Below are 226,634 nucleotides of genomic sequence, written 5' to 3'. Positions count from 1 at the left end.
GTCTCGAGCACCAGGAAGGCGATCATGTATTCCTTCAGGCGCTTCTCGACCGAGGTCCAGCTCGCAAGAATGCAGAAGGGCATGAGCAGCGTCGTCAGGATGACGAACAGCATCGAGATGCCGTCGACGCCGACGTGGTAGGAGATGCCGGTACCAAGCCAGGCATGCTTCTCCACCATCTGGAAGCCGGCGTTCGAATTGTCGAAGTTGATCCAGATGAAGAGCGACACGACGAAGGTGAAGACCGTCGTCAGCAGCGAGACGTTCAGGATGTTGCGGCGGCCGAGAGAAGTATCACCCCGGGTCAGCAGAAGCAGAGCCACGCCGACAAGAGGAAGGAAGGTGACCGTCGAGAGAATGGGCCAATCGGTCATCAGAGGGAGCTCCCGAGCATCATCCAGGTAACAAGTGCCGCAATGCCGATGAGCATCGCGAAGGCATAGTGATAGAGGTAACCCGACTGCAGGCGGACGACCTTCTGGGTCAGGCCGCCAACGGCAGAGGCAACGCCGTTCGGGCCATAGGCGTCGATGGTGGCGACGTCACCCTTCTTCCAGAGGAAGCGCCCGAGCGCCTTGGAGGACCGAACGAAGAGGAAGTCGTAGAGCTCGTCGAAGTACCACTTGTTGAGCAGGAACTGGTAGAGCATCCACTGCTGTTCCGCGAGCTTCTTCGGTGCCGACGGGTTCTTGATATACATGTACCAGGCGGTCACGAAGCCGAGCGTCATGGCAATGAACGGGCTCCACTTCACCCACTTCGGAACGTCATGGAACTCTTCCAGTACCGTGTTGGTCGGAAGCGTGAAGAGCGCGCCCTTCCAGAACTCGGCATAGTGATGGCCGAAGAAGTAGTCGTGGAAGATGAAGCCGGCAAACAGTGCGCCGAAACCGAGCAGGTAGAACGGGATCAGCATCACCTGCGGGCTTTCATGCACATGGTGCATGACGTCGGCAGACGCACGCGGCTTGCCGAAGAAGGTCAGGAACGCCAGGCGCCAAGAATAGAAGCTCGTGAACAGAGCCGCAATCACCAGCATTGTGAAGGCAAAACCACCGACGGACGAGCTCGAGGCGAAGGCAGACTCGATGATGTAGTCCTTCGAGAAGAAGCCAGCGGTACCGATAAGGGTTCCGGGGATACCGACGCCGGTCAGAGCGATCGTACCGATCGTCATGGCCCAGAAGGTCACGGGGATGTGCTTCCTCAGACCACCCATGTAGCGCATGTCCTGCTCGCCATCGACGGCGTGGATGACGGAGCCTGCGCCCAAGAACAGGAGTGCCTTGAAGAAGGCGTGCGTGAAGAGGTGGAAGACGGCTGCGCCATAGGCGCCGACGCCGAGCGCCACGAACATGTAGCCGAGCTGCGAGCAGGTCGAATAAGCGATGACGCGCTTGATGTCGTTCTGCACAAGGCCGACGGTCGCCGCGAAGAACGCCGTGATTGAGCCGACGATGGTGACGACGGTCAGCGCATCCGGCGACAGTTCGAAGACGGGCGACATGCGGGCGACGAGGAAGACGCCGGCGGTGACCATGGTTGCGGCGTGAATGAGCGCCGAAACCGGGGTCGGGCCTTCCATGGCGTCCGGCAGCCAGGTGTGCAGCAGGAACTGCGCCGACTTACCCATCGCGCCCATGAAGAGCAGCAGGCAGGCGCCGGTCAGCGCATGGCTGCGGTCAAGCTGCATGCCGAAGAGGTTCAGCACGACTTCGGGCGACGCTGCAGGATCGGTCGGCAGATAGGACTGGGCCGAGGCGAAGATCGTCTCGAGGTTGATCGAGCCGAACATCACGAAGAGCGCCGAGATGCCGAGGATGAAGCCAAAGTCACCGACGCGGTTGACGATGAAGGCCTTCATGGCAGCGGCGGAAGCGGACGGCTTCTTGTACCAGAAGCCGATCAGCAGATAGGACGCAAGACCTACGCCTTCCCAGCCGAAGAACATCTGCAGCAGGTTGTCCGACGTAATGAGCATCAGCATCGCGAAGGTGAAGAGCGACAGATAGGCAAAGAAGCGCGGCCGATGCGGGTCGTGGTGCATGTAGCCGATCGAGTAGAGGTGCACGAGGCACGACACCGAGTTGACCACTACGAACATCACAGCCGTCAGCGTATCGATGCGGAAGGCCCATTCGACGTCGATGCCGCCGGACTGGATCCAGCGCATCACGGGCACCTTGATGACCTCGTGGGCCTCGTGGCTCATCGCAACGTTGAAGAACACGATCCAGGAGAGGATCGCCACGATGATCATCAGACCCGTGGTGATGTATTCCGACGCCTTGGCGCCGATCTGGCGGCCAAGCAAGCCGGCGATCAGGAAGCCGATCAGGGGGAGAAAGACGATAGCCTTGTAGATCATGACCCGATCAGCCCTTCATCATGTTGACGTCTTCGACGGCGATGGAGCCGCGATTACGGTAGAAGACCACCAGGATCGCGAGGCCGATGGCCGCTTCGGCGGCCGCAACCGTCAGGATAAACAGCGCGAAGACCTGGCCGACGAGGTCGCCGAGGAAGCTCGAGAAGGCCACCATGTTGATGTTCACAGCGAGCAGGATCAGTTCGATCGACATCAGGATGACGATGATGTTCTTGCGGTTCAGGAAGATGCCGAAGACGCCCAGGGTGAACAGCAGTGCACTGACTGTCAGGTAGTGGGAAAGACCGATTTCCATAATTCTTGTTCCTTGACCTCGTGCTCGGCTCAGACGCCCTGGCCCGGCTTGACCTTGACAACCTTGACGGCGGTTTCCGGCGTGCGGGCGACCTGGGCGGAGATGTCCTGGCGCTTGATGTTGGTGCGGTGGCGCAGCGTCAGCACGATCGCGCCGATCATGGCGACGAACAGGACGAGACCGGCGATCTGGAAGAAGAAGACGTAGTCCGTGTAGAGCACGTCGCCAAGCGCCTGGGTATTCTGGCGGTCTGCCACAGCGGGAATAGGCTGGGTGATCGCATTCAGGGCTTCCGGGCTGATCGTGGTTCCGCCGATGACGACGACAAGTTCGACCGCAACGATGAGGCCGACGAGCGCGCCAACCGGTGCGTATTTCGCAGCCCCTGCCCTCAGTTCCGTGAAGTCGATGTCGAGCATCATCACGACGAAGAGGAAGAGAACCGCGACCGCGCCGACATAGACGACCAGCAGGATCATCGCCAGGAATTCAGCTCCCGTGAGGAGCAGAAGACCCGCCGCGTTGATGAAGGTCAGAATGAGGAACAGGACCGAATGGACCGGGTTCCGAGCCGATATCACCATGAAGGCCGAAGCCACAGCGACAAAGGCGAAGAGATAGAAAAAGAGAGCCTGAAGACCCATGTTGGTGCCTTTTCATCTTCCCCCGGACGAGGGCCCTGCCCCGCCGCCCGATAAGGCGTGACCGATATCCCCATCGGCACGCCCGTTACAAAATTCATCATGTGCCCCGGCGAAGCCCCGCGCTCCGCCCAAGGCGATCGATCCCAAGGGATCAGCGGTAGGGCGAGTCGATCGCGATGTTGCGCGCGATTTCCCGTTCCCAGCGGTCGCCGTTGTCGAGCAGGCGCGCCTTGTCGAAGTAAAGTTCTTCGCGGGTCTCGGTGGCGAACTCGAAGTTCGGTCCCTCGACGATCGCGTCGACCGGGCAGGCTTCCTGGCAGAAACCGCAATAGATGCACTTCACCATGTCGATGTCGTAACGCACCGTGCGGCGGGTGCCGTCGTTGCGGCGCGGCCCGGCCTCGATGGTGATGGCCTGGGCAGGACAGATCGCCTCGCAAAGCTTGCAGGCGATGCAGCGTTCTTCGCCGTTCGGATAGCGGCGCAGCGCATGCTCGCCGCGGAAGCGCGCCGATACCGGGCCCTTTTCGAACGGGTAGTTGATCGTTGCCTTCTGCTTGAAGAAGTAGCGCATCGACAGAAAGAAAGCGCCGACGAACTCCTTCAGGAAGACCGAATTGATAGCCTGTGCAATTGCCATCTTATTCTCCAATGCAGCTGAGGTTGCGGCCGGGCGTCATCACGCCCAACCCATCAGCTTGAGCACGAATGCCGTGATGATGACCATGGCGAGCGAGATCGGAAGGAAGACCTTCCAGCCAAGACGCATCAGCTGGTCATAGCGGTAGCGCGGAACGAATGCCTTCACCATGGCGAACATGAAGAAGACCATTGACGCCTTCAGCACGAACCAGACGATGCCGGGGACCCAGTTCAGGAACCAGACGTCGACCGGCGGCAGCCAGCCCCCGAGGAAGAGGATGGTGGTCAGCGAGCACATCAGGACGATGGCGGCATATTCGCCGAGCATGAACATCATGTACGGGGTCGAGCCGTATTCGACCATGAAGCCGGCGACGAGTTCGGATTCGGCTTCCGGAAGGTCGAAGGGCGGACGGTTGGTTTCTGCCAATGCCGAGATGAAGAAGATCACGAACATCGGGAAGAGTGCCAGCCAGTGCCAGTCGAGGAAGGACGCCGGAAGACCCATCATCGTGCCGAGACCGGTGTTCTGGGCAAGCACGATGTCGGTGAGGTTCAGCGAACCGACGCAGAGCAGAACGGTGACGATGACGAAGCCCATCGAGACTTCATAGGAGACCATCTGCGCTGCCGAGCGAAGCGCGCCGAGGAACGGGTACTTCGAGTTCGACGCCCAGCCACCCATGATGATGCCGTAGACTTCGAGCGAGGAGACCGCGAAGACGAAGAGGATGCCGACATTGATGTTGGCGATCACCCATCCGGCGTTGACCGGAATGACGGCCCAGGTTGCGAGCGCGAGCGTCACGGCAACGAGCGGGGCGAGCAGGAAGACGCCCTTGTTGGCGCCGGCCGGAATTACCGGCTCCTTGAAGACGAACTTCAGAAGGTCGGCGAAGGACTGGAAGAGACCCCAGGGGCCGACGACGTTCGGGCCGCGACGCAGCTGAACGGCAGCCCAGATCTTGCGGTCTGCGAGCAGAATGTAGGCGATGAATACGAGCAGGCAGACGAGCAGCAGAAGCGACTGCCCGATCATGATGGCCGCCGGCCACACATAGGTGGAAACAAAATTATCCATGGTCCCCTGCCCTTACTCTGCCGCGGCCTTGAAATTGTTGCGGGCCAATGCCGAGCACTCTGCCATGACGGCCGAAGCGCGTGCTATCGGGTTCGTCAAATAGAAGTCTTTGACCGGCGACGCAAACAGAGACTTGCCCATCTTCCCGGGTTTTTTCGCCAGTGCAGCAATATCGGCCGAAGAGCCTGGTGCGATCTCGTCGATCTCGGCGAAATGCGGGTAGGCTTCGTAAAGCTTCACGCGCAGCTGCGACAGCGAATCAAAGGGCAGCTTCTTGCCGAGTACGTCGGAGAGTGCACGCAGGATCGCCCAGTCTTCGCGGGCCTCGCCCGGCGCGAAGCCGGCGCGGTTGCCCATCTGGACGCGGCCTTCGGTATTGACCCAGGTCCCCGACTTCTCGGTGTAGGTCGCGCCCGGCAGGATGACGTCGGCATAGTGTGCGCCGTTGTCGCCATGGCTGCCGATATAGACCACGCACTTGGCGGACTTCGCGGAGAAGTCCAGCTCATCGGCACCGAGCAGGAAGACGACGTCGAGCGAGGACAGCATCTGACCGGCGGCAACAGCCCCTTCGCCCGGCACGAAGCCGAGGTCGAGCGCGCCGACGCGCGAGGCTGCGGTGTGCAGGACGCAGAAGCCGTTCCATTCGTCGGAGAGCGCGCCGACATCGGCAGCGAGCTTTGCGGCGTTTGCCAGAACGGCGTTGCCGTCGGCGCCCGAAAGCGCACCCTGGCCGATGATAACAAGCGGGTTCTTTGCGGCCTTCAGAGCTTCAGCGAAGTTGTTCTTGCCAGAAACGAGGTCAGACAGCGTCTCGGTGCCAGCACCGAGATACTCATACGGGTAACGCAGCTCACCGCCTTCGCCGATCACGCCGATCGGCAGACCGCCGCGGCGCCAGCGCTTGCGAATACGGGCGTTCAAGACAGCTGCTTCGTAGCGCGGGTTGGCGCCGACGATCAGGATTGCGTCTGCGGCTTCAATGCCTTCGATGCCGGCGTTGAAGAGGTAGGTCGAGCGGCCGAGCGACGGATCAATTGCCGTCCCATCCTGGCGACAGTCGGTATTCGAGGACCCGAGTGCGTTGACGAGCGACTTCAGCGCGAAGATTTCCTCGACGGAAGCGAGGTCTCCGGCGACAGCGCCGATCTTGTCCGCGGAGGTCGAGGCAACGGCCGACTTGATCGCCGCAAAGGCTTCGGCCCAGCTTGCGGGCTGCAGGCGGCCATCCTTCTTGACATAGGGACGGTCGAGACGCTGGGTCTTCAGGCCATCCCAGATGAAGCGGGTCTTGTCGGAGATCCACTCTTCGTTGATCTGCTCGTTGACGCGCGGCATGATGCGCATGACTTCGCGACCACGCGTATCGACGCGGATCGCCGAGCCGAGCGCGTCCATGACGTCGACCGATTCGGTCTTGTTCAGTTCCCAGGGACGAGCCGTGAAGGCGAAGGGCTTGGAGGTCAGAGCGCCGACCGGGCAGAGGTCAACGACATTGCCCTGAAGCTCCGACGTCATCGCCTGCTCGAGATAGGTGGTGATCTCGGCGTCCTCGCCACGGCCGATCAGGCCGAGTTCGGCAATGCCCGCGACTTCGGTGGTGAAGCGGACGCAGCGCGTGCAGTGAATGCAGCGGTTCATCACGGTCTTGACCAGCGGTCCGATATACTTGTCTTCGACAGCGCGCTTGTTCTCGGTGTAGCGCGAGCTATCGATACCGAAGGCCATGGCCTGGTCCTGCAGGTCGCATTCGCCACCCTGGTCGCAGATCGGGCAATCCAGAGGATGGTTGATCAGCAGGAATTCCATCACGCCTTCGCGGGCCTTCTTGACCATCGGCGTGTTGGTGAAGACTTCCGGCAGTTCGCCGTTCGGGCCGCCACGGATGTCGCGCACGCCCATGGCGCAGGAGGCTGCCGGCTTCGGCGGGCCACCCTTCACCTCGACGAGGCACATGCGGCAGTTGCCGGCAACCGACAGCCGTTCATGGAAACAAAAGCGCGGAACCTCGGCGCCAGCTTCCTCGCACGCCTGCAACAGCGTGAAATGATCCGGAACCTCGATCTCTTTTCCGTCGATCTTCAGCTTAGTCATATTCGCCTTCCTGCCTCACGCTTCCGCGCATCCTGCCGGGGCATTCCTGCCGCGACTGACAGTCTTCGTCCGCACCGGATGAAAACTGCCGGTTTTATCCCTCAAGTCCGGCGCATCGCCCCCGCGCGGCCGAACCTTAATCTTAACTGCCTGACCGAGCCTTGCCACCCGCCAACCGGCGCGCCTGGCCTGCCCAGTCGTCTCGCAGCACGCGGCCGCCGAGACCCAATTCCTTGTCCAGCGCATCAAGCGCCTTCTCATTCATCTCAGCGAGGTCCTTGAAGCGGGTAATCCCCCTGCCCCTCAGGACCTGCTCGACCTTGGGCCCGATGCCATCGATCTTCTTCAGATCGTCGGCCTTGCCGCTGGCCTTCCTCGGCTTCGCCGCCGGCGCGGCGGGCTCGACCTTTGCATCCGCCAGAGCCTTCGCTTGTCCCGCGGCCTTTGCCTTTGTTCCAACGGCCGGCTTTGCAGCCGCCTTGGCCTTCGGTGCAGGCTTCGGCTTTTCAGCCTTGGCTTTCACCGGGGCTGCGGCCTTGGCCTTCGCCTTCGCCAGAACCGGCTTTTCCGCCGTCACCTTGGCCGGGGTCGGCTCAGGCTCAACCTTTTCGACCGGGGCCTCGACCTTCGTCTCAGCCCCAGCTGCCGGCTTCGCCTCCGCCGCCTTGCGCTCTTCTTCCAGTTGCCGCGCGATCTGGCCGGTTACTTCCATGGCGCCCTGAATGGAGCCAAGGAAGAGCTTGCCCATCTGCGCCGCCATGCCGAAGCCGAAGGCGGTTGCGGCGGCCATGGCGGCCGCCGGATTGGTCATCAGGTCCTCAAGGCCTTCGGAGGCGCGAGCGTCAGATGCCGGTTCGTCCGGCCCCTTTTTCCCGTCCTTGTCCGAAGAGCCTGTCATCCCCTTTGTCCCTTACTCTGCCGCTTCCATGACCACGCCATGGGCGATCGCGTTGCGGGTGTACTGGTCGATGCGCTTTTCCATCTCCGGACGGAAATGCTTGATCAGGCCCTGGATCGGCCAGGCGGCGGCATCACCCAGCGCACAGATGGTGTGGCCTTCCACCTGCTTCGTCACCTGGAAGAGCATGTCGATTTCACGCTTCTGGGCATTGCCCTTCACCATGCGTTCCATGACGCGCATCATCCAGCCTGTGCCTTCGCGGCATGGCGTGCACTGGCCGCAGCTCTCGTGCTTGTAGAATGCCGAGAGGCGCCAGATGGCCTTCACGATGTCGGTCGACTTGTCCATGACGATGACAGCGGCGGTGCCGAGGCCGGAGCCCAGCTCACGCAAACCGTCATAGTCCATGATCGCGTCCTTCATCTGGGTGCCCGGTACGCAAGGCACCGAGGAGCCGCCCGGGATGACGGCGAGCAGGTTGTCCCAGCCGCCGCGGATGCCGCCACAGTGCTTTTCGATCAGCTCCTGGAAGGTGATCGACATGGCTTCTTCGACCGTGCACGGCTTGTTGACGTGCCCGGAGATCGAGAACAGCTTGGTGCCGGCATTGTTCGGACGGCCGAAGCTCGAATACCAGGACGCGCCGCGACGCAGGATGGTCGGGGCAACGGCGATCGATTCGACGTTGTTGACCGTTGTCGGGCAGCCGTAGAGGCCCATGTTCGCCGGGAATGGCGGCTTGAGGCGCGGCTGGCCCTTCTTGCCCTCGAGGCTTTCCAGAAGTGCGGTTTCTTCGCCGCAGATATAGGCGCCGGCGCCATGATGCACGACGATGTCGATGTCGTAGCCGAGCTTGTTGTTCTTGCCGAGCAGACCGTAGTCATAGCACTCATCGATTGCGGCCTGCAGGGCTTCGCGCTCGCGCATGAACTCGCCGCGGACATAGATGAAGGCATGATGCGCGCCCATGGCGAAGGAAGCGATGACGCAGCCTTCGATCAGGGTGTGCGGATCATGGCGCATGATCTCACGGTCCTTGCAGGTGCCAGGTTCCGACTCATCCGCATTCACGACGAGGTAATGCGGGCGGCCGTCCGATTCCTTCGGCATGAAGGACCACTTGAGACCGGTGGGGAAGCCTGCGCCGCCGCGACCGCGAAGACCCGAGGCCTTCATCTCGTTGATGATCCAGTCACGGCCCTTTTCAAGGATTTGCTTGGTGCCGTCCCAATGGCCGCGGGACATCGCGCCCTTCAGGGACTTGTCCTTGAGGCCGTAGATATTGGTAAAGATGCGATCCTGATCTCTCAACATACCCTAACCTCTCAGCGCGGCTTCTTGCCGAAGACCTTGATGTATTCCGCTTCGCCGCCCTTGGCGAGCGCCTTGGCCTGCTTGACCCAGTCGTCCCGCTCGATACGGCCGGAGAACTTGAGATAGGTGTCGACCCACTCGCGCTCTGCCTTCTTCCACTTGGCGACCTGATCGAACGTGTAGACGCCGAGGCCGTTCAGTGTCGCTTCGATCTTCGGGCCGACGCCCGAGATCATCTTCAGGTCGTCAGGCGTTTCCGGGCGCTCGATGCCGGCCGGACGGTTCTTCTCGTCCATGACCGCGGCGGGAGCCGGAGCGACTTCCTTCTCGACCGGGCGGGCCGTATCGGCAGAATCGCCCTTCTGCTTGACGTTCTCGGCAGCAGCCTTTTTGGCAGTTGCCGGGGTCTTGAGCTTCTCGTCCGTCACCGGCGCATCCGTAACCGGTTTCGCGGCGTTGGCGGGCGGTACGGACACTTCCTCGGTCTGTGCCGGGGCCGTATCGTTGAAGCGGATCGGCTGGATGTCACCGGTCAGGGTGGTCGGACCACCGACAGGCGCCGAGAAAATGCGATCAACCTGCGGGCCAGGCTTGACGTCGGAACCCTTGCCGGCGGCGAACCGATCGATGATGTGCTCGAGCTGGGTCACGGTCAGGTCTTCATAGGCATCCTTGAAGATCATCACCATCGGCGCATTGACGCAGGCGCCCTGACACTCGACTTCTTCCCAGGACAAGGTACCGTCTTCATTGCGTTCGAAGGGCTCCGGGTGGATCTTCGACTTGCAGACGTGAATGAGGTCTTCCGCCCCGCGCAGCATGCAGGGTGTCGTGCCGCAGACCTGGATATGGGCGCGCGTACCGACAGGCTTCAGCTGGAACTGGGTGTAGAATGTCGCGACTTCGAGGACCCGAATGAAGGGCATGTCGAGCATTTGGCCGACATACTCGATCGCAGCCTTGGTGACCCAGCCTTCCTGTTCCTGTGCGCGCATCAAAAGCGGAATGACCGCCGATTGCTGGCGCCCCGCCGGATACTTGCGAATGGTGGCTTCAGCCCAGGTCGCATTCTCCGCGGAGAAGGAGAATGCTGCGGGCTGGAATTGCTCTTCGGCTAGTCGACGAACGGACATACTTCCTCACGCCTTGTCTCAGTTTATGGAACCACACCGCGTATTCGTCACATTGGCGAATTCGCAGGCATAGGCCGAATTGTCTTTCTGAAGGAATACGAAGAGCTTCGAGCCGGTCCAGCTGGAACTCTTGATCTCGTATCCATCCCGGATCAGCTTGGCCATCGACACTGTTTCCCTCGACGATACAGCACTGTTCTCCTGAGCCACCGCCTGGGTGGCGCCGAGACAGATCAGCAATGCCGCGAGGGTCTTAAGCATCAGCGGTCAACTTCCCCGAACACGATGTCGAGCGAGCCGAGGATCGCCGAGACGTCGGCCAGCTGGTGGCCGCGGCACAGGAAATCCATGGCCTGCAGATGCGCATAACCCGGGGCGCGGATCTTGCAGCGATACGGCTTGTTGGTGCCGTCGGAGACGAGGAACACGCCGAACTCGCCCTTGGGGGCTTCGACAGCGGCATAAACCTCACCGGCCGGCACGTGATAGCCTTCGGTGTAAAGCTTGAAGTGGTGGATCAGGCCTTCCATCGAGCGCTTCATCTCGCCACGCTTCGGCGGAACGACTTTGCCGTCGAGCGAGGAGACCGGGCCGGTCTTGGCATCGCCCAACAGGCGATTGACGCACTGCTTCATGATCTTCACCGACTCGCGCATTTCGAACATGCGGATCAGGTAACGGTCATAGCAGTCGCCGTTCTTGCCGACCATGATGTCGAAGTCGAGATCGGAGTAGCACTCGTAGGGCTGCGACTTGCGCAGGTCCCAGGCAGCGCCCGAACCGCGGACCATGACGCCCGAGAAGCCCCAGGCCCAGCAATCATCGAGGCTGACTACGCCGATGTCGACGTTGCGCTGCTTGAAGATGCGGTTGCCGGTCAGAAGGTCGTCGATGTCATCGAGCTTTTCCGGGAACTGGTCGCACCACTTGCCGATATCCTCGACGAGCTGATGCGGCAGATCCTGATGCACGCCACCGGGACGGACGTAAGCGGCATGCATGCGGGCGCCGGAGGCGCGCTCATAGAACACCATCAGCTTTTCGCGCTCTTCAAAGCCCCAGAGCGGCGGCGTCAGCGCACCAACGTCCATGGCCTGCGTGGTGACGTTGAGGAGGTGCGAGAGAATACGACCGATTTCCGAATAGAGAACGCGGATCAGCTGACCACGGATCGGAATCTGGATGTCGAGCAGCTTTTCGACGGCCAGCGAATAGGCATGTTCCTGGTTCATCGGCGCGACATAGTCGAGGCGATCGAAATAGGGCAGCGCCTGCAGATAGGTCTTGGTCTCAATCAGCTTCTCGGTGCCACGATGCAGCAGGCCGATATGCGGGTCGACGCGCTCGACGATTTCACCGTCCAGCTCAAGCACGAGGCGAAGAACGCCGTGCGCCGCCGGGTGCTGCGGGCCGAAGTTGATATTGAAGTTGCGGACGTTGTGTTCGTTCATGGTCTCTGCCCTTCCGCTCACTTGGCCGCTTTTTCATCGCCGGGCAGCACGTAATCCGTGCCTTCCCAGGGCGAGAGGAAGTCGAAATTGCGGAATTCCTGCTTGAGCTCGACGGGCTCGTAGACGACGCGCTTGGCGCTGTCGTCGTAGCGAACCTCGACGAAACCGGTCGTGGGGAAGTCCTTGCGCAGCGGATGCCCCTCGAAACCATAGTCTGTCAGGATACGGCGCAGGTCCGGGTGATCGGTGAACAGGATGCCGTACATGTCCCAGGCTTCGCGTTCGAACCAGTCGGCGCCGGCAAAGACCGGACAGGCCGACGGGACCGGCTTGAACTCGCCGGTTGCGACCTTGATGCGGATGCGCAGGTTCTGACGCGGCGAAAGCAAGTGGTAAACCACGTCGAAGCGGTCTTCGCGCTTCGGGTAGTCGACGCCGCAGATGTCGATCAGGTTGACGAAGCCGCACTGGACGTCGTCACGCAGGAAGGTCAGGAGCGCAATCAGGTTTTCCGACTTCGCCGTCAGCGTCAGTTCGCCGAAGCTGATGTCGCTCGACGAAATCAGCGCACCGCGGACCTCTGCGAGGTAGGAAGCGAGCTCGTTCAGGGCTTCACTCATGTTTTCAGTCCCTTCGCCTTACCGCTCGATCGTGCCCGTGCGCCGGATCTTCTTCTGCAGGAGCATCACACCGTAAAGCAGAGCTTCTGCCGTGGGGGGACAGCCCGGCACATAGATATCAACCGGCACGACGCGATCGCAGCCGCGCACGACGGAATAGGAGTAATGGTAGTAGCCGCCGCCATTGGCGCAGGAGCCCATCGAGATCACGTAACGCGGTTCCGGCATCTGGTCATAGACCTTGCGGAGTGCGGGCGCCATCTTGTTGGTCAGCGTGCCGGCGACGATCATGACGTCAGACTGGCGCGGTGAAGCACGCGGTGCAAAGCCGAAGCGCTCGGCGTCGTAACGCGGCATCGACAGCTGCATCATTTCGACGGCGCAGCAGGCGAGACCGAAGGTCATCCACATCAGCGAGCCGGTACGGGCCCAGTTGATCAGCTCGTCGGTCGAGGTAACCAGGAAGCCCTTGTCGGCGAGCTCGTTGTTGATCTCGCCGAAGAAGCGGTCATCGGCGCCGATCGGCTTGCCGGTGTTGGGATCGATGATGCCCTTTGCCTGTGGCGCGATCATCGTCGTATCGGACTGGATCACTCCCATTCGAGCGCCCCCTTCTTCCATTCATAAATAAAGCCGACGGTGAGAACACCGAGGAAAACCATCATCGACCAGAAGCCGAACCAGCCGATCTCGCTGAAGGATACCGCCCAGGGGAACAGGAAGGCGACTTCGAGGTCGAAGATGATGAAGAGGATCGCCACCAGATAGAAGCGGATGTCGAACTTCATGCGGGCATCATCGAACGCGTTGAAGCCGCACTCATAGGCCGACAGCTTCTCCGAATCGGGCGCCTTGTAGGCAACGGCAAACGGCGCCACCAGGAGCGCAATACCGATGATCAAGGATATGCCGATAAAGATGGCGATCGGAAGGTAAGAACTGAGCAGATCAGTCATCATATCACCCTGCTTGTCTCGCATGCCTGATGGCATTTAGGGCGGAGGCGACAAGCCGTAAAGAGAGTTGCAACGCGCCGTGGTTAGCGCAGGCAGCCACCCAGCGCAAGTCCAACCAAAGCCTTTTCACCCGATACCGGATTGCACCTTACCAGCGGGTAAAATGCATGTCTCGCGCAATCGAGCGTGCAGTGCAAAAAGACGCAACACACCGAGCCTGCAAGCAGGCTCGTCACATCGCAAAATCATCTGAGAAAAGAAGTGGCGCGAGTGACGGGGCTCGAACCCGCGACCTCCGGCGTGACAGGCCGGCACTCTAACCGACTGAGCTACACCCGCGCATTTCATGAGGATTTCCCCATGTCTTCGCTGCCTTAAGCAGCATGCCCTGAAGTCTTTGGAATGGCGCGAGTGACGGGGCTCGAACCCGCGACCTCCGGCGTGACAGGCCGGCACTCTAACCAACTGAGCTACACCCGCGCATTTCCAAATCGGGGTTCAAGGCGATCCCCGTCGAGCGGCTTGCCGTTCGATGAGCGGCTCTCTACGGCGTTCATCTGGAGGTGTCAAGCAGCATCTGAGACAAAACCGTGACGGCCCGATTTTTTCCCCCGCCCCTCCCCCGGGGCCATCGGACGCTCACTGCTCGCGACAACGCGCCGCAGGCGCAAAACAAGGATTCTGCTCGGTTTTCCACAAGAGCCGATCGGCCGCATGACAAAAAAACAAAAAATCTGCACAAACACTCTTGCGGATTTTCCGCGATCCGCATAGATCACGGCCACCGACGCGGCGGACATGATCCGCAAGGCGCACGGGCGATTAGCTCAGTTGGTAGAGCGCTTCGTTTACACCGAAGATGTCGGGAGTTCGAGTCTCTCATCGCCCACCATTCTTTCCCAAGCTTTTAGTTTATGCGCCGGTGGCGTTGGCTTTTGCCCACACCATTCAGCTGGTGCGCGTCGATCCCAAAAAACGCAAAGCGGACGACACCCTCCGGTCCCGTCCGTTCACTGCTGTCCTTATAGGGCGAACGATTCGTCGTCCCTTTTCTGCGCTCAGTCCTGCGCCAAGACGATCACCATGTCCTTCTCTGTATAAGCAAGCAGCTCCGAGCGGTTCGGGTTCACGACGACACCGCCGAGATTTCGCTCATCCGCATCCCCTGCCCGCTGGCGGCGGTGGCCGATGGCGATTTCGCCGCGACGCAGGGCCGAGAGTGCCACGGTGAAAAAATTCACCGGCTGCGAGATATCCACATAGTCGCTCATGGGGCGCATGTAGATCTCGGAGCCTTCGACATCCAGCAACTCATCGAAGATCGCCGCCATGAACTCGTTCTCGGAGGCCTGGGCCAGCATCAAGCTGACCAGCTTGTTGCTGACGACGAAATCATCGGCGCGGGTGACTTCGGCAAGTTCGCGGTTGCGGACATCCGTCATCTCGCTCACGACATTGATGTGGATTCCCGCGTTTTCGGCAATCTTGCGCAGATGGAGAAGCGTGATCAGCGTACGCGTGTCGGCCGACTGCATCGACATATGGTCGCTGTAACCCAGAACGAGAACGTGGTCATAGGAGGGAATATCGAGCGCCTCCAGCGCCGACCGGCTGCTCGTGTCGATGACGGAATGGGACACGGCCATGTTGTGGTTCGGCAGCGAAAGTGCGGCGATATCGGCTTCGAATTCCGGCGTATTGGCGGCAACCGTCAGGACCGAGCCGGGGGCGACGTAGCGCCCCAGTTCGGTGGCGATGATCGGACCACGACGGTTCCAGCCGAGGATCAAGGTGCGCTCGGCCTTCACAGGCTGCGGTGCGGGCTGAAGGATGGCGTTCTGGCCAATCTGCGGAGCACCGGTCCAGGTCTGGATGGAGGCGTCGTCCTCGGCGATGATGACCAGACGCTCGCCGGGCGCGATGACGCGATTCGGCGACGGGTTGAGTTGGATCTGCCCTTCCGTATCGCAGATGCCGATCAGCGTGCTCGTTTCGTAGGACATGACGGCCGCACCGAAGGGTTTGCCCTCCAATGCCGGCTGGGGAAGCGTGTAGATCTCGCAGCCGTCGAAATCGAGGAGCTCGGTATAGACGGCCGACAGGCCCGACTGACGGCTGGTATGGACCACGATCCGGGAAATCAGGTCATCGGCCAGAACCAGCTGCAGCTCCTTGCCGCCAACGATTCGGGCGACCTCGGTGTTCTGTGCATCGCGGATCTCGGCCGCGATCATGTAGGGCTCGGGACGGCGCTGCGGGTCGTTGACCAGAGCGAGAACCGACTTGATGACCTGCGAATCCGGGTCCTCACCTTCGGGCGAGAGGACGATGATCGAGCGGGAGGTGTGCGGGTTCACGATCGCCAGATCGAAGAGATCGGTCGGGTCGCCGCTACGGCAAATGATCTTGGTGTTCTTGAGATCGCCCACCTTGTCGGCGATCTCCTCTTCCATCTCGACCTTGTCCTTGGTCGCCATGATGACGATGCGCGGACGGTGTCGGCTCTGATTGGCGATCACGAGTTCGGAAATCACGTCAAAGATCGAGGCCGACCAGTTGAGGATGATGGTGTGGTCGCTTTCGAGCACCCGGGAGCGGCCCTTGCGCAATTCGTCGAGCTTGTTTTCCAGGCCCGAGCTGATGACACCGATCAAGGCGGAGAAGACGAAGATGCCGGCGAGCGTTACTGCCAGCGCCACGAGGCGGAAGCCCCAGCCCTGGTCGCCGCCCATGGTGCCCGCGTCGAAGGTACGCATCAGGGATTCCCAGGTGCCTTCGATGAAGCTGACCGGTTCACCCCCCTCCGGGGCGATGCCGGTCACGGCGAGGAAGGCGCCCGCAAGCGAGATCACCACCAGGGAAATGAGCGCCAGCCAGCCAATCAAGGCGATTGCACCGCCGGCCATGCTCTTGTCGAACTCGTAGCGCAACCGCGCGCGCCAGCCTGCACTTGTCTTATTCGTCATGTTTTGAACCATCTGTGACTGCGGAAAGCCTCGAATTCGCAGGAGGTTCGTTAAGGATCAATGAGAATGGTGGCTTTACGCGCCGATGGCCCCTGAAAAAGTCACGCCAGCGTGAGCGAAACGTCAATTGACGTGATCTGAGACCTCATTCGATGAAAAAGGCCCGCAACCTTTCGGCGGCGGGCCCTTTCATGCAAGAGGCGTCTTTGACCGTTACTTCCCGCCGATCGGGCGGGTCGCAGCAGCCTTTTCGACCATGGCAGTGACTTCCGCACGGCGAGCGCCCTGAAGCGGCATGCGGGGCATGCGGACACGCTCGGAGCCGCGGCCCATGATCTGCTCGGCGAGCTTGATTGACTGCACGAGGTCGTGTTCGGCGTCGAGATGCAAGAGCGGCATGAACCAGCGATAGATGCGGCGGGCTTCCATCCAGTCGCCACGGTCGGCGGCGGCAACCAGGGCCACCGATTCGGCCGGGAAGGCACTGGTGAGGCCGGAGACCCAGCCCTTGGCGCCGAGCATCATGCCTTCGAGCGCCACGTCGTCGAGGCCGGCGAAGATGTCGTAGCGGTCACCGAAGGCGTTGATCAGGTCGGTGAAGCGGCGCGGATCGGGCGCGCTTTCCTTGACGGCCTTGATGTTCTTCACGCCGTCGAGCGCTTCCAGGACTTCCGCGCCGATGTTGACGCGGTAGGCGGGCGGGTTGTTGTAGAGCATGATCGGCAGGCCGGTCGCTTCGGCGACGGTCTTGAAATGGGCAACCAGTTCATGCGGCTTCGGCACATAGACCATGGCCGGCAGGAGCATCAGGCCATCGGCGCCGATCTTTTCCGCATCGCGGGCATAGGCCGAGGCGCGGCGGGTGTCGAATTCCGACACGCCGGTGACGATCGGCACGCGGCCGTTCACCACCTCGACGGCGGCCTTCAGGATGGTGCGCTTTTCTTCCGGATCGAGCGAGTTGTTTTCGCCGCAGGTGCCCATGACGATCAGGCCGTTTACGCCGTCGTTGACGAGGGCGTCGAGCACGCGCTGGGTGGCGTCGATATCGACCGAGAAATCTTCATGGAATTGAGTCGTTGCGGCGGGGAAAACGCCGTGCCAGCCGGTGGTCATGGGATGCTCCTGTTGAAGTGGTGAAATCACAGTATACAGTTTGTCGACAAAATCAAGACGCATGTTTCAGCGACCGCTGAAACGGGGTCGCAGGGGTCAGATGTCGGGAAGTTCGGCTGCAGCAGTGATGTTGCGGGCGACGTAATCCTGGATCTGGCGGACGATCTGGTCAGCATGGGCGACCGACAGCCGATCGGCCTCCTCGACATCGCCTGAACGGATCGCCTCGATGATCTTCTCGTGTTCCTCGACATAGCGGCGCGGCAGACGGTCATCGAAGGTCTGATAATAAAGCCGGAGAATGCGCCGCCCCTCGTCCAGGAGCCGGGCAAAGAAGGTGGTGTAATAGGGATTGCCGGCGCGCTCGGCGATCGCGACGTGGAATTCCCTGTTAGCCTCGATCATCGCGAAGGCGTCCTGGGCCTCGACGGCGCGTGAAAAGGCCTGCTGCTGCCTTATGATCTCGGCCATCCAGGCATCACCCTGGCGCTTTGCGGCCCCGCGCGTCGTCACGCGATACATCAGGCAGAGCGCCTCGAAATAGGTGGGCAGGCTGGAGAAATCGATGACTGCGACGATCGTGTTGCGGTTTGGCAGGCTGGTGACCAGCCCGTCCGAGGTCAGGCGCAGCAGCGCCTCGCGAATCGGGGTGCGCGACATGCCGAAATGTTCGGAGAGGCGCGTCTCATCCAGCGGACTGCCGGGCGGGCGCTCCATGGTCAGAATTTCGTGGCGCAGCGCCTTGTAGACCGACTCGGAACCGGAGCCGCGGGTGCGTGCCCCCTCACCCTTGCCATTGTCGGCATCCGTGCCGCCCGTCTCGTTCATGCCCATCCATCGACCTGTTTGCTGCCTCGGTTTGAAGCCAGCACAGCGACGAACGGCGCTTAAAGTCAAGCGCCGAGGAGGACGGCGCGTCAGTCAGGCGATCAGGCGAGCTGGCCTGTCGGCGCCTCGTCGCCCCAAAGCAGCGGGTTCCAGGCCAGTTCGGGCGGAACGGCATGAAACAGCGTGCGCGCCGGATAGGCCGAGCGGGGACGCTTGCCGAGCGGCACGAGCTGGAAGCCATGGCCGATCATCTCGTCTTCGTCGAAGACATTGCGCAGATCGACCACGACAGGCGATTTCATCAGATCTTTCAGACGCGGCAGATCCAGCGACTTGAACTGATCCCATTCGGTCACAAGAACGACGGCGTCCGCACCCTCTGCGACCTCGTAGGCGTTCCGCCGATATTTGACAGCACCGAGAACCGCCCTCGCCGCCTCCATGCCTGCGGGGTCGTAGACATGCACATCCGCGCCGCCATCGAGCAGGGTTCTGATGATGGCGATCGACGGCGCCTCGCGCATGTCGTCGGTATTGGGCTTGAAGGTCAGGCCGAGGACACCGATTCGCTTGCCGCGCACGCTGCCGTCACAGGCGCTGATCACCCGGCGGCCCATGGCGCGCTTGCGGTTCTCGTTGATCGCGACCGTTGTCTCGATCAGCTTCAAGGGCCGGTCGTAATCCTGGGCCGTCTTCACCAGCGCCAGCGTATCCTTCGGGAAGCAGGACCCGCCGAAGCCGGGACCCGCCTGGAGAAACTTGTCACCGATGCGGCGATCCATGCCCATGCCCTTGGCGACCTTCTGCACGTCGGCGCCGAGTTCTTCGCAGAGATCGGCCATTTCGTTGATGAAGGTGATCTTCATCGCGAGAAAGGCGTTGGAGGCGTATTTGATCAGTTCGGCTGTGCGGCGCTCGCAGAAATAGAGCGGCATCTCCTTGAGATCGAGCGCCTCATAGATGTCGCGCATGACCTCGGTGGACCGTTCGTCATCCGAGCCGACCACGATCCTATCCGGACGGCGGAAATCGGAAATGGCCGCACCTTCCCGCAGGAATTCGGGATTGGAGACGACCGCGATGTCCTTTTGCGGGAATTCTTCCCGGAAGATGCGTTCGATCTCGTCGCCCGTGCCGACGGGCACGGTGGACTTGGTGACCACGACGGTGAAACCGGTGGCAGCGGCAGCAATCTCGCGGGCGGCGGCGTAGACATGGCTGAGATCGGCGTGACCATCGACGAGGCGCGACGGCGTGCCGACGGCGATGAAGACCGCATCCGCGGCCGCTACCGGTCCGACGAGATCGCCAGAGAAGCTCAGGCGACCGGCGGCACAATTGTCGGCAATGATGATCTCCAGACCGGGCTCGTAGATAGGCACTTTTCCGGCCTGCAGCGCCTCGATCTTGTCCCGGCTCTTGTCGACGCAGACCACGTCATGACCCAGCGCCGCCAGGCAGGCTCCGGAGACAAGCCCCACATATCCCGAACCGATCATTACAATGCGCATCCGTCACCCTTCCCGAAGAGAATCGAGCTTGAACCTCACGCCGTCACATGTGACCGAAAGACACGACGACTGGATGACAGCCGCTCGCCAGGTCGCAGCGACGGGTGATCGGATAGCGAATCGTCTTGTTTCAGGCGCCGAGGCTTGCGCGCAATTTTTGATGCGCCGCCTCGTCGAGGGAGAAATTCCACATCAGGGCGATGGCCGCGAGCTTGGGCAGGATCGGCAGGAAGGCGTAGAGGGCCGTCAGTGCGGTGAGTGCCCCGGGCGTTTGGGTGGCCGTCTGGCTGCCGATGAAGCCGGCGAGATCGAGCAGCGGGAAGACGACGCCTGCAGAGAGTGCCACCGCAAGCTTGGTGGTGAAGCTCCAGGCGGCGAAGTACAGGCCGGAGCGCTGCTCGCCTGATGAAACCGTGTCGTTGTCGATCACGTCGGCCTGGATCGCGGGTGGCAGCGTCAGATCGAAGCCGAGCAAAAGACCGGTCACGACGCAGACCACGGTGAAGGCGAGCACATCGCCCTCGCCCAGGAAACCCGCCACTGAGAAGACGGCACAGGCGAGCATCATGGCGTAGCACCAGGCGCGATGCTTGCCGAGGCGCTTGGCGGTGGCAACCGCCAGCGGCACGCCGGCGATGGCGCAGAGGAAATAGGTGAAGAGCAGCGGCCCCTGCATGGCCGGCGCATCGAGACGCTGGCCGACGAAATAGATGAAGAGCGATGCGGGGATCGCATTGGCAAAGCTGTTCAAGAGGAAGGCGCTGACCAGTCGCAGGAATGGACCATTGGCGCGCAGATGCCGGAAGCCCTCCCGCAACGAGAGCTTGCGTTGCGAGAGATCGACCGGTTCCGGCACCACGGCCACCGCCAGCAGTCCCGCCAAGGGTAGCGCGACGGCAATGAAGACGGCGACCCAGGCGAGGCCATGAAAGCCGGCTGCCGTGTCCAAGCCGCCGACGAATGGCAGGGTGATTGCGATCAGCGAGCCGATCAGGGTGGCGCCCTCGCGCCAGGCCGACAGCTTCACCCGCGCCTGATAACCGGTCGCGAGCTCCGCCCCCCAGGCAGTGTAGGGCAAAAGCGACCAGGTGGCGCCGATGGAGAGCGCCACGCCCCAGAAGGCGAGATAACCGACGCCCGCGTCCTCAGGTGGCCAGAAGAGCATGAAGGCGGCGAGCGCTGTCAGCGGCGTGGAGATGACGAAGAAGAAACGGCGGCGGCCATAGCGAGAGCGGACACGGTCGGACAGCCAGCCAAACAGGGGATCGGTGACGGCGTCGACCAGCCGGATGGCAAGCAGCAGCGTGCCGATGGTCGCGAGCGACAGGGCGAAGTGATCGGCGTAGAAGGTCGGCACCACGATGTAGAAGGGCAGCGCAATGGCGGCCATCGGGATTGCGGGAAGCGCGTAGAAAGCAAGGCGCTTCGACGACGGGGCCTGGTCTGTCATGGGGATCCGATCACTGAACTCTCTGGAAAGGTCTACGGCTTGTCGGCGTTAACGGTTTTGCCCGTGCGGCGGCAGCGCTCCGAACAGTAGACGACATTGTCCCAGTCCCGCTCCCACTTTTTGCGCCAGGCAAAGGGCTTGCGGCAGACGGGACAAGTTTTCTGGGGCAGATCGCCCTTGCGGATCATCTTGGGCATTCGGGGCTCGCGTTTGAATTTCACCTCCCATTTCGCATGGGCGGCGGTAGCGGATCACTTCAAGAGATTAGAGCGGTTGAAGCTTGCCCCCCCCTGCCCCACTTGCTAGCTCGAAACCGCAATCACGGGAGAGACATCACGATGAGAGAACATAAATTCGGCCGGACGGAATTCACCGTCAGCGATATCGGCTTCGGCGCCTGGCAGATCGGCGGATCCTGGGGCGAGGTATCCGAGGCCGACGGCCGTGCTGCGCTGAATGCGGCGCTCGATGCCGGCATGACCTTCATCGACACGGCAGACGTCTATGGCGACGGTCGCTCGGAAAAGATCATTGCCGAGGTCCTGAAGGCACGCGGCGGCACTCGGCCGATGGTGGCGTCCAAGGCCGGTCGCCGCTTGAACCCGCATGTGGCCGATGGTTACACCAAGGCCAATATCGAGGCCTTCATCGACCGTTCCTTGAAGAACCTCGAAATCGACAGCCTTGATCTCGTGCAGCTGCACTGCCCGCCGACCGACGTCTACTACCGTCAGGAGATGTTCGAGGGGCTCGAAGAGATCCGCAAGGCTGGCAAGATCAAGCATTACGGCGTGTCGGTCGAAAAGGTCGAGGAAGCGCTGAAAGCGATCGAATATCCGGGCGTCGTCTCGGTGCAGATCATCTTCAACATGTTCCGCCAGCGTCCCGCCGCCTTATTCTTCCAGGAAGCCAAGCGCCGCAACGTTGCCGTCATCGCGCGTGTCCCGCTGGCAAGCGGTCTGTTGTCCGGCAAGATCACGGCGGCCACGCAGTTTGCCGCAGAAGACCACCGCAACTTCAACCGCAATGGCGAAGCCTTCGACGTGGGCGAGACCTTTGCCGGCGTTCCCTTCGAGACGGGTCTCGCAGCCGTCGAGGAAGTCCACAAGCTGGTGCCGCAAGGTGCCTCCATGGCGCAGTTCGCGCTGCGCTGGATCCTGATGCACGAGGCCGTCACGGTCGTCATCCCCGGCGCCCGCAACGGCGAGCAGGCGAAGGCGAATGCCGCTGCCTCCGATCTCGCGGCGCTGTCGGTCGACGTGATGGCAGCATCGCGCGAGGTCTATGAGCGGCTGATCGCACCGCATGTGCATCAACGCTGGTAGGACTGAGCGGTATCGACATAAAAAGAGGCCGGGTGGGCGATCATCCGGCCTCTTCTGTTTCAGCTGGCCCGATCTTTCGATCAGTTGGTGCCCTGAAGGTTCACTTCCCAGAACAGGGTCTCGCCAGACGAGTCATCCACGCCGTCATTGTCGGTCACGGCAAAGGCCTTGCCCGATGCGTCGAAGGCGAAGCCTTCGAGCTTGTCGACGACATAGCCATTGGTGGCGGCCTTCAGGTCCGGGATGAAGTCATGGACTTCTTCCTTCGCAACCGTCGGGAGCTCTTCACCGATCTTGGCGGGCTTCAGATCGGCAATGGCGACGCGGTAGAGCTTCTTGAGCTTGGCGTTATCGCCGATCTGGTTGTCGCGCTCGACGATATAGACGTAGTCGCCATGGGCGGTGATTTCCGACAGACCGACCCAGCCTTCGCCAGCCGCTTCCAGCGGATAACGAACGGCACCCCATTCCTTGGACTTCGGGTTGTAGGAGAGGAGCTTCACCGAGCCCTTCTCGTCATCGCCCCATCCGCGCTGAACGGCCATCCAGAGCGTCATGTCGTCGCCGGTGCCGACAGAGGTGATGCCTTCGAGACCGAAGCGGGTCTGGCCGGCCAGGAGTTCGACCGGCAAGCCGATCTCGGCCTTGATCTCGCCCTTGGCGTCGACATTGTAGAGGCCGTGGCCGACGAGCTTGGCGGCATCGCCTTCGGAAGCCAGCCAGAAGCCGCCCTTACCGTCGAGCGTGATGCCTTCCAGGTCGAGCTTCTGGGCCGCAGCGCCGCCCCGGGTGATCGGCAGGGCCGTGGTGATGACGGCCGGCTTCTGCGTCGCATCGATCGTGAAGATCGTCGGCTGCATGGCGTAGAAGCTGTCGTTGACGGCATAGAGCGTGCCGGCCTTCTCGGCATCGCCGACGAGGCCAGAGAGAGCGCCCCAACCGATCGGTGCGCCATCGACCATGGCCGACTGGATCATCGGATAGGCGCGCGTACCTTCAGCCAGTTCATAGAGCATGACGTGAGAGCGCGCGCCACCGTCTTCACCGAGATCAACTTCGTTGGCGGTTACCAGGAGGTTGCGCGATGGAATGGCGACGGCGCCTTCCGGCGAGACACCCGAGGGCAGAAGCTGGGTGAGTTCAGGCTCGGCGCCCGTGTCCTTGTAGACGGCGGCAATCGAGGAACGCTCGGCGAGAACGAAGAAATAGTTCTGGTCGCCGAAGGTTGCGGCTTCCAGGCCTTCCGGCTCGACGCCCTTGGAACGGGCGCGCTTGTCCGGGAAGTGGCCGATCTGGGCGATCGCCATTTCGAGCGAGGCGCCCGATTCGTAAGCGACCTTGCCGGTCTTGTCGAAAATGGTGAAACCGCGTGAACCGCCGTTCCAGTCGCCTTCATTGGCGATGACAAGACGATTGTCATCGAGCCACTTCACGGCGTCGGGCTCGCGCGGAACGCCGTCCTTGGTGCCGGTGAACTTCAGCGCGCCATCCGACTTGGTGTCGATGCCCGTCAGATCGACCGTACCGGCGGAGAAGTGGCTCTTCACTTCGCCGGTCTTCCCGTCGACGATGGCAATGTGGTTGTTTTCCTGCAGCGTGACGGCGATTTCGCCGAGGCTGTTGACCGAAACGAATTCCGGCTCCGGATCTTCTGGGGCGACTTCGGCGAGACCGGTCAACGCGACGCGCTTCATGGTGCCGCAATCGGCGATGCCATCCTTCAGCGAGATGATGACGAGGTCACCGGCCGGCATCTGCGGCAGGGCGCCGTCGTTGACGTCTTCGTCACGCTCGTTCTCGATGGCGATCGCGACGAAAGAGCCGTCCTTGGCAACAGCAAGCGAATCCGGCTGACCGCCGATGTCGCAGGTACCCTCGACAGTCTTGCCGGCGATGTCGACGATGGCGAGCTTGCCAGACGGGTTGGTGAAGCTTTCGGACGTGTTGACGCCGACGAGAACCTTGCCACCGGCGACGGAAACAGAAGTCGGTTCGCCGTCCATCATCAGCACACCGGCGGCCTTCGGTGCCTTGGCGTCCGTGATGTCGATGAAGCCGATGCCGCCGAGCGGGCTGTCGGAATAGATCAGGGTATTGCCGTCTTCCGAGGCCGTGATGATCTCGGCCGAGGTGGTGGAAAGCTTGTCCTTGTCAGCCGGCAGATTGGTGGCGACCGGGAAAGCGGCAATACGGTTGAAAACCTCTTCGGCTGCGGCCGGCAGGGCCACGGATGCAAAAAGCGCCGCCGTCAGGGCGACGCGGGAGAGACCATGGGTCATCGGGAAACCTCCAGTATCCAGAAATGGAACAAGAGGGTTCTGAGGCAGTCCGATGACAGTCGAATGACAAGGCGGGAATGAACCCACTTTTCATCGGTTCAGGGTTGAGGCGAAACTTCCTTGCCAGCCTCGCGCAGCATCAGGAAGAGCGATGCGCCGAGGATGAGAAGAGCGCCCAGCCAGAGATAGCCGCTCGGCGCATAGCCGAAGACGAGCCAGCCGGCAAAAACATTGAGCGGCAGTTTCAGGTCGTCGAAGGGCTGAACATAGGCGGCATCCGCCGCATTGTAGGCGAGCGTCAGCAGATACTGGCCGATGGCTGTCAGAAGACCTGCTGCGAGAAGCAGCCAGAGCGCCAAACCTTCAGGAATGGCAAAGCCGGATGCTGCAGCAAGGCCGAAGTTGATCGGCGTCAGCAGCACGAGAAGCCAAACGGTCACCGTCTCCGGAGACTCGTAATGGGTGAGGTTCTTCATAATCAGCGAGGAACCGCCCCAGAGAAGCGCAGAGAGAACCGGCAGCAGGGCGGCGAGCGTGAAGCTGTCCGACCAGGGCTGCAGGATGATCATCGCGCCAACGAAGCCTGTAAGCGTCGCCAGCCAGCGATCGCGACCGACGGTCTCGCCGAGAAAGAGCCGCGCACCAATGATGATGAAGAAGGGCGAGGTCATGACGAGCGCGATCGCCTGCCAGATCGGCACGGTGGCAAGGCCCGTCACCCAGGCCTGGACGCCGAAAGCCGCGAGCAGCACCCGCAGAATGTGACGGACGGGATAGGCGGTCTTCATCGCCTTCAGACCAAGGCGGAAGAGCAGCGGAAGGGAGAGGACAAGAGCGAAGCCATATTGCCAGAAGGCCGTTGAAGCCGGCGGAAAGCCGAGTGTCATCGAGAGCCACTGGGTGACGACATTGAGAATGGCAAAGGCAACGCCTGCCAAAACCATAAAACCGGCACCAACAACGGCCCGGGAACGCAGAACAGAAACCGAGCTCTGATTCATGTCATTTTTCCTTATCCAAAGGACCAACACAAATCAGGACAGATGAGGACGACGAAAAACCGCGCCCGGACGGGCACGGACCTGCGCAGCAACGCCCAACTGATCCGCGTGACGCGGATGCAGGGCACAGCCTGACCTCATTCTCTTTCATCCGGACTTTAACCGTCGGCTCCGGAGTTACACCGGATCTGCTGACCCTGCCCTTCCCTTAGAGAAGACCAGGCGCTCGCGGGCTTGGAGTTTCCTCCTTACCGCCGGTGGGGAGTTTCACCCCGCCCTGAGAACGAATGCCGGACAATCCGGCGCAACAGAAATATGACAGCCCATGCTGCAGCGCAAGAGCGCAAAAAGAAAGCCCGGCACAGAGGCCGGGCTAACCAGGGTGTCAGCTGACCATCGGCACCGAAGGGTGGCGACGGTCACGACGGATCAGCTGTTGACAGCGTCCTTCAGGCCCTTGCCGGCCGTGAACTTCGGCACGTTGCGAGCCGGGATATCGACTTCAGCGCCAGTGGACGGATTGCGGCCCTTGGAGGCTTCGCGACGGGCGACGGTGAAGGCGCCGAAGCCAGCGAGACGAATGTCGCCGCCGTTCTTCAGTTCAGCCTGGACCGTTTCAAAAACGGCATCAACGGCAGAGGCAGCGTCAGCCTTGGTGAGGCCAGCCTTCTCGGCGACCGCGGATACGAGTTCGTTCTTGTTCATGTTTCCACCCTTTCTGATTGGTATGAAACGACTCAAATGATTAAGTCGGGCGGAGAATACGAAAGCTTCTGCCCTTCGCAACTCAAAAGCACCCGAAAGCCCCGGAAAACAAGCCTTTTAAGCGGCTTTTCACAAAAAAGGCTGGCAAAAATGCCAGCCTTTTTGTCGGTTTTGGAGCTTTGTGGCTCACTTATGGCAGATTTGCCTCAGTGAGCGACTGTTGCACCGGTTTCGTCAGTCCCGTCGACCACCGCAATGGCCGGCGTTTCAACGGTTCCGTCCCATTCAATCGGTTCAGGCACGCGAACCAGCGCATGACGGATCACTTCGCCCATGCGGGACACGGGGATGATCTCCATGTTGTTCTTCACGTTGTCCGGAATGTCAGCCAGGTCCTTGGCATTCTCTTCCGGGATCAGAACCTTCTTGATGCCGCCACGAAGCGCTGCGAGCAGCTTTTCCTTCAGGCCGCCGATCGGCAAGACGCGACCGCGAAGCGTCACTTCGCCAGTCATCGCGACATCCTTGGAAACCGGGATGCCGGTCATGATCGAGACGATGGCGGTTGCCATGGCGATACCGGCGGACGGACCGTCCTTCGGCGTTGCGCCTTCCGGAACGTGAACGTGGATGTCCGACTTGTCGAAGCGCGGAGGCTCGATGCCGAAATCGACGGCGCGCGCACGGACATAGGATGCCGCAGCGGAAATCGATTCCTTCATCACTTCCTTCAGGTTGCCCGTGACCGTCATGCGGCCCTTGCCGGGCATCATCACGCCTTCGATGGTCAGCAGCTCGCCGCCCACTTCCGTCCAGGCCAGACCCGTGACAACGCCCACCTGGTCTTCGCCCTCGGCTTCGCCGTGGCGGAAGCGTGGGACGCCCAGATATTCGTTGATGTTCTCACCGGTCACGGCAACCGAGGTCACCTTACCCTTGATGATTTCGGTGACGGCCTTACGGGCAAGCTTCATCAGTTCGCGTTCGAAGGAGCGAACGCCAGCTTCGCGGGTGTACTGCTGGATGATCGCCAGGATCGCCGAGTCGGCAACGGAGAATTCTTCCGGCCGCAGGGCATGTTCCTTGATCGCCTTCGGCAGCAGGTGCCGCTTCGCGATCTCAAGCTTCTCATCCTCGGTGTAACCGGCAATACGAATGATCTCCATACGGTCCATCAGCGGACCCGGGATATTCAGCGTGTTGGCGGTCGTCACGAACATGACGTTCGACAGGTCATATTCCACTTCGAGATAGTGGTCCATGAAGGTCGAGTTCTGTTCCGGATCCAGCACCTCAAGCAGGGCCGAAGACGGGTCGCCACGGAAGTCCATGCCCATCTTGTCGATCTCGTCGAGCAGGAAGAGCGGGTTGGACTTCTTGGCCTTCTTCATCGACTGCACGATCTTGCCGGGCATGGAGCCGATATAGGTGCGGCGGTGACCGCGGATTTCGGCTTCGTCACGCACACCACCGAGCGCCATGCGCACATATTCGCGGCCGGTCGCCTTGGCGATCGACTTGGCGAGCGAGGTCTTGCCGACGCCCGGAGGGCCGACGAGGCACAGGATCGGACCTTTAAGCTTCGTCGCGCGCGCCTGGACGGCGAGATATTCGACGATGCGTTCCTTGACCTTGTCGAGGCCGAAATGGTCCTCGTCGAGGGTCTTTTCAGCCGCGTTGAGGTCGATCTTGACCTTGGACTTCTTGCCCCAGGGCAGACCCAGCAGCCAGTCGAGATAGTTGCGCACGACTGTGGCTTCCGCCGACATCGGGCTCATGTGGCGAAGCTTCTTCAGCTCGGCATCTGCCTTTTCCTTGGCTTCCTTGGAAAGCTTGGTCTTGGCGATGCGCTCTTCCAGTTCGGCCATCTCGTCACGGCCGTCTTCGCCGTCGCCGAGTTCCTTCTGGATCGCCTTCATCTGTTCGTTGAGGTAGTATTCGCGCTGCGTCTTCTCCATCTGGCGCTTGACGCGCGAGCGGATACGCTTCTCGACCTGGAGAACCGAGATCTCGCCTTCCATGAAGCCGAGCGCCTTTTCCAGGCGCGTCTTCACGCTCACCGTTTCCAGCATTTCCTGCTTTTCGGTGATCTTGATGGAGAGATGCGAAGCAACCGTATCGGCGAGCTTCGAGTAGTCCTCGATCTGGCTTGCGGCGCCGACGACCTCGGGAGAGATCTTCTTGTTCAGCTTGACGTAGTTTTCAAACTCGGAAACCACGGAGCGGGACAGGGCCTCGATCTCGACCGCATCTTCTGCCGGCTCGGCGAGGATGCTGGCCTTGGCTTCGTAGTAATCTTCGCGGCCGGTATAGCTTTCGACCTTGGCGCGTGCACGGCCTTCGATCAGCACCTTCACGGTGCCGTCGGGCAGCTTCAGGAGCTGCAGGACGTTGGCGACGGTGCCAACCTCGTAGATGGCATCCGGCGCCGGATCATCGTCGCTTGCGTTGATCTGGGTGGCCAGCATGATCTGCTTGTCGGAGCCCATCACCTCTTCCAGAGCGCGAATGGACTTTTCACGACCGACGAACAGCGGAACGATCATGTGAGGAAACACCACGATGTCGCGCAGAGGCAGCACCGGATAGGTGTTCACCTCGTTTGCAGCTGACGTATTCGTCATTTCACTTCCTTTCAAACGTCCCGGGGAAACCGGGACTCCATGCCGACCCAAAAGAGGCATCAGGCATATTTTTCGATCCTCCAACAAGTGGAGTGGCGCTCCCGCCAATTCAAGCCTGCCGCCTGTGCCCGCGCCGAATCTGTGACATCAGCATGACAGAACCTGCCCGCTTTCACACTACATTGCGGACCTGATGCGAACCATGCGCGTCACTTCGTCGCCTGAAAGGCAGCCGGTCGTCGCATGGATGATCGGGAACGCGGATACGCGGTAACGGCGACGCAGAACTCAAGCGTTCACTCGCCCCTGTTCTAGCCCAATCGACGGGCCTGACAACAGCGAATACCGTAAATGGACAAGGGCTCCGGAGATAACCACAGGCAGCACCAAAAAAGATCGCCCGAAACGGAAAAGCCCGCCACAAGGGCGGGCTTTTCGCTGCAATCGATCCGAAACGATCAGGCGGAAGCGTTGGCCTTCTCTTCCTGGCGATCGGCATAGATGTAGAGCGGGCGGGAATTGCCGTTGACGACGTCGTCGGAGATGACGACTTCGCGGACGCCTTCCAGTTCCGGCAGTTCGAACATCGTGTCGAGCAGGATCTTTTCCATGATCGAACGAAGGCCACGGGCACCGGTCTTGCGGGTGATCGCCTTGCGGGCAATCTCGCGAAGCGCGTCCTCGTGGAAGGACAGTTCGACGTCCTCCATTTCGAACAGGCGCTGGTACTGCTTCACAAGCGCGTTCTTCGGCTCGGACAGGATCTGGATCAGTGCATCTTCGTCCAGGTCTTCAAGCGTCGCCAGGACTGGCAGACGACCGATGAATTCCGGGATAAGGCCGAACTTGACGAGATCTTCCGGCTCGAGTTCACGCAGAACTTCGCCGACGCGGCGATCGTCTTCCGCCTTCACCGTTGCGCCAAAACCGATCGAGGTCTTTTCGCCGCGGGCGGATATGATCTTGTCGAGGCCGGCAAAGGCGCCGCCGCAGATGAACAGGATGTTGGTCGTATCCACCTGCAGGAATTCCTGCTGGGGATGCTTGCGGCCACCCTGCGGAGGAACGGACGCGACCGTGCCTTCCATGATCTTCAGAAGCGCCTGCTGGACGCCCTCGCCCGATACGTCGCGGGTGATCGAGGGATTGTCCGACTTGCGGGAGATCTTGTCGACTTCGTCGATATAGACGATGCCGCGCTGGGCGCGCTCGACGTTGTAATCTGCCGACTGCAGGAGCTTCAGGATGATGTTTTCGACGTCTTCACCGACATAACCGGCTTCGGTCAGAGTCGTGGCATCCGCCATGGTGAAGGGCACGTCGATGATGCGGGCAAGCGTCTGGGCAAGATAGGTCTTGCCGCAGCCGGTCGGGCCGACGAGCATGATGTTCGACTTCGCCAGTTCCACGTCGCCGCCCTTGGAGGCGTGCGAAAGGCGCTTGTAGTGGTTGTGCACGGCCACAGCGAGGATCTTCTTCGCCTGCTTTTGACCGATCACGTATTCGTCGAGGATCTTGATGATGTCCTGCGGCGTGGGAACGCCGTCACGAGACTTGACCATCGAAGACTTATTCTCTTCGCGGATGATATCCATGCAGAGTTCGACGCATTCATCGCAGATGAACACCGTCGGTCCGGCAATCAGCTTGCGGACCTCGTGCTGGCTCTTGCCGCAGAAGGAACAATAAAGGGTATTCTTGGAGTCACCGCCGTTGCTTCCGCTGACTTTGCTCATGTCTTTATCCTTCCAGCACGCCGCGCCACCGCAGTCACGGCAGGGCGGTCACTCACACTGTTCAGCTTCCACCGCCGCCTTTGGTGAAAACCTCTTCCGATCCGGAGCTACTAGCCGATCCGACCTTGTCGGAGCGGCGGCAACGAAAACTCTCAGTCTCGGCAGACTATGTCACAAAGATTCAACATAGCCTTAATCCTACTATTAGCGCTTTTGCGTCGACTTTAAACCCCGGGTGCCATCACGTCTGCCGGCATCGGTCCGATACCGGCATCCGCAACAAGGGTCAGGCCGACGGTGCAGCGCCTTCCATTTCAGCGCGCGAGGTCAGGATACGGTCGATCAGACCCCATTCCTTGGCTTCGCTCGATTCCATGAAGTGGTCACGATCAAGCGTGTTCTCGACTTCGTCGTATGTCTTGCCGGTGTGCTTGACATAGACCTCGTTCAGGCGACGCTTCATCTTAATGATGTCACGAGCATGGCGCTCGATGTCAGAGGCCTGCCCCTGGAAGCCGCCGGAAGGCTGGTGAACCATGATCCGCGAGTTCGGGGTGGCAAAGCGCATGCCCTTCTCGCCTGCAGCGAGGAGCAAAGAGCCCATCGAAGCGGCCTGGCCGATGCAAAGCGTCGACACGGCCGGACGGATGAACTGCATCGTGTCGTAGATCGCCATGCCGGAGGTGACGACACCGCCCGGCGAATTGATGTAGATGGCGATTTCCTTCTTCGGGTTCTCGGCCTCAAGGAAGAGAAGCTGGGCACAGACGAGCGAGGCCATGGTGTCTTCGACCGGGCCCGTAAGGAAGATGATCCGCTCCTTCAGCAGTCGAGAAAAGATGTCGTAGGAGCGCTCGCCACGGTTGGTCTGCTCGACGACCATCGGCACCAGAGCGAGAGCGGTATCAACGGGATTTCTCATGTCGGTCCTTTTCAGCCTCTCCCCGGCACATCCGTGTGGCGGGAATCACGTAATCTTTGTCAATCCCTACATAGAGTGTCCGCACCCAGACATTCAAGACACGAGGACCGGATATCCTTAATGGTCGCGATGCGCTCCCTGCTGGAGATCCTGACTTTCGGCCGGCTCGACGGGCGGCTGAGTGCCATGGCGCGATATCCGTACACAAGAAACGGCTAACATGGTGAAATTTCGGTAAGTCTGGCCTTTGCTCAATTCCTGGCCGGGGCAGGATTCTGCGCGTTTTCATAGTGACTGTTTAACCTGCTTGGCCCATTCTGCAGCGATAGACTGCCGAATTCGTTTCAGGAATTGCATCGTGATTGACGTCAAGACCGCGTTTTTGCTCTGGGTTATCCAGGCCAGCACGCTCGCGATTCTGCTCATGGCCATCTGGTGGCACGCCCGTGACCAGAAACACTTCTTATGGTTCGGCACCGGATTCCTGTTTCATGCGAGTGGCCTTGGACTGGTCGCGCTGCGCGGACAGATCCCCGATTTCGTTTCGATCCAGACGGCCAACACCATATCGCTCCTCGGCTTCAGTCTCTGGGTGAAGGGGCTCGCAGCCCTTGATCACAGGCCGGCACCGCGGCTTTTGTGGATCCCGCCCGTAGTCTGGCTCGCCGGAAACCTCGCACCCTTCATCCGGATGGAGTTCGCCTTTAGGGTCTCGCTTTACAATGTGGCCGCCGCCATCGGCTTCGCGACGCTGGCCTTCATCGCCGCGCGCGCGCAATTTAGCTCCCGCCGCGATCGCGCCCTGCTTGTCTGCATCTGGGGTGGTCAATCTGCGGTGACGCTGGGTTTTGCCGCGTTCGTCATTTTCCAGCGCCCCACGAGCTTTGCCGACAACTATTTCTCCATGTGGATAGGAACGCTCGCGGTCATCGGCTTTGTGACCTCGGTCGTGATACTCGCCAAGATTACAATGGACCGTTCCCAGGAACAGCTTCAGGCACTGGTCAGGACCGATCCACTGACCGGCGCGCTCAACCGGCGCGGCTTTTCCGAGGCCTATCAGGGGCTTGTGGAAAGCACTCCCCTCAACACACTGGCCGTCCTGATCTTCGACCTCGATCATTTCAAGCAGATCAATGACCGACATGGCCATACGGTCGGTGACCGGGTCCTGCGGGAGTTTGCCGAGGTCTGCCGGTCGCTCCTGCCGCAGCGTGCGGTATTCGCGCGGACCGGCGGTGAAGAATTCGCCGCAGTCCTCGCGATTTCGGAACCGAGGGATGCGGCGCTGTTTGCCGAGACCGTGCGGCTGGCGCTGGCAGATCGCAGCATCCCGACCGAAGACGAGGCGATCTCTGTTACCACCAGCGTCGGCATCGCGACCAGTTCTCTGCGCGACGCAGATCTGGACAAGCTCCTGTCCGAGGCCGATCTCGCGCTCTACACGGCCAAGGCGCAAGGGAGAAACCGCACCTCGCTGCGCTCGGGCAACCTCACCGTGACCGTGCCGCCAGTGCGCGAAGACAACATACAGGTAGAGGTCGATCGGCAGGCGAGCCGACAGGTGGCCATTCTGAAACGCATCTCTGCCGTTGCCCACAAGCTGGACGACTGAGCGCATCCGCTTCCCCTTGCGCGCGGGGATGCAAAGGATAAACAGAACGCATGACACAGACATCCTTCCTTTCCATCGACCCCGCCACCCGTCGGGTCTCCCTCGACGCCCGCGATCCGGCCTTCTACAGCGATCCGAACCGCACCTATGCGGCCCTGCATGACAGCTGTCCGACCTTCTACTGGGAGGAACAGAAGCAATGGTTCTTCACCGGCTATGACCATGTGAACGCGCTTTTGCGCGACCGCCGCTTTGGCCGGCAGATCCTGCATATCGCGACCCGCGAGGAGCTCGGCATGCCGGAACCAGCCGAGCACACCCGTCACTTCGACAAGGCTGAGGAGCATTCCCTGCTCGAGATCGAGCCGCCGGAGCACACGCGCCTGAGGACGCTCGTCAACCGCGCCTTTGTCTCTCGCCATGTCGAGAAGATGACGCCTGAGATCGAGCTGCTCGCGAACCGGCTGATCGACGATTTCGAGAAGGATGGAAAGACCGAGCTTCTGTCGACCTTTGCCGACATCATCCCGGTCACGATGATCGCGCGGATGATCGGCATCCCCGAGGACATGGGACCACAGCTCCTCAAATGGAGCCACGACTATGTCGGCATGTACATGTTCAAGCGGACGCGTGCAGACGAGGAAGCCGCAGACCGCTCGGCGAAGGAATTTGCGGATTATGTTCGGACAGTGATTGCCGAGCGCCGCGCCAATCCGAGCGACGATCTCTTGAGCCACATGATCCACACCGAGCACAAGGGCCAGTTCCTCACCGAGGACGAGCTGATCTCGACAACGATCGTGCTGCTCAATGCCGGCCATGAAGCGACCGTGCACCAGATCGGCAACTCGGTGCGCGTGATCCTCGACAGCGGCATCGATCCCTCAACGCTGTTCTCCGACGAGAAGACGACGGAGCGGACCGTCGAGGAAACACTTCGCATCTGTGCGCCGGTGCATATCTTCCAGCGCTGGTGTCTGGAGCCCTGCGAGATCGACGGCGTCAGCTTTCAGCGTGGCGATAAGGTGAGCCTGATCCTGGCTGCGGCCAATCTCGATCCGCAGAAATTCCCGGAACCACTCGCCTTCAAGCCTTCGCGCGATGAAGGGGCCAATCTCTCCTTCGGCGCAGGCATCCATTTCTGCATCGGTGCACCGCTTGCGCGTCTCGAACTCAAGATCGTGCTGCCGCTGCTCTTCAAACGGCTGCCAGGGCTGAAGATTGCACAGACGCCCACGGTAAAGGACGTCTATCACTTCCACGGCCTGGAACGGCTGGATCTAACCTGGTGAGGGCAGCCGGCTCGGCGTATCGGACCATCAGCGCTTCGACGGCCCGCCGCATGGCGAGCCGCAATTCCGGCGGGTCGATCACCTCGACCTCCGTTGCGAGCTTCAGCATTTCGGAGACGGCCATGCGCTCATGCGCCACTGGCAGGCGGACCGTCTGCCAGCCATACTCGTCAGGCTCTCCCAGCAATTCGAGATTGGCGCGCACATAGGGTGACGCCATGTGCTCCAGCTCTTTTAGTCCCCAGGCCGAGAGCCGGATCACTGCCGAGTTCGGGTAGAGCTCGAGTTCGAGGCGCCGCGTGTTTTCGTTCCAGTATTCTGCGAGATCAAAATCTCTCGGCCAATCGAAACGCTCTTCGGTGACGATCAGGTCGAGGACACGCGAGATCCTGTAGGTGCGGACAGTGCCGTCGACGCGGGCGGCAAGATACCAGGCTCCGCCCTTCATGACGATGCCGAGCGGTTCGGCCTCACGGTTCTTTTCCGCCTTCCAGGAGCGATAGCGCATGCGAATGCGCTTGGAATTCCAGACCGCATCGGCGATCGCCTGCAAATAGATGGGCTGCTCCCCCTCCGCGAGCCAGGCAGGCGCGTCGAGATGGAACTTCTGCTGCATGCGGCGGGCGCTTTCGCGCAGATCCTCGGGCAAGGCGGCCGTCAGCTTCTTCTGGGCGCCGGCCATCAGCGAACCGAGACCGAGATCGGCGGCGGCGCCAGGAATACCGGACAGGAACATGGCCTCGGCCTCTGACGGCGTCAGGCCATTCAGCCGCACGCGATAGCCATCCAACAGCCGATAGCCGCCGTCCGAGCCCCGCTCGCTGTAGACGGGGATACCTGACAGTGAGAGGGCATCGATATCGCGGTAGATGGTGCGTACCGAAACCTCGTTTTCGTCAGCCAGTGCCTCGGCCGTCACCAGCCCCTTCGCCTGCAGCGTCGTCAGGATGTTGATCAGCCGGCTCGCCCGCATCAGAAAATCTCCCTTTCGACCATCATGCTAAACCAACCTGACACAATCTGACAGGTATGGTGGCGCATTCTCCCTTCGTCGCCCCGAGGCGCGTCCAGTTTAAAAAATGGGAGACTTCCAATGAGCAAAGACCATCAGATCACCCTCTTCTACTCGCCGCAGACCCGCGCCACCGGTGCGCGCGTGTTACTCGAGGAACTGAAGGTGCCTTACGATCTGCATGTGCTGAACATGAAGACGGGCGAGCAGCGCCAGCCCGCCTATCTCGCGATCAACCCGCTCGGCAAGGTGCCGGCGGTGCGAGTCGGCGATACGTTGGTTACCGAACAGGGCGCAATCTACCTCTATCTCGCTGATCTCTACCCCGAAGCGGGGCTTGCCCCTGCCCTCACGGACCCGGATCGCGGCGCTTATCTGCGCTGGCTCTTCATCTATGGCAGTTGCTTCGAACCGGCAGTCGTCGATCGCTTCATGAAGCGCGAGCCGGGATCGATGAACGAGACCCCCTATGCCAGCTACGAGTCGCTGATCGACATGCTAGAGGAGGCGCTCAAGACGGGCCCCTACCTGCTCGGCGAGCGCTTCACGGCAGCGGATCTGCTCTGGGGGATCGCGCTGCGCTGGACGACGATGTTCGGCCTCGTCGAGGCGCGCCCGGCGTTTCAGGCCTATATGGCCCGCATCGACGGTCGCGCGAGTGTTCACAAGGTGTCGGCCGAAGATGTCGCCATGGCTGCCGAACACGAGGCGGCAGCGGCCAGGCTTAAGGCCGCAAGCTAAAGCCGGATCACATAGTCCTTGCGAGTCGTTTCAAGCACTTCCCAGGTTCCCTTGAAGCCGGGTCTGAGGATCAGGCGGTCGCCTGCCTTCAAGTGAACAGGCTCGCCGCCTTCCTCGGTGACAACAGAGTGGCCTTCGAGAATGTGGAAGTACTCCCATTCATCGTAGACGATCCGCCACTTGCCGGGCGTCGACTGCCAAATACCGGCATAGATGCCACCGTCGGCTTCCTCGATGTTCCAGGTGGTGAAGCGTGGGTCGCCTGAAATCAGGCGATCGGCGGCGGGAGCGCCCTCTTCCGGCGTGACGGTGGAGGGATCGAATGGCAGGGACAGGCTCATCATGGTCTCCAGGGAAACGAGCGGCGGCGTTTCGCACCGCCGCTCAAAGGACAGATCAGGCAGAGGCCAGAGCCTGTTCGAGATCGGCGATGATGTCTTCCGCGTCCTCTATGCCGATGGACAGACGCACCACGTCGGGTCCGGCACCGGCTGCGATCTGCTGGGCTTCGGAGAGCTGCGCATGGGTCGTCGACGCCGGATGGATTATCAGCGAGCGGGTGTCCCCGATGTTGGCCAGGTGCGAGAAGAGCTTCAAGCCGCCGACCAGCGCCTTGCCGGCTTCGAGCCCGCCCTTGATGCCGAAGGTGAAGACGGACCCGGCGCCCTTCGGCGAGTAGCGCTTCTGCAGCGCATTGTTCGGATCGTCGGGCAGGCCGGCATAGTTGACCCAGGCGACCTTCGGGTGGCTCTTCAGCCAGGTCGCAACCTTCATGGCATTGTCGCAGTGGCGCTGCATGCGGAGCGGCAGGGTCTCGATGCCTGTCAGGAGCAGGAAGGCGTTCATCGGGGCGATTGCGGGCCCAAGGTCACGAAGGCCGAGGACGCGGCAGGCGATGGCGAAGGCGAAATTCCCGAAAGCCTGATGCAGGACGACGCCGTTATATTCCGGGCGCGGCTCTGACAGCATCGGATATTTGCCAGGCTTGGCCGACCAGTCAAAGGTGCCGCCATCGACGATGACACCGCCCATGGAATTGCCGTGGCCGCCGAGGAACTTGGTGACGGAATGGACGATGATGTCGGCGCCGTGCTCAAGCGGGCGGATGAGGTAAGGGCTCGCCATGGTGTTGTCTACGATCAGCGGCAGACCGTGTCGATGGGCGACTTCGGCAATAGCTTCGATATCCACGAAGGTGCCGCCGGGATTGGCCAGGCTTTCGATGTAGACGGCCTTGGTCTTGTCATCGATCTGGGCGGCAAAGCTCTCGGGGTCAGCAGGGTCTGCCCAGCGGACCTGCCAGCCGAAATTCTTGAAGGCATGGCCGAACTGGTTGATCGAGCCACCATAGAGCTTCCTGGCGGCGACGAAGTTGTCGCCGGGCTGCATAAGCGAGTGGAAGATCAGGAGCTGGGCAGCATGACCGGAAGCGACCGCAAGTGCTGCCGTTCCGCCTTCAAGCGCTGCAATCCGCTCTTCCAGAACGCCCTGGGTGGGGTTCATGATGCGGGTGTAGATATTGCCGAACTCCTTGAGGGCAAAGAGATTTGCGGCATGGTCGCTATCGTTGAAGACGTAAGCTGTGGTCTGGTAGATCGGCGTGATGCGCGCGCCCGTCGTGGGGTCCGGCTGAGCGCCGGCATGGATGGCAAGCGTGGCGAAACCCGGATTGTTCTCCGACATTATTTGGTCCTCCCTATGTGACTTCGGGCCGGATCATAATCAGTCGCCGCCCGATGTCAGCCCGGATTATTCCAAAGTGCGGGGGTGATCGGGAAATTCATACTTGATCGAGGTCAATGCGGTGGTCCGTCGTGCTGGCATGCTCTTCGCAGTTAAAGGAGAGACGCATGACACTCACGATCGCCGATCCGGTCCGCCACACCGTGCAGCAAATCCTCTCCTGGTTCGCCCAGGGTTTCGAAACCGCCAATGAAGGCAACATGCTTGCCGCCTTATCCGATGCCGAAGTCGATGCGCTCGCAGACGACTGCGGCATCAGCAGCCATCAGTTGCTGGCGCTCGTGAAGGCAGGCCCGCATGCCGCCGACGAAATGCCGGCGATGATGCGGGCCCTGAACATCGATCCGGCAGAGGTGGAGTACCGCATGCGTCGCCTGTTCCGCGACATGCAGGTGACCTGTGCGCAGTGTTCATCCAAGGATACCTGCCGGGCGCACCTGCGCCACGGCAAGGCCGAGCAAACCTTTGTCGACTATTGCGGCAATGCCGATACGCTGAACGCACTGCGCGCCAATCCGGACTTGCTGGTCGGCGCCTAACGCGTCAGAGCCCGAGCCTGGGGATTTCGATCGCCGGGCAGCGGTCCATGACCACGCGGATGCCAGCCTCTTCGGCCGGCTTGACGGCTTCATCGTCGCGGACCGTAAGCTGACCCCAGATGACCTTGGGCCGGTTCGGCAAGGCAAGCGTTTCTGCGACCACCTCGCCCAGGTATTCAGGTGCCCGGAAAACGTCGACCATGTCGATCGGTTCAGGGATGTCAGCCATCGTGGCGTAGACGGTCTGGCCGAGAATTTCCTTGCCGGCCTGCCCCGGATTGACCGGATAGACCGTATAGCCCTTCGACAGAAGGAAACGCATGACGCCGAAACTCGGGCGATCCGGCTTCGGAGACGCGCCGAGCAACGCGATCGTTCGGACGCTTCCTAGGATGTCCCGCAGGTCTTCCGCGCTGTAGTGATCGTGATCGGCCATGTCTGTCTCCCCATCTCGCTAGATCAGGATTAAATGGTGTGGCCGCCGTCGGCAACAAGGCGGAACCGCCCTGCCCGGCCACACGTTGATCTGCCGTCTCAAGGAGGTCCGCCATGCGCCCGACACAGCTTGCCATCACAACCATCGCAGCCCTGCTGCTTGCCCAGCCGGCACTCGCAATTTCGCGCTACAACTCCACTGCGCTCACCTGCGACCAGGTCCGGCAGCGCGTCCTGAACGAAGGCGCGGTCATTCTGCGCTACCCGTCGACGCGCGTGAAAGGCATGACGCTCTACGACCGCTATGTCACACGCAGCGCCATGTGCGATCCGCATGAATATGCCGAGCGCGCCTATGTGCCGACGCGCGATGCCGCCCGGTGCCCGGTGCTCAACTGCCAGGACTACGATCCGGAGACGCGTCGTTTCGGCTTTGGAAAACCGATCATCCGCTTCTGAATCGCCTGAGCGTATTAGGCTGCATGACCTTGCGCCGAGCCCGGATGCAGCCGCTCATAGACAAGCGGATATTCGGAGACCAGCGCGCGGTTCATGACCATGCTGATGCCTGCTGCCTCTGCCTTTTCGGCCGCCGCATCATCCCGAATGCCGAGCTGACACCAGATCGCGAAGGGCCGGGGCGACATTGCCAGAACCTCGTCGACGATGCCCGGCAGGCATTCCGTGCGGCGGAAGACATCGACGAGATGAACCGGTTCCGGAATCTCCGCCAGCGATCCGTAGACCTGCTGCCCGAGGATACGCTCGCCGCGATGCAGCGGATTGACGGGGAAGACGTGATAGCCCTTGCCAAGCAGAAAGCCGGAGATCCAGTGACTGGGGCGCTTGTCATCCGGCGAGGCGCCGACGACGGCCACGTTCTTGGCCGTCGCAAGGATATCGGCAAGGTAGCTGTTGAGGTAGGTGTCGTGGTTCATGGACGTTCCTCCCGGCCCGCAAAGGCCCTTGGTTTACCCGTCCATCTTGTCCCAATCTCACTCTAGCGCGGACCGCTTAACGAGCGCGTATCCATATCGGTCAAATGCGAGCGATCATTCCGGAAGGATGACATGTCCGTGTTCATCCTGCGGGAAGAAGGGGTTGAAGGCGATCTCCCACAAATGACCATCGGGATCGGCGACGTAACCGGAGTAACCACCCCAGAAGACTTTCTCCGGCGGTTTGACCAGCCTTGCCCCGCAGGACACGGCAAACTTCACGACGGCATCGACGCCGATCTCGCTCGAGACATTGTAGGCGAGCGTGACGCCGGAAAAGCCCGGGGGCGTGTCCGAGACATGCGCATCTTCCGCCAGGCTGGCGCGCGAAAACAGACCAAGGGCCGTGCCCTTCAGCTGGATGAAGGTCACCTGGTCGTTGGACGCGGCGGATTTTGTCCAGCCCAACCTCGCATAAAACTCGGTGCTGCGAGCGACGTCGGCGACGCCGAGCGTGATGAGCGAAATTCGGCGTTCGAGCGACATGGCGATCTCCGTTGACGACCCCAGCCGGTACGTTCGGTTTATGTTTTCATTATGTTCATGCGCATATTAGCAAAATCATGGGTTGCGCTGGACAATTATGACACGTCTGTTCCATTTGCTTGCTTCGCTGGAATGCGGAATTCCGTCTTTTCCGGCCGATTAGCGCGGTCATGGAGTCTGATGCCGACAGCGATCGACATGCGGTAAAATAACACCACACCATCAAGTCATTGTTTTACCTTCGGTTTCTCCGAACCCGCCGAGCTGCCGCGATCTTGACCTCCAGCGGCACTCCCTCTATACCCCTCCTCGGAATGCGGCCCTTCGGGACCGCCTTCTTTTTTGCGTCGAAAACGGCGCGAAACAAGCAACAAGAAACGCCTGTCGCTCCCACAATTGGGAAACACAGGATCACACTGAAAGAGACCTCAATGTCTACCTTCGTTCAGAAGCCTGCAGAGGTGGAGAAGAAGTGGATCCTCATCGACGCCGAAGGGCTCGTTGTCGGCCGCCTCGCCACCATCATCGCCATGCACCTGCGTGGCAAGCACAAGGCCACCTACACCCCCCATGTTGACGACGGCGACAACGTCATCGTCATCAATGCCGAAAAGGTCGTCTTCACCGGCAAGAAGTATGCCGACAAGAAGTACTACTGGCACACCGGTTATCCGGGCGGCATCAAGGAGCGTACGGCTCGCCAGATCATCGAAGGCCGCTTCCCGGAGCGCGTTCTCGAGAAGGCCGTCGAGCGCATGATCCCGCGTGGCCCGCTCGGTCGTCGCCAGATGAAGAACCTGCGCGTCTATCCTGGCACGAACCACCCGCATGAAGCTCAGCAGCCCGTCGCTCTCGACGTTGCCAAGCTGAACGCCAAGAACACAAGGAGCGCCTAAGTATGGCCGATCTTTCTTCCCTGAAGGACCTTGCCCCGGCACAGGACGCAGCTCCGGCTCACGTCCGCAAGGTCGACTCGCTGGGTCGCTCCTACGCCACCGGCAAGCGTAAGAACGCCGTTGCCCGCGTATGGGTCAAGCCGGGCACCGGCAAGATCACCATCAACGGCCGCGAGTTCTCCACTTACTTCGCACGCCCGGTCCTGCAGATGATCCTGCAGCAGCCGATCGTCGCAGTGGCCCGTGACGGCCAGTTCGACATCATCGCGACTGTCGCCGGCGGCGGCCTCTCCGGTCAGGCCGGTGCCGTTCGTCACGGTCTCTCGAAGGCCCTCACCTACTTCGAACCGGGCCTGCGTCCGGTCCTGAAGAAGGGTGGCTTCCTGACCCGCGACAGCCGCGTCGTCGAGCGTAAGAAGTACGGCAAGGCGAAGGCCCGTCGTTCGTTCCAGTTCTCCAAGCGTTAATCGCTGGACAACCGGAAACGGAAATCAAGGCGGGGCTTCGGCTCCGCCTTTTTTTCGTTCGCCTCGACCCGCGCAGCTGCTGCCGGCGATCGAGGCTTGACCGAGCAAGTCGACCAACTAACTTGATCAAATTTTCAGAGGGAGAAGAGCATCATGGCCAGCAAATCGATCGACAACGCGTTTACCGCAAAGACCCTGCGCGGTGCAGCGACCGATCCGACCTATGCGGGCGTGCTCTCCTTCATGCGCCGCAAGTATTCCAAGGACCTCACCGACGTCGATGCGGTCGTGCTCGGCATTCCCTTCGATGCGGCCGTCTCCAACCGTCCCGGCGCTCGTTTCGGACCCCAGGCAATCCGGCGCGCCTCGGCCATCTTCGACAATGATCCGCAATATCCCTTTGCGCGCGATCTCTTCGAGCAGATGGCCGTCATCGATTACGGCGATGTGCTTCTGGACTACGGCAATCATCAGAAGACCCCTGCCCTGATCGAGGACCAGGCGTCCGAGATCATCGCTTCGGGCGCCTACCTGCTTGGCCTTGGCGGCGACCACTTCGTCACCTGGCCACTTCTAAAAGCCCATGCCGCCAAGCACGGACCGCTGGCGCTCGTGCATTTCGATGCCCATCAGGACACCTGGGACGATGACGGCCAGCGGATCGACCATGGTTCCTTCGTCTGCCGCGCCGTGCGCGAGGGTGTGATCGATCCGACGAAATCGATACAGATCGGCATCCGCACGGAAGCGCCGGAGGATTTCGGCATCAAGATCATCCCGGGCTACGATGTCGAGGACATGGGCGCGCAGGCCATCGCCGACGCGATCGTCTCGCATGTTGCCACGGCTCCGACCTATATGACCTTCGACATCGACTGCCTCGACCCGGCCTATGCTCCGGGCACGGGGACACCGGTCGCCGGCGGCCCCTCCTCCGCCAAGATGCTCTCGGTCCTGCGCAAGCTCGGGGCTCTCGACATCCGTGGCTCTGATATCGTCGAGGTGGCGCCAGCCTATGACCATGCCGACATCACCGCAATTGCCGGTGCGACGGTTGCGATGTATATGCTGGGCTTGCGCGCTGAGAAGCTTGCGACACGCGCCTGACACATTGATTCAACACACTCACAATCAGAATCCAGATTCTCATCCAAACCTCTGACGGGACTAGACAAATGGCAGCGAAGATCTTCATCGACGGCGAACACGGCACAACGGGTCTGCAGATCCGCACGCGCCTGGCCGATCGTCGCGACATCGAGCTTTTGTCCATCCCGGAAGCCGAGCGGCGGAACGAGAAGATGCGCGAGGACATGCTCAACAGCGCCGATATCGCCATCCTCAGCCTGCCGGACGATGCGTCGAAGCAGGCCTATGAGATGACGGCGGCGAACAACAATGTCCGTTTGCTGGATGCCTCAACCGCATTTCGGGTGCATCCGGACTGGGCCTATGGCTTTGCCGAGATGGACAAGGCGCAGAAGGCGAAGATCCAATCGGCGCGCTATGTTTCCAATCCCGGCTGCTATCCGACCGGTGCGATCGGCCTCATCCGGCCGCTGCGCGCCGCTGGCATCCTGCCGGACGGCTATCCGATTTCTGTCAATGCCGTGTCGGGCTATACCGGCGGTGGCAAGCAGATGATTGCGCAGATGGAGGACAAGACCCATCCGGAGCATCTGGCGGCGAACAACTTCCTCTACGGCCTGACGCTCAAGCACAAGCATGTGCCGGAGATGCAGACCCATGGCCTGCTTGACCGCGCGCCGCTGTTTGCCCCGTCCGTCGGGCGATTTGCGCAGGGCATGATCGTCCAGGTGCCGCTCTTCCTCGAAGATCTCTCCGCCGGCACGACGGTTGAGAGCATCCATGCGGCACTCGTCGGCCATTATGCGGGGCAGGATATCGTCAGCGTCGTTTCGCTCGGTGAAAGTGCCAAGCTGCCGCGCGTGGATGCCGAAGAACTGGTCGGCCAGGACACGATGAAGCTCTTCGTCTTCGGCACGCCCGGTGGCGCGCATGTCAATCTGGTCGCCCTGCTCGACAATCTCGGCAAGGGCGCGTCAGGAGCGGCCGTGCAGAACATGGATCTGATGCTGTCGGCGTGATGCCGTGGCCGCGTTGCCTGAGCTACCCGTCGCTCTCACAGAAGCCTGGAGCATCGACAAGGCGGAGCTCGTCGCTGACACGCCGTCCAGTCTTGTTTTTCGAGTTTGGCGGCGTGGCTCGACAAACATTGTAAAGAGCCTCAAGCCTGCGGGACACGGCGAACTGCCTGGCCTCGACTTTCTCGAGTGGAGGCAGGGTCTCGGTGCCGTTCGCCTCATTGACCGTATCGGCCACTCATCTCTGCTCGAAGATGGGGGCGCGCGGACGCTGCGGGAACACCTTGATCGCTGGGGCGACGAGGAAGCAACGGACGTCGTGCTCCGTGTGCTGGGCAAGCTGCATGCTCCAGGCGGACGAACAGCTCCAGAAGCGCTCGTGCCCCTCGATCGACATTTCAAGTCTCTGTTCTTGCTTGCGGAAACATCTGGATCGTCCGAACTCGGCACGCTCGCAAGCTGGGCAGCGCGTATTGCACGCGGTTTGCTCAGCGAGCAACTGGGCCAAAGACCGCTTCACGGTGACCTCCATCACGAGAACTTAGTCCAGGATGCCTCCGGCGAGTGGCGGGCGATCGATCCCCAGGGACTTTATGGCGACCCGGTCTATGATGTGGCCAATGTCTTCGGAAACCCGCAGGGAAATGAGACGCTCGTCCTGGATCGGCTGCGCATCATGCGCCTAACGGAGAGATTCGCGGCTCATTTCGGCTGCAGCGGCAGGAAGGTCCTGAGTTATGCGGCGGTTCACGCGATGCTCTCTGTCGCCTGGATGCTGGAAGACGGGGCGTCGCTGGCAGGCGATGCAAGGCTTGCGGAGCGTCTGGCCTTTGCCCGGATCGCAAGATCGCTCGTTGTCGAACACTTTGTCGACTGAATGACGGATCGCCGGCCTCATCACCCTTTGGTAGGACGGAAGCGTACCAGCGAGGTCGTCATGAGCAGCGAAATCCCACATCGCCATCGTTTCCCCGTCTATTTCATTCCGCATGGCGGTGGCCCCTGGCCGTTCATGGACTTCCCCAGGGATGCCGAGGGCAAGGCGCCCTGGGACGATCTGCGGGCCTTCCTCGAAGGCCTCGATGCGGAAATCGGGCGGCGGCCGAAGGCCGTGCTCGTGGTTTCAGGCCATTGGGAGAAGGAACCGGTGCCGACGGTGAGCACGGCTGCGAAGCCTGGCATGCTCTTCGACTACTATAATTTCCCGCCGCACACCTACGAACTCTCCTACCCTGCCCCGGGCTCGCCGGACCTTGCGGCCCGCGCGCGAGCGCTACTGGCAGAGGCCGGGATCGAGAGCGCCGAGGATGCCGCGCGCGGCTTCGATCATGGCGTCTTCATCCCGTTCATGCTGCTCTATCCGGATGCGGATGTCCCGCTGACGATGATTTCTCTCAAGAATACGCTGGATGTTCAAAGCCATGTGGCGATCGGCGAGGCGCTTGCGCCGTTGCGTGACGAAGACGTGCTGATCATCGCTTCGGGCATGAGCTATCACAACATGCGGATGTTCCGGCAGGCCGAACCAAATCATGTTGAGCAAGCGATCCGGTTTGACGACTGGCTGACGCTGGCGGTCTCCTCACCCGACAGCGCGCTTCGTTCAGAAGTGCTCGCGACCTGGGAGCAGAACCCGGATGCCCTGGCCTGCCATGTGCCCGACCACGATCACCTCGTGCCGCTGTTCGTCGCGTCAGGTGCAGCAGGCTCCGATGCTGGGCGGCAGGTCTTCCGGGGTGTGTTCCTCGGAAAACCTTACTCCGCCTATCGCTTCGGCTGATCTGGCTCAGTCGCGGACTTCGACCACAACCGGCTTCGGGCGCTCGCCGTAGAAGGCGCGCAGATGGGCGACGGCAAAGGCGAGCACCACCAGCGCCATGCCCTGATGGATGACACCGGCAGCCAGCGGCACCTGCATCACGAGCGTCGCGATGCCGATTACCGCCTGGATGCTGATGAGGACGAAAAGCACCACGCTACGGCGGGCATGGGTGGTCTCGGGAGCCGCCCGCAGAGACTGGATCATATAGGCGAGTGCCGCCCCCCACAGAACATATGCGCCGATGCGATGGATGTACTGCACCGTCTTGGGGTTTTCGAAGATGTTGATCCACGCGGGCGATTGCATGAAGAGCCCCTGCGGCACCCAGGCGCCGTCCATGAGCGGCCAGGTGTTGTAGGTGAACCCGGCATCGAGACCCGCCACAAGCGCGCCAAGATAAATCTGAACAAACGTCATGATAAGCAGAACGCCCGCGAAGAGACGGCTCTTTTCCGTCGGAACAGCATCGTCCGTATGCGGGTAAAGGCTGCGATAGATCCAGACACAGCTGGCGAAGATGAAGCAGGCCATCATCAGGTGGACGGCCAGACGATACTGGCTGACGTCAGTCCGCTCGCTGAGACCTGAGGAGACCATCCACCAGCCGATGAAGCCCTGCAGGCCTCCAAGCGCGAGAAGCCCGACCAGCGGCTTGCGCAGGCTCGGCTCGATCTTGCCGCGCAGCCAGAAATAGGCGAGCGGGACGGCAAACAGCACGCCGATCAGGCGGGCGAGCAGTCGATGCGCCCATTCCCACCAGAAGATGAACTTGAACTCGTCGAGGCTCATGCCCTTGTTGATCTGCTGGTATTCCGGGATCTGACGATAAAGTTCGAGCTCTTCTTCCCACTCTGCGGCGGTCAGCGGCGGGATGACACCATGGATAGGTTCCCACTTGGTGATCGACAGGCCCGAGTCGGTCAGGCGGGTTGCGCCGCCGACCAGCACGAGACAGAACAGCGCAAGAATCACCACGCCGAGCCAGATGCGGACCGCCTTTCGGTCAGCATCCACGCGAGCGATTTCCTTGCGCACCTGCAACTCGGTTCCGGTCAATACTGCTGTCATTCGTCAATCCTCTTTTCGACCGTTGATTTGCATCAGTCAGCCGTGCAAAACAAGCCCGCCGGTTTGCGGCAAGCGGTCGCGTCGCGGAAGACGGCGACGTCGAGTAGGAATAAGGCATGACAAGGCGCCCGAAACTGAGATCCTTCATCGGTACGATCCTGATCATCCTGATCGTGTCGGTCTATGCCCTGCTCGCGACCACGATCGCGACGGCAACGCTCGCGACCGCGCCCTGGTGGGCTCATCTGCTTTACTTCCTCCTGACCGGCCTGCTCTGGGTTATTCCGGCCATGCTCGTGATCAAGTGGATGGCCGGCCCCTTCAACAAGAAGGACGCGGATTAACTCCGCCTTTACCCTGGCACGGTGTCAGGCTGCTCATCTGCGAAACCGATAACCGTTTGTTGGCAGTGTCCGCCTAAGCTCCTGCGCGTCAGTGAAACCGGACAGGATAGGGTACATGCGGGCCCAGATACGCCATGATGCGATGGCATTTGCCGAAGATCTGCCAGATGACGGCGCCACCGTCGAACGCAATCGAACGACCCTCGACAGCCCCGCTGGACGGCTCTCGCTGACGGTTCATCAGCGCATGAAGCCGCTGGAACAGGTCTGGCGGCAGCTCGAGGCCGATCCGTGGAACTCACTGCATCAAGGCTATGACTGGTGCCGCGCCTGGGTCGAGACCCATGGCCATCCGCTTGCCATCGTCGAAGGACGCCTGAACGACGAGACCGCCTTCCTGCTGCCGCTTGAGATCGAACGGCACTATCTCGTGCGCAATGCCCGCTTCATCGGATCCGCCTTCACGAACTTCAACAGCGGCCTGTTCAGCGCCCGCTTCCGATCGGTAGCATCGACGCTTCCCGGCCACGCGCTCGAAACACTGCTGGTCGAAGCGTTGCGTGACCACGCCGACCTGCTAAGCTTGACGAACATCCCCTTCGACTGGCGGGGCGAGCAGCATCCGCTATCGGCTCTGCCGCATATCCGCAACCAGAACGCCTCCTTCCAGCTGCCGCTGTGTGCGACCATGGAAGAGACGATTGCGCCGCTGAATGCCAAGAGCCGCCGCAAGAAGTATCGCGCACAGATCCGCAAGCTGGAAGCCGCAGGCGGATTCGAGCATATCCGCCCGACCAAGCTTGCCGAGCAGCAAGCCCTGCTCGAACGCTTCTTTCAGCAGAAGGCCGCCCGGTTTGCCTCGGGCGGCTTGCCAAACGTCTTCCAGCCTGCGGAGACGCAAGCCTTCTTTCGGATGCTTCTCGAGGTGGATCGCGGCGGAAGCGACGTGCCGCTCGAACTGCATGCCGTTCGCCTGAAGGGCGAGCATGACGGCAAGATCGCCGCCATCACCGGTCTCTCGCGCAAGGGCGATCACGTCATCTGTCAGTTCGGCTCGATCGACGACAGTCTGATGGCGGAGGCGAGCCCCGGCGAACTCCTGTTCTGGTTGGTCATCGAGCGCAGCGCCCTGAACGGTGCTGCCCTGTTCGACTTCGGCATTGGCGATCAGGACTACAAGCGTCGCTGGTGCTCCGTGCAAACCGTCCACCATGATGTCTTGCTGCCTCTGCGCCCTGCAGGTCACCTCGCGGCGATGACGCATCGAAGCCTCACCCGGACGAAAACCTTCATCAAAGGCAATCCGCATCTCTATACGCTCATCCAAAGGATGCGAGCCCAAGGCACGGCTGCGCCGATTGGCAAACCAGAGGATTGATCGTTCCCGGCCCGGAGAACGGCCGATATCAGGCTGCGTCTCTCGCGTGGCGGCTTGGCGGCGTCTTCACCGAAAGCAGAACGAGATCCGAGTAGCCGACATCCTCGAAGGTCACCATGATCTCGGCAAGCTCGTCCGCCCTGGGATCGGGAGCCGAGAGGATGATCTCGTGGCGGCCATTGCGGCTGAGACGGGCGACGCTTTCTGCATTCGCAGGACCGCATTCGACCAGAACCAGATCGTAGACGTCAGCGAGTGCATCGACGATCATGGAGAGACGGTCGGCGCCACGCATGGCCTGACGGATATCCGCATTGCCCTGCGGGACGATATCGGCCGTCGAGGAACGATCAGGATGGATGCAATCGGCAAAGGCGGCTTCGCCGGTCAACAGATCCGTGATTCCAGGAAGATCGCGCCAGGACGCCATCAACCGCGTCGGGCAGGCTGATCCCGTCATGTCGACGAGAACCATGCGCTTGCCGCGTTCGGCAAGTTCGCGAGCGAGAGCGACCGTGCCGAGCGAGCCATCGTCGCCCGATGGCGAAATCGCAAAAGCGATCCGCGTTTCCTGCTCGACGAGAAAATTGGCCACGGATGCGATAGAGAACTCGTCATGCTCCTCGACAGTCTCAGCCGCAGGAATCTCGGCAGTGACGACCTGCTCCATCTCCTCGACCAGTTCGGCGTCCGGGGCAACATTCAACAGGCTCGCGGGCGTATCGGCCGAACGCTCGGGCTTGCCCGGATCGGTAGCGGCTTCCTGACGCGGTAGCGCCTCTTCCTCACGACGGACCGCAACGGGAGCCACTGCCCCCGTGGGACGCAAGGCCCGACCGCTGAAAAGTTCGGCAAGCATCACGGCGACGGCCGCGAGAATCATGGTCGACAACGTCGCGACGATCGTAATCGGCAGAACCTTCGGGAAGTTCGGCTCCTGTGGCTCGATCGCGGTGGAAATCACACGCGCATCAGCAGGGCTCGAATCCTTGTCGAGGCGTGACGACGCCTCGCGGTAGCGGGCCAGATAGGTTTCGAGCAGCTGACGCTGGGCGGTCGCCTCGCGTTCCAGTGACTTCAAGCCGACTTCGTCCTCGCCGGCACGGGCCGTGTCAGCCTTCAAGGTATTCAGCTGGGCAAGCAGCTGTGTTTCGCGTTCACGAGCAACGGCGGCTTCATTTTCGAGGCCGGCCGCGACCTTCAGCGATTCGGCCTGTACCTGCTCGCGGATACCCGAAAGCTGGGCACGCAGGGCCTTCATCTGGGGATGACCATCGAGGAGGCGCGTGGAGAGATCGGAAATCTGGGCGCGCAGCTGCGATTCGGCGGCCCTCAGGCGCTGGATCGATTCCGAGCGGGCAACCGCATCCAGCGTTTCGGTCGACCTTCCAGCCTTGATGCTGGCACGCAGGTTTTCAGCGGTTGCTTCGGCATTCGCGCGTTCGCCACGGACCCGGGCGAGTTCCGTCGAGATATCGGAGAGCTGCTTGCTGCTGAACGAGCTCTGATCGGAGCCGAGTGACATCAAGCCCGCCGAGGAGCGATATTCCGCAACCTTCTGCTCGGCCTCGCGGACCTTTTCGCGCAGATTGGCGATCTCCGTCTCCAGCCAGCGGACGGCGTCGGAATTACTGTCGAGCTTGGCTCCGCTCTGCAAGGAGCGATAGACGTCCATCATCGTGTTCGGGACAGCCGCTGCGAGCTTCGGATCCTGCGACGTGAACTCGATCCCGATCACCCGCGATTTGTCGACCTGATAGACGGCGAGCTTTTCCTTGAAGGCGTTGATGACGCGCTCTTCGGGCGGCAGTTCCAGCGGGTTACTCTTCAGTCCAAAGAGCACGAGGAAGTCGGTGACGACGGAAGGGCTGGAGTCCGGATCGAATTCGGTGCGCTCATGCAGCTTGAGGTCCCGGGCCACCTGCTTGATCAGATCGACGGACTGGAGCAGTTGCACCTGGCTTGCGATATTCAGTTCGTCGGGCAAAGGTTCGGCGATCGAGGACGAGGTTCCCGATGCCGAGAAGTTCGGCTCGCGCGGCTCGATCAGAAGTTTTGCATCGCCCTTGTAGGTGGGCGAAATCGCATTGGCACCAACGAAGGCCAGCACCCCGACAAGCGCAGTCGCGGCCAGGATCCTCCCCTTTCGCTCCCACACGGCGCGAAAGAGCTGGGCCAGGTCGATATCGACATCATGTTGATCGCGGTCCACACTCGGCATCACAGACTCCCGGAACATCTTGCCCGCGAAAGTAAAGGATCATGGTAACTCAAGGGTTAACCGTGATGCTCCCAGTTTTTGCGCCTGAATGAGGCAATCCGCCACCAGACGTTTACCCGGCATTAACCCTAACCATTCGATAACAGGCCAACGAATGTGGGTTCAGTGGGAGCGCAGCAGCGCATGGCGATGGTCGGCAAACAGGCGATGGTTCTGATCGCAAGCGTGGTCCTGTCGATCGGCGTTTCGGGCTGCGCGAGTTATCGCCCTGCCCCAAAGGTCTTTCACGAGGCCACGATCCAGCCGTATAGGCTCGACAGCGGCGACCGTCTGCGCGTCACCGTTTTCGAACAACCGAGCCTCACCAACACCTATACCGTTGACCAGGCCGGCTACATCGCCTTCCCGCTCGTTGGTCAGGTCGCGGCTCGCGGTGCGACCCTCACCCAGCTCGAAGGCGCGATCGCCCAGAAGCTCAAGCAGGGGTACCTGCGTGATCCCGACGTCTCGATCGAAGTCGATCGCTACCGGTCCATCTTCGTCATGGGCCAGGTCGGGCAACCGGGGCAATACGCCTATGTGCCGGGCATGACGATCCTCAACGCCATCGCCGTCTCCGGCGGCTTCAACAGCCGCGCCAATCAACGGGATGTCGACGTGACCCGCCAGATCAACGGACAGATCATCACAGGCCGCGTGCCGATAACCGACCCGATCCTTGCAGGCGACACCGTCTACGTGCGCGAACGGCTGTTCTGATCGATGGCCGAAGCCCCGTCGCTGCGCATCGTGCATTGCTTTCGGTCGCCGATCGGCGGGATCTTCCGCCATGTCCGCGATCTGGCAGAGTTGCACAGCGCGGCCGGACACAAAGTCGGCATCCTCTGCGACAGCTCGACGGGCGGCGCCCATGAAGACCGGCTCTTCGAGCAGATCATGCCGCATCTTGCGCTCGGCGTCACACGCTTCCCGATCCGGCGTTCCGTCAGTTTGAAGGACATGGCGGCGCTCGGCGAAGCTTACAAACTCATCAAGGAATTGCAGCCGGATATCCTGCATGGTCATGGCGCCAAGGGCGGCGTGATCGCGCGGTTGATCGGCTCACTGCTGCGGGTTCGAAGGTATCGCGTCGCCCGCCTCTATTCACCGCATGGCGGCAGCCTGCATTTCTCGCGGGCAAAACCGTCAGGACAGGCCGTCTTCATGGCCGAGCGCGTTCTGGAGCGGATGACGGAATCGATTTCTTTCGTCTGCGACTACGAGCGCCAGACCTACGAGACGAAGATCGGCAGGCCCCATTGCCAGGTGACGCGGGTCTATAACGGCATCAGCGAGAGGGACTTCGGGCGTATCCCGGTTGAAGCCGAAGGCGTGGATTTCGCCTATATCGGGATGCTGCGCGATCTCAAGGGGCCCGATGTCTTCATCAATGCCTTCGCCGAAGCTGAGCGACTGGCCGGTCGACCGTTGAGCGGGGTGATCGTCGGAGACGGCTCCGACCTCGATCGCTATCGTCGAATTGTCGAACAGAAGGGCCTCAGCCGCCGGATCGGGTTCAGACCCGCCATGCCCATCGCCGAGGCCTTTGCGCTCTCCAACATCATCGTCGTTCCCTCGCGCGCCGAGGCCATGCCCTATATCGTCCTGGAGGCGCTGGCCGCAGAAAAGACGGTTATCGCCTCACGGGTCGGGGGCATTCCCGAGATCCTCGGCCCTGACTGCGAGGCCCTCGTCGAGGCCGGCCGCGCCGACCTCTTCGGCGCCGTGATGGCCAAGGCGCTCACCGATCCGGCCTGGTCGAGGCGAACCATGCCGAGTCCTCAGAGCTTCCGCTCCCGTTTTTCCGCAACCGTGATGGCCAGGGACATCGAAGCGCTTTATCGGGCGCAACTCGCGCGCATTTGACCGCGGCTTGCACTGAAACGGCACAGATCACACCATTTCTGAGGGGATCCTAAAGCGTTTCTTAGGACCTTCGCCGTAGTCTTCCCGCACACACGTGCGAGATCCAGACATGAACAAGGTCGACAAACCCGAGGCATTCGATCTTGACGCATTGCGTCGCGGTCAGACGGCCGGCGACGATCCCCTGCACAAGGTGGAAGGGGAGCGTAAAGCCGAAATCAGCGCATTGGCACGCCAGATCGCGTCACAATATGCGGTGGCCAACTATTCGCCGTCGATCGTGATCGGCCAGCTTCGTTTTCTCGAGTTCTTCAGTCTGTTCGGGATTGCGCTCGGCGCCAACTTCTTCTTCGCATTCGATCCGGGCGCTCACTTCCTCGACACGAGCGTCAGTGCCTTTGTCGGCTCGCTGATGGCATTGCTCTTCATGCAGGCCAGCGATTGCTACCATGTCTCGATTCTGCGTTCGCCGATGGGATCAATGGCGCGGGTACTCGGAAGCTGGATGGCTTCCCTCGGTCTTGTCGCTCTGACGAACTTCCTGTTCATCGACCATGACCCCAATTACCGCAGCATACTCGCCGCATGGTTCGTGCTCGGTGCGATCTATCTCCTGATCGAGCGCAATCTGATCGGGTTTGGCTTTCGGCGCTGGGGACGCAACGGCGTGATGGAGCGCCGAGCGGTGATCGTCGGCGGCGGCAAACCTGCCAAAGACCTGATCCGCGCTCTGGAACAGCAGCCGGAAAACGACATCCGGATCTGCGGTATCTTCGACGATCGTAACTCTGCACGCTCCCCGGACGTGGTTGCCGGTTACCCGAAGCTCGGGACCGTGGCGGAACTCGTCGAATTTGCGCGTCTCGCCCATATCGACATGCTGATCATCTCGCTGCCGCTCAGCGCTGAAGCCCGCATCATGCAGCTCCTGAAGATGCTCTGGGTGCTGCCGGTCGATATCCGCCTCGCCGCCCATTCCAACAATCTGCGCTTCCGGCCTCGCGCCTATTCGCATGTCGGTGCGGTCCCGCTTCTCGACATTCTCGACAAGCCGATCCGTGACTGGGATTCCGTCGCCAAGCGCGCCTTCGACATCTTCTTCAGCGTTCTCGCCCTCATCCTGCTGTGGCCGGTTTTCATTGCCACGGCGATTGCGGTCAAGATGACATCCAAGGGACCGGTCTTCTTCGTGCAGAAGCGTCACGGCTTCAACAACGAGGTGATCAACGTCCTGAAATTCCGGTCGATGTATACGGAAATGAGCGATCCGACGGCCAAGAATGCCGTTACCAAGAACGACCCGCGCGTGACGCCGGTCGGCCGTTTCATCCGCAAGACGTCGATCGACGAGTTGCCGCAGATCTTCAACGTGCTGCGCGGCGATCTCTCGCTGGTCGGCCCCCGTCCCCATGCCATCCTCGGCCAGACCCGCGACAAGACATTCGGCGAAATCGTCGAGGGTTATTTCGCCCGCCACCGGGTCAAGCCCGGCGTCACCGGTTGGGCGCAGATCAACGGCTGGCGCGGCGAAATCGACACCGACGACAAGATCAAGTTCCGCACGGCCTATGACCTCTATTACATCGAAAACTGGTCTCTCTGGTTCGATCTGAAGATCCTGTTCCTGACCCCGCTCAGGCTTCTCAATACCGAGAACGCCTATTGAGTGCCGTCGTCAACCAAGCGAGGCCCTTCAATCCGCAGGCAGCTGCCGTTCAGCTGATGATCTCCTGGATCATGGCGTTTGGCGTCTTCCTGTCGGGCTTCGTCATATCCGAGCCTGCCCCTTATGAACTTCTGATGGTCGGCCAGGTCGCGCTCTGGTTCCTCTTCGGCCTGAAGATCTCGCGCGTCGTCGCGCCCCTGCTCGCTCTGTTGCTGATCTTCAACGTCGGCGGTTTGCTGGCACTGACCATGCTTAGGACCATCCTGACGGAGCAGGTTCTCTACGTGGCAGTGTCGATCTTCCTGGCGCTCACGGCCGTGTTTTATGCTGCGGTCATCGAGGACAGGCCGCAGCGGCTGAAACTGATCTTCCAGGCCTGGGTGGCTGCCGCCATCATCACGGGTATGCTCGGGATTCTCGGCTATTTCCACGCCTTCCCCGGAGCAGAAGTCTTCACGCGCTACGATCGCGCCATGGGTGCCTTCCAGGACCCCAATGTCTTCGGCCCGTTTCTCGTCGCGCCGACACTTTACCTGATGCATGGCATGCTGAAAGGGCGGCTGCTCGAGTCCCCGCTGCGGATTGTCGGTATTCTGATCCTTTCCTTGGCGGTGTTTCTCTCCTTCTCGCGCGCCGCCTGGGGACTGTTTCTCTTCTGCACCGTCGCCCTGGTCTTCGTCATGCTGCTCAAGGAGCGAACCAATGCCTTCCGCCTGAAGATCCTGGTGCTGTCGCTTGCGGCGGTTGTCGCCATGGTCTTGGCGCTCTCGGTCGCTCTGCAGTTCGAGAAGGTGCAGGCGCTGTTCGAGACCCGGACCCAGCTGGTGCAGGAATACGACGGCGGCCACCTGGGGCGCTTCGCACGCCACCGTCTCGGTTTTGAACTGGCGATGGAAAGGCCGCTCGGGATCGGGCCGATGATGTTCGGTCGGATCTTCCCGGAAGACGAACACAATATCTGGCTGAAATCCCTGATGGCCTATGGCTGGATCGGCTTTGTCTCTTACGTGACCCTGATGATCTGGACCGTGTCGATGGGCTTCCGCTACTTGCTGCGCGATAGACCATGGCAACCCTATCTGATGGTCGCCTGGATCGTTCTCGTCGGGCATATCCTGGTCGGCACCGTGATCGATACCGACCACTGGCGGCATTTCTATCTCGTGCTCGGCATCGTCTGGGGCTGCGGCGCTGCCGAATGGCGTCACCAGCGCGCCTTGCGGAACTGACGCAGAAAAGGCCGATTGCGGGCACTGCATTGATTTATTGCCCGCGCACCCCATACTTTACTCATGATCACACCTGCTCAGATACGCGCTGCGCGCGCCATGCTCGACGTCACCATCGACCGATTGTCGCAGGAAAGCGGCGTGCCCGCGCTGCTGATCCTCCAGATCGAAGCCGGGAATGGCTATGACGCCACACCACAGCATTACGCGGCGCTGAAGACCGCGCTCACGGATATGGGCGTCGTCTTTCTGGAGGCGGGCGAAGGCGGCCAAGGTGCAGAAGGACTTCGTCTTGCTGCGCGCGGCAGTGACGACGGTATGCGCCCCGAAGAACTCACCGCCGCCAACGACGATTGAGTTTTTCCAATATGGCGATGGAACAATAACCGGCGCCCAGACTTTCCCTGTCCGACATCATCAGACAGGAGAATTTCATGAGCCGGAACAATGGCCTCTACCTCATCATCGGTGCACTCGTGGTCGCCGTCATCGGCCTTGGCATCTATGTCTACCAGGAAGAGCAGAAGCCTGACGGCGTCGAACTCCGCATCGGCGAGAGCGGCGTTTCGATCGAGGAAAACTGAGCAACGGCCTCAGCGGCTCAAATTCGGCCTGGCCGAATGAAGGTTTCGTAGAACTGCTGGGGGGCGCCGATGGCGCCCTCAAGCATGTAGGCCTGGCGCTCAGAGCCGGCGCGTCGCGCGATGACGGGCAGGCCATGGTCCAGGGCATCAAGTAGGCGATACTCCACCAGCCGTCTGCCATTCTCATCCTTCCAGACGATCATCGATCCTTCCGGCCGGGCTTCACTCTGTCCGGCGAATTCATCAAGCCCATGGAAATCCAGCCATTGGGCGAGCAGCGCCTCGCCATTGCCCGGCGACACCACCCGATCCGCCCTGCCCTGCCAGATCGCCACGGCTGGTTTGCGGCTGGACACGTCTCCTGCCGCACTCCGTGCCAGGTCACCCCATTCCCGTCTGCTGCGGCGAGGACCTGATTTCATCACTGAAAGTGCCGACATGGCGTCGCGGGCCGCGCCAAAGGGGAGCCCACCCACCACCTGACCGGCGGCAAAGAGATGCGGATATGTGACGAGGAGCGCATTGGCCATGGCACCGCCCGCCGACAGCCCCTGGATGAAGACCCTGCTGTCCGCGATCCCGTGACGCTCGATCGCGTGTTCGATCATCTGGCGGAACGACATCAGCTCACCGCGATCGCGCGCCACCATGCTCGGGCGGAACCAGTTGAAGCAGAGATTGTGATTGTTCTCCTTGGTCTGCTCCGGATAGAGCAGCACGAAACCCTTTTCCCGCGCCATGCGGCTCCAACCGCTGCCACGGTCGAACTGTCTTGCGGTCTGTAGACAGCCATGCAGCACCACCACGAGCGTAGCCGGGTCCCGGCGGGCGGAGGGCACATATTCAAACATCCGCAGTCGTCCGGGATTGCTGCCGAAGGCATGCACCTGCACGAGGCCGGAGCGCGGCGCGCGGGGTTTTGCGACCTTCGGCGGCTCGTAGATCCTGAGCTTCGGCATCGCCTTCTCCAGCCTGCGCTGCAGACGCTTCTGGCTGCGAAGCAGCGCAGAAAGCGGAGACATGGAGAACTTGAAGCGCATCGGATTTCGGCCCCTTTCGAACCTCACCTCTACATAATGCTGCATTGCAGCAAACATAGGACAGAAAACAAAAGAAGCCGAGTAATGTTCACTCTGAGAGGTCTGACCTCCACCTGTCGCCAACAACGAAAAAACCGGGCACCTTGCGGTACCCGGTCTCTCTAACCATGCGTCGAAATCAAGTGATTGATCCCTGAGCATAAAATGGTCGGAATGGCGGGATTCGAACCCACGACCCCTTGACCCCCAGTCAAGTGCGCTACCGGGCTGCGCTACATTCCGTCATCTGCCAATCGTGCTTTTTGGGTCACGAGTGACCCGCTCGACAGCCAGTTTCCTTTAGACAGTCAGCCATTTCTGCGCAAGGGGAAACTCCAGCGGGGAAAAAAAAATGCAAGGATGATCAATTCAGACGTTGCATCAGCGCTCTGATTTCCTCGAAGCGCCGGCGTTCTTCGGGTTCTTCGCTGTTTGCGGCGTAGCAGGTCAGGTCCATGCAGAAGCGCGTGACCTGCAGCGGTTCGGCGTCACGTTCGAATTGACACTCGATCTCGTCAGAAATGTCCTGCGGTTCGCTGTCCATCCGGGTGGAATAGGTGAGCCTTGCTCCTGGCGGATCAAGCTCAGGAAAGGCCTGGACAACGCCGACCTTCAGATCTTTGACCATCAGCATGTTCTTCGCCACGAAGATGCAGGCATCCTCGACGGTAGCCGGTCTGGCCTCGGTGGCGCCAGACGACGTTGCTGCCTGCTGCGCAAGCGCCGGGGCGGCGGCAAGCAGGGAGAGAACTGGGAGTGTAATAAAAAGCCGTTTCATGGAGCCTCGCGCGGGTTGCGTGTCGGTCCTTCAACGCCTCAAGGTCAAGCGGTGTTCCGTTCAAGGGAACGAAGTGTCATCACCGCACCTGATCGAGCAGCCGCTTGCATTCGAGCAGGTCGAAGAGTGCCTCCTGCAAGAGCGCACGGTCTTCCTTGCCGACGGAGCCCTTGCCGACCGAGATTTCCGGTGCGTCATCATTGGCACCGCCACCGAAGCCGAAGAAACGACCGCTGGTGCGCACCTTGGGTCGGCCGACGACCTGGTCCTCGTCGAGATTGACCTTCGGCTCGTCGTTCTTAGAGGCATTGGCGGCAACAAGCGCTTCCATGGTGGCGACATCGCCGGTGGCAACCGCCATGACGAACTTGTTGCCGTTGGTCTTCAGAAGCTTCTGCACGCCCTTGATCGTATAACCCTGATCGTAGAGCAGATGGCGGATGCCCTTAAGCAGTTCGACATCGTCGGGACGATAGTAGCGCCGACCGCCGCCGCGCTTCAGGGGCTTGATCTGCGGAAAGCGGGTTTCCCAGAAGCGCAGGACATGCTGCGGCAGGTCGAGGTCATCAGCGACTTCACTGATCGTGCGGAAAGCATCCGGGCTCTTGTCCAACTGCATCACAGCGCTCCTCGAAGATCACGCGGGCGCGCGACTCGGATCACATTTCAACGGGGTGAGGGCTGGTTTTCAAGCGCTCGATGACCGGCGGCACGATGCTCCACCGATTTTGGTCTTTTCTCAGGCGGCCGGATTGACCGGCTTCTGCTTGGCCTTGCGGGCTATATGAGCGCGAAGAATGCGCTGCTTGAGAACGTTGGACGCCTTGAACGTCATCACCCGACGGGGAGAAATCGGCACTTCCTCGCCGGTCTTCGGATTACGGCCGATTCGCTCGTTCTTGCTGCGAACCTGAAAGGTGGCGAAGGACGAAAGCTTCACGGATTCACCACGCACAATGGCATTGCAAATCTCGTCGATGACCGTTTCCACGAGTTCGGCGGATTCCGTCCGGGAGAGACCGACCTTGCGAAAGACTGATTCTGCCAAATCCGCACGCGTCACTGTCTTTCCGGCCATTGTTCTCGCCCGCCTAAATCAATGATCTTGTTGAATTGGGCAGAGACTATTGCCCTTGGCCGCAACGGTCAAGTGCTTGTCGATGCGCAATTTTTAGGGTTTCAAATGCTACCAGCGCACCAGCACGGCGCCCCAGGTGAAGCCGCCGCCCATGGCCTCGAGCATCACCAGATCTCCCTGCTTGATCCGGCCGTCACTGGCCGCCGTCGCAAGGGCCAGCGGAATGGATGCCGCAGACGTATTTCCATGCTTGTCGACGGTGATCACGACCTTCTCGTCGGGAATGCCGAGCTTCTTCGCCGAGCCGTCGATGATGCGCTTGTTGGCCTGATGCGGGACCAGCCAGTCGATGTCGTCAGCCGTCGTACCGGTCGCCGTGAACGCAGCCTCGATGACGTCGGTGATCATTCCGACGGCATGCTTGAAGACTTCGCGGCCTTCCATGCGCAGATGACCGACCGTGCCTGTGGTCGAGGGACCGCCATCGACATAAAGCTTTTCACGATGGGCGCCGTCCGAGCGCAGGTTCGAGGTCAGAACGCCGCGGTCTGCGACCGTCCCCTCGCCTTCGGCCGCCTCGAGGACCAGCGCGCCAGCACCGTCGCCGAACAGAACGCAGGTCGTGCGGTCGGTCCAATCGAGGATGCGGGAGAAGGTCTCGGCGCCGATGACCAGCACGCGCTTTGCCATGCCGCCGCGGATATAGAGATCAGCCGTCGCCATGGCATAGACGAAGCCGGAACAGACGGCCTGAACGTCGAAGGCGAAGCCGTGATGCATGCCGAGACGGTTCTGGATGTTGACGGCCGTCGCCGGGAAGGTGTTGTCGGGCGTCGAGGTCGCACAGATGATCAGGTCGATGTCGGCAGCCGTCAGACCTGCGCGATCGAGCGCTTCCTGAGCTGCCGCTGCACCCAGCGATGCCGTCGTCTCGCCTTCACCTGCGATGTAGCGCTGCTTGATGCCGGTACGCTGAACAATCCACTCGTCGGAGGTTTCGACCAGGCTTTCGAGATCAGCATTGGTCATAACCCGTTTCGGGAGCGCTGCTCCGAAACCGCGAACTACAGAACGGATCATTGGAGTTTCCTACCTTTCACGCCGCTTCGGGGCCGGCCGGAGACGGGTGCCGCGCGTGATATTTTTTCAAGTCGTTTTCGATCTTCTGGGTGAGACCGTTCCGGGCCATGTCATAGCCCACATCGAGAGCCGCCGCAAAGCCTTCGGCATCCGTGCCGCCATGGCTTTTGATGACGATGCCGTTCAAGCCGAGGAAGACACCGCCATTGACCTTGCGCGGGTCCATCTTCTCGCGCAGGCGATCGAAGGCGCCCTTGGCGAGAATGTAGCCAAGCTTGGCCATCCAGGTGCGCGACATAGCCGCGCGCAGGTATTCGGCGATCTGCTTGGCTGTGCCTTCTGCGGTCTTTAGCGCGATGTTGCCGGTGAAGCCTTCGGTGACGACGACATCGACCGTGCCCTTGCCGAGGTCATCGCCTTCGACGAAGCCATAATAGTCGATCGTGTCGAGGCCGGCCTCGCGAATGAGGCGCCCGGCTTCCTTGACCTCTTCCTGACCCTTGATCTCCTCCACGCCGACATTGAGAAGGCCAACCATGGGCTTCTCGATTTCGAACAGCGCGCGCGCCATGGCGCCGCCCATCACGGCGAAGTCGAGCAATTGCTGCGCATCGGCACCGATGCCGGCACCGACATCGAGCACGATGCTCTCGCCCGACAACGTCGGCCAGATGGCAGCGATCGCCGGGCGCTCGATGGTCGCCATGGTGCGCAGGCAGAATTTCGCCATGGCCATAAGCGCGCCGGTGTTGCCGGCCGAGACGACCACATCGGCCTGGCCGGACTTCACCGCCTCGATCGAGCGCCACATGCTGGAGACGTAGCGGCCGCGACGAAGCGCCTGGCTCGGCTTCTCATCCATGGTGACGGAGATGTCGCAGTGATGGAAGGTCGACTTTTCCTTCAGCTTGGGAAACTGCGCGAGGATCGGCAGGCAGCGTTCCTGCTGGCCGAAGAGAAGGAAGGTTACATCGGGATGACGCTCAAGTGCCTTGGCGGCTCCGGGGATGACGACCTCGGGACCGAAGTCTCCACCCATGACGTCGACAGAAATTCTGATCACTTAGACCTGACCCTTCTTCATCGCTGGTCAGCGATATTTTCGGCCAAAATAGCGCTTTTCACTCGGCACACAACCCACCCGCAGGTGCAGATGGGGGATGATCAGTCCTTTTTCCAGTCTTTCAGGACCGCAAAGGGCGACGGCTTCTTGTCTTCTTCAGCCTTGCTTTCGATGTGTCCGGAGAAGGCAACGCCTTCTTTCTTCGGATAAGGATCGATGTCGAGAGCGGCAAATTCGGCGACAAGCGCGCCGGCGTCGATCGTGTCACCGGTAAACTGCTCGGGGAGGTCGGGACCATCTGGATCGAGCACCATCTCACCGGCGCCATCGAGCACGATGCGGGCAAGCTTGGATCCCTCCGGCACAAAGATCTGGTCGATCTCCTGATCGATCGTCGAGATCACCGGTTCCAGGGTGACGACGCAGGCCTGAACCAGTTCACCGGACACACGTCCCGTTATGCGGACGCCGTCTTTTTTCCAGCGAGCGATCTGCAGATCCGCAGAGAGCTTGCTAACGGCTTCCACCCGCCACAGGTCGGCAAGGCCCGCGCGCTCACGCTCGTCGGCCTCCAAACGCACCCGCACTGGATTGGCCGAGATATGGCCAACCTTTACGAGGTAGCTGAACTCGCGGCTGTCCTTGGTTTCTTTATCTGTCATTTCATTTTCCTCGTTCCCCGTGGGGCCGGTGGCGTGCACACGCGAATGCGAGCGACGCCGATCAGGCGCCCGGGACGGCTAGGCGGGCCATGCCCGTCTCGATTTCGTTTTCATCCAGCGCCGCCAGCGCCTGCTCAGCTGCAAACATCCAGTCGGCCAGCGCCTGCATGGAGGGTGCCGCCTCACCTGCTTCGGGATGAATGTTGCGCTTCAGCGCGGCCGCAAGCGCTTCGCGGTCGTTTTTATCCAGTGCCGCCGCGTAGGACTCCAGTCGCCCATAATACATGCCGGCGAGCTTCTTCATCCGCTTTGGCACGCCGGGATCGCCGACGCCCAGTTCGCGGATGGAGTGATCGACATCCTCAAAGAAGGCGTCGATGATGTTCTGGGCGATCTCCTGGCCGCTGCGCGGGGATTTCGCCGTGCGGCGAAAATAGAGAATCAGCATGATCGTCAACAGCTCGAACCGGCCGATCACGGTGTCCGGAACATTCATGTCGAGATAAAATGCAGGCGTGCGCGCCGCCGCCGTCAAAGCCCCGTACTGGCGCTCGACGATCACCTGATTGTTTCTTTTCTGCCGAAAGAAGCCGAATACCATCCAATTCCACCAAAAAGAGCCGGCCGAAGTGGTGAGCCCGGACGTGGTCGTGTTGCATGATTGCGAAAGCTGGTTTACCGAAGCAGGCGTGAATTGCAATGCCGATATCCGGCACGAATGCCGCATCGCGCGGCAGATTGATCGGTAAATCGGCAGCGCAGGCTTTGCGGCGGCTTTCCCCGGAAAGGCCACAATGCTATGCGCAGAAGCGATGAGGCTCCGTCAGGTGCCATCGACAGTCATGGGAGACGTTTGCGTGAATATCAGGATTTTCAAGTCGGACAGGAAGCTCCTGAGCACGACCGCACTTGCTCTTGCCGTCACCATTGGCCTCTCCGCCTGCCAGACCTCCGAGGTCTTCCATAACGGCTATGTCGTTGACCAGGCAGCGCTCGATCTGGTGCCGGTCGGTTCCAGCCGCGAACAGGTGCTTCTGTCGCTTGGTACGCCGTCGACCACGGCGACCTTCGACGGCGAAGTCTTCTACTACATCTCCCAGAAGCGCACCCGACCGGTCGCCTTCATGAAGCAGCGCCTCGTCGACCAGCAGATCCTGGCGATCTACTTCGACAAGGACGGCGTCGTTGCGCAGCGCGCGAACTACACCCTTCAGGACGGCAAGGTGTTCGACACGATTTCCCGCACGACGCCGACCGGCGGTCGCGATCTCACCTTCCTGCAGCAGCTGCTGGCTGGTGGCGGTGGCGCAGCCAACAGCGTCCGCAATATCCTGAGCAACTACTAAGACCATCCGCCGAGGGAGCTATGCCCTCGGCCCATAGAGACATGAAGAAGACCGCGGAAGTTTCCTTCCGCGGTCTTTTTGTTTTGGCATCTTCGCCTCAGCCCGCGAGAACGGCGAGCAGCAGCAGCGCAACGATGTTGGTGATCTTGATTGCCGGATTGACGGCAGGCCCTGCGGTATCCTTGTAGGGATCGCCGACCGTATCACCGGTGACAGAGGCCTTGTGGGCGTCCGAACCTTTCAGGTGCTTCACGCCATCCTTGTCGATGAAGCCGTCTTCGAAGCTCTTCTTGGCATTGTCCCAGGCACCACCACCGGAGGTCATGGAGATCGCGACGAAGAGGCCGTTGACAATGACGCCGAGCAGCGAGGCGCCAAGCGCAGCAAAGGCGGACGCCTTGGAGCCGGAAATCAGGAGCACGCCGAAATAGACGACGAGCGGCGCCAGAACCGGCAGCAGCGAGGGAATGATCATCTCCTTGATCGCGGCGCGGGTCAGGATATCGACCGCCCGGCCATAATCAGGCTTTTCAGTTCCCTGCATGATGCCCGGCTTTTCGCGGAACTGCCGGCGGACTTCCTCAACGATCGAGCCGGCTGCGCGGCCGACGGCCGTCATGGCGATCCCGCCGAAGAGGTAGGGGATCAGACCGCCGAAGATGAGGCCGGCGACGACATAGGGGTTGGAGAGATCAAAGGAGATCGGTCCCATGTCCGCGAAATACGGATACTGGGCGCTGTTTGCGGCAAAGTAGGCCAGGTCGTTGGAATAGGCGGCAAAGAGCACGAGCGCGCCGAGGCCGGCAGAGCCGATGGCATAACCCTTGGTCACGGCCTTGGTGGTGTTGCCAACGGCATCGAGCGCGTCGGTCGACTTGCGGACTTCAGGCGGCAGATGCGACATTTCGGCGATACCGCCGGCATTGTCGGTCACCGGACCGAAGGCATCGAGGGCGACGATCATGCCGGCGAGGCCGAGCATGGTGGTAACCGCGATCGCCGTGCCGAAGAGACCGGCGAGCTGGTAGGTCGAGATGATGCCGCCAACGATGACGATGGCCGGAAGGGCCGTCGATTCCAGCGAGACCGCCAGACCCTGGATGACATTGGTGCCGTGCCCGGTGACCGAGGCCTGGGCGATCGAGTTGACCGGACGTTTGTTGGTGCCGGTGTAATACTCGGTGATGACGACGATCAGCGCGGTCACCACGAGGCCCAGAACACCGCAGATGAAGAGGTTCATCCCGGTGATGTCCATCCCGGCAACTGTGCCGATGGAACCCCAGCCAATGGTCAGCGAAGTGGCAATGGCGAGACCGGCCACAGACAAGAGCCCGGTGACGATCAGACCCTTGTAGAGGGCGCCCATGATCGAGCCGCTGGTGCCGAGCTTGACGAAGAAGGTGCCGATGATCGAGGTGATGATGCAGGCGCCGCAGATGGCGAGCGGATAGATCATCGCAATATCGAGCACGGCCGAACCGGCAAAGAAGATCGCAGCAAGCACCATGGTGGCAACGACGGAGACCGCATAGGTCTCGAACAGGTCGGCGGCCATGCCTGCGCAGTCGCCGACATTGTCACCGACGTTGTCGGCGATCGTTGCCGGGTTGCGCGGATCGTCTTCGGGAATGCCGGCTTCCACCTTGCCGACGAGGTCCCCACCGACGTCGGCGCCCTTGGTGAAGATACCGCCGCCCAGGCGGGCGAAGATCGAGATTAGCGACGCGCCGAAGCCGAGCGCGACGAGCGCATCGATGACGGCACGCGAGCCGCTTTCATGACCGAGGATTGCGGTCAGGATGTAGAAGTAGATGGAGACGCCGAGCAAAGCGAGGCCCGCGACCAGCATGCCGGTGATGGCGCCGGACTTGAAGGCGATGTCGAGACCGGCCGCCAGACTGTGCGAAGCGGCCTGGGCGGTGCGCACATTGGCACGGACCGAGACATGCATGCCGATGAAGCCGGCAGCCCCCGACAAGACGGCACCGATCAAAAAGCCGATTGCAGCGGTGCCCGAGAGAAGAAGCCAGGTGGCGACGAAGACGACGGCGCCGACGATCGCGATGGTCAGGTATTGCCGAGTGAGGTAAGCCTGAGCACCCTCGCGAATATAGCCTGCAATTTCCTGCATTCGGGCATTGCCCTGATCAGCTGCAAGCACCGAGCGTGTCGCCCAGACCGCGTAGACCACCGACAGCAACCCGCATAAAATTACGCCTAGAAGAACCGTCATTCGCAATACCCTCCCGTATTGCCCGCGCCTCACTCATCGCGGGCCGTGACTCGCAGACTCAGGCCCCCTCCTCCGAGACCTCGTCAACGCGTGGCGAGATTGCGTCGCGCTTTTAGCGGCGTCAAGTACGCATATTTTGCCGTCTCAAGGGAACTCAGGCGGCTTTGCGGGCAGCCGCGCGAAGCTGGAGAACGACCAGCAGGAGGCAGGCGATCGTGATTGGCCAGATCACCAGATTCATGACCGACCATCCGAAGGCGGTGAACACCTTGCCCGAGGAGAAGGACGAAAGTGCTACGGTCGAGAACAGGATGATGTCGTGGAAACCCTGCACCTTGTCGGCCTCGGCCGGACGATAGCTCGAGGCGACGATCGCGGTCGCGCCGATGAAGCCGAAGTTCCAGCCGATGCCCAGGAGAACGAGCGCGCCCCAAAAATTCCAGAGCGCAATGCCCATATGGGCGACGACCGCGCAGGCCATGAGGATCAGCAGGCCGCCCGCAACCACCTTCTCGGCACCGAAGCGGGTGATCAACATGCCGGTGAAGAAGCTCGGCGCGAACATGGCGATGACGTGCCATTGTATGCCGAGCGTCGCCAAGTCGGACGAGAAACCGCAGCCGATGACCATCGCGAGCGGCGCACCGGTCATCATGAAGGTCATCAGGGCATAGGAACTGATGCCGCAGATCATGCCGGTCATGAAGCGTTGGGTCATGACGATTTCGCGCAGCGGGCGCACCGGGCGCACCGGGCCTGATGCTTCCGCCTTCTTGTCGGCAAGGCTCGGCAGCTTCAGGAAGAACAGGACACCGATCGCGCAGAGCAGCAGAGGGACCATGCCGAGGAAGGCGCCGGCAAAGGTCACAGGTGCGAGTGCATCCTTGAACCAGATGGCGATCTGCGGTCCGACGATGGCGGAGATGATACCGGCGGCGAGGATCCAGGAGATTGCCTTACCCTTGTAGAAGCTCGGCGATGCGTCGGCGGCGGCGAAGCGGATCTTCTGGGTGAAGCCCCCGGATATGCCCATGAGCAAAAGCGAGAAGGCAAAGAGCCAGAAGTTCGACTGGATGAGCGAGAAGGCGGCCAGTGCGCTGCCGAGCGCACCCATCAATGCGCCGACCATGAAGCTTTCGCGGCGGCCAAGAACCCTGGAGGCCGCTGCCACCACGATCGCGCCGACGGCCACGCCGATGTTGAAACCCGTCAGCGGAGCGGTCGAGAGCGACTTGTCGGCGCCGAGCATCTGGAAACCGGCGAGACCACCGACAGCAAAGGCGAGCGGCGGTGCAGAGCCGAGGATTGCCTGGGCCACGGCAAGCAGACCGACGTTACGCTTGGCTGTCGAGAATTGTCCGTCCAGCCCTGCTCCCGTCGTCGCGTCCATCTGCCAATTCCTACTTCTGCGCCGGAGCGCGAACCTGCTTTGCAATCCGGTCGAGCACGGCGTTGACCAGCTTCGGCTCGTCTTCGGTGAAGAAGGCCTGCGCGATCTCGACATACTCCGTTACAATAACAGCGATGGGTACATCCTTGCGCTCGATCAATTCGAAGGTGCCGGAACGCAGAATGGCGCGCACGGTGCTATCCATGCGCGACAGTGACCAGTCGTCCTGCAGGGCGCCGCGGATCATCGGGTCGATCTTCGTCTGGTCGCGGACGACACCGGCGACGATCGAGCGGAACCAGGAGGCGTCCGCCTTCAGATAGGTCTCACCGTCGACTTCCTGGCCGAGGCGATGGGCTTCATATTCGGCCACAACCTCAAGCACGCCGGAGCCGGCGATGTCCATCTGATAGAGCGCCTGCACAGCTGCCAAACGAGCTGCACCGCGCTGGTTTGCCGGCTTTACCGGATGCTTGCCTTCGCCCGTCATCACTCAGCCACCCAGCTTCTTCTTCAGGTCGATCATGGACAGGGCTGCGCGCGCCGCAAAGCCGCCCTTGTCCTTTTCGCTACGTTTGACGCGTGCCCAGGCCTGCTCGTCGTTCTCAACGGTCATGATGCCGTTGCCGATCGGCAACGATTCCGAAACAGCGAGATCCATCAGCGCCCGCGAGGACTCGTTGGCAACGATATCGAAATGGTAGGTCTCGCCCCGGATGACCATGCCGAGCGCGACAAAGCCATCATACTGTGTCCCCTCGTCGTCCATGGCATCCAGTGCCATAGCGATCGCCGGCGGGATTTCGAGCGCACCCGGCACCGTGATGACGTCGAAAGTGGCGCCGGCTTCCTTCAGCGCGTGTTTCGCGCCATCCAGGAGAGCGTCCGACATGTCGTCATAGAAGCGTGCCTCGACGATCAGCAAATGCGGCGATGCCGTCTTGTTTCCCATGGGTCTGATCCGATCTTGAATGTGATTGCGGCGCCTGGCCGAACAGAGACGCGGTCAAACCACGCCGTTTCCCGGAAGGCAAGTGTTTTTGCTGATGGCCGGACCTGCGTTCCCGGCACGGCTCATCATGTCAGGCCGATCACGGCTTTGCACCGATTGTTCCACTCTCGCTAATGCAGGCGAAAATCAGGCAACCAGCGTGACAAATGTTTAATGGAATTCAGTAACTTAGAGCCAGGATTTCGCCACAAACCGACACCACCTTCAGCCCTGCAAGCGAGCGACGGAATCCCCCGCCATCGCAAACATCCTTGAAAGGAACAGGAACATGAATCGCTTTGCAACCGTTCTGAGTGCCTCTGCACTGTCGGCCATCGCCTTCGGCGCCGAGAGCTATGCCGCCATGCCTTCTGCAGCCGGCATGTCCGGCAGCAGGATCGAAAGCACCATCCAGACCATGTCGTCCAAGGCCTTCAACGTCGTCCCCCTCGACTCTCTGAAGACCCATGACACGGCGCATGAACGCTTCGCCGCGGTCTCTCCCACCTCGCAGGAAGCCCGACACATTCAGGCAGCGGTGATCGCAAACCGCTCGCTTGCCCAGAAGCTCGAAGGCCAGAAGGTCGAGCTCACCAATATCGTCGGCGCCGATCAGGCTGCCGATGGCGGCGTCACCTTCTACGTCCGCTGATCAACCTCCGCCTCCCCTCCATACCCCACCTTGCCCCCCCCCGTGTCCTAGGACACGGGGCTTTTCGCGCACAATGGAACCTTTCATGGAGCCCACGTGTTTCCGGTCATGAAAGGCGCCCGGAGGCGGTTGCCTCGCAACACGAAAGATGGAGGCACCCCATGGGTCGCGGCATTCTATTCTGGCTGATCGGCGTACCGATCCCCCTGATCATTCTGTTCCTGCTGTTCTTCCGTTAAACCCAGGCAGACGCAGGCAGTCTCTCAAAAATCTGCAGCCGGTCGCTTCCGATCTGTCTCTCGTCGATCTTGACGAAACCGGCAGGCAGGTGGCCGGCTGAAATCGGCGAAGGAATACCGCCTTCCCCGATCGTCACCGCGGAATCGTAGAGTTCGATCCGGTCGACCACTCCGCGCGCCAACATGTCGGTCGCGACACGAGCGCCACCTTCCACCATCAGTGACGAGACACCACGCCGCGCAAGCAGCGCCAGCAGTCCCTCAACATCCGGAACCTCCGACACTTCGACACCCATGCTGACCAGCGCGGCGCGATTGCCTGTTGCGCCGGGTGCCACGGCGAGGAGAACGGGGACGTCCTGGGCCGTCTTGGAAAGCTTGGATGCCACCGGTAGTTCCGCCTTGCGATCAAGCACGATCCTGAGCGGCGAAGCGCTTTCGAGACCCGGCAACCGGACCGTCAATTCGGGATCGTCGGCAAGCGCGGTGCCGATGCCGACCAGGATAGCATCGCACTGCGCCCTCAGACGATGCACGGCTTCGCGTGCCTCTGGCCCCGTAATCGCGACCTGGCCTGCGCCAACGCGACCGACCATACCATCAGAAGAAACGGCAAGCTTCAGAATCACTTGCGGACGTCCCTTCGTCTGCCGCGTGAGATAGCCTGCCATCGCCCGGCGCGCCTCTTTCTGCAGGATGCCGATGGTCACCTCGATATCGGCATCCGCGAGGATCTTGAGCCCCTGGCCCGAGACACGCGGATCGGGATCAGCAACGGCGACCACGACGCGGGCAATGCCGGCCGCGACGATGGCATTGGCACAGGGCGGGGTCTTGCCATGGTGCGAGCAAGGTTCGAGCGTGACATAGGCGGTCGCCCCCCTCGCCTTCTCGCCGGCTTCGGCAAGCGCCTGGGGTTCGGCATGGGGGCGCCCACCGAGCGCGGTGACGCCACGACCAACGACCTCGCCATCCTTGACGATCACGCATCCGACGGAGGGGTTGGGGCCGGTACGACCGACATGCTTCAGGGAGAGCTCGATTGCCTCCCGCATATGCCGTTCGTCGCGGGCGGTAATGGACACGCCGTCAATCCGCCGTGCTGTCTCTGGAGATCTTGGCGTTGATCTCGGCAATGACGTTCTCGAAGTCTTCGGCATGGCTGAAGTCGCGATAGACCGAGGCGTAGCGCACAAAGGCAACGTCATCGAGGGTCTTCAGGGCTTCGAGCACCTGCAGACCAATTTCTTCCGAGGATATCTCGGTCTCGCCGGAGCTTTCAAGGCGGCGAACGATGCCCGACACGGCACGTTCGATGCGGTCGGCATCGACAGGTCGCTTGCGCAGTGCGATCTGGAAGGACCGCACCAGCTTGTCGCGCGCGAAGGGTGCCTTTCGGCCGGTCTTCTTCAAGACCATCAGCTCGCGCAGCTGCACCCGTTCAAAAGTCGTGAAGCGCCCCCCGCAATCCGGACAGATGCGCCGCCGGCGGATGGAGGTGTTGTCCTCCGCCGGTCGCGAGTCCTTGACCTGGGTTTCATCCGATCCGCAGAAGGGGCAGCGCATCAGCCTTATGCCTTACATGTAGGGGTACATCGGGAAACGGTCGGTGAGAGCCACGACCTTCTCGCGAACGGCACCTTCGACGGCGGCATTGCCTTCATCCGAGTTGGCGACCTTGAGACCGTCAAGCACTTCGACGATCAGGTTGCCGATTTCGGTGAACTCGGCTTCCTTGAAACCGCGCGTGGTGCCGGCCGGCGTGCCGAGACGGATACCCGAGGTGACGAAGGGCTTTTCCGGGTCGAAGGGAATGCCGTTCTTGTTGCAGGTGATGTAGGCGCGGCCGAGGCCGGCTTCCGCACGCTTGCCGGTGGCGTTCTTCTTGCGAAGGTCGACCAGCATCAGATGGTTGTCGGTACCGCCGGAGACGATATCGAGATTGTGCTTGATCAGCGTGTCGGCCAGAACCTTGGCGTTCTTGACGACCTGGGCCGCGTAATCCTTGAATTCCGGCTTCAGCGCTTCGCCGAAGGCGACCGCCTTGGCGGCGATGACATGCATCAGCGGGCCGCCCTGGAGACCCGGGAAGACGGCCGAGTTGAACTTCTTCGCCAGATCCTCGTCGTTGGTCAGGATCATGCCGCCGCGTGGGCCGCGCAGCGACTTGTGGGTCGTCGAGGTCGCAACGTGGCAATGCGGGAACGGCGACGGATGCTGGTCACCAGCGACGAGGCCGGCGATGTGGGCCATGTCGACCATGAGGTAGGCACCGACAGAGTCTGCGATCTCGCGGAAACGCTTCCAGTCCCAGGTGCGGGAATAGGCGGTGCCGCCGGCGATGATCAGCTTCGGCTTGTGCTGCTCGGCCTTGCGGGCCACATCTTCCATGTCGAGCTGGTGGTCGTCTTCACGCACGCCGTACGAGACGACGTTGAACCACTTGCCGGACATGTTGACCGGAGAACCGTGGGTCAGGTGACCGCCCGAGTTCAGGTCGAGGCCCATGAAGGTGTCGCCGGGCTGCAGCAGCGCCAGGAAGACGGCCTGGTTCATCTGGCTACCGGAATTCGGCTGGACGTTGGCGAAGTTGACGCCGAACAGCTTCTTGGCGCGCTCGATCGCGAGTTCTTCCGCGATATCGACGAACTGGCAGCCACCGTAGTAGCGCTTGCCCGGATATCCCTCGGCGTATTTGTTGGTCATGATCGAGCCCTGGGCTTCGAGCACGGCGCGCGAGACGATGTTCTCAGAAGCGATCAGCTCGATCTCGTGGCGTTGACGACCGAGTTCCTTCTCGATCGCACCGAAAATTTCCGGGTCGGCATCGGCGAGAGAACGAGAAAAGAAGGCATCGTTGTTCGACATGATCGCTGGCTCCTCAAAAGCGTTTGATGCTGTGGGGTCTTAAACTTCCGCAGTCACGAGAGCAATACGGAGAGCGACATTTGCAGATCAATTGACGCGCGGAGGCGAATGGCCGCAGCCCCCGAAAAAGAAAAGCCGCACACGAGGCGCGGCTTGGGTTAGGTCAAGTGCGGCAGAGGCGCTTATTGCAGCGGCACGAAGTCCTCTTCGACAGAACCTGCGAACTGCTCGACGCCGATATTGGCCTGGAGCGCCAGCTGCGCATCGCCGTCCTTCTGATAGATGTCGTCACGGAACTGGACGATGTTGTCGCGGGTCGACCAGGCGCTGATGTAGACGATGTAAACCGGCACTTCTTCGGCCAGCTTGATCGGATTGTTCTGGCGGGTCGTGATGACGCGCTCGATCTCCTGACGTGACCAGCCGGGCGTGTCGCGCAGCAGCCAGGTGACGAGGTCGCGCACGTTCTGCACGCGGATGCAGCCTGAAGATTCGAAGCGCATCAGCTTGTTGAACAGGCCCTGCTGGGGCGTGTCGTGCATGTATTCGTTGTGCGGATTGTGGAAGTTGATCTTGGTGGAGGCCATGGCGTTGATCTTGCCCGGATCCTGACGGAACATCAGGTTGGGCGCCTTCTCCGCATTCCAGTCGACCGTTTCCGGCGCGACTTCATTGCCATTGCCATCGAGCAGACGGATGGCATTGCGCGTCAGATAGGTCGGATCCTTGCGCATCAGCGGGACAATGTCCTTCTCGATGATCGAGCGCGGCGCGGTCCAGTAGGGGTTGAGGATGACCTCGTAGATCTTCGAATTGATCATGTGGGTCGGGCGGTCGATACGGCCGACGACAGCGGTGTTACGCAGCGCGACGCGATCGTCTTCGACGGCTTCGACGGAGGCACCGGGAACGTTGACCGTGACGTAGCGACGACCGAGATCGCCGGACATCGACTGCAGACGCACCAGATTGGTGTTGAGCTGGTTCAGACGGACATCGGCGCTGACATTCAGTGCCTTGACGGTGAATTCGCCGAGAACACCGTCTTCCGGCAGGCCGTGACGGGCCTGGAAGCGCTTCACCGCACCTTCGACATAGGAATCGTAGGAATTGGACATGCCGGCCTCTTGCGGGAGGTCGCCTGCAATCATCAGACGCTGGCGCAGGCTCTGGACGGCTGGGTCCATGGCGCCGATCCGCAGCGCCGAAGGTGCGTTGACCATGGGCCAGCCACCGTTCGAGACGATCATCTGATACCGGCCGATCGCCTGCTGCATGTTGACGAGGTTGCCGGCGCTCAGCATCGGCGTGTTCGATGTGACGGCGGCAGCGGTGCGCGACGCCTGGGCGTCGAACTGGTCGTCCCAGTTGCCGCGACGCGGTGCGTTGATCAAGTCATTGACTGCATCCTGCGCCATGGCCTGTCCGGTGAATGCCGCAGCACCGGCAGCGGCAGCACCACGCAACAGCGAGCGGCGCGAGAGAGCAACAATTCCAGACGTCTTGGACATATTTCCTACCGTTTCATCCTGAACCTGTCCCAAACGCATACCGCGCCATGGTTAACAAAGCGCCGCCAGAGAGGCAGGGACATGCATTTCGGGGTTGATCGGAGGCTGTTGACGCACCTCCGTTCCTAGCTTCGCCGGTCCCACATCAATATGGCCAATTCGTGTCACCAAGGGTTGCGTCACGGGAGTGTGTAGATCGAATTCGGGGCTGTCGGCAGCAGGCGGCCCCGTCCAAAGATCGTCGTCGAGACCTCGTTCAGGCCGCTTGCTCGCGCGCGGATTTGCTGATTCACTCGGATGTGCGCGGTGATTTGCGGGAGGCTTTTATGGAAGAGGTCGATGACAGTGTGGAGGTGATCAGCTTTGAGGATGGGTGGCGCATCGTCGAGCTACTGACCAAATTCGACTACCAACGCGAAGGCGGTTTGATGGGCAATTGCGTCGGCATGTATTACGACGGGCCTCACACCATCTATTCCCTCCGCAACTCGCTCAACGAACCGAGAGCCAACATTTTGCTTGTGGGCCGAGAGGTCACAGAGGTCGCGGGGCGATACAATACGGTTCCCAAACCCAAGTACATAAAACGGGTGAAACGGTTCCTTGCCGAACACGGCTACACGGTGGCGCCTACAGCGTTTCTCATTACGGAACTGCGGTCGAGAAACGGGGGACGGATCCAAAACGAGACAAGGCGCTACGGTGCAGGCTGAACCCGCGACCTAGCGCCTTCTCAATGCCACCGCATGACTGGAGGAAATGCGTGGGTGTCTCAGCCTCTCGTGGATTAGAGGCGGTACATGATGCTATCGTTCCAGAAGCGGTCGAGGCGCTGCAGAAGCTTGTTCATCTGGGTGAACTCGTCTGTTCCGATGCCGCCGACCTTCTGGATCGAGCCGATGTGGCGCTCGTAAAGCTTGGCCACAGTCTCGGCGATTTCCTGGCCGGCATCCGTCAGGCTGATGCGGACCGAGCGACGGTCGACGCGCGAGCGCTGGTGGTTGATGAAGCCGAGGTCGACGAGCTTCTTGACGTTGTAGGAAACGTTCGAGCCCAGATAATAACCGCGCGAGCGCAGTTCACCGGCGGTCAGTTCAGAATTGCCGATGTTGAACAGCAGGAGTGCCTGGACGGCGTTGATGTCGGAGCGACCCTTGCGGTCGAACTCGTCCTTGATGACGTCGAGAAGGCGGCGGTGAAGACGCTCGACGAGGTGGAGGGATTCGAGGTAGAGCGAACGGATCGCTTCTTCCTGCGGGTCGAGAGTGGCCGGCTGCGGCTTGAGCTTGGTGTTCATATCGGTCTGCCTCACTGTTTTGTTTGGCGGTGTTGGTTTTTTCTCCCGCCTTGGTGAGGACCGTATCCAATGCGCATAAAATTCTATTTAAAACGCAGGCTTAACAGAGGCTTACTAAAGCCCAGCCTGCGATCAGGGTAAATCAACCGTTATACGCTCCTGCTTGTGTCTCCCTTCGAGCCACAACGCCAGGCGGAAAACAACGAAGACGACAAAGACCACCGAATGCATGGTGACGGCGAGCGTGTTGCGGCCGAAGATCTCCGGCCAGACGGTGAACATAAGCATCTGCCCGCCCGCTGCCAGAAGCCACATCACCGGCCCCCACGAGCCAGCAACCCAGAGGCCGAGGGCAGCGACCGGAAACACGACCGCAAGCCCTGTGGCCGCCACCCGCCAGGGTGTCGACAAGAGATCGAATCGACCGAGACCGTTCTGGCTGTAGCCGACAAGGAGCGCCCAGTACTGCAGACCGAACCACAGGCAGGACAGCGCCACCACGCGCAGAAAGAGCACGAAGATGGTCTCGGTGAGACTGCGAATGGGTGTCTGCGACGAATCAGCTTCCATGGATGGAAGATAGGCTGGCGACAATGCCTCCGCCAGCACGGCTAGCCGCCCTCCCCTGCTGATGTCAGCCCCTCTGCCAGGCCCCTGCTCAACAAACACAGATCACGCATCTTCAGGCTACTGTTTTGCAAGCTCCGGTCGGCGTGCTAATCAGCAGCCGGACAGAGACGAAGGATAGCGATCATGACGGACAAGACACATCAGGTAGACGACGTCACCGGCCACCGGCGCATGCGCCGCCTGCGCAAGGCCGACTGGCAGCGCCGCATGGTTCTGGAGAACCGCCTGACGGTCGATGACCTGATCTGGCCGATCTTCGTCGTGCCGGGCTCCGGCATCATGGAGCCGATCGCGGCAATGCCCGGCGTTTTCCGGATGAGCGCTGACAAGGCGGTCGAGGCTGCCAGGGAAGCGGCCGACCTCGGCATTCCGGCACTCGCGACTTTCCCGAATGTGGAAATGGAGCTGCGCGATCAGACCGGCTCGGAAGTGTTGAAGAGCAACAATCTCCTCAATCAGGTAACAGCTGCGATCAAGAAGGCGGTTCCCAATATCGGCGTAATCACCGATGTGGCGCTCGACCCGTTCACCAGCCATGGGCATGACGGCATCCTGCGCGATGGCGAGATCGTCAATGACGAGACGGTGGATCAGCTGCTGCGCGCTGCTGTTGCCCAGGCCGATGCCGGGTCCGACATTATTGCGCCCTCCGACATGATGGATGGCCGTATCGGAGCGATCCGCCGCGGGCTGGATGCCGCCGGTCACCAGAGCGTCGGCATCATGTCCTATGCCACCAAGTTCGCCTCCTGCTACTACGGCCCTTACCGCGAGGCGATCTCGACCAGCGGCCTTTTGAAGGGTGACAAAAAGACCTATTACATCGACCCGGCCAACGGCACCGAAGCCGTGCGCGATGCAGCACTCGATGTCGAGGAAGGCGCAGACATGCTGATGGTCAAGCCTGGCCTTCCGTACCTCGACATCTGCTGGCGCCTCAAGGAAAGCTTCGGGCTGCCGGTCTTTGCCTATCAGGTGTCCGGCGAATACAGCCAGATCAAGGCTGCCGCCGCCAATGGCTGGATCGACGGCGAGCGCGCCATGCTGGAAACGCTGCTCTGCTTCAAGCGGGCCGGCTGCGATGGGATCCTCACCTATTTCGCACCCGAAGTGGCACGTCTTCTGGCCAAACAGGGCTGAGGTTCACGGATTATTGTATTCGGCATCGGGCTCCCCATATCTGAGGCACAACCTCAAAGGAGCCTGATATGAGCCTCGACAGCAATTCGTCCTATGCCGCCCCCGAAGACTGGCGCGCCTATAGCGGCGTGCTTTCGCGGCGCGTCTTTGCCTTCCTCGTCGACTACCTGTTCATCGGCCTCCTCTGGATTCCGGCGGCCGTAGTGGTCTTCTTTCTCGGCATCCTGACGCTCGGCCTCGGCTGGCTTCTCTATCCGATCCTGTTCTTCGTCGTCGCCGGTCTCTATTTCGGCATGTCTCTGGCGGGTCCGTCCCAGTCCACGCCGGGCATGCGGATGATGGGTATTGCCATGGTCCGCCTCGATGGTCGCAAGATTGACTTCGTCACGGCGATCGCCCACCTCGCACTGTTCTGGATCCTCAACTCCGTGCTGACGCCGCTCGTGCTTCTCGCCGGCCTGTTCATCGAGCGTTCGCGCCTGGTGCATGACCTGCTGCTCGGCACGGCTGCGGTACGAACCTACTAAGCGTCACAATCTCCTATTGCGACAATGCACTCCGGCGTCTCGCCGGAGTGTTGACCTTTTTCATTCTTGCGCCATCCTACTTCTGACAGGTCACGCCAAAGGATTCTCTTCATCCGCATATGAACACGCAGACCAGCCCCTCCCCACAATTCTACCTGACGGCGCCTGCGCCGTGCCCGTATCTTTCGGGAGAGATGGAGCGGAAGGTGTTCACCCACCTGGTTGGGCAGCGTGCGACGGAGATGAACGATCTTTTGACACAAGGCGGTTTCCGTCGGTCTCAAAATATCGCCTATCGCCCGGCCTGCGAATCCTGCCGCGCCTGTGTGTCGGTCCGGGTGCTGGTCAATGAGTTCGAACAGAGCCGTGGCTTCAAACGCGTCGAGGCCGCCAATGCGGATCTGGTTTCCACCGTCTTTCCGGCCCAGCCTTCGACGGAGCAATTCTCTCTCTTCCGCCACTATCTCGACCATCGGCACCAGAACGGCGGCATGTCGGACATGTCGGCGCTCGACTATGCGATCATGGTCGAGGACAGCCATGTGCAGACGCGGGTCATCGAGTACCGGCTACGCTCACCGGGCGACGGCATCTCGGCCCAGCCGCGGGGAGAACTGATCGCGGTTGCGCTGTCCGACCTGATGAGCGACGGGCTGTCGATGGTCTATTCGTTCTACAATCCGGAAATGGAAAAGCGGTCCCTCGGCACGATGATGGTGCTCGACCACATTCGCAGGGCCAAGGCGCTCGGCCTGCCGCATGTCTATCTCGGCTACTGGGTGCAGGGCTCGAAGAAGATGGGCTACAAGACGCGCTTCCAGCCGCAGGAACACCTGATGAACCAGGGCTGGACACGTTTCCCCCTCGATTCCGAGGGCTGAATCCATAAAAAGACGTGGGACGGACGGTCCCATTTCGGGACAGGTCAGCCCTTCGCAGCTGGATCGCTGCGAAGGGCTGTCTCATATCAGGACAGTTTGCGGATAATGCCGTAGACGATGTTCTTGTTCTGGCCGAAGCGCAGCGAGCACTCGACGTCGAGGCCTTCTGTCGTCGCCCGCATGATGCGCCACATGTCTTCTTCCGAACGCAGCAACAAGGCCCAGTTCATGAATGTTTCCATGTAGCCGTCATCCGGCACTTCCTGCGAGAAGTTCGCAAACAAGAAGGTGCCATTCGGCTTCAGCATCTGCAGGCAGCGCTGCGAGAGCTTGATGGCCACTTCGTCGGCGAGGTAGTCGTAGAGACCGGCTGCATAGACGAAGTCGAAGGTTCCGAGCGTCTGTGCGCGGGTCAGCACGGTACGGACCGAGCCATTGACCGCTTCAACCGCAGTCCCGGCGAATTCGCTGGCGACGGCGCCAACGCTCATCGGATCCTGATCCAGCGCAATCCACCGCTTGATCGCCTTGTCCTTCAGGGCCTGCGACATGCTGCCTTCGCGCAGATGCCCGGCTGCGATCGTCAGGATTTCCGCCTCTCCACCGCGGGAAGACGCGACGTCGTCAACGAACTGAGCGAGCAGATCGCGACGTTCACGAACTGCGACGCATGCCGGCGACTGGCTGGTGAAGGCATGGACTTCCTTGCCCATCGGGCTTGCGGCGTCCAGCATCGACTGGACGGACGGATGGCCGTAGATGAAGTCGAGGAGACCCGCGTCGCCCGAATAACCGCGCGGCTTTTCGAAAGACCAGCGGGTGAACGGATCTTCGTGGAAATGCCGGGCAATGGCGTGGTTCTGGGCCACCGGGATGAGCTGTTCCCAGACCTTCGGAGAATACCGATTGCGGATTTCGTGAAGGCCGGTCAGCAAGCGCAGCATGATCTGGCCAACCGGGGTCTTTTGATCGAACTGCTGTTCTGCGACACGCAGGTGAAGTGCCATTTCGGCACGTGCCAGCGCAAGATCCTTATCAGTGGCGTCGACCGATGTCGAAAACACCGTCGCCGCAATAGAGTCCGGCGTGATGAGGCTCTGTCCGTCAAATGCAATCTTTAGATCACTCACACTTCGCTCCTTATTTAGTCAAAACTCACATTAATTCTTTGTAAACCATAATCGCGGACGGCAATAAGTGCACTCCGATTTTAATCAGACTTTAAAACATAGTTAACACGTGGGCGAGCTAGTGTAGACGAGCGCGTGACATGCGCGGTGACGATGGAGTCGTGATGGATCGGGTCATCAAGAACCCAGTGCGCGGAAATCGCGAAACAAACTCGCGCATGTATAGCGGGTCTACAGCTGACGCTGTGTGGACAGACGGTTCCAGCTACAGCCCGCCTGCCATCGACGTCAAAACGCTGACCACCCCTGCTCTCAATGCGCTGTATCAGACGCACCGAGGCATGACCCTGCTGCGCCAGACCCGCCAGGGTCTGTGGCTTGCTGCGCTCGTCTACCTTCTCTTCGGCGTGACGGATGCCTTCCTGTTGCCAGATGTGGCCTTCGAGACGGTCACGGCGCGACTGATCGCGGCGATCCTCGCCATCTCGGTCATGGAAGTCTGCGTGGCGCGGCGGGTCGGCCTCCATTGGGTCGATCTCAGTTGCGCCGCAACTGTCGTCGTCGGATATGTTGCCTGGCTTATTCCGGCGACCTACACCGCGTCCGAGGATGCATTCCGTTATTACATGCTGTTCGGCACAATCTTCATGATGAGTGCCAACCTGTTCTTCAACCTCGTCTTCCGCCTCTCGGTTCTGACGTCGGCGACCATCCTCGTCATCTTCCTCTACAGCATGCTGCATGCACCAGCGTTGACGCTGGAACAGACCGTGGTGGTCGTCCTATTCTACACATCCTGTTTTCTGTTCACGTCCTATGTGAACTGGAAGCTCAATGAGGAACGCTACAACGTGTTTCTCAATGCGGTGGAAGCCGCCCACCAGCACAGTGAGGCTGAGAAACGTGGGGAAGCTCTGGAGCGCCTCTCCAACACCGATTACCTCACCGGGATGGACAACCGCCGCGCTGTCGACAAGCGACTCCGCGACTACTGGAACGACTGGCAGAGCGAAGGCAAGGCCTTTGCGGCGATCCTGGTCGATGTCGACTTCTTCAAGAAATACAACGACTTCTATGGCCATCAGGCCGGTGACCGCTGCCTGATTCTGGTCGCGAGCGTGCTCAACGACACGCTGAAGCCGCTCAATGCATCGGTCGGCCGCTACGGCGGCGAAGAGTTCATCGTGCTGTCACGCGTCACGGGCCGCGATCAGGTCATGGCGCTTTGCGAGATCATCCGCAGCGCCGTGGAGGGACTGCATCTCGTCCACGACCAGCGACGTGATGGCCAGGCGGTGGTGACCGTCAGTGTCGGTGCCTCCTATACGCGTCCGCAGAGCGGCCCCAAGCTCGAACGCATCATCAACGAGGCGGACCGGGCTCTCTATTCGGCCAAGGCGAACGGTCGCAACTGCATCCGGCTGTTCAACCCGAACGATCCTCTGACCAGCGACGACAATGAGAACATCGCGGCGACGCTGAGGATGGCGGTCAAGAACGACCTGGTTCATCTCGTCTATCAGCCGATCCAGAACCTTCGCACCGGCCGCATCGAAGCGGTCGAGTCCCTGATGCGGATGAAGATGGTAGACGGCACGCCGCTGTCGCCGGCCCAGTTCATCCCGGTCGCCGAGCGCACCGGCGCCATCCTCGATCTCGGCCTCTGGGCGATCCGCCGGGCCTGCACCGAGGTGCTGGCGACCGGCATTGCGCCGATGGCGAGCGTCAATGTCTCGGCCATTCAGCTCAAGTCGCGCGGTTTTGCTCTGGCCGTCTCGACGATCCTCGAAGAGACCGGAGTCTCCGGTTCGCAGCTCGCCTTCGAGATCACCGAGGGCATAGACATGGAAGGGCAGTCGGATGTCATCCGCTGCATCACCGATCTGCAGGCGCTCGGGATCCGCATCTGGCTCGACGACTTCGGCACGGGCTTTGCTGGCCTCTCCTGGCTGCGCCTGTTCCCATTCGACACTGTCAAGATCGATCGCTCCTTCCTGCAGGATGCCCGCCGTCCGGCAGGGCGCGCCATGCTCGAGGACATCATCCGGCTCATCCGCAATCGCGGCCTGAAGATCCTGATCGAGGGCCTGGAGACGGCTGACCACGTCGAGCTGATGCACGAACTCGGGATCGAGCTCGGCCAGGGCTATTATCTCGGCCGTCCGGTGCCGATCGACGAAGTCAAGATCAAGTCCTTTCCGCGACTGGCGAGCGTGTCCGGCCTTTGAGGGCGAGTGCTGATTGACCCCAGAATTGGACGATCGACACCTCTGCGTTTCCTGAACGAAATCAGTAGTATCCGGCCAGATTCCAATCTGGACGGATACACGCATGAGCACGGTCGACGCAACGCAACGGACCGGACAGCCTGATTTTGCCGAGAAGCTGCTGAAAGACACATCCATCAGGGTGAGCGACAGCTATCTCGACGCCTTCCGCAGCCATGTCGATCCGGTGCAGCATGAAGCAGGCACACTCCTCTTCCGAAAAGGCGATGACAGCAGCTTCGCCATCCTGATCGCCGAGGGCGAGATCGAGGTCTATGACGAGGAGAGCGGCAATGTTCTCGCGATCGCCGGCGAAGGGTCGCTCATCGGCGAACTCGGGCTGATCAGCGGCGATCCGCGCAGCGCTTCGGCCAGAACGCTGACCCCGCTACGGGGCTGGACAATCGACCGTTCGCAGTATCGCGAGTTCCTCAGCGATCGACCCGAACTCGCCACCCTCTTCTTCCGCAAGATCTATGCCCAGCTGTCGGCGAGTTACGGCAAGCTCAGGCAACAGTTCGTGGCGCTCGAAGAGGCCGACCGGCGCTATCACGCGCTGGCCTTCCTCTTCGTCACCATGGTTCTGATGATCAACATCTACGCCCTGGTGAACAGCCTCATCCTGACCAATCTCAAGGAGACCCATCAGTCGCAGGTGATGTTCTGGACTTCGCGGGTGATGGAAGTCTGGGGCGCCTTCGTCATCTGGGGACTGACCGTGCGCTGCGGTCTGACGCGACACGACATGGGCATCCGGATGGAGAACCTCTGGAAGTCGATTGGCATGGGACTGGCCATCAGCGCCGTCGCTCTGGCCGCCATGGCCTATTTCCGCACCATTCTCTATCCGGAGCTTCAGGGAACGCCGATCCTCGACCCGAAGCTGGTGACGATCACCGTCTACACCTACATCATCGTCGCGCCGCTCCAGGAGTGGATCTGCCGCGGGGTGCTGCTGACGGCGATTGCCGATCTGATGCCGGGCAAAACCCGCCCGATGTCGGCGATCGTGATCACCTCGCTGATCTTCTCCACCCTGCATCTGCACTATTCCCAGCCGCTCGCCGTCGTAGCCCTCGTCTCCGGCATCGTCTGGGGCTGGTTGCACCTGAAGTATCGCAACCTCGCCGGCCCCATCGTCTCGCACTTCATCCTCGGCAATGCAGCGACGCTGATGGGGGTCTGGTCGATCTGGGAACGCGGCTGACACAGAAAAGCCGGCCGCGAGGCGACCGGCTGTCATTGTCTGAGGCCTTGGGATCAGCCGGAGAATTTGCCGCTGCGCGGGAAACCCTTCGGGACAAGGCGGCCGGCCGAGGCGCGATCGCCCTGCCATTCGACGAGTTCATCCTTCGTCTTGGTGAAGGTGCGTCCGGCACTGTCGGCCCAGGTCAGACCGTCTGCGATCGAGAAGAACTTCACGTCGGAAATGCCGCCATCCTTGTAGCGCTGCAGGCGCACGCCCTTGCCGCGGGTCATTTCCGGGATCTGGGCGAGCGGGAAGACCACGAGCTTGCGGTTCTCGCCAACGACCGCCAGATGATCGCCGCTGACGGGGACCACGAGCTTTGCCTCATCAGGCATGCCGACATTCATCACCTGCTTGCCCTTGCGGGTGTTGGCGACAACCTCGCCTTCCGGCACGATAAAGCCGTTGCCAGCCGTCGAGACAAAGATCAGCTTGCGGCTCGCATCATGAACAAAGGCGGTCAGCACGTCCTGATCGTTTTCCATGTCGACCATGATGCGCAGCGGCTCGCCATGGCCACGGCCACCGGGCAGCTTGTCACCGCCGAGCGTGTAGACCTTGCCGCCCGTGGTCACGAGCAGGATCTTGTCCGTCGTCTGGGCCGGGAAGGCCACCTTCAATCCGTCGCCTTCCTTGAAGGTCAGCGACGAGGTCTCGGAGATGTGGCCCTTCAGCGCGCGAATCCAGCCCTTTTCGGAGATGACGACGGTGATCGGTTCCTTTTCGATCATCGCCTGCTGGATCGCTTCGACATCCGCACTCGGAGCGTCGGAGAAGACGGTGCGGCGGCGGCCGAGTTCGGTCGCCTTGGCGTATTTCTTCTTCACCTCGCCGATTTCCCAGGCGACGGTCTGCCACTGCTTGTCATCGGAGGCGAGCAGGGATTCGATTTCGGCCTTCTCGGCCGACAGCGCCTCATGCTCCTTGCGGATCTCGAACTCTTCGAGCTTGCGAAGGTTGCGGAGCCGCATGTTGAGAATGGCTTCGGCCTGGTTGTCGGTCAGATCCCATTTGGCGATCAGGACAGGCTTCGGCTCATCTTCCTCGCGGATGATCCGGATCACCTCGTCGAGGTTGAGATAGGCGATCAGCAATCCGCCGAGGATTTCCAGGCGCCGGTCGATGGCGGCCAGGCGGAACTTCGAACGGCGGATGAGAACGTCCTTGCGGTGGGCGAGCCACTCGGTCAGCACCTCGTTGAGGGCCATGACCTTGGGCACCTTGCCCTGGGACAGCACGTTCATGTTGAGCGGAATACGGCTTTCGAGCTCGGTGAGCTTGAAGAGCGATTCCATCAGCAGCGTCGCGTCGACCGTGCGGCTCTTCGGAACGAGAACGAGGCGAACATCTTCCGCACTTTCGTCGCGCACGTCTTCCAGGAGCGGCAGGCGGCGGGCGATCAGCAGTTCGGCAATCTTTTCGATCAGGCGCGACTTCTGCACCTGGAACGGGATCTGGGTGACGATGATCTGGTAGCCGCCGCGGCCGAGGTCTTCGGTCTCCCATTTGGCACGGACGCGGAAACCACCGCGACCGGTGCGATAGGTTTCGAGCATCGAGGCGCGGCTCTCGACGATTACGGCTCCAGTCGGGAAGTCGGGGCCTTCGATGCCGCCGCGTTCCGGATGGGCGGGATCTGCCAGCAGCTCCTCGACGGGCGCGCCGGGGTTCTTGATCAGGTAGAGGGCAGCGTCGCAGAGCTCATGGGCGTTGTGCGGAGGAATGGACGTCGCCATGCCGACCGCGATGCCCGAGGCGCCGTTGGCCAGCAGGTTCGGGAAGGCACCCGGCAGAACCGTCGGCTCGTCGTCTTCCTCGTTATAGGTCGGGCGAAAATCGACTGCGTCCTGATCGATGCCCTCGAGCAGCAGGGCCGCGACGTCGGTCATGCGGGCTTCGGTGTAACGATAGGCGGCTGCACTGTCGCCGTCGATGTTGCCGAAGTTGCCCTGCCCATCCACGACCGGATAGCGCTGCGAGAAATCCTGCGCGAGGCGCACCAAGGCGTCATAGACCGACTGGTCGCCATGCGGGTGGAACTTACCGATGACGTCGCCGACGATACGGGCGCATTTCTTGAAGGCCGAGTTCGGGCGGATGCCCATCTCGCTCATCGCATGGATGATGCGGCGATGCACAGGTTTCAGGCCGTCGCGCACGTCCGGCAGCGCACGATGCATGATCGTCGACAAGGCATAGGCGAGATAGCGCTCTTCGAGCGCCGCCTTCAGGTCAACAGGAAGAATGTGATCGCCACCCTCATCGGGCGGAAGCTGATTTGTCCCCATGGGTTTCCCCTATCGGAGAAGACCCGCAACAGCAAGGAATCCGGGGATTCTGCCTGTGGATTAAGGCGATGTGACCGCCATCACGCCGCAATCTTGCTGCATCAGGCTATGGCGAAAACCGGTGGACGTTTTTTCAATCCCACTTATAAATATCGCCGACCAATTTTGTCCGCACCTCCCGCGGAACCAGCACGAAGGACCTTCTCATGACCCAGTACAGCTCCACCCGACTTCTGCTCGCGAGCGCTGCGCTCACAGTCTTCGCCGGTCCTGCCTTTGCGCTGGACGGGCAGGATTTATTGAAGAAGATCAATGCTGCCTTCGCGACGGGTGGCAGCAACATCACGGCTGAGAACGTCGAGGTCGATGGATCGAACGTTGTGTTCAAGGGCCTGAAGCTTGGTGTGGAAGGCGCGACGGCTGAAAAGCCCCTGATGCTTGAAGAACTGACGCTCGAAGGCGTGACCGAGGAAGAAGGCGGCGCCTACTACATCGAGCGCGTCGAATTCCCCGAGGTGAATGTCACCGAGGAAAAGTCGAGCTTCAAGGTTCAGGATCTCTATCTGGCCGGCGTCTATGTGCCAGGTGATGCCAATGCCGAGGGCATTGATTCGCTGATGTTCTACGAAGAAGCCCATAGCGGCCCGGTCGACGTCACTGTCGATGGCAAGTCGGTGTTCTCGATGGCGGAAGCGGTCGGCACGATGGGCCTGTCGGACGACGAGAGCACGATCACCTTCGAAGGCAACGTCACCGGCGTGAAGGCCGATCTCAGCACCGTCGAGGACCCGCAGACCAAGGCACAGATCGAAGCGCTCGGCCTCACCACGCTTGACGGCAGCATGAACATGTCCGGCAGCTGGGAAGTCGAAAGCGGCACGATCGACATCGAGGACTACTCGATCGATTTCGCCAACGTCGGCAAGCTCTCCCTAGCCTTCTCGATGTCCGGCTACACGCTCGATCTCGTCAAGCAGATGCAGGAACAGGCCCGCATGATGCAGGCACAGCCGCAGAACGAGCAGGCCCAGCAGGCAGCGGGTCTTGCCATGCTCGGCCTCGTGCAGCAGATGACGCTGGTCGACGCCCAGATCCGCTTCGAGGATGCCGGCATCACCAAGCGCGGCCTCGACTATGCCGGCAAGAGCAACGGTGCCGACGGCGCCCAGATGGCGCAGATGGTCAAGGGCATGGTCCCGATCCTGCTTGCCCAGGCCAAGCTCGGCGCGATCCAGAACGAAATCTCTGCCGCCGTGAACACCTATATCGACGATCCGAAGGCGCTGACCATCGCTGCAGCGCCTGCCAACCCGGTCGCCTTCCCGATGATCATGGGCGCCGCCATGGGCGCACCGGAAACCATTCCGGGCCTGATCGGCCTCAAGGTCACCGCCAACGACTGATCGTTATCGATTGATGGAGAAGCCCGGCCCGCGAAAGCAGCCGGGCTTTTTTTATACCTGAGATCAACGAAAAAGGCCGGGATCGCTCCCGGCCTTTGTCATATCCAGATCCCTTAGGCGGATCAGTCCTTCTTCGGCTGCGGTACGACGCGCAGGGCCAGATCGCGCAGCTGGGCTGGCGTTGCCGGCGACGGGGCGTTCATCAGAAGGTCCTGTGCCTGCTGGTTCATCGGGAAGATCGAGATCTCGCGCAGGTTCTTCGCACCGACGAGCAGCATGACCACGCGGTCGATGCCGAAGGCGCAGCCGCCATGCGGAGGCGCACCATACTGGAAGGCGCGGTACATGCCGCCGAAGCGTTCCTCGACATCCTGCTGGCTCAGACCGACCTTCTCGAAGGCCTTGACCATCAGTTCCGGCGACTGGTTACGGATCGAGCCCGAGGCGATTTCGAAGCCGTTGCAGACCGCGTCATACTGATAGGCCTTGAGCGACAGGGGATTCTGGCTTTCCAGCGCTTCCAGACCACCCTGCGGCATCGAGAAGGGATTGTGGGCGAAGTCGATCTTCTTTTCGTCCTCGTTGTATTCGTAGAACGGGAAGTCGACGATCCAGCACATTTCGAAACGGTCGCGGTCGACGAGGTTCAGTTCCTCGCCGGCGCGGGTGCGGGCTTCACCGGCAAACTTGTAGAACTTGGCCGGATCGCCGGCGACGAAGAAGGCCGCATCGCCCGGTTCGAGGCCGAGCTGCTGACGGATCGCTTCGGTACGCTCTTCGCCGATGTTCTTGGCGAGAGGGCCGGAGCCGGCAATCTTGCCGTCCTCTTCCTTCCAGAAAATGTAACCGAGGCCCGGCTGGCCGGTCGATTGCGCCCAGGCGTTCATGCGGTCGCAGAATGCTCTGGAGCCGCCGGTCTTGGCCGGGATTGCCCAGATCTCGACCTTCGGGTTCGAGGCGATCATGCCTGCAAAGACCTTGAAGCCGGAATCGCGGAAGTGATCGGTGACGCCTTCCATGACGATCGGGTTGCGCAGGTCTGGCTTATCGGAGCCATATTTGCGGATCGCGACGTCGTAAGGGATGCGCGGCCATTCCTTGGTGACCGGCTTACCTTCGGCGAACTGCTCGAAGACCGAGGTCATCATCGGCTCCATCGTCGCCCAGACATCTTCCTGCGTGACGAAGCTCATCTCGACGTCGAGCTGGTAGAATTCGCCCGGCAGACGGTCGGCGCGCGGGTCTTCATCGCGGAAGCAGGGCGCGATCTGGAAGTAGCGGTCGAAGCCGGCAACCATGAGAAGCTGCTTGTACTGCTGCGGCGCCTGGGGCAGCGCGAAGAACTTGCCTTCGTGGATGCGGCTCGGCACGAGGAAGTCGCGCGCGCCTTCCGGCGACGAGGCCGTCAGGATCGGGGTCGAATACTCGGCAAAGCCGGCAGCGGCCATGCCCGTGCGCATCGACGAAATGATCTGGGTGCGCTTGACGATGTTCTTGTGCAGCGTATCGCGGCGCAGATCGAGGAAGCGGTACTTCAGGCGCACGTCTTCCGGATAATCGGGCTCGCCGAAGACCGGCAGCGGCAATTCCTTGGCGGCCGAAAGCACTTCGATTTCCTGAGCGTAAAGCTCGATCTCGCCGGTCGGCATGTTCTTGTTCACGGTGTCGTCCGTGCGGGCCTTGACCAGGCCGTCGATGCGGATGACCCACTCGCCACGCACGGTTTCGGCCGCCTTGAAGGCCGGGCTATCCGGATCTGCCACGACCTGGGTGATGCCGTAATGGTCGCGCAGGTCGATGAAGAGCACGCCGCCATGGTCGCGAACACGATGGACCCAGCCCGAGAGGCGGACGGTCTGACCGACGTCGGATTTGCGAAGAGCGGCACAGGTGTGGCTGCGGTAACGATGCATGATCAGGTATCCCGAATGTGACGGTCGAAAGGGCACCTCAAGACAGGCGCGCGACCGATAGAAAATCGGGCGGAAAAGCGCATGGTGCGCCTGATTTGTCAAGGCTGCGTGGCCTGGCGGGATGGATTGTATCTCGGCCGCTGTGGCGGAAACCATATAGTCAATAGCTCCGTTCCAATCGATCAAGATGTCAGTGCCATCCCTTTATCGCCTGTTACGCACTTCCCATTGGACGAGGATATCATTTTCGAAGATTTCCAAGAGCTTGATAAGCACACAGAAAGTCGCTCCTTGTGGCTGCACAACCGCGATCATGCCTCTCCTCATTCTCGCAAAATGGCTTGGAAAGCGAAATACTTCTGGGTCCGTGATATCGCTGAAAGTTCTCGCGCCTGCGGCTTCTCGAACTGCTCCGTTCACGCTCGACAGATCGACACAACCGTGTTGAGCCTGCAAAGTTGCCCACCTAATCGGAATGGTCCTTGTATCTGATTGGCTGAACTGGACATTAATTTCAATTCCGCTACCCAAAACCGGAATGCGCCGCTTCCCCCCGCCGACAACCCGATGAACCTCACCATATTCAAAAGTTTCTTGCTCGACGGCCTCACGGAGCCGTCTATCGAAAAAGCTGACGCTAATGTTGTTTTCCAATAACTTTTTGAAGCCCTGTGAGTAAATTGATGCATTCGGGTCAAGGACTCCGATAACGACTGCTCTGACACCGGATGCGATTATTAGGTCTGTGCAAGAATGCGTCGTCTGATCTTCATAAACGCAAACGCAAGGCTCTAAAGTCGTGTAAACAGTCGCACCTAAACGATCCGATGGTGCGACTTTCTCAAGGGCAATTCTTTCGGCATGGAGCTTATCCATCTCCCCACGGCGCCCAGTTGAGAGAATCTTACCATCTTTCGAGACGACAGCGCCTACACGTGGATATTGAGAACACCTTAGATGCTCTTCGATTGCGATCTTCATTAAGTCTTTCGGTGAATAAGTCCGTGTCATGAAGATCCTACCGGTGTTTGGCTGCCTGCTCTGCGCCCGACACAAACAGTTGCGATAATGAATTGGCGAGGTGAACTTCAGCTGAAGATACGAGCCAAATCCACGCCCCACCCCCTTACCCCGGCAACAACACGCTCGCGAGATCTAGCGGCGCCGCAAAAGGCTCGCAGCCGGTGCCGCCGTCGCCTTCCGGTGGCAGCTTGCCGTCGATCATCAGATGCGCGTGGCCGTGGATTTGCGACCAGACGAGTTGCTCGACAGCCGCCCTGCCCTCCGGCGTATCCAGCTTCATCCGCTTCGCCACCGGCCACGAGATTTCCTCGAGAACGGCATGGGCGGCGTTGGCGGGCGGGCCGATGGCCGGGTCGTCCCAGTCGAGGCGGTTTGCGGTGAACATCAGGCGGAAGAGATGCGGGCGAGACCTGGCAAAGTTCAGATAGCCGCGGGAAGCCGCCCGTAGCTGCTCTGCCGGATCATCAGGGGCTGCCGCCATGGCCTCCCGCATCGAAGCGGCAAACAGCCTGAAGCCTTCGACGGCAAAGGCGGTCATCAGGTGACGCAGGGTCGGGAAATGATGTTCGGGGGCCGCATGGGACACGCCGACGCGGGCGGCGAGCTTGCGGAGCGTCAGGCCTTCCAGGCCCTGCTCTTCGAGCATGTCGAGCCCGGTGCCGATCAGCGCCTGGCGCAGGTCGCCATGGTGATAGGATTTCTGTCTTGCCATGCCCCTTCATAACCGCTCACGCCCACCTCGTCAAAATCAATCTTGACATTGCCAAGTTATCCCGCATTCTTATCTTGTCACCGTCAAGATGAGGCTCCCATGTCCCCCGACACCGTGTTTTCGATTGCCAGCAGCACTGCGATGGCCAGCTGGTTGCTGCTCATCCTCGCGCCGCGCTGGGACGTGCTGATCGCCTTCATCCGTTTCGGCCTGATCGGCGCGCTGTCGCTCACCTATGCGGTGCTCGTCTTCGTCTACTTCTTCCGCGTCGAGGGCGGCGGCTTTGGCTCGATCGCCGAGGTTCGGGCGCTGTTCACCAGCGACCCCGTGCTTGTCGCCGGCTGGGTGCATTACCTCGCCTTCGATCTCTTCATTGGCACCTGGATTGCCGTCGAGGCGGACAGGCGCGGCTACAATCGCCTGCTGCAGGCGCCAATGCTGGTGGCGACCTTCATGTTTGGCCCGCTGGGCCTCCTGCTCTTTTATCTCACCCGCGCGACGGAAACCGCGCTCAGCCCCCGAAAGGCCTGACCGATGACCATGCTCTTCAATGACAGCGTCATGCTCGCGTCGTCGCCGGACCTTGCTGCTGCCGAACAAAGAACCCGCCGTGTGCTGATCGTCGGCATCGGATTGTCGGTGGCGCTGGCCCTTCCGAGCCTTGTGGCGCTTAGCCTCGACGACCGGCTGATCAACGGCATCAGCGTCTGGAGCAAGCCGCTGAAGTTCCAGGCGTCGCTGGCCATGATGCTTCTCACGCTCATCCTGCTCCTGCCGCTGATCGAGGCGCGCACGCGGGCCGGGCTCGGCGTTTTCCTGGCGAGCCTGATGGCGGCGATCACGGCAAATGGCGAAGTCTTCTACATCACCCTGCAGGCCGCCCGGGGCCGCGCCTCGCATTTCAACGACTCGACGCCCTTCGAGGCGATGGCCTATAGCGTGATGGGCGCAGCCGCCGCTTTGCTGGTGCTGTCGAGCCTGGTGATTGGCGTCTATATCCTGCTGCGTGCAAGACCCGATGCGCCAACGGGCTTAAGGCTTGGCGGTGGCTGGGGTCTCGTGCTCGGCAGCATCACCACCCTGATCACCGCCTTTGCGCTCGGCGGCGGCCAGATCGACGGTCCCGGCCACTGGGTCGGCGGCATCAAGACGGATGTCGGCGGGTTGCCGCTGTTCGGCTGGTCGCGCACCGGCGGGGATCTGCGCGTGCCGCATTTCTTCGCCACCCATATCATGCAGGCCATGCCGATCCTCGGCCTTGGCCTCGACCGCTTCACTCCCCGGCTCGCGAGAGCCGGCATCGCACTTGGCGCCGTCATCTCCATCGCCGTGGTCATCGGTACTTTCGTGCAGGCCGTCCAGGGGCGACCATTCCTCTGACGGTTAAATCCGGGCGGATGGCGATGGGCCGCGATTTTGGCCTGTCGCCGTCTGTCGAACAGGTCTACGAATTCAGACCTGCCACGGCACCGACTCAATGATCACACGCCCTCGCCGCGGCCTGCAGGCCCTCACATGCACGACATCCGCCCCCTTATCCCGCTTCTCATCACCGCCGGCATCCTTATCGGCGGCAACGGATTGCAGGGCACGTTCATCGCGCTGCGCGGCATCGAGGAGGGCTTCAGCACCTCGGTCATTGGCATGGTGGGTGCCGGCTATTTCATCGGCTTCGTGATCGGCTGCGTCTACATCACCAAGATCATGCGGGCGATCGGGCATATCCGCGCTTTCTCCGCGCTCGCGGCCATCGCATCCGCCGCCTCGATCATGATGGTGCTGGTGATCGATCCGATCTCCTGGTTCCTGATGCGTCTCGTGCAGGGTGTCTGCTTTGCCGGCTTGTTTGCCGTCGTCGAAAGCTGGCTAAACGCCCGCGTCACCAATGCCACACGAGCGCGCACACTTTCCGTCTACCGCTTCGTCGATCTCGGTTCGGTGACGGCGGCGCAATATATGATCCCGCTCTTCGGGGTCAGCGGCATCGATCTCTTTGCCATCATCGCCATGGCGCTGTCGCTTTCGCTCGTGCCGATCTCGTTTGCTGACAAGTCGAGCCCCGCGCCGCCCAAGGATGTGAAGTTCGATATCAAGGTGCTCTGGTCGGTCTCGCCGCTTGCCACCGTCGGCTGTATCGTCATCGGGCTTACCAATTCGAGCTTCCGCTCGCTCGGGCCGATCTATGCCGACGGCATCGGCCTGTCGGTAACCGCGATCGCCACCTTCATGAGCATCGGCATCTTTGCCGGAATCGTGCTGCAATATCCGCTCGGGCATTATTCGGACAAACTCGACCGTCGCGTGATCATCCTCGTCTCGACGATCGGGGCACTGCTCGCCTCGATCTACCTCGCCTTCCTGGCGGGTGATGGAGAGCTTGCCAATTTCATCGGCATCTTCGCCTTCGGCGCCTTTGCGCTGCCGCTTTATTCGCTCTGCTCGGCGCATGCTAATGACCATGCGGCACCTGGCCAGCATGCGCTGGTCTCGGCCGGCACGCTGTTCTTCTGGTCGATCGGCGCTGTCGTCGGACCGCTGATTGCCTCTTTCCTGATGGAGGCCTTCGGGCCGCATGCGCTCTTCGCTTACGTCATCGTCGTGTTGACGTTTTTTGCGGCATATACGCTCGCCCGCATTCGCGTGCGCGACGCGGTGCCGACCGAAAAGCGGCGTATGCGCTTCCGCAGCCTGCTGCGCACCTCGACATTCTTCAGCAAGCTCGCGACGCCGCCGAACGAAAAGGACGGCGGCTAACCTGAGCATCGTCAGGCCTGCGACAGTATGGACGGTCAGGACTATTGCTGATCGCACGCCTCAACTTTAAAAACGGGGCGACCAGCGAGAGTTCCGACCGTGACCTTTGTTTCCCGCCGTACCCTTCTCAAATCCGCAGCCGTGCTTGGCGCATACGGCACAGGCCTTGCGGTGATGCCGCGTCTCAGCCAGGCGCTGGCTGCCAGCGACCCGATCGAGATCGAGGCATTCACAGGCGATGTCTTGCTCGATGGCAAGCAGGCGACGCGCGGGGTGATGCGTTACGCGCTAGGTGGACAGACGTCGGCCGATCCCTCCCCGCCCATTCTGCGCGCCAGACGCGGCGAAGCCTTCAAGGCGCAGCTGATCAACCGGCTGGACGAACCGACCACCATCCACTGGCACGGCATCCGGTTGCCGAACGACCAGGACGGTGTGCCCTTCGTCACCCAGCCCTACGTCTATACCGGCGACCGCTTCGACTATGCCTTCTCGCCGCCGGATGCAGGCACCTTCTGGTATCATCCGCATTGCAACACGCTGACCCAGATGGGCCGCGGCCTTGCGGGCGTGATGATCGTTGAAGACGACCGCGATCCCGTCTTCGATGGCGAGGTGGTGCTGAACCTGCGCGACTTCCGGCTTGGCGGCAACAGCCAGTTCATCGAACAGTTCAAACCGCGCGATGCGGCAAAGACGGGCACCTTCGGGACGCTCAGGACCGCCAACTGGCAGCCGGAGCCGACCTACGACGTTCCGGCGGGCGGTGTCGTTCGGGTCCGCATCCTTGCAGCCGATGTGACCCGGATCTACAATTTGCGCCTTGCCGGCGCTGACGCGCAGATCATCGCGATCGACGGACACCCGGTGCCTCAACGTCTGCCGCTCGACATGGCCGTAGTCTCGCCCGGCCAGCGGCTGGACCTCGCCGTCCGTATCGCCGACAGCGAAGGGTCGGAAATGGTGCTGGAGGACATCAGGCCCTCGACACCGAAGGTCGTTGCGCGGCTCCGTGCCGTTGGCTCATCGCTTAAACGCGATCTCGGGGATCTCGGGCCGCTTGTGCAAAACGCCGGCGTGGACGCCGATCTCTCCAACGCAACCCAGATCCCGCTGCTGCTGAGCGCCACTGCGGAAAGTGCGGCCCGCGATTCGATCTGCGGGACGCTCGGTTATTCCTTCTGGGCGATCAACAAGGTGCCCTATCCCGGCGACACACCCGATCCGACTGCGCCGATCGCCGAGCTGAAGCTTGGCCGCAGCTATCTGCTCAATGTCGAGAACGTCACCCCACATGCGCATCCGATCCATCTGCATGGCATGAACTTCAAGGCCATTTCTTCGAACAAGCGGCAGGTGCAGCCGCTCGTCTCGGACACCTATCTTGTGCTGCCGGATGAAAAGATCCAGCTTGCACTGGTGGCCGACAATCCGGGCGACTGGGTGTTCCACTGCCACATCATCGAACACCAGAAGACCGGCATGACCGGCTATTTCCGGGTAACATGAGTATGAGCCTTGCCGAGACGATGCGGATCCACGAGCCCTATCCGGGACTGTTTGCCTATTACGATGGACGCATCCTCGGCAAACGTCTGCATTCCGACAAGCCGAACTGGCTCGACGACGGCGCCTACAGCCTCGGCGTTGCGAGCTATGCAATCGTCTCGGGGCGAGAGGCGCTGGTCTATGACACGCATATCTCCTTTGACCATGCGCGTGCCATCCGCAGCCATCTCTCCAGCCTCGGCGTCACCAGCATCCGGGTCGTGCTCAGCCACTGGCATACCGATCATGTCGCCGGCAATGCCGGCTTCATCGACTGCCCGATCATCTCGAACACGCTGACGCGCAACACGCTGATCGAGAAGCGCAAGGTGCTTGCGGAGAAGGATCCGCCAATCAACCCCGTGGTCATGCCGACGGAGACCTTCGAGGGCGAGACGGTGCTTCAGGTCGGCGACATCACCGTGACGCTGATGCAGTTCGACATTCACAGTGCCGATGGGACAATTCTGCTGCTGCCGCATCTCGGTGTGCTGCTGGCCGGCGACACGCTGGAAGACAGTGTCACCTATATCTCGGAGCCCGAGAACACGGCGCGTCACATCGCCGAACTCGACCGACTGGCGAAGCTCGATTTCAGCCGCATCCTGCCCAATCATGGCGACGAGCAGGTGATCGCATCCGGCGGCTATCCGCCGTCTCTGGTGACCGCCACGCGCGACTATCTTACCCGACTGCTTGCGCGTCTGGATCATCCCGACCTAGACCAACAGAGCCTTGAAAGCTTCATCGCGCCGGAGCTTGCAGCGGGAACCCTCACCTACTTCGCACCCTACGAGGCCGTCCACAACCAGAACATCGCGGCTCTCAAGGGCGCCAAATTCGACGAATAAGGGGACATCGGCCCGGGATTGCCCGCTACAGACTGCTTTCCAAGTCGTTCATATTGACAAGGAAGGCCAGAAGGGAAACTAAGGTTGATCCTGTAGTTTCCATGACCGAGCCGAAATGATCGATACCACTGCTGCGCTCGAAGAGGCCTGCCGCCTCCTCGCCCAATCCGATTTCATCACGATCGACACGGAATTTCTCCGCGAAACGACCTTCTGGCCGGAACTCTGCCTCATCCAGATGGCGAGCCCGGACCATGAATACATCGTCGACCCGATGGCCAAGGGCATCGACCTCAAGCCCTTCTTCGAACTGATGGCGAATTCCGCCGTGGTGAAGGTCTTCCATGCGGCCCGCCAGGACATCGAAATCATCTTCCATCTCGGCGATCTCATCCCGCATCCGATCTTCGACACGCAGGTTGCGGCCATGGTCTGCGGCTTCGGCGACTCGGTCTCCTACGACCAGCTCGTGCAGAAGGTGAAGAACGTCCATATCGACAAGACCTCGCGCTTCACCGACTGGAGCCGCCGCCCGCTGTCGGAAAAGCAGCTCGATTATGCGCTGGCCGATGTCACCCATCTGCGCGATGTCTATCTGAAGCTGAAAGGCCAGCTGGAAGCGGAGGGCCGGGCGGAATGGCTGACCGAGGAAATGGCGATCCTCGAATCCCGCGAGACCTATGACCTGCCGCCGGAACAAGCGTGGCAGCGATTGAAGATGCGGCTGCGCAAGCCGACCGAGCTTGCCGTCATGCAATATGTTGCCGCATGGCGTGAGCGCGAGGCGCGTGCCCGCAACGTGCCGCGTTCACGTGTGCTGAAGGACGATGCGATCTACGAAATCGCCCAGCAGCAGCCGAAGGATGTGGAGGCGCTCGGACGCTTGCGCACCATCCCCAAGGGCTGGGAACGCTCATCTTCAGGCGCCGCCATCATCGAACAGGTGAATACGGCCCTTGCACTTCCGAAGTCTGAAATGCCGCATTTGCAACGTCACGCGCATGCACCCGAAGGCACGCAGTCGGCGGTCGAACTCTTGAAGGTTCTGCTGCGCCTCACCTCGGAAAAACACGGCGTAGCCTCCAAGGTCATCGCCAACAGCGAGGACCTGGAAAAGATCGCAGCCGAAGGCGAGAAGGCCGAAGTGGCCGCTCTCCAGGGCTGGCGCAAGGAGCTGTTCGGCGACCTCGCGCTGAAGCTGATCTCCGGCGGCGTCGGCCTGCGCTTCGTCGACAAGCGCGTCGAAGCGGTGGAGTTCTGATCCGTGACGGCGCTATCCCTGCGCCGTGCAACGGAGGCCGACATCCCGTTCATCATGGAGACCGAGCGCAAGCCGGGCTATGACCAATTCATCGGATGCTATGGCGTTGACGAGCACATGGCGCAGCTTGCGAGCCCCTCGTTTGCGTACCTGATCGGCGAGGATGACGATGGCCAAACGCTTGGCTTCGTCATCCTTATGGATCTCAATCGGCGCGACGGGAATGCCTGCGTCAAGCGCATCGCCGTTGCCAGCCCGGAAAAGGGCGTGGGCACGCCACTTCTGGCTGGCGCCGTCGACTTTGCCTTTCTCGAAACCTATGCCCATCGCCTCTGGCTCGACGTGGTGAGCGGTAACCTGCGTGCGCAGGCGGTCTACCGCAAGATCGGCTTCATTCAGGAAGGCGTGTTGCGCGAGGCAGCGCTTCTTCCCGACGGCAGCCGCTCGGATTTCCTCTTGATGTCCATTCTCCGCCCCGAATGGGCGGCGCGGCGCGGCTGAGGACACCCATGGAACTTCCCGCCCCGCTCCGCTCCGCCGTCGACCAGATGCTCCAGGGCGAACCGCTGGAACGGATCGCCAAGGCGAGCGCAATTCTGTCTGATCGCTATCGACGCGAGGTGCGCGACGGGCGGTTTCATATCGATGATGCGCTTGCCGCCAAGGCCTATCTTGCGACCCGCCTGCCCGCAACCTTCGCCGCCGTTCGGGCAGCACTCGCCATGGTCGAGGATGCTGCACCGGATTTTCAGCCGGAGACCCTGATCGATCTCGGCTGCGGCCCCGGCACAGCCCTCTGGGCAGCCGCCGACACCTGGTCCAGCCTTGGCTCCGCCGAGATGGTGGAAGCGAGTGGCGCCATCCGCAGCGTCGGCGAAAAGCTCGCCGCCTCCGGAAGCGTGAAAAGCCACTGGCAGGCGGGTGATGTGACGGCCAAGATCCCGGCGCTTGGGCCAGCTGATCTCGTGACGCTTGCCTATGTGCTGGACGAGCTTCCGCCGGCAACCATCGGAACCGTCACGGAAAAGCTCTGGAGCCTTACCGAGGGCATGCTCGTCGTCATCGAGCCCGGCACGCCGGCCGGCTGGCAGCGCATCCTCGTGGTCCGCGACAAATTGCGATCTCTCGGAGCGCATCTCGTCGCGCCCTGCATGCATGCGGAACACTGTCCGATCGTGGCACCGGACTGGTGCCACTTCTCCCGCCGCGTGGCGCGTTCGCGCGTGCATCGTCTGGCGAAGGGCGCTGAAGTGCCGTGGGAGGACGAGAAATACATCTTCATCGCCGCTTCGCGCGAGCCTGTTTCCCTCGTCGGCGATCGGGTACTTTCTCCGCCGCGCGTCAATGGCGGTGTCGGGCGGGTCAAGCTCTGTCGCACCGACGGCACGGCTGCCGAGCTGACGCTCAGCAAACGCGATGGCGAGGCCTTCAAGGACATCAGGCGGGCCGACTGGGGCGACCGTCTGGAACTGGGGAATAAGGGATGACCACGCGGCTGACATCCGAGCTTGCCTCCCGCTTCGCGACGATCGCGCTCGGTCATGTCACCCGCGGATATCCCAATCATATCCTGCATGGGCTCGAAGGGCCTGAGGATGCACGGACACCGTCCGCGCTTCATCCGGTCTTCTACGGCAGCTATGACTGGCATTCCTGCGTGCATGGCTACTGGATGCTGGCGCGTCTGTTGCGGCTCCATCCGGAAATGCCGGAAGCGCAGGCGATCCGCGATCTCTTCTCAACGATGCTGGTGCCCGACACGGTCGCTGGCGAATGCGCCTATTTCGACCGGCCGATGGCGCGCGGTTACGAGCGTCCCTATGGCTGGGGCTGGCTGCTGAAGCTTGCCGCCGAGTTGCACGGCCACGAGGACACTGCCTGGCGGGCCGCGCTGTCGCCGCTGACGGAGCGGATTGTCCAGCGTTTCCAGGACTTCCTGCCGCTTGCCACCTATCCGGTGCGGGTGGGCACGCATTACAACACCGCCTTTGCGCTGAGGCTCGCTGCCGACTATGCCGAAACGGTCGAGGATACCGGTTTGCTCGAGCTGCTGCGGGAGACCGCGCTGCGCTGGTACAGCTCTGACACCGCCTGCCCCGCCTGGGGCGAGCCCTCGGGCGACGACTTCCTGTCGCCGACGCTGATCGAGGCGGAATGCATGCGCCGGCTTCTGTCGGCAACCGACTTCGCCCGCTGGTTCGACGGTTTCCTGCCCGACATTGCAGCCAAGCAGCCGCGCACGCTGTTTGCGCCCGCCTCCGTCTCCGATCGCTCGGATGGCAAGATTGCCCATCTCGATGGCCTGAGCCTCAGCCGCGCCTGGTGCTGGGCGTCTCTGGCGCGCACCGTGCCGGTCACCGACACACGCCGACCTGTGATGATCGAGGCCGCGCATGAGCATCTCGAAGCCGGGATCGCTCATGTGGCTGGCGACTATATGGGTGAACACTGGCTGGCGAGTTTTGCGGTCCTGGCGCTTACGGAGACGGAATGATGAGCAGCCTCACTGACACCGTCGACATCACGGGCCGCGTGCTCGTTTCAGGCTCCGCCGAGGGCGAGGTCTTGTTCACCGATACGGCGCTCAGCTTCTGGGGCGGTGCCGATGCCGTTACCGGCGAGATCATCGACCGGCATCACCCGTTGAGCGGCGAGCGACTGACGGGCCGCGTACTCGCCCTGCCCACCAGCCGCGGCTCCTGCACCGGCAGCGGCGTCATCCTCGAACTGATCCTCAATGGAAAAGGTCCAGCCGCGATCGTGCTTGAGCATCCCGAGGCGATCATCACACTCGGCGTCATCGTCGCCGAGGAGGTTTTCGGGCGGTCGATCCCGGTGATCGCTATCGGGAAAGAGGCGTTTGCAGGGCTGCGGACCGCGAAACGCATCCGAATCAGCGATGCGATCGCCGAGATCGGTTCAGACATCGCGCTAACGGATCAGGACCAGGCCATTCTCAAGGGCGAGCGGGGCGAAGCGGCTGCCGTTGCCATGCGCATGGTGCTCAGGATGGCGGCGCTCGAAGGCGCAAAGGAGCTTATCGACATCACCCGCGCCCATATCGACGGCTGCATCTATACCGGTCCTGGAGGCCTCGCCTTTGCCGAGAAACTGCGCGATCTCGGCGGTCGCGTCGTGGTCCCGACGACGCTGAATGCGATTTCGGTCGATCACCGCCGCTGGCAGGCGCAGGGTGTTTCTGAGGATCTAGGGCGTTCGGCGTCCGCAGTGGCCGACGCCTATGTTGCGATGGGCGCACAAGCCACCTTCACCTGCGCGCCCTATCTGCTCGACGACCGACCCGCGCGCGACGAGCAGATCGTCTGGGCGGAATCGAATGCCGTCGTCTATGCCAACAGCGTGCTTGGCGCCCGGACGATGAAATATCCTGATTATCTCGACATCGCGATTGCGCTGACGGGACGGGCCCCCAAAGCGGGCTGTCATCTGCCGGAGGAGCGCGCGCCGCAGATGAAGGTCACCGTGCCGCCGCTAGAGGGCGTGGATGACAGCTTCTGGCCACTGCTCGGCTATCTGATCGGGACAATCTCGCCCGATGCGATTCCGCTGATCGAGGAAGTATCCGCGCACAGTCCTGACACGGATGCCCTGAAGGCCTTCGGGGCAGCGTTTGCCACCACCTCGGCGGCACCGATGTTTCATATCGCTGACGTCACGCCGGAGGCACTCGGCCCCAAGGCATTTGCAACGCTCGACCTGCCGACCATCTCACTCACCCATCAGGACCTGCTGCGGGCCTGGCGCGAGCTAAACGGCGCGGATGCGGGTCCAGTGCAATTGGTCTCGCTCGGCAATCCGCATTTCTCAGCCACCGAGCTTACCGCCCTGGCAGCGCTCTGTCGGAATAAGACACGCCATCCGCAAGTGCCGCTCGTCGTCACCTGCGGCCGCGCCGAGATGGCAAAGGTAGAAGCCTCAGGCGATGTGGCTCTGCTCACGGCGTTCGGCGTCACGCTCGTCAACGACACCTGCTGGTGCATGGTGACCGAGCCGATCATTCCCGTCGATGCGACGGTGATCATGACGAATTCCGGCAAATATGCCCATTACGGCCCGGGCCTCACGGGGCGGACAATGCGCTTCGGCAGTCTGGCCGCCTGTGTGGAAGCTGCGGTCACGGGCAAGGATCGCGGCGATCTGCCCGCTTGGCTCGGCTAGCCTGTGGGTAACGGGTGACGTCATTGAAACTTCACCCAACGGCAATCGGTGCGACATGAAGGTTCCTTAAGGACAGCGGCGTTTCCTCCCTTTCAACTAGGTGACGCTATGACCAAAGCTCTTTTGACATCTGCCGCCCTCTTCATTCTCTTTGTCTCCCAGGCCTCGGCCGAGGAGAAGGCTTTCCCGGCCAAGCTCGTCAATCACGCCATCCTGCCGGGCAACACCATCATCGGCGCTCCGGCGGATGCGCCCGCTCATCTCAAGACCTCCGGCAAGTTCTCGACCGCGGACCGCAAGCGTGCGGACGCGCTTGGCAGCGTCCCCGGCAAGGACGGCGTGCGCCTGACAGGCCTTTCGCTGCCCTTCGACGGCCAGCCGCTGCAGGGTTTCTCCGGCATCAAGGCCATGGAAGACGGCACGTTCTGGAGCCTCTCCGACAACGGCTTCGGCTCGAAGAACAATTCAAGCGATGCCATGCTAATGCTGCATCACCTGACCTTCGATTGGGATGCCGGCGCGGTGAACGTCCAGAAGACGCTCTTCCTCACCGATCCCGACAAGAAAACCCCCTTCCCGATCGTCATGGAAGGCTCGGACAAGCGTTACCTGACGGGTGCCGATTTCGATGTCGAATCCATCCAGCCGGTCGCGGACGGTTTCTGGGTCGGCGAAGAGTTCGGCCCCTACATGCTGAAGTTTTCGACCGAAGGCGCCCTGACCGACGTCATCGCCACCAAGGCCGGCGAGATCGAGGTGAAGTCGCCCGACAATCCCACGCTCGTCGTGCCGGCCAATCCGGCCGCGAAGATGCCCGTCTTCAACCTCAGACGCTCCGGCGGCTACGAGGGCCTCGCAATCTCCAAGGATGGCTCGAAACTTTATGCCATGCTGGAAGGGCCGCTCTACCTCGAAGACGCTTCTGTCGAAAAGGCAGATGTCCTGACGGCGCTGCGTATCATCGAACTCGACGCCGCCTCCAAGGCCTGGACGGGAAAGACCTGGCTCTATCCGCTGTCTGAAGGCGGCGAGGCGATCGGCGATTTCAACATGATCGACGAGACGACGGCCCTCGTCATCGAGCGTGACAACGGTGCGGGTGTCGTTGAAAAGGCCTGCGCCGATCCGAAGGCGCCGGCTGCCGACTGCTTCGCCGTTCCGGCCAAGCACAAGCGTATCTACAAGATCGAGATGACGGAAGAAAACGCCGGCAAGGCCGTGCGCAAGATCGGTTACATCGACCTGATGAAGATCGAAGACCCCGACAACAAGAAGCGTCAGGGCGGCGGCGAAGGCTTTTACGACATGCCTTTCGTCACCATCGAGAATGTCGATGTCGTCGATCCGACCCATATCGTCGTCGGTAACGACAACAACCTGCCCTTCTCGGCCGGCCGTGCGCTCGACAAGGCCGACGACAACGAGTTCGTTCTGCTCGAAGTGGGCGAATTCCTCGCAGCAAAGTAAGCGACCACAAGATCTCGGGCCGGGCAACGAACGTGTTCGGTCTGACGCATGAAAGAGAAAAGCGCAGGGGTTCAGGATCCTGCGCTTTTTTATCGAATCTAGGACCGTGTGAGCGTCAGGTCGGCTTGGCGCAGGCCGCCTCGATCGGTCCTATGGATTTTGCCGCCCCGGTCAGCGGATAGGTAAAGGTCTTCTCGCCTATGGTGAACTTCAGTTCTGTTCCCTGCTTCAGCATCCGGGCAATGGCGGCATCGAAGGCTGGGCGCGCTTCGAGGAATGTCAGCTCCATCTCTTCCAGAAACTGGATCTCTGCATCGACGACCAATTGATCGGCGAGAGGCGGCGCGGTCACCGTCAGCTTTACCGTGCCGCTCTTCGGTTCGAAATCCGGATCCAGCGAGAGCGTCATGATAAAATCACGTGCTGGCAGTTCACAGCGGAAGCTCACCGGCACATCATCGGTCTGTGGCATGCCGTAGAGGAGCACGGCGCCACCCTCTTGCGCCTCCCCCATCCATATACGCGCCTCTTCGGCGTTCACGTGAGGCACAAGGAAGATCAACGGCGAGGTGGCCACCGCCAAGGCCAGCATCGTTTTGCGGATCGCTGCAGGAAGCGGTACTTGCTTGGGATTGCTGCTGACCGCCATGACACCCTCTCCAATCAAGGCTGCAAATCTTGGAGATTTGTAGCCCGTCCCTCAGACGCGAGCAATCGCCATAGCGATCACAGCGCTCAAGCGAGAGATGGGTGGATAGGAGTGCGCTAGCGCCCCTATTCGAAGACGAACGCCAGCCGTTTGCCGGTCAGCTTCGACAACTGCATCAGGCGGCCGTCCAGCCGCTCGCCGGCAAAGTCCTGGTAGGACTTCGGGACAACGAATTCGAGGTCGAGCTCCGGGCTGTCCGAACGCCGGAAGGTCAGGTTGTTGACGACGCCGGGCATCGAGGCCGAGAAGAGATAGACGACGCGCAGCATGCCGCCGACGAGCTTTGCCCTATCCAGCAGGCGTTCGGTGGCGATGGCAGCGAGCGGGCCGGTCTGGCCGTCGTCATGCAGGCCTTCGAAACGGTAGTAGTTGGTGAGCGCAATGAAGGCGCGGCCCGGATGCGTAATGCCGACGAAGGAGGAGTGGGCAATCACGTTCAGCGCCTGCAGGCCGCGATAGTCGGGATGAGCGCGCCAGCTGATATCGGCAAGCAGGCAGGCGGCCTGGCGATAGCGGCTTTCCTCTTCCGTCTCCTGGATGTCGAAGAAGGGCATCATACGGCCCGTCCAGTCGGCGAGCTCACGGGCATGTTCCGGTGAGCGGGCACGCAGGATGGCGAGTTCATCGGCAGCCTCGATCAACGGATCGAGCGCTTGTTCTTCATCGAGCAACAGCGAATAGAGGTAGCCCTCACGCACCCCTTGGGCCGAGAAGCAGACGCTTTTCGGCTGCATGATCTCGATCACTTCGCGCATGGCGACGGCCCCGAAGGGGATCAGGTTACGGCGGCTCTTGGAAATGGTCGACCAGGCAGGATCGCGGCTGTTGGCGCCCGAGATGATCTCCTCCAGGAAGAAGGCGATCTCGTCATAGGGCAGTTCATAGCCCTGCATCATGTGCAGCGGGTATTTGCGAATTTCCATGTGCAGCTTGGCGATGTTGCGCCAGGTGCCACCCACTGCATAAAATGTGCGCCCCTGCCCCTTCTTGAGCAGCGATACGTCACCCATCAGTTTCTTCGCGAGCGCACGGGCCTTGGGCAGCGACCCTTCGACACTTTCCGACAGGCGCAAACCGCCGAGCGGCAGCGTGACGCCCTTGCCGAAGCTCTTGCCCTTGATGTCGATAAGTTCCAGCGATCCGCCGCCGAGGTCGCCGGCAATGCCGTCGGCATCGTGGAAGCCGCTGACGACGCCGAGGGCGGAGTATTTCGCCTCTTCCTCACCGGTCAGGACCTGAATTTCGTGGCCGAGGATCTCCTCGGCTCGGGCGATGAAATCGGGACCGTTGGAGGCCTCGCGCGCTGCGGCGGTCGCCAGCACATACATGCGCGTCGCCTTCGCCTGATTGGAGAGCGCGCGGAAGCGGCGGAGCGCCACCAGCGCCCGTTCGACGCCATCCTCGTCCATCCGGCCGGTCATTGCGACGCCCTTGCCGAGGCCGCAGAGAACCTTCTCGTTGAAGAGGACCGTCGGCGCGCGGGCCAGCCCCTCATAGATCACCAGGCGGATCGAGTTGGAGCCGATGTCGACGACGGAGACAGGGGCGATACCGGGAAGACGCCCCTGCGCTTCAGATCTTGTCATGAGGTACCAGAGTTATCGTTTCCTGCCGGATATCAGACCGGCGATCAGTTTCGGTGCGCTTGATTTCAATGCTTCTCCGCGACCCGAAAGGCTCGGATTGGTCATGAAATAGTGCTGGGCGTTGAAAGGTTCCTCACCCTGTCGCACCTCGATGCGGCGTGACGTACCGTCGGCCAATATCTCGTAGCTCTGCTGGTTGTCAATCAGGTTGCCCAGCATGATCTGGGACAGGACCTGCTCATGCACAGTGGGGTTAATGAGCGGCACCAGCGTCTCGACACGGCGGTCGAGATTGCGCGGCATCATGTCGGCGGAACCGATATAGACCAGCGCCTTTTCCGACGGGAGACGATGACCGTTGCCGAAGCAGAAGATGCGGCTGTGCTCAAGGAAGCGGCCCACGATCGACTTGACCCGGATGTTGTCGGAGAGACCCGGCACGCGCGGCCGCAGGCAGCAGATGCCGCGAATGACGAGATCGATCTCGACCCCTGCCCCGCTTGCCGCATAAAGCGCATCGATGATCTCGGGGTCGACGAGCGAGTTCATCTTCATCCAGATCTGGGCCGGACGACCGGCCTTTGCGTGCGCGATCTCCTCGTGGATGTGCTTGAGAATGCGTGGACGCAACGTGTAGGGCGAGACGGCCAGCTTCATGCTCTCTTCCGGTTCGCCGTAGCCGGTGATGAAGTTGAAGACATTCGCCATGTCATGGGCGATCTTCGGATTGCAGGTGAAGAAGGAGAGGTCCGTATAGATCTTCGCCGTCACCGGGTGATAGTTGCCCGTGCCCAGATGGCAGTAGGTCCGGAGCTTGCCGTCTTCGCGACGCACGACCATGGACATCTTGGCATGGGTCTTGAGTTCGATGAAACCGAAGACGACCTGGACGCCGGCGCGTTCGAGGTCGCGAGCCCAACGGATATTGGCTTCCTCGTCAAAGCGCGCCTTGAGCTCGACGAGCGCCGTCACCGACTTGCCCGCGTCAGCGGCATCGATCAGGGCGCGCACGATCGGGCTGTCGTTCGAGGTGCGGTAGAGCGTCTGCTTGATTGCGAGAACATCGGGGTCGCGCGCGGCCTGCAGCAGGAATTGCACGACAACATCGAAGCTCTCATAGGGATGATGGACGATCATGTCCTTCTCGCGGATCGCGGCCAGGCAGTCGCCGGCATGTTCGCGGACCCGCTCGGGGAAACGGGCGTTGTACTGCTCGAAACGCAGGTCGTCGCGCGGGGCCTTGGTGATTTCCGAGATCGTATTGAGGGCGAGCAGGCCGGGGAGAACGGCGACGCGATTGTCGGCAACACCGAGTTCGTGAACGACGAACTGGCGCAGGGCCACCGGCATCTCCGAGTCGACCTCGATGCGGATCACGGAGCCGCGGCGGCGGCGCTTGAGCGCCGTCTCGAAGAAGCGGACGAGATCCTCCGCCTCTTCCTCAACCTCGATATCGCTGTCGCGGATAATGCGGAAGGTGCCGAAACCCTTGACCTCATAACCCGGGTAAAGCCGGTTGATGAACAGCCCGACCATGTCCTCGAGCGTGATGTAGCGGATCGTCACGCCCTCGTCCGGCAGACGGATGAAGCGGTCGAGCGTCGGCGGCAGACGCAGCAATGCCGTCATAGGCTCGCCGGTGCGGCTCGAGCAGAGCTGCAGGCCCATGGAGAAGCCGAGGTTCGGGATAAACGGGAACGGATGCGCCGGATCGATCGAGAGCGGCGTCAGAACCGGGAAAATCGCTTCTTCGAAAGTCGTTTCAAGCCAGGTCCGGTCAGCCTCGGATAGCGCCGCCGGGCGGACAATCAGGATCTCCTCCTGAGCGAGATACTGCTGCAGTACGGCAAGCGAGGCTTGCTGCTCCATCTGCAGATTATCGATTTCTTTGAGGATGTCGTCGAGCTGCTCGGCCGGCGTCTTTCCATCGGGACTCTTGACGACGATGCCCTGCCGCACCTGCCCTTCGAGACCGGCGACGCGGACCATGAAGAACTCGTCGAGGTTCGCTGCAGAGATCGACAGGAAGCGAATACGTTCCAGCAGTGGATGGGCGGTGTTGAGGGTTTCCTCGAGGACACGCCGGTTGAACTGCAGCCAGGAGAATTCGCGATTTATGAAGCGTAGCGGGCTGGACAGCAGGTCCTCGGCCGGCGCCACCTCCAGACCGGTTTCGCCATCTGTGCCGTGTACTGCGCTGTCCATGATTCGCCCCTTGGTTATCGTTGGTGCCGATTATAACAATTTAACGACAGATCTGTGACGACTACTCCTGGGCGTCTGCCGCCTCCAGCGTTTCCAGAACCTCCGCAGCCAGGCTGCGGCTGATCTTGGCCCGGCGCGCCAGCGCCAGCTTGTCCATGCGATCGACGACAACCTGAGCGGCCAAGAAGGAACGCTCCATACGGCTGACGATATAACCGACGATCTTGTCATCGATGTAAAGCTGGCGGTCGGCGAACAGCTTGGTGATCAGCTGGCCGAGCAGGTCTTCATCCGGCGCTCCGATTTCCACGACCGTGGCCGCCTTCAGGCGCGAATTCAGATCCGGGAGCGCGACGTTCCAGGACGGGGGAAAGCTGCGCGAGGTGATCAGCAGCGTCGTACCATGCTGACGCACGGCATTGATGACGTGGAAGAGCTCGACCTCGTCGAAGCCGGCGCGGTCGGCATCCTCGAGGAGCACCGGACCTGCGGCTGCCACCTGCGACGCGCCCTGCCCGGCTTGCAGCACGATATCCGTCGCGCCGCTGGTGTCGCGAAAAATCTGGGCGAGGTGAGATTTTCCCGAGCCTTCCGGCCCGGTCAGGATCACCACCGGCGACGGCCAGTTCGGCCAGGCGTCGACGATCGACACGGCAGCGGCCATGCGTTCGGAAACGAGCAGGTCGTCACGACCGGTCGCCGAACCATGCTCGAAGGCGAGCGGCAATTGTTCGGCGGCTCCACGCTTTTCGGGAGCCATCTTGGCGTCAGTCATTCATGCCTCGGGCACGTCTTTGGAGCTTGGGGATGCGATCTCGCCAACGGGCTGGGAAGGCGGCGCGATGACGACCGAGGTTCCGTAATAGAGATCGCTGTCAAGATAACGCGAGATCGCGAAACGAACAAGTACGCCGACGGCCGCGGCCGCGGGCACGGCCACCAGAACACCGACGAAGCCGAAGAGCGCACCGAAAGCAAAGAGGGCGAACATCAGCCAGACCGGGTGCAGGCCAACGCTTTTGCCGACGAGCTTCGGCTGCAGAATATTGCCCTCGATGAACTGGCCGAGGAAGAAGATGCCGGCGATCACGCCGACCCAGATGAAATCCGGCCAGAACTGCACAAGTGCGACACCGAGCGACAGGAGCAGACCGACTGTCGATCCGACATAGGGGATGAAGCTGATCATGCCGGTAAAGAAGCCGATCAGGAGGCCGAAATTCAGGCCAGCGGCCGAAAGCGCGACCGCATAGAAAATACCGAGGATCAGGCAGAGAGAACCCTGACCGCGCACGAAGCCCGCAATCGTGTTATCGAGTTCGGTGGCGAGCTGGCGCACTGTGCCGAGCTGGTGGCGCGGCACCCAGCTATCGACCTTCTCGATCATGCGGTCCCAATCGAGCAGCAGGTAAAAGGCAACGACAGGTGTGACCACCAGCAGCGAGGCGATGTCGAGCAGCGCCTTGCCGGAATTCCAGATCTGCTCGACAAGCGTGCCGAGGAAGCCGACGCCTTCGCTCAAATAACGGGAGAAGTTCTCCCGGATCGTGCCCATCTGACCATCCACCCAATCCGGCAGCCAGGAGGCATTCGAGGTCGCAATGAAGGTCTGCAGTTGCGTGACATATGCGGGCACGCGCTGGATGAACTCATTGAGCTGGCTGGCAAGCACGGGGATGATGATCATCAGCGACATCACGAAGACGACAACGAAAGAGACGAGAATGACCACCGTCGCCATCAGGCGGCTCAAACCGATCCGCTCCAGCCGATCGGCGACCGGATCGAGGAAATAAGCGAGCGCCATTCCGGCGATGAAGGGCAGAAGGATCGACGAGAACAACATCAGGAAGGCGACGAATATCGCAAGCGTCAGCAGCCAGAAGAAGACCTGGCGGCGGAGGCCGATTGCACTGATGTTGTGAGCCATGTGCGTCTCCGTTCGAAGTTCGAGCCCTGTGCAGGACCGCAAACCATGCTGCGGCGCCACAGTAGGAGATAGGTTACCGCAGAAGCCTTGGTCAAGAACTGCCACCCGATCGGCAGTGACAAGATGCAATCGCGGGCCAGAATGCCCGGGAAATCGTGGGCTTCTGCGGCTCGCAGCTTGCATCCAAGGGCGCTTCATGCCATGGCCAGCCGAAATTCTCGCAGGATCGGAGGCAGGCATGAGCCAGGCTGGCAAGAACGGGTTGACCTATAGCGATGCGGGCGTCGACATCGACGCGGGCAACCTGATGGTCGAGAAGATCAAGCCGGCCGTGAAGTCGACGCGCCGTCCGGGTGCGGATGGCGAGATCGGCGGCTTCGGCGGGCTCTTCGATCTGAAGGCCGCCGGCTTCAAGGATCCGATCCTGGTTGCGGCAAACGACGGCGTCGGCACCAAGCTGAAGATCGCCATCGACGCCAATATCCACGACACCGTCGGCATCGACCTTGTCGCCATGTGCGTCAACGATCTGGTCGTTCAGGGCGCCGAGCCGCTGCTCTTCCTCGACTACTTCGCCACCGGCAAGCTCGACCCGGACCAGGGTGCCGCGATCGTCCAGGGGATTGCTGCCGGCTGCCGCGAGGCGGGCTGCGCGCTGATCGGCGGCGAGACCGCTGAAATGCCGGGCATGTATTCCAAGGGCGATTATGACCTCGCGGGCTTTGCCGTGGGTGCCGCCGAGCGCGGCGAATTGCTGCCATCAGGCGACATCGCCGAAGGCGATGTAATCCTCGGGCTCTCGTCCTCGGGCGTGCATTCCAACGGCTTCTCGCTGGTGCGCAAGATCGTCGAGCTCTCGGGCCTTGCCTGGGATGCGCCGGCTCCGTTCGCTGAGGGCCAGTCGCTGGGTGCAGCGCTTCTGACCCCGACCCGCATCTATGTGAAGCCGCTCCTGAAGGCGATCAAGGAAACCAAGGCGCTCAAAGCACTCGCCCATATCACCGGCGGCGGCTTCCCTGAGAACATTCCGCGCGTGCTGCCGAAGCACCTCGCTGCCGAGATCGATCTCTCCTCCTTCCAGGTTCCGGCCGTCTTCTCCTGGCTCGCCAAGACCGGCGGCGTTGCCCAGAACGAAATGCTGCGGACCTTCAACTGTGGCATCGGCATGATCGTCGTCGTCTCCGCCGACAAGGTGGACGAGGTCACCAAGGCGCTGGAAGCCGAGGGCGAAACCGTGGCCCGTCTTGGCCGGATGATCGCCCGCGAAGAAGGTGCGCATGGCGTGACCTACAAGGGTGCGCTCGCCCTATGAGCGCCCGGCGCCAACGCGTCGTCGCCTTCATTTCCGGCGGCGGATCGAACATGCTGGCACTGGCGAAAGCCTGCGAAGCGGCCGACTATCCTGCCGAAATCGTGGCGGTCTTCTCCGACAAGCCTGAGGCCGGTGGGCTTGCGAAAGCGCAATCTCTCGGAATTCCGACACGCGTGTTCGAGCGCAAGGCCTATGGCTCCAAGGCCGAGCATGAGGCCGCGATCCTCGCCGACCTTGCTGAAATCGGTCCCGATCTCATCTGCCTTGCCGGCTATATGCGCCTGCTATCCGGCGACTTCATCCGTCCGCATACCGGACGGATCCTCAACATCCACCCTTCCCTGCTGCCGCTCTTCCCCGGCCTTAACACCCATCAGCGGGCGATCGATGTCGGCATGAAGGTTGCTGGCTGCACGGTGCATTTCGTCACCGAAGGCATGGATGAGGGGCCTGTTATTGCGCAGGCGGTCGTGCCCGTACTGATCGACGACACAGCGGAAACCCTTGCTGGCCGCGTGCTCACCGTCGAGCACCAGACCTATGCGGCGGCACTGAAGCTCGTTGCCTCCGGCAGCGTCTCCATGCTTGCCGATGGCAGCGTCGAACGTCTGGCTTCGGAGACGGATGCGGAAGCCAGGTTGATCAGCGCCTGAGGCCTGGCTTGCGATCTATTCACCCCCCCGTTTAAATCTAAGGGTTCCTCTCTCCGCTGGACTCAGCTCTATTCGTGTTCTCATTTTGATCACGTAAAGCTGCTGCCAGGGACCTCTCATGATGTTTTCCGATCGGATTTTCACCCCCTTTGAAAGGCTGCTCCGACCGCTCGAAGTACCGTATCGAAGGATTCCGAGTGACGGTCCCCTGCGGCTGGTCCTGCATTTCGTCGCATACGCACCGAAGTCGTGTTTGGTCGTGCTTGGCCTGTCAGCCAGCGTCGAGATCGTCAATCTGACTGTCCTCTGGGGTGTCTCACACCTGATCGACGGCATCTCCAGCCAAGGTCTGCTTCCCTATCTCGATGCCCATCGCTGGCCACTCGCTGGTTTCGTCGCGCTCTTTTTCCCAATTCTGCCGCTGCTGATCTTTCTCTGCAATGCATTGGGCGTCCACGTACTCAGCGTCAGCCTTCCCACACTCATCCAGTGGCATGGTCACAAGGCGGTCGAAAGCCAGGATCTCGGCTTCTTCCATGACCAGTTTTCGGGCCAGGTGGCCAGCCGGATCGCTCAGGTGGCGGGGGCCGTCAAGCAACAGATGGCGGCGGCGGTCCGGACGCTGCCAATCTTCTTTGTGCAGATGGTCGGTTCGGTCGTGCTTCTGACGGCGCTGTCCTGGCCGTTGACGCTCCCGGTCCTTGTGTGGATCGCCATGAATGCCGTGATCGCAAAACAGGCCGTGCCGCAGTTTAGCGCAACGGCCAAGACGGCGGCTCGGGCACGCAGCCGAGTGGTCGGGGAGATGACCGACCTCTACAGCAACATCCAGACGGTCAAGCTCTTTGCCGCCGAGGACAGCGAGGCCGGTGCGCTGCGGCGTGTGATGGAGCGGTCGATGACCGCACAGTTTCGGGAGCGCCGCATCGGCCTTACCGCAGATCTCCTGGTCATCTCCTCCAACACCTTGCTGTTCATCGCCATCTTTGCAGTCAGCCTCTGGGGGATTGCCGATGGCTTCGTCACACTCGGCGAATTCGTCGCTGCAATAACCATCACCCAGCGGCTGGCCTCTAATTCCCGAGGCTTCCTTAGTCTCGGTCAACAGATTTCCGAAGCGATCGGCACAATTCGCGACGCCATGCCGGTCATGACCACGCCGCCGACCGTGGTTGATGTGCCGGGAGCAAAGGCGCTCACCGTCACGCGCGGCGAGATCCGCTTCGACCGAGTGCATTTCGAGTATCACGATAGCCAGCAAGTCATTCACGACCTGTCGCTGTCGGTTTCAGCCGGCGAGAAGGTTGGGCTCGTGGGTCTGTCCGGCGCTGGCAAGACGACGCTGGTGAGCCTGCTGCTACGCCTCTACGACCTCGATGGCGGGCGCATTGTCATCGATGGACAGGATGTCGCCGAAGTGACCCAGGCGAGCCTCCGCGCGCAGATCGGTTTCATCGCTCAGGACGTATCATTGCTGCATCGCTCGGTCGGCGACAACATCCTCTATGGCCGGCCGGGCGCCACGCAGGCAGAGCTGGAAGCCGCGGCACACCTTGCTCAGGCCGATGCCTTCATCGCCGACCTGAGGGACAGCGAGGGACGCACCGGTTATGCGGCCTATGTCGGGGATCGTGGCGTCAAGCTCTCAGGCGGGCAACGGCAGCGGGTCGCCATCGCTAGGGTCCTTCTCAAGGATGCGCCGATCCTGGTGCTGGACGAGGCAACGTCCGCGCTCGACAGCGAAGCGGAGGCGACGATCCAGGAGAAGCTCGACCTGCTGATGGAGGGTAAAACGGTGATTGCGATTGCGCATCGGCTGTCGACCATCGCCCGCATGGACCGCATCGTCGTGCTCGACAGAGGACGGATCATCGAGGAAGGAAGACCAGACGATCTGCTGAGTGCAGGTGGTCTTTATAGCAGACTATGGGCGCGTCAGACCGGCGGCTACATCGCATCGCTGGACGACTGACCCGTGCCCCTGCCGCTCCGCTTCAGCGCGGCCCATTGCAAGAGCATGATCGTCTTCGCGTCGATGATCTCGCCGGCCTCGACCATCTCCATGGCTTCGGCGAAGGCAAGCTCGACCACTTCGAGATCCTCCTGTTCGTCGTCGAGCCCGCCACCGGCTGTTATGCGCTCGGAATCGGTGACGGCGGCGTAGAAGCCGTGCAGCTTCTCGGTGACGGAGCCGGGCGACATGAAGGCGGCAAAGGCCGGGGTTGCCGTTGCGATCTTGAAGCCGGTTTCCTCCTGCGCCTCACGTAGCGCCGCCTGCAACGCGGTTTCACCGTCGTCGATGAAGCCGGCCGGGACCTCGAGCAGGTAGGGATATTCGCCGCTCAAGTGAGCTGCGATGCGCAGCTGGCGGACCAGTGTGACCGTGTCGCGTTCGACATTGTGCAGGAGAATGGCTGACGCATTGCGGCGTTCGAACACCTCCCAGGAGAGCCGGTGCGGCGCCCTGCCTTCGCGGAAGAAATCGAAGGTGATGCCGCGCAGATGGCTCCAGCCCTTCCACAGCGTCTTGTCTTCCAGGATCGCGATCCGGGCCTTGTCGAAAATGCTCATGCCAGGGCTTTTCTCATCCAGACCTTGTTGTCATGGAAGGCGGCACCGCCATGGGGTGCTGCCGGATCGGCACCGGTCAGGACATTGATGCCCTCGCCGTCGAGATGGCTCTTGTTCGGCCAGAGGCCCTCGGCCACCAGCACGCCCGGCTTCACGGCATCGGTGATCTTGGCGTGGATGCGGAGTTCGCCCCTAAGGTTGCCGAGGCTGACAACATCACCATCCATCAGACCGAGGCTCACGGCATCGGACGGATTGACCATGACCTCGGGGCGGCCTTCCTTGTCGCGCGAGGTCTTGGTCTCGGCGAAGGTAGAGTTCAGGAAATTGCGCGCCGGAGACGTCGCGAGCCGGAAGGGGTGTTCGGCATCAGCCACTTCGATCAGATCGACCTGGTCAGGATACACAGGCAATTCCTTCACCGGCCCCAGCGAGCCAAGCTTTGCCGGCGGTTTGTTCGGGGCTGGCGTTCCTTCCCAGTCCGGCTTGAAGCGGAACTTGCCGTCCGGATGGGCGAAACCGTTCAGATAATGGGCGTCCTCGAAGGCCGGCTGGCAGTCGAGCCACTTGTCCTCGATCAGCGTGTCGAAATCCGGCTTGCCGCTGATGTAGAGCATGTGTTCGATATGCTGGCGCTCGGTCTTGCCGAAGCCCGGGCGATCGGCGATGCCGAGGCGTTTGGCCAGCTCCTCGATGACGAAGAGATTGGTGCGCACCAGCGGCGGCGCATCGACGAGCTTCGGCCCGAGCAGGATATGGCTCTGGCCGCCGCCGCGATAGATGTCGTCATGTTCGACAAACATGGTGGCGGGCAGGACGATATCGGCGAGCTCGGCCGTCTCGGTCATGAACTGCTCATGCACGGCGACGAAGAGGTCGTTGCGCAGGAAACCCTGCTTCACCAGCCGCTGTTCGGGCGCGACATTGACCGGATTGGTGTTCTGGATGATCAGCGCATCGACGGGCCCACGATGGCGGAGCGCTTCGGCGTCCCCGGTCAGCACGCGGCCGATCTGCGACTGGTCGAGCATGCGGATCTCGGGGTCGACCATACCAGTGCCCATCAGCTGCGCCTTGTTCAGCTGGAAGATGTCGCTGTTCGAGTGGAAGGCGCCGCCGCCCTCATATTGCCAGGAGCCGAGCACGGTTGCGAGCGAGAGGGCCGCATGCATCGAGACCGCGCCATTGCGGCTGCGAGTAAAGCCGTAGCCGAGGCGGAAGTAGCTCTTCTTCGTTTCACCGACGAGACGGGCAAAGACCTCGATCTCTTCGACCGTGAGGCCTGTTATGGTCGAGGCCCATCCCGGCGTCTTATCCTTGAGATGCGCTTCGAGCCCTGCCGGATCATCGGCGAACTTCGCCATATACTCCCGGTCGGCGTAACCGTCGCGGAAGGCGACATGCATGGCGGCACAGGCGAGCGCCGCATCCGTGCCGGGTTTGAGGATGAGGGCCATATCGGCCTGCTTCATCGTCGGATTGTCGTAGATGTCGACGACAACGATCTTCGCGCCGCGATCTTTCCGCGCCTTGATCGCATGGGTCATCACGTTGACCTGGGTGGCGACCGCATTGGTGCCCCAGATGACGACGCAATCGGAGACGGCCATTTCGCGCGGGTCCGGGCCGCGCAGCGTGCCCGTGCCCATGACATAGCCGGTCCAGGCCATGTTTGTGCAGATCGTGCCGAAGAAGCCGGAGTACTTCTTTGCGTGGCGCAGGCGCTCAATGGAATCGCGCTGCACCAGGCCCATGGTGCCGGCGTAGAAATATGGCCAGACGGCTTCGGAGCCGTGGCGCTGCTCGGCCTTGACGAAGGCGTCGGCAATCTCGTCAAGGGCGGCTTCCCAGGTGACGTCCTGCCACTGGCCCGCGCCCTTGGCGCCGGCCCGACGAACCGGCTTCATCAGACGATCCGGATGGTAGAGCCGCTCGGCATAACGCGCGACCTTGGCGCAGATGACGCCCGCCGTATAGCTGTTCTCGGTCGCGCCGCGCATACGGCCGATGCGACCGTCCTCGGTCAGCTCGACGTCAAGCGCGCAGGTGGATGGACAGTCATGCGGACAGGCCGTATGACCGACCGACCGGTTTCGGATGGGGCTCTGGATGTTCATGGGGCCGTTATAGGCCAAGGCCTGAACGCTCAAAAGCCCCATTCGAACAATTCATCACTGCCATCGGAACGATCAATGAATTATCGCCACATCTATCACGCGGGCAATTTCGCCGATGTCTTGAAGCACCTCGTCCTGTCGCGGCTGATCATCTATTTGCAGCAGAAGGACAAGGCGTTTCGCGTGCTCGATACCCATGCCGGAATTGGGCTCTACGACCTATCCTCTGGTGAGGCGCAGAAAACAGGCGAATGGCTGGAGGGGATCGCCAAGGTCATCGATGCCGAGCTGCCGGAAAAGGTGGCCGATATCATGGCGCCCTATTTGGACGCGGTGAAGGCTCTGAACCCGGATCGCGAGACCGGCGGCCCGCTTGCCAAATATCCGGGCTCGCCGAAACTCGCCCGCGATCTCTTCCGTCCGCAGGACAGGCTGTCGGCGATGGAACTGCATCCCGAGGACGCGCGGGCGCTTTCGCGGCTGTTCGAGGGCGATTTCCAGGTCCGCGTGACCGAACTCGACGGCTGGCTGACACTGAATGCGCATCTGCCGCCGAAGGAAAAGCGCGGCATCGTGCTGGTCGATCCGCCCTTCGAGATCGAGGGCGAATACGAGCGGCTGGTGGACGGGCTTGCCAAGGCGCATCGCCGCTTTGCCAATGGCGTCTACTGCCTCTGGTATCCGATCAAGAAGGGCGCGCCGATCAAGGAATTCCACGAGGCCCTACAGGCGCTTGGCATACCCAAAATGCTCTGCGCCGAGTTGCATGTGAAAAGCGACCGCGAGCAGACGGGCCTTTCCGGCACCGGCCTTGTCATCGTCAACCCGCCCTTCACGCTGAAGGACGAAATGCATCTGGTGCTGCCGGAACTGAAGCGGCTGATGGCGCAGGATCGATACGCCTCACATCGCTGCTTCTGGCTGCGCGGCGAAGACTGAGCGGGAGCCGAGCAGCGCATGGGACGCTATACCGGTCTTTTCGCCTTCGGCCTGCTGCTTGCGGCTTCGGTCGTCTACAGTCTGCTGCCGGCAGACGGTCCCGCCGAACGGTCCACGCCAATTGCGTCATCAACAGAAACTGCCCCGCCTCGCTCTCCCGAACAGCGTCAGCCGGCAAAGGGGACGGACACCCCGGAAGCGCCGCAAGGCAGCGGGTTCGATTTCTACGTGCTGGCGCTTTCCTGGTCGCCGACCTTCTGTGACGGCGAAGCTGCCGGCCGCAACCGCGAGCAATGCGGCGCGGGCAAGGACTTCGGATGGGTGGTGCACGGGCTTTGGCCGCAGAATGAAACGGGCTGGCCGGAGAATTGCCCGACACCGGAAGGCAGCCGTGTCCCCGAGCGGATCGGGCGAACCGTCATCGACATCATGCCGAGCATGGGGCTGGTTGGCCACCAGTGGCGCAAACATGGCTCCTGTTCGGGGCTCGGCATGACCGATTACTTCAAACTCGTGCGCCAAGCGCATGATACCATTCGCCTTCCGACCGAGCTTTCCAATGTGGACATCGAAAGCCGGACATCACCGCAGGCCGTGGAGGCAGCCTTCATCCGCAGCAATCCGGGGCTCACCCGCTCGGCAGTCGCCGTGACCTGTGATAGGGAGAGAGTCGACGAAGTCAGGATATGCCTCGACCGGTCGCTTGGCTTCCGCGCCTGCCCTGAGGTCGACAGCCGGTCGTGCCGCCGCTCCGAGATCACTATCCCGCCTACGCGTTAACTCGCCACGAGAGCCACAGGAAACCATCATGAAGCTGCTCTTCGCGCCCGCCTCGCCCTATTCGTCCAAGGTTCGCATGGCGGCCCGCCATCTTGGCATCGAACTGGAAGAGGTCAGGGTCAACACGGCGGAAAACCCGTCGGAACTCGTCGACGCCAATCCGCTCGGCAAGATCCCGACGCTGATCACCGACGACGGAACGGCCATCTTCGACAGCCGCGCGATCATGCAGTATCTGCATCGCGCGTCCGACAAACGTCTTTATCCAAAAAAGGACGAGAAGCGGACCGAAGCGGATGTGCTCGAGGCCCTGTCCGACGGTATCTGCGACAGCCTGCTGGCCATCGTCTACGAAAAGCGCTTCCGGCCGCCGGAACTCGTCAGCCAGGATGCGATCGACCGGCAATGGGCGAAGATCAACCGCAGCCTCGATCATCTCGACAAGCACCTGCCAAAGATCGGAAAGAAGCTGCATGGCGGCCACTTTGCGCTGGCGTCCACCCTCGGCTACCTGATGTTGCGCTTCCCCGGCGAATGGGAAAATGGTCGGGCCGCGCTCACGGAATGGCCGGCCAAGTTCGCGAAGGCTTTCGAGCCCTACCCGGCTCTGCGCCCGAAGGCCTGATCGCCCGAAGCTACCAACCAGAAACAGAAAAGCCGGGACGATGCCCGGCTTTTCTTCATTTCTGGATCGCGTGGATCAGAACTTCACGCCCATGCCGACCTTGACCGAGTGGTCGTCGAAGCCACGGGAAATGGTCGAACCACCGAGGTTGAAGTCGCGCTTCTGGTAGTCGCTGTAGCGATACTCGACGCGTGCCGTGATGTTGTCGGTGACGAAGGTCTCGACACCGGCACCAACCGTGTAACCGGCTGCCAGTTTCTCGTCATCGGTTCCGGCGCCGGACAGCTCATGGTTGGCAACAGCCAGACCAGCCGTACCATAGACCAGGAAGGGGTTCAGGTCGTAACCGACGCGACCGCGGACCGAGCCGTTGACGCCCTGGGTGCCAGTCAGGCCGCCAGCGACGCCAGCCTGGGTGCCAGCATTGCCTTCTTCGCCATTGTAGCTGATGTCGGCTTCAGCACCGTATACGATCGAGCCATTCTGCATGTTGTAACCGCCGTACAGGGTACCGCCGAGGTCCTTGGCGTCACGGCCGTTGTTCGAGCCGGTGAACTTGCCGAAGTCGTAGGTCAGACCACCACCGACATAGGCACCCGACCAGTTGCCTGCCGGCGCAGAGTAGGATTCGGCGGCAGCCGGGGCTTCCGGTGCCTGGTAGATGGCGTCAGCTGCCTGGGCGGCGAAAGCTGCGACGGAGGTGGCGGATGCCAGAAGCATGATCTTGAGGGTACGCATGTTAGTCTCCTTTCGGTTCCCGGCCGCTCTTCACTAAGAACCAACGGCGGCCTGAACGTTAGTGGGTAATCTGTCCGTTCCGACTGTCTAGATGAATAGAAATTGAGGAAATGAAAGAGCGGAAATGTGAATTCATTGTGGCATCGCCATGACCAAATCGGGACGTTGCTTAAAAGACACAAACGATTCGTTAACCATAACAAATGCTTTACGCGATTTACTGAAGATTTCATCAACTTATACTTACATTATACGCGGACCCCACAAAGCAAACCCCGGGCAAAGTTTCAGGAATGCCCCGTTTAAATGTCGCCTCGGCGCCATATATGCAGCGCAACACCACTGACAGCACAAGGTAAGACACATGCAAAACGGCATCCCGAAGGTGGCTTTGGTCACCGGATCCGCAAAACGACTTGGCCGCGCCATCGCCGAAGACTTGGCGGCCCATGGCTTTGCCGTGGCATTGCATGCCAACGGTTCGCTGGATGAGGCAGAGGCCGTGGCCCACACATTGCGGTCCGAGGGAAAACGGGCAATCGCGCTGAAGGCGGACCTTGGTAACATTTCTGAGACCGGATCACTGATTGCGCAGACGGAAGCCGAATTCGGGCCTGTCGGGCTGCTCGTCAACAATGCCTCGATCTTCGAGGATGATTCCGCCATCGATTTCGATCCCGAAATCTTCGATCGGCACTTCAACGTACATGTACGGGCACCAGCGATCCTCAGTGGTGCGCTCGTCAAGGCGCTGCCCGAGGACAGCGCAGGCCTGATCGTCAACATCATCGACCAGCGCGTCCTGGCGCTGAAACCGACCTTCTTTTCCTATACGCTGTCGAAATCGACCCTCTGGACAGCGACGCAAACGCTGGCCCAGGCCTTTTCGCCTCGTGTTCGGGTCAATGCGATCGGCCCCGGCCCCAGCTTGATTTCGGAACGGCAGCGGCCAGAGGATTTTCAGGCGCAGATCGACAGCCTGCCCCTCAAGCGCGGCCCCTCGCTCGATGAATTCGGCCGCACGATCCGCTTTCTTTTTGACACGCCGTCGATCACCGGCCAAATGATCGCCTTGGATGGGGGCCAGCATCTGATTTGGCACGGCACGGAGATCAATGAATGAATGGAGGAAAGCTGCCCGATGGCGGCATTCTCTATGACGGTTCGGAAGAGGATGACGACGACGTCGTGGCGGAGGTGGATGCCACCCGCCCCGGCATCGAGATCGACTGGCATGTCGACGGCCTTGATGAAACAGGGCTCACCGGCGCTGACCTGATTGCCGAATTCGTCAAGCGGCTGCCCAATGCGCCCGGCGTCTACCGCATGCTGAACAAGGCCGGCGAGGTCATGTATGTCGGCAAGGCTCGAAGCCTGAAGAAGCGTGTCAGCAATTATGCCCAGGGCCGCGTTCACTCGAACCGTCTGTCACGCATGGTGCGGGACACCGTGCACATGGAGTTCGTCACGACCCGCACCGAGGTCGAGGCGCTGCTGCTCGAAGCCAACCTGATCAAGCGCCTACGCCCGCGCTTCAACGTGCTTCTGCGCGACGACAAGAGTTTTCCCTATATTCTGATCACCGGCGACAGCCGATCGCCCGCCATCTACAAGCACCGCGGGGCGCGCGCCCGCAAGGGCGACTATTTCGGCCCCTTTGCTTCGGCGAGTGCGGTTGGCCGCACGATCAATTCGCTGCAGCGCGCCTTCCTTCTGCGCACCTGCACCGACAGCGTCTTCGAGAGCCGCACGCGACCCTGCCTGCTTTATCAAATCAAGCGCTGTTCGGGTCCGTGCACGCATGAGATCAGCGATCAGGACTATGCTGGCCTGGTGCGCGAAGCGAAGGACTTCCTGTCGGGCAAGAGCCAGAACGTCAAGGAAGCCATGGCGCGCGCGATGAACGAGGCGGCCGAGGATCTCGACTTCGAGCGCGCCGCCGTGTTCCGTGATCGTCTCGCGGGTCTGTCGCATGTGCAGAGCCATCAGGGCATCAATCCGGCAGGTGTGGACGAGGCCGATGTCTTTGCCATCCATCACGAAGGCGGGCTGTCCTGCATTCAGGTCTTCTTCTTCCGCGCCAGCCAGAACTGGGGCAACCAGGCCTATTTCCCCAAGGCCGATCCGCAACTGAGCGCAGCGGAAGTGCTCAACTCGTTCCTCGCGCAGTTCTACGACGACAAGCCTGTGCCGCGGCTGATCCTCTTGTCCGAAGAGGTCGAGGAGCAGGACCTGCTCGCCTCCGCCCTGTCGGAAAAGGCCGGGCACAAGGTTTCGATCAGCGTGCCGCAGCGCGGGGAAAAGAAGGATCTCGTCGATCACGTGAATGCCAATGCCCGCGAGGCACATGGGCGGAAGCTTGCCGAAACCGCGTCGCAGTCGCGTCTGCTGGCCGGTCTCGCCGAGACCTTTCAGCTGCCTTACGTGCCGCGCCGCATCGAGATCTACGACAACTCCCATATCATGGGCACCAATGCGGTGGGCGGCATGGTGGTCGCGGGGCCGGAAGGCTTCGTGAAGGGGCAGTACCGAAAGTTCAACATCAAATCGACCGACATCACGCCCGGAGATGACTTCGGCATGATGCGCGAAGTGATGACCCGACGCTTCTCGCGCCTGCTGAAGGAGGAAGGCAAGCCGGACCGCAGCGCGGCCCCGGAAGACTCTGGGGACAGCCCCTTCCCCGCCTGGCCTGATGTCATTCTGATTGACGGTGGCCAGGGCCAGATGAGTGCCGTGCGCAAGATCCTTGCCGATCTCGATATCACCGAAAGCGTGATTGCCATCGGCGTTGCCAAGGGTGTGGATCGCGATGCGGGCCGCGAGCGCTTCTTCGTCGAGGGCAAGCCCGACTTCACGCTGCCGCCGCGCGACCCGGTTCTCTACTTCATCCAGCGCATGCGCGACGAAGCGCATCGGTTTGCAATCGGCTCACACCGGGCGCGGCGCAAGAAGGAAATGGTCAAGAACCCGCTCGACGAGATCGCCGGTATCGGACCGACGCGCAAACGGGCGCTGCTGCAGCATTTCGGCACGGCCAAGGCTGTATCCCGCGCCGCGGTCAGCGACTTGATGGCTGTCGAGGGCATCTCGGAAGCGGTTGCGCGGCTGATCTACAACCATTTTCACGAAAGCAGGGGTGACTGACACGGAAACGACGCATCCGGGGTCGAGATGATGATACAGACGATTCAGAATTCTTGAGTTGACGGCCTCGACGGAAACCCATCACATCACTCAGAGCACCAGACTTCAAAGACAGGGCATCATGGCTTCGCGCGCATACAACATTCCGAATCTCCTGACCTACGCTCGCATTCTCGCCGTGCCGCTCATCGTCGTGTGCTTCTTCCTGGAAGGCCGACTTCAGAGCTCCGACTTCGCCCGCTGGACGGCGCTGACGATCTTTGTCGTCGCCTCGATCACCGACTATCTCGACGGCTATCTGGCACGCATCTGGAACCAGACATCCAATATCGGCAAGATGTTGGACCCGATCGCCGACAAGCTTCTGATCGCTTCGGTGCTGCTCCTGATGGCCGCGGATGGCACGATCGCGGGCTGGTCGCTCTGGGCCGCCATCACCATTCTCTGCCGCGAGATCCTGGTCTCGGGCCTGCGTGAGTATCTGGCGGCGCTCAAGGTGTCCGTGCCAGTTACCCAGATCGCCAAGTGGAAGACGACCGCGCAGATGTTCGCACTCGCCTTCCTTCTGGCCGGCCCGGCGGGGGATAAAGTTCTACCCTATGTCGAGTTTGGCCTCGCCACCCATATCGGCATCGCGCTTCTCTGGATCGCCGCCATCCTGACCATCTATACCGGCTACGACTATTTCCGCGCCGGCGCGAAGCACATGGTGGATTGAGATGGTGAAGGTCGTCTACTTCGCCTGGGTTCGCGAGCGGATCGGCAAGGGCGAGGAAGAGCTGGAGATCCCGGCCGAGGTCAAGACCGCCGGCGAGCTGGTATCCTGGCTTGGGACCCTCGGCGAAGGCTATGAGGAGGCGCTGCGCTTTCCCAAGGCGATCCGGGTCGCCATCAACCAGGAACATGTCGAGCATAACGAACTGATTGCTGGCGCCCGTGAGATCGGCATCTTCCCGCCGATGACCGGCGGCTGAGAGTCAGCTCGCTGGAGGACAAGCCGTGACGATCAGGCCCGCCCCCACCATCCGCGTCCAGCGCGAGGATTTCGATCCGGCAGTCGAGTCGCAGGCTCTCTCAGCCGGGCGCAAGGACATTGGAGCGCTCGTTTCCTTTGTCGGCCTTTGCCGCGACGAGGCGGGAACGCTTTCGGCGCTCGAACTCGAACATTATCCGGGCATGGCGGAAACAGAGATGACCCGGATCGCGAAACTTGCGATCGATCGCTTCTCGCTGCTGGGGCTCACTGCCATCCACCGTTTCGGGCGGATCGAGGCGGGGGAACAGATCGTGCTCGTCCTTGCCGCTGCCCCGCATCGGCAGGCGGCTTTCGACGGCGCCAATTTCGTCATGGATTTCCTGAAGACCTCAGCGCCGTTCTGGAAGAAGGAACACGCGCAAGATGGCACCAGCGGCGACTGGGTCGCGGCAAAGGACGCCGACGATACGGCACGGGATCGCTGGAACCGATAAGCGTACGCCTCGCATGAACTGCCACAGCCGCCAATCGATCTCGACTTGGCAGGATTGCTCACGCTTTGGCCGAGCCGACGTGTGCCTTCCCTTGTCTCGACCACATGGCGGCATGAAAAAACCGGAGCCTTTCAGCCCCGGTTCTTTAATCTATCCAACGTCTTGAGGCTTCAGCCTCAGGACTTGATTCAGCCGACGATTTCGGTGTCGGCGAACCAGTAGCTGATTTCCTGGGCAGCGGTTTCCGGAGCGTCCGAACCGTGAACCGAGTTTTCGCCGATCGACAGGGCGAACATCTTGCGGATCGTGCCTTCGTCGGCATTGGCCGGGTTGGTGGCGCCCATGATTTCGCGGTTCTTCAGGATGGCGTTTTCGCCTTCGAGAACCTGAACGACGGTCGGGCCCGAGGTCATGCCTTCAACCAGTTCGCCGAAGAAGGGGCGTTCCTTGTGAACGGCGTAGAAGCCTTCGGCTTCGCGCTTGCTCATCCAAACGCGCTTCGAAGCGACGACGCGCAGGCCGTTGTCTTCGAAGACCTTGGTGATGGCGCCGGTCAGGTTGCGCTTGGTGGCGTCGGGCTTGATCATCGAGAAGGTGCGTTCAATCGCCATCTGTCTCATCCTTTTGTCTGTCAGGGAAAGTGGGCGGTATCTACCCGCCCCGAATCACGAAGACAAGAGGGCTTCGACAATTTCACGACGACGTCACAATCACACGGTTTTGACCGGTCAGGCGACCGCATGGGCGACGCCGTCATGGAATTCGAGGCAACGGTCGAACCAGAGGCTCACTGGATCATCCGCCGGCAGGTGGATGGCGCCCGTGGTGACCCTCAGCCATTGCAGCGCACCGAACAGGATATAGTCGCCGAAGAGCGGGGTTGCGCCGCCGACGAAAGGCTGGAAGCCCAGCATGTGACGGAGCGGCTGGAGCGCTGCCGGAAGGGCTGCAATTGCGGCGTCGCGACCGGCGGCCATGTCCTCCAAGGTCCGTCCGAGCCTTTCCTCACGGCTCTTGCGGAAATAGGCCTGGTCAGCGGGAGCCAGCATGTCGTGGATATCGACGAGAGCGATCTTCGTGATCGCGGTATGGACGACATGCTGGGAATAGCCCTCCACCAGGCGTGCTGCGGCGACACCGCCCTGCCCGCCAAACAGGCTCGGCTGCTCGGGATAGGCCTCCTCCAGATAGAGCGCGATCCGAAAGCTGTCGGAGATCAGTTCCTGACCGTCCCTAAGGATCGGAACCGTCTTTGAGAACCCGCCCTCGATTGTTGGGATCGCCGTGAAGGCGAGCGGCCGCTCCTCGAATGCAAGGCCCTTGTGGTGGAGGGCCATCACGGTCTTCCAGCAATGGGGCGAGAAGGGACGCGCGGCATCGGCGCCGCACAGCGAATAGAGGGTCATCGTCATCGGGATCTCCTATGTTCGCACCAAAAAAGCCGATCACGGGGCCGGATGCAAATCAGCATTTTTCATGGAACCCATAACCCCCATTTCGGTCGAAGCCGGCTAGACTGGATGCAGGACCACAATCAGGAGCGTACCATGCAGAACTATCAGATGCTCGCGGACTACAATGCTTGGGCCAACAGGCTGCTTTATTCTGCTGTCGCAGACCTCTCGACCGAAGAACTCCACCGCGATACCGGCGCCTTCTTCGGATCAATCTTCGCCACGCTCAGCCACATCCTGACAGCAGACCGGATCTGGCTGAACCGGTTCACCGGCGAAGGCCCGATGCCCCGCTCCCTGGATGAGCGCCCCTATGATGACTTCGAGGATCTGCGGGACGCTCGGCTGGAAGAAGACACGCGGATCATCCGTTATGCGCAGAGCCTGACTGCGGAGCGGCTGGATAGCGACTTCAGCTACACGCCGGTCACATCGCCGGAACGCGTAAGCCATAAGCTCTGGCCGGCCCTCACCCATGTCTTCAACCACCAGACCCACCATCGTGGGCAGGTTCATGCCGGATTGACCGGACTGGGCAAGCCGAGCCTCAGCCTCGACCTGATCTATTTCGTCCGCAGCCAGGGCCAGCAGTGGCTGTGAGACGCGACAGAGGCCTGACGGGGCTCTAAAACGGAAATGGGGCCACGACGATCGTGACCCCAAGTCTTTCGTGCGGATATGGGCTTAGCTGCGGTCAAGCGGCGCGACGGGTTCCGGAACCCGTCTTCGATCCGGTCTTGAACTGCGCCATCAGGTGATCCAGCGTGGTAGCCTCCTGGACGAGTTGCTGGATCGCAGCGCTTGATTCCTCCACCATCGCAGCATTCCGCTGGGTGTTCTTGTCGATGTGCCCGACCGCCTGATCGATCTCGACAAGGCCCTGTGCCTGGGTCTTGGCACCATCGATGATCTTGGAGATCTCGTGGCTGATCGACTGAACCTCGGTCGCGATCGTGCTCAAAGCCTCGCCGGCCTGGTCGACCAGTGACACACCGTTGCGCACTTCTTCCCCGGATGCGTTGATGAGGGTCTTTATCTCCTTCGCTGCATTGGCGGAGCGCTGAGCGAGTTCGCGAACCTCCTGTGCGACGACCGCAAAACCCTTTCCGGCCTCACCGGCACGCGCCGCTTCGACGCCGGCGTTCAGCGCCAGAAGATTGGTCTGGAAGGCAATCTCGTCGATGACGCCGATGATGTTCGAAATGGACTGCGACGACTGCTCGATACGGCTCATGGCAGAGACCGCGTCGGTTACGATCGTGCCGGATCGTTCCGCACCCATCCTTGCCTGGTTGACCAACTTGCCGACCGAATCCGCGACAGACGCGGTTTCCTTCACTGTGGCCATCACGCTGGACAGCGCGCTCGCGGTTTCCTCGACCGACGCGGCCTGGCGCTCGCTGCGGGCGGAGAGATCGTTGTTGGCCTGGCCGATCTGGCCCGTACCGTTGCGGAGAACTGAGGCCACCTGACCGACCTGAGAAACGACGACTTCGAGCTTCTGCACGGAGGCATTGAAGGACGTTCGCAGCTCATCAAGCGGGCCTGAGAAGGCGCTGTCGATGCGGTAGGAGAGGTCCCCTTCCGCCAGCTTCTGCAGCGATCTGGCCAGTTCGGAAACGGCGTAGTCCACCGCTTCGGCTTCCCGCGCCTTTTCCGCTTCCCGCTTGCGGCGGTCGGCATCGGCAGCGGCATCGGTTCGCTTGACGTGATCGGCCATCTCTACGGCCTCGCGCTCGGCAGCGACTGCATCGGCAACAGCCTTGTCGGAGACATCGAATGCCTTGACGACGGCCGAGGTCAGAGCGATCAGGACGATGCTCTGGACGATCAGCACCACCGCATGCAGGACGACGCGCGAGAAGTCGGAATCACCCGGGAAGACCGCCAGCGGCATCGCAACATACAGCAGCAGATGGTGGACCGCGACGAGCGCGGCGTAGCCGATAATCGCCTTCCAATCGATCCAGGCGGCACAGATCGCCAGGCTCGCGAAGAAGTACATATGGATGTCGATTTGGAGCGGCGAGCCCTGGAAGGCGAAAACGAGAATAGCGACCGTCGCCGCATTCGCCATGGAGGTAACCATGCGGGTGGTCGCGCCGGTACGATCCCTTGTCCACAAGAGTGTGGCCGGCACCAACAGGGCGAGAGTGGCCAGGATCATGGTCCAGTCGACACCCTGCTCGCGGACGAGATTGCGGACGACGATCAGGGCAAAGTTGATCCAGAGCAGTCCGACGATGCCGTAGGAGATCCTGTCTCTGAGCTTATTCAGTTCATTCATGTGTTCATTCCTTGCAGGCAACCAAGCGCCAGATCATGGTTGATGACGAGCAAAGCGCCCGCATCGAGAAGCCGCTCCGGAAAATCCGGAGCCTGCGAATAAGCGACCGACATCCACGGGACGCTTCCAGCCCAGACGAAAGCACCGTCAGCCCGGTCAATGACTGCCATCGAACCCGCCGCATGTGCCGCGGGTGAGGTTACAACGAGGACGAAGGGGCCGGACGGCCTTGCCGCTATGACAGCGACAACGGCGACCGCCAGCGAGAAGTAGACAGCGGGAATAAGGGACTTCATGGTGCCTACGTATGTTCGCCGGTCGAGTGCTGAGAAGGCTCTTCCCCAGCTGGTTTTCAGAGCATCAGCAAACCACAAACATCTCTAAAATATAATTAACCGAAGGGCGGAACCCGCTCATATTTCGGGCAATTCCGCTTTAGCAAAAGGCAAAAGGGAAGTCCCTGAAACAGGCCTTTGCCTTAACCGTTTCGTATGTGGTGCCGTGTTACGAGACCACAATTCTGCGGGAATAGTTCCGGCCTCCCACAGACCAAGCGCAACTCATCGGATGATCAGGACAAATTGATGAGCGGAATTGCAGACGATCTCCAGAAGATTACGGTCTTCATGCTGAAACATCAGATCGCCGGGATCCCCCGCAACTTCGAACTTGTCCATGAAGCCTTTGCCGGCAGCAAATCGGATCTTGCGCGTGAGCTTGCAGCCCTTGGATCCCGTCCGACGCAATCGGCGCTCGACCAACTCGGCCTCAAGCACCGGCTTGCCGGCCATTGCGGCGTCTCGGCGGAACGCTTGCAGGACGAAACGCTGAAAACGCTGAAACGGCTCAGCGACCAACTGTCGCTCGGACTGACCCAGAAGCGCGCTTTCACGAACTCGGTGGAAGGCGTCATCCGCTCGATCCGCGAGGATGTCACCGTCGGTATCGACCAGTTGCTCGGGGAGTTGGATCTGCTCTCCTCGATTGCCGGGGACATGATCAAGGCGGAAACCGCGCTGGCATCCGATGTTGCCGAGGGGCTGGACAGTCTGAATGCCGCAGACCGGGCCATTCGCGCAGCGCAGGCTGCAATGAAACGGGACCATCTGACCGGCCTCGCCAACCGGATCAGCTTCATCCAGACGCTGGAGGACGCCCATTCGGCCTCCTCGGCGGCCAAGCCGAGCGCGCTTGTGCTGATCGAAGTCCTCGATCTTCCCGGACTGCAGCACCAGTATGGCGACGAAGCGGTCAGCAAGCTCATCCGTGGTCTGGCGACGATCTTCCGCAAGGCGATCAAGAAGCACGACTTCATCGCCCGCATCGAGGCCGACACCTTTGCCTTCGTCTTCCAAGGCATCAACGCCGACGAGGCACACATCATCGCCGAACGGCTGTTCACGACGGCGGATAACAATCTCGTCTTCGCTTCCGAGACCTCGCCGGGTTCCGGCGGCCTGCCACTCGCGATCGGTCACGCCATGGCACACGAAGCCGCCGATCCGACAAGCTGGCTCGCCATTGCCAAGACCGCCACGATACTGGCACGGCAAAACCCGCGCCAGCCGATCATCGGCTACAAGCCCGGACAGCGCCAGGTCGCCTGACGAGATCGCCCGGCAGGCCCGACCGGGCGCCCTCGCCCGCTTGCCTTTGGCCGTGACATCGGCCAAAAGCCAGAACCATGATCACGATCAACGATATCTCCGCCCGCATCGCAGGCCGCCTGCTCATCGACCACGCCAGCGTCGCGCTTCCGGCCGGGACCAAGGCTGGCCTTGTCGGCAAGAATGGTGCGGGCAAATCGACGCTGTTCCGCATCATCACGGGCGATCTGGCCTCCGAAAGCGGCAATATCTCGATCCCGAAGAATGCGCGCATCGGCCAGGTCGCGCAGGAAGCGCCGGGAACGGAAGACTCGCTGATCTCCATCGTGCTTGCCGCAGACAAGGAGCGCGCAGCCCTGCTCGTAGAGGCAGAGACGGCGACGGATCCGCATCGCATTGCCGAAATCCAGACACGGCTTGCCGATATCGGCGCGCATTCGGCGGAAGCTCGCGCAGCGACGATCCTGTCGGGCCTCGGTTTCGACCACGAGGCGCAGTTGCGCCCGGCCTCGTCCTTCTCCGGCGGCTGGCGCATGCGCGTGGCGCTCGCCTCGGTGCTCTTCGCCGAGCCGGATCTGCTGTTGCTCGACGAACCGACCAACTATCTCGACCTTGAAGGCACACTCTGGCTTGAGGACTATGTGCGGCGCTATCCGCACACGGTCATCATCATCAGCCATGACCGGGATCTCCTGAACACCGCCGTCAACTCGATCATCCATCTCGACCAGCAGAAGCTCACGCTCTATCGCGGCGGCTATGACAGCTTCGAGCGGCAGAAGGCCGAGAACGACGAATTGCAGATGAAGGCGAAGGCGAAGAACGACGCCGCGCGCAAACATCTGCAGAGCTTCATCGACCGCTTCCGCGCCAAGGCGACCAAGGCCAAGCAGGCACAGAGCCGCATCAAGGCGCTGGAGCGCATGGGGACGGTTGCCGCCGTCATCGAGGACCACGTTCATCCGATCACCTTCCCGAAGCCCGAAAAGCAGCCGGCCTCCCCGATCGTTGCAATCTCTGGCGGCGTGGTCGGCTACGAGCCGGGCAAAGCGATCCTGAAGAACCTCAACCTGCGCATCGACAATGACGACCGGATCGCGCTGCTTGGTTCCAACGGTAACGGCAAGTCGACCTTCGCCAAATTCATCTCCGGCCGACTGGAGGCCCAGGGTGGCCAGCTGAAAACGGCATCGAGCCTGAAGATCGGCTTTTTCGCCCAGCACCAGCTTGACGACCTCATCCCGAACGAGAGCCCGGTTGCCCATGTGCGCCGGCTGATGCCGCTGGAGCCGGAAGCCAAGGTGCGTGCCCGCGTCGCGCAGATGGGGCTTGCAACCGAAAAGATGGAGACGGCTGCCAAGGATCTCTCGGGCGGCGAGAAGGCGCGCCTGCTGATGGGGCTTGCCGCCTTCCACGCCCCGAACCTCCTGATCCTCGACGAGCCGACGAACCACCTCGACATCGACAGCCGCAAGGCGTTGATCGAGGCGCTCAACGACTATGAGGGCGCCGTTATCCTGATCAGCCATGATCGCCACTTGATCGAGGCGACCGTCGACCGGCTCTGGCTTGTGAACAACGGCACGGTCACCAGCTTCGACGGCGACATGGAAGAGTATCGCTCGCTGATCATCGCCTCGGGCAAGAAGCCGGTGGAGAAGGACAAGGGCGACGGCGGCGCTGATACCGTCAACAAGGCCGAGCAACGCAAGGCGGCTGCCGACAGGCGCGCGAGCCTTGCACCACTCAAGAAAAAGATCAACGAAGTCGAGGCCTTGACGAAGAAGCTGGAGACTTTGATTCAGGCGCTCGACAAGGAGCTTGCCGATCCGGCTCTCTATGAGAAGGCGCCGGCCAAGGCGGCCGAGAAGGCCAAGCAGCGCGGAGAAGCGGCGGCAAAGCTTTCGGCAGCGGAAGAGCAATGGCTGGAGCTGTCCACCGAATACGAAGAGGGCATGGCGGGCTGACCGTTGGCCTTACCTCTTTGCAACCCGAAGCAGTCTAAACCCGCCTACGAGGCGGCAAGGCCCAAATCGTACGAATTTGGTTGTAATCCATAGCGTTCCCATTGTTTTCTTATAATATTTAAATCAGAAAATCGTGATGTTGCGCAACTCAGGCGCGATTTTTAGTAAACTTTTAAATTCCAGACCACATCATTCCCGCGAGTTAGTTCAGCCTACTTCAATCCAAAGTGCATTTCGTACCCATCGTCAGCCTTCCGGCCGGATGACTGTGCGCAAACGTTTTTGTCCCCGACGGGCCCCTCCGTTGCCGGGAATTGCGAAGCTGTGCGCGGAACGATCTGCACACCTGAGAAGCGCCTCGGTGATGCAACCGGGGCTCCCCCTCCCCGCGATCCATGCCATGAGGGCACGGACCCGGAGTGAACGGAAAGCTGCGGAATGTCGACGAAACCCCTGTCCATCAAAGCCTCGCTGCTCGGGGCCTTCATGCTTCTACTTGCCCTTCTCGTCGTCCAGGGTGGCTTTGCCCTCTGGTCGATGAATGGTGTCTTTTCCAATGTCCAGCGACTGGCGCAAGGCTCGGTACCGGTCGTCGACATCACCAACCGCCTGAATATCTCCATTGCCAACCTGCGTGCCTTGCAGACGCGGCATATACTGAGCACGACCCCGGAGACGCTTGCTGCAGCCGACGCGGCAGTTGCCAAAGAGGTCGATAAATTGAGGGACCGGATGGCGCGCTATGAGGCAATGATCACACTTCCGCAGGAAAGGCCCGCTTTCGAAGGATTCAAGGCCAGCGCCGAAAACTATCTTATCGCAGGCGACCGCATGATCGAACTTTCGCGCACCGGCGACAAGGCTGCCGCTGCGGCGTTGCTCACGGGGGAAATGGTTGTCGCCTATGACGAGATGGATGGCTATGCAGACACATTCCGCGACGCCAATGTCGATGCGGCTGCCGCGATGTTCGAAGAAAGCGCCAGCAGTTTCCGTCTCTCGCTTCTGAGCAATGCCGCGATCCTGGTTGTCGGTGCGCTGGCCGGCATTGCCGCCATGATCTTTGTCGCGCGCGGCGTTACCAAACCGATCGAACGCATGACACGGATCATGGGGCGCCTCGCCCGCAACGAGTTCGATGTCGAGATCGCCTATCTCGAACGGCAGAACGAGATCGGTGACATGGCGCGTGCCGTCGATGTGTTCAAGCAGAACGGTCTTCGGGTGCGGAAAATGAACGCGCAGGAGCACCGGATGAAGCAGCGCTGCGACGAGTTGCAGGAAAGCATCGGCCAGGTTTGTGCTGCGGCCATTGCCGGCGACTTCTCCCAACGGATCGATCGCGATTTCGAGTTCCCGGATCTCAATGCCTTCGCAAGCTCGATGAACGACCTGGTGCGCTCGATCGACAACGGCCTTGCGGAAACACGGCGCGTCATCGCCGGTCTGTCCGATGGCGATCTGACCGATACCATGCGCGGCGAATTCAACGGCGCCTTTGCGGAACTGCAGGGCAATGTGAACGGCATGATGCAGGTTCTCAGAACCGTCGTCGCCGAGGTTCGTACCTCAATCGATCAGATCCGCTCCGGATCGGGCGAGTTGCGTTATGCCTCCGACGACCTTGCCAAACGCACAGAACAGCAGGCGGCCGCACTTGAGCAGACCTCGTCTGCACTCGAGGAAATCACCGCAGCGGTCCGGCAATCGACCGACACGGCGCTTCAGGCGACCCGCATGGTCGATGAGGCGCGCCGCAGCACCGAGGAATCGAGTTCTGTCGTCGGCGACGCGGTCGCGGCGATGGGACGGATCGAGCAGGCGTCAGGCGAGATCGGCCAGATCATCAATGTGATCGACGAAATCGCCTTCCAGACCAATCTTCTCGCCCTCAACGCCGGTGTCGAGGCGGCGCGGGCGGGTGAGGCTGGCAAGGGCTTTGCCGTCGTTGCCCAGGAGGTCCGGGAACTCGCCCAGCGTTCGGCAGGTGCGGCCAAGGACATCAAGGCGCTGATCACCAAGTCGGGCGAGGAAGTCGGGATCGGCGTGCGCCTTGTGACGGCAACCGGGGATGCGCTGTCGCGGATCAGGGACCATGTCATGCATATCAACCAGTCGGTTCACCAGATCGCGGCAGCAGCCAGGGAACAGTCCCACAAGCTCCATGAGGTCAATACCGCCGTCGGCCAGATGGACCAGTTCACACAGCGCAATGCTGCGATGGTGGAGGAGACGACCGCCAGCACCAACAGGCTGGCCGATGATGCCGTCAACCTGTCGCACCTGATCAGCCACTTCAAGCTCGAGACCGCCTCGTCCCGGGCACGATCATCGCTGCCCGCGGCAAACGACACTGGGAACGGGCTGCGAAGAGCAGCAGCCACGCGGTGATAAAGACATCATAGCAAACTGCGAAGGGCCGCCCTGTGGCGGCCCTTCTGCATTTCTGGCATTCGACGATTTCAGGCCTTCTTCTCCCAGCGCCCCTCTGGGCTCTGTTGCCAGTAGGTCAGTGTGTGACCCTGGCTCTTCAGCCGTTTCCATTGCGAGCGGGCCCCTTCGAGCTGTTCCGTGTCGTATCCGTCGAACACGAAGACGACGCGGTCGTAGGGCAGCTCATCCGGCGGCTCGGCGCCATCGACCAGAAAGCGGACGCTTGCCTGGTTGATGTTTTCGGTACCCGTGGTCAGCAGCACCGGCTGGCGATCCGGCGAGGCGCCGTCCTCCGTGCCATGGGGCAGAAAACTCTCGTCCCGATAGGTCCAGAGAAGCGCATCGAGCGCATCCCGGCGTTCGGGGTCACGCGTCTGGACGGCCACGCGCCAGCCGCGCTCCACGCTCTTTTCCAGGAGCGGCGGGAGCGCGTCTTCCAGCTTCGATTCCGTCAGATGGTAGAAGAGAACATCGGCCACGGAGGCAGTCACCGCCATCAGGATTCGTAATGCGCGCGAACGAGCTCATCGAGCAGGCGTACGCCGTAGCCCGAGCCCCAGGACTGGTTGATCTCGTCGTTGGGTGAACCCATCGCTGTGCTGGCAATGTCGAGATGGGCCCAAGGCGTGTCCTTCACAAAGCGCTTGAGGAACTGGGCTGCCGTAATTGAGCCTGCCTGACGGCCGCCGGTGTTCTTCATGTCGGCGAACTTGGAATCGATCAGCTTGTCGTACTCCTTGCCGAGCGGCATGCGCCAAAGCCGTTCATTGGTCGCGAGGCCGGCGGCCAGCAGCCTTTCCGAAAGCTCATCGTCGTTGGAGAACAGTCCGGCATGCACACTGCCGAGTGCTACGCCGATCGCCCCCGTCAGCGTGGCAAGGTTGATCATGAAGGTCGGCTGGAAACGATCGTTGCAATACCAGAGGGCATCGCAGAGCACGAGGCGGCCTTCCGCATCGGTGTTGATCACCTCGATCGTCTGGCCAGACATCGATGTCACGATGTCGCCCGGGCGCTGGGCATTGCCGTCGGGCATGTTTTCCACGAGGCCGAGGATGCCGATGGCATTGACCTTGGCCTTGCGGGCGGCGAGCACATGCATCAAGCCCGCGACGGCAGCGGCACCGCCCATGTCACCCTTCATGTCCTCCATGCCGCCTGCCGGCTTGATCGAGATGCCGCCGGTGTCGAAAACCACGCCCTTGCCGACAAAGGCGATCGGCTTGTCTTTCGACTTGCCGCCCTTCCACTGCATCACAACGAGGCGAGGCGGACGCACGGAGCCCTGGGCGACGCCGAGAAGCGCACCCATGCCGAGCTTCTTCATCTCTTTCTCCGTCAGGATCTCGACCTCGACGCCGAGCTTTTCGAGCTCCTTAGCCTTGGCGGCGAATTCGAGCGGTCCCAGCAAGTTGGCAGGCTCGTTGACGAGGTCGCGGGCGAGGATCACGCCGTCGGCAACCGCTTCCGTTTCCGCAAAGGCCTTCTTGGCGGCTGAGGCCTCAGCGGTGACGATCGTCACCTTCACCGTCTTTTCAGCCTTCTCTTCCTCGTCTTCCGACTTCTTCTTGGTCTTGTAGGTGTCAAACTTGTAGGCGCGAAGCAGCATTCCAAGCGCGAAATCCGCGACAGCCTTCGGCGAGACCTGAAGTCCGGGGACATCGACGTAGACGGTTACGGTGTCAGCCCCCTTCACCGCCGCCGTGGCAACGCCCCCCGCCTTCAACCAATCATGCGCGGACAAGCTATCGCCCTTGCCGAGCCCGAGAACGACCAGCCGGTCGAGCGGCGAGCCATGCGGAGCAACGATGTCCAGGGTTGAAAGCGACTTGCCGGTGAACTTGCCGGACTTGGCGGCGCGGGCATAGACGCCGGCCGGATCCGCTTCAGTTGCCCCCGCCGGCATGTCTGCACCTGACGTCGTCAGGAGAATGGCGAGCCCTTCCGCAGCGGCGTGGGACTTTGCGAAGGAGACGGCGAGTTTCAGCGACATGACGGGCATCCTGGATACGTGATGAGAAGACTTACAGGGATCATGGTCTTTTCGCGAACGATGGCAAGAGTTTGACCGGGCATTCCTCATCCAATCCCCCGATTGCAGCCAGGGCCGCGCCAGCGTGTCCGATTTATCGCGGTGGAGAAAAAAACAGGATCACGAAGCCGGGGAAATTGACATCCGTCGGTCGCCAAAATGCCGCAAGCGTTGTAGAGAACGCCAATCCTCGGCGCGACGTCTGCGTGTCGCGCCTGCAAGGGAACCCTATGAAGATACTCGAACAATACATCCTGCGACGGGTCGTCCTGATGTTCACGACAGCGCTTTTACCGGTGCTGGCGATCATCTGGACGACGCAGGTGTTGCGACGTATCAACCTCGTCACCGACAGTGGCCAGTCGGTAGGGTCCTTCATGCTCTTGGCGACGATGATCCTGCCGACCATCATCGCGACCGTCCTGCCCTTCGCGCTCGTCATCGGCATCACCCATACGCTGACCACGATGAACAACGATTCGGAGCTTGCGGTCATCGATGCTGCCGGAGCACCGAGACGGACGATCCAGCGTCCTCTCCTGATGCTGGCGGGCGGCCTCAGCATTTTCTCGCTGGTCATGCTCGGCTTCGTCGAGCCGGCAATGCGCGTCAACGTGCGAAGCATGATCGCAACCGCTTATGCCGATCTGCTTTCTTCGGTGATCGAGGAAAAGACCTTCCGACAGATCGAGCACGGCCTCTATGTGCAGATTTCCGAGCGGCAGGCAGGCCGCCAGATGAAGGGGCTGCTGGTCGCCGATTCCCGTGATCCGGCTTCCGAGCTCATCTATTATGCCCGTGAGGGCGCAGTCGAAGAGACCGGCAAGGCGCTCGTGATGCAGGATGGCGAAGTGCAGCGCAAAGCGCCGAACGGCGATGTGACCGTCATCCGCTTCGACCGCTATGCCTTCGATCTTTCGGATCTCTCCGAGGAGCGCGGCCAGGCCCGCTTCGGCGCCAAGGATCGCGACCTTTTCTATCTGATGGATCCCGATCCGCTCGACGAGCGCTATGTGAGCAATCCCAACGACTTCACGGCCGAGCTCCACCGCCGCATCAGCGCGGCCTTCTTCCCGCTCGTCTTTGCCGTGATCAGTCTGATGATGTGCGGTGATGCCCGGTCCCACCGCGAAGCGCGGCTGCATCCGATGGCGTCGACCCTGCTGATGTCGCTCACCCTCTTCTGGGCTTCGAACTACGTCACCTCGCTCGTCGAAACATCCGCGGCATACGTGCCTCTGCAGTATTTCGTGCCCCTGGCCAGCGGGGCCGCTGCCGCCTTCATGCTGGCAACGAATCGCAGTCCGCGATTGCCGCGTGCGGTCTCCATTCTGGTGAGCAAGGCGATCACACTCACGCAGAAGCGGCTTGGCGCAAGCACCGGGGGCGCGGCATGATCTGGACTCTCGGGATTTATTTCTTCCGACGCTACATGATGACGACGCTGTGGTTCTTCCTCGGCGTCATCTCGATCACCTATCTCATCGATTTCACGGAAACCTCCGGCCGCTATGACAACCTGCCGGGCTATTCCGTGACAGGCGTGCTCTACCTCACCGCCTTGCGGCTGCCGCTGATCCTGCAACAGACGGTGCCGTTCATCGGCCTTTTCGTCGGCATGGCGACGCTGATTGCGCTCAACCGCAAGTCTGAACTGGTTGTCGCGCGGGCGGCCGGCATTTCCGTCTGGCAGTTCATGGCGCCCTTTCTGATCGGCGCCACCCTGATCGGTCTGACGACGACGCTGGTGATCAATCCCCTCGCCGCCTGGGGTGAACGCCAGGGCACCGAAATCGAAACGAAGTGGCGTGAAACGGCAGGCAGTGCGAAACCGGCGCCGATTCCGTGGCTGCGCCAGTCGAGCGGCGACAATGACGTGGCGCTCGGCGCTCGTTCTGTCCTTGAGGACGGAACCCTGCTTGTCGATGCCGTTCTGCTGCATTTCGACCAGGACGGACGCATCGTGCTGCGCCAGGATGCGCGCACCGCGACTTTGAAAGATGGTTACTGGATGCTTACCGACGTTCTCGAGACGCGTCCGGGAGAAATCCAGACGCGTCTCGCCGAAGCGCGGGTTGCGACCAATCTCAACGAGGAATTCGTCCAGCAGCGTCTAGCCAGACCGGAAAGCGTTGCTTTTTATGATCTATTTCAGAAAATTGAAGTTGCCCGATCCTTCGGGATCGCACCCCATGCGCTGGAAACGCAGTTTCATTCGCTGCTTTCACTGCCGTTCCTGATGATTGCAATGACGCTGATTGCCGCAACCGTTTCGCTGAAATTCAGCCGTATCAACCAATCGAGAACGGTGATTCTCGGTGGAATATTGTCAGGCTTCGTGCTTTATGTTGTCTCTGTGCTCGTCAGGGCATTCGGAAGCAGCGGCGTCATGCCGCCATATGTTGCGGCCTGGGTCCCAGTTGTCGTAGCCATGGCACTGGGGGCAACGATTCTGCTTCACAAGGAGGATGGTTAGTGGCGGTAAAAGACCGCGGGAATATCAGGAGGCTCTCAGTAGCCCTGCTGACCAGTGTCGCTGTGTGCGCTATGGCGCCCGCTGCGCCTCTCGTGCATGCGCAGAGCCTGTCCGACTCAGCGTCGATGGCAGGCAACGTCCCTGATGACGCGAAGCTGCTTCTGGCAGCCAATGAACTCGTTTATGACCGTGATGCCGAGCGCGTTGTCGCGAACGGTGCGGTACAGATCAATTATGCCGGCTACCAGATGGTGGCCCGTCAGGTCGTGTACGACCAGAAAACGGGCCGCGTCACCGCGGCGGGCAATATCGAGTTGGTCGAGCCGACCGGAAACCGCATCTATGCGGATTCACTCGATGTAACCGACAATTTCTCCGACGGCTTCCTGCGTGCTTTGCGCGTGGAGAGCACGGATAACACCCGTCTTGTTGCCGAAAGCGCCCAGCGCGTCGGCGGCACGCAGATGATCCTGCACAAGGGTGTGTACACGGCATGTCTTCCCTGCGCGGAAAACCCCTCTCGTCCGCCGCTCTGGCAGGTGAAGGCTGAACGCGTCGTTCAGGACGGCACCAAGAAGACCGTGCGCCTCGAAAGGGCCCGGTTCGAACTCTTCGGCAAGTCGCTTGTGACGCTGCCGTTCATCGAGGTGCCGGACAATACCGTCAAGCGGAAGTCGGGCTTCCTGTTCCCGCAGTTCCGTTCCGGCGAAAATGTCGGCTTCGGCATTGCGGTCCCCTACTACATCGCCATCGCTCCGGACCGCGACGCGACGGTCACCGCGACCGGCTTCAGCGCCCAGGGCGTGCTCCTCGAAGCGGAAGTCCGCCAGCGCTTCGAGAAGGGTCAGGCCAGCATCCGATTCGCGGGCATCAGCCAGATGAACACGGACGAGTTCACTGCCGGCACGAGCGATGCCGCGCGTGATACGCGTGGCCTCATCGCGTCGAAGGGCGAGTTCAAGATCAATCCGCGCTGGGCATTCGGCTGGGATGTCATGGTGCAGAGCGACAACAACTTCGCACGCACCTATGGTATCGATGGCCTCAATGCGTCCACCAACACCAATGTCGTCTATTTGACCGGCATCGGCGAACGCAATTTCTTCGACATGCGCGGCTACTATTTCGACGTTCAGGACGCGGATCTGAACAACACGTCGGAGAAGAAGCAGGCGACCGTTCTGCCGGTCATCGACTACAGCTATTACGCGCCCGAACTGGTCGCCGGCGGCCAGTTGTCGGGTACCTTGAACTTCACCTCCCTGTCGCGCTTCTCGAGCGAATTCGCCGACACGAACAGAGATGGTGCGTTTGACGTCTATCGCGGCCTGAAGGGCAACATGAACCGCCTGACTGGCGAACTCGAATGGGAACGCACCTTCGACGGTCCGGGCGGATTGCAGATCACACCGCTTCTCGCTGCCCGTGGCGATGTATATGGCTTGGCCATGGACGCCCCCGGAAACTACACCGGCGGCTATACAAGCAACGATGCCCTTGGTCGCTACATGCTGACCGCCGGCATCGAGGCCCGTTATCCGTGGCTGATTACCACTGCGAACAGCTCGCATATCATCGAGCCGATCGCGCAGATCTATGCCCGCAACAACGAGGGCTATGCTGGCCAGTTGCCGAACGAAGATGCGCAGAGCCTGGTGTTTGACGCCAGCAACCTCTTCTCGCGCAACAAGTTCTCCGGCTTTGACCGTGTCGAGGGCGGAACACGCGCCAATGTCGGCATGCGCTACACCGGCAGCTTCGACAACGGGATCGGTGTACGCGCGGTCATCGGTCAGTCCTACCATCTGGCGGGCCTGAACTCCTACGCGACACAGGACCTGCTGGCCGTAGGCTCCGATTCCGGCCTCGAGACGGATGTTTCCGACTATGTGGCATCGGCTGGTTTCGAACTGCCGATCGGGCTTTCGCTGAGCGCCGGCGTGCGGCTTGATGAGAAATCGCTCGACGTTCGTCGTACCGACCTCAATGCGACCTATTCTCAGGACAGGTTCGAAACAAGCCTGACCTTCACCCAGCTCGACGCGCGCCCGGGCTACTCGTTCAACAACGACAACCAGACGATCACCAGCTCGACCACAGTTAAGGTCACCGAGAACTGGTCGGTGTTTGGCTCGGTGAACTACGACATCGACGCCGACAAGTTCAATCGTCGCAGCGTTGGCCTTTCCTATGCCGACGAATGCACCGTCTTCTCGATCGCCTATTCGGACAAGTACGATCCGAATGCTGAGACTGCGAACGACTGGACGATCGGTGGAAAGCTGGTGTTCCGCACCCTCGGAGAGATCAATCTCAGCGACTCTACGTTCTAGTCAGCCAAACCGCTGAGACGCAGGTCATTGTTTCGCCGCATGGATTGTGCAATCCGTGCGGCGGTTCTAAAATCCGTTACATGATCTACGTCCGGAGCAGGCTTCTGCAGTTCGGAGAAAGGATGACAGATGGCTCATGCAAACAAAGGCACCGGTCTGCTGCTTGCCGGCGTCATCGCGCTGTCCTTAAGCGTCAGCCCGACACCAATCTTTGCGCCGGCTCAGGCAGCAACATCGGTGGCTGCCGTTGTCAACAAGACCGCAATCACAAGTGCTGACGTCGCTCGTCGCGTGGCCTTCCTGCGACTGCAGCGTCGCACTGGCAATCTCCAGCAAATCGCCCGCGACGAACTCGTGAACGAGACGCTGAAGCGCGAGGAGATCGCGCGGGTCGGCATGTCCGTCAGCACGGCGGATGTCGATGCCTCGTTCGAACGCTTTGCGTCGTCGAACAAGATGTCGGTGTCGCAGCTCAATACCGTGCTCGATCAGGCCGGCGTCGGTGCCGCGCACTTCAAGTCCTTCATCGCCATCTCCATGAGCTGGCCGCGCCTCGTGAACGCACGCTATGGGGCGGGAGCGCGTGGCCGTTTGTCCAACCAGGATCTCGTGACCCGTCTTCTCGAAAACAAAGAGAAGCCGGTGACGACGGAGTATTTCCTCAAGCAGGTGATCTTCGTGGTGCCCGCCTCGAAGAAGGGCATCGTCGGCAAGCGCAAGGCGGAAGCCGAAAAGTCGCGCGCCTCCTTCCCCGGCTGCGATCAGGCCATGGAGTTCGCCAAGAACTATCTTGATGTGTCGATCCGCAATCTCGGCCGTGTTCTCGAGCCTGAAATGCCGCCGGAGTGGAAACCGCTCGTGGAGAAGGCAAAAGGTGGCACGACGGCAACCCGCGTGACCGATCGCGGCGTCGAGTATCTCGCCATCTGCAACCAGCGTCAGGTTTCTGACGATGTTGCGGCTGAGGTCGTCTTCCGCGCCGAGGATATCGGCAAGGAACAGCAGGGCGAAAACCCGAATTCTGATAAGTATCTGGAAGAACTGCGCTCCAAGGCCCAGATCGTAATACAATAAGCCGCGAAAGGCCGATCCATGACCAATGGCGTCCTTCCGCTGGCGCTCAGCCAGGGCGATCCGGCCGGTATCGGGCCGGATATTGCTCTTCAGGCCTGGCTGAAACGTGATGAGCTGGCGCTTCCGCCGTTTCTCTATGTCGGCGATCCCGAGGTCCTGAAGGTTCGCGCCCGCCAGTTGGAACTCGACGTTACCGTCGAGGAGACGGATGCGGCGCATGCAAACGGCGTCTTCGTTCGGGCGCTTCCGGTTCTTCCCATTCCGACGGGCGTCGATGTCTTGGCCGGAAAGCCGCATGTGGCGAATGCCCGCGGCACGATCACAGCCATCGAGACGGCCGTCGCCCTCTGCCTCTCGGGTGCAGTGCGCGCGGTCGTGACCAATCCGATTGCAAAATCCGTACTTTACGAAGCCGGCTTCGGGTTTCCCGGGCATACCGAGTTTCTCGCCGATCTCGCGGCGCGTGCAAAGGGTGGCTCCGTAATGCCGGTCATGATGCTCGCGGGGCCGAAGCTGAAGGCCGTCCCCGTGACAATACACATTCCGCTGAAAGATGTTCCCGGCGCCCTGACCGAAGCCTTGATCGTCGACACCTGCCGGATCGTCGCGCAGGATCTCGCCAATCGGTTCGGGATCGCCTCCCCGCGACTGGCGGTCGCCGGCCTTAATCCGCATGCGGGCGAGAATGGCGCGATCGGCCATGAGGACGATGACATCATCCATCCGGCGATCGGCAGGCTGCGTGATGAGGGCATCGATGCGTTTGGCCCCCTGCCCGCCGACACCATGTTCCACGACGATGCGCGTGATCGATACGACGTGGCGATCTGCATGTATCACGACCAGGCACTGATACCGGCCAAAGCCCTCGGCTTCGACGACAGCGTCAACGTGACGCTCGGGCTTCCCTTCATCCGCACCTCGCCTGACCACGGAACGGCCTTCGGTCTCGCGGGCAGCGGTTTTGCCAAGGAAACCAGCCTCGTTGCAGCCTTGCGGATGGCTGATCGAATGGCGCATGCGCGGGATGCATCTCGCTGATGGCCGCGCTCGATGGACTGCCGCCGCTGCGCGACGTGATTGCGCGCCATGGACTGGATGCCAAGAAGGCGCTCGGACAGAACTTCCTGCTCGATCTGAACCTGACCCAGAAGGTGGCCCGCAATGCCGGGTCACTTGAAGGTGTGACGGTGATCGAGGTCGGGCCGGGTCCGGGCGGCCTTACCCGGGCAATCCTTGCTTTAGGCGCGAAGAAGGTCATTGCCATCGAGCGTGATCCGCGTTGTCTTCCGGCTCTGCAGGAAATTGCCGACCATTATCCCGGTCGCCTCGAGGTGATCGAAGGTGATGCGCTGAAGACCGATTTCGAGAGCCTGGCTCCAGGCGAGCCGGTGAAGATCATCTCGAACCTGCCCTACAATGTCGGTACGCAGTTGCTCGTCAACTGGCTGTTGCCAAACCAATGGCCGCCCTTCTGGCAGTCCCTGACGCTGATGTTCCAGAAGGAAGTCGGGCAGCGGATCGTGGCCCGCGAGGACGACAATCATTACGGCAGGCTCGGCGTGCTCTGCGGCTGGCGGACAGAGGCGCACATGGCCTTCGACATCCCGCCGCAAGCCTTCACGCCGCCGCCCAAGGTGACCTCGACCGTGGTCCATCTGGTCCCGATCGAGAAGCCCCTGCCCTGTGATCCGGACAAGCTGGAAAAGGCGACGCAGGCTGCTTTCGGCCAGCGTCGCAAGATGCTCCGGCAAAGCCTCAAGCCTATCGGCGGGGAAGCATTGCTCGCCCGCGCCGATATAGATCCTCAACGCCGGGCGGAAACGCTCAGCGTCGAGGAATTCTGCCGGATCGCCAATCTGCTCTGACTACCCGGCTCTTCGTCAGGCGGCCTCGCGGCCGCGCTGACGATTCTCGTTTCCAGGCAATTTGAACATGGCGATCTGACCGTTGAGCCGGTCGGCTTCAGTCGCCACGCTCGACGTTGCTGCACTCGCTTCCTCAACCATCGCCGCATTCTGCTGGGTCACCTGGTCCATCTGGCTGACGGCCTGACTGATCTCGTTGAGGGCTGCCGACTGCTCCTTTGCAGCCGAAACGATGGCCGTGACGCGTTCGTTGATCTTCATCACATGATCTTCGATGCCCTTCAGCGTGTCGCCGGTTTCGTTGACCAGCCGAACCCCGGCCTCTACCTCCTGCGCCGAGCGATTGATCAGTGCCTTGATCTCGCGGGCAGCGTTGGCAGACCGCTGGGCGAGTTCGCGGACTTCCTGCGCGACGACGGCAAAGCCCTTGCCGGCCTCCCCTGCCCGGGCGGCCTCGACGCCCGCATTCAGGGCGAGAAGATTGGTCTGGAAGGCGATTTCATCGATGACCGAGATGATCTGGCTGATCTGCCCGGAGGACTGTTCGATATGGTGCATGGCCTTCACCGTATCCGCCACGACGGCACCGGATCTCTGGGCGGTCACGCTTGCTTCGCGCACCAGATGGCCTGCCTCTTCCGCACGTTGCGTGGAACTCGTCATGGTCGCGGTGATCTGGGTGATGGAGGCGGCAGCCTCCTCCAAAGCTGCAGCCTGACGTTCGGTACGGCGGGCGAGGTCGTCGGCTGCCAGCTGCAGTTCCTGCGAGCCGCCATGCAGCTGTCCGGTACTTTCGCGGATGGTCGACATCACGCCGCACAGCCGCTCCATCGAGCCGTTGAAGCTTATGCGAAGCGGATCGAGAGAGGGCGCAAAGGGTTTGGAGAGACGATAGCCGATTTCCCCCGCTGACAGCGCATCCAGGCCGCTGGCGAGTTGTTCAACCGCATAAGAGATCTCCGCGGCACGTTCTGCCCGTTCGCGTTCGGCCTCCAGTTCGGCCGCACGCTTGATCCGCTCGGCTGCTTCCTGCTCCTCGCGTTCCTTGACCATGCGGGCCTTGGCAAGCGCGATATATTCGGTGACGGCGCGCCCCATCTGGCCGATCTCGTCCTTGCTCTCGGCTCGGATCAGGTCGACTTCGACATTACCGGCGGCCAGATCATTCATCGTCCGTGTCAGGCGCCGCAGCGGACGCACGACGGTCAAGGACAGGGAGATGGCAAAGAAGCAGGCAAAGGTGAGCACCGTACTCGTGATCCCGGCAACACGCAGCAGATGATGGTACTCCTCGTCAGCCATCCCCTGCGCATCGACGACAATGGTCGCCAGCGTCTCGTTTTCGAGTTCCTTCAGACGCTCGATACGGCGCGCCGAACGCTCCAGCCACTGGCCGCTGTCGATCGCCGAGAGGTCAGCCGACAGGCCACCCACCATCATCTTCGAGCGTATATCCTCGACGGCCTCCGCATCCGGCGTATGCAGCAATTCGCGGTAGTGTTCGCGATCCTCGTCCGGCAGCAGTTCGAGATACTGGTCGATCAGCGATTTCTGCGAACCGAACATACCGACGAAATCAAGATAATGCGCCTCGTCGAACTTGCCTTCGGAGATGAAGGCGTGCCCTAGATTACGCTCCTGGCCTGCCACTTCCTTGGCGTTCATAAGCAGGCTGTAGGCCATCATCTTGCCGACCACGCCCTTGGCGCCGGCAGCGAGCGAGAACTCGCGCGAGACATTCATGAGCCGGTGAACGAGATCGGTGTAGTAGACGAAAACTTCTGCGGGCGCCAAGGTCAGATTGTCGGTCGAGGACCGGATCTGCGGAAGCTTCGCCAGCACCGCCGTGAGCTCCTGTTCGTGGCGCATCAGTGTCGGATCGCCCTCGGCCTTCATGTCGGCGAGAACCTGGTCCATCTTGTCGAGGGCGGGCGCACCGGCGGTTCGGGCGGCCTCAAGTTCGGCGCCATGCTCCCGCCCCCTGGAGGCGAGCAGGCCCACCGCTTCGGCGCGTTCCGCCTGGAGCGCATGCACGAAATCACCGATCACGCCGAGATCGGCGCTGACGATGTTCAGATGGCGAGCATGCTGATAGGCTGTAAACGTCGTATTGATTTCGACATAGGCCAGACCGGCCAGAGCCACGAGCGGTATGGCAAGCGCCACCGCGAGGCGCCAAGTCACTGAAACATCCGTCAGTCGCATCTCGATCCCCAGCGTTGCATCGGATTTTACTAAAATTACGCAACCATAGCGTCAAACTGATCATGCGTTGCAATGGTTAAACATTAGTCATACTGAAATTGAGAAAATTGAGAGATGAGGCCGTTTCTTTGGCTTTCAGTTCGCAAAACGTCCAGCAACTGAGCCAGCGGCCTCGTCGATCAACCATGTGGCCAGCAGATTGACGGCTTCGCTGCTGCTGCCCGGCACAAGCCAGTAACCACGCCCTTGGACCGCCATCACCTCACCCGCCACGACCAGCAAATTGGCCTCGAGCAGCTGATCCACGACGCCCAGCCAGCCGAGAGCCACACCCTGCCCAGCCATGGCGGCCTGAACCACGAGCGCATAGGTGTTGAAGCGGAGATCGCCCGGACTGTCCTGCAGGCTTTCGCCCCGTTGCAACCGCGACAAGTATGCAGGCCAGTCGAGCCAAGGCGAGACGTGCTCGGCTTCGAGATGGATCAGGGGACATTGCCGGATGGGCAGGCCCGGACCATCCTTGAGGCTTTGCGCCAGGATGGGCGTGCAGACAGGCACGACCCGTTCGGGCATCAGCAGGCGGGCATCGGCGCCGAACTCGCTGCCCGTGCCGAAGGCGACGGCGAGATCCGCATCCTCGCGCCAATGGTGCCCGAGGCGCTGGGTTGCGACGATCTGCAAATCGATTTCCGGATGGCTTTGCCGAAAGACATGCATGCGAGGAATGAGCCAAAGGCTGGAGAAGGCGTAATCCGTGGCGAGCCGCACGGTGGGTCTTCTGCGCGCAGCACGCACGCTGCGCTGCAGGGCATCCACCTCCGACACCGTGCGTTCCGCAATCGCGAGCAGTCGCCGCCCTTCATCAGTGTATCTGACGCCCCTGTGCAGGCGATGCAGCAAGGGCTGACCAAATCGTTGCTCCAGAAGGCGGATCTGATAGCTCACGGCCGGCTGGGTCAGACCAAGCGCTTCGGCTGCGGCCGACAGGGAGCCTTTCCGGTCGATCTCGACCAGCAGTCGCATCCAGGCGAGATCGATCAGCGCTTCAGACATAAATTTTTTCTATGTGAAACATCAAAAATCTCCCGCTTCACAGGTGAATGGTGCGGCTCTTGAATAAGGATAACCAATATCACAAAAAGAGGGAACTATCATGCGCAAGACACTTACGTCCGGCACACGCCTTGGCGGGCTCGCCGCTCTGGCAATGCTGATGATCACGACCTCGGCGGCCGCTGCGGACGCCGAGAGCTGCAAGGTCGTCCGGTTGTCCGATCCGGGCTGGACCGACATCACGGCGACCAATGGTGTCGCCTCGGTCGTTCTCGATGCGCTCGGCTATGAGCCCGATGTGAAGACGCTATCCGTGCCGATCGGCTATCAGTCGATGAAGAACGGCGAGATCGACGTGTTTCTCGGCAACTGGATGCCCGCTCAGCAGGCCTTCATCGACGACCTGAACGGTGCACAGGCGATCGAAGTCATGGCGAAGAACCTGGAAGGTGCAAAGTTCACTCTCGCTGTCCCGACCGCGGTTGCAGACAAGGGCATCAAGGATTTCGCCGATCTCGGCAAGAATCCCGACGAGTTCGAAAGCAAGATCTACGGCATCGAGCCGGGCGCGCCGGCCAATGCGAACATCCAGAAGATGATCGATGCCGGCGAATTCGGTCTGAAGGGCTGGGAACTTGTCGAGTCCGGCGAGCAGGCGATGCTGGCCCAGGTCGAGCGCGCCACGAAGGAAGGCAAGGGCGTGGTCTTCCTCGCCTGGGCGCCGCATCCGATGAACGAACGGTTCGACCTCACCTATCTTTCAGGCGGAGACACCTATTTCGGCGCGAATTTTGGCGGCGCGGAAGTCTATACGCTGGGCCGCACTGGCTGGAGCGGCAGTTGCCCGAACGCTGCCACCCTCTTCAAGCAGATGACCTTCGACGTCTCGATGGAAAACGTCTTGATGGGCGAGATCCTCGGCGGCAAGGATTCGAAGGAAGCCGCAACGGAATGGCTGAAGGCCAATCCTGCCGTCATGGATGGCTGGCTGAAGGGCGTGACGACCTTTGACGGCCAGCCGGGTGACGCGGCGGTCAAATCCGCTCTCGGTCTTTGAGGTCGTATCCAGTGACATCACGCCCCAATATTCTGATCCTGATGGTGGATCAGGCCAACGGGACCTTCTTTCCGGATGGTCCCGCCGACTTCCTGCATGCCCCGCATCTCAAGTCCCTGGCGAAGCGCTCCGTGCGCTTCGCTAACACCTATACGGCAAGCCCGCTCTGCGCACCGGCGCGTGCCTCCTTCATGTCCGGGCAATTGCCGAGCCGGACCCGCGTCTACGACAATGCAGCGGAATTCGCCTCCGATATCCCGACCTATGCGCATCACCTCAGGGCTGCCGGTTATCAAACCAGCCTGTCGGGCAAGATGCATTTCGTCGGGCCTGACCAGCTGCACGGTTTCGAGGAGCGGTTGACGACCGACATCTATCCCGCCGATTTCGGCTGGACCCCCGACTATCGCAAGCCGGGCGAGCGGATCGACTGGTGGTATCATAATCTGGGTTCCGTCACGGGCGCCGGCGTTGCCGAGATCACCAACCAGATGGAGTATGACGACGAGGTGGCCTACAACGCCACGCGACGGCTCTACGACCTGTCGCGCGGACACGACGAGCGTCCCTGGTGCCTGACGGTCAGCTTCACCCATCCACACGACCCCTATGTTGCGCGGCGAAAATATTGGGATCTCTACGAGGGCTGCGACGCCCTGCAGCCGAGTGTGCCTGCGATCCCCTATGACGAACAGGATCCGCATTCGCAGCGCCTGATGGATGCCTGTGACCACCTCGCCTTCGACATCACGGACGAGCACATACGCCGTGCGCGGCAAGGCTACTTCGCCAATATCTCCTATGTCGACGACAAGATCGGCGAGATCCTTGACGTGCTCGAGCGCACCCGGATGGCGGAGAACACGATCATTCTCTTCGTCTCCGACCATGGCGACATGCTTGGCGAGCGAGGCCTCTGGTTCAAGATGAACTTCTTCGAGGGCTCCGCGCGGGTACCGATGATGATGGCTGTGCCCGGGATCGAGGGACGGCTGGTAACCACGCCGGTCTCGACGCTCGATGTGACGCCGACGCTTGCCGGTCTAGCGGGCGTCGACATCTCGACGATCAAGGACTGGACCGACGGCGAGGACCTGATGCCGCTTGCGACCGGCACTGGCGGCCGCAGCATTGTTCCGATGGAATATGCGGCGGAGGGCACGGTGAGTCCCATGGTCGGGCTTCGAAACGAGCGTTACAAACTGACGCTCTGTGCGGCGGATCCACCGATCCTGACCGATCTAGAAGCTGATCCCTGTGAGATGACCAACCTCGCTCACGATCCGGCGGCGGCAAGCGTGTTCGAGGCATTGCGCGAGGAAGCAGCCCGACGTTGGGATCTGATGCGTTTCGATGCCGCTGTGCGGGAAAGTCAGGCGCGGCGACACATCGTCTATACGGCACTGCGCAACGGCGCCTATTTCCCCTGGGACTACCAGCCGCTGCAGAAGGCCTCGGAGCGCTATATGCGCAACCATATGGACCTCAACATTCTCGAAGAAAGTCAGCGCTTCCCAAGAGGCGAATGATCCAAACAAGAAGGGCGGCCGAGATAATCGGGCCGCCCTTTTCAATGAATCACAGACAATCTCAGGCGATCAGACCTTCAACAAAGTCGAAGAGGCCATGGCGACGATCGCGGCGCAGGCGCTCGGCCTTGACGATGGACTGGACGGCATCGAAGGCGGAGTTCAGGTCGTCATTGACGATGACATAGTCATATTCGCGCCAGTGCTTGATCTCTGAGCGGGAATTGTTGAGGCGTGTCTGGATGACCTCCTCCGTATCCTCTGCACGGCGATGAAGGCGCGACTGCAGTTCGGCCATGGTCGGCGGCAGGATGAAGATCGAGACGACATCGGCCGACATCTTTTCCTGTAGCTGCTGGGCGCCCTGCCAATCGATATCGAAGAGCATGTCACGGCCCTCGCCCATGGCCGTCTCGACGGCCTCACGCGGCGTACCATAGTAGTTGCCGTGCACCTGCGCCCATTCGAGCAGCGAGTCGCTATCGCGGAGCCGTTCGAATTCGCGCTGGGAGACGAAATGGTAGTGAACACCCTCGATCTCGCTCTGGCGGCGCTGCCGGGTCGTCACACTGACCGAGAGGCTGATCTGCTGGTCGCGATCCATCAAGGTGCGGGCGATCGTCGACTTTCCGGCGCCCGAGGGCGAGGAGATGACGAGCATCAGGCCACGCCTTGCGATCTTGACGGATGTGGGGGCGGCAGCGGCCATGGACTACTCCAGATTCTGAACCTGTTCGCGGAACTGGTCGATGACGACCTTCAATTCGATGCCGGCGGCAGTGACTGCGACGGCATTGGACTTGGAACAGATAGTATTTGATTCGCGGTTAAATTCCTGCGCCAGGAAATCGAGCTTGCGGCCGACGGGACCACCAACGGACAACAGTTCGCGGGCCGCCGTCACATGGGCCTTGAGGCGATCGATTTCCTCACGCAGATCCGCCTTGGTGGCGATCAGGGCGATTTCCTGATGCAGGCGGTCGCGGTCGAGGCCGCTCGTCCCGTCCATCAGGCTCGCAAGCTGCGTTTCAAGCCGGCGGGCAATCTCATCGGGCGAACGCGACGGATCCGCCTCGATCTGCAGGGCAAGCTCTTCGATCCTGGCGATATGCTCTTCGAGGATCCGGCGCAGTGCCGCCCCCTCGGTCGTGCGCATGTCGACCAGTGCGGAGATAGAGCGTTCGAGGCCGGCGAGAATGTCCGCGTCACGCTCGGCGATCGCTTCGGCATCATCAGTCGCTTCGCGCATGTCGACGAGCCCCCGGATCGACAGGAGTGTGTCCAGCCTGAGCGGAGCCGGGTCCAGTACGTCGGGTCCGAGCTCGTTGCGCAACGCGAGAACGGCCGCCAGTGCATCGTGATTGAGCACCGCTTCGACGCGGTTTTCGCTGACCGTCACGCTAAGGCCGATCTGCAGATTGCCGCGCGTCAGGCGCTCGCTGGCAAGGCGACGGATATCCGTCTCCAGCGCTTCGTGCCCCTGCGGCAGGCGCGTGCGCAGGTCGAGCCCCTTGCCGTTCACCGAGCGCAGTTCCCAGGCCCAGCGATAACGACCGGACGAGCCCTCGACCCGGGCGAAGCCCGTCATGGATTGCAGTGTCATGTCCCCGCCCCTTACCGCCGGTGTCAGTTATTGGCCGACGGATCGACTTCCGGATCTACATCCAGTGTGGCTGGCGGCGTTTGAGCGCGCTCGGCCTCGATCTTGCGCCAGCGACGGACATTCGCATTGTGCTCATCGAGCGTCTTGGCGAAGGCGTGACCACCGGTTCCGTCGGCGACGAAATAGAGATCATCCGTCTTCCACGGATGGGCGACCGCTTCGAGGGCAGCACGGCCCGGATTGGCGATCGGGCCTGGCGGCAGCCCCCTGATCACATAGGTGTTGTAGGGCGTTTCCTTGCGGATGTCCGACTGATAGATCGGGCGATCTGCCGGTTTGCCGTCACCACCGAACAGGCCATAGATGATCGTCGGGTCCGACTGGAGCCGCATGCGTTTGTTCAACCGGTTGATGAAGACCGAGGCAACATGGGCACGTTCGTCGTCCTTGCCGGTTTCCTTTTCGACGATAGAAGCCAGCGTGACGAACTCTTCCTTGGTCGTGACAGGCAGATCCGGATCGCGCTTCTCCCAAATCTGGTCGATCAGCCGCTCCTGGGCGGCCCGCATCTGGGCAACGATCTCGGCACGGTTCGTGCCGCGCGTGAACTTGTAGGTATCTGGACGCAGGCTGCCTTCCGGCGGAAGCTCCGCAGGCAGGTCGCCTTCAAGCACCGGGTCGGCGGCAAGCCGCAGGAACATCTGTTTGACGGTCAGGCCTTCCGGGAAGGACACCGAATACAGGATGGACTTGCCGGATTCGAGCAGCGCCGTGATCTCCTTCATCGAAGAGCCGGCCTTGATCTCATATTCGCCGGCCTTCAGCGTCTGGCCGTCCGTAAGGTAGGTCGTCGTGACATAGCGATAGATGCGGGCGTCAGAGACGATGCCGTTGCGTTCCAGGTTGTTGGCGATCTCGGCGAGGCCAGCACCGCTGCGCACGACGAAATTGGTGTTGGCGACGAGCGGACCGGGCTTCTGGTAGCTGTCCATGACGTAGAAGAAGCCGGCCACGGCCACGACGCTGACGAAGACCACCATGGTCATCAGGAAGTTCAGGAAGATCACCAGCTGGCTGCGCGCCTTGCGCGACCGGCGCGGCGGCTGCGGCACGCGCTCGGGGCGCAGGGCCTCGTTCGGCGACTTCGGAATGAAGGGTCCCTTGCCCGGCTGGGTCTCGGCATCGCGGCCGAAGGAGACACCGTTGTTCTGGCTACCGCCGTTCTGGCTGTTGTCGGTCACCGGCAATCCTTCTTTGTTTCGCACTCGCGGCTGTTTTATCCAGCAATGCGGCAAAAATCCGGGTCATCGTCCGGCACAGGTGCGCCGGGCGTTGGCATGATTTCTACCCGCTAAAAGTGGTGGCGGGCAAGAGCGCCCGGCCTTCATCCAGTGCAATCGCGGGCGGCAGATCAGCGACCGGCCGCCCGGGTGCGATCAGGCCTCGTAGCGCTTCAGCACGAGCGAGGCATTGGTCCCGCCGAAGCCGAAGGAATTCGACAGGGCAACATTGATCTCGCGCTTTCTCGCCTTGTGCGGCACGAGGTCGATCTTGGTCTCGACATCGGGAGTGTCGAGGTTAAGCGTCGGCGGCGCGATGTTGTCGCGGATCGCCAGCGCCGAGAAGATTGCTTCCACCGCACCGGCCGCACCAAGCAGGTGACCGATGGCCGACTTGGTCGACGACATCGAGACATTTTCGGCATGATCGCCGAGCAGGCGCTCGACGGCACCCAGCTCGATCGTATCGGCCATGGTCGAGGTGCCGTGGGCGTTGATGTAGTCGATGTCGGACGGCTTCAGACCGGCACGCTTCAGCGCCATGGTCATGCAGCGGAACGCACCGTCACCATCCTCGGAGGGAGCCGTGATGTGGAAGGCGTCGCCCGAGAGACCATAGCCGACGACTTCGGCATAGATCTTGGCGCCACGGGCCTTGGCGTGTTCCAGTTCTTCCAGAACGACGATGCCGGCGCCTTCGCCCATGACGAAGCCATCACGGTCCTTGTCGTAGGGACGCGAAGCGGCGGTCGGATTGTCGTTGCGGGCGGTCGACAGCGCCTTGCAGGCGGCAAAACCGGCGAGCGAGATGCGGCTGATCGGCGATTCGGTACCGCCGGCGACCATCACGTCGGCATCGCCGAGCGCGACCAGACGGGCAGCATCGCCGATCGCATGGGCGCCGGTCGAGCAGGCCGTCACGACGGAATGGTTCGGGCCACGCAGCTTGTGGCGGATCGAAACCTGGCCGGAGGCGAGGTTGATCAAGCGGCCCGGAATGAAGAAGGGCGAGAGGCGACGCGGCCCCTTGTCGCGCAGGATGTGGCCGGCTTCGACAATGCCTTCGAGGCCGCCGATGCCGGAGCCGATCAGGACGCCCGTGGCACACTCTTCTTCGTAGTTCTTTGGTTCCCAGCCGGCATCCTTCAACGCCATATCGGCTGCAGCAAGGGCATAGATGATGAAGGCGTCAACCTTGCGCTGGTCCTTGGGCTCCATCCAGTCGTCGGGGTTCCAGGCGCCCTCGCCTTCGGTCGGGATGCGGCAGGCGATCTTGGCCGGCAGGTCCTCAACCTCAAATTCCGTGACCAGGCGGGCACCGCTCTGGCCGGCCAGTAGCCGCTGCCAGGTCAGTTCCGTTCCACATCCCAGAGGCGATACCATGCCGGTACCGGTGATGACGACACGTCTCATCGTGCGAAGCCCACCCTAAATTGGTTGACCGAAGTCACTGTAAACAAAGGTCCAGATACAACAAGGCCCGCTCATCGCGGGCCCAAGCGGATAGGACGGGCTCGCGCCCGCCTTCCGCAGCAGTGTGATCGATCAGGCCTGGGCCTTCTCGATGAACTTGACAGCGTCGCCGACCGTCAGGATGGAGTCAGCTGCATCGTCCGGGATCTCGACGCCGAATTCTTCTTCGAAGGCCATGACGAGTTCGACGGTGTCGAGCGAGTCAGCGCCCAGATCGTCGATGAAGCTCGCGCCTTCGACGACCTTTTCAGCGTCAACGCCGAGATGATCAACTACAATTTTCTTCACGCGTTCTGCGATATCGCTCATGTCGGTATCCTCGACCTTCTAAAATTCAGAGGGAGCCTTAATGGCGTCCCTACCCTGCATTCAGCCAGTGACGCTTTCGTCCCACCAGCAAACCTGTTCGGCCCTGACCCAGAGCGGTTTATGCAAACAAAAGCATAAACTTCGGCTCATGAGACGGAGCAACTGCTCACAGTCATGGCCCGCTTAACACGGTTTAAGCGCGCCGCAAAGCCAGAAATTCGCCCCCTTGCCTTGGTCAACATCCTATTGCGCAGGGGCTGTTTCCGGCAATGTTATCAGATCATCGCCATGCCGCCATTCACGTGCAGCGTCTGGCCCGTCATGTAGGCTGCCTCGTTGGAGGCGAGGTAAACGACGGCGGAAGCGACTTCTGCGCCCGTGCCCATGCGCTTCATCGGGATGGCGCCCATGATCGCATCCTTCTGCTTGTCGTTCAGCTTGCCGGTCATGGCGCTTTCGATGAAGCCCGGCGCCACGCAATTGACGGTGACGTTGCGCGTCGCGATTTCCTGGGCGAGCGACTTGGAAAAGCCGATCATGCCGGCCTTGGAGGCGCAGTAATTGGCCTGGCCCGGATTGCCGGTCACGCCGACGATCGAGGTGATGTTGATGATGCGGCCGAAGCGGCGGCGCATCATCGGATGGGTCAGCTCGCGCGTCAGGCGGAAGACGGCGGTCAGGTTGACTTCGAGCACCGCATCCCAGTCGGCATCCGACATGCGGACGAACAGGCCGTCCTTGGTGATGCCGGCATTGTTCACGAGGATGTCGACGCCTTCGAGTTCAGCTTCGGCCTTTTCGCCGAGCGCCTTGACTTCGTCGCGATCGGAGAGGTTGGCCGGGAAGATCTTGACGCGATCGCCGAGCTCGGCGGCCAGTGCTTCCAGCTTTTCGACGCGCGTGCCGTGCAGGCCGACAATTGCGCCCTGGGCATGCAGCTGGCGGGCAATTTCTTCGCCGATGCCGCCGGTGGCGCCAGTCACGAGGGCCTTGCGGCCGGTCAGATCGAACATGGTCGGGTTCCTTGTTATTCGTTGAGGCGGTCAGCCGTTTAGGGCGGCGAGCGCTGCGTCGATGTCGGCCGGGCCGTTGACGGCCACACCGCTGATGTTCTTGTCGATGCGGCGGACAAGACCTGTCAGGACCTTGCCGGCACCCACTTCATAAAGCGTGGTGACGCCATTGGCACCGAACCACTCCACCGTTTCGCGCCAGCGCACCTGACCGGTGACCTGCTCGACCAGCAGATCGGCGATCTCGACAGCGGAGGTGACGGGGGCTGCACGCACATTGGCGATCAGCGGCACGATCGGGTCTTGTCTCTCGACCTTGGAAAGGGCCTCGCGCATGGCGTCGGCTGCCGGGCCCATGAGTGCCGAATGGAAGGGTGCGGAGACCGGCAGCATGATGGCGCGCTTGGCGCCCTTTTCGGTGGCGAGTGCTGCGGCCTTCTCGACTGCGGCCTTACCGCCGGAGATGACAAGCTGTCCGCCGCCATTGTCATTGGCGATCTGGCAGGGACCGATTGCGGAGGCTTCAGCGCAGATCGCCTGCACATCGCCGTGCTCAAGGCCGATGATGGCGGCCATCGCGCCCTCACCCACCGGGACGGCGGCCTGCATGGCATTGCCACGAATGCGCAGGAGACGCGCGGTGTCGCCGATCGAGAAGGTGCCGGCAGCGCAGAGCGCGGAATACTCGCCGAGCGAATGGCCGGCGACGTAGGCAACCTTGGACTGGAGATCCAGGCCCTTGGCCTCCAGCACGCGGATGACTGCCATCGAGACGGCCATCAGCGCCGGCTGGGCATTGGCGGTCAGCGTCAGCGTCTCTTCCGGACCATTCCACATGATATCGGAGAGTTTCTGGCCGAGCGCTTCATCGACTTCTTCGAAAACGGCGCGGGCCTCGGCAAAACTGTCGGCAAGGTCCTTGCCCATTCCGGCAGCCTGACTGCCCTGACCCGGAAAGGTGAATGCGACTGACATGGGCGTTTCTCCCTTGGTTTTTCCCTGTCAATTCACAGTTGGCCCTTGCGAGTCAAGCCTTGGCACCATTCCTCGACCGCCCGAAACACCGGAAATAGAGGGCTGTTCCACAGCTATCGACATCTTGCGATGCATCAATTTCTGACTAGATTGCTCCGGAACTCATCCCGCCTCCCAAGGCAATCCCTCCACATCAGAGGCTTCCCCCATGAAGATGAACCGGCTCGGCCGAACCGATATCCTTGTTTCCGAGATCTGCCTGGGCACCATGACCTGGGGTTCGCAGAACACGCGCGAAGAAGCCTACCAGCAGATGGATTACGCGCTCGACCACGGCGTCAATTTCTTCGACACGGCCGAGCTTTATCCGACGACGCCACTTTCGGCTGAGACCTATGCCGACACGGAACGCCTGATGGGCGACTGGTTTGAAAAGACCGGCAATCGCGACAAGGTGGTTCTGGCAACCAAGGTCGCCGGCCCCGGCCGCCCCTACATCCGCGAGGGCAAGCCGATCACCGGCGCCGTGGTCAAGGAAGCGCTCGACGCCAGCCTGACACGGCTGAAGACCGACTATGTCGACCTCTACCAGATCCACTGGCCGAACCGCGGGCATTTCCATTTCCGTGGCGCCTGGAACTACAATCCTTACAAACAGGATAAGACAAGGGCCTCTGCCGACATCGCGGAAATCCTGGATGCCTTGGGCGACTGTGTGAAGGCCGGCAAGCTTCGGGCCGTCGGACTGTCCAACGAGACCACCTGGGGCACACAGAAATATCTGACGCTTGCCGAAGCCAAGGGGCTTCCGCGTGTCGCCACGATCCAGAACGAGTATAATCTGCTCTATCGCCACTACGATCTCGATCTGGCTGAACTCTCTCATCACGAAGACGTTGGCTTGCTCGCCTATTCGCCGCTCGCGGGTGGTATTCTCTCGGGCAAATATCTCGACGGAAAGAAGCCGGCGGGCTCGCGTGGCTCGATCAACGGCGATATTGGCGGCCGCCTCGTGCCGCATCAGGAAGCGGCAACGCGCGCCTATGTCGAGCTTGCGGCCAAGCATGAAATTGATCCCTCCGCCATGGCGCTCGCCTTCTGCCTGACGCGCCCGTTCATGGCCTCCGTGATCATCGGCGCCACGACGATGGAGCAGTTGAAGACCAATATCGACGCTGCGGAGCTGACACTCTCAGACGAAGTGATGCAGGAGATCGCCAAGATCCATCGTCTCTATCCGATGCCGATCTGACGACACGAATACCGGGAAGCCGTCCGACAAACAAAAACGTGAACGGACGTGACCTAAACATCGCCGCAGTGCATCACCACCTGCGGCGACGATCACATATCGGCCGTTTGGGCCTTGTTTTATGGGGGTTTGTCTTGGATTACCTGTTCGTGGCCGGGGGCCTGGTCGGCCTTTATTTCGGGGCCGAATGGCTCTTGCGCGGTGCAATCGGCGTGGCGCAGAAGCTCGCCATACCGACGCTGATCGTTTCGCTCGTGATCGTTGGCTTCGGCACATCCATGCCGGAGCTGCTGGTCTCCGTCCGCGCCGCCCTCACCGGTTCATCCGATATCGCCATCGGCAACGTGGTCGGCTCCAATACGGCCAACATTCTCCTGATCGTCGGAGCCTGTGCGATGATTTTTCCGATCACGCATTGGGACAAGGGCGTGAAACGCGACACCTATGTGATGATCGGCGCTGCCGTTCTGCTGCTGGGTCTCGTCCAGTTCGAGGCCATCGGGCGAATCGCAGGCCTCCTTATGGTCGCAGGTCTGATCGCCTACATCCTATACGCCTATGTTCAGGGTAAGGGCGCGGTCGAAGAACTGGCGGATGAAGACGTGAAGCACGAGACACTCGGCACGGGCTTCATGACCCTTCTGATTGTCGGCGGCCTGGCCACGCTGTTTATCGGCGCCGAACTGCTGGTCCGCGGTGCGACCAATCTCGCCCGCGACTTCGGCGTCTCCGAAGCCGTCATCGGCCTCACCGTCGTTGCCGTCGGCACCTCGCTGCCGGAGCTTGCCACCGGCATCATGTCGGCGCTGCGCAAGCATTCCGATATCATGATCGGCAACATCGTCGGATCGAACATCTTCAACATCCTGTTCATTCTGGGTGTGACCTCCGTCATTCAGCCGATCTCGGTCGATCCGCGATTCGGCAGTTTCGACGTCCCAGTCATGCTGGGCGTCACCATCGGCTTCGCCTTCCTGCTTCTTGCGCATCTGGGCGTGCGCAGATTGACGGCCGGCGCGATGCTCGTGGCCTATGTCGGATACACGCTCGCACTGGTTCAGGTCTGACGTACCAGCGCCATTGCAAACCTTGACACGGGCCGCCGGCATAAAATGCCGTGCGGCCCTTGCTTTTGTGGCTAATCCGCGTATAAGCGCGCCGTTCACAACACCCGGTCTCTGGCTGGTGGCTGAACGGAGGGCTGGCAGGCCGATAAGGCTTGCAGCAGGAACCAGAAGGGTTTCCGGTCTCCCGTGTCTCCGCTCTCGACCGTCTCGAACACAACACTTTTCTTGCCGCGGCACACGCCGCACAGGAGCAGTCTGTGAGGCTTAGCGCCGGATCCGGGTGACGACAACCGCAAGAAAAGGCAAAGCTTACATGGCTCTTTACGAACACGTATTCCTTGCCCGGCAGGATATGTCCGCTCAGCAGGTTGATGCCCTCGTCGAACAGTACAAGGGTGTCATCGAAGCTAACGGCGGCAAGGTCGGGCGCGTAGAAAACTGGGGCCTCAAGTCCCTCACCTACCGCATCAAGAAGAACCGCAAGGCTCACTACGCCCTGATGGACATCGATGCTCCGGCACCGGCCGTCCATGAAATGGAGCGCCAGATGCGCATCAACGAAGACATTCTTCGTTACATGACCATCGCTGTTGAAGCCCACGAAGAAGGCCCGTCTGCCATGATGCAGAAGCGCGACCGTGACGACCGTCCGCGTCGTGACGGCGACGATCGTGGCCCGCGTCGCGATTTCGGCGACCGTGGCGATCGTGGTCCGCGTCCGGACCGTGGCCCGCGTGAAGGTGGCTTCGAGCGTCGTCCGCGCGAAGACCGCGCGTAATCTGAGCAATAGGAGAACACACAATGGCTGATGCATCCTCTTCTCAGGCACGTCGTCCTTTCCATCGTCGTCGCAAGACCTGCCCCTTCTCGGGCGCAAACGCTCCGCGCATCGACTACAAGGACGTCCGTCTCCTGCAGCGCTACATTTCCGAGCGCGGCAAGATCGTTCCTTCGCGTATCACCGCAGTTTCCCAGAAGAAGCAGCGCGAACTGGCCCAGGCCATCAAGCGCGCCCGTTTCCTCGGCCTGCTGCCTTACGTCGTAGCGTAATCTGATCCGAAGCCTGCCGGCTCTCCGCCGGCGGGCTTCATCCCTTCCGCGTTGGGCGCGGATCGGAACCGACCGCCAGATGGCGCGATTGCCGCGACGTCAGGTGAAAACCCATGTTGGGGATGGCTCTTGCGAGATCGCGTTAGCCCCTCCCCTAACTGCTAGAACAGCAGGACAGCGACATTGAAGAACCTGGATGCGAAATCGCTGACGACCGGCTTTGTTGCCGGCATTACCGCCGCCCTGCTCGTGCTGGGTGCTGCGGCACAGCCCACGCTTGCCTCCATCCTCTATGCTGCTTCCGCCCTTCCCGTTCTGATCGTCGGCCTCGGCTGGGGCAATGCCGCCGCCATCACCGCGATCGTGACGGCCGCCCTTCTCGGTATGGTCAGCGTATCGCCGACATTTGCCTTCGGCATGACAATCTTCACGCTCGGGCCGGCCGGCTGGCTGGCACACCTGTCGAGCCTGGCACGTCCAGCGTCCGAAATCGGCGGCCCTGACCACCTGATCGCCTGGTATCCGCTTTCCGATATTCTTCTTCAGCTCTGTGCTTTCGTGTCGATCGCCGTCGTCGTGCTCGGCGTGATCATCGGCTTTGGTCCGGAATTCACGGGCCAGCTTGTCGATGCGATGACGCAGGCGATGAGTACGCAGGATCCGGCCATGCTGCCCGATGCCGTGGCGCTCGAGCAGTTGAAGCGGACCATGGTCATCCTGCTGCCGATCATCCAGGGCGGCACCTGGGTTCTGCTGCTGACGATGATGTATTACATCGCCATGCGGATCGTCACGGCTTCCGGCCGCAACAAGCGTCCGCGCGAAGACTTTCCGTCGGCGCTCCGGATGAACCGCAACACGGTCTTCATCTTCCTCGCCGGCATTGTCGCCTGCTTCATCGGCGGCGTGCCCGCCATGATCGGCGCAGTTGTCTGCGGCACCTTCGGCGCGGGCTTCCTGATGGCGGGCTTTGCCTCCATGCATCTCAAGACCCGGGGCAAGGACTGGCGCCTGCCGGCCCTCGTGCTCGCCTATCTCTCTTCGATCATGCTGCTTCCGCTCATGATCCCCCTCATCATCGGCCTTTCGGACACACGAAGGACCGTTGCCCTGACGCCGGCCGGCAAGGCCGACACTTCAAACTCCGACACTGACAACTGAAAGGAACAGGATCATGCAAGTCATTCTCCTCGAACGCATCGCAAAGCTCGGCCAGATGGGCGAAACCGTCAAGGTTCGCGACGGCTTCGCTCGTAACTTCCTGCTGCCGCAGGGCAAGGCGCTGCGCGCCAACGAAGCCAACAAGAAGCGTTTCGATGCCGAGCGCGCCACGCTCGAGGCCCGTAACCTCGAGCGCAAGTCGGAAGCCCAGACCGTTGCCGACGCTCTCGCCGGCAAGTCCTTCATCGTCGTCCGTTCGGCTGGCGAAACCGGCCAGCTCTACGGTTCGGTCGCTGCTCGTGACGTCGTCGAAATCCTGGCTGCCGAAGGCTTCAACATCGGCCGCAACCAGGTTGAACTGAACACCCCGATCAAGGCTATCGGCATCCACCAGGTCACCCTGCACCTGCATGCGGAAGTCGAACTGTCCGTCGAGCTCAACGTTGCCCGTTCGGCTGAAGAAGCCGAGCGCCAGGCCAAGGGCGAAAGCCTGACCTCGGCCGACGCCATCTACGGCGTTGACGAAGACGCTCTTCGTCCGGAAGACTTCTTCGATCCGGACGCAGACATGGACGGCGAAGACGACTGATTTTTCCGCCATCGCGGAGACGAAACGCCCGGATTTTTCCGGGCGTTTTTCGTTTGCGCTCTGCTAAAATGAACGCTCCAGATCGCCGATTCGGCTGATGTCACAGTCAACCGAAAAGATCGGATTGCTCGGCTTTTTCTAAAGTCGCGATTGGGCGCCTGTGAATCAATGTGGGTTGCTGCGCGGGCCATTCCGCTGGCCCAGGTTCTCGCTATGGTGCAGCCACCGCCGACACTCTGAACGGATATGAACGAATGAATGATGCTGCGCGCAAACTGAGCCCGGTCCAACCGACTGAGCCGCTCTATCGGGAGGCTCCGAACAATATCGAAGCCGAACAGGCCCTGCTCGGCGCCATTCTCGTCAACAACGATGCCTTCTACCGCGTTTCGGACTTCCTGAAGCCCGAGCATCTCTATGAGCCGCTGCACCGCAAGATCTTCGAGGTCGCCTCCGAGATCATCCGCATGGGCAAGACGGCAAACCCGGTCACGATCAAGACCTTCCTGCCGGCCGACCAGAAGGTCGGCGACCTTACCGTTGCGCAGTATCTCGCGCGGCTTGCTTCCGAAGCGGTCACAATCATCAATGCGGAGGACTATGGTCGCGCTATCTACGATCTCGCGCTGCGCCGCTCGTTGATCCAGATCGGCGAGGACGTCGTCAATATTGCCTATGACGCGCCGCTCGACATGCCACCACAGGCGCAGATCGAAGACACCGAACGCCGCCTGTTTGCGCTGGCCGAAAACGGCCGCTACGACGGCGGCTTCCAGTCCTTCTCGGATGCGGTCGCCCAGGCCGTCGACATGGCAGGGGCTGCTTTCGAGCGTGACGGCAACCTCTCGGGCGTCTCCACCGGCATCATGTCGCTCGATGCCAAGATGGGCGGTCTGCAGCGCTCCGACTTGATCGTGCTCGCCGGTCGTCCGGGTATGGGCAAGACCTCGCTTGCGACCAACATCGCCTGGAACATCGCGGCCGCCTATGAGCCGGAAGTCCTGCCCGACGGCTCCTTCAAGGCGAAAAACGGCGGCGTGGTCGGCTTCTACTCACTCGAAATGTCGGCTGAACAGCTGGCCACCCGTATCATGTCCGAGCAGACGGAAGTCTCCTCGTCGAAGATCCGCCGCGGTGACATCACCGAGCACGAATTCGAGAAGCTCGTCGGCTTTTCCCAGACCATGCAGAAGGTGCCGCTGTTCATCGACCAGACCGGTGGTATCTCGATTGCCCAGCTCGCTGCCCGTGCCCGTCGTCTGAAGCGTCAGCGCGGTCTCGACTTCCTGGTCATCGACTATATCCAGCTGATGACCGGCTCGGGCAAGTCGGGAGAAAACCGCGTTCAGGAAATCACCCAGATCACCACGGGCCTGAAATCGCTGGGCAAGGAACTGAACGTGCCGATCGTTGCACTTTCCCAGCTCTCCCGTCAGGTTGAAAACCGCGAAGACAAGCGCCCGCAGCTCTCCGACCTTCGCGAATCCGGTTCGATCGAGCAGGACGCCGACGTCGTGCTCTTCGTGTTCCGCGAGGAATACTATGTGAAGAACCTCGAGCCCCGCGACATCGCCGATCCGAAGTATCCGGAATGGGAAGCGCATATGGAGAAGGTCAAAGGCACGGCCGACGTTATCATCGCCAAGCAGCGTCACGGACCGACCGGCACCGTGAAGCTCGCCTTCCAGTCGGAATTCACCCGCTTTGCGGATCTGGCCGAACCGAGCTTCATCCAATACGAAGAACCGTGAGATCGGAGGGCGCCCCAGAGGCGCCCTACTCATTTTCGGGTCAGAGGCCGAATAGACGCAGGAGCGCTACGGAGATGACGCCGAGTACTGCTGCCGGCAACAGTGACAGACGCAGCGCCGCTGCGACAACCACCAGGCAACCGATCGTCTCAGGCCAGCCCGTTGCCAGCGCCGTCGGCGCGACCACGGCCATCAGCACGGCGGGCGGGACGGTGGCGAGTGCCTTTTCGGCGCTGGCACCGAGTTTGAGACGGCGCACGAGGAATGCGCCGGACAAGCGGGTGAAAACCGTGGCGGCCATCATGGCAAGGATGGTCGCGAGGGTTGTGGGATCGAGGCTCATGCCGCCTGCTCCTTCTGCTTCAGCGGAATGAAAGCCGCCGCAAGGCCCGCGAGTGCGCCGGCGGCAATGTACCAGGCGCCCGGCACGAACGCCTGGACGGTGAGCGCCGCAAGTCCGCTGGCCGCCAGCACCAGTCCGGTCTCCCTGCCCTTCCAGAATCCGGTCAGCAGCACGATGAAGACCGCCGGGAAGGCGAAATCCAGGCCATAGATGGCGATGTCGCCGATCAGCGCACCGAAGAGCGCGCCAGCGAGGCTCGATGCCACCCAGCCGAGATAGAAGGGCAAGGCGAGCCCGAGATAGTAGGCTGGCGTCAGCACGGTCGTCCTAGCCCGCGCCTCTGCCAGCGCCCAGTTCTCGTCCGCCATGATCAGCAGCGTCGGCAGCTTCTGCCAGGGGCGGAAGAGGCCGAGGCTGCGTTCCAGCGAGGCGCCCATCAGTACGTGGCGGAGATTGACCAGAAGTGCTGCGAAGCCGAGCGCCGTCCAGGAGGCCGGGTGGGTCCACAGATCCATGGCAACGAATTGCGAGCCGCCGGCAAAGACCAGCGCGCTCATCAGCGTCACCTCAACCGGCGAAAGACCCTTGCCAGTCGCGACCGCGCCGAAGACGAAGCCGATCGGGATCGCGGCGATGATCAGGGGAAGGATGGCGCGAAAACCGTCGAGGGCTTCGCGCCGCCATGCTTGTGCTTTCATGGGGCCTCCTGTTCACGGAGGGTCTAGCCGGTTTGGTAACGCGCCGTCTTGAACGAAAGTGACTGATATCAGCCGGCGCGGAAAACGGCGGGCGTGAGGCCCGTGCGCGCCTTGAACTGCCGGGTCATATGCGCCTGATCCGCGAAGCCACAGGCCGCTGCCGTGTCCGACGGGGTGGCGCCTGATCGGAGCAGATGCCGGGCGTGGCGGATGCGCATGTCCGTCTGGAAGGCATGCGGCGTGATGAAATACTGCTTGCGGAAGGCGCGGATCATGTGGGCACGGCTGAGGTTCGCCACTTTCGCCAGCGCCTCGAGGCCGATCTCGTCGTCGAAATGGGCGGCGATATGATCGCGGACCCGGCGCATGGCCGAGGGTTCGCTGTGGTCAGGCGCGCGGATGATCTCGCTGCCGTGGCGGGCGAACATGGTGGCGAGAACACAATACATGCTCTCCTCGCCCTCCAGTGCCGCAACCTCACCGCTCTCGATCCGGCGGTGGGCAAGGTTGAAGGCCTTGGCGAGTTCCGGGTCGGTCAGAAGCTGTCGACCGAAGCTCGCAATGCCATGGAAGGCGCGGCCCGTCACGTCCTCGATGATGTCGGTCAGCAGCGCGACCTCGGGATAGATCATCCGGTAGCGATAGCCGTCCGGCGCGCCGGGCTGGCCGTCATGGATCTCGCCCGGATTGATCAGATAGAGCGCACCGGGGCCGGTGTGTTCGCGCGTGCCACGGATGCTTGCCACCTGGCAGCCGACCTCAATCGCGCCGATCGAGAAGGTGTCATGCGAATGCGGCGAGAATTCATGGGTGATGAAGGAGGCGGTCAGGCATTCCATGTCGCGGAAACGCCCGTCCCGCCAGAAGCGGGTCAGCTCCTTGCGTGAGACCGGATTGGCCTCGGCGGCCTCCTGCTGCGAAACACTGTGCATAGCAGCATAATATCGGGCCGCCGCATTTTCGTCTTGAAGAAAAGTGCTAGGGTCGGCGCATCGATCAACTGACCCGAAGCCTTCATGACAGACCGTTTCACCATCCTCGATGCGCCGGAGGAATTTCTTTCGGCACCGCTGCGCCTGACCGTGGATCTCTCAGCGATCGCCGAGAACTGGCGAGAGATGGCACGCCGCTCGGGCAAGGCCCGGACTGCCGCCGTCGTCAAGGCGGATGCCTACGGTCTCGGCATCGAGGATGTCGGCCAGGTTCTATATCACGCGGGCGCCCGCGACTTCTTCGTCGCGGTGCCGGCGGAGGGAGCCACACTCCGTCCCTATGCGCCCGAGGCTCGCATCTTCGTGCTGTCAGGCATCTGGCCGGGCCAGGAAGAGATCTTCTTCCAGAACGATCTCGTGCCCGTTATCGCATCCGAGGAACAGCTTGCCTTTTGGATGGCTGTGCTCACCGAGCGTGGCCCCTATCCTTGCGCCCTGCATGTCGATACCGGCTTCAACCGGCTGGGCCTGCCGATGGCCGACGCGCTGGCGCTGACCGACGATGTTTCGCGTCCCGCCAGTCTCGATCCGGTTCTTGTCATGAGCCACCTCGCCTGCGGCGATGACCCGTCTTCGCCGATGAACCGCCAGCAAATCGAGAAATTCCAGGAGGTTAGCGCGGCTTTCGAAGGTGTTGATTCTAGCCTCTCGGCATCTGCCGGCATCTTCCTCGGCTCGGATTACCACTTTGATCTCACCCGTCCCGGAATCGCGCTCTATGGCGGGGAGGCTGTCAGCGGCGCAAGAAACCCGATGCAGCCGGTGGTCAAGGCCGAGGCCCGTATCCTGCAGATCCGCGAGGCAAAAGCCGGCGAAAGCGTCTCTTACGGCGCAACGCATGTGCTGGCGCGCGACAGCCGGCTCGCCGTTACGAGCGTCGGTTATGCGGATGGCTATCTGCGCAATCTCTCCGGCTCGGGTATCGCCTTGCGCGGGACAGGAATTGCTGGTGCAGAGGGGGTGATCGCCGGTCGGCGTGTGCCGGTCGTCGGCCGGGTCACCATGGATCTCACCGTCTTCGACATCACCGATCTGCCCGACAATGCGGTGCGCAGCGGCGACTATATCGAACTCCTCGGCCCCTCCATGCCGCTCGACGAGGTGGCCCGCGCCGCCGGCACGATCGGTTACGAAATGCTGACCGGACTTGGGCTGCGCTATGAACGGATCTATCTCGAGGGGGAAGACTGAGGTCTGGCGCGGGTGGATTTGTTCTGCTATTGTTCCCATAAATGGAGCATCTGATGACCGAAGAAAGCCCATCCCAAGCGACTGTTCAGGTACAGCTAGAACCTGACGAATCTGCCTTTGTCGAGCCGCAGATCAGCAACGGCATCTATGCTTCTGCTGAGGATATGCTGCGGGCTGGCCTTCGTCTGTTGGCTCAGAACGAGCGGCTGGAGCGGGTCAAGGAACTGCGCACGATGATCGATGACGCGGACCGATCGGTGGATGCTGGTGACTTCAGGGAGTTCTCCAAGCCCGGCGACCTCACGGCATTCATTGTCGCCGAAGCGAAAGCACGACGGTGAACAGCAGTCCCGGTCGACCGTATCGACTGTCACCCCAAGCCGTCGAGGATCTCATCGAGATCTACGCCTACCTTTATGTCCGAAGTCCTGTTCCAGCCGAGCGCTTCACGGCCGATCTCGAACAAAAGATTGGCGACCTGGCTGCCTCCAGAAACCCGCGGGTCGCCCGCGATTGGGTCAAAACCGGATTGCGCGCATTTCCCTATCGACGTCGATGCATCTATTTTCGTCTCGTCGACGACACACTGATTGTGCTGCGCATCACGCACGGCCGCCAAAACATCTCCCCCGACGATTTCCCCGAAAGCGACCTGTAATTCATGGCCAAAGCCAAGACCCAATTCATCTGCCAGAACTGCGGCACGGTCCACTCCCGCTGGGCGGGCAAATGCGATGGATGTGGCGAATGGAACACCATCGTCGAGGAAGATCCGATGGGCGGGATCGGCTCCGGTCCCGGCAAGGCGCCGAAAAAGGGGAGGCCCGTCACCCTCACCTCGCTGTCTGGCGAGATTGAGGAAGCGCCGCGCATTCCGACAGGCATGGGTGAACTCGATCGGGCAACTGGTGGTGGCTTCGTGCGCGGTTCGGCGGTCCTCATTGGTGGGGACCCAGGCATCGGCAAATCGACGCTTCTGATGCAGGCGGCAGCGGCGCTGGCGCGGCGTGGTCATCGGGTAATCTATGTCTCGGGCGAAGAGGCTGTCGCCCAGGTCCGGCTGCGCGCCCAGCGACTGGGCGCTGCCGATACGGATGTGCTGCTCGCCGCCGAAACCAATGTCGAGGACATCCTCGCCACTATCTCCGAAGGCAAGCGGCCGGACCTAGTCATCATCGATTCGATCCAGACGCTGTGGAGCGATACTGCTGACAGCGCGCCGGGTACCGTGACCCAGGTGCGCACCGGGGTTCAGGCAATGATCCGCTTTGCCAAGCAGACCGGGGCGACCATGGTGCTGGTCGGGCATGTCACCAAGGAAGGCCAGATCGCCGGTCCTCGCGTCGTCGAGCACATGGTCGATGCCGTCCTCTATTTCGAGGGCGATCGCGGCCATCACTATCGCATCCTGCGCACGGTGAAGAACCGCTTCGGACCGACCGACGAGATCGGCGTCTTCGAAATGTCGGACAAGGGTCTGCGCGAAGTCGCCAATCCATCCGAGCTCTTCCTCGGCGAACGCAACGAGAAAGCCCCGGGCGCAGCGGTCTTTGCCGGCATGGAAGGAACACGGCCCGTGCTGGTAGAGGTGCAGGCGCTGGTGGCTGCTACCTCGCTCGGTACGCCGCGCCGAGCGGTCGTCGGTTGGGATTCGTCCCGCCTCGCCATGATTTTGGCGGTATTGGAGGCGCATTGCGGGATCAGGCTCGGTCAACATGACGTTTACCTGAACGTTGCCGGCGGCTATCGGATCAGTGAACCGGCGGCCGACATGGCGATTGCTTCGGCACTGGTTTCGTCGCTGGCCGGTATTGCCCTTCCGGCCGATTGCGTCTATTTCGGCGAAGTCAGCCTGTCGGGGGCGGTGAGGCCGGTGGCCCATACGGCCCAGAGGCTGAAAGAGGCGGAAAAGCTCGGTTTCTCCGCTGCGGTCTTGCCGGCTGCCTCCCCGGACCTTCCAAAGGGTTCGGCAGGCAAATGGAGGGAAGTGGACAGTCTTCCCGATCTCGTGGCGCGGATCGCCGGTTCCCGGCTGAAAGCCCCCACGGGTCAGGAAGACGGTTGATCCGGTCCGACGCGTGTTATCACGCGTTCCGGCGGAATCGCGGTGACATCAATGCCGGTCTTTTCCGGCAGCCTTGGAGTTGGTATTTATGCCCATCACAATTTTCGACGGTATCGTCATCGGCGTCGTTCTGTTCTCAGCGGTGCTGGCGATGGTACGTGGCTTTTCGCGTGAAGTGCTGTCCATCGCAAGCTGGGCGGGTTCGGTTGCTGCCGCCTACTATCTCTATCCCCTGCTCGTTCCCTATCTGATGAGCTATACCAACGATCCGCGGATCGCGATGGCAGGCTCTGCCGGCATCATCTTCCTGATCGCGCTGATCGTCATTTCCTTCATCACTTCGCGCATTGCCGACTTCATCATCGACAGCCGAATCGGCGCGCTCGACCGCACGCTCGGCTTTCTCTTCGGCGCGGCCCGTGGCCTGCTGCTGCTGGTCGTTGCGGTGGCTTTCTGGAACTGGTTGATCAACGAGCCGCAACGGCCGGACTGGGTCAACAACTCCAAGTCCAAACCCTTCCTCGACTCGCTGGTGCAGAAACTCGAGGCCGTCCTGCCGGAAGACATCGAGCCGCAGATCCGCGAGCGCATCCTCGGCCGCGACGAGCCGGAAGCCGGCGCTGCTGGCGAGACGGCTCCCGCCGAGCAGGCGCCCGAACAGGCTCCGGCCCAGAACAACTGATCCTCTCGCGGCTTCGGCCGCGCGACATGAGACAAGACACAGATGCCGCCGGATCGGGACAGACCGGCGGCTTCCCTGTTCAAAGCGCAGCATCCCGCGTCTGTCCCCGGAGCAAAGGCCCTCGCCATGAAGCAGATCAGCCCTTCTTACGTCGTCTATGGCAGCCAGGACGACAAGTTCCACGAGGAATGCGGCGTGTTCGGCATTCTCGGTCATCCGGATGCTGCGACCCTGACAGCGCTTGGCCTGCACGCCCTGCAGCATCGCGGCCAGGAAGCAGCCGGCATCGTCTCCTTCGACGGGCGCCAGTTCTATACCGAAAAGCACATGGGCCTCGTCGGTGACCACTACACCAATCCGGCGACGCTCGCGAAACTGCCCGGCCCGCAGGCGATTGGCCATACCCGCTATTCGACGACAGGGGAAGTTGCGCTGCGCAACGTCCAGCCGCTGTTTGCCGAGCTCGAAGAAGGCGGCATTGCAATCGCCCATAACGGCAACTTCACCAACGGTCTGACGCTGCGCCGCCAGATCATTGCGACCGGCGCCATCTGCCAGTCGACCTCGGATACCGAAGTGGTGCTGCATCTGATCGCCCGCTCGCGCCATGCCTCGACCACCGACCGCTTCATCGATGCGATCCGCCAGATGGAAGGCGGCTATGCGATGATCGCGCTCACCCGCACCAAGCTGATCGCCGCCCGCGACCCGATCGGCATCCGTCCGCTCGTCATGGGTGAACTCGACGGCAAGCCGATCTTCTGTTCGGAGACCTGTGCGCTCGATATCATCGGCGCGAAGTTCGTGCGCGACGTGAAGAACGGCGAAGTGGTGATCTGCGAAACGCAGGCCGACGGCTCCGTGACGATCGAGTCCCGCATGCCGGCCCGTCCCCTGCCGGAACGCGTCTGCCTGTTCGAATATGTCTATTTCGCGCGGCCTGACTCGGTCGTTGCCGGCCGCAACGTCTACACCACCCGCAAGAATGCAGGCATGAACCTGGCCAAGGAAGCGCCGGTCGAAGCCGATGTCGTGGTGCCCGTGCCGGACGGTGGCACGCCGGCGGCGCTGGGATACGCACAGCAAAGCGGCATCCCCTTCGAATACGGCATCATCCGCAACCATTATGTCGGCCGTACCTTCATCGAACCCACGCAGCAGATCCGCGCTTTCGGCGTAAAGCTCAAGCATTCGGCCAACCGGGCAATGATCGAGGGCAAGCGCGTCGTGCTGGTGGATGATTCCATCGTGCGCGGCACGACCTCGCTGAAGATCGTCCAGATGATCCGCGATGCCGGCGCCAAGGAGGTGCATATCCGTGTCGCCTCCCCGATGATCTTCCATCCTGATTTCTACGGCATCGATACGCCGGATCGGGACAAGCTGCTTGCCAACCAGTATGCCGGCGACGAGGCGATGGCGAAATATATCGGCGCGGACTCGCTTGCCTTCCTGTCGATAGACGGCCTCTACACCGCTGTCGGCGGCGCTCCGCGCGATCCGGCCAACCCGCAATTCACCGACCACTATTTCACCGGCGACTATCCGACGCGCCTCGTCGACAAGGAAAGCGAGAAGCCGGGCCGCAAGGAAAGCATGCTCGCCGCCAACGGCTGAGCTCCAGAGCAAGTCCAGCAAAAGTGCGCCAGCGGTTTTGCGTCCGGACTGCGTTAAAACAAGGAGATAGAGCATGTGATCCGGCTTAAGCCGGACATGCTCTAGGGATATAGGACAGACCATGACCATCGACCTCAAGGGACGGCTTGCGCTCGTCACCGGCGCCTCGCGCGGCATCGGCTATTTCACCGCGATCGAACTCGCCAAGGCCGGCGCGCATGTGATCGCCTGCGCCCGCACCGTGGGTGGCCTGGAAGAGCTGGATGACGCCATCAAGGCCGTCGGCGGGTCTGCGACGTTGGTCCCCTTCGACCTGTCGGACATGGCCGCCATCGACCAGCTCGGCGGGCATATCTTCGAGCGCTGGGGCAAGCTCGACATCGCAGTCCTCAATGCCGGTGTGCTCGGTGTCATCTCGCCGATCGGCCATGTCGAGGCAAAGGTTTTCGACAAGGTCATGACGATCAACGTCACCGCCACCTGGCGCCTCATCCGCTCGCTGGAGCCGCTTCTCGTCAAGTCCGACCAGGGTCGTGCTCTGATCCTGTCTTCGGGTGCGGCCCACAAGTGCCGTCCGTTCTGGGGCCCCTACTCCGCCTCCAAGGCCGCCGTCGAGGCGCTCGCCCGCACCTGGGCGGCCGAGACCCAGCGCCTGCCTCTGCGCGTCCTCTCCGTCGATCCAGGTGCTACCCGCACCGCCATGCGCGCCCAGGCCATGCCGGGTGAAGATCCAGCCACTCTGCCGCATCCGTCAGAAGTTGCCGCCAAGCTCCTGCCGCTCGTCGGCCCGGACCAGACGGAAACGGGCAAGCTGTTCATCGTTCGCGAAGGCAAGATGGTCGATTACCGGATGCCGGAGTAAGGAAGGACCACCACCCTAGCGGCGGCCGTCCCGTAGCAGGATCACCCATGTCGCCCAGAGATTTTGCCGCTTATGCCTATCTGTCCCTGGCCTGGGGACTGTCGTTCCTGCTGCTCTTGCATGTCGTCGATGCGTTCGGCTGGATCGGCGCGGTGACGTTTCGCTGCTTCATCGCAGGCGCCCTGCTTTACGTGATTGCAAGGGCTATGCGACGCCGGCTTGACTTCGGCGCCGGCTGGCTTCCTTTCGCGGTCGTAGGCGCCACGACCGTGGCCGGGCAGCTGGTGGGACTTTCCTATGCGACGCCGCTGATCGGCACGGCGATGGCCGCAATCTTCGTCGCGTCCATCCCGCTTTTTTCCATGGTCATCGCGCAGCTCTGGGGGTTGGAGCGGATCACGCCTGCGCGTGTGCTTGGACTTGCGCTTGGAACGATCGGCATCATCATGCTGGTAGGCTTCCCGGCCGAGCCGGTCACTGGCGCCTTCCTGCTCGGCTGTGCCGCCATGGTCGGCTCAACCTTCTCGGCCGCCTTCGGCAGCAATTATGCGAGCCGGCATCTTTCCGGCACCGGCCCCTGGGAGGTGACGATCGGCTCCTTCATCGCCGGCGGTATCCTGACGCTGCCGCTTCTGTGGTTCGTGCCTGTTCCCGGAACACCTGTAGCGATCGACTACCTCTATCTCGTGGCACTGGCAGCCCTGATGAGTGCGCTGACCTATGTGCTCTATTTCGGTCTGGTCAAAAGCATCGGCGCGACCGCCGCGATCAGCGTCGAATTCGTCGTGACCGTCGTTGCCGTGCTGGTCGGGGCTCTCGTACTCGACGAACCGCTGACGGTGATGCAGCTGGCGGGTGGTGCCGTCATCATCGTCGGATGTGCTCTGGTTCTGGGCCTTGTCCGCCCGGTGCGAGCAGCTACCTGATCACTTGCCTCGCCGACGGATGCGAGGAGCCGAGCGACGCGGTTCACCCGCGACCAGGGCGAGCGTTGCTGCCGTTTGCTCCAAAAGGACTGCGGGTTCACAGAGACGAACGCAGTTTCGTCCATCCGCCTTGGCCCGGTAGAGAGCGGCATCGGCGCTGGCCAGGAGCATATCGAGATCCGCACCGCTCGCACTGGCTTCGGCAACACCGATGCTGACGGTAACCTGCAGGGGTGAGAGCGGCGACATCGCCATGCCCGCGACTGTAAGGCGCAACTCTTCGGCCAGGGCGAGCGCCTGTTGCACGCCAATACGCGGCAAGAGACAGGCGAATTCTTCGCCACCCAGACGGGCAAAGAGGCAGCCCTTGGGCATCCGCTGTTCGATGGCACTTGAAAAGGCAATCAGGACCTGATCGCCGGCGGCATGGCCATGGGTATCGTTGACGGTCTTGAAGTGATCGATGTCTAGCAACAGCACACTCGTGCCGCCCTCCTGGCTGAGAGCGGCCTTGGCTTCCGTGACGAAGGTGCGCCGGTTGGCGAGATTGGTCAGGGGATCGCGCTCGGATGCCAGTCGATAACGGAGTTCGTCGCGCTCCTTCGCCAGCATCAGCAGAGCGACGAGCGTCAGCACGATCATCATGGAGTTGGCCAGCACGACATAGGCAAACCAGGGTGCCGTCGTGCCATCGGCCGCATAGGCCGGGCCCACGAGAAGAGAGAGCGGCACCGGCACCAGCCAAATCGCGCCTCGAATGAGATTTGCCACCGCTGCAATCGACCTGGACGGCAACGGCTCTCGCTTTGCCTTGTGCAAGATATCTCGCGCCGTAAGGAAGCAGTAGCCGGCAATCAGGGCGCCGAGAATAGTGGTTCTCAGCCCTATCGATTGATAGACGACAGGCATCAGCCAGAGCGCCGTCCAGACAATCAGCCCGATGGAGGCCTTTGTTAGAGAGGCCTTGCCGCCCTCGAACACAACGACCGCCTGCCAGTATAGGCCGACGGCGAAGACTCCGAGCCCGAGACCGACGCCCGACGACAAGAACAGCGGCAACGAACTACGCGCCGAATGCAGAAACATGGCCGTGCAGCCAGCGAGCCCCGCCGCAACGAGGAGAGGCAGGATCCGGCTGTCCCGGTTTCGCAGCCACATATAAATCGTCACGACCGTCGATATCAGTGTGATCAGCGCGTGGACGATCATCACTGTTGGCAGATGCAGGCTGTGGTCCATACCGAAGATCATCTCCGAGGGCGGGGGAATACCACGCTAGAATTGGGGTAGTAATCTTGAAAAAGACTTAAGCCGAGGAGCAGGTATCCACAGTGACGGACACGGACATGCCGCTTTTCGGGACGCCGCAAGCGCCCTTGACCAAAATCACGACCCGCGCCATAACACCCAGCATGAAAACGAGCCTCTGCACCATTTGCGGGATCATTATTCGCTAGCGCATTCGCTGGCCTGGCCGTTTTCGTCTCCTGCATAGCCCCAGATGACAAACGACCCGGTCCAGCCGGGTCAATCATTCTGGGAGTTTCACATGGCCGGCGGCCTCAAGCTTTACAACACGCTCACACGCGAGAAGGTCGACTTCGAGCCGATCGATCCCGACAATGTGCGCATGTATGTCTGCGGCCCGACGGTCTACGACTTTGCCCATATCGGCAATGCGCGCCCCGTGATCGTCTTCGACGTGCTCTACCGGCTGCTCCGCCACACCTATGGCGCCGATAAGGTCACCTATGTCCGCAACATCACCGACGTCGACGACAAGATCAACGCGCGGGCATTGCGCGATTTCGGCGACCGTATCGCCGACGGTTCGATGAGCCTCAATGAGGCCATCCGCGCCGTCACCGGCAAGACGGAGAGCCAATTCCACGAGGACGTGGCCTCGCTCGGTTGCCTCAAGCCGACCGTCGAGCCACGCGCCACCGACAACATTCCGCAGATGATCACGATCATCCAGCGGCTGCTCGACATGGGCCACGCCTATGTCGCCAGCGGTTCGGAAGGCCATGAAGTGCTGTTTTCGACAGCTTCCATGGCCGATTACGGCATGCTGTCAAAGCGCAAGCTCGAAGACCAGCAGGCAGGCGCCCGCGTCGCGGTCGAAAGCCACAAGATGAACCCGGCCGATTTCGTTTTGTGGAAGCAGTCCGCTGACACAGAGCCAGGCTGGCCGGCGAGCTTCACCTTCGAGAAGATCACCACGCCGATCTATGGGCGTCCCGGCTGGCATATCGAATGCTCCGCCATGTCCGACCGCTATCTCTGGGAAGAGATCAAGGATCGCCTGTCCCCCAAGGCGAAAGCCAAGCCGCACCAGTTCGACATCCATGGCGGCGGACTGGACCTGATCTTCCCGCACCACGAAAACGAGATCGCCCAGTCCTGCTGCGCCTTCGACAACGACCTGATGGCGACCGTGTGGATGCATAACGGCTTCCTGCAGGTCGAAGGCCGGAAGATGTCGAAGTCGGAGGGTAATTTCGTCACGATCAACGAGTTGCTGGCGACGGAGAAATTCGGCGGTCGCCAGTGGCCGGGCGAGGTGCTGCGGCTGGCGATGCTGATGACGCATTACCGCGAGCCGATCGATTTTTCGGTGAAGCGGCTTGAGGAGGCGGAACGCCTGCTGGCGAAGTGGCCGGCGGGTGATGCCGGGGATACCGCCCCGGATGCATCGGTTATTGAGGCCCTTTCGGACGACCTGAATACGGTTGCTGCCGTTCAGGCGATTCATGCACTCGCGCAGGCAGCGAATGCGGATCCGTCGAAGCTGCCGTTGTTCGCGGCTTCCGCCGCCTTGCTCAGTGTTGCGCCGAAGAAGGCAGAAGTCAGCGACGACCTCTCCGCCGCCGTCCAGGCCCTCGTCGACCTCAGGCTCGAAATGCTGAAGGCGAAGAACTTTGCCGAGGCCGACCGCATCCGCGACGAGCTTGGCGAAAAGGGCATTCAGCTCAAGGACGGCAAGGACAAGGATACCGGCGAGCGGGTAACGACCTGGGAGGTCAAGCGGTAGTTGCTTGGGGGAAACCGTTGGCATATGCTTGGCATATGCCAACTCAGGAGATGCGAATGGAACTGGAAAGACATGTCCGGATCTTCAAGAACGGTCGCAACCGCGCCGTTCGCATTCCCGTGGAGTTCGACTTCCCCGGTGACGAGGCGATCATGCGCAAGGAGGGTGACAAGATCACCCTAGAACCCGTCCAGGCAAAGAAGGAAAGCATGATCGAATGGCTGCGCCGCCAGGAGCCAATCGAAGAGGACTTCGACTTCGACCTTCGTGAACCGCCAACGCGGGACGTCGAGCTGTGAATACGCCTCGCTACATGCTCGACACGAATATTGTTTCGGACGTGATCCGCAACCCGCATGGATCCGCCGCCACGATGATCGAGAGCGTCGGCGACGCGCAGGTGGCGATCAGTTCGATCGTTGCGTCCGAACTGCGTTTCGGCATTCTGAAACGCAACTCCGAGCGCCTGACGTTCCTGGTCGAAAACCTTCTCGATCGGGTTTCGATCCTGCCCTACGAAGACAAGGAAGCTTCCCATTTTGCCGAGATCCGGCTGGAACTTGAACGCAAAGGCACGCCGATCGGAACGACGGATCTCTTCATTGCCGCGCATGCACGGTCACTCGATGTGACGCTGGTGACCGCAAACATGCGAGAGTTCGAACGCGTGCCCGGCCTCAAGGTCGAGAATTGGGTATTGGCGAAACCATGACCCAGCCCAACCCCAACACAAAGATGCCGAAATGGCTGCTTTACGGGCTGATCGCCAAGGGCGTGCTGATTGCCGTTGTCATCATCGGCGTAACTATTTTCATGACGATACGATGAGGACGAATAGATGAGCGAGATCCATACCGGCGGCTGTCAATGCGGCGCGATCCGGTTCCAGGCGTCGAAGCTGGGCCGGCCGTCGATCTGCCATTGCCGCATGTGCCAGAAGCAGTTCGGCTCCTTCTTCGGCGCCTTCGTCACGGCGGATCAGGCGCATCTGACCTGGACGCGCGGGCAGCCGATGCTCTATCGCTCGTCCGCCAAGGTGAAGCGCGGCTTCTGCGGCAAATGCGGCACGCCGCTCACCTATCAGCATCCCGAGGGGGTGGAACTCGCCATCGGCGCCTTCGACCATCCGGAGCATTTCGAGCCGCAGATCCAGGTGAACCATCACCAGCGGCTGCCCTGGATCGACCATCTCTTCGAAAAGCCCGCATATTCCAGCCCAGAGATGGAGGCCTTTTTCGCCTCGATCGAGAGCTTCCAGCATCCCGACCATGACACGGCTGAGTGGCCGCCGGAGGATGATCAATGACCCGTCAGGTGCATTCCGGCGGCTGCCAATGCGGCGCGATCCGCTACAAGATCGCGGGCGAGCTCGGCTATCCGCATATCTGTCACTGCCGCATGTGCCAGAAGGCGAGCGGCAACTTTTTCATGGCGCTGGCCGGCTCGCGCCAGGAAGATTTTTTGCTGATGCGCGGCGAGCCAAGCTGGTTCCAGTCGTCTGATCCTTGCGGGCGCGGCTTCTGCAAGGATTGCGGTACGCCGCTCTTCTTCCGCACCAAGGGCTCGCCCTATATCAGCGTGACGATCGGCAGTCTCGATAAGCCGGAGCTAGCCCAACCCATTTCGCAGGATGGGGTCGAAAGCCGAGTGCCGTACTTCGACAGACTTTTCGGACTGCCGGAAAAGCAGACCGACCGGTCGGACCTTCCGGCGGGCAATGCCGGGATCGCCGCCACCTCACGGCAACATCCCGATCACGATACGGTGGCCTGGCCGCCGAAAAGGACATGACATGACGAATGAATTGCGGGGCTTTTATCCCGAGATCGAACCCTATGAGACCGGCATGCTAGATGTCGGCGACGGGCATCAGATCTATTGGGAGCGTTTCGGCACCAAAGGTGCCAAGCCTGCCGTCTTCCTGCATGGCGGCCCGGGCGGTGCGACCAGCCCGTCGCATCGCCGCCTCTTCGATCCCGCGCTTTATGATGTGATCCTCTTTGACCAGCGCGGCTGCGGCAAGTCCACGCCGCATGCCTCGATCGAGGCCAATACGACCTGGCACCTGGTCGCCGATATCGAGCGGCTGCGTCAGATGATCGGCGCTGAAAAGTGGCTCGTCTTCGGCGGTTCCTGGGGTTCGACGCTGGCGCTTGCCTATGCCGAAACCCATCCGGAGCGCGTGTCCGAACTCGTGCTGCGCGGCATCTACACGCTGACCAAGGCCGAGCTCGACTGGTACTACCAGTTCGGCGTCTCCGAGATGTTCCCCGACAAGTGGGAGCGTTTTTGCGCGCCGATCCCGGAAAATGAGCGTCGCGAGATGATGGCGGCCTATCGTCGCCGGCTGACCGGTACCGACCGCGAGGAGCAATTGCGCTGCGCGATGGCCTGGAGCTCCTGGGAAGGCGAGACGATCACGCTTCTGCCGAACCCTGATTATTCCGGCCATTTCTACGACGCGGACTTCGCACTCGCCTTCGCGCGCATCGAAAACCACTTCTTCGTCCATGCCGGTTGGCTGGAGGAGGGTCAGCTCTTGCGCGATGCCTACAAGCTGAAGGACATTCCCGGCGTGATCATCCACGGCCGCTACGACATGCCCTGCCCGGCGAAATATGCGTGGGCTCTGCACAAGGCCTGGCCGAAGGCGGATTTCCACCTGATCGAGGGGGCAGGTCATGCCTATCTGGAGCCTGGCATTCTCGACCAACTGATCCGGGCGACGGATCGGTTTGCGGGGAAGAACTGAAGTAAAGATTGCCCTCACCCTACCCTCTCTCCGCAAGCGGGGAGAGGAAGTGAGATCACCGAATTGCCTGAGGACAACAGCATGACGCTTGAAAAGATCACTCTGTTCGACACGACGCTCCGCGACGGCCAGCAGACGCCGGGGATCGATTTTTCCGTCGAGGACAAGATCGCGATCGCGGCCATGCTGGACGAGTTCGGCATCGACTTCATCGAGGGCGGCTATCCCGGGGCAAACCCGACCGACACGACATTCTTTTCCAGGAAGCGCACGCACAAAGCCGGCTTCGTCGCCTTCGGCATGACCAAGCGCGCCGGCATTTCCGCCTCCAACGATCCGGGCCTCAGCCAGCTTATCCAATGCAAGGCGGATGCCGTCTGTCTGGTCGCCAAGAGCTGGGACTATCATGTGAAGGTCGCGCTTGGCTGCACCAACGAGGAGAACCTCGAGAGCATCCGCGACAGCGTGCACGCCGTGGTCGAAGCGGGCAAGCTTTCCATGGTCGATTGCGAACACTTCTTCGATGGCTACAAGGCCAATCCGGACTATGCCATCGCCTGCGCCAAAGAGGCCTATCAGGCCGGCGCCCGCTGGGTGGTGCTCTGCGACACCAATGGCGGGACACAGCCGCCGGAGATCCGCGAGATCGTCTCGGCGGTGATTGCCTCCGGCATCCCCGGTTCTTCGCTCGGCATCCACGCGCATAACGACACCGGCCAGGCAGTTGCAAATTCGCTCGCCGCCGTCGAAGCCGGCGTGCGGCAGATCCAGGGCACGCTGAACGGCATCGGCGAACGCTGCGGCAATGCCGATCTCGTCACGATCATCCCGACGCTCTGTCTCAAGGAGACCTATGCGTCGCGCTTCGAGACGTCGGTCGACAAGGAAAAGCTGGTTGGCCTGACGCGTCTGTCGCGCGCCTTCGATGAGCTGCTCAACCGCTCGCCGAATCATCAGTCGCCTTACGTGGGCGGCTCGGCCTTTGCCACCAAGGCCGGCATCCATGCCTCGGCGCTGCTCAAGGACCCGAAGACCTATGAGCATGTCGAGCCGGAAAGCGTCGGTAATTTCCGCAAGGTCATGGTGTCGGATCAGGGCGGCAAGGCGAACTTCCTCAACGAGCTGAAGCGTCGCGGCATCACGGTTGCCAAGGACGATCCGAAGCTCGACACGCTGATTTCCGTCGTCAAGGAACGCGAGGCCTCGGGCTATGCCTATGAGGGGGCCGATGCGAGCTTCGAGCTTCTGGCGCTGAAGACGCTCGGCACCGTGCCTAATTTCTTCGCGGTTGAAAGCTTTCGAGTCATGGTCGAGCGGCGCTTCGATAGCCACGGCAAGCTGAAGACGGTCTCTGAGGCGGTGGTCCGGGTGATCGTGGACGGCGAGACCGTCATGTCGGTCGCGGAAGGCGATGGTCCGGTCAACGCGCTCGACATCGCGCTGCGCAAGGACCTCGGCAAGTATCAGGCGGAAATTCTCGACCTCGAACTGGCGGACTACAAGGTGCGTATCCTGAACGGCGGCACCGAGGCCATCACGCGCGTTCTCATCGAGTCCACCGATGCCACCGGCGCCCGCTGGTGGACGGTCGGCGTGTCCGAAAACATCATCGACGCCTCCTTCCAGGCGCTGATGGACAGTATCGTCTACAAACTGATGAAGAACCGCGAACTGGCGGGACAGATCGCGGCGGAGTGAGATCGGCCGCGCCCAAACGATCGGTCTGCCTGAACGATGCTTCACAGAAATGAATTGGCGCCTGCAACCTTGCAGGCGTAATCCCGTTTCCAAGCATAACAAAAGTCAGGAAACACCATGGCCGACGTCTCCGCTCCTGCCGAGAACCGGGACAGCCTGAACGGCTTTCTCTTTGCGCTCTCGGCCTATCTGCTGTGGGGCTTCCTGCCGCTCTACATGAAGGCGCTCGCGCATATCTCACCCGCGGAGGTGATCGCGCATCGCATCCTCTGGTCGATCCCGGTCGCCGGCCTCCTCCTGATCATCCTCAAGCGCACCGACGAGTTGAAGAAGGCGATGCGCAATCCGCGCATGCTCGGCATGGCCGCCGTGACGGCGACGCTGATCAGCGTCAACTGGGGCATCTATGTCTGGGCGATCGGGGCCGGCCATGCGCTGGATACGGCGCTCGGCTATTTCATCAACCCGCTTTTCTCGATCCTGATGGGCGCGGTAATCTTGAAGGAAAAGCTGAAGCGCACGCAGATTGCGGCCTTGGCACTCGTCGTGCTCGCCGTCGTGATCCTCACGGTCGAAGCGGGCCGGCTGCCGATCGTCGCGCTGGCGCTCACATTCTCCTGGGGCTTCTATGCCTTCTTCCGCAAGACGCTGCCGATCGGGCCGAACCAGGGCTTCCTGCTGGAAGTGCTGCTGCTGTCGCCGATCGCGCTCGGCTATCTCGTCTATCTCAACCTTGAGGGCGGCGGACATTTCCTGATGGGCAACACGACCGATACGGTCCTGCTCGCCTCGGCGGGGCTGGTGACGGCAGTGCCGCTGATCCTTTATGCCAACGGCGCCAAGCTGTTGCGCCTCTCGACCATCGGAATCATGCAGTATATCGCGCCATCGATGATCTTCATCACCGCCGTATTCGTCTTCAACGAACCCTTCAGCGCCGCCAAGGCCGTCGCCTTCCCGCTGATCTGGGCAGCTCTCGTGATCTATACGCTGCCGATGCTTCGGCAGCGCTGATCAGTACTCAAGTTCAGAGCTTGGAAATCGTTTCCGGGTCGCCTTCAGGCGCCTCGGTCTCGGCCCAGCGCGTTTCGATCGCCGGCACGATATCCTCGATCCGGTCGATGACCAGCGGCCGCACGAGATGGGCCGTGTGGATGAAGCCGGAGGCCGACATGTGGTCGATCAACTCCAGCATGGGCTTCCAGAAGTCGTTCACATTGGCAAAGACCATCGGCTTGGCATGACGGCCGAGCTGGCCCCAGGTCATGATCTCGACGATCTCCTCCAGGGTGCCGATACCGCCCGGGAGAGTCACGAAAGCGTCAGAGCGTTCGAACATGGCATGCTTGCGCTCATGCATATCCTTGGTGATGATCAATTCGTTCAGCTGGCCGAGCGAATGCCGCGTCGCTTCCATGTCGACGAGAAATTCGGGTATGATGCCGGTGACATGACCGCCGGCCGAGAGCACGCCCGAGGCAACTGCCCCCATGATGCCCTTGGTGCCGCCGCCATAGACGAGGCGGAGGTTGTTTTCGGCCAGCGCGCGGCCGAAGTTTCGGCCGGCCTCCATGAAGGCGGGATCGCGTCCGGGCTGGGAGCCACAATAGACGCAGACGGATCGAATCGGGGTTTTCTGTTCGCTCATGCGAAGCAAAAAACAGTCTGCGCTGACCAAGGTCAACAAAATTGGCTGAAAACCCTTGTCCAGCCGGGTGGATTGATCCATCGCCGCTTGTCGATTCATCAGGTTGACGCTAGCAATTCCAAGGGAATGGCGGCTGTTCCGCCGGGAGACTTGAGAAATGAAGAACCGTGCCCTCTGGGTGGTCCTGATCGTCCTTGCCATCGTCAGCCTGCTGATGGTCTTCGTCATCATGCCACGGCTCAACTCACCGGTGGGAGATCTGCCGACCGTGAACGCTGCCGCTGATGCCGTGAAAGCGGCAGCGGATGAGGCCAAGGCCACCGCCGAGACTGCAGTCGCCGATGCCGCTGCGACCGCGAGCCAGAAGATGGATCGCCTGAAGGCCGAGGCAGAAAAGGCCGTCGATGGCATCTCGGCGCTGTTTGCCGATGGCCGCACGCCGGGCATCGAAGCCTATACCGCCGCCAAGACACTGGCTCAGGGTGCCCTGCAGGCTCTCTCTTCGATCGAGATCCCAGAAGGCCTCGATGCGACGATCATGGATGGGATCAAGACGGTACAGGCGGATGCTGCGCGGGCTCTGGAGATGCTTCAGCAGCTGCCGGCTGATCCGGCAAAGGCCGCCGGCCTCGTCGCCTCGATCAAGGATGCGCTGCTCGGCAAGCCGATCACCACCCCCGCTCCGGTCGCCGAGACGCTGGCGGCCGTCGCACCGCGCTTCGACGTCCTTCGCGTAGAGCCAGATGGCTCCACGGTCATTGCTGGCAATGCCGTGCCCGGCGCCACCGTCGAGATCCTCAATGGCGACCAGGTCATTTCCTCGCAGACGGTCGACGGCACCGGCGATTTCGCCGCCGTGCTTGATCAGCCGCTGCCGCCCGGCGACCACGCGCTGCAGATCCGCGCCACCGCTCCCGACGGCAAGGTCGTCACCTCGGAAGAGGTTGCGACGATTTCCGTACCCGAAGGTGGCAAGGGCGAGCTCCTGGCCATGGTGTCTAAGCCTGGCGAGGCGAGCCGGTTGATCACGCTTCCCGGTTCCGAAAATGCTGCGGCATTGGCAAGCCAGCCGGCAGCAGCAACTGATACCGCCACGCCGGCTGCAGCACCTGCCACACAGGCTGGTGGCGTCACCCTGCCCGACCTTCCTGCTGCGGCGACCGAGCTTGCCGGCTCGGCACCTGCCATGCCCGGCATGACCGACACGGCTGCAGCATCCGCATCGGAACCGGTGGCCGAAGAACCCGCCGCCCTTCCCGGCGCAACCGAGGTCCAAGTCACAGCTGTGGAGATCGAAGGCGATCGTATTTTCGTCGCCGGAAAGGCACGCGCCGGAGCCACGGTTCGCGGCTTTGCAAACAAGGCCGCCATCGGTGAGGCTGTGAGTGATGGGAATGGTAATTTCGTCATTGAAGGCGAAATGAAACTCGACGTCGGCAACCACATCATCGAGGTTGAATTGCTGGATACCGCCGGCAAGGTTGTCGTACGCGCCTCGGTGCCGTTCGAGCGTCCCGCCGGCGAGCAGGTCTCCGTCGTTGCCCAGACGGGAGCGGGCGCGGAGTCTTCGCCGACAAGCCCCGAACAGGCGGAATTCGAGCGTCTCAGGATCTCGTTGACCAAGGCTGTGACGATCCTGGAAAACCTGTTCGCCAACGGTCAGAAGCCGGCGCTGGAGCAGGCGGCAGCGGCGCGGTCTGCAACGGAAATCGGATTGCAGTCGATCATCGGCTTCCGTCCGTCTCCGAATGTTGGTCCTGAACTTGCAGCCGCCTTTAGCAGCCACGCCGCCAAGGCACGGGAGGCGCTCGCGCTCTTGCAGCCGATTCCAAACGGCAATGTGGACGCATTGGGCGCCGCCCTGCCGCAGCTCGTCGCGCTGATCCGTGATCTCCTCAACGATCCGGCACCTGCTCCTGCTGCACAAGCACCGGCCGCACAGCCGGAGGCCGGTGTTGCGTCAAGCTCGCCTGCCCCGGAAACGGCGGCGGCCTCCGGCGAGCCGAAAACCATCCAGCAGGCGCCGCTCGAACAGAGCGACAGCAGCGTCATCATCCGCCGCGGCGACACGCTCTGGCAGATTTCGCGACGGGTCTACGGTCAGGGTGTCCGCTACACCACCATCTATCTCGCCAACGAGAACCAGATCAACAATCCGGACCTGATCGAGCCCGGCCAGATCTTCATGGTGCCGCGCGATGCGCTTCCCAATGCGGAAGAAATTCATCGCAAACGTCTGCGCGGCGAGGCGGTGAACTGAGCTTTCACAGTTCCGTTATTGTATTCGCGCGAACTGGAACCTAATTGAGTGATAGCGGCGACTCCTCCGAGGGGTCGCCGCTTTTTGATCTTGATACAAGCGAGAGGGTCAGGGATGGCAGAGGCGAAGAAGAAGACGGTATCGGCCGACGACGGCAACCCTATGCAGACCCTCGTCAACCTCTGGCCCTATATGTGGCCGGCGGACCGCTTCGACCTCAAGATGCGGGTCGTGTGGGCAACCGTCTTCCTGATCATCTCGAAATTCGTGCTGATCCTCGTCCCCTATTTCTTCAAATGGGCGACCGATGCTCTCGACGGGCGGCTGGACATGGCAGGCCTGCTCCCGACTTTCCTTCTCGGGGCAGTCGCGCTCGTCATCTTCTACAATCTTACCCGTATCCTGCAGGTCGGCCTCAACCAGCTTCGCGACGCGCTGTTTGCCAGCGTCGGACAGCATGCGGTGCGCCAGCTCGCCTACAAGACTTTCGTGCATATGCATCAGCTGTCGCTGCGCTTCCACCTGGAGCGCAAGACGGGCGGGCTTTCGCGCATCATCGAGCGCGGCACGAAGGGCATCGAGACGATCGTCCGCTTCACCATTCTCAATTCGATCCCGACGTTGATCGAGTTCATCCTGACGGCCGCAATCTTCTGGTGGACCTACGGCTTCTCCTATCTCGGCGTCACCGCCTTCACCGTCTGGGCCTATATCTGGTTCACCATCCGCGCCTCCGACTGGCGCATCGGCATTCGCCGCGCGATGAACGACAGCGACACGGATGCCAACACCAAGGCGATCGACTCCCTTCTCAACTTCGAGACGGTAAAATATTTCGGCAACGAGGAGATGGAGGCCAAGCGCTTCGATGCCTCGATGGCGAAGTACGAGAAGTCCGCGACCCAGGTCTGGACCTCGCTCGGCTGGCTGAACTTCGGCCAGGGCCTGATCTTTGGCGTGGGCACCGCGATCATCATGGTGATGTCGGCGCTTGCCGTGCAGCGCGGCGAACAGACGATCGGCGACTTCGTCTTCGTCAACGCCATGCTGATGCAGCTGTCGATCCCGCTCAACTTCATCGGCTTCGTCTACCGCGAAATCCGCCAGGGTCTGACCGACATCGAACAGATGTTCGATCTCCTCCAAGTCGAAGCCGAAGTGGTGGACAGCCCCGCCGCCAAGCCGCTCGTCATTGCGCAGGGCGCCATCGCCTTCAAGGACGTGCATTTCCACTATGACCCTGAGCGACCGATCCTCAAAGGCGTCTCCTTCGAGGTCCCGGCCGGCAAGACGGTGGCCGTGGTCGGGCCGTCGGGTGCCGGCAAGTCCACCATTTCCCGCCTGCTCTATCGCTTCTACGATGTGCAGCAGGGCTCCATCACCATAGATGGACAGGACGTGAGGGACATCACGCAGAAATCGCTGCGCGCGGCCATCGGCATGGTGCCGCAGGATACCGTACTGTTCAACGATACCATCGCCTACAACATCCGCTATGGCCGACCGGGCGCTGCGGAAGATGACATCGTCCAGGCGGCAGAAATCGCGCAGATCTCGAACTTCATCAAGGACCTCCCCGATGGCTTCGACACCAAGGTCGGTGAACGCGGGCTTAAACTGTCAGGCGGCGAAAAGCAGCGTGTGGCGATTGCCCGCACGGTTCTCAAGGCGCCGCCGATCCTGATCCTCGACGAGGCAACCTCGGCGCTCGATACGACCACAGAGCACGAGATCCAGTCTGCCCTCGACATCGTTTCGAAGAACCGCACGACGCTTGTCATCGCTCACCGTCTCTCGACCGTCGTTGCCGCCGACGAGATCATCGTTCTGAAGGGCGGCGAAATTGCCGAACGTGGAAGCCATAGCGAGCTTCTGGCCCAGGACGGCCTTTATGCCTCGATGTGGAACCGTCAGCGGGAGGCGACGCAGGCAGAGGAAATGCTTCGGCAGGTGCGCGAAAGCGACGAACTCGGCGTCGTTGTCCGGCGCCCGCCAGCCGTCTGACGCGGCTGGTCAGCGACAGAGGACGATCAGTCCGCCCGGCATAGCCGATTGCGCCCGTCGCGCTTGGCCCGGTACAGTGCGAGATCGGCACGCCGCAGCGCGTGGTCGATCGTCTCCTGCAGCGGATCGAAATCGGCAAGGCCGATGCTGATGGTGCCGACCGTGCCTATGCCGGTCACTACCGCGCAGTAGCGAGCGATATCGGCCCGCATCCGCTCGAGGATGGCAGCGGCCTGAGACGCATTGTCGCCAGTGAAGAAGGCAAAGAACTCTTCCCCTCCGGCACGTGCAATCAGAACCCCCTCCTCCTCATGGGCCCGCAGGGTGTCGACAATCGAACAGAGGGTTACGTCTCCCTCGCCATGCCCCAGCTCGTCGTTGATCGACTTGAAGTGGTCGATGTCGATGACGGCCACGGCGAAGCTCCGCTCACCTTCATTCGCCGTCTCGATTGCGGAACCCGCTACCTGGAAGAACTTGCGGCGGTTGTAGGCATTGGTCAGCGGATCGCGTTCGGCAGCTGCGGTCAGGCGTGCCTCGAGTTCCTTGCGTTCTGTAATGTCGATCAGCACACCTGCAATGCCGCGCAGGCCGCCTTCGGGAGAGGCGACACAGGCCTTGTGCAGCATGATGTGACGTACGCCCGTGTCGGGAACGCAGACATCTGTCTCGAGCCTGATGGCGCCGCCCCTGCGCATCACTTCGAGATCCGATTCCCGATGTGCTTCGGCAACATCCGGCGGGAGAAAATCGGCGAGTGTGTAACCAATGACGCGGTCGCGTTCCGTGCCGACGAAATGGCTGAACGCCGTGTTGCAGCCAAGATACCGGCCGCCGACGTCTTTCAGGTATATCGGCGTCGGCAGATGGTCCAAGCCGTCCTGCCAGGCATCGAGCTTGTCCTGCAGCGCGGCGAGCGTCTTTTCATGCGTCTGCAGCAGGGTGAGGTGACGCTTGGCGCGCAAGAGGCAGCGCAGCAGCTGTGGGGTGCCCTCCTCCATGAGAAGGTCGTCCACCCCCGCGTCGAAGAGTTCCGCCTGAAACTCTGATGTCGCCGATCCGGTTACCGCGACCAGGTAAAGGCGATCGCCGCAGATCTCACGGAGCCGAACAACCTGGGCGATCAAGCTCTTGTCAGCGCAATCAAGGAAGCAAAGCGACGAGGCACGCAGTGCCTCCGGAGCCGCGATGCCAGACGGCGACAGCGACGCGATCAAAGCTGGCGGCGGCAGTCCGCGAGAGGAATGCCAGGATATCGTGGCGAGCGTTACCGTGTCCGAATCCGGTTCAATTTGCCTGGCGAGCTGCAACGGTCATCCCTTGCCCGGACGGCTCCGAAAACGGCACCGCATTCCGGATCCTGCTTAAATCCAACACCCCTTTTTTAGGGTGCAGTTATTTACAAAGTCTCGCCAGGCTCATGAGCAATTGAGCTTTTTTTTGGGCCAGGTGTGGATTGTCACATGTGCTTTAGCGCGCCTTGATTTGACCGGCGGCATTGCCCATCTGCGGCTTTCAGAGTAGTCACGGGCGACACAATTCAAAGACCGAGGACCCCATGGATCTGTTCGAAACCATCCGCAAGACGATCGTGCCCGTGCACAAGGAAGGCTATCCTTTCGTTGCCGCCTTCTTCGTTGCATCGCTGGTGCTCGGCTGGATCTGGGATCCGCTTTTCTGGATCGGCCTGATCCTCACCCTCTGGTGCGCCTACTTCTTCCGCGATCCCGAGCGCGTCACACCGCAGGACGACGATCTGGTCATCAGCCCGGCCGACGGCCGCGTTTCCTCGGTACAGATGGTCGTTCCGCCGCAGGAACTCAATCTCGGCACCGAGCCGATGCTGCGCATCACGGTGTTCATGAATGTCTTCAACTGCCATGTGAACCGGGCACCGATGCGCGGCCGGGTGACGACGATCGCCTATAAGGAAGGCCAGTTCCTGAATGCCGAACTGGACAAGGCAAGCACCGACAACGAGCGCAACGGCCTCGTCATCGACACCAAGCATGGTGCAATCGGCGTCGTTCAGATCGCCGGCCTCGTTGCCCGCCGGATCATCTGCTGGACGAACATGAACGAGCCGCTGGATGCCGGTGAACGCTTCGGCCTGATCCGCTTCGGCTCGCGACTCGATGTCTTCCTGCCGGCGGGTGCCGAGCCGCGTGTTTCGCTTGGCCAGACCGCGATTGCTGGCGAGACCGTGATTGCCGAGTTCGGCTCGACCAAGGGCCCGGTCATCAGCCGTCGCAGCTGAGGAGATATTGATGGACGATCAGACCCCCTCGACCGAATTACGCAGCAGCACCCAGACTGATACGGGTGCGCGCGGCCCGAGGCTCCGCGAAATTCCTCTCCGGCTGATCATTCCCAATCTGATCACTGTGCTCGCGATCTGCGCGGGCTTGACCGGGATCCGGCTGGCCTTCGAAAACCGCTATGAATTGGCGGTTGCCATGGTGCTGGCCGCCGCCTTTCTCGACGGCATCGACGGCCGCGTCGCGCGGATGATGAAGGCGACGTCGAAATTCGGCGCGCAGATGGATTCGCTCGCCGACATCATCAATTTCGGCGTGGCGCCTGCTCTCGTTCTCTATGTCTTCGTTCTCGACCAAGCCCGTTCGCTCGGCTGGATCGCCGCTCTGATATACGCCATCGCTGCCGGGCTTCGGCTCGCGCGCTTCAACGTGATGGATGAGCGCGAGACCAAGGCACCCTGGCAGTCGGAGTTCTTTGTCGGCGTGCCGGCACCTGCGGGTGCAGCCCTCGTGCTGCTCCCGGTCTATCTCGGCTTTCTCGGCGTGGCACCGGTCGGCATCTTCGCCTATGCCAGCACTGCCTATACCGTCGTCATCGGCTATCTCCTCGTCAGCCGCCTGCCGGTCTGGTCGGGCAAGTCGGAGACGAGCCACATCCGCCGCGATTTGGTTCTGCCGATGATTCTCGGCGTCGTGCTCTATGTGGCGCTTCTGATGAGCTTCACCTGGGAAGTGCTGGTTGTCAGCGTGCTTCTCTATCTCTGCTCGCTGCCGTTCGGCGCCCGAAACTGGCACCGTCGCTACGGCACGCTGACCATTGGCGAAGAATCAGCGGAAAAGGGGCTTTCGGAGATCGATCGGGGCGTCTGACCGGCATTTTCGTTCAAGCTTGAAGTATTTTTGAGCCCCGCCAAGCCGAAAAGCTTGCGCGGGGCTCTCCATATCTACTCTTTTTCTTCAAATTTGATTTGTGTCACAGCAACGGCCACGCTTTTGTCATGATCTCCGCAGAGAGAGCCGCAAACAAAAAACACCGGTCAGGAAACACTCCAAGGAACATGATGATGACGACTGAGAATCAAGCCGAGCAGCAGAAGCCGGCAAACGAGAATCTCGCCGCGAAGTACCGCCCAGTCGGCCTCAAGGCCGTTCTCGCTGCAGCTCTCATGCTGAAGCCCAAGGTGGCACCGAAGATCGCCTGAAGTCTTTCAGGAAGACCGCAATTCTGTGCATGGGAAGCTCGCTTGCCGTCCCGGAAATTGCCTAGAACAGGCTCATCTGCCCGTCGCCGGACTTGTCCGCGATGGGCTTTTGTTTTTTCGGCTGGAGCGCAACTGGGGTCTGGAGTTCCGGACCCACATTGGCGACCTTGTTGACGAGGTCGGACACCGGGATCGCCTCGAAATAGTCCTCCGCTGCGGGCTGCAGAAGATCTGCCACATCGCGCGGCTCACCATGGCGGCAATCGAGCCAGCGGCTGAAATCCTGCGGCTGGATCACCACAGGCATGCGATCATGGATCTCGCCGATGGCCCTGTTTGCCCCGACCGTCAGGATACAGCCAGTATCGAGCTCGGAGCCGTCCTTCGACATATAGGTTTCCATCAGCCCGCCGAAACAGACGATCCCGCCGCTCCTCGGGCGGATCCAGTAGGCCTGCAGCTTTTCGCCGCTCTCCTTTGGCGGCCGGTGCCATTCGTAGAAGCCGGAGGCTGGAACAAGAATACGCCGGTGCCGCATCGCCGCGCGAAAGGATGCCTTCTCGTTTGCCGTTTCGGAACGGGCATTGATCAGCAATGTGAATTCCTTGGGGTCCTTGACCCAGGACGGGATGAGGCCCCAGCGCACCAGCACAGCCATGCGATCCGGCCGGTTCGAACCGGGCTCCGCAGGCGGGGACGCCACCGCCACGAGGATCGGCTGCGTCGGCGCGATATTGTAGCGCGGCGGGAAGCCCTCGAGCTCCATCACGCCGAGGATCTCCGCCACTTCTTCCGGGCTCGCAGTCAGGGCAAAACGTCCGCACATGTGACGTAGATGGCAGTCCCACCCGCCAGGGTCAAGGCGTGACGCGATGCTTGCAGGGGGCGGCAAAGCCCGCGATAATCGTGGCATACTGCTTCGTCGCCGCGGTGCGATCTTTCGACCGGAGTTTCCAGTTCATGAGCATGCCTCGCCTCGCCTCTTCCGCCATCGTCGAGCGGGCCGGGCGTTATCTCCTTGTCCGGCGCGGCAATCCGCCGGCGGCGGATCTCTTTGCCTTTCCCGGGGGGCGCGCCGAGCCGGGCGAAATGCCGGAGGAAACGGCACTCAGGGAGCTGTTCGAGGAAACCGGGATCGTCGGGCGTAATCCGCGTCTATTCGAGACGGTCGAGCTTCTGCCGGAGGCCGGCGTCGCGGGCAGCCATTTCCTGCTTTCTGTGTTCCAGGTGGAAGCCGATGCGACGGGCGAAGCGGAAGCTAGAAGCGACGCGCTAGAGGCAGGCTGGTTTCTTCCGGAGGAAGTGCTTGAGCTTCCCATCCCCGAGAGCGTGCGCGACTGCATCCTGCGCCTGTCGTCAGCGACCCCGCGCGAGGGTGCAGCATGAGCAAGATCACGAAGTCCCTCCTCCTCACAGCGGTTCTTCTGGCAATCGCCGGCCCGGTGGCTGCGCAGGGCAGCACTGAGGCTATCGTTCCGCCCGCGGCCGACACCGAGAAGCCGACGCCCTACGATGACCGTCTCGCGCGGCTTTCGGAGATCATCGGAGCCGTTCACTACCTGCGCAATCTCTGCAAGGCGGATGGGGAACCGGAATGGCGTCAGTCGTTGCAGGGCCTGCTGGACGCCGAAACGCGCGCCGAGCCGAAGCGCCGGGCACGGATGACGGCTGCCTACAACCGAGGCTACCGTTCTTTCGCCTCCGTCTATACCTCTTGCACGCCGGCCGCAGTTCGTGCAGAGCAGAATTACCGTATCGAAGGCGCAACACTTGCCACAGAAATTACCGCACGTTTCGGAAATTAACGATTAATTCACCTCTTTTGGTCTGCCCCCGTGTCGTTTTGGCAAAAGGCTGATAGGGTCGTTAAGGACTGAGTAAGTGCTTCGAGGAATGCCCATGGAACCGCGCCGCAACGAAATCGACGAGATGATCGTTCACGAGAAGATGCAGGCTGCGCTGGAATACCAGAACGAGGCCTGGGCAGACGGCATGGCCGACGGAATCGAGCCCGAGATCATCGCCGAGGCGTCCTTTGCGCTGGCGATGCGCGAGACCATCCGCATTCATGGCGAACATGGCGCCGAGGCTGTTCTCGACGCGCTCAAGGCCCGGCTGCTCGCCGGCGAATTCTCGCCCGAACGCCAGCTTCAGTAAGACAGCAATCGAGGGACACAATGATGATCTCGTCGCGGGTCAGGCTCCTCCGCTTGACGAGCGCGCTGACGCTCATGCTTGCCTCCACGGTGACGGCTCTGCCTGCCTTCGCCCTCTCCGACATCAAGGATATCACGCCGCCTGCCGCCGAATCGTCAGAGCCGCCGTCGAACGAGGAACTTGATGTCATCGAGGATTCGATCCCGGTGATCCCCGATCCGGATCCGCTGATCCGTTCACCTGAGCCGGAACAGGTCGAAGATGCCGAGCGCGTCGAGCCCGCCGGTCCGCCGGCCGAAGTCATCTATGACATCGAGAAGGCGCCGGAACCCGTACGGCGCATGCGCGAACTCATCATTGAGGCCGCAAAGACCGGCGACATCTCGAAGCTGAAGCCGCTGATGAACCCTGGTCCGGACCAGACTGCGGTGCCGCTTCAAGCGCCGGACCAGGACCCGATCGAGGCGCTGAAGGCGATCTCCGGCGATAGCGACGGCGTCGAGATCCTGGCCATCCTGCTCGATATTTTCTCCACCGGCTTCGTGCAGCTCGACAAGGGCACGGCGGACGAGGCCTATGTGTGGCCCTATTTCGTCGGAAAATCGCTTGGCCTGCTGACGCCGCAGGAGAAGGTCGAACTGCTGCGCATCGTGACGGCCGGTGACGTCGCGGAGATGCAGGAATACGGCAATTACAACTTCTTCCGCGTCGGCATCACACCCGACGGCCGCTGGAAGTTCCTCTCCGTCGGCGACTGACCACGATCCAGATTGTCGGCCAAACTGTGGGCTGTGATCGGAACTGCTTGTCGTCTAGACTGGCAGCGCCTAACTCAGTCGGCATCGAAACAGCCCGGTGGACCCCATGCCCTCAGCCTTCCTGCCCGATCGCGCCTTTGTCCGAATAACGGGGGCGGATGCCGAGCACTTTCTGCAGAATCTCATCACCACCGATCTCGGGACACTTGCGGCCCATGAGTGGCGTCCAGGCGCGCTTCTGACGCCACAGGGCAAGATCTTCTATGATTTCCTGATCTCCCGCAGCGATGACGGTTTCCTGATCGATATCCGCGCCGATCAGTTGGAAGCCTTCGTCAAGCGCATGACGATGTACAAGCTGCGCGCTGCCGTGACGATCGAGACGCTGCCGGAAACGGGGGCGACGGTCATCTGGGGCGAGGCCAGCGACGGCGCCGCCGACCATCGATTCGCGCTCGCCGGAACCGAAGTTCGCCGCCAACCGGGCCGGATCGATGGTGCTGGCGACCGGGGCGCTTACGATGCGCTTCGCATTCTCCACGGCGTGCCGGAATCGGGGCAGGACTACGCGCTTCAGGATGCCTTTCCGCACGACATCCTCTTCGACAAGTCGGCTGGTGTCTCCTTCCGCAAGGGATGTTATGTCGGCCAGGAAGTGGTGTCGCGCATGCAGCATCGCTCGACCGCACGGCGGCGCGTGGTAATCGTCTCTGGCGAAGCGCCGCTTCCCGCGTCCGGCTCAGAGATCACCATTGCCGGCAAGACCATCGGCGCGCTCGGCACCGTCGCAGGCGAGCGCGGGCTTGCGATTGTCCGCATCGACAAGGCCGGCGAAGCCATGGCAGCCGGCGAGCCAATTCTTGTCGGTGACGTGCCGGTATCGGTTGCCCTTCCCGGCTGGACGGGACTGACGTTCCCCAGCTCGGCCGAGGAGGCCTGACATGGGTTCGGCTGCCGCTCTGCCCTCCGCCCGTGCCTGGCAACGCATGCTCTCCGGTCGGCGTCTCGACCTGCTCGACCCCTCGCCGCTTGATGTCGAGATCACCGATATCGCCCATGGGCTTGCCCGCGTCGCCCGCTGGAACGGGCAAACCTCCGGCGATCATGCCTTTTCCGTTGCCCAGCACAGCCTGATCGTCGAGGACATCTTCCGCCGCTCAAATCCAAAGGCCACGGCCGACGAGTTGATGGTCGCGCTGCTGCACGACGGGCCTGAATATGTCATCGGCGACATGATCTCGCCGTTCAAGGCCGTCGTCGGTGGCGGCTACAAGGTCGTGGAAAAACGCCTGGAGGCGGCCATCCATTTGCGCTTCGGCCTGCCTGCCCATCCGAAAGCGGCGCTGAAGGACCTGGTCAAGAAAGCCGACATGATCTCTGCCTATTTCGAGGCAACCGTGCTCGCCGGCTTCGCCGAGGCCGAAGCCCGCAAGCTGTTCGGCCAGCCCAAGGGCTTCACCCGCGACACGATCCTGATCGAACCACTGCCCGCCTATCAGGCACAGGCAAAGTTCCTCGAACGCTTCGAGGAGATCGAGGCTGACAGGCAGTCGACGACCTGGGCCAGCGCATGAGCGTCATCGTCGTTTCACCGCTCGCCCGAATTGCCGAGATGGCCGTGCGTCACAAGGCGCGCGAAATGATCAGCCTGCTCGCTGCCAATCAGGATTTTCACCGGCCGGCGGTGATCCAGGCCGAGCGGCATCTGAAGCTTGCGATGAACGACATCAGCTTTGCCGGGACCGGCGATCTGATCGCGCCGCAGGAAGCACATGTCGCCGAGATCATCGGTTTCGCAAAGGCCTGGGATCAGACCCAGCCGCTTGTCGTTCACTGCTGGATGGGCGTGTCGCGGTCCCCGGCAGCGGCGATGATCGCAAGCCTTGCGGTTGCTCCCGACGATGACGACGACGCGCTGGCGAAGCGTTTGCGCGAAGCCTCGCCCTTTGCCACGCCCAACATGAGGCTGGTGGAGATCGGCGACGAGATGCTCGGTCGTGGCGGACGCTTCGCGAAGGCGGTGAAGGCGCTGGGGCGGGGCACCGATGCCGACGGCAACACTCCGTTTGTATTGCCGCTTCCCCCGCGGGAACCCATCCAGTCATGACGGCACCGGCGGAGATCGAGATCGGGCTCAATGCCGCGATCGTCGCCATCAACGCCCGCACCCCACGCCTGCTCGTGGTCGGAGAGGACGGCAACGCACTTGATGCGCTGCCCTTCGGACCCTTCGATCCAAACCGGCACCGGACGATGGAGATGTCGCTTCGGCATACCGTCGAAGCACAAACGGCGCTGGAACTGGGTTACATCGAGCAACTTTATACCTTCGGGGATCGCGGCCGCCACAAGATGCCCGGCGACCAGGGGCCGCATATCGTGTCGGTCGGCTATCTCGCGCTGACGAGGCTCGACACCGACGGCGATGCACGGCTGGAACTGTCCGGAGCCCGGTGGCGTGACTGGTACGGATATCTTCCCTGGGAGGACTGGCGGCAGGGGCGACCGGCTCTCTTGGACCGTGTCATCCTGCCAGCGCTGACCGCATGGGCAGAAGAGGCGTCGGCCGCCTCGCGCCGCTCACGGCTGCGACTTGCTTTTGGTCTCGATGACTTCCCCTTCGACGAAGAACATGTGCTTGAGCGCTACGAGCTTCTCTACGAGGCGGGTCTGGTCGAAGAAGCCGTGCAGGACGGGCGGGTCGAGCGATGCCGAACAGGTGTCACCCTGGGGCGGCCGATGCGCCATGACCACCGTCGGATCGCCGCGACGGCGCTTGCCCGTTTGCGCAGCAAGATCAAATACCGGCCCGTCATCTTCGAACTGATGCCGCCGGAGTTCACCCTCACCGAACTGCAGGGCACGGTCGAGGCGATTGCCGGGCACCACGTACACAAACAGAATTTCCGACGCCTGGTCGAAGGCGCCGAACTGGTCGAAGCGACGGGGTCGACACAGGCCGCCACCGGTGGCCGGCCGGCGGCACTCTTCCGTTTCCGTCGTCAGGTGCTCGAAGAGCGGCCGGCTCCGGGCCTCAAGGTCGGAGGCCGGACCAGCGGTTGACCTCGCCTCCCCCTGCCCCATCTAGGCCTTTGACATCAATAGCCCAAGGAGCAGTACGGCATGGAATTGGATACGAACGAAGCGATCCTCGCGACACAGGCAGCACTGGCGCAGGCAAGCCAGCTTGCCGTCCAGTATTCCTTCTCTATCGTCGGAGCGCTTCTTCTCCTGTTCATCGGCTGGTGGCTTGCCGCCCTTCTCAGCCGGTGGACCCATGCCGGTCTCATGCGCGTGCGCGGCATCGACGAGACGCTGGCGCGCTTCTTTGCCAATGTCGTGCGCTACGGCGCCCTCATTCTCGTCTTCGTCACCGTGCTTGGCCAGTTCGGCGTCCAGACCGCCTCGATCATCGCAGCGCTGGGTGCAGCGGGCCTCGCGATCGGTCTTGCGCTGCAGGGCACGCTGCAGAACATTGCCGCCGGCATCATGCTTTTGGTGCTGCGCCCGTTTCGCGTCGGCGAATACATCGACACGGGCTCGATATCGGGGATCATCGTCGAGATCGGACTGTTCGCCACGGAGCTGAAGACGCCTGATGGCCTGTACCGGCTCGCTCCCAATTCGACGCTGTGGAATGTGCCGATCACCAATTTCAGCCGTCTTCCAACACGCCGTTTCGAACTGAAGGTGGGCATCGATTACAATGACGACATCGACCTGGCCGAGAAGATCATGCGCGATCACGCGGAGGCGGATGCACGGGTGCTGAAGGATCCGGCCATCTCCACCCATGTCGACCAGCTGGGCGACAGCGCGGTGGTCATTACGCTGTGGTACTGGACGGCGGCCTCCGACTTCTGGCCGACCTCACGCGAGATGATCAAGAAGGTGAAGAAGTCCTTCGACGAGAACGGGATTTCCATCCCGTTCCCGCAGGTGACCTATCACGGCTCGCCGCAAATGGTCGCCCTACCCGAACGCTTCGTCGACGCTCGGGCGAAGGAAGCCTGAGCGTCACCTGCCGCCACAGGTGCAACCCAGGTTTTGAAATGAGAGGCAGCGGGTCAGCTCTCGCTCTGCTGCCGTGCAGTCTTTTCGAGGTGCCGGTCGATGATACGCTGCATTTCGGCAAGCACTTCCAGCACGCTGACAGTGTCGTCCTCGGTCATGCCCGCAGTGGTCTCGGCTTCCGGGTCCGCCTGCACCTGTTCAGAGCCGGACACGGACTTTTGCTTCACAAGCGTTGAACGCACAGGGGAAATGTCGTCGCAAGCAGATGTCGTGTCGGAGTGACGTCCGTCACAAGCGATTGGTAGATCATTTTTAGTAAAAGATGCAGGTATAGAAGCATCATGGCGGGCATCCCTGCCCAGGGGTGCGCTGTCCGGCTTCAAAAGTGTCGTCGTCATACTTGCCCCTTACACAGTCGTCGTTCCGTCTGCATTACCCCGATGCGATACAAACTGTATGCATGACAAAGGGCTAGGGGATTCGGTTTTGGCGGTCAAAAACCAGGAATCACGGGTAATAACTAGCGAAGCAAATGCTGATATATCAGCAAGGCCTTGGCACACATGGGTTTTCCGGTGCGCGCGGGATCCCAGTGCGTGCTGCACCGCAAAACAATCCGCAAACTTTGTCGTGAGTTCAGCGGAGCGAGATGTCGAGGCCGATGTCGAGTGTCGGGGCTGCCATGGTGATCTTCGAGGTCGAGATATAGTCGACACCCGTCTCGGCGATCGGACGAATCGTCTGCAGGTTGACGTTCCCCGAGGCTTCGAGGACCACGCGCCGGACATCCGAGGCGTAGTCGGCCAGGCTCAGGCCATGATGCCCGCGATTGATCGCGACCGCCTCGCGCAGCAGATCCGGCCCCATGTTGTCGAGCAGGATCACATCCGGTCGTGCGCCGAGTGCTTCGCGCATCTGCTCCAGACCATCAACCTCAACTTCGATCTTCACGAGGTGGCCGGCATAGGCGCGCGCGGCATGGACCGCGGAGGCGACGCCACCGGCAACAGCAATGTGGTTGTCCTTGATCAGGATCGCATCGTCGAGCCCGAAGCGGTGGTTCGAACCGCCACCCAGACGCACCGCGTATTTCTCCACAGCCCTCAGCCCCGGCAGTGTCTTGCGGGTGCACGTCACCCGCGCCTTGGTATGGGTGATCTCGGCAGCAAAGCGTGCCGTGTAGCTGGCCACCCCCGAGAGATGCATGAGGAAGTTCAGCGCAACGCGCTCGGCCGACAGCACCGACCGGGCGTTGCCGGAAACGCGGGCGATCGCCTGCCCCGGCGCTACCGTGTCGCCATCGACAGCAAAGGCCTCGAAGCGCAAGGACGGATCGATCAGACGAAAGGCAGCTTCGGCCAAGGGCAGTCCGGCGACGACGCCGTGTTCGCGGCTGTTCAGATCGGCCACCGCCGTCTTCTCCGGCCCGATCGTCGCATAGGTCGTGATGTCCCCGGCCCGCCCGAGATCTTCGAGGAGTGCGTTGCGGACGAGGTCCTCAATCATCAGGGGCGAAAGCTGAGGGCGAAAGCTCGTGGTCATCTGCGTGGTCTCCTCAGCCGGCCAGTTCGGCGGCAATGCGGTCGGCATCTTTCAGCGTCAGATAGGTGCGATGACGCTGCGCTTCCTCAGGATGCGGATGATCAGCGCGCATATGGGCGCCACGGCTTTCCCTGCGCAGATAGGCGCCAACGGCAATCAGCTTGGCGGTCGCCGTGATGTTGGAGAAGCGCACGCGCGGGCGCTTGCGCTCCAGAGCCACCAGTTCACGGATCAGCACCTTCAGCCCCGCCTCGTCTCTGATGACGCCCGCATGGCGGCTCATCAGACCGCGCAGGTCCTTGAGCTCGGGGCTGTCTTCGACAGTGACGAGGTCATCGTTTTCGCCGGCGCTCGTGCCCCATTCGTAAAGGGCCGATTCCGGCAGCATGCCCTTGATCGATTCGGCGATCCGACCGGCAAAGACGACGGCTTCAAGAAGCGAATTGGAGGCGAGACGGTTTGCGCCATGCACGCCGCTCGAGGTCACCTCTCCCGCTGCCCAGAGGCCATCCAGCGAGGTGCGGCCATCGGCATCCACGAGCACGCCGCCCATGTGATAATGCACCGCCGGGACCACCGGAATGGGCTGGCTCACCGGATCGATGCCGGCGGCGATGCAGGAGGCAAAGACGGTCGGAAAGCGTTTGGCAAAATCCTTGCCGATCGCCTTGGTGCAATCGAGGAAGGCGCCGCGACCGGCCGCCACCTCGGCAAAGACGCCGCGGGCCACGATGTCACGCGGTGCAAGCTCCGCGTCCGCATGCAGATCGGTCATGAAACGATGGCCGGCCGCATTTACGAGCACAGCGCCATCACCGCGCAGGGCTTCGGTCGCGAGCGGCGCCGGGTCCTGGCCAATGTCGATGGCCGTCGGGTGGAACTGGACGAATTCCGGATCGGCGATCATGGCGCCGGCCTTCGCCGCCATGCCGACGCCCGTGCCACGCGCTTCGGCCGGGTTGGTGGTCACAGAATAGAGATGACCGACGCCACCGGAGCAGAGCACCACCGCACGCGCAGGAAAGGCGACGCGCGTCTTCGACTGGCCGGCATCAGGCCTTGCGATGACGCCGGAGACGAAGCGACCTTCGGCAATCAGTTCCTCGACCACATAACCTTCCATCACGCGGATCGACGGCGTGCGGCGGACAGCCGAGATCAGCGCCTCCATGATCGCGCCACCCGCCCTGTCACCGGCCACGCGGACGATCCGACGCTCGGAATGGGCGGCCTCACGCGACAGAAGAAGATGGCCTTCCAGATCGCGGTCGAAGGGCACGCCATAGGCGAGCAGATCATGCACGCGGTCCGGCCCCTCCGAAATCATCAGCCGCGCCATCTTCTCCTCAACCAGCCCGGCACCGGCTGAGACCGTATCGGCGAGATGCTTGTCGAAACTGTCGCCGGGGCTCATGGCCGCGGCGATGCCGCCTTGCGCCCAGGCCGAGGACGCCCCCTGCCCGATCGGGGCGGCGGCCAGCACCGTGACGGGGCGTGGCGCCAGTTTCAGCGCGCAGAAAAGGCCGGCCAGGCCGCCACCGACGATGACAATATCGTCGATGCCCTGCCAGGATTGCGGCCGCATGGATTCAAGATTGGTTGGCATTCAGCCCTCCCCGGCCGGCCGGTATTCAATTCTTCAGATTGATCATCCGCTCCACGGCAAGCCGTGCGCGGCCGGCAATCGCCGGATCAACCGTCACTTCCTCGGTCATGAAGAGCAGGCTGTCGAGGATCTTCGGCAGGGTGATGCGCTTCATGTGCGGACAGAGATTGCAGGGTTTGACGAAATCGACTTCGGGCACCTCGACCTGAATGTTCGAGGCCATCGAGCATTCGGTGACCAAGAGGACCCGGGCCGGGCGCTTTGACTTGACGTAGTCGATCATGCCCTTGGTCGAGCCGGCATAGTCGGAGACGGCAAGCACGCTCGGATGGCATTCCGGGTGAGCGACGATCTCGATGCGCGGATCGGCGCGCTTGTATTCCAGGAGTTCGTCGGCCGTGAAGCGCTCATGCACCTCGCAATGGCCCTTCCAGGTGAGGATCTTCTTGCTCGTCTGGTTGGCGACGTTCATCGCCAGGTATTCGTCGGGGATGCAGAGCACGGTGTCGCTGTCGAAGCTGTTGACCACGTCGACGGCATTGGCCGAGGTGCAGCAAATGTCGGTTTCAGCCTTCACGTCGGCGGAGGTGTTGACATAGGTGACGACGGGCACGCCGGGATAACGCTCACGCAGCAGGCGGACATCGGCACCGGTGATCGATTCCGACAGCGAGCAACCGGCGCGGCCGTCGGGGATCAGCACGGTCTTTTGTGGATTGAGGAGCTTCGAGGTCTCGGCCATGAAATGCACACCGCATTGGACGATGATCTCGGCATCGACGCTGACGGCATCGCGGGCGAGCTGTAGCGAATCGCCCTTGATGTCGGCGACGCAGTGGAAGATCTCCGGCGTCTGGTAGTTGTGCGCCAGGATGACCGCGCCGCGTTCCTTTTTCAGCCGGTTGATCGCATGGATGTAGGGCGCAAAAATGGGCCACTCGATCGCGGGGATGAAATCGCGGACACGCTCGTAGAGGTGCTCGGTCTCCCTGGCTATGGCCGGCGTATAGGTGAGATCCGGGCGCTCCCAGACGCCAAAACGCTCGGCTGCCGTGCGGGACGTGCGGGTGGTTTGCACCGGGTGCTGCGCTTCCATGGCCATCTCCTCCATTATTTATGCTCAATTTGAGCATAACAAGCGCCAAAGAAAACCGGCGATCGCCGGTAGTGCCGATGTAGAAAGTTTCGGGGCCGATTGCAAGGGAGGTCTTAGACCCGTCTTCGCGCGCCCATGAGGTCGACCATGACCGCCGCGTGATGAGAAGCGCTTTCCCTCATCGAGAAAACCGTTAGTTTGGCGGCTCCTTGAGGCAAGGCTCTGCGAGGCCAAATGTTCGAACTGTTGCCGCTGATCCTGATCGGCGTTCTCTTTGTCATCAACCGGGGCGCCGCCAAACGTATCGACCGCCTCGAGAAGGAACTCGGAGAGGTCCGCGAGCGGCTGCTCAAGGTGAGCGGAGCGACAGCAACGCCATCTGCCATTCAGGTGGGCCCGGAAGAGCCGGTTGAGATCGTCCTTCCGGAGACGTCCGCAGAGACCCTGGTTGCGGAGGAGGCAGCACTCGATGGCGCGCCGTATCAAAGCGCACCAGCCTCGTTGCCGGAAGAAAACGCTGCCGCCCTCACCACGGCGGCCAGCAGCAGAGCCACCGCCGCCGCACCCGCAGAGAGCCTGGAAAATCTGCTCGGCGCACGTTGGGCCGTCTGGGCCGGCGGACTGGCTCTGGCGCTCGGCGGGGTCTTCCTCGTCCGTTATTCGATCGAAAGCGGTCTGCTCGGCCCTGGCGTGCGACTGACGCTTGCCGCCCTGTTCGGCCTCCTCCTGATCGCCGCCGGCGAACTGGTCCGCCGAAAGGCATTGCCGAAGGCCGAAGCCCTCTATGCCAATGCCATGGTGCCGGGCATCCTGACGGCAGCGGGCGCTGTCTCGCTGTTCGGGGCGATCTATGCCGCCCACGGCATCTATGAATTCATCGGCCCCACTCTCGCCTTCCTGCTTCTCGGGCTCACCGCCTTCGGTGTGCTCGGCCTTTCGCTGCTGCATGGGCAGGCTCTGGCCGGGCTCGGGCTTGTCGGCTCGATGCTGACGCCGCTTCTGATCTCGACCACGGCGCCGAGCCTCTGGACACTGTTCATCTATCTGACCGTCGCCCAGATCGCGACGGCGCTCGCCTCGCGGATCAAGGGCTGGCTGATCGTACCGGCGATTGCCCAGGTGCTGCTCGGGCTCTGGGCGCTCGTGGCACTCATTGACTCCGCCGAGATAACGCCGATTGCCTTGTCGCTGATCGCCATGATCGCGGCCTGGATGCTGATCTGGCCCGGCACGACGAATGACCACGGCGAAGAACACGGGGCGCCATTTTCCCTGAAAACACTTGGCCGGCGCATGGCGTCCGGTCCGCTTGGCCTCGACATCACGCTGTCGCTCGCCGTCGTCCTGCCGGCGCTCGTGCTGGTCGATCGCGGGCCGACGGATCAGTTTCCGCTCTTCGCCTTCGCCGCTTTGATCGCGGCGCTCGCGGCGGCCGGCAGCGCCCGGAGTGGCGCCTTCTGGCCAACGGCGATCGCTGGCGTTGCCGCGCTGGTGGGCGCGGTGGTGAAGACGGGGCTGATTGCCCAAGCCCAGGTCGCACTGCTGGGCTTCGGCTGGGACGAGGACGCCATACTAAGCCTCGGTGGCCCCGTGATCTTCATCTTCCTTGGCCTTGCCGCCGTCTTCGTACTGCTCGGGCTCGCTCAGATCCGGCGCCGCTTTGAAGCGGATCCACTGTTCTCGACCATCTGGGCCGCGATTGCAGCCGTCCTGCCGGTGCTGCTCGCCACGATCAGCTTCGTCTTCTACGGTGTATACGCTCGGGACTGGGTGCATGGCCTCTTTGCGCTCGGCCTCGGCTCCGTGCTGCTCGCAGCCTGTGAATATCTCTATCGACAAGGCGCCCTGCCCGCTTTCCGGCGCGGGGTCGACATCCTGCTTCTCGGCAGTTTCTCCGCCTTTGCGCTGGCGCTGCATTGCCTGACCGACGGCGTTGTAACCACGATCCTGCTCGCGCTCATCGGCTTTACCTATCTGATGGCGACCCGCAAACGGGCGTGGAGCGGACTGCCCTGGGTGATGGTGGCTGCGCTCGTTGGCGTGCTCTTCCGCATCTTCTGGGATCCGACGCTGGTCGGGCCGGATGCGCTGTCGCGGACGCCCGTGTTCAACCCGTTGCTGCCCGGCTACGGCATTCCGGCACTGCTCGCCCTGCTCTCGGCCTATCAGATGCGGAACTGGCCGGGCCTCAGGGTTCGCAACGCGCTTCAGGGCTTGGCCAGCCTTTTTGGCCTGCTTGCGGTCGCCATCCTGGTCCGTCACGCGATGAATGGTGGCATGCTCGACGCGTCAACGCCGACGCTTGGCGAGCAGTCGATCTACACATTGCTGGTGGTCGGCCTCTCCGGCATCCTGATGACGCTCGATGTCAAATCACCAAGCCACGTCTTCCGCTACGGTTCGATGTTGGCCGGCGGCCTTGCCATCGCGCAGACCATCAGCCTGCATCTCGGCGCGCTCAATCCCTATTTTTCTGGCGAGAGCACTGGCAGCTGGCCGCTGATCAACCTGCTGCTGATCGGCTATCTGCTGCCTGGCCTCGCCTATGCGGGTCTCGCCTTCTACGCCCGCGACAAGCGCCCCCTTCCCTATGTCATCCTGTTGGCGCTTTCCGGCGCCCTGCTCGGTTTCGCCTGGGTGACACTGTCGGTGCGACGCTTCTGGCAGGGCGAGTTCATCGCCTACTGGAAGGGGTTCGAACAGGCGGAAACCTACAGCTATTCGGTGGCCTGGCTTGCGATCGGCGTCGGGCTTTTGGCGCTCGGCTCGCGCTTCGATGCGAGAAGCCTTCGCATCGCCTCTGCCGTCATCGTCATCCTGACAGTCGCCAAGGTCTTCCTGATCGACATGGCGAATCTCGAAGGCGTGCTTCGCGCGCTTTCGTTCATCGGTCTCGGCTTCGTGCTGATCGGCATCGGGCTCTTCTATCAGAGGATCCTGAGCGGCAAGTCCGGCCGATCACCAGCCGTGGACGAGGACGAGGCGCCGACGGGGATCTGATCAAGGGCGGTTGAACAGTGGGCGCTCGCAAGGCTAGATGCGGCCAGCCGAAACGGGGAACCAACGTTTGACCGCCCTTCTCACCGCCTCCGACTTCGCCCCCCACGATGCGCTCGCCGCCGATCTCCTCGATCACGCGACCGAGGGGGATGATGGCTCGCACGACCTCGCCCATATCCACCGCGTCTTCAGGAATGCGCTGAAGATTCAGGCCGGCGAAGGTGGAGATGCCGAGATCCTCGCCGCCGCCGTTCTGCTACATGACTGCGTCGCGGTCGAGAAGAGTTCGCCACTCCGGTCGCAGGCTTCGCGGCTGGCCGCGGAGAAGGCAAGTGGCATTCTTGCCGCGCTTGGCTGGCCGAAGGAGAGGATCGAGGCCGTGGCGCATGCGATCCTCACCCATAGCTTTTCCGCCAACATCAAGCCGGAGACACTGGAAGCGAAGATGCTGCAGGATGCCGACCGGCTGGATGCGATCGGCATGGTCGGCGTGGCACGCTGCTTCTACATTGCCGGGCGGATGGGTTCCGGCCTCTACCACCCCGGCGATCCCAGCGCCGAGAACCGCCCGCTCGACGACCGCTCCTATGCGATCGACCACTTTCCGGCCAAGCTCCTGAAGCTCTCCGACGGCTTCCAGACGGCGACCGGCCGAAAGCTGGCTGAGGAGCGGCACGAGCGGCTCAATCTGTTCCTGACCCTTTTCCGCGACGAAATCTGAAGGACGCTAATCCATGCAAGTGACGGGGCTCTCCATCTATCCCTTCAAGAGCGGGCGCGGCATTGCGCTTCCCCAGGCGCGCATCGATGCCATGGGCCTCTCCGGCGACCGGCGCATGATGCTGGTCGATCCTGATGGCCAGTTCATCACCCAGCGGGAAATGCCCGACCTTGCTCGTCTTACGGCGCTCCCGGCCGCCGCCTATCTGACGCTTCGATTGGATGACGGGCGTGAGATGATGGTCGCGCCACCGCAGCCGGACAATCGCATGGATGTCACCATCTGGCGCTCGACCGTCAGCGCGGCGATGGCGCATGACAGCGTTAATGCCAAGCTTTCCGACTGGTTCGGCCGGCCGGTGAAACTCGCCTTCATCGACGAGGAAAGCCGCCGCGAGGCGAGCGTGGAATGGGCCGGAGAAGCCTCGCCGATGGGCTTTGCCGACGGCTATCAGATCCTCGTGACGACATCAGGCTCCTTGCGCGCGCTGAACGAGGACATGGAGCGGCACGGCGAAGGTTCTGTTGGCATGGATCGTTTCCGCCCGAACATCGTCGTCGACTGCGACGAGCCCTGGGCGGAAGATGCCTGGACCGGCCTCGAGATCGGCGGCGTCCGCTTCGATTTCGTCAAACCCTGCCCGCGCTGCATCATGACCACCCAGGACCAGCAGACCGGATCGCGCGAGGTTGCCAGCCCGATGCCGGCCATGGGCCGCATCCGGATGTCCGCCGACCGCCGCGTGCCGGGGGTGCTTTTCGGCTGGAACGCGGTACCGCGGGGCGAGGGTCTGGTGCGGGTCGGGGATGCGGTGTCTGTGCTCGGCACTCGCGAGGCTTGGGCGATCAAGCAGCGGTGAGATTACGGGGTCAGCAGAGCTTGCGGCGCCCATCTCCCCCTTGGTGGGGGAGAAAGCGATTTCGATGAGTTAGTCGTGGCGGAAGCCACGGCTAAACATCTGAAATCGCAAGCGAGGGGGTCCGTGAGTCTGCGCCCACAGGACCGATCCCCTCACCAACAAAATCTGAAGTTTAGCCCTGATCGGGCTAAGCCTTCGATTTTGTAACCTCTCCCACAGAGGGGAGAGGTGGCGCGACACCCCGCTGGGGGCCCGAAGGATCGAGCCGCCCACGCCGCCCCCTGACATTCATCAAATCCCCTGATGGCCAGTTCATCAAAAGGCGTTTCTGCTCGTCCATCGTCTGCACTAATGTGTGATCGATAGAGGAGAATCCCCCGATGACGACCACCAGCCGCCCTGCCATGCCCTGGCTCATCATTCTCGCCGGATCGCTGATTGCGGTGATGACCTTTGGGCCGCGCTCGGCCATGGGCTTCTTCCAGCTGCCGATGCTGGCCGATCGTGGCTGGGACCGCTCTACCTTCGGGCTTGCCATGGCCTTCCAGAACCTTTTCTGGGGTATCAGCCAGCCCTTCTTCGGGGCGCTCGCCGACAAGTACGGTACGGGTCGCGTGCTCGTCATGTCGGGCGTGCTCTATGCCGCAGGTCTCGTCATGATGGCCAATGCTTCGGCGCCTATCTGGCTGCATATGGGCGGTGGCGTGCTGATCGGCCTTGCGATCGGCGCCGGCTCTTTCAGCGTCATTCTCTCGGCCTTTGCCCGCAACGTGACGCCGGAACAGCGGTCGATGGCATTTGGCATTGGGACAGCTGCGGGTTCGGCCGGCATGTTCCTGTTTGCGCCGCTCAGCCAGGGCTTCATCTCGGCCTTCGGCTGGTCGGATAGTCTCGTGATCATCGCTGTCATGATGCTGGTCGTGCCGCTGCTTGCCTTTCCGCTGCGCGGCAATGCACAGTCGGGCACGCAGTCCGGCAACCAGTATCAGCAGACGATCGCCGAGGCGCTGAAAGAAGCCTTCGCGCACAAGAGCTATCTTCTGCTGACGACCGGCTTCTTCGTCTGCGGCTTCCAGGTCGCCTTCATCACCGCGCATTTCCCCGCCTATCTCGGCGATATCGGCATCGAGGCGAGTTATGCGGTGATCGCGATGGCGCTGATCGGCTTCTTCAACATCATCGGCTCGCTGGCGGCCGGCTGGATCGGGCAGCGCTATTCCAAACCCTATTTCCTCGCCTTCATCTATATCGGTCGCTCGATCACAGTGACGCTCTTCCTGCTCCTGCCGCAGACGCCGGCCTCGGTCGTTGTCTTTGCCGCTGTCATGGGGCTGCTCTGGCTCTCCACCGTGCCGCCGACCAACGGGCTCGTGGCGATCATGTTCGGCACGCGCCACCTCGGCCTGCTCGGAGGCCTGGTCTTCCTCTCCCACCAGATCGGGTCCTTCCTCGGCGTGTGGATGGGCGGCTATCTCTACGACCACTTCGGAACCTATGACCAGGTCTGGTGGTTGGGTGTGGCGCTCGGCATCTTCGCGGCTGTAGTGCATTGGCCGATCCGCGAACAAGCCGTCGAACGCCCGGCAATGGGCGCGGCGTAATTTTGCCCAAACTGAGATCATATTTCGGCATTTCGCTCGTGCCGGATCAAAATTCCTGTGTTTTCAGCTGAGCAAGACTGTCACAGAAAATTATTTTATTTTTCCCGCACCGCCCGTTGACGGATTCCGAGCCAGCACCTACCTTGTGCGAGCTGGTTCGGATCCTGACGACGAACCATGTACGGCCTCGCTATTGAAGGCCTCAGCCAAAGAAGGAGGTCAGCGAAATGCAAGTTGTGTTTCTTGATGCCATCCGATCCTGGCAGCCGACCCCGCGCCTCGTGATGGTGAAACGCCATCCCGACTGCATCTGTCGAATGTGACGCTGCGCAAGCACTGATTCCATTTCATCGACACCTTACACAACGCCGTGCCGCGCGCATGGGCGGGGAATATCGTTATGAAGAAGCAAGTTATCGAATATGCCGGGATCCCGGTTGGCATCACCATACCCGATGGCGACAGGGTCAAGTTCATGGCCGTCAAATATCCGGTCATCGACCTCGACGGCGGTAGCTATCGCAACATCAGCGAACTACAGGCCGCGATTCATGATCACATGGCGAAATCGGCGCCAGAAGATCAGGCCGTGTTCCTGGGCGCGGCCAATTCTCCGGGCGCTTCCAGCGAACGCAAAGTTTTCAACGCCGCCTGACAGAACCCCTCGCGTGCCGCGCCGGGCTCCAGGCCCCGCGGCCCGTAGACATGCCGATCCAGAAAATAGGATGTCAGCCGAAAGGCGGCAGCGAGGCTGTCCGGATCAGCCGCCCGGTTCGTGCCGGGCGTGAGGAAATCCGGCAGCGCCAGCATCTTGTCCGCCCAGGGCGCGCCCGCCTCGCGGCTGACCGCCCTGCCCGACTTCGGCGAGACATAAGCCAGATCATGATGCGTGCCCGTCGCGGCACATTCGGTCAGATCCAGCCCGAAGCCGAGATCATTCAGCAGCCCAAGCTCGAAGCGGACGAAGAGTTCGCCGGCCGTGGCAGGTTCCTCCAGATGATCGAGAATGATATCCAGCGCCTGAAAGAGATGCGGATGGGGATCTCGCTCCGGCAAAAGCCGCAGCAGGGCCCCGAGCGCCTGCACACCGTAGACGGCGGTCGCGCTTTCCATCAACCGGCCCGCACGCAGCATCAGAGGTTCTATGCGAAACTCGCCCAGATGTTCGTCCAGGCGGGCACGCCAGGTGACTTCCAGACGATTGCCGGGCTGCAGCACCGGCTGCATCGTGCGTGAGCGACCAGAGCGCACCATGCCCAGATGCCGGCCGCGGCTGGCCGTCATCACCTCGGCGATGACGCTTGTTTCGCCATGCCGCCGCACCCCGAGAAGGATTGCCTCGTCTGTCCATTGCATGATCAGGTTTTACCGCAGAGGCCGCTTAAGCGCGAGGAATTTCGCGAGCGGTCAGACGTCCGCGAGATAGCGTTGCACCCAGCCGCGCCAATGGGCGATCGCTTCGGGCTTTCCCGGATAGCGTTTTTCTTCATGCAGTTGCACAAGTGACTTCATCGCCTGGAAGAGCACAACCGACATGATCTCGGCCTGCTCCTCGGGCAGGTGCGGGCGCCAGAGCGTGAGGATCTCGGTGATGCGCTTGCGCAGGCTTTCACGAAGCACGCCCGGGCGCACACCCGGCTGCTCCCATCGGGCATCGAGCAGGCTGAGCGCCAGGCTGCGCTCGGCAGCATGGGCGACGAGCACGTCGAGCAGGCGGTCGGCGAGCTGGCTTCCGTCGAGGTCTGCGACCTGCGCCCTGATTCGGTCCAGCGCTGCCTCGACATGCTCGGCATAGCGGGCAACGAGCGCGTCGGCGAGCACATCCTTGTTGGGAAAGAACTGGTAGAGTGAACCGATCGGCGCTTCGGCCCGGGCAGCGATCTCCGTCATGGTCGCGGCCCTGTAGCCCTGCTCGGCGAAGACGGCGGCACCGGCATCAAGAAGCTTTGCGACCCGGGCAATGCCGCGCTTGCGTTTGGGCTCCTTGGCGGTCGGCGCGGGCGTCGCCAGCGGCGTCGAGGCCGAACTTGACTTTTGCGAGGCCATGCTCATAAAACTCGTTTGTGAGGTCCACCTCATTTATTTGATGAAAACGCGCTTTCGTCCAGCCCTTTCCGGCAAAGGTGTCTCAGACGAAGGACGGAGACAGTCATGTCCTTGGACAAAGAGTATGGGACGCCTGCCCAACCCGGCCTCCTGACACCGCTTCCGGTCGCCCTTCGCTGGCTCATTCTCTTCGCCCTGTCCGTTGCGATCTCCGGCGGGCTTTTCCTCGCGCATATCCCGGGCGCGCTGCTGCTCGGGCCCATGGTCTCGGCCATTCTCGTGGCCACAAACGGCGCACGGCTTTCCGTTCACCGCTACCCCTACATCTTCGCCCATTCGCTGATCGGCTGCATCATCGCCCGCTCGATCGATCTGGGAACGCTGTCGACGGTCGCAGACGACTGGCCGGTCTTTCTGTCCATCGTGCTTGCGATCATCGCGGCGAGCAGCCTGCTCGGCTATTTCATGGCAAAAGCCGAGATCCTTCCGGGCACAACCGCAATCTGGGGGACATCTGCGGGAGCCGCCTCGGCCATGGTGCTGATGGCAGAAGCCCATGGCGGGGATGCGAGGCTGGTCGCCTTCATGCAGTATCTGCGCGTCGCCTTTGTCGCGACCGGCGCCTCGCTGATGGCGGCCTTCGTCTTCAACGTCGAGGGCGGCGCAGCACATCTGGTCGTATGGTTTCCGGAGACGGACTGGCTCGACCTGTCCTTAACGCTGGCTGCTGCCATTGCGGCGGCGATGGTCGGCGCACGGCTCAGGATACCGGCGGGCACCATGCTCCTGCCGCTGGTTGCGACGACGGTTCTGCATGTCATGGGCTATATCACCCTGCAACTGCCGGAATGGCTGCTGGCGCTCGGCTATGGCGTGATCGGCTGGCGGATCGGCCTGTCCTTCACGCGGCGGATCCTCAGGCATGCGGCAAGCGCCCTCCCCCAGATCGTCGGCTCGATCCTGATGCTGATGGCGTTCAGCGGCGGGCTTGCCTTCCTGCTCTGGTCGCTGCATGGCATCGACCCGCTGACTGCCTATCTCGCGACGAGCCCAGGTGGGCTCGATTCGATCGCGATCATTGCCGCGACCACGCCGGTCGACATGTCCTTCATCATGGCGCTGCAGACCATGCGGCTGATCGTCATCATCCTGATCGGACCGACGATTTCGGACTTCGTGGCAAGGCGCGTGGCGAAGGGCTGAGCGCCCTTCGCTTGATTGTGCTTAGTCGCGGGGGAATTCGAGGCCCATTTCGCGGAAGCGTTCGGGATCGTTGCCCCAGTTCTCGCGCACCTTCACAAAGAGGAAGAGGTGGACCGGCTGTTCGAGGATCTCGGACATCTCCTTGCGGGAAGCCGTGGAAATCGCCTTGATCGCGTCGCCGTTCTTGCCCAGCACGATCTTCTTCTGGCTGTCGCGCTCGACATAGATAACCTGTTCGATACGAACAGAGCCATCCTTGCGCTCTTCCCAGGTCTCCGTCTCGACATGCGAGGAATAGGGAAGCTCCTGGTGCAGGCGCAGGAACAGCTTCTCGCGGGTGATTTCGGCTGCGAGCTGGCGCATCGGCAGATCGGAAATCTGGTCTTCCGGATAATACCAGGGACCTTCCGGGAAAGTCTCAGCCAGATAGTCCATGATGTCGTCGCAGCCCGATCCCGTCGTGGCCGAGATCATGAAGGTGCGGTCGAACTTGACCGCTTCGTTGGCCTTCTCGGCCAGCGTGAACAGATCTTCGTGGCGCACCCGGTCGATCTTGTTCAGGACCAGGATCTTCGGCTGCGGCACGTCCTTCAGAGCTTCCAGGATCGCCTCGGCATCGCCGCGCAAACCGCGTTCGCTGTCGATCAGGAGCAGGATGATATCGGCATCCTTGGCACCGCCCCAGGCAGAGGTCACCATGGCGCGGTCGAGCTTGCGGCGCGGCTTGAAGATGCCGGGCGTGTCCATGAAGACGATCTGGGCGTTCTTGTGGATCGCGATGCCGCGCATGACGGCACGGGTCGTCTGCACCTTGTGGCTGACGATCGACACCTTGGCGCCGACGAAGCGGTTGACCAGCGTCGACTTGCCGGCATTGGTCGGGCCGATCAAGGCGACGAAGCCGGATCGGGTCGGGGTGTTGACGGTGGCTTCGCCGCCGTCACGGGTTTCGGTATCGGTCATATCATCCATTCAATTCGCGTCGGAGGCCTTGGCCCAGACGCCTTCGCGTTCGAGTATCTTGGTCGCGGCCACCTGTTCGGCGGCACGCTTGGAACGTGCGATGCCGATCTCCGGCTTCAGGCCCGGGATCTCTACGATCACCGTGAAGCTGGGATCATGATCCGGTCCGGAGCGATCGGCAACCTTGTATGTGGGCGGCTTGCCAAATCTGGCATGCGTCCATTCCTGCAATTCGGTCTTGGCATCGCGGCGGGCGCCGTCGGCGCGGGCAGCACGACCCTCCCAGTATTTCAGGATGAAGCCGCGCGCGGCCTCCAATCCTGCCTCAAGATAAATGGCGGCGATCAGGCTTTCAACGACGTCGGCGCGGACATTCAGCATGTTCTTCGCCGTGATCTTCTTCACGTCCGCGCCTGTGCGGATGAAGCGGTAAAGCTCGATCTCGTCGGCGACCGAGGCACAGGCCTCGGCGCTGACCAGCTGGTTGAAGCGAACCGAGAGTTCGCCCTCGGTCGCGTCGCGGAAGGTCTTGAACAGCATTTCGGCGACGCAGAGGCCAAGCACCCGGTCGCCGAGGAATTCCAGCCGCTCGTAGTCGCCCTTCTTGCCCCGCGAGACCTGGGCGCTGGCATGAGTCAGCGCCCGCTTCAGGCGGTCGCGGTCGGCGAACTTGTGGCCGATCGCAGCTTCGAGCTGCTCCCAATCCTTTTCGCCGACCACGCTCTTGTTCGTCATTCGACCACCTTGAACAGGCGATCCCAGCGCATGTTGGCCGGCCACTTCCAGACTTCGCGGAAGGAGGTGTCGTTGCCAAGCGAGAAGAAGATCAGCGAGGCCTTGCCGATCAGGTTCTCGGCCGGCACGAAGCCGACATCGAAGCGGCTGTCGAGCGAGTTGTCGCGATTGTCGCCCATCGCGAAGTAGTGGCCTTCCGGCACGATGAATTCGCGCGTGTCATCGCCACGGGTGCCCTGCGCCTGGTCGAGCGTGTTGTAGCTTACGCCGTTGTCGAGCGTTTCGCGGAAGACGGGAACGTCGGTGCCGGGATCCATGCGGTAATCGGAGGTGAAGACGCCGTCCTGAACCTTCGGCACGGGCTGACCGTTGACCTGCAGCACGCCGCCGATCATCTGGATCCGGTCACCCGGCAGGCCGACGATCCGCTTGATATAGTCGATGCTCGGGTTCGGTGGGAAGCGGAAGACCGCGATATCGCCGCGCTCCGGTTCGCTCTCGAAGATCCGGCCCTCGAACAGATCCGGCGAGAAGGGCAACGAGTACTTCGAATAGCCATAGGAGAACTTGTTGACGAAGATGTAGTCGCCAACCAGCAGCGTCGGCATCATCGAGCCAGACGGAATTGTGAAGGGCTGAAAGAACACGGTCCGGATCACCATCGCCAACAGCAGGGCCTGGATGATGACCTTGACGTTTTCCCAGAGGGCACTTTGCTTCTTTTCTTCGCTCACGCGGATCGGTTCCTTCTTGCGAAAATCCTGCTCTCTCTAGTCGGTTCGGGCGAGCGCGGCAACCGCGTAGCCCCGTCAACCAGCGCGACCAGTTAACTCAGCGGCTTTCCGGCAGGGCCTCGACGATGACGAATGCCTGGGCATAGGGGAATTCGTCGGTGATGGTGAGATGAATGACAGGACGATGGCCTGCCGGCAGGAGGCGTTCCAGGCATCGGGCGGCGCCACCAGTCAGTTCCAGCCCGGGCTTGCCGTTCGGCAGGTTCACGACGCCCATCTCCTTCCAGAAGACACCTTCGGCAATTCCGGTCCCCAGCGCTTTCGCCATGGCCTCCTTGGCGGCGAAACGCTTGGCATAGGAGGCAGCGCTGTCCTTGCGGCCATTAGAGCGCGCCTGCTCCTCGTCCGTGAAGCAGCGGGCGGTGAATTTCTCGCCGAAACGGGTGATCGATTTCTCGATTCTTCTGATGTCGACCAAGTCGCTGCCGATGCCGATGATCATGTCAGACGCTCGATCCCTGGAGAGCTTCGGCGAGGCGGACACGGGCGCGTTCGGCAAGCCGTTCGCGGCGACGGGCCTGGAATTTCGCCACGGTGAAATAGATGACGCAATAGATGGCCGCGCCACTGACGACGGCGAGCGGGATAGCCCCCACGAGCATCGGCTTCAAGATCGGATGCCACATGCTCTCGAAGGCCGAAAGGGAAAACTTTTTCTCGAGATCTAAACTATCCGTGACCGGAACCCCCTTGCCGATCAGGCGATGGCCGACCTCCCAGGTCGAGGCCCAGATGAGCGGAAAGGTCAGAGGATTGCCAAAGGCTGTTCCGATGGCAGCAGCAACCATGTTGCCGGCAATGAGATAGGCAATCGCGAAGGCGAGCAGAAAATGCAATCCGATGAATGGGGTCCAGGACGAGACGACGCCTGCCACAACGCCGGCGGCAATCGCATGCGGGGTGGCCGACAAGCGCAAGATCCGTTTGCTCAGATATTGAAACGACCGGATGAAGCCCCGGCGCGGCCAAAAAAGCTCGCGTAGCTTCGTCAGTCTGGAAATCGGTTGCCTGCGTCGAAACAGCATGCGGGATATGTAGTGGATGCCGGACGGGTTGGGCAAGGAAAAGCGGCCATCAAGGTGGCCAAAAAGCAAAGACGCCGGCAAGAACCGGCGTCGCAGCATGGACCAGATATGGTCGGTCGACGTATCAGCCGCGGCGGAACATGCCACGGTCGATTTCGCGCTGGCGGTATTCCAGGTCGACGAGATCGCGGGCGCCGTTCAGGTAGCTCATTTCACGCTCTGCAACGGTCGGAACGCGAAGGGCGCGGGCGAATTTGCGGATCGGAGTAAACATCGTTTTGTCCTCGGTTCTTTGTCTTCATCTGTTGACCGAGATATAATGGTGCGGCGCACAATCAACCAGAGACAAGAACTGACGTCAGCCATGCGCAAAGCGCATAGCGATGGGGTCGAGGTTTACGAATTAGGCAGGATTGTGATGAAAAGTGAGGCAGCGAGGGCGGCTACGAGGCGACCGGGCGGACATTATCCGCACCGATCATGTCTGTGAGACGGCAGATCGCCTCAGTCGTAAACGCGCTTCACCGTCGAGATGCAGTCGAGTTCCTTGAGCTCGCCAAGCAGCTGGCTCAGCTGACGAAGGTCCCAGACCTCGAGATCGATCCCCATTTCCGTGAAGTCGGTGGCGATGCGGATCATGTTGAGCACCCGGATGTTGATATCCAGACGGGCAACGCATTGCGCAACGGTCGCCAGCGTCCCCGGCTCATTGAGCGCATTGATCAGGATTCGTGCAACGAAACGCGACTTGTTCGCCTCGTCGAGATCCCAGCGCACGTCGATCCAGCGCTCCGGCTCGTTTTCAAAGCGCTGCAGGGCGGAAGCCTGGATCGGGTAGATGGTGATGCCCTTGCCATCTTCCATGATGCCGACGATTCGGTCGCCGGGCACGGCACCTGCAGGCGCGAAATGCACCTCGGCGTTTCCGGAAAGGCCGCGGATCGGCAGCGGATCCGGACCATCGCCCGCTGTCGGCACATCACCCTTCGGATGGGCGGGACCGGGGATCTTGAAGACCATGCCATTGGCGCTGTTCATCGCGAACCAGCCCTCGTCCGAGGAGGGCTTCACGGTCACACGTTCGTCCTGATAGTCGGGGAAGACGGCCCTGAGAACGTCGAGCGAGGAGGTCTCGCCGCGACCGACCGAGGCGATCGCGTCTTCCACGTCGCGCTGGCCGAGACGATGCAGCGCGGGTCTCAGCGTGTCCTTGGAGAACACCTTGCCGGCGCGCTCGAAGGTGCGCTCCAGAATGCGCTGGCCAAGGCCTGCATATTGCTTGCGAATCGCCATGCGAGTGGCGCGGCGGATGGCGGCACGGGCCTTGCCGGTGACGACAATCTCTTCCCAGGCGGCGGGCGGCACCTGCACGCCAGAGCGGATGATCTCGACCTCGTCGCCATTCGACAGACGGGTGACCAGCGGCATGATCGAACCGTTGATCTTGGCGCCGACGCAGGTATCGCCGACATTGGTGTGAACGGCGTAAGCAAAGTCGATCGGGGTGGCACCGCGCGGCAACGCAATCAGCTTGCCCTTGGGCGTAAAGCAGAAGACCTGGTCCTGGAAGAGTTCGAGCTTGGTGTGTTCGAGGAATTCTTCCGGGTTGTCCCCTTCCGCCAGCGCCTCGATGGTATGGCGGAGCCAGGAATAGGCATTGCTTTCGCGCTGCAGCGGCTCGCTCGGATCGCCGTTCTCACCATCCTTGTAGAGGCTGTGGGCGGCAATACCGAATTCGGCGATATCGTGCATGCGCCGCGTGCGGATCTGCAGCTCGATGCGCTGGCGCGACGGGCCGACGATAGTGGTGTGGATCGAGCGGTAGTCGTTCTGCTTCGGCGTCGAGATGTAGTCCTTGAAGCGGCCCGGCACGACGCGCCAGCGAGTATGCACGATGCCAAGCGCGCGGTAGCAGCCGGGGATGTCGTCAACGAGAATTCGGAAGCCATAGACGTCCGAAAGCTGTTCGAAGGAGAGCGATTTCGACTGCATCTTGCGGAAGACGGAGTAAGGCTTCTTCTGCCGGCCCTTGACCGAGGGGGTCAAAAGGCCGTTTGCCACCAGGAGCTCGCGCAACTCGTCCTCGATCTTGGTGATCAGGCCTTCGTTGCGGGTCGACAGCTCCGCCAAGCGATTGGTGACCGTCTCATAGGCTTCCGGGTTCATGTAGCGGAAGGACAGGTCCTCCAGCTCGTCGCGCATGTCCTGCATACCCATGCGGCCGGCGAGCGGCGCATAGATTTCCATCGTCTCTTCGGAAATTCGGGCGCGCTTGTCGTCACGCATGTGCTCGAGCGTGCGCATGTTGTGCAGGCGGTCGGCGAGCTTCACCAGGAGAACGCGGACGTCATCGGAAATGGCGAGCAGGAGCTTGCGCAGGTTTTCCGCCTGCTTGGCCTTCTTGGTGACGAGGTCGAGCTTCTTGATCTTGGTGAGGCCCTCGACCAGACGGCCGATATCCTCGCCGAAGAGTTCGTCGATCTCGGCACGGGTCGCGGACGTGTCCTCGATCGTGTCGTGCAGGAGCGCAACCGCGATCGTCGATTCGTCGAGATGCATGTCCGTCAGAATGGCGGCAACTTCGAGCGGGTGGGAGATGTAGGGGTCCCCGCTGGCGCGTGTCTGCTTGCCGTGCTTCTGCATGGCATAGACATAGGCCTTGTTCAGCAGAGCTTCGTTGGCATCGGGCTTGTATTTCTGCACCCGCTCAACGAGCTCGTATTGCCGCATCATTCCGATCGTCTCCACAAACGAAAAAGCGCGCCAGTCGAGACGACTGGCGCACGTTCATCCTACAGTCAGATCAAGACTTAAGTCTGATCTGTTGACGATTAGTAATCGTCGCTCTTTTCCGGCGGAACAAGGCCTTCGATACCGGCAAGCAGCTCTTCTTCCGACATCTGGTCGAAGGTGAGCGTTTCCGGCAGTTCGTCCTCTTCCTCGCCCTTGCCGGCGGTGCCGGTATTGGCCAGCATCGAGCTCGGCTCCTGCTCCGGCTCGTCGACTTCGACGTGCTTCTGCAGCGAATGGATCAGATCTTCCTTCAGGTCGTCGGGCGAGAGGGTCTCGTCAGCGATTTCACGCAGAGCGACGACCGGGTTCTTGTCCTTGTCGCGATCGATGGTGATCGGCGCGCCCTGGGAGATCTGGCGGGCACGGTGGCTTGCGAGCAGAACGAGCTCGAAGCGGTTCTCGACTTTGTCGATGCAATCTTCAACGGTGACACGGGCCATTGCCTGTCCTTTGCGATCTTGAATGCGTGGGATTGACGGCTGCGATACAGGCAATGGCAGGCAAATTCAAGTTTTTCGTGCTGGCACCCTGCCAAGCCCAAAAATGAAGGCCGGAAAAGGCCCTCAATACACCACATTTCAACCGCAGGCTGCTTGGATTGCACCTGACGATGCCCTAGATAGATTTTTATATGATCATTTCATAATGTAAAACTGTGATCATAACTGGAGGGGCAAGGTATTGTTTTGATTGCCGATTGCCGAGACTGTTCATATTTGACGTAAGGATATCGAAATGTTCGACCCCCGTGAAAAAATTGCACTCTTCATCGATGGCGCCAATCTTTATGCCGCGTCCAAGAGCCTCGGCTTCGACATCGATTACCGCAAGCTCCTGAAAGCCTTCCAGAAGCGCGGCTATCTCCTGCGCGCCTATTACTACACCGCTCTCATCGAGGACCAGGAATACTCCTCGATCCGCCCGCTGATCGACTGGCTGGACTATAACGGCTACAAGGTGATCACCAAGCCGGCGAAGGAATTTACCGACTCCATGGGCCGCCGCAAGGTGAAGGGCAACATGGATATCGAGCTTGCCATCGACGCGATGGAACAGTCCGAAACCGTCGACCATCTCGTGCTCTTTTCCGGCGACGGCGATTTCACCACGCTGGTCGAAGCGCTGCAGCGCAAGGGCCGCAAGGTCTCTGTCGTCTCGACCATGGCGACGCAACCGCCGATGATCGCCGACGACCTGCGCCGCCAGTCCGATCACTTCATCGATCTGATGACGCTGAAGGCCGAAATCGGCCGAGACCCGTCGGAACGCGGCACCCCGCGCGCACCGGAACCGGCAACGGCGAGCGAAGACGAACACTGAAGCAGGGCTGCCGGCCTTGCCGCTGCAGACCGCCGATTGCGGTCGATCGAGCGGCGAGAAAAAATCGGCGCCCGATTTTCGGCGGCACGGTTGAGCGGGGTGGGTTATGGTGCCGCCATGCTGTTCCAAAAACCCGACCACGACACCCTATACGACGCCCTTATCCGCCGCGATCCGGCCCATGACGGCCTGCATTTCGTCTGCGTGACCTCGACACGGGTCTTCTGCCGGCTGACCTGCAGCGCCCGCAAGCCGAAATCGGAAAACTGCATCTTCGAGGACACTATCGCCGCCTGCCTCGGTGCCGGATTCCGTCCCTGCAAACGTTGCCGACCGACGCTGCATCACGGCGGCAACGATCCGCTTGTCGCGGGCCTCGTCGAAGCCCTGGAAGCCGATCCGTGCAGACGCTGGAGCGAGCAGGACGTGATCGCCCGCGGACACGATCCCTCCACGGTGCGCCGGGCCTTCAATCGCCGTTTCGGCATGAGCTTTCTGGAAATGGCGCGCCTGCGCCGCCTTGGCAGCGGTGCCGACACATTGTCCGGCGGCGAGAGCGTGATCGAGGCGCAGCTCGATGCAGGTTACGAGTCCGGCAGCGGTTTTCGCGCGGCGATCACCCGGCTCTTCGGCACGGCCCCGGCTGGCCTACGCGGCCAGGCACTGCTGAAGGCGGATTTCCTCGAGACACCGATCGGCACGATGGTCGCAATCGCCGACGACCATGCGCTGCATCTGCTGGAATTCACCGACCGCCCTTCACTCTCTTCCGAGATCGCACGGCTGCAGGCCCGCCAGAAGCTGGGCGTGATGCTCGGCAAGATCCGCGTCATCGAACAGGTCAGAGACGAGATCGACCGCTACTTTAGCGGCCAGGGCACCGACTTCACGGTCAGGCTCGCGGGACATGGCAGCGCCTTCGAGCGCGACGTCTGGCAGGCCCTGCGGGACATTCCGGCCGGCGAGACGCGCAGCTATTCCGGGATCGCCGCCGATCTGGGCCGGGAGAGCGCCGTCAGGGCCGTGGCCCGCGCCAATGGTGCGAATCAGATCGCCATCATCATTCCCTGTCACCGGGTGATCGGCGCCGATGGAGGCCTCACCGGCTATGGTGGCGGGCTCTGGCGCAAGCGCTGGCTGCTGGAGCACGAGCAACGCATGGCATTGTCTTTGCCATCGACGGGCGCAATCTCCGTCGACACATCCGCGTCGCACCGGCGGCACATGCAATCCCTGACCACGCCTGAAGCCATGCCTTCCGGACAGATCAAGGACTGATCATACGACCGCAAGCCGAACGCCTACCGAACATGCGACCGCAACGGCGGCGCGTGCCCGGTCGCCCATCGCCATCTAAAGCAATTGCAGCAAAAGTGCGAAGCGGTTTTGCGTCCGGAATTCCGTAAAAACAAAGAGATAGAGCATTGAAGGCGACTCCGTTTCGCCGGAAATGCTCTAGGGGATCGGTACCATGCAAACCAGACACGAGGGGCGTAACGCATCCGGCATCGAAGCCTCCCAACGCGCCCCGCTCCCGCTTTTGATGACCGCTGTCGCATGGCTCTTTCGCCACCGCGCCCAAGGACCGGTCAACTACGTGAATCACCTCGACGCGCACGGGCTGAGGGACATAGGGCTCGACGCGCAAGATGCCGCCCGGATCCCCTCGGCCGCGCGTGCGGATGCGTTGCGTCTGCTGATGATGCGGGGCAGCCTGTGAATGGGGGCACGGCCGCGGCCGTCGCTCACATCGCCTCGAAAGCGATAGCCTGCGCGCCCTGCCAGAGAACCATTTTCCCCATGGCCTCCAGCTGCTCTGCACCCTTGGTCACCGTCAGGAAATGATTGCCGGCCAGCACGCCCATCTTGCTCGCAAACTGCGAGGAGCCATAGGCGAAGAGCAGTTCCGTTTCGCTGAAGCCGCCAGGATAAAGCAGGATGTCGCCGCGCGAGGGATGGGCCGTGTGGTTTTCGAAACCGGCCCCGAACTGGAAATCGCCGAGCGGCACCCAGACCGCCTCGCCCGACCAGCGCGAATGGATCGCCTGGTTGCGGAACGGCAGGAAGCTTTCGAAGATGCGGCAGGTCTCGGGCGCCTTTTCGCGTTCGAAACGGGCCTCGAAGACGAAGGGGCCGACGGTGAGTCTGAGGAATTCCAGGGACATGCCACTCAACCCGTCTTCATCAGGCGCTGCTTCTGGCGGTTCCAGTCGCGTTCCTTCTCGGTCTCGCGCTTGTCATGCAGCTTCTTGCCCTTGGCGAGCGCAAGCTCCAGCTTCGCCCTGCCCTTCTCGTTGAAATAGATCTTGAGCGGCACCAGCGTCATGCCTTCGCGATTGATCGAGGCGCGCAGGCGGTTGATCTCGCGCTTGGACAAAAGCAGCTTGCGACGGCGGCGCGGCTCGTGATTGAAGCGGTTCGCCTGCAGATATTCCGGCAGATGCGAATTGATCAGCCAGATCTCCTCACCCTCGTCGGAGGCATAGGATTCGGCAATATTGGCCTTGCCCTCGCGCAACGACTTCACCTCCGTGCCGGTCAGAACCAGACCCGCCTCGTAGGTGTCGATGATCTCATAATTGAAACGCGCCTTGCGGTTCTCCGCGACAATCTTGTTGACGGTGCGCTGCGAGCCTCTGGGGGCCATGGTCAAATCTTCCGTTTCGCCCGGGATTTTGTCGTGGATCGCCTGCGCCCGGGCGGGGCGTGGCTGTTGTCAGGGATATGTAATGGAGGATGGGGGGGAAATAAAGGTGGATGAGGATTTGGGGCGGGGGATCGCGCCTCGTATGGCGACCGGGAACCCTGGCTTGGTTGCATGGCGCGCCGAATTCTCCCGTCAAAGCAGCTGTATCGGAACATCCAGCAACCGTTTTTGGGAGGAACCCTCCGCATGTCTTCATTTGCGTCGACTTTAAAAAAGCGTGGTGCAAAAAAGACGGCGTCGAACTCTCATTGCTTCAAGGACACAAGATGAAATTCCATCGCCTTCGTACTGGTATGCTGGCCATCGCTTTCGGCATCGCGGCTAACGGAATGACCGTAACTGCGGCTCATGCCGATGAATTCTCGTTCACCGCCACGAACTCGACCAACACAGCTATCACCCAGCTATTGGTGTCCGAAGACAAGGCTGAGTGGGGTTACTTCGACATCGGAAGCGGCATCAAGCCGGGAGAGACCGTCGACCTCGCTTGGGATCAGAGCACCAATGGCGACAACTGCACGCAGTGGGTCAAGGCCGCCTATGCCGATGGCAGCGAGTCGGAGCCTACCAAGTTCGATTTCTGCGAAAGTGGACTTGAGCTCGAATTCTGATCTGATTCTCGTCGGTTCATGAAAAACTGGCAGGTTACTTTCAGTAACCTGCCTTTTCTTTTGCTGGGTGCGGATCCAGACGGCGCAACCTCGCCTCCTCATCCCCTCAGTTCAGCAGTCCCGCATGCTTCAGCGCCGCGTCGATCGCGGCTCCCGTCGAGGCCTCCAGCGTTGCCAACAGCGGCAGGCGCCCCCCTCACCCATAGGTGACCTTGCGCAGCAGCAGTTCCAGCGGGCCGTGGCCGAAGCGGCTCGCGAAGGCGACGACCGGGAGCATGGCGAGGATTGTAACGGCGAAGGACAGGGCAAGCAGCGTAAGGTTGCCGAGCGTGCCGAACAGGCCGAGGCCATAGCCGCCAAAAAGGAGGCCGGCGAGCAAGCCCTGGGTGACATAGCAGCTCAGCGAATTGCGTCCCGCGAGCAAGAAAAAGAGGGGAAAGCGGACACGGTCCGACAGGCTGAGGATCAGGCCGAGATAGGCGGTGGCGAGGATCGGACCGCCAAGGGCGAGGCTGCAGAAGCCGAGAGAAGCAAGGACGGGGCTTGCCTCGCCGAACGCGCCGCTCGCGACATAGAGAGCATTGATGGTAAGGCCGAGGACGAGCAGCGGCAAAACCTTGCGGCGCAGATTTTTTGCCAGGGCATTTCCGCTTTCAAAAAGACCGTTTCTGGCGGCGACGATCCCGGCGAGGAAGGCGGCGAAAGCCAGATGCCCCTGGAAGAGCAGGAGGAAGAAGAAAGTCTGCGGCCAGTCGCGCCAACGGGTCAGGACCGTCTCGGTATAGCTGCCGCCGAGATTGGGATGGGCTGGCGGAAGCGGGATTTCCGCGAAGAGGACGGCGAGCACCATGAGCGAGAGGGCGGCCACAGGGATCATGCCGCCGGCGATCAGCAACAGCCTGCGGCTGGTAGCGCCCCTGACGGCCCAGGTGATCAGACCGAGCATGGCATAGAGCAGGAGAATATCGCCCGAGAAGACCAGAACGGCATGCAGGGCGCCGAACAGCGCCAGCATGGCGAGACGCCGGGAAAAGCGGCGGGCAAAGGAAGCGCCCGCGCGCTGAGCGGCCTGGATCTGGATCTCCATGCCCCAGCCGAAGACAAAGGAGAACAGCAGGAAGAACTTCGCCTGGAACACCAACTCCACAAGATAGAGCGCGACCCGGTCCATGGCGGCGGCCGGCGCCACCAACATGGTCTCCATGGGCTGCGCCATGAAGGGCAGATTGACCACGGCGATCCCGATAAGCGCCACGGCGCGGACGACATCCACCGCCTGGTTGCGGTCCTGAGTCATTGAGGGTACTCCATTGAGCGATTGCTCTACGTTATTGAGCGACCGCTCAATCTGTCAAGTGGAGGCGCCCGTGACCGGCAAGCCTGAGATCGACATGCCCCTTGTGACCCGAAACGGCACGCCCGCGATCAGCAAGCGGGAGAGGATTTTTGCTGCCACGGTCGAATTGTTGCTGGAGGAGGGGCTCGTTGTCGTTCAGACCCGTGCGGTGACCGAGCGAGCCGGTGTCGGGACCGGCCTGCTGAACCACTACTTCCGCTGGCCGGAACTGCGCGCAGCAGCCTGGAGCGTCATTTTCGCTGACATTGCCGAGGATATGCGGCGAGCCAAGGAAAGCCCGGCACAATCGCTCGACCGCTTTTTCAAGGAGAGCTTTTCGCCTGAGGCACAACCGATCTGGCGCCTGTGGATGGAGGCGGAAAGTCTTGGCTCTCAAGACGAATGGCTGGCAAAGGCCGTGGAGACGGCACGCCATCGGCTGCGGGACGGGCTCACGGCACTTCTCGTCGAAGGCCTTGCAGAACAGGGCCTGTCACTCGCCTCCCCGCGCGATGCAGCGTTGCGGCTTGAGGCCTTGCGCGACGGGTTGATTGGGCTTTTGCTGGCTCGGGATCGCGAGATCGACAGCGCAAAAGCCGAGGCCCATTTGCGCGAGGCCTTGCGTCGGGAGACCTGACCGCCGTCTGATCAGATCAGATAAGATAAGGTCAGGTCGAGGCCGTTGCGCTCGCCGCCTGGGCGGCGAGCGGTCATCCCCTCAATTCACTAGTCCCGCATGCTTCAGGGCCGCGTCGATCGCGGCTTCCGTCGAGGCCTCAAGCGTTGCCAAGAGCGGCAGGCGGACGGTGCGGTTCATGCCGCGGGTGCGGTTCAGCGCATATTTCGCGCCGCAGAGGCCGGGCTCCAGGAAGATCGCCTTGTGCAGCGGCATCAGGCGGTCCTGGTAGGCGAGTGCCTTCGTATAATCGCCGGCCAGGGTCGCTGCCTGGAATTCGGCACAGAGGCGCGGGGCAACATTGGCCGTGACCGAAATGCAGCCGGTGCCGCCATGGGCGTTGAAGCCGAGTGCGGTTGCATCCTCGCCCGAGAGCTGGACGAAATCCGGGCCACAGGTGATGCGCTGGTCGGAGACACGCTCGATCTTGCCGGTCGCATCCTTCACACCGACGATGTTCTTGTGCGCCTTGGCCAGCGCGCCCATCGTTTCCGGCGACATGTCGATCACCGAACGGCCGGGAATGTTGTAGATGATGATCGGCAGCGCGACGGCTTCTGCGATCGCCTTGTAGTGCGCGATCAGACCCTTTTGGGTCGGCTTGTTGTAATAGGGTGTGACGACGAGCAGCGCATCGGCGCCGACGGCTTCGGCATGCTGGGCAAGCTCGATGGCCTCAAGCGTGTTGTTGGAGCCGGCACCGGCGATCACGGGCACGCGCTTGTTTGCCACTTCGACGCAGAGCTCGACCACGCGCTTGTGTTCGGCATGGGAGAGGGTCGGCGATTCACCCGTGGTGCCGACCGGCACGAGACCGGAGGAGCCTTCGGAAATCTGCCATTCGACATGGGCGGCGAAGGCTTGCTCGTCGACAGCGCCCTCTTCAGTGAACGGCGTGACGAGCGCGGGAATGGATCCCTGATACATGCAATGAACTCCTCGGGGGCCGACATCCACGCTTCGGCCGCATTCTCAGATTAAATCGGGGGCACATTACTTCGCACCATCAGGTGCGACAAGCGCATCTGCAGGAGATTTGTGACAGTTTTCCGAGGCTTCGTTCGAGAGAATGTGATCGCTGGCTTTAGGCTTTTGTTAACCGCGTGCTCGGCCTACTCTCTCGTGTGTTGCCATGGGTTATAGTGTGTGGATGAAGATGTCGCTGCCTTATCGTTCTGTCCTCGGTCTCGGTCTTGCGCTCGTCCTGTCGTCGACGAGTGCGCAGGCGCTTTCCGACGTGCCTGTGCCGCCTATGAAGCCGCTCGGCTTTGCACCGAGCAAGGCGGCACCGCCGTCGCTTGAGACCACCGGCGCCATTCCGCGCGGCGAGCGGCTGGCTGCCGCCAATCCGCGGCTGAAGTCCGGCCTTGATGCTCTGTCTGATCGCAAGGGCGCCCAGGCGATCGCGATCCGCGACCGCATGCCCGCCGGGCTCGACCGGCAGATGCTGACCTGGTCGATCGCCATGTCCGGCTTGAGCGACGTACCGGCGGCCGAAATCGCCGCTGCCCAGCGGCAGCTTCAGGGCTGGCCGGGGCTCAAATCCTTCCGCGCCAATTCTGAAAAGGCGCTTTTCCGTGAAAATCCGCCGGCCGCCACCGTGCTTTCCGCCTTCGGCAATACCGCGCCGGAGACGACCGAAGGCACGATGCTTCTGGCACGCGCGCATCTCGCGACGGGTGACCGGAGCAAGGCTGCAAGCCTGATCCGCAACCTCTGGCGCACGGAGGGCCTGGACGAAGCGACGGAAGATCGGGTGATGGGTGAATTTTCCGGCCTGCTGCGGCCCGCCGATCACCGCGCCCGCATGGACTATCTGATGTATCGCGAGCGGGTGGGCCAGGCGAAGCGCTTTGCCTCGCTCGGTGAGGCGCAGTCGCTCTACCGCGCCTGGGCAGGGCTGATTTTGAAGGCCGACAATGTCGGCGGGCTGATCCAGGCCGTGGATGGCAAGTGGCGCAACGATCCGGCGCTGCTCTTCATCCGCATTGAAAACCTGCGCCGCCAGCAGAAATTCGAGGAAGCGGCCAAGCTACTCTCGCAGATGCCGCGTGATCGGGCCGAGTTGGTCAATACCGGCGCCTGGTGGGACGAACAGCGTATCATTGCCCGCGGGCTTGCCGATCAGGGTCAGGTCCGCGAGGCCTATCGCATCGTCTCCCGGCATGTGGCGACTCAGCCAACCGATATTGCCGATGCGGAATTCCATGCCGGCTGGTTTGCACTGCGCGCGCTGAACGATCCGGATACCGCGAACCGGCATTTTGCCCGCATCCTCGAGGTTTCCAACCGGCCGCTGTCTGCCAGCCGCGCCTGGTACTGGCTGGGTCGCGCCGCGGAAGTGTCGCGCGACCGCAAGGCGCGCGAGTATTTTGCCCGCGCCGCCGAGCATTCCAGCACCTTCTATGGCCAGCTCGCCGCCGCGCGCCTCGACCGGCCGGGGATCGAGATCCCCTATCCGCGTCCCAGCCAATCCGATCGCAACCGCTTTGCGCAGCGCGAAGCCGTTCAGGCGATTGCCCGTTACGAAGCGGCCGGTCATGGCTGGCGGGCGCAAAGCCTCTACCGTGCGCTGGCTGATCAACTGGAGAGCCCTGGCGAACTCGCTATGTTGAGTGCAAGGGCGGAGAAATCCTCCGGCGGCCATCAACTGGCGCTGCAGATCGGCAAGACAGCCTATTCGCGGGGGATCGACGTGCCGGCGCTGGCCTTCCCCGTCGGCGTCATTCCGTCCTCGGCCAATATTGCCGGCTCCGGCAAGGCGCTTGCCTATGCCATTGCCCGCCAGGAAAGCGCGTTCAACCCGACCGCCATCTCGCCGGCGGACGCACGCGGGCTCCTGCAGCTTCTGCCGTCGACCGCAAAGGCTGTCGCGCAACGCCATGGCCTTGCCTATCGCCCGGAGAAGCTGACCAATGATCCCGGCTTCAATGCCACGCTCGGCGCCCATTATCTGGGCGAGCAGATCGACCGCTTCGACGGCTCCTATGTGCTGACCTTCATCGCCTACAATGCCGGCGCCAGCAAGGTGCCGGGCTGGATCGAGCGTTACGGCGATCCGCGTGGCAAGTCGATCGACGAGGTCGTCGATTGGATCGAGCGGATCCCCTTCCCCGAGACGCGCAACTACGTCATGCGGGTGATGGAGAATTACCAGGTCTACAAGAGCCGGCTTGGGCAAAAGACCGACATCGTGCACGACCTGCGCTTCGGCCGATAAGCGCCCTGCCCTGTCCATTATTGCCTGGTGACCGGCGGTGAAGGCTCCGCTAGGCTCTCTTTCGACACAGCGAAGGAGAGCCGCATGGCCGATGTTATCGACCGCTTCATCACCGTTCCGGACGGACTCAACCTGCATGTGCGCATTCATGGCGCAGACAATGGCGGCACGCCCATCGTCTGCCTGCCTGGGCTCACACGCAATGTGCTCGATTTCGAAGATCTCGCGCGGATGCTGGCAGCTCCGCCCTATGATCGGCGGATCATTGCGATCTCCTCGCGCGGCCGCGGCCTGTCGGATCGGGACCCGCAGCCGGAGCGCTACACAATCCCGGTCGAAGCGGGCGACGTGGTCACCGTGCTCGACGCCTTGGGCGTAGACCACGCCGCCTTCATCGGCACCTCGCGTGGCGGCTTGATCCTGCATGTGCTGGCCATGACGCATCTTCACCGCATCGAAAGGCTTGTGCTCAACGATATAGGGCCCGTGCTGGAGACGGAGGGGCTGAGGCAAATTCAGGGCTATCTCGGCACTCGGCCTGCGCCTTCAAGTTATGCCGAAGCGGCTGCCATTCTCAAGGCCACCCATGGCGCAGAGTTTCCGGCGCTGAGGCCGGACGACTGGGCCGGCATGGCGCAGGCGCTCTATCGCGACATCGATGGAAAGCTCACCGCAGATTTTGACCAAGCCATCGCCGCGCAGTTTCGCGCCGCCGACTTGAGCCAGCCCTTCCCCGACCTCTGGGCGCAGTTTGCGCTGCTTACGGACAAGCGGCTGATGGTGGTGCGAGGGGAACACTCGCGGCTTCTGTCCCGCGCCACGACGGATGACATGGCTCAGCGACATGCCCAATGCACGGTCGTCGAGGCCAACGGGCAGGGTCATGCTCCGCTGCTGCATCTCAATGGGGTTGCGGAGGCGATCGGCACGTTTCTGGGCAGCTGAACCCTGCCGCAGATCGCGCACCAGCGATCGTCACAAAACCTCTTCAAAAACGAAAAGCCCGGCACAAGGCCGGGCTTCCCTTATTCGATCTGGAGATCGAATTAGAACGAACGGATCAGGCGAACGAAGCCAGTCCAGTCCTTGGAGTCGCCCTTGTTGTAGTCGACGGTTGCGTCAACCTTGAGGCCAGAAGCAACAGCGTAGGAAGCCAGAACGCCACCGGTTACGTAGTCGACGTTGTTGAACTGCTCAACAAAGTTGACCGACGGGGTGATCTTCAGCTTTTCGGTTGCCTTGAAGCCGTAAGCAGCGCCAACGGTCCACTCGACGGTGCCGACGTAGTGCGACGGGTCGGAAGCCCAACCAGCGTAGAGTTCGAAGGTGCCGGGGCCGATATCAGCAGAGCCCTTACCGACGACGTAGCCTTCGTCAGCCTTGGTGTCGTAGCCGCCCCAGAGGGTCAGAGTTACGGCGCCGAGGGTCGTGGAAGCCAGACCCTGGATGCCGAATGCGCCGTCAGCCTGACGGAGTTCGTCCACGCCGAGGCCGATGGTGAAAGCGTCTGCAGCGTAGGTGTAGCTGACAGAGTCAAACTTTGCGTTCGAGATGAACGTGTCGTTTTCGCCGGAGATGCCGATGTCGTCAGCCCAGGTGTTGAAGTAACCAGCCTTGAAACCGCCGACGGTGATGAAGGCCTCGTGAAGCGACACGCCCTGCGTACCATCGCTGGTGGCTTCGAGACGAACGAAGGAACCGATGGTGCCTACTTCCGAGTCGTTTGCAGTCTGGAAAGTCAGACGAGCGCGGGTCTGGAAGTCGTCGATGTTGATGCCGGTGGCAGTACCGTTAACAACACGCGGAGCGTCATTGTTGTTCCAATCGTAAGCGAAACGAACTTCGCCACCGATCTTGAGGCAGGTTTCGGTGCCGGGGATGTAGAAGTAGCCGGTGCCGAAAGCGTCGCAAACG

General features: G+C 61.6%; 220 protein-coding genes, 4 tRNA genes and 1 riboswitch (1 of these 225 running past the window's edge). Of the genes, 114 read left to right on the top strand and 110 right to left on the bottom strand.

The genetic code is table 11. The features are described 5' to 3' along the window. The 17 genes from IP85_RS15815 to IP85_RS15735 form a co-directional block, all read right to left on the bottom strand. Positions 1-374 carry the start of an NADH-quinone oxidoreductase subunit M gene (locus IP85_RS15815; protein ID WP_054150629.1) on the bottom strand. It extends 1,138 nt beyond the left edge of the window, so only the first 374 of its 1,512 coding nucleotides appear in the window; its start codon is at positions 372-374; its stop codon lies off the left edge, out of view. Further along, positions 374-2,368 (bottom strand): NADH-quinone oxidoreductase subunit L, encoded by a 1,995-nt coding sequence (gene nuoL / locus IP85_RS15810; RefSeq protein WP_054150628.1) that lies wholly within the window; start codon positions 2,366-2,368, stop codon positions 374-376. Before nuoL ends, IP85_RS15815 begins: the two co-directional genes overlap by 1 nt. Positions 2,369-2,375: 7 nt before the next feature. Further along, a complete protein-coding gene (nuoK, locus tag IP85_RS15805) occupies positions 2,376-2,684 on the bottom strand; it encodes an NADH-quinone oxidoreductase subunit NuoK (protein WP_054150627.1) in 309 nt (102 codons plus the stop codon). Between the two features lie 29 nt (positions 2,685-2,713). Next, entirely contained in the window at positions 2,714-3,328 is a 615-nt protein-coding gene (locus IP85_RS15800) for an NADH-quinone oxidoreductase subunit J (protein ID WP_054150626.1), read from the bottom strand. A 151-nt stretch (positions 3,329-3,479) separates the two neighbouring features. Further along, positions 3,480-3,968, bottom strand: a complete 489-nt coding sequence (gene nuoI / locus IP85_RS15795) for an NADH-quinone oxidoreductase subunit NuoI (protein ID WP_054150625.1) — start codon at positions 3,966-3,968, stop codon at positions 3,480-3,482. Positions 3,969-4,007: 39 nt separating this feature from the next. Beyond that, a complete protein-coding gene (nuoH, locus tag IP85_RS15790; RefSeq protein ID WP_054150624.1) occupies positions 4,008-5,051 on the bottom strand; it encodes an NADH-quinone oxidoreductase subunit NuoH in 1,044 nt (347 codons plus the stop codon). Between the two features lie 12 nt (positions 5,052-5,063). After that, on the bottom strand, positions 5,064-7,145 hold the full coding sequence (gene nuoG, locus IP85_RS15785; protein ID WP_054150623.1) for an NADH-quinone oxidoreductase subunit NuoG: 2,082 nt from the start codon (positions 7,143-7,145) through the stop codon (positions 5,064-5,066). Positions 7,146-7,287: 142 nt separating this feature from the next. Continuing rightward, positions 7,288-8,043, bottom strand: a complete 756-nt coding sequence (locus IP85_RS15780) for a hypothetical protein (protein WP_054150622.1) — start codon at positions 8,041-8,043, stop codon at positions 7,288-7,290. A gap of 12 nt (positions 8,044-8,055) precedes the next feature. Continuing rightward, a complete protein-coding gene (gene nuoF / locus IP85_RS15775) occupies positions 8,056-9,360 on the bottom strand; it encodes an NADH-quinone oxidoreductase subunit NuoF (RefSeq protein ID WP_054150621.1) in 1,305 nt (434 codons plus the stop codon). A gap of 11 nt (positions 9,361-9,371) precedes the next feature. Further along, entirely contained in the window at positions 9,372-10,493 is a 1,122-nt protein-coding gene (locus IP85_RS15770; protein WP_054150620.1) for an NADH-quinone oxidoreductase subunit E, read from the bottom strand. 18 nt (positions 10,494-10,511) lie between these two features. Next, on the bottom strand, positions 10,512-10,754 hold the full coding sequence (locus IP85_RS15765) for a hypothetical protein (protein ID WP_054150619.1): 243 nt from the start codon (positions 10,752-10,754) through the stop codon (positions 10,512-10,514). Further along, positions 10,754-11,944: an NADH-quinone oxidoreductase subunit D gene (locus IP85_RS15760; protein WP_054150618.1), complete on the bottom strand. Its 1,191-nt coding sequence runs from the start codon at positions 11,942-11,944 to the stop codon at positions 10,754-10,756. Before IP85_RS15760 ends, IP85_RS15765 begins: the two co-directional genes overlap by 1 nt. Before the next feature lie 17 nt (positions 11,945-11,961). Continuing rightward, positions 11,962-12,564: an NADH-quinone oxidoreductase subunit C gene (locus tag IP85_RS15755; protein ID WP_054150617.1), complete on the bottom strand. Its 603-nt coding sequence runs from the start codon at positions 12,562-12,564 to the stop codon at positions 11,962-11,964. A gap of 18 nt (positions 12,565-12,582) precedes the next feature. Beyond that, a complete protein-coding gene (locus IP85_RS15750) occupies positions 12,583-13,164 on the bottom strand; it encodes an NADH-quinone oxidoreductase subunit B (RefSeq protein ID WP_054150616.1) in 582 nt (193 codons plus the stop codon). Continuing rightward, entirely contained in the window at positions 13,155-13,520 is a 366-nt protein-coding gene (locus tag IP85_RS15745) for an NADH-quinone oxidoreductase subunit A (protein ID WP_054150720.1), read from the bottom strand. Before IP85_RS15745 ends, IP85_RS15750 begins: the two co-directional genes overlap by 10 nt. Positions 13,521-13,782: 262 nt before the next feature. Continuing rightward, positions 13,783-13,859: transfer RNA gene (locus IP85_RS15740), tRNA-Asp, on the bottom strand. Between the two features lie 64 nt (positions 13,860-13,923). After that, positions 13,924-14,000 (bottom strand) — tRNA-Asp (locus IP85_RS15735). 336 nt (positions 14,001-14,336) lie between these two features. Here IP85_RS15735 and IP85_RS15730 point away from each other — a divergent pair. Next, a tRNA-Val gene (locus tag IP85_RS15730) sits at positions 14,337-14,412 on the top strand. A 166-nt stretch (positions 14,413-14,578) separates the two neighbouring features. On the opposite strand, the gene IP85_RS15725 is transcribed toward IP85_RS15730, so the two are convergent. From IP85_RS15725 to IP85_RS22015, 6 genes are all read right to left on the bottom strand, one after another. Then, a complete protein-coding gene (locus IP85_RS15725) occupies positions 14,579-16,486 on the bottom strand; it encodes a hypothetical protein (RefSeq protein ID WP_054150719.1) in 1,908 nt (635 codons plus the stop codon). A gap of 213 nt (positions 16,487-16,699) precedes the next feature. Further along, positions 16,700-17,602 carry a dihydrodipicolinate synthase family protein gene (locus tag IP85_RS15720; protein WP_054150615.1) on the bottom strand — a complete coding sequence of 301 codons (903 nt, stop codon included), beginning with the start codon at positions 17,600-17,602 and terminating at the stop codon, positions 16,700-16,702. Between the two features lie 96 nt (positions 17,603-17,698). After that, positions 17,699-18,436, bottom strand: a complete 738-nt coding sequence (locus IP85_RS15715; protein WP_082347751.1) for a GntR family transcriptional regulator — start codon at positions 18,434-18,436, stop codon at positions 17,699-17,701. 95 nt (positions 18,437-18,531) lie between these two features. Beyond that, positions 18,532-19,941, bottom strand: a complete 1,410-nt coding sequence (locus IP85_RS15710; protein WP_054150614.1) for a UDP-glucose/GDP-mannose dehydrogenase family protein — start codon at positions 19,939-19,941, stop codon at positions 18,532-18,534. Positions 19,942-20,071: 130 nt separating this feature from the next. After that, positions 20,072-21,391: an MFS transporter gene (locus IP85_RS15705; RefSeq protein ID WP_054150613.1), complete on the bottom strand. Its 1,320-nt coding sequence runs from the start codon at positions 21,389-21,391 to the stop codon at positions 20,072-20,074. A gap of 32 nt (positions 21,392-21,423) precedes the next feature. Continuing rightward, a complete protein-coding gene (locus IP85_RS22015; RefSeq protein ID WP_082347749.1) occupies positions 21,424-21,588 on the bottom strand; it encodes a DUF2256 domain-containing protein in 165 nt (54 codons plus the stop codon). 141 nt (positions 21,589-21,729) lie between these two features. Here IP85_RS22015 and IP85_RS15700 point away from each other — a divergent pair, with 141 nt between their 5' ends. Continuing rightward, entirely contained in the window at positions 21,730-22,716 is a 987-nt protein-coding gene (locus IP85_RS15700; RefSeq protein ID WP_054150612.1) for an aldo/keto reductase, read from the top strand. A gap of 80 nt (positions 22,717-22,796) precedes the next feature. Here the strand turns inward: IP85_RS15700 and IP85_RS15695 are convergent, their stop codons facing one another. The 6 genes from IP85_RS15695 to clpP form a co-directional block, all read right to left on the bottom strand. After that, complete coding sequence (locus tag IP85_RS15695; protein ID WP_054150611.1) at positions 22,797-24,995, bottom strand: esterase-like activity of phytase family protein; 2,199 nt, start codon at positions 24,993-24,995, stop codon at positions 22,797-22,799. A 98-nt stretch (positions 24,996-25,093) separates the two neighbouring features. Beyond that, positions 25,094-25,996 carry a DMT family transporter gene (locus tag IP85_RS15690; protein WP_054150610.1) on the bottom strand — a complete coding sequence of 301 codons (903 nt, stop codon included), beginning with the start codon at positions 25,994-25,996 and terminating at the stop codon, positions 25,094-25,096. 135 nt (positions 25,997-26,131) lie between these two features. Beyond that, positions 26,132-26,285, bottom strand: a riboswitch (FMN riboswitch). Between the two features lie 140 nt (positions 26,286-26,425). Then, on the bottom strand, positions 26,426-26,701 hold the full coding sequence (hupB, locus tag IP85_RS15685) for a DNA-binding protein HupB (RefSeq protein WP_006727558.1): 276 nt from the start codon (positions 26,699-26,701) through the stop codon (positions 26,426-26,428). A 206-nt stretch (positions 26,702-26,907) separates the two neighbouring features. After that, positions 26,908-29,325, bottom strand: coding sequence for an endopeptidase La (gene lon / locus IP85_RS15680; RefSeq protein WP_054150609.1), 2,418 nt, complete (start codon positions 29,323-29,325; stop codon positions 26,908-26,910). 458 nt (positions 29,326-29,783) lie between these two features. Continuing rightward, the gene (gene clpX / locus IP85_RS15675; RefSeq protein WP_054150608.1) at positions 29,784-31,061 is read right to left on the bottom strand and encodes an ATP-dependent Clp protease ATP-binding subunit ClpX; all 1,278 of its coding nucleotides are present in this window, start codon (positions 31,059-31,061) and stop codon (positions 29,784-29,786) included. A 286-nt stretch (positions 31,062-31,347) separates the two neighbouring features. Beyond that, the gene (clpP, locus tag IP85_RS15670) at positions 31,348-31,983 is read right to left on the bottom strand and encodes an ATP-dependent Clp endopeptidase proteolytic subunit ClpP (protein WP_054150607.1); all 636 of its coding nucleotides are present in this window, start codon (positions 31,981-31,983) and stop codon (positions 31,348-31,350) included. A 358-nt stretch (positions 31,984-32,341) separates the two neighbouring features. Between clpP and IP85_RS15665 the strand changes: the two genes are divergently transcribed. Beyond that, entirely contained in the window at positions 32,342-33,598 is a 1,257-nt protein-coding gene (locus IP85_RS15665; protein WP_054150606.1) for a GGDEF domain-containing protein, read from the top strand. A 50-nt stretch (positions 33,599-33,648) separates the two neighbouring features. After that, positions 33,649-34,893, top strand: a complete 1,245-nt coding sequence (locus IP85_RS15660) for a cytochrome P450 (RefSeq protein ID WP_054150605.1) — start codon at positions 33,649-33,651, stop codon at positions 34,891-34,893. Here IP85_RS15660 and IP85_RS15655 read toward each other — a convergent pair. Next, positions 34,799-35,866, bottom strand: a complete 1,068-nt coding sequence (locus IP85_RS15655; RefSeq protein WP_245280882.1) for a YafY family protein — start codon at positions 35,864-35,866, stop codon at positions 34,799-34,801. The two genes, IP85_RS15660 and IP85_RS15655, sit on opposite strands and share 95 nt — an antisense overlap. Before the next feature lie 120 nt (positions 35,867-35,986). Between IP85_RS15655 and IP85_RS15650 the strand changes: the two genes are divergently transcribed. Beyond that, a complete protein-coding gene (locus IP85_RS15650) occupies positions 35,987-36,646 on the top strand; it encodes a glutathione S-transferase family protein (protein WP_054150604.1) in 660 nt (219 codons plus the stop codon). On the opposite strand, the gene IP85_RS15645 is transcribed toward IP85_RS15650, so the two are convergent. Together IP85_RS15645 and IP85_RS15640 are read right to left on the bottom strand one after the other, a co-directional pair. After that, positions 36,643-36,987, bottom strand: a complete 345-nt coding sequence (locus IP85_RS15645) for a cupin domain-containing protein (protein WP_054150603.1) — start codon at positions 36,985-36,987, stop codon at positions 36,643-36,645. The two genes, IP85_RS15650 and IP85_RS15645, sit on opposite strands and share 4 nt — an antisense overlap. Positions 36,988-37,042: 55 nt before the next feature. Continuing rightward, positions 37,043-38,329: an O-acetylhomoserine aminocarboxypropyltransferase gene (locus IP85_RS15640; protein ID WP_054150602.1), complete on the bottom strand. Its 1,287-nt coding sequence runs from the start codon at positions 38,327-38,329 to the stop codon at positions 37,043-37,045. Between the two features lie 167 nt (positions 38,330-38,496). Between IP85_RS15640 and IP85_RS15635 the strand changes: the two genes are divergently transcribed. Further along, positions 38,497-38,928, top strand: coding sequence for a DUF6455 family protein (locus tag IP85_RS15635; RefSeq protein WP_054150601.1), 432 nt, complete (start codon positions 38,497-38,499; stop codon positions 38,926-38,928). Positions 38,929-38,932: 4 nt separating this feature from the next. On the opposite strand, the gene IP85_RS15630 is transcribed toward IP85_RS15635, so the two are convergent. Next, a complete protein-coding gene (locus IP85_RS15630) occupies positions 38,933-39,364 on the bottom strand; it encodes a CoA-binding protein (protein WP_054150600.1) in 432 nt (143 codons plus the stop codon). A gap of 113 nt (positions 39,365-39,477) precedes the next feature. On the opposite strand from IP85_RS15630, the gene IP85_RS15625 reads away from it, so the two are divergent. Beyond that, a complete protein-coding gene (locus IP85_RS15625) occupies positions 39,478-39,822 on the top strand; it encodes a hypothetical protein (RefSeq protein ID WP_054150599.1) in 345 nt (114 codons plus the stop codon). 14 nt (positions 39,823-39,836) lie between these two features. Here IP85_RS15625 and IP85_RS15620 read toward each other — a convergent pair whose 3' ends face one another. Beyond that, positions 39,837-40,301: a CoA-binding protein gene (locus IP85_RS15620; RefSeq protein WP_054150598.1), complete on the bottom strand. Its 465-nt coding sequence runs from the start codon at positions 40,299-40,301 to the stop codon at positions 39,837-39,839. A gap of 114 nt (positions 40,302-40,415) precedes the next feature. Then, a complete protein-coding gene (locus IP85_RS15615; RefSeq protein WP_054150597.1) occupies positions 40,416-40,847 on the bottom strand; it encodes a VOC family protein in 432 nt (143 codons plus the stop codon). Positions 40,848-41,278: 431 nt separating this feature from the next. Between IP85_RS15615 and rplM the strand changes: the two genes are divergently transcribed. From rplM to IP85_RS15585, 6 genes are all read left to right on the top strand, one after another. Next, entirely contained in the window at positions 41,279-41,743 is a 465-nt protein-coding gene (gene rplM, locus IP85_RS15610) for a 50S ribosomal protein L13 (RefSeq protein ID WP_054150596.1), read from the top strand. A 2-nt stretch (positions 41,744-41,745) separates the two neighbouring features. Beyond that, positions 41,746-42,210, top strand: a complete 465-nt coding sequence (gene rpsI / locus IP85_RS15605; protein WP_054150595.1) for a 30S ribosomal protein S9 — start codon at positions 41,746-41,748, stop codon at positions 42,208-42,210. A 153-nt stretch (positions 42,211-42,363) separates the two neighbouring features. Then, positions 42,364-43,317 (top strand): agmatinase, encoded by a 954-nt coding sequence (speB, locus tag IP85_RS15600; protein ID WP_054150594.1) that lies wholly within the window; start codon positions 42,364-42,366, stop codon positions 43,315-43,317. Positions 43,318-43,385: 68 nt separating this feature from the next. Beyond that, the gene (gene argC, locus IP85_RS15595) at positions 43,386-44,318 is read left to right on the top strand and encodes an N-acetyl-gamma-glutamyl-phosphate reductase (RefSeq protein ID WP_054150593.1); all 933 of its coding nucleotides are present in this window, start codon (positions 43,386-43,388) and stop codon (positions 44,316-44,318) included. A gap of 4 nt (positions 44,319-44,322) precedes the next feature. Next, positions 44,323-45,192 carry an aminoglycoside phosphotransferase family protein gene (locus tag IP85_RS15590; RefSeq protein WP_054150592.1) on the top strand — a complete coding sequence of 290 codons (870 nt, stop codon included), beginning with the start codon at positions 44,323-44,325 and terminating at the stop codon, positions 45,190-45,192. A gap of 60 nt (positions 45,193-45,252) precedes the next feature. Continuing rightward, positions 45,253-46,095, top strand: coding sequence for a class III extradiol ring-cleavage dioxygenase (locus tag IP85_RS15585; RefSeq protein ID WP_054150591.1), 843 nt, complete (start codon positions 45,253-45,255; stop codon positions 46,093-46,095). 6 nt (positions 46,096-46,101) lie between these two features. Here IP85_RS15585 and IP85_RS15580 read toward each other — a convergent pair whose 3' ends face one another. Continuing rightward, complete coding sequence (locus IP85_RS15580) at positions 46,102-47,205, bottom strand: COX15/CtaA family protein (protein WP_054150590.1); 1,104 nt, start codon at positions 47,203-47,205, stop codon at positions 46,102-46,104. Between the two features lie 116 nt (positions 47,206-47,321). On the opposite strand from IP85_RS15580, the gene IP85_RS15575 reads away from it, so the two are divergent. Then, on the top strand, positions 47,322-47,549 hold the full coding sequence (locus tag IP85_RS15575) for a DUF2842 domain-containing protein (protein ID WP_054150589.1): 228 nt from the start codon (positions 47,322-47,324) through the stop codon (positions 47,547-47,549). 115 nt (positions 47,550-47,664) lie between these two features. After that, positions 47,665-48,927, top strand: coding sequence for a GNAT family N-acetyltransferase (locus IP85_RS15570; RefSeq protein WP_082347747.1), 1,263 nt, complete (start codon positions 47,665-47,667; stop codon positions 48,925-48,927). 28 nt (positions 48,928-48,955) lie between these two features. Here the strand turns inward: IP85_RS15570 and IP85_RS15565 are convergent, their stop codons facing one another. Beyond that, on the bottom strand, positions 48,956-51,148 hold the full coding sequence (locus IP85_RS15565) for a Wzz/FepE/Etk N-terminal domain-containing protein (protein WP_054150588.1): 2,193 nt from the start codon (positions 51,146-51,148) through the stop codon (positions 48,956-48,958). Between the two features lie 183 nt (positions 51,149-51,331). Here IP85_RS15565 and IP85_RS15560 point away from each other — a divergent pair, with 183 nt between their 5' ends. The 6 genes from IP85_RS15560 to IP85_RS22435 all read left to right on the top strand — a co-directional run bounded on the left by IP85_RS15560 (position 51,332) and on the right by IP85_RS22435 (position 56,532). Continuing rightward, entirely contained in the window at positions 51,332-51,907 is a 576-nt protein-coding gene (locus tag IP85_RS15560) for a polysaccharide biosynthesis/export family protein (RefSeq protein ID WP_054150587.1), read from the top strand. Positions 51,908-51,910: 3 nt separating this feature from the next. Further along, complete coding sequence (locus IP85_RS15555; protein ID WP_054150586.1) at positions 51,911-53,053, top strand: glycosyltransferase family 4 protein; 1,143 nt, start codon at positions 51,911-51,913, stop codon at positions 53,051-53,053. 109 nt (positions 53,054-53,162) lie between these two features. Then, positions 53,163-54,719: an undecaprenyl-phosphate glucose phosphotransferase gene (locus IP85_RS15550; RefSeq protein WP_054150585.1), complete on the top strand. Its 1,557-nt coding sequence runs from the start codon at positions 53,163-53,165 to the stop codon at positions 54,717-54,719. Next, positions 54,716-55,948 carry an O-antigen ligase family protein gene (locus IP85_RS15545; RefSeq protein WP_054150584.1) on the top strand — a complete coding sequence of 411 codons (1,233 nt, stop codon included), beginning with the start codon at positions 54,716-54,718 and terminating at the stop codon, positions 55,946-55,948. Before IP85_RS15550 ends, IP85_RS15545 begins: the two co-directional genes overlap by 4 nt. A 99-nt stretch (positions 55,949-56,047) precedes the next feature. Next, complete coding sequence (locus IP85_RS15540; protein WP_245280881.1) at positions 56,048-56,305, top strand: hypothetical protein; 258 nt, start codon at positions 56,048-56,050, stop codon at positions 56,303-56,305. Positions 56,306-56,382: 77 nt separating this feature from the next. After that, positions 56,383-56,532, top strand: coding sequence for a hypothetical protein (locus IP85_RS22435; protein ID WP_006727526.1), 150 nt, complete (start codon positions 56,383-56,385; stop codon positions 56,530-56,532). Positions 56,533-56,549: 17 nt separating this feature from the next. Here the strand turns inward: IP85_RS22435 and IP85_RS15535 are convergent, their stop codons facing one another. The 9 genes from IP85_RS15535 to IP85_RS15495 all read right to left on the bottom strand — a co-directional run bounded on the left by IP85_RS15535 (position 56,550) and on the right by IP85_RS15495 (position 62,873). Beyond that, positions 56,550-57,572, bottom strand: coding sequence for a PHB depolymerase family esterase (locus IP85_RS15535; protein WP_054150582.1), 1,023 nt, complete (start codon positions 57,570-57,572; stop codon positions 56,550-56,552). 205 nt (positions 57,573-57,777) lie between these two features. After that, positions 57,778-57,854, bottom strand: a tRNA-Pro gene (locus IP85_RS15530). 121 nt (positions 57,855-57,975) lie between these two features. After that, positions 57,976-58,389 (bottom strand): hypothetical protein, encoded by a 414-nt coding sequence (locus tag IP85_RS15525; protein WP_054150581.1) that lies wholly within the window; start codon positions 58,387-58,389, stop codon positions 57,976-57,978. 79 nt (positions 58,390-58,468) lie between these two features. Beyond that, positions 58,469-59,002 carry a MerR family transcriptional regulator gene (locus IP85_RS15520; protein ID WP_054150716.1) on the bottom strand — a complete coding sequence of 178 codons (534 nt, stop codon included), beginning with the start codon at positions 59,000-59,002 and terminating at the stop codon, positions 58,469-58,471. Between the two features lie 126 nt (positions 59,003-59,128). Continuing rightward, positions 59,129-59,467 carry an integration host factor subunit alpha gene (locus IP85_RS15515; protein ID WP_054150580.1) on the bottom strand — a complete coding sequence of 113 codons (339 nt, stop codon included), beginning with the start codon at positions 59,465-59,467 and terminating at the stop codon, positions 59,129-59,131. 108 nt (positions 59,468-59,575) lie between these two features. After that, positions 59,576-60,547 carry a beta-ketoacyl-ACP synthase III gene (locus IP85_RS15510; protein WP_054150579.1) on the bottom strand — a complete coding sequence of 324 codons (972 nt, stop codon included), beginning with the start codon at positions 60,545-60,547 and terminating at the stop codon, positions 59,576-59,578. Positions 60,548-60,563: 16 nt separating this feature from the next. Continuing rightward, positions 60,564-61,610: a phosphate acyltransferase PlsX gene (gene plsX, locus IP85_RS15505; RefSeq protein ID WP_054150578.1), complete on the bottom strand. Its 1,047-nt coding sequence runs from the start codon at positions 61,608-61,610 to the stop codon at positions 60,564-60,566. A gap of 101 nt (positions 61,611-61,711) precedes the next feature. After that, positions 61,712-62,272, bottom strand: coding sequence for a DUF177 domain-containing protein (locus IP85_RS15500; RefSeq protein ID WP_054150577.1), 561 nt, complete (start codon positions 62,270-62,272; stop codon positions 61,712-61,714). Between the two features lie 61 nt (positions 62,273-62,333). Next, positions 62,334-62,873 carry a ubiquinol-cytochrome C chaperone family protein gene (locus tag IP85_RS15495; RefSeq protein WP_054150576.1) on the bottom strand — a complete coding sequence of 180 codons (540 nt, stop codon included), beginning with the start codon at positions 62,871-62,873 and terminating at the stop codon, positions 62,334-62,336. Positions 62,874-63,114: 241 nt separating this feature from the next. On the opposite strand from IP85_RS15495, the gene IP85_RS15490 reads away from it, so the two are divergent. Further along, complete coding sequence (locus tag IP85_RS15490; RefSeq protein ID WP_054150575.1) at positions 63,115-63,618, top strand: outer membrane protein assembly factor BamE; 504 nt, start codon at positions 63,115-63,117, stop codon at positions 63,616-63,618. Between the two features lie 97 nt (positions 63,619-63,715). On the opposite strand, the gene IP85_RS15485 is transcribed toward IP85_RS15490, so the two are convergent. The 4 genes from IP85_RS15485 to ribH all read right to left on the bottom strand — a co-directional run bounded on the left by IP85_RS15485 (position 63,716) and on the right by ribH (position 68,196). After that, on the bottom strand, positions 63,716-65,854 hold the full coding sequence (locus IP85_RS15485; protein ID WP_054150574.1) for a sodium-translocating pyrophosphatase: 2,139 nt from the start codon (positions 65,852-65,854) through the stop codon (positions 63,716-63,718). Between the two features lie 154 nt (positions 65,855-66,008). Beyond that, positions 66,009-67,244, bottom strand: coding sequence for an MFS transporter (locus IP85_RS15480; protein WP_054150573.1), 1,236 nt, complete (start codon positions 67,242-67,244; stop codon positions 66,009-66,011). 10 nt (positions 67,245-67,254) lie between these two features. Further along, on the bottom strand, positions 67,255-67,734 hold the full coding sequence (nusB, locus tag IP85_RS15475; RefSeq protein ID WP_054150572.1) for a transcription antitermination factor NusB: 480 nt from the start codon (positions 67,732-67,734) through the stop codon (positions 67,255-67,257). 3 nt (positions 67,735-67,737) lie between these two features. Then, positions 67,738-68,196, bottom strand: a complete 459-nt coding sequence (gene ribH, locus IP85_RS15470) for a 6,7-dimethyl-8-ribityllumazine synthase (protein WP_054150571.1) — start codon at positions 68,194-68,196, stop codon at positions 67,738-67,740. 328 nt (positions 68,197-68,524) lie between these two features. On the opposite strand from ribH, the gene IP85_RS15465 reads away from it, so the two are divergent. Next, complete coding sequence (locus IP85_RS15465; protein ID WP_054150570.1) at positions 68,525-68,887, top strand: hypothetical protein; 363 nt, start codon at positions 68,525-68,527, stop codon at positions 68,885-68,887. A 235-nt stretch (positions 68,888-69,122) separates the two neighbouring features. Here the strand turns inward: IP85_RS15465 and ribD are convergent, their stop codons facing one another. The 4 genes from ribD to IP85_RS15445 all read right to left on the bottom strand — a co-directional run bounded on the left by ribD (position 69,123) and on the right by IP85_RS15445 (position 73,505). Then, positions 69,123-70,211: a bifunctional diaminohydroxyphosphoribosylaminopyrimidine deaminase/5-amino-6-(5-phosphoribosylamino)uracil reductase RibD gene (ribD, locus tag IP85_RS15460; RefSeq protein ID WP_054150569.1), complete on the bottom strand. Its 1,089-nt coding sequence runs from the start codon at positions 70,209-70,211 to the stop codon at positions 69,123-69,125. A gap of 4 nt (positions 70,212-70,215) precedes the next feature. Next, on the bottom strand, positions 70,216-70,692 hold the full coding sequence (gene nrdR / locus IP85_RS15455) for a transcriptional regulator NrdR (protein WP_006727509.1): 477 nt from the start codon (positions 70,690-70,692) through the stop codon (positions 70,216-70,218). A gap of 12 nt (positions 70,693-70,704) precedes the next feature. Continuing rightward, positions 70,705-71,994, bottom strand: a complete 1,290-nt coding sequence (glyA, locus tag IP85_RS15450; protein WP_054150568.1) for a serine hydroxymethyltransferase — start codon at positions 71,992-71,994, stop codon at positions 70,705-70,707. 182 nt (positions 71,995-72,176) lie between these two features. Beyond that, on the bottom strand, positions 72,177-73,505 hold the full coding sequence (locus IP85_RS15445) for a L,D-transpeptidase family protein (protein ID WP_054150567.1): 1,329 nt from the start codon (positions 73,503-73,505) through the stop codon (positions 72,177-72,179). 326 nt (positions 73,506-73,831) lie between these two features. Between IP85_RS15445 and IP85_RS15440 the strand changes: the two genes are divergently transcribed. Continuing rightward, the gene (locus IP85_RS15440) at positions 73,832-74,218 is read left to right on the top strand and encodes a hypothetical protein (protein ID WP_054150566.1); all 387 of its coding nucleotides are present in this window, start codon (positions 73,832-73,834) and stop codon (positions 74,216-74,218) included. A gap of 74 nt (positions 74,219-74,292) precedes the next feature. Here the strand turns inward: IP85_RS15440 and IP85_RS15435 are convergent, their stop codons facing one another. Together IP85_RS15435 and IP85_RS15430 are read right to left on the bottom strand one after the other, a co-directional pair. Continuing rightward, positions 74,293-74,802 carry a MarR family winged helix-turn-helix transcriptional regulator gene (locus tag IP85_RS15435; RefSeq protein WP_054150565.1) on the bottom strand — a complete coding sequence of 170 codons (510 nt, stop codon included), beginning with the start codon at positions 74,800-74,802 and terminating at the stop codon, positions 74,293-74,295. A gap of 132 nt (positions 74,803-74,934) precedes the next feature. After that, positions 74,935-75,372, bottom strand: a complete 438-nt coding sequence (locus tag IP85_RS15430; protein WP_054150564.1) for a DUF6163 family protein — start codon at positions 75,370-75,372, stop codon at positions 74,935-74,937. A 183-nt stretch (positions 75,373-75,555) separates the two neighbouring features. Here IP85_RS15430 and hemB point away from each other — a divergent pair, with 183 nt between their 5' ends. The 3 genes from hemB (at position 75,556) to IP85_RS15415 (ending at position 77,980) form a co-directional block, all read left to right on the top strand. Next, a complete protein-coding gene (gene hemB / locus IP85_RS15425) occupies positions 75,556-76,572 on the top strand; it encodes a porphobilinogen synthase (RefSeq protein ID WP_054150563.1) in 1,017 nt (338 codons plus the stop codon). A gap of 68 nt (positions 76,573-76,640) precedes the next feature. Continuing rightward, positions 76,641-77,099, top strand: coding sequence for an RDD family protein (locus IP85_RS15420; RefSeq protein ID WP_006727502.1), 459 nt, complete (start codon positions 76,641-76,643; stop codon positions 77,097-77,099). Positions 77,100-77,218: 119 nt separating this feature from the next. Next, a complete protein-coding gene (locus IP85_RS15415) occupies positions 77,219-77,980 on the top strand; it encodes an arginyltransferase (RefSeq protein ID WP_054150562.1) in 762 nt (253 codons plus the stop codon). An 86-nt stretch (positions 77,981-78,066) separates the two neighbouring features. Here the strand turns inward: IP85_RS15415 and IP85_RS15410 are convergent, their stop codons facing one another. Beyond that, a complete protein-coding gene (locus IP85_RS15410; RefSeq protein WP_054150561.1) occupies positions 78,067-79,110 on the bottom strand; it encodes a class I SAM-dependent methyltransferase in 1,044 nt (347 codons plus the stop codon). Between the two features lie 140 nt (positions 79,111-79,250). Here IP85_RS15410 and IP85_RS15405 point away from each other — a divergent pair, with 140 nt between their 5' ends. Both IP85_RS15405 and IP85_RS15400 read left to right on the top strand, forming a co-directional pair. After that, the gene (locus IP85_RS15405) at positions 79,251-81,338 is read left to right on the top strand and encodes a GGDEF domain-containing phosphodiesterase (protein ID WP_245280880.1); all 2,088 of its coding nucleotides are present in this window, start codon (positions 79,251-79,253) and stop codon (positions 81,336-81,338) included. A gap of 103 nt (positions 81,339-81,441) precedes the next feature. Next, positions 81,442-82,584 (top strand): CPBP family glutamic-type intramembrane protease, encoded by a 1,143-nt coding sequence (locus tag IP85_RS15400; RefSeq protein ID WP_054150560.1) that lies wholly within the window; start codon positions 81,442-81,444, stop codon positions 82,582-82,584. A gap of 53 nt (positions 82,585-82,637) precedes the next feature. Here the strand turns inward: IP85_RS15400 and parC are convergent, their stop codons facing one another. Further along, the gene (parC, locus tag IP85_RS15395; RefSeq protein ID WP_054150559.1) at positions 82,638-84,914 is read right to left on the bottom strand and encodes a DNA topoisomerase IV subunit A; all 2,277 of its coding nucleotides are present in this window, start codon (positions 84,912-84,914) and stop codon (positions 82,638-82,640) included. A 206-nt stretch (positions 84,915-85,120) separates the two neighbouring features. On the opposite strand from parC, the gene IP85_RS15390 reads away from it, so the two are divergent. After that, positions 85,121-86,317, top strand: a complete 1,197-nt coding sequence (locus tag IP85_RS15390) for a hypothetical protein (RefSeq protein WP_054150558.1) — start codon at positions 85,121-85,123, stop codon at positions 86,315-86,317. 122 nt (positions 86,318-86,439) lie between these two features. Here IP85_RS15390 and aspS read toward each other — a convergent pair whose 3' ends face one another. The 3 genes from aspS to IP85_RS15375 all read right to left on the bottom strand — a co-directional run bounded on the left by aspS (position 86,440) and on the right by IP85_RS15375 (position 89,965). Further along, a complete protein-coding gene (gene aspS / locus IP85_RS15385; protein ID WP_054150714.1) occupies positions 86,440-88,230 on the bottom strand; it encodes an aspartate--tRNA ligase in 1,791 nt (596 codons plus the stop codon). Positions 88,231-88,434: 204 nt separating this feature from the next. Further along, the gene (locus tag IP85_RS15380) at positions 88,435-89,241 is read right to left on the bottom strand and encodes a CMP deaminase (protein ID WP_082347742.1); all 807 of its coding nucleotides are present in this window, start codon (positions 89,239-89,241) and stop codon (positions 88,435-88,437) included. A gap of 115 nt (positions 89,242-89,356) precedes the next feature. Next, positions 89,357-89,965: a TetR/AcrR family transcriptional regulator gene (locus IP85_RS15375; RefSeq protein WP_054150557.1), complete on the bottom strand. Its 609-nt coding sequence runs from the start codon at positions 89,963-89,965 to the stop codon at positions 89,357-89,359. A gap of 99 nt (positions 89,966-90,064) precedes the next feature. On the opposite strand from IP85_RS15375, the gene IP85_RS15370 reads away from it, so the two are divergent. The 11 genes from IP85_RS15370 (at position 90,065) to IP85_RS15320 (ending at position 102,025) form a co-directional block, all read left to right on the top strand. Beyond that, positions 90,065-90,496 carry an ABA4-like family protein gene (locus IP85_RS15370; RefSeq protein ID WP_054150556.1) on the top strand — a complete coding sequence of 144 codons (432 nt, stop codon included), beginning with the start codon at positions 90,065-90,067 and terminating at the stop codon, positions 90,494-90,496. A 3-nt stretch (positions 90,497-90,499) separates the two neighbouring features. Continuing rightward, on the top strand, positions 90,500-91,345 hold the full coding sequence (locus IP85_RS15365) for a hypothetical protein (protein WP_054150555.1): 846 nt from the start codon (positions 90,500-90,502) through the stop codon (positions 91,343-91,345). 135 nt (positions 91,346-91,480) lie between these two features. Then, a complete protein-coding gene (locus IP85_RS15360; RefSeq protein WP_054150554.1) occupies positions 91,481-92,719 on the top strand; it encodes an MFS transporter in 1,239 nt (412 codons plus the stop codon). Between the two features lie 99 nt (positions 92,720-92,818). Beyond that, complete coding sequence (locus IP85_RS15355) at positions 92,819-94,228, top strand: multicopper oxidase family protein (protein ID WP_054150553.1); 1,410 nt, start codon at positions 92,819-92,821, stop codon at positions 94,226-94,228. A gap of 2 nt (positions 94,229-94,230) precedes the next feature. Next, positions 94,231-95,118: an MBL fold metallo-hydrolase gene (locus IP85_RS15350; protein ID WP_156322923.1), complete on the top strand. Its 888-nt coding sequence runs from the start codon at positions 94,231-94,233 to the stop codon at positions 95,116-95,118. Positions 95,119-95,233: 115 nt separating this feature from the next. After that, positions 95,234-96,379 (top strand): ribonuclease D, encoded by a 1,146-nt coding sequence (rnd, locus tag IP85_RS15345; protein ID WP_054150551.1) that lies wholly within the window; start codon positions 95,234-95,236, stop codon positions 96,377-96,379. Between the two features lie 3 nt (positions 96,380-96,382). After that, on the top strand, positions 96,383-96,880 hold the full coding sequence (locus tag IP85_RS15340) for a GNAT family protein (RefSeq protein WP_054150550.1): 498 nt from the start codon (positions 96,383-96,385) through the stop codon (positions 96,878-96,880). Positions 96,881-96,888: 8 nt separating this feature from the next. Continuing rightward, a complete protein-coding gene (locus IP85_RS15335; RefSeq protein WP_054150549.1) occupies positions 96,889-97,866 on the top strand; it encodes a small ribosomal subunit Rsm22 family protein in 978 nt (325 codons plus the stop codon). Then, positions 97,863-98,873: a DUF2891 domain-containing protein gene (locus tag IP85_RS15330; RefSeq protein ID WP_054150548.1), complete on the top strand. Its 1,011-nt coding sequence runs from the start codon at positions 97,863-97,865 to the stop codon at positions 98,871-98,873. Before IP85_RS15335 ends, IP85_RS15330 begins: the two co-directional genes overlap by 4 nt. Continuing rightward, positions 98,873-100,558: an aconitase family protein gene (locus IP85_RS15325; protein ID WP_054150712.1), complete on the top strand. Its 1,686-nt coding sequence runs from the start codon at positions 98,873-98,875 to the stop codon at positions 100,556-100,558. The genes IP85_RS15330 and IP85_RS15325 overlap by 1 nt, the downstream gene beginning before the upstream one ends. Before the next feature lie 108 nt (positions 100,559-100,666). Further along, complete coding sequence (locus IP85_RS15320) at positions 100,667-102,025, top strand: esterase-like activity of phytase family protein (RefSeq protein ID WP_054150547.1); 1,359 nt, start codon at positions 100,667-100,669, stop codon at positions 102,023-102,025. A gap of 115 nt (positions 102,026-102,140) precedes the next feature. Here IP85_RS15320 and IP85_RS15315 read toward each other — a convergent pair whose 3' ends face one another. The 5 genes from IP85_RS15315 to IP85_RS15295 form a co-directional block, all read right to left on the bottom strand. Further along, positions 102,141-102,674 (bottom strand): hypothetical protein, encoded by a 534-nt coding sequence (locus IP85_RS15315; RefSeq protein ID WP_054150546.1) that lies wholly within the window; start codon positions 102,672-102,674, stop codon positions 102,141-102,143. 125 nt (positions 102,675-102,799) lie between these two features. Then, the gene (gene ppx / locus IP85_RS15310) at positions 102,800-104,320 is read right to left on the bottom strand and encodes an exopolyphosphatase (protein WP_054150545.1); all 1,521 of its coding nucleotides are present in this window, start codon (positions 104,318-104,320) and stop codon (positions 102,800-102,802) included. Between the two features lie 12 nt (positions 104,321-104,332). Then, a complete protein-coding gene (locus tag IP85_RS15305) occupies positions 104,333-106,525 on the bottom strand; it encodes an RNA degradosome polyphosphate kinase (protein ID WP_054150544.1) in 2,193 nt (730 codons plus the stop codon). 61 nt (positions 106,526-106,586) lie between these two features. Continuing rightward, entirely contained in the window at positions 106,587-107,300 is a 714-nt protein-coding gene (hdaA, locus tag IP85_RS15300; protein WP_054150543.1) for a DnaA regulatory inactivator HdaA, read from the bottom strand. After that, a complete protein-coding gene (locus IP85_RS15295; protein ID WP_054150542.1) occupies positions 107,301-108,455 on the bottom strand; it encodes an AI-2E family transporter in 1,155 nt (384 codons plus the stop codon). A 238-nt stretch (positions 108,456-108,693) separates the two neighbouring features. On the opposite strand from IP85_RS15295, the gene purM reads away from it, so the two are divergent. From purM to IP85_RS15280, 3 genes are all read left to right on the top strand, one after another. Next, a complete protein-coding gene (gene purM, locus IP85_RS15290; protein ID WP_054150541.1) occupies positions 108,694-109,767 on the top strand; it encodes a phosphoribosylformylglycinamidine cyclo-ligase in 1,074 nt (357 codons plus the stop codon). After that, a complete protein-coding gene (gene purN, locus IP85_RS15285) occupies positions 109,764-110,420 on the top strand; it encodes a phosphoribosylglycinamide formyltransferase (protein WP_054150540.1) in 657 nt (218 codons plus the stop codon). The genes purM and purN overlap by 4 nt, the downstream gene beginning before the upstream one ends. 118 nt (positions 110,421-110,538) lie before the next feature. Next, positions 110,539-112,392: an ABC transporter ATP-binding protein gene (locus tag IP85_RS15280; RefSeq protein ID WP_054150539.1), complete on the top strand. Its 1,854-nt coding sequence runs from the start codon at positions 110,539-110,541 to the stop codon at positions 112,390-112,392. Here the strand turns inward: IP85_RS15280 and IP85_RS15275 are convergent. Continuing rightward, the gene (locus tag IP85_RS15275; RefSeq protein ID WP_054150538.1) at positions 112,368-112,991 is read right to left on the bottom strand and encodes an NUDIX domain-containing protein; all 624 of its coding nucleotides are present in this window, start codon (positions 112,989-112,991) and stop codon (positions 112,368-112,370) included. The genes IP85_RS15280 and IP85_RS15275 overlap by 25 nt on opposite strands. Then, positions 112,988-115,150: a molybdopterin oxidoreductase family protein gene (locus tag IP85_RS15270; RefSeq protein ID WP_054150537.1), complete on the bottom strand. Its 2,163-nt coding sequence runs from the start codon at positions 115,148-115,150 to the stop codon at positions 112,988-112,990. The genes IP85_RS15275 and IP85_RS15270 overlap by 4 nt, the downstream gene beginning before the upstream one ends. Positions 115,151-115,183: 33 nt before the next feature. On the opposite strand from IP85_RS15270, the gene IP85_RS15265 reads away from it, so the two are divergent. Genes IP85_RS15265 through IP85_RS15255 form a run of 3 tightly spaced genes read left to right on the top strand, consistent with a single transcriptional unit; the run spans position 115,184 to position 117,452 of the window. Next, entirely contained in the window at positions 115,184-116,047 is an 864-nt protein-coding gene (locus IP85_RS15265) for a 23S rRNA (adenine(2030)-N(6))-methyltransferase RlmJ (protein ID WP_054150536.1), read from the top strand. A gap of 18 nt (positions 116,048-116,065) precedes the next feature. Further along, on the top strand, positions 116,066-116,827 hold the full coding sequence (locus IP85_RS15260; RefSeq protein ID WP_054150535.1) for a ribonuclease T(2): 762 nt from the start codon (positions 116,066-116,068) through the stop codon (positions 116,825-116,827). 28 nt (positions 116,828-116,855) lie between these two features. Beyond that, positions 116,856-117,452: a glutathione S-transferase gene (locus tag IP85_RS15255; RefSeq protein WP_054150534.1), complete on the top strand. Its 597-nt coding sequence runs from the start codon at positions 116,856-116,858 to the stop codon at positions 117,450-117,452. 75 nt (positions 117,453-117,527) lie between these two features. Here IP85_RS15255 and IP85_RS15250 read toward each other — a convergent pair whose 3' ends face one another. Next, the gene (locus tag IP85_RS15250) at positions 117,528-118,190 is read right to left on the bottom strand and encodes an outer membrane protein (RefSeq protein WP_054150533.1); all 663 of its coding nucleotides are present in this window, start codon (positions 118,188-118,190) and stop codon (positions 117,528-117,530) included. A gap of 364 nt (positions 118,191-118,554) precedes the next feature. Here IP85_RS15250 and IP85_RS15245 point away from each other — a divergent pair, with 364 nt between their 5' ends. From IP85_RS15245 to IP85_RS15225, 5 genes are all read left to right on the top strand, one after another. After that, complete coding sequence (locus tag IP85_RS15245; protein ID WP_054150532.1) at positions 118,555-119,313, top strand: SDR family oxidoreductase; 759 nt, start codon at positions 118,555-118,557, stop codon at positions 119,311-119,313. Then, positions 119,310-121,337, top strand: a complete 2,028-nt coding sequence (gene uvrC, locus IP85_RS15240; protein WP_054150531.1) for an excinuclease ABC subunit UvrC — start codon at positions 119,310-119,312, stop codon at positions 121,335-121,337. Before IP85_RS15245 ends, uvrC begins: the two co-directional genes overlap by 4 nt. A 121-nt stretch (positions 121,338-121,458) precedes the next feature. Continuing rightward, positions 121,459-122,055, top strand: a complete 597-nt coding sequence (gene pgsA / locus IP85_RS15235) for a CDP-diacylglycerol--glycerol-3-phosphate 3-phosphatidyltransferase (RefSeq protein WP_054150530.1) — start codon at positions 121,459-121,461, stop codon at positions 122,053-122,055. 1 nt (position 122,056) lies between these two features. After that, on the top strand, positions 122,057-122,311 hold the full coding sequence (gene moaD, locus IP85_RS15230; protein ID WP_054150529.1) for a molybdopterin converting factor subunit 1: 255 nt from the start codon (positions 122,057-122,059) through the stop codon (positions 122,309-122,311). Between the two features lie 25 nt (positions 122,312-122,336). Beyond that, the gene (locus IP85_RS15225; protein ID WP_054150528.1) at positions 122,337-122,807 is read left to right on the top strand and encodes a molybdenum cofactor biosynthesis protein MoaE; all 471 of its coding nucleotides are present in this window, start codon (positions 122,337-122,339) and stop codon (positions 122,805-122,807) included. A 188-nt stretch (positions 122,808-122,995) separates the two neighbouring features. Here IP85_RS15225 and ndk read toward each other — a convergent pair whose 3' ends face one another. Both ndk and IP85_RS15215 read right to left on the bottom strand, forming a co-directional pair. Next, the gene (gene ndk, locus IP85_RS15220; RefSeq protein WP_054150527.1) at positions 122,996-123,418 is read right to left on the bottom strand and encodes a nucleoside-diphosphate kinase; all 423 of its coding nucleotides are present in this window, start codon (positions 123,416-123,418) and stop codon (positions 122,996-122,998) included. Positions 123,419-123,535: 117 nt separating this feature from the next. After that, a complete protein-coding gene (locus IP85_RS15215; protein ID WP_054150526.1) occupies positions 123,536-124,219 on the bottom strand; it encodes a glutathione S-transferase family protein in 684 nt (227 codons plus the stop codon). A 135-nt stretch (positions 124,220-124,354) separates the two neighbouring features. On the opposite strand from IP85_RS15215, the gene IP85_RS15210 reads away from it, so the two are divergent. Next, positions 124,355-124,861, top strand: a complete 507-nt coding sequence (locus IP85_RS15210) for a DinB family protein (RefSeq protein ID WP_054150525.1) — start codon at positions 124,355-124,357, stop codon at positions 124,859-124,861. Positions 124,862-124,955: 94 nt separating this feature from the next. Here IP85_RS15210 and IP85_RS15205 read toward each other — a convergent pair whose 3' ends face one another. Next, on the bottom strand, positions 124,956-126,548 hold the full coding sequence (locus tag IP85_RS15205) for a HAMP domain-containing methyl-accepting chemotaxis protein (RefSeq protein ID WP_054150524.1): 1,593 nt from the start codon (positions 126,546-126,548) through the stop codon (positions 124,956-124,958). Further along, positions 126,545-126,844, bottom strand: coding sequence for a hypothetical protein (locus IP85_RS15200; RefSeq protein ID WP_054150523.1), 300 nt, complete (start codon positions 126,842-126,844; stop codon positions 126,545-126,547). Before IP85_RS15200 ends, IP85_RS15205 begins: the two co-directional genes overlap by 4 nt. A gap of 288 nt (positions 126,845-127,132) precedes the next feature. On the opposite strand from IP85_RS15200, the gene IP85_RS15195 reads away from it, so the two are divergent. The 3 genes from IP85_RS15195 to IP85_RS15185 all read left to right on the top strand — a co-directional run bounded on the left by IP85_RS15195 (position 127,133) and on the right by IP85_RS15185 (position 132,513). Beyond that, positions 127,133-128,155 (top strand): diguanylate cyclase, encoded by a 1,023-nt coding sequence (locus IP85_RS15195; protein ID WP_054150522.1) that lies wholly within the window; start codon positions 127,133-127,135, stop codon positions 128,153-128,155. A gap of 77 nt (positions 128,156-128,232) precedes the next feature. Continuing rightward, positions 128,233-130,122 (top strand): ABC-F family ATP-binding cassette domain-containing protein, encoded by a 1,890-nt coding sequence (locus IP85_RS15190; RefSeq protein ID WP_054150521.1) that lies wholly within the window; start codon positions 128,233-128,235, stop codon positions 130,120-130,122. Positions 130,123-130,560: 438 nt separating this feature from the next. Then, positions 130,561-132,513, top strand: coding sequence for a methyl-accepting chemotaxis protein (locus IP85_RS15185; RefSeq protein ID WP_082347740.1), 1,953 nt, complete (start codon positions 130,561-130,563; stop codon positions 132,511-132,513). Positions 132,514-132,584: 71 nt separating this feature from the next. Here the strand turns inward: IP85_RS15185 and IP85_RS15180 are convergent, their stop codons facing one another. Beyond that, positions 132,585-133,034 carry a DNA polymerase III subunit chi gene (locus IP85_RS15180; protein ID WP_054150711.1) on the bottom strand — a complete coding sequence of 150 codons (450 nt, stop codon included), beginning with the start codon at positions 133,032-133,034 and terminating at the stop codon, positions 132,585-132,587. A gap of 17 nt (positions 133,035-133,051) precedes the next feature. Further along, the gene (locus tag IP85_RS15175) at positions 133,052-134,548 is read right to left on the bottom strand and encodes a leucyl aminopeptidase (RefSeq protein ID WP_054150520.1); all 1,497 of its coding nucleotides are present in this window, start codon (positions 134,546-134,548) and stop codon (positions 133,052-133,054) included. A gap of 269 nt (positions 134,549-134,817) precedes the next feature. Between IP85_RS15175 and IP85_RS15170 the strand changes: the two genes are divergently transcribed. From IP85_RS15170 to rsmA, 6 genes are all read left to right on the top strand, one after another. Continuing rightward, positions 134,818-135,984, top strand: a complete 1,167-nt coding sequence (locus IP85_RS15170) for an LptF/LptG family permease (protein ID WP_054150519.1) — start codon at positions 134,818-134,820, stop codon at positions 135,982-135,984. Then, positions 135,981-137,063 (top strand): LPS export ABC transporter permease LptG, encoded by a 1,083-nt coding sequence (gene lptG, locus IP85_RS15165; protein WP_054150518.1) that lies wholly within the window; start codon positions 135,981-135,983, stop codon positions 137,061-137,063. Before IP85_RS15170 ends, lptG begins: the two co-directional genes overlap by 4 nt. 71 nt (positions 137,064-137,134) lie before the next feature. Beyond that, the gene (locus tag IP85_RS15160; RefSeq protein ID WP_245280879.1) at positions 137,135-139,396 is read left to right on the top strand and encodes an LPS-assembly protein LptD; all 2,262 of its coding nucleotides are present in this window, start codon (positions 137,135-137,137) and stop codon (positions 139,394-139,396) included. Positions 139,397-139,525: 129 nt separating this feature from the next. After that, positions 139,526-140,470 carry a peptidylprolyl isomerase gene (locus IP85_RS15155; protein WP_054150516.1) on the top strand — a complete coding sequence of 315 codons (945 nt, stop codon included), beginning with the start codon at positions 139,526-139,528 and terminating at the stop codon, positions 140,468-140,470. Positions 140,471-140,488: 18 nt separating this feature from the next. Next, positions 140,489-141,511: a 4-hydroxythreonine-4-phosphate dehydrogenase PdxA gene (gene pdxA / locus IP85_RS15150; protein ID WP_054150515.1), complete on the top strand. Its 1,023-nt coding sequence runs from the start codon at positions 140,489-140,491 to the stop codon at positions 141,509-141,511. After that, positions 141,511-142,338 (top strand): 16S rRNA (adenine(1518)-N(6)/adenine(1519)-N(6))-dimethyltransferase RsmA, encoded by an 828-nt coding sequence (gene rsmA / locus IP85_RS15145; protein ID WP_054150514.1) that lies wholly within the window; start codon positions 141,511-141,513, stop codon positions 142,336-142,338. Before pdxA ends, rsmA begins: the two co-directional genes overlap by 1 nt. A gap of 15 nt (positions 142,339-142,353) precedes the next feature. Here the strand turns inward: rsmA and IP85_RS15140 are convergent, their stop codons facing one another. Both IP85_RS15140 and IP85_RS15135 read right to left on the bottom strand, forming a co-directional pair. Next, positions 142,354-144,543 (bottom strand): methyl-accepting chemotaxis protein, encoded by a 2,190-nt coding sequence (locus IP85_RS15140; protein ID WP_054150513.1) that lies wholly within the window; start codon positions 144,541-144,543, stop codon positions 142,354-142,356. 135 nt (positions 144,544-144,678) lie between these two features. Continuing rightward, a complete protein-coding gene (locus tag IP85_RS15135) occupies positions 144,679-145,596 on the bottom strand; it encodes a LysR family transcriptional regulator (protein WP_054150512.1) in 918 nt (305 codons plus the stop codon). Between the two features lie 154 nt (positions 145,597-145,750). On the opposite strand from IP85_RS15135, the gene choX reads away from it, so the two are divergent. Both choX and betC read left to right on the top strand, forming a co-directional pair. Next, complete coding sequence (gene choX, locus IP85_RS15130; RefSeq protein ID WP_245280888.1) at positions 145,751-146,653, top strand: choline ABC transporter substrate-binding protein; 903 nt, start codon at positions 145,751-145,753, stop codon at positions 146,651-146,653. An 11-nt stretch (positions 146,654-146,664) separates the two neighbouring features. Next, complete coding sequence (gene betC, locus IP85_RS15125; protein ID WP_082347738.1) at positions 146,665-148,182, top strand: choline-sulfatase; 1,518 nt, start codon at positions 146,665-146,667, stop codon at positions 148,180-148,182. Between the two features lie 61 nt (positions 148,183-148,243). Here betC and gmk read toward each other — a convergent pair whose 3' ends face one another. From gmk to fabD, 7 genes are all read right to left on the bottom strand, one after another. Further along, positions 148,244-148,891: a guanylate kinase gene (gene gmk / locus IP85_RS15120; RefSeq protein ID WP_054150510.1), complete on the bottom strand. Its 648-nt coding sequence runs from the start codon at positions 148,889-148,891 to the stop codon at positions 148,244-148,246. Between the two features lie 3 nt (positions 148,892-148,894). Further along, the gene (locus IP85_RS15115) at positions 148,895-149,785 is read right to left on the bottom strand and encodes a YicC/YloC family endoribonuclease (RefSeq protein WP_054150509.1); all 891 of its coding nucleotides are present in this window, start codon (positions 149,783-149,785) and stop codon (positions 148,895-148,897) included. 23 nt (positions 149,786-149,808) lie between these two features. Next, positions 149,809-151,026: an endolytic transglycosylase MltG gene (gene mltG, locus IP85_RS15110; protein ID WP_054150709.1), complete on the bottom strand. Its 1,218-nt coding sequence runs from the start codon at positions 151,024-151,026 to the stop codon at positions 149,809-149,811. 195 nt (positions 151,027-151,221) lie between these two features. Continuing rightward, a complete protein-coding gene (gene fabF / locus IP85_RS15105) occupies positions 151,222-152,478 on the bottom strand; it encodes a beta-ketoacyl-ACP synthase II (protein ID WP_054150508.1) in 1,257 nt (418 codons plus the stop codon). A gap of 132 nt (positions 152,479-152,610) precedes the next feature. Next, positions 152,611-152,847 (bottom strand): acyl carrier protein, encoded by a 237-nt coding sequence (locus tag IP85_RS15100; RefSeq protein WP_006727438.1) that lies wholly within the window; start codon positions 152,845-152,847, stop codon positions 152,611-152,613. A 275-nt stretch (positions 152,848-153,122) separates the two neighbouring features. Further along, complete coding sequence (gene fabG / locus IP85_RS15095; RefSeq protein WP_054150507.1) at positions 153,123-153,860, bottom strand: 3-oxoacyl-[acyl-carrier-protein] reductase; 738 nt, start codon at positions 153,858-153,860, stop codon at positions 153,123-153,125. Positions 153,861-153,890: 30 nt separating this feature from the next. Next, the gene (gene fabD / locus IP85_RS15090; protein WP_054150506.1) at positions 153,891-154,835 is read right to left on the bottom strand and encodes an ACP S-malonyltransferase; all 945 of its coding nucleotides are present in this window, start codon (positions 154,833-154,835) and stop codon (positions 153,891-153,893) included. 208 nt (positions 154,836-155,043) lie between these two features. On the opposite strand from fabD, the gene IP85_RS15085 reads away from it, so the two are divergent. The 7 genes from IP85_RS15085 to IP85_RS15055 all read left to right on the top strand — a co-directional run bounded on the left by IP85_RS15085 (position 155,044) and on the right by IP85_RS15055 (position 161,705). Beyond that, on the top strand, positions 155,044-156,087 hold the full coding sequence (locus tag IP85_RS15085; protein ID WP_054150505.1) for an aldo/keto reductase: 1,044 nt from the start codon (positions 155,044-155,046) through the stop codon (positions 156,085-156,087). 134 nt (positions 156,088-156,221) lie between these two features. Further along, the gene (locus tag IP85_RS15080; RefSeq protein WP_054150504.1) at positions 156,222-157,154 is read left to right on the top strand and encodes a calcium/sodium antiporter; all 933 of its coding nucleotides are present in this window, start codon (positions 156,222-156,224) and stop codon (positions 157,152-157,154) included. A 313-nt stretch (positions 157,155-157,467) separates the two neighbouring features. Continuing rightward, positions 157,468-157,932 (top strand): 30S ribosomal protein S6, encoded by a 465-nt coding sequence (gene rpsF / locus IP85_RS15075; RefSeq protein ID WP_054150503.1) that lies wholly within the window; start codon positions 157,468-157,470, stop codon positions 157,930-157,932. 23 nt (positions 157,933-157,955) lie between these two features. Further along, positions 157,956-158,204, top strand: coding sequence for a 30S ribosomal protein S18 (gene rpsR, locus IP85_RS15070; protein WP_006727431.1), 249 nt, complete (start codon positions 157,956-157,958; stop codon positions 158,202-158,204). 183 nt (positions 158,205-158,387) lie between these two features. Then, positions 158,388-159,365: a hypothetical protein gene (locus tag IP85_RS15065; RefSeq protein WP_054150502.1), complete on the top strand. Its 978-nt coding sequence runs from the start codon at positions 158,388-158,390 to the stop codon at positions 159,363-159,365. Between the two features lie 13 nt (positions 159,366-159,378). Beyond that, positions 159,379-159,954, top strand: a complete 576-nt coding sequence (rplI, locus tag IP85_RS15060; protein ID WP_054150501.1) for a 50S ribosomal protein L9 — start codon at positions 159,379-159,381, stop codon at positions 159,952-159,954. Positions 159,955-160,208: 254 nt separating this feature from the next. Continuing rightward, positions 160,209-161,705, top strand: coding sequence for a replicative DNA helicase (locus IP85_RS15055; RefSeq protein ID WP_054150500.1), 1,497 nt, complete (start codon positions 160,209-160,211; stop codon positions 161,703-161,705). Between the two features lie 40 nt (positions 161,706-161,745). Here the strand turns inward: IP85_RS15055 and IP85_RS15050 are convergent, their stop codons facing one another. From IP85_RS15050 to IP85_RS15040, 3 genes are all read right to left on the bottom strand, one after another. Beyond that, a complete protein-coding gene (locus IP85_RS15050; RefSeq protein ID WP_054150499.1) occupies positions 161,746-162,048 on the bottom strand; it encodes an AzlD domain-containing protein in 303 nt (100 codons plus the stop codon). After that, positions 162,045-162,746 (bottom strand): AzlC family ABC transporter permease, encoded by a 702-nt coding sequence (locus tag IP85_RS15045; RefSeq protein WP_054150498.1) that lies wholly within the window; start codon positions 162,744-162,746, stop codon positions 162,045-162,047. The genes IP85_RS15050 and IP85_RS15045 overlap by 4 nt, the downstream gene beginning before the upstream one ends. 68 nt (positions 162,747-162,814) lie before the next feature. Then, the gene (locus IP85_RS15040) at positions 162,815-163,678 is read right to left on the bottom strand and encodes an AraC family transcriptional regulator (protein ID WP_054150497.1); all 864 of its coding nucleotides are present in this window, start codon (positions 163,676-163,678) and stop codon (positions 162,815-162,817) included. Positions 163,679-163,762: 84 nt separating this feature from the next. Here IP85_RS15040 and alr point away from each other — a divergent pair, with 84 nt between their 5' ends. The 8 genes from alr (at position 163,763) to IP85_RS15000 (ending at position 171,081) form a co-directional block, all read left to right on the top strand. Beyond that, positions 163,763-164,929, top strand: coding sequence for an alanine racemase (alr, locus tag IP85_RS15035; RefSeq protein ID WP_054150496.1), 1,167 nt, complete (start codon positions 163,763-163,765; stop codon positions 164,927-164,929). Between the two features lie 53 nt (positions 164,930-164,982). Further along, entirely contained in the window at positions 164,983-165,270 is a 288-nt protein-coding gene (locus IP85_RS15030) for a type II toxin-antitoxin system ParD family antitoxin (protein ID WP_197278022.1), read from the top strand. Beyond that, positions 165,267-165,587, top strand: a complete 321-nt coding sequence (locus IP85_RS22010) for a type II toxin-antitoxin system RelE/ParE family toxin (RefSeq protein ID WP_245280878.1) — start codon at positions 165,267-165,269, stop codon at positions 165,585-165,587. The genes IP85_RS15030 and IP85_RS22010 overlap by 4 nt, the downstream gene beginning before the upstream one ends. Positions 165,588-165,590: 3 nt before the next feature. Continuing rightward, complete coding sequence (gene radA / locus IP85_RS15020) at positions 165,591-166,994, top strand: DNA repair protein RadA (RefSeq protein ID WP_054150494.1); 1,404 nt, start codon at positions 165,591-165,593, stop codon at positions 166,992-166,994. A gap of 88 nt (positions 166,995-167,082) precedes the next feature. Next, positions 167,083-167,676, top strand: coding sequence for a CvpA family protein (locus IP85_RS15015; RefSeq protein ID WP_054150493.1), 594 nt, complete (start codon positions 167,083-167,085; stop codon positions 167,674-167,676). 126 nt (positions 167,677-167,802) lie between these two features. Next, the gene (gene purF / locus IP85_RS15010) at positions 167,803-169,293 is read left to right on the top strand and encodes an amidophosphoribosyltransferase (protein WP_054150707.1); all 1,491 of its coding nucleotides are present in this window, start codon (positions 167,803-167,805) and stop codon (positions 169,291-169,293) included. A 121-nt stretch (positions 169,294-169,414) separates the two neighbouring features. Further along, complete coding sequence (locus IP85_RS15005) at positions 169,415-170,155, top strand: SDR family NAD(P)-dependent oxidoreductase (protein ID WP_054150492.1); 741 nt, start codon at positions 169,415-169,417, stop codon at positions 170,153-170,155. A gap of 47 nt (positions 170,156-170,202) precedes the next feature. Next, complete coding sequence (locus tag IP85_RS15000) at positions 170,203-171,081, top strand: DMT family transporter (RefSeq protein ID WP_054150491.1); 879 nt, start codon at positions 170,203-170,205, stop codon at positions 171,079-171,081. Here IP85_RS15000 and IP85_RS14995 read toward each other — a convergent pair whose 3' ends face one another. Then, complete coding sequence (locus IP85_RS14995) at positions 171,082-172,320, bottom strand: GGDEF domain-containing protein (RefSeq protein WP_054150490.1); 1,239 nt, start codon at positions 172,318-172,320, stop codon at positions 171,082-171,084. Positions 172,321-172,630: 310 nt separating this feature from the next. Here IP85_RS14995 and cysS point away from each other — a divergent pair, with 310 nt between their 5' ends. The 8 genes from cysS (at position 172,631) to rarD (ending at position 179,579) form a co-directional block, all read left to right on the top strand. Next, positions 172,631-174,115 carry a cysteine--tRNA ligase gene (gene cysS, locus IP85_RS14990; protein WP_054150489.1) on the top strand — a complete coding sequence of 495 codons (1,485 nt, stop codon included), beginning with the start codon at positions 172,631-172,633 and terminating at the stop codon, positions 174,113-174,115. 56 nt (positions 174,116-174,171) lie between these two features. Further along, positions 174,172-174,414 (top strand): AbrB/MazE/SpoVT family DNA-binding domain-containing protein, encoded by a 243-nt coding sequence (locus IP85_RS14985; protein ID WP_054150488.1) that lies wholly within the window; start codon positions 174,172-174,174, stop codon positions 174,412-174,414. A 14-nt stretch (positions 174,415-174,428) separates the two neighbouring features. After that, positions 174,429-174,827 (top strand): type II toxin-antitoxin system VapC family toxin, encoded by a 399-nt coding sequence (locus IP85_RS14980; protein ID WP_054150487.1) that lies wholly within the window; start codon positions 174,429-174,431, stop codon positions 174,825-174,827. A 126-nt stretch (positions 174,828-174,953) separates the two neighbouring features. After that, on the top strand, positions 174,954-175,421 hold the full coding sequence (locus IP85_RS14975) for a GFA family protein (RefSeq protein ID WP_054150486.1): 468 nt from the start codon (positions 174,954-174,956) through the stop codon (positions 175,419-175,421). Next, the gene (locus IP85_RS14970) at positions 175,418-175,906 is read left to right on the top strand and encodes a GFA family protein (protein WP_054150485.1); all 489 of its coding nucleotides are present in this window, start codon (positions 175,418-175,420) and stop codon (positions 175,904-175,906) included. The genes IP85_RS14975 and IP85_RS14970 overlap by 4 nt, the downstream gene beginning before the upstream one ends. Position 175,907: 1 nt before the next feature. Beyond that, positions 175,908-176,867: a prolyl aminopeptidase gene (pip, locus tag IP85_RS14965; protein ID WP_054150484.1), complete on the top strand. Its 960-nt coding sequence runs from the start codon at positions 175,908-175,910 to the stop codon at positions 176,865-176,867. An 81-nt stretch (positions 176,868-176,948) separates the two neighbouring features. Next, on the top strand, positions 176,949-178,565 hold the full coding sequence (gene cimA, locus IP85_RS14960; protein ID WP_054150483.1) for a citramalate synthase: 1,617 nt from the start codon (positions 176,949-176,951) through the stop codon (positions 178,563-178,565). A 117-nt stretch (positions 178,566-178,682) separates the two neighbouring features. Continuing rightward, positions 178,683-179,579 (top strand): EamA family transporter RarD, encoded by an 897-nt coding sequence (rarD, locus tag IP85_RS14955; protein WP_054150482.1) that lies wholly within the window; start codon positions 178,683-178,685, stop codon positions 179,577-179,579. 13 nt (positions 179,580-179,592) lie between these two features. Here rarD and IP85_RS14950 read toward each other — a convergent pair whose 3' ends face one another. Continuing rightward, positions 179,593-180,213 carry a TIGR00730 family Rossman fold protein gene (locus tag IP85_RS14950; RefSeq protein WP_054150706.1) on the bottom strand — a complete coding sequence of 207 codons (621 nt, stop codon included), beginning with the start codon at positions 180,211-180,213 and terminating at the stop codon, positions 179,593-179,595. Positions 180,214-180,370: 157 nt separating this feature from the next. Between IP85_RS14950 and IP85_RS14945 the strand changes: the two genes are divergently transcribed. Continuing rightward, the gene (locus IP85_RS14945) at positions 180,371-182,473 is read left to right on the top strand and encodes an Ig-like domain-containing protein (protein ID WP_054150481.1); all 2,103 of its coding nucleotides are present in this window, start codon (positions 180,371-180,373) and stop codon (positions 182,471-182,473) included. Between the two features lie 114 nt (positions 182,474-182,587). Further along, positions 182,588-184,477: an ABC transporter ATP-binding protein/permease gene (locus tag IP85_RS14940; RefSeq protein ID WP_054150480.1), complete on the top strand. Its 1,890-nt coding sequence runs from the start codon at positions 182,588-182,590 to the stop codon at positions 184,475-184,477. 26 nt (positions 184,478-184,503) lie between these two features. On the opposite strand, the gene IP85_RS14935 is transcribed toward IP85_RS14940, so the two are convergent. After that, the gene (locus IP85_RS14935; RefSeq protein WP_054150479.1) at positions 184,504-185,787 is read right to left on the bottom strand and encodes a GGDEF domain-containing protein; all 1,284 of its coding nucleotides are present in this window, start codon (positions 185,785-185,787) and stop codon (positions 184,504-184,506) included. A 194-nt stretch (positions 185,788-185,981) separates the two neighbouring features. Between IP85_RS14935 and IP85_RS14930 the strand changes: the two genes are divergently transcribed. The 3 genes from IP85_RS14930 (at position 185,982) to IP85_RS22430 (ending at position 187,937) form a co-directional block, all read left to right on the top strand. Next, on the top strand, positions 185,982-186,734 hold the full coding sequence (locus tag IP85_RS14930) for a phosphatidylserine decarboxylase (RefSeq protein WP_280949607.1): 753 nt from the start codon (positions 185,982-185,984) through the stop codon (positions 186,732-186,734). Positions 186,735-186,744: 10 nt separating this feature from the next. After that, on the top strand, positions 186,745-187,605 hold the full coding sequence (gene pssA / locus IP85_RS14925; RefSeq protein WP_054150477.1) for a CDP-diacylglycerol--serine O-phosphatidyltransferase: 861 nt from the start codon (positions 186,745-186,747) through the stop codon (positions 187,603-187,605). Positions 187,606-187,799: 194 nt separating this feature from the next. After that, a complete protein-coding gene (locus tag IP85_RS22430) occupies positions 187,800-187,937 on the top strand; it encodes a hypothetical protein (RefSeq protein ID WP_171901533.1) in 138 nt (45 codons plus the stop codon). Between the two features lie 61 nt (positions 187,938-187,998). On the opposite strand, the gene IP85_RS14920 is transcribed toward IP85_RS22430, so the two are convergent. Next, complete coding sequence (locus tag IP85_RS14920) at positions 187,999-188,763, bottom strand: SOS response-associated peptidase (RefSeq protein ID WP_054150476.1); 765 nt, start codon at positions 188,761-188,763, stop codon at positions 187,999-188,001. A 134-nt stretch (positions 188,764-188,897) separates the two neighbouring features. Between IP85_RS14920 and IP85_RS14915 the strand changes: the two genes are divergently transcribed. From IP85_RS14915 to IP85_RS14875, 9 genes are all read left to right on the top strand, one after another. Beyond that, on the top strand, positions 188,898-189,323 hold the full coding sequence (locus IP85_RS14915) for an NUDIX hydrolase (protein WP_054150475.1): 426 nt from the start codon (positions 188,898-188,900) through the stop codon (positions 189,321-189,323). After that, complete coding sequence (locus IP85_RS14910) at positions 189,320-189,742, top strand: TIGR02301 family protein (RefSeq protein WP_054150474.1); 423 nt, start codon at positions 189,320-189,322, stop codon at positions 189,740-189,742. Before IP85_RS14915 ends, IP85_RS14910 begins: the two co-directional genes overlap by 4 nt. 94 nt (positions 189,743-189,836) lie before the next feature. Continuing rightward, positions 189,837-190,094, top strand: a complete 258-nt coding sequence (locus IP85_RS14905) for a hypothetical protein (RefSeq protein WP_054150473.1) — start codon at positions 189,837-189,839, stop codon at positions 190,092-190,094. Between the two features lie 20 nt (positions 190,095-190,114). Further along, complete coding sequence (locus IP85_RS14900; RefSeq protein ID WP_054150472.1) at positions 190,115-190,852, top strand: hypothetical protein; 738 nt, start codon at positions 190,115-190,117, stop codon at positions 190,850-190,852. Between the two features lie 106 nt (positions 190,853-190,958). Further along, positions 190,959-191,792, top strand: a complete 834-nt coding sequence (locus IP85_RS14895; RefSeq protein ID WP_054150471.1) for a folate-binding protein YgfZ — start codon at positions 190,959-190,961, stop codon at positions 191,790-191,792. 1 nt (position 191,793) lies between these two features. Beyond that, the gene (locus tag IP85_RS14890; RefSeq protein WP_054150470.1) at positions 191,794-192,426 is read left to right on the top strand and encodes an HD family hydrolase; all 633 of its coding nucleotides are present in this window, start codon (positions 191,794-191,796) and stop codon (positions 192,424-192,426) included. After that, positions 192,423-192,959: a tyrosine phosphatase family protein gene (locus IP85_RS14885; protein ID WP_054150469.1), complete on the top strand. Its 537-nt coding sequence runs from the start codon at positions 192,423-192,425 to the stop codon at positions 192,957-192,959. Before IP85_RS14890 ends, IP85_RS14885 begins: the two co-directional genes overlap by 4 nt. Beyond that, positions 192,956-193,915 carry an NAD regulator gene (locus IP85_RS14880; protein ID WP_054150468.1) on the top strand — a complete coding sequence of 320 codons (960 nt, stop codon included), beginning with the start codon at positions 192,956-192,958 and terminating at the stop codon, positions 193,913-193,915. Before IP85_RS14885 ends, IP85_RS14880 begins: the two co-directional genes overlap by 4 nt. Before the next feature lie 60 nt (positions 193,916-193,975). After that, the gene (locus IP85_RS14875; protein ID WP_054150467.1) at positions 193,976-194,866 is read left to right on the top strand and encodes a mechanosensitive ion channel domain-containing protein; all 891 of its coding nucleotides are present in this window, start codon (positions 193,976-193,978) and stop codon (positions 194,864-194,866) included. Positions 194,867-194,919: 53 nt separating this feature from the next. Here the strand turns inward: IP85_RS14875 and IP85_RS22225 are convergent, their stop codons facing one another. The 4 genes from IP85_RS22225 to nadA form a co-directional block, all read right to left on the bottom strand. Then, a complete protein-coding gene (locus IP85_RS22225; RefSeq protein WP_156322921.1) occupies positions 194,920-195,078 on the bottom strand; it encodes a hypothetical protein in 159 nt (52 codons plus the stop codon). Between the two features lie 424 nt (positions 195,079-195,502). Next, complete coding sequence (nadC, locus tag IP85_RS14870; RefSeq protein ID WP_054150705.1) at positions 195,503-196,408, bottom strand: carboxylating nicotinate-nucleotide diphosphorylase; 906 nt, start codon at positions 196,406-196,408, stop codon at positions 195,503-195,505. 13 nt (positions 196,409-196,421) lie between these two features. After that, a complete protein-coding gene (locus IP85_RS14865; RefSeq protein ID WP_054150466.1) occupies positions 196,422-198,014 on the bottom strand; it encodes an L-aspartate oxidase in 1,593 nt (530 codons plus the stop codon). A 25-nt stretch (positions 198,015-198,039) separates the two neighbouring features. Beyond that, positions 198,040-199,110: a quinolinate synthase NadA gene (nadA, locus tag IP85_RS14860; RefSeq protein WP_054150465.1), complete on the bottom strand. Its 1,071-nt coding sequence runs from the start codon at positions 199,108-199,110 to the stop codon at positions 198,040-198,042. Positions 199,111-199,344: 234 nt separating this feature from the next. Between nadA and IP85_RS14855 the strand changes: the two genes are divergently transcribed. The 5 genes from IP85_RS14855 to IP85_RS22005 all read left to right on the top strand — a co-directional run bounded on the left by IP85_RS14855 (position 199,345) and on the right by IP85_RS22005 (position 205,946). Beyond that, positions 199,345-202,110: a DUF2339 domain-containing protein gene (locus tag IP85_RS14855; RefSeq protein WP_054150464.1), complete on the top strand. Its 2,766-nt coding sequence runs from the start codon at positions 199,345-199,347 to the stop codon at positions 202,108-202,110. Positions 202,111-202,177: 67 nt separating this feature from the next. Further along, positions 202,178-202,831: an HD domain-containing protein gene (locus IP85_RS14850; RefSeq protein ID WP_245280877.1), complete on the top strand. Its 654-nt coding sequence runs from the start codon at positions 202,178-202,180 to the stop codon at positions 202,829-202,831. Positions 202,832-202,844: 13 nt separating this feature from the next. Further along, a complete protein-coding gene (locus IP85_RS14845) occupies positions 202,845-203,690 on the top strand; it encodes an MOSC domain-containing protein (RefSeq protein WP_054150462.1) in 846 nt (281 codons plus the stop codon). Between the two features lie 380 nt (positions 203,691-204,070). After that, a complete protein-coding gene (locus IP85_RS14840) occupies positions 204,071-205,291 on the top strand; it encodes an MFS transporter (protein WP_054150461.1) in 1,221 nt (406 codons plus the stop codon). Positions 205,292-205,691: 400 nt separating this feature from the next. After that, complete coding sequence (locus IP85_RS22005) at positions 205,692-205,946, top strand: hypothetical protein (RefSeq protein WP_082347734.1); 255 nt, start codon at positions 205,692-205,694, stop codon at positions 205,944-205,946. On the opposite strand, the gene recO is transcribed toward IP85_RS22005, so the two are convergent. Next, a complete protein-coding gene (gene recO / locus IP85_RS14835; RefSeq protein WP_054150460.1) occupies positions 205,874-206,647 on the bottom strand; it encodes a DNA repair protein RecO in 774 nt (257 codons plus the stop codon). The two genes, IP85_RS22005 and recO, sit on opposite strands and share 73 nt — an antisense overlap. A gap of 51 nt (positions 206,648-206,698) precedes the next feature. Further along, a complete protein-coding gene (locus tag IP85_RS14830; protein ID WP_245280876.1) occupies positions 206,699-207,337 on the bottom strand; it encodes a TetR/AcrR family transcriptional regulator in 639 nt (212 codons plus the stop codon). Between the two features lie 105 nt (positions 207,338-207,442). On the opposite strand from IP85_RS14830, the gene IP85_RS14825 reads away from it, so the two are divergent. Next, entirely contained in the window at positions 207,443-208,540 is a 1,098-nt protein-coding gene (locus tag IP85_RS14825) for an AbrB family transcriptional regulator (protein WP_054150458.1), read from the top strand. Positions 208,541-208,561: 21 nt separating this feature from the next. Here IP85_RS14825 and era read toward each other — a convergent pair whose 3' ends face one another. From era to rpoZ, 8 genes are all read right to left on the bottom strand, one after another. Continuing rightward, entirely contained in the window at positions 208,562-209,503 is a 942-nt protein-coding gene (gene era / locus IP85_RS14820) for a GTPase Era (protein ID WP_156322919.1), read from the bottom strand. 9 nt (positions 209,504-209,512) lie between these two features. Next, complete coding sequence (gene rnc / locus IP85_RS14815) at positions 209,513-210,238, bottom strand: ribonuclease III (RefSeq protein WP_054150456.1); 726 nt, start codon at positions 210,236-210,238, stop codon at positions 209,513-209,515. After that, positions 210,235-210,972: a signal peptidase I gene (gene lepB, locus IP85_RS14810; RefSeq protein ID WP_054150455.1), complete on the bottom strand. Its 738-nt coding sequence runs from the start codon at positions 210,970-210,972 to the stop codon at positions 210,235-210,237. The genes rnc and lepB overlap by 4 nt, the downstream gene beginning before the upstream one ends. Before the next feature lie 97 nt (positions 210,973-211,069). Next, positions 211,070-211,474: a holo-ACP synthase gene (acpS, locus tag IP85_RS14805; protein ID WP_054150454.1), complete on the bottom strand. Its 405-nt coding sequence runs from the start codon at positions 211,472-211,474 to the stop codon at positions 211,070-211,072. Position 211,475: 1 nt separating this feature from the next. Continuing rightward, positions 211,476-212,057: a DUF2062 domain-containing protein gene (locus IP85_RS14800; protein WP_054150704.1), complete on the bottom strand. Its 582-nt coding sequence runs from the start codon at positions 212,055-212,057 to the stop codon at positions 211,476-211,478. Between the two features lie 124 nt (positions 212,058-212,181). After that, a complete protein-coding gene (locus IP85_RS22000; RefSeq protein ID WP_069041758.1) occupies positions 212,182-212,331 on the bottom strand; it encodes a DUF3563 family protein in 150 nt (49 codons plus the stop codon). Between the two features lie 230 nt (positions 212,332-212,561). Continuing rightward, positions 212,562-214,790 carry a bifunctional (p)ppGpp synthetase/guanosine-3',5'-bis(diphosphate) 3'-pyrophosphohydrolase gene (locus IP85_RS14795; RefSeq protein ID WP_054150453.1) on the bottom strand — a complete coding sequence of 743 codons (2,229 nt, stop codon included), beginning with the start codon at positions 214,788-214,790 and terminating at the stop codon, positions 212,562-212,564. Between the two features lie 98 nt (positions 214,791-214,888). Beyond that, on the bottom strand, positions 214,889-215,290 hold the full coding sequence (gene rpoZ, locus IP85_RS14790; protein WP_006727366.1) for a DNA-directed RNA polymerase subunit omega: 402 nt from the start codon (positions 215,288-215,290) through the stop codon (positions 214,889-214,891). A gap of 295 nt (positions 215,291-215,585) precedes the next feature. On the opposite strand from rpoZ, the gene IP85_RS14785 reads away from it, so the two are divergent. The 3 genes from IP85_RS14785 (at position 215,586) to IP85_RS14775 (ending at position 217,890) form a co-directional block, all read left to right on the top strand. Beyond that, positions 215,586-216,170 (top strand): NYN domain-containing protein, encoded by a 585-nt coding sequence (locus tag IP85_RS14785; RefSeq protein WP_054150452.1) that lies wholly within the window; start codon positions 215,586-215,588, stop codon positions 216,168-216,170. A 117-nt stretch (positions 216,171-216,287) separates the two neighbouring features. Further along, a complete protein-coding gene (locus IP85_RS14780) occupies positions 216,288-217,448 on the top strand; it encodes a trifunctional transcriptional activator/DNA repair protein Ada/methylated-DNA--[protein]-cysteine S-methyltransferase (RefSeq protein WP_082347764.1) in 1,161 nt (386 codons plus the stop codon). A 193-nt stretch (positions 217,449-217,641) separates the two neighbouring features. Next, the gene (locus IP85_RS14775; protein WP_054150451.1) at positions 217,642-217,890 is read left to right on the top strand and encodes a hypothetical protein; all 249 of its coding nucleotides are present in this window, start codon (positions 217,642-217,644) and stop codon (positions 217,888-217,890) included. A gap of 25 nt (positions 217,891-217,915) precedes the next feature. On the opposite strand, the gene IP85_RS14770 is transcribed toward IP85_RS14775, so the two are convergent. Together IP85_RS14770 and smpB are read right to left on the bottom strand one after the other, a co-directional pair. After that, the gene (locus IP85_RS14770; RefSeq protein WP_054150450.1) at positions 217,916-218,335 is read right to left on the bottom strand and encodes a DUF3830 family protein; all 420 of its coding nucleotides are present in this window, start codon (positions 218,333-218,335) and stop codon (positions 217,916-217,918) included. A 5-nt stretch (positions 218,336-218,340) separates the two neighbouring features. After that, positions 218,341-218,817 (bottom strand): SsrA-binding protein SmpB, encoded by a 477-nt coding sequence (smpB, locus tag IP85_RS14765; RefSeq protein WP_054150449.1) that lies wholly within the window; start codon positions 218,815-218,817, stop codon positions 218,341-218,343. 326 nt (positions 218,818-219,143) lie between these two features. On the opposite strand from smpB, the gene IP85_RS14760 reads away from it, so the two are divergent. Further along, positions 219,144-219,488, top strand: a complete 345-nt coding sequence (locus IP85_RS14760; RefSeq protein ID WP_153761869.1) for a hypothetical protein — start codon at positions 219,144-219,146, stop codon at positions 219,486-219,488. Positions 219,489-219,684: 196 nt separating this feature from the next. Here IP85_RS14760 and IP85_RS14755 read toward each other — a convergent pair whose 3' ends face one another. Next, complete coding sequence (locus IP85_RS14755) at positions 219,685-220,785, bottom strand: DUF418 domain-containing protein (RefSeq protein ID WP_054150447.1); 1,101 nt, start codon at positions 220,783-220,785, stop codon at positions 219,685-219,687. Positions 220,786-220,855: 70 nt separating this feature from the next. Between IP85_RS14755 and IP85_RS14750 the strand changes: the two genes are divergently transcribed. Beyond that, positions 220,856-221,461, top strand: coding sequence for a TetR family transcriptional regulator C-terminal domain-containing protein (locus IP85_RS14750; RefSeq protein ID WP_197278021.1), 606 nt, complete (start codon positions 220,856-220,858; stop codon positions 221,459-221,461). Between the two features lie 81 nt (positions 221,462-221,542). Here IP85_RS14750 and dapA read toward each other — a convergent pair whose 3' ends face one another. Continuing rightward, entirely contained in the window at positions 221,543-222,427 is an 885-nt protein-coding gene (dapA, locus tag IP85_RS14745) for a 4-hydroxy-tetrahydrodipicolinate synthase (protein WP_054150446.1), read from the bottom strand. A 325-nt stretch (positions 222,428-222,752) separates the two neighbouring features. Here dapA and IP85_RS14740 point away from each other — a divergent pair, with 325 nt between their 5' ends. Together IP85_RS14740 and IP85_RS14735 are read left to right on the top strand one after the other, a co-directional pair. Continuing rightward, a complete protein-coding gene (locus IP85_RS14740) occupies positions 222,753-224,720 on the top strand; it encodes a lytic transglycosylase domain-containing protein (RefSeq protein ID WP_245280887.1) in 1,968 nt (655 codons plus the stop codon). 84 nt (positions 224,721-224,804) lie between these two features. After that, positions 224,805-225,665: an alpha/beta hydrolase gene (locus tag IP85_RS14735; protein WP_054150444.1), complete on the top strand. Its 861-nt coding sequence runs from the start codon at positions 224,805-224,807 to the stop codon at positions 225,663-225,665. A gap of 101 nt (positions 225,666-225,766) precedes the next feature. Here IP85_RS14735 and IP85_RS14730 read toward each other — a convergent pair. Then, positions 225,767-226,634, bottom strand: an 868-nt coding sequence (locus tag IP85_RS14730) for a porin (protein WP_054150443.1), incomplete at its 5' end; no start/stop codon positions are given.

It is taken from the genome of Rhizobium sp. AAP116, assembly GCF_001295785.1.
Taxonomy (GTDB): Bacteria; Pseudomonadota; Alphaproteobacteria; order Rhizobiales; family Rhizobiaceae; genus Allorhizobium.
This window is presented reverse-complemented; position numbering and strand designations above follow the sequence as displayed.

What these genes read in the sequence shown, in the direction of transcription:
- nuoL (WP_054150628.1), bottom strand. Translation starts at nt 2,368, where the DNA reads ATGATCTACAAGGCTATCGTCTTTCTCCCCCTGATCGGCTTCCTGATC.
- nuoK (WP_054150627.1), bottom strand. Translation starts at nt 2,684, where the DNA reads ATGGAAATCGGTCTTTCCCACTACCTGACAGTCAGTGCACTGCTGTTC.
- IP85_RS15800 (WP_054150626.1), bottom strand. Translation starts at nt 3,328, where the DNA reads ATGGGTCTTCAGGCTCTCTTTTTCTATCTCTTCGCCTTTGTCGCTGTG.
- nuoI (WP_054150625.1), bottom strand. Translation starts at nt 3,968, where the DNA reads ATGGCAATTGCACAGGCTATCAATTCGGTCTTCCTGAAGGAGTTCGTC.
- nuoH (WP_054150624.1), bottom strand. Translation starts at nt 5,051, where the DNA reads ATGGATAATTTTGTTTCCACCTATGTGTGGCCGGCGGCCATCATGATC.
- nuoG (WP_054150623.1), bottom strand. Translation starts at nt 7,145, where the DNA reads ATGACTAAGCTGAAGATCGACGGAAAAGAGATCGAGGTTCCGGATCAT.
- IP85_RS15780 (WP_054150622.1), bottom strand. Translation starts at nt 8,043, where the DNA reads ATGACAGGCTCTTCGGACAAGGACGGGAAAAAGGGGCCGGACGAACCG.
- nuoF (WP_054150621.1), bottom strand. Translation starts at nt 9,360, where the DNA reads ATGTTGAGAGATCAGGATCGCATCTTTACCAATATCTACGGCCTCAAG.
- IP85_RS15770 (WP_054150620.1), bottom strand. Translation starts at nt 10,493, where the DNA reads ATGTCCGTTCGTCGACTAGCCGAAGAGCAATTCCAGCCCGCAGCATTC.
- IP85_RS15765 (WP_054150619.1), bottom strand. Translation starts at nt 10,754, where the DNA reads ATGCTTAAGACCCTCGCGGCATTGCTGATCTGTCTCGGCGCCACCCAG.
- IP85_RS15760 (WP_054150618.1), bottom strand. Translation starts at nt 11,944, where the DNA reads ATGAACGAACACAACGTCCGCAACTTCAATATCAACTTCGGCCCGCAG.
- IP85_RS15755 (WP_054150617.1), bottom strand. Translation starts at nt 12,564, where the DNA reads ATGAGTGAAGCCCTGAACGAGCTCGCTTCCTACCTCGCAGAGGTCCGC.
- IP85_RS15750 (WP_054150616.1), bottom strand. Translation starts at nt 13,164, where the DNA reads ATGGGAGTGATCCAGTCCGATACGACGATGATCGCGCCACAGGCAAAG.
- IP85_RS15745 (WP_054150720.1), bottom strand. Translation starts at nt 13,520, where the DNA reads ATGACTGATCTGCTCAGTTCTTACCTTCCGATCGCCATCTTTATCGGC.
- IP85_RS15725 (WP_054150719.1), bottom strand. Translation starts at nt 16,486, where the DNA reads ATGACGAATAAGACAAGTGCAGGCTGGCGCGCGCGGTTGCGCTACGAG.
- IP85_RS15720 (WP_054150615.1), bottom strand. Translation starts at nt 17,602, where the DNA reads ATGACCACCGGCTGGCACGGCGTTTTCCCCGCCGCAACGACTCAATTC.
- IP85_RS15715 (WP_082347751.1), bottom strand. Translation starts at nt 18,436, where the DNA reads ATGGGCATGAACGAGACGGGCGGCACGGATGCCGACAATGGCAAGGGT.
- IP85_RS15710 (WP_054150614.1), bottom strand. Translation starts at nt 19,941, where the DNA reads ATGCGCATTGTAATGATCGGTTCGGGATATGTGGGGCTTGTCTCCGGA.
- IP85_RS15705 (WP_054150613.1), bottom strand. Translation starts at nt 21,391, where the DNA reads ATGACAGACCAGGCCCCGTCGTCGAAGCGCCTTGCTTTCTACGCGCTT.
- IP85_RS22015 (WP_082347749.1), bottom strand. Translation starts at nt 21,588, where the DNA reads ATGCCCAAGATGATCCGCAAGGGCGATCTGCCCCAGAAAACTTGTCCC.
- IP85_RS15700 (WP_054150612.1), top strand. Translation starts at nt 21,730, where the DNA reads ATGAGAGAACATAAATTCGGCCGGACGGAATTCACCGTCAGCGATATC.
- IP85_RS15695 (WP_054150611.1), bottom strand. Translation starts at nt 24,995, where the DNA reads ATGACCCATGGTCTCTCCCGCGTCGCCCTGACGGCGGCGCTTTTTGCA.
- IP85_RS15690 (WP_054150610.1), bottom strand. Translation starts at nt 25,996, where the DNA reads ATGAATCAGAGCTCGGTTTCTGTTCTGCGTTCCCGGGCCGTTGTTGGT.
- hupB (WP_006727558.1), bottom strand. Translation starts at nt 26,701, where the DNA reads ATGAACAAGAACGAACTCGTATCCGCGGTCGCCGAGAAGGCTGGCCTC.
- lon (WP_054150609.1), bottom strand. Translation starts at nt 29,325, where the DNA reads ATGACGAATACGTCAGCTGCAAACGAGGTGAACACCTATCCGGTGCTG.
- clpX (WP_054150608.1), bottom strand. Translation starts at nt 31,061, where the DNA reads ATGAGCAAAGTCAGCGGAAGCAACGGCGGTGACTCCAAGAATACCCTT.
- clpP (WP_054150607.1), bottom strand. Translation starts at nt 31,983, where the DNA reads ATGAGAAATCCCGTTGATACCGCTCTCGCTCTGGTGCCGATGGTCGTC.
- IP85_RS15660 (WP_054150605.1), top strand. Translation starts at nt 33,649, where the DNA reads ATGACACAGACATCCTTCCTTTCCATCGACCCCGCCACCCGTCGGGTC.
- IP85_RS15655 (WP_245280882.1), bottom strand. Translation starts at nt 35,866, where the DNA reads ATGCGGGCGAGCCGGCTGATCAACATCCTGACGACGCTGCAGGCGAAG.
- IP85_RS15650 (WP_054150604.1), top strand. Translation starts at nt 35,987, where the DNA reads ATGAGCAAAGACCATCAGATCACCCTCTTCTACTCGCCGCAGACCCGC.
- IP85_RS15645 (WP_054150603.1), bottom strand. Translation starts at nt 36,987, where the DNA reads ATGAGCCTGTCCCTGCCATTCGATCCCTCCACCGTCACGCCGGAAGAG.
- IP85_RS15640 (WP_054150602.1), bottom strand. Translation starts at nt 38,329, where the DNA reads ATGTCGGAGAACAATCCGGGTTTCGCCACGCTTGCCATCCATGCCGGC.
- IP85_RS15635 (WP_054150601.1), top strand. Translation starts at nt 38,497, where the DNA reads ATGACACTCACGATCGCCGATCCGGTCCGCCACACCGTGCAGCAAATC.
- IP85_RS15630 (WP_054150600.1), bottom strand. Translation starts at nt 39,364, where the DNA reads ATGGCCGATCACGATCACTACAGCGCGGAAGACCTGCGGGACATCCTA.
- IP85_RS15625 (WP_054150599.1), top strand. Translation starts at nt 39,478, where the DNA reads ATGCGCCCGACACAGCTTGCCATCACAACCATCGCAGCCCTGCTGCTT.
- IP85_RS15620 (WP_054150598.1), bottom strand. Translation starts at nt 40,301, where the DNA reads ATGAACCACGACACCTACCTCAACAGCTACCTTGCCGATATCCTTGCG.
- IP85_RS15615 (WP_054150597.1), bottom strand. Translation starts at nt 40,847, where the DNA reads ATGTCGCTCGAACGCCGAATTTCGCTCATCACGCTCGGCGTCGCCGAC.
- rplM (WP_054150596.1), top strand. Translation starts at nt 41,279, where the DNA reads ATGTCTACCTTCGTTCAGAAGCCTGCAGAGGTGGAGAAGAAGTGGATC.
- rpsI (WP_054150595.1), top strand. Translation starts at nt 41,746, where the DNA reads ATGGCCGATCTTTCTTCCCTGAAGGACCTTGCCCCGGCACAGGACGCA.
- speB (WP_054150594.1), top strand. Translation starts at nt 42,364, where the DNA reads ATGGCCAGCAAATCGATCGACAACGCGTTTACCGCAAAGACCCTGCGC.
- argC (WP_054150593.1), top strand. Translation starts at nt 43,386, where the DNA reads ATGGCAGCGAAGATCTTCATCGACGGCGAACACGGCACAACGGGTCTG.
- IP85_RS15585 (WP_054150591.1), top strand. Translation starts at nt 45,253, where the DNA reads ATGAGCAGCGAAATCCCACATCGCCATCGTTTCCCCGTCTATTTCATT.
- IP85_RS15580 (WP_054150590.1), bottom strand. Translation starts at nt 47,205, where the DNA reads ATGACAGCAGTATTGACCGGAACCGAGTTGCAGGTGCGCAAGGAAATC.
- IP85_RS15575 (WP_054150589.1), top strand. Translation starts at nt 47,322, where the DNA reads ATGACAAGGCGCCCGAAACTGAGATCCTTCATCGGTACGATCCTGATC.
- IP85_RS15570 (WP_082347747.1), top strand. Translation starts at nt 47,665, where the DNA reads ATGCGGGCCCAGATACGCCATGATGCGATGGCATTTGCCGAAGATCTG.
- IP85_RS15565 (WP_054150588.1), bottom strand. Translation starts at nt 51,148, where the DNA reads ATGCCGAGTGTGGACCGCGATCAACATGATGTCGATATCGACCTGGCC.
- IP85_RS15560 (WP_054150587.1), top strand. Translation starts at nt 51,332, where the DNA reads ATGGCGATGGTCGGCAAACAGGCGATGGTTCTGATCGCAAGCGTGGTC.
- IP85_RS15555 (WP_054150586.1), top strand. Translation starts at nt 51,911, where the DNA reads ATGGCCGAAGCCCCGTCGCTGCGCATCGTGCATTGCTTTCGGTCGCCG.
- IP85_RS15550 (WP_054150585.1), top strand. Translation starts at nt 53,163, where the DNA reads ATGAACAAGGTCGACAAACCCGAGGCATTCGATCTTGACGCATTGCGT.
- IP85_RS15540 (WP_245280881.1), top strand. Translation starts at nt 56,048, where the DNA reads ATGCTCGACGTCACCATCGACCGATTGTCGCAGGAAAGCGGCGTGCCC.
- IP85_RS22435 (WP_006727526.1), top strand. Translation starts at nt 56,383, where the DNA reads ATGAGCCGGAACAATGGCCTCTACCTCATCATCGGTGCACTCGTGGTC.
- IP85_RS15535 (WP_054150582.1), bottom strand. Translation starts at nt 57,572, where the DNA reads ATGCGCTTCAAGTTCTCCATGTCTCCGCTTTCTGCGCTGCTTCGCAGC.
- IP85_RS15525 (WP_054150581.1), bottom strand. Translation starts at nt 58,389, where the DNA reads ATGAAACGGCTTTTTATTACACTCCCAGTTCTCTCCCTGCTTGCCGCC.
- IP85_RS15515 (WP_054150580.1), bottom strand. Translation starts at nt 59,467, where the DNA reads ATGGCCGGAAAGACAGTGACGCGTGCGGATTTGGCAGAATCAGTCTTT.
- IP85_RS15510 (WP_054150579.1), bottom strand. Translation starts at nt 60,547, where the DNA reads ATGATCCGTTCTGTAGTTCGCGGTTTCGGAGCAGCGCTCCCGAAACGG.
- IP85_RS15500 (WP_054150577.1), bottom strand. Translation starts at nt 62,272, where the DNA reads ATGACAGATAAAGAAACCAAGGACAGCCGCGAGTTCAGCTACCTCGTA.
- IP85_RS15495 (WP_054150576.1), bottom strand. Translation starts at nt 62,873, where the DNA reads ATGGTATTCGGCTTCTTTCGGCAGAAAAGAAACAATCAGGTGATCGTC.
- IP85_RS15490 (WP_054150575.1), top strand. Translation starts at nt 63,115, where the DNA reads ATGGGAGACGTTTGCGTGAATATCAGGATTTTCAAGTCGGACAGGAAG.
- IP85_RS15485 (WP_054150574.1), bottom strand. Translation starts at nt 65,854, where the DNA reads ATGACGGTTCTTCTAGGCGTAATTTTATGCGGGTTGCTGTCGGTGGTC.
- IP85_RS15480 (WP_054150573.1), bottom strand. Translation starts at nt 67,244, where the DNA reads ATGGACGCGACGACGGGAGCAGGGCTGGACGGACAATTCTCGACAGCC.
- nusB (WP_054150572.1), bottom strand. Translation starts at nt 67,734, where the DNA reads ATGACGGGCGAAGGCAAGCATCCGGTAAAGCCGGCAAACCAGCGCGGT.
- ribH (WP_054150571.1), bottom strand. Translation starts at nt 68,196, where the DNA reads ATGGGAAACAAGACGGCATCGCCGCATTTGCTGATCGTCGAGGCACGC.
- IP85_RS15465 (WP_054150570.1), top strand. Translation starts at nt 68,525, where the DNA reads ATGAATCGCTTTGCAACCGTTCTGAGTGCCTCTGCACTGTCGGCCATC.
- nrdR (WP_006727509.1), bottom strand. Translation starts at nt 70,692, where the DNA reads ATGCGCTGCCCCTTCTGCGGATCGGATGAAACCCAGGTCAAGGACTCG.
- glyA (WP_054150568.1), bottom strand. Translation starts at nt 71,994, where the DNA reads ATGTCGAACAACGATGCCTTCTTTTCTCGTTCTCTCGCCGATGCCGAC.
- IP85_RS15445 (WP_054150567.1), bottom strand. Translation starts at nt 73,505, where the DNA reads ATGTCCAAGACGTCTGGAATTGTTGCTCTCTCGCGCCGCTCGCTGTTG.
- IP85_RS15440 (WP_054150566.1), top strand. Translation starts at nt 73,832, where the DNA reads ATGGAAGAGGTCGATGACAGTGTGGAGGTGATCAGCTTTGAGGATGGG.
- IP85_RS15435 (WP_054150565.1), bottom strand. Translation starts at nt 74,802, where the DNA reads ATGAACACCAAGCTCAAGCCGCAGCCGGCCACTCTCGACCCGCAGGAA.
- IP85_RS15430 (WP_054150564.1), bottom strand. Translation starts at nt 75,372, where the DNA reads ATGGAAGCTGATTCGTCGCAGACACCCATTCGCAGTCTCACCGAGACC.
- hemB (WP_054150563.1), top strand. Translation starts at nt 75,556, where the DNA reads ATGACGGACAAGACACATCAGGTAGACGACGTCACCGGCCACCGGCGC.
- IP85_RS15420 (WP_006727502.1), top strand. Translation starts at nt 76,641, where the DNA reads ATGAGCCTCGACAGCAATTCGTCCTATGCCGCCCCCGAAGACTGGCGC.
- IP85_RS15415 (WP_054150562.1), top strand. Translation starts at nt 77,219, where the DNA reads ATGAACACGCAGACCAGCCCCTCCCCACAATTCTACCTGACGGCGCCT.
- IP85_RS15405 (WP_245280880.1), top strand. Translation starts at nt 79,251, where the DNA reads ATGCGCGGTGACGATGGAGTCGTGATGGATCGGGTCATCAAGAACCCA.
- IP85_RS15400 (WP_054150560.1), top strand. Translation starts at nt 81,442, where the DNA reads ATGAGCACGGTCGACGCAACGCAACGGACCGGACAGCCTGATTTTGCC.
- parC (WP_054150559.1), bottom strand. Translation starts at nt 84,914, where the DNA reads ATGGGGACAAATCAGCTTCCGCCCGATGAGGGTGGCGATCACATTCTT.
- IP85_RS15390 (WP_054150558.1), top strand. Translation starts at nt 85,121, where the DNA reads ATGACCCAGTACAGCTCCACCCGACTTCTGCTCGCGAGCGCTGCGCTC.
- aspS (WP_054150714.1), bottom strand. Translation starts at nt 88,230, where the DNA reads ATGCATCGTTACCGCAGCCACACCTGTGCCGCTCTTCGCAAATCCGAC.
- IP85_RS15380 (WP_082347742.1), bottom strand. Translation starts at nt 89,241, where the DNA reads ATGACACGGACTTATTCACCGAAAGACTTAATGAAGATCGCAATCGAA.
- IP85_RS15375 (WP_054150557.1), bottom strand. Translation starts at nt 89,965, where the DNA reads ATGGCAAGACAGAAATCCTATCACCATGGCGACCTGCGCCAGGCGCTG.
- IP85_RS15370 (WP_054150556.1), top strand. Translation starts at nt 90,065, where the DNA reads ATGTCCCCCGACACCGTGTTTTCGATTGCCAGCAGCACTGCGATGGCC.
- IP85_RS15365 (WP_054150555.1), top strand. Translation starts at nt 90,500, where the DNA reads ATGACCATGCTCTTCAATGACAGCGTCATGCTCGCGTCGTCGCCGGAC.
- IP85_RS15360 (WP_054150554.1), top strand. Translation starts at nt 91,481, where the DNA reads ATGCACGACATCCGCCCCCTTATCCCGCTTCTCATCACCGCCGGCATC.
- IP85_RS15350 (WP_156322923.1), top strand. Translation starts at nt 94,231, where the DNA reads ATGAGCCTTGCCGAGACGATGCGGATCCACGAGCCCTATCCGGGACTG.
- rnd (WP_054150551.1), top strand. Translation starts at nt 95,234, where the DNA reads ATGATCGATACCACTGCTGCGCTCGAAGAGGCCTGCCGCCTCCTCGCC.
- IP85_RS15335 (WP_054150549.1), top strand. Translation starts at nt 96,889, where the DNA reads ATGGAACTTCCCGCCCCGCTCCGCTCCGCCGTCGACCAGATGCTCCAG.
- IP85_RS15330 (WP_054150548.1), top strand. Translation starts at nt 97,863, where the DNA reads ATGACCACGCGGCTGACATCCGAGCTTGCCTCCCGCTTCGCGACGATC.
- IP85_RS15325 (WP_054150712.1), top strand. Translation starts at nt 98,873, where the DNA reads ATGAGCAGCCTCACTGACACCGTCGACATCACGGGCCGCGTGCTCGTT.
- IP85_RS15320 (WP_054150547.1), top strand. Translation starts at nt 100,667, where the DNA reads ATGACCAAAGCTCTTTTGACATCTGCCGCCCTCTTCATTCTCTTTGTC.
- IP85_RS15315 (WP_054150546.1), bottom strand. Translation starts at nt 102,674, where the DNA reads ATGGCGGTCAGCAGCAATCCCAAGCAAGTACCGCTTCCTGCAGCGATC.
- ppx (WP_054150545.1), bottom strand. Translation starts at nt 104,320, where the DNA reads ATGACAAGATCTGAAGCGCAGGGGCGTCTTCCCGGTATCGCCCCTGTC.
- IP85_RS15305 (WP_054150544.1), bottom strand. Translation starts at nt 106,525, where the DNA reads ATGGACAGCGCAGTACACGGCACAGATGGCGAAACCGGTCTGGAGGTG.
- hdaA (WP_054150543.1), bottom strand. Translation starts at nt 107,300, where the DNA reads ATGACTGACGCCAAGATGGCTCCCGAAAAGCGTGGAGCCGCCGAACAA.
- IP85_RS15295 (WP_054150542.1), bottom strand. Translation starts at nt 108,455, where the DNA reads ATGGCTCACAACATCAGTGCAATCGGCCTCCGCCGCCAGGTCTTCTTC.
- purM (WP_054150541.1), top strand. Translation starts at nt 108,694, where the DNA reads ATGAGCCAGGCTGGCAAGAACGGGTTGACCTATAGCGATGCGGGCGTC.
- purN (WP_054150540.1), top strand. Translation starts at nt 109,764, where the DNA reads ATGAGCGCCCGGCGCCAACGCGTCGTCGCCTTCATTTCCGGCGGCGGA.
- IP85_RS15280 (WP_054150539.1), top strand. Translation starts at nt 110,539, where the DNA reads ATGATGTTTTCCGATCGGATTTTCACCCCCTTTGAAAGGCTGCTCCGA.
- IP85_RS15275 (WP_054150538.1), bottom strand. Translation starts at nt 112,991, where the DNA reads ATGAGCATTTTCGACAAGGCCCGGATCGCGATCCTGGAAGACAAGACG.
- IP85_RS15270 (WP_054150537.1), bottom strand. Translation starts at nt 115,150, where the DNA reads ATGGGGCTTTTGAGCGTTCAGGCCTTGGCCTATAACGGCCCCATGAAC.
- IP85_RS15265 (WP_054150536.1), top strand. Translation starts at nt 115,184, where the DNA reads ATGAATTATCGCCACATCTATCACGCGGGCAATTTCGCCGATGTCTTG.
- IP85_RS15260 (WP_054150535.1), top strand. Translation starts at nt 116,066, where the DNA reads ATGGGACGCTATACCGGTCTTTTCGCCTTCGGCCTGCTGCTTGCGGCT.
- IP85_RS15255 (WP_054150534.1), top strand. Translation starts at nt 116,856, where the DNA reads ATGAAGCTGCTCTTCGCGCCCGCCTCGCCCTATTCGTCCAAGGTTCGC.
- IP85_RS15250 (WP_054150533.1), bottom strand. Translation starts at nt 118,190, where the DNA reads ATGCGTACCCTCAAGATCATGCTTCTGGCATCCGCCACCTCCGTCGCA.
- IP85_RS15245 (WP_054150532.1), top strand. Translation starts at nt 118,555, where the DNA reads ATGCAAAACGGCATCCCGAAGGTGGCTTTGGTCACCGGATCCGCAAAA.
- uvrC (WP_054150531.1), top strand. Translation starts at nt 119,310, where the DNA reads ATGAATGGAGGAAAGCTGCCCGATGGCGGCATTCTCTATGACGGTTCG.
- pgsA (WP_054150530.1), top strand. Translation starts at nt 121,459, where the DNA reads ATGGCTTCGCGCGCATACAACATTCCGAATCTCCTGACCTACGCTCGC.
- moaD (WP_054150529.1), top strand. Translation starts at nt 122,057, where the DNA reads ATGGTGAAGGTCGTCTACTTCGCCTGGGTTCGCGAGCGGATCGGCAAG.
- ndk (WP_054150527.1), bottom strand. Translation starts at nt 123,418, where the DNA reads ATGGCGATTGAACGCACCTTCTCGATGATCAAGCCCGACGCCACCAAG.
- IP85_RS15215 (WP_054150526.1), bottom strand. Translation starts at nt 124,219, where the DNA reads ATGACGATGACCCTCTATTCGCTGTGCGGCGCCGATGCCGCGCGTCCC.
- IP85_RS15210 (WP_054150525.1), top strand. Translation starts at nt 124,355, where the DNA reads ATGCAGAACTATCAGATGCTCGCGGACTACAATGCTTGGGCCAACAGG.
- IP85_RS15205 (WP_054150524.1), bottom strand. Translation starts at nt 126,548, where the DNA reads ATGAATGAACTGAATAAGCTCAGAGACAGGATCTCCTACGGCATCGTC.
- IP85_RS15200 (WP_054150523.1), bottom strand. Translation starts at nt 126,844, where the DNA reads ATGAAGTCCCTTATTCCCGCTGTCTACTTCTCGCTGGCGGTCGCCGTT.
- IP85_RS15195 (WP_054150522.1), top strand. Translation starts at nt 127,133, where the DNA reads ATGAGCGGAATTGCAGACGATCTCCAGAAGATTACGGTCTTCATGCTG.
- IP85_RS15190 (WP_054150521.1), top strand. Translation starts at nt 128,233, where the DNA reads ATGATCACGATCAACGATATCTCCGCCCGCATCGCAGGCCGCCTGCTC.
- IP85_RS15185 (WP_082347740.1), top strand. Translation starts at nt 130,561, where the DNA reads ATGTCGACGAAACCCCTGTCCATCAAAGCCTCGCTGCTCGGGGCCTTC.
- IP85_RS15175 (WP_054150520.1), bottom strand. Translation starts at nt 134,548, where the DNA reads ATGTCGCTGAAACTCGCCGTCTCCTTCGCAAAGTCCCACGCCGCTGCG.
- IP85_RS15170 (WP_054150519.1), top strand. Translation starts at nt 134,818, where the DNA reads ATGAAGATACTCGAACAATACATCCTGCGACGGGTCGTCCTGATGTTC.
- lptG (WP_054150518.1), top strand. Translation starts at nt 135,981, where the DNA reads ATGATCTGGACTCTCGGGATTTATTTCTTCCGACGCTACATGATGACG.
- IP85_RS15160 (WP_245280879.1), top strand. Translation starts at nt 137,135, where the DNA reads ATGGCGCCCGCTGCGCCTCTCGTGCATGCGCAGAGCCTGTCCGACTCA.
- IP85_RS15155 (WP_054150516.1), top strand. Translation starts at nt 139,526, where the DNA reads ATGGCTCATGCAAACAAAGGCACCGGTCTGCTGCTTGCCGGCGTCATC.
- pdxA (WP_054150515.1), top strand. Translation starts at nt 140,489, where the DNA reads ATGACCAATGGCGTCCTTCCGCTGGCGCTCAGCCAGGGCGATCCGGCC.
- rsmA (WP_054150514.1), top strand. Translation starts at nt 141,511, where the DNA reads ATGGCCGCGCTCGATGGACTGCCGCCGCTGCGCGACGTGATTGCGCGC.
- IP85_RS15140 (WP_054150513.1), bottom strand. Translation starts at nt 144,543, where the DNA reads ATGCGACTGACGGATGTTTCAGTGACTTGGCGCCTCGCGGTGGCGCTT.
- IP85_RS15135 (WP_054150512.1), bottom strand. Translation starts at nt 145,596, where the DNA reads ATGTCTGAAGCGCTGATCGATCTCGCCTGGATGCGACTGCTGGTCGAG.
- choX (WP_245280888.1), top strand. Translation starts at nt 145,751, where the DNA reads ATGCTGATGATCACGACCTCGGCGGCCGCTGCGGACGCCGAGAGCTGC.
- gmk (WP_054150510.1), bottom strand. Translation starts at nt 148,891, where the DNA reads ATGGCCGCTGCCGCCCCCACATCCGTCAAGATCGCAAGGCGTGGCCTG.
- IP85_RS15115 (WP_054150509.1), bottom strand. Translation starts at nt 149,785, where the DNA reads ATGACACTGCAATCCATGACGGGCTTCGCCCGGGTCGAGGGCTCGTCC.
- fabF (WP_054150508.1), bottom strand. Translation starts at nt 152,478, where the DNA reads ATGAGACGTGTCGTCATCACCGGTACCGGCATGGTATCGCCTCTGGGA.
- IP85_RS15100 (WP_006727438.1), bottom strand. Translation starts at nt 152,847, where the DNA reads ATGAGCGATATCGCAGAACGCGTGAAGAAAATTGTAGTTGATCATCTC.
- fabG (WP_054150507.1), bottom strand. Translation starts at nt 153,860, where the DNA reads ATGTTCGATCTGACCGGCCGCAAGGCCCTCGTGACTGGCGCCACCGGC.
- fabD (WP_054150506.1), bottom strand. Translation starts at nt 154,835, where the DNA reads ATGTCAGTCGCATTCACCTTTCCGGGTCAGGGCAGTCAGGCTGCCGGA.
- IP85_RS15085 (WP_054150505.1), top strand. Translation starts at nt 155,044, where the DNA reads ATGAAGATGAACCGGCTCGGCCGAACCGATATCCTTGTTTCCGAGATC.
- rpsF (WP_054150503.1), top strand. Translation starts at nt 157,468, where the DNA reads ATGGCTCTTTACGAACACGTATTCCTTGCCCGGCAGGATATGTCCGCT.
- rpsR (WP_006727431.1), top strand. Translation starts at nt 157,956, where the DNA reads ATGGCTGATGCATCCTCTTCTCAGGCACGTCGTCCTTTCCATCGTCGT.
- rplI (WP_054150501.1), top strand. Translation starts at nt 159,379, where the DNA reads ATGCAAGTCATTCTCCTCGAACGCATCGCAAAGCTCGGCCAGATGGGC.
- IP85_RS15055 (WP_054150500.1), top strand. Translation starts at nt 160,209, where the DNA reads ATGAATGATGCTGCGCGCAAACTGAGCCCGGTCCAACCGACTGAGCCG.
- IP85_RS15050 (WP_054150499.1), bottom strand. Translation starts at nt 162,048, where the DNA reads ATGAGCCTCGATCCCACAACCCTCGCGACCATCCTTGCCATGATGGCC.
- IP85_RS15045 (WP_054150498.1), bottom strand. Translation starts at nt 162,746, where the DNA reads ATGAAAGCACAAGCATGGCGGCGCGAAGCCCTCGACGGTTTTCGCGCC.
- IP85_RS15040 (WP_054150497.1), bottom strand. Translation starts at nt 163,678, where the DNA reads ATGCACAGTGTTTCGCAGCAGGAGGCCGCCGAGGCCAATCCGGTCTCA.
- alr (WP_054150496.1), top strand. Translation starts at nt 163,763, where the DNA reads ATGACAGACCGTTTCACCATCCTCGATGCGCCGGAGGAATTTCTTTCG.
- IP85_RS15030 (WP_197278022.1), top strand. Translation starts at nt 164,983, where the DNA reads ATGACCGAAGAAAGCCCATCCCAAGCGACTGTTCAGGTACAGCTAGAA.
- radA (WP_054150494.1), top strand. Translation starts at nt 165,591, where the DNA reads ATGGCCAAAGCCAAGACCCAATTCATCTGCCAGAACTGCGGCACGGTC.
- IP85_RS15015 (WP_054150493.1), top strand. Translation starts at nt 167,083, where the DNA reads ATGCCCATCACAATTTTCGACGGTATCGTCATCGGCGTCGTTCTGTTC.
- purF (WP_054150707.1), top strand. Translation starts at nt 167,803, where the DNA reads ATGAAGCAGATCAGCCCTTCTTACGTCGTCTATGGCAGCCAGGACGAC.
- IP85_RS15005 (WP_054150492.1), top strand. Translation starts at nt 169,415, where the DNA reads ATGACCATCGACCTCAAGGGACGGCTTGCGCTCGTCACCGGCGCCTCG.
- IP85_RS15000 (WP_054150491.1), top strand. Translation starts at nt 170,203, where the DNA reads ATGTCGCCCAGAGATTTTGCCGCTTATGCCTATCTGTCCCTGGCCTGG.
- IP85_RS14995 (WP_054150490.1), bottom strand. Translation starts at nt 172,320, where the DNA reads ATGGACCACAGCCTGCATCTGCCAACAGTGATGATCGTCCACGCGCTG.
- cysS (WP_054150489.1), top strand. Translation starts at nt 172,631, where the DNA reads ATGGCCGGCGGCCTCAAGCTTTACAACACGCTCACACGCGAGAAGGTC.
- IP85_RS14985 (WP_054150488.1), top strand. Translation starts at nt 174,172, where the DNA reads ATGGAACTGGAAAGACATGTCCGGATCTTCAAGAACGGTCGCAACCGC.
- IP85_RS14980 (WP_054150487.1), top strand. Translation starts at nt 174,429, where the DNA reads ATGCTCGACACGAATATTGTTTCGGACGTGATCCGCAACCCGCATGGA.
- IP85_RS14975 (WP_054150486.1), top strand. Translation starts at nt 174,954, where the DNA reads ATGAGCGAGATCCATACCGGCGGCTGTCAATGCGGCGCGATCCGGTTC.
- IP85_RS14970 (WP_054150485.1), top strand. Translation starts at nt 175,418, where the DNA reads ATGACCCGTCAGGTGCATTCCGGCGGCTGCCAATGCGGCGCGATCCGC.
- pip (WP_054150484.1), top strand. Translation starts at nt 175,908, where the DNA reads ATGACGAATGAATTGCGGGGCTTTTATCCCGAGATCGAACCCTATGAG.
- cimA (WP_054150483.1), top strand. Translation starts at nt 176,949, where the DNA reads ATGACGCTTGAAAAGATCACTCTGTTCGACACGACGCTCCGCGACGGC.
- rarD (WP_054150482.1), top strand. Translation starts at nt 178,683, where the DNA reads ATGGCCGACGTCTCCGCTCCTGCCGAGAACCGGGACAGCCTGAACGGC.
- IP85_RS14950 (WP_054150706.1), bottom strand. Translation starts at nt 180,213, where the DNA reads ATGAGCGAACAGAAAACCCCGATTCGATCCGTCTGCGTCTATTGTGGC.
- IP85_RS14945 (WP_054150481.1), top strand. Translation starts at nt 180,371, where the DNA reads ATGAAGAACCGTGCCCTCTGGGTGGTCCTGATCGTCCTTGCCATCGTC.
- IP85_RS14940 (WP_054150480.1), top strand. Translation starts at nt 182,588, where the DNA reads ATGGCAGAGGCGAAGAAGAAGACGGTATCGGCCGACGACGGCAACCCT.
- pssA (WP_054150477.1), top strand. Translation starts at nt 186,745, where the DNA reads ATGGACGATCAGACCCCCTCGACCGAATTACGCAGCAGCACCCAGACT.
- IP85_RS22430 (WP_171901533.1), top strand. Translation starts at nt 187,800, where the DNA reads ATGACGACTGAGAATCAAGCCGAGCAGCAGAAGCCGGCAAACGAGAAT.
- IP85_RS14920 (WP_054150476.1), bottom strand. Translation starts at nt 188,763, where the DNA reads ATGTGCGGACGTTTTGCCCTGACTGCGAGCCCGGAAGAAGTGGCGGAG.
- IP85_RS14915 (WP_054150475.1), top strand. Translation starts at nt 188,898, where the DNA reads ATGAGCATGCCTCGCCTCGCCTCTTCCGCCATCGTCGAGCGGGCCGGG.
- IP85_RS14910 (WP_054150474.1), top strand. Translation starts at nt 189,320, where the DNA reads ATGAGCAAGATCACGAAGTCCCTCCTCCTCACAGCGGTTCTTCTGGCA.
- IP85_RS14905 (WP_054150473.1), top strand. Translation starts at nt 189,837, where the DNA reads ATGGAACCGCGCCGCAACGAAATCGACGAGATGATCGTTCACGAGAAG.
- IP85_RS14900 (WP_054150472.1), top strand. Translation starts at nt 190,115, where the DNA reads ATGATGATCTCGTCGCGGGTCAGGCTCCTCCGCTTGACGAGCGCGCTG.
- IP85_RS14895 (WP_054150471.1), top strand. Translation starts at nt 190,959, where the DNA reads ATGCCCTCAGCCTTCCTGCCCGATCGCGCCTTTGTCCGAATAACGGGG.
- IP85_RS14890 (WP_054150470.1), top strand. Translation starts at nt 191,794, where the DNA reads ATGGGTTCGGCTGCCGCTCTGCCCTCCGCCCGTGCCTGGCAACGCATG.
- IP85_RS14885 (WP_054150469.1), top strand. Translation starts at nt 192,423, where the DNA reads ATGAGCGTCATCGTCGTTTCACCGCTCGCCCGAATTGCCGAGATGGCC.
- IP85_RS14880 (WP_054150468.1), top strand. Translation starts at nt 192,956, where the DNA reads ATGACGGCACCGGCGGAGATCGAGATCGGGCTCAATGCCGCGATCGTC.
- IP85_RS14875 (WP_054150467.1), top strand. Translation starts at nt 193,976, where the DNA reads ATGGAATTGGATACGAACGAAGCGATCCTCGCGACACAGGCAGCACTG.
- nadC (WP_054150705.1), bottom strand. Translation starts at nt 196,408, where the DNA reads ATGACCACGAGCTTTCGCCCTCAGCTTTCGCCCCTGATGATTGAGGAC.
- IP85_RS14865 (WP_054150466.1), bottom strand. Translation starts at nt 198,014, where the DNA reads ATGCCAACCAATCTTGAATCCATGCGGCCGCAATCCTGGCAGGGCATC.
- nadA (WP_054150465.1), bottom strand. Translation starts at nt 199,110, where the DNA reads ATGGAAGCGCAGCACCCGGTGCAAACCACCCGCACGTCCCGCACGGCA.
- IP85_RS14855 (WP_054150464.1), top strand. Translation starts at nt 199,345, where the DNA reads ATGTTCGAACTGTTGCCGCTGATCCTGATCGGCGTTCTCTTTGTCATC.
- IP85_RS14845 (WP_054150462.1), top strand. Translation starts at nt 202,845, where the DNA reads ATGCAAGTGACGGGGCTCTCCATCTATCCCTTCAAGAGCGGGCGCGGC.
- IP85_RS14840 (WP_054150461.1), top strand. Translation starts at nt 204,071, where the DNA reads ATGACGACCACCAGCCGCCCTGCCATGCCCTGGCTCATCATTCTCGCC.
- IP85_RS22005 (WP_082347734.1), top strand. Translation starts at nt 205,692, where the DNA reads ATGAAGAAGCAAGTTATCGAATATGCCGGGATCCCGGTTGGCATCACC.
- recO (WP_054150460.1), bottom strand. Translation starts at nt 206,647, where the DNA reads ATGCAATGGACAGACGAGGCAATCCTTCTCGGGGTGCGGCGGCATGGC.
- IP85_RS14830 (WP_245280876.1), bottom strand. Translation starts at nt 207,337, where the DNA reads ATGGCCTCGCAAAAGTCAAGTTCGGCCTCGACGCCGCTGGCGACGCCC.
- IP85_RS14825 (WP_054150458.1), top strand. Translation starts at nt 207,443, where the DNA reads ATGTCCTTGGACAAAGAGTATGGGACGCCTGCCCAACCCGGCCTCCTG.
- era (WP_156322919.1), bottom strand. Translation starts at nt 209,503, where the DNA reads ATGACCGATACCGAAACCCGTGACGGCGGCGAAGCCACCGTCAACACC.
- rnc (WP_054150456.1), bottom strand. Translation starts at nt 210,238, where the DNA reads ATGACGAACAAGAGCGTGGTCGGCGAAAAGGATTGGGAGCAGCTCGAA.
- acpS (WP_054150454.1), bottom strand. Translation starts at nt 211,474, where the DNA reads ATGATCATCGGCATCGGCAGCGACTTGGTCGACATCAGAAGAATCGAG.
- IP85_RS14800 (WP_054150704.1), bottom strand. Translation starts at nt 212,057, where the DNA reads ATGCTGTTTCGACGCAGGCAACCGATTTCCAGACTGACGAAGCTACGC.
- IP85_RS22000 (WP_069041758.1), bottom strand. Translation starts at nt 212,331, where the DNA reads ATGTTTACTCCGATCCGCAAATTCGCCCGCGCCCTTCGCGTTCCGACC.
- IP85_RS14795 (WP_054150453.1), bottom strand. Translation starts at nt 214,790, where the DNA reads ATGATGCGGCAATACGAGCTCGTTGAGCGGGTGCAGAAATACAAGCCC.
- rpoZ (WP_006727366.1), bottom strand. Translation starts at nt 215,290, where the DNA reads ATGGCCCGTGTCACCGTTGAAGATTGCATCGACAAAGTCGAGAACCGC.
- IP85_RS14785 (WP_054150452.1), top strand. Translation starts at nt 215,586, where the DNA reads ATGTTCGACCCCCGTGAAAAAATTGCACTCTTCATCGATGGCGCCAAT.
- IP85_RS14780 (WP_082347764.1), top strand. Translation starts at nt 216,288, where the DNA reads ATGCTGTTCCAAAAACCCGACCACGACACCCTATACGACGCCCTTATC.
- IP85_RS14775 (WP_054150451.1), top strand. Translation starts at nt 217,642, where the DNA reads ATGCAAACCAGACACGAGGGGCGTAACGCATCCGGCATCGAAGCCTCC.
- IP85_RS14770 (WP_054150450.1), bottom strand. Translation starts at nt 218,335, where the DNA reads ATGTCCCTGGAATTCCTCAGACTCACCGTCGGCCCCTTCGTCTTCGAG.
- smpB (WP_054150449.1), bottom strand. Translation starts at nt 218,817, where the DNA reads ATGGCCCCCAGAGGCTCGCAGCGCACCGTCAACAAGATTGTCGCGGAG.
- IP85_RS14760 (WP_153761869.1), top strand. Translation starts at nt 219,144, where the DNA reads ATGAAATTCCATCGCCTTCGTACTGGTATGCTGGCCATCGCTTTCGGC.
- IP85_RS14755 (WP_054150447.1), bottom strand. Translation starts at nt 220,785, where the DNA reads ATGACTCAGGACCGCAACCAGGCGGTGGATGTCGTCCGCGCCGTGGCG.
- dapA (WP_054150446.1), bottom strand. Translation starts at nt 222,427, where the DNA reads ATGTATCAGGGATCCATTCCCGCGCTCGTCACGCCGTTCACTGAAGAG.
- IP85_RS14740 (WP_245280887.1), top strand. Translation starts at nt 222,753, where the DNA reads ATGAAGCCGCTCGGCTTTGCACCGAGCAAGGCGGCACCGCCGTCGCTT.
- IP85_RS14735 (WP_054150444.1), top strand. Translation starts at nt 224,805, where the DNA reads ATGGCCGATGTTATCGACCGCTTCATCACCGTTCCGGACGGACTCAAC.